The sequence below is a fragment of the Siphonobacter sp. SORGH_AS_1065 genome, assembly GCF_030818595.1.
Classification (GTDB): domain Bacteria; phylum Bacteroidota; class Bacteroidia; order Cytophagales; family Spirosomataceae; genus Siphonobacter.
Genome location: NZ_JAUTAM010000006.1, coordinates 1 through 230686 on the forward strand (window position 1 = coordinate 1; position 230686 = coordinate 230686).

Annotated in this window: 165 protein-coding genes, 1 pseudogene and 1 CRISPR repeat array (1 of these 167 cut by a window edge); of the genes and pseudogenes, 76 read left to right on the forward strand and 90 right to left on the reverse strand. The window is 44.1% G+C overall.

The features are described 5' to 3' along the window. The 3 genes from QE390_RS20800 to QE390_RS20810 form a co-directional block, all read right to left on the reverse strand. A partial coding sequence (locus QE390_RS20800) for a carboxypeptidase-like regulatory domain-containing protein (RefSeq protein ID WP_307143652.1) occupies window positions 1–1341 on the reverse strand: 1341 nt, incomplete at its 3' end. 18 nt (window positions 1342–1359) lie between these two features. Then, a complete protein-coding gene (locus QE390_RS20805; RefSeq protein ID WP_307143653.1) occupies window positions 1360–2367 on the reverse strand; it encodes a FecR family protein in 1008 nt (335 codons plus the stop codon). A 52-nt stretch (window positions 2368–2419) separates the two neighbouring features. Further along, window positions 2420–3088 carry an RNA polymerase sigma-70 factor gene (locus QE390_RS20810; protein ID WP_307143654.1) on the reverse strand — a complete coding sequence of 223 codons (669 nt, stop codon included), beginning with the start codon at window positions 3086–3088 and terminating at the stop codon, window positions 2420–2422. A gap of 821 nt (window positions 3089–3909) precedes the next feature. Between QE390_RS20810 and QE390_RS20815 the strand changes: the two genes are divergently transcribed. Beyond that, window positions 3910–5022, forward strand: a complete 1113-nt coding sequence (locus tag QE390_RS20815) for a Fic family protein (protein WP_307143655.1) — start codon at window positions 3910–3912, stop codon at window positions 5020–5022. A gap of 166 nt (window positions 5023–5188) precedes the next feature. On the opposite strand, the gene QE390_RS20820 is transcribed toward QE390_RS20815, so the two are convergent. The 5 genes from QE390_RS20820 to QE390_RS20840 form a co-directional block, all read right to left on the reverse strand. After that, window positions 5189–6292 carry a hypothetical protein gene (locus tag QE390_RS20820; RefSeq protein ID WP_307143656.1) on the reverse strand — a complete coding sequence of 368 codons (1104 nt, stop codon included), beginning with the start codon at window positions 6290–6292 and terminating at the stop codon, window positions 5189–5191. Between the two features lie 375 nt (window positions 6293–6667). Continuing rightward, window positions 6668–6769: an adenylosuccinate synthetase gene (locus QE390_RS20825; protein WP_307143657.1), complete on the reverse strand. Its 102-nt coding sequence runs from the start codon at window positions 6767–6769 to the stop codon at window positions 6668–6670. After that, window positions 6769–8697 carry an adenylate/guanylate cyclase domain-containing protein gene (locus tag QE390_RS20830; protein ID WP_307143658.1) on the reverse strand — a complete coding sequence of 643 codons (1929 nt, stop codon included), beginning with the start codon at window positions 8695–8697 and terminating at the stop codon, window positions 6769–6771. Before QE390_RS20830 ends, QE390_RS20825 begins: the two co-directional genes overlap by 1 nt. A 293-nt stretch (window positions 8698–8990) precedes the next feature. Beyond that, window positions 8991–9560: a Crp/Fnr family transcriptional regulator gene (locus QE390_RS20835; RefSeq protein ID WP_307143659.1), complete on the reverse strand. Its 570-nt coding sequence runs from the start codon at window positions 9558–9560 to the stop codon at window positions 8991–8993. A 172-nt stretch (window positions 9561–9732) separates the two neighbouring features. After that, on the reverse strand, window positions 9733–10638 hold the full coding sequence (locus tag QE390_RS20840) for a DMT family transporter (RefSeq protein WP_307143660.1): 906 nt from the start codon (window positions 10636–10638) through the stop codon (window positions 9733–9735). Window positions 10639–12019: 1381 nt separating this feature from the next. On the opposite strand from QE390_RS20840, the gene QE390_RS20845 reads away from it, so the two are divergent. From QE390_RS20845 to QE390_RS20855, 3 genes are all read left to right on the forward strand, one after another. Continuing rightward, window positions 12020–13240, forward strand: a complete 1221-nt coding sequence (locus tag QE390_RS20845; RefSeq protein WP_307143661.1) for an enolase C-terminal domain-like protein — start codon at window positions 12020–12022, stop codon at window positions 13238–13240. A gap of 138 nt (window positions 13241–13378) precedes the next feature. Continuing rightward, window positions 13379–14251 carry an AraC family transcriptional regulator gene (locus tag QE390_RS20850; protein ID WP_307143662.1) on the forward strand — a complete coding sequence of 291 codons (873 nt, stop codon included), beginning with the start codon at window positions 13379–13381 and terminating at the stop codon, window positions 14249–14251. A 72-nt stretch (window positions 14252–14323) separates the two neighbouring features. Continuing rightward, the gene (locus QE390_RS20855; RefSeq protein ID WP_307143663.1) at window positions 14324–15061 is read left to right on the forward strand and encodes an SDR family oxidoreductase; all 738 of its coding nucleotides are present in this window, start codon (window positions 14324–14326) and stop codon (window positions 15059–15061) included. Between the two features lie 84 nt (window positions 15062–15145). On the opposite strand, the gene QE390_RS20860 is transcribed toward QE390_RS20855, so the two are convergent. Further along, the gene (locus tag QE390_RS20860; protein ID WP_307143664.1) at window positions 15146–16207 is read right to left on the reverse strand and encodes a hypothetical protein; all 1062 of its coding nucleotides are present in this window, start codon (window positions 16205–16207) and stop codon (window positions 15146–15148) included. 167 nt (window positions 16208–16374) lie between these two features. Next, window positions 16375–17619, reverse strand: coding sequence for a hypothetical protein (locus tag QE390_RS20865; RefSeq protein WP_307143665.1), 1245 nt, complete (start codon window positions 17617–17619; stop codon window positions 16375–16377). 347 nt (window positions 17620–17966) lie between these two features. Between QE390_RS20865 and QE390_RS20870 the strand changes: the two genes are divergently transcribed. After that, window positions 17967–18584, forward strand: coding sequence for a DUF1349 domain-containing protein (locus QE390_RS20870; protein ID WP_307143666.1), 618 nt, complete (start codon window positions 17967–17969; stop codon window positions 18582–18584). A 225-nt stretch (window positions 18585–18809) separates the two neighbouring features. Here the strand turns inward: QE390_RS20870 and QE390_RS20875 are convergent, their stop codons facing one another. The 3 genes from QE390_RS20875 to QE390_RS20885 all read right to left on the reverse strand — a co-directional run bounded on the left by QE390_RS20875 (window position 18810) and on the right by QE390_RS20885 (window position 21089). Then, window positions 18810–19547, reverse strand: a complete 738-nt coding sequence (locus QE390_RS20875) for an SDR family oxidoreductase (RefSeq protein WP_307143667.1) — start codon at window positions 19545–19547, stop codon at window positions 18810–18812. Window positions 19548–19615: 68 nt separating this feature from the next. Beyond that, on the reverse strand, window positions 19616–20506 hold the full coding sequence (locus QE390_RS20880; protein ID WP_307143668.1) for a helix-turn-helix domain-containing protein: 891 nt from the start codon (window positions 20504–20506) through the stop codon (window positions 19616–19618). A 40-nt stretch (window positions 20507–20546) separates the two neighbouring features. After that, complete coding sequence (locus QE390_RS20885) at window positions 20547–21089, reverse strand: hypothetical protein (RefSeq protein ID WP_307143669.1); 543 nt, start codon at window positions 21087–21089, stop codon at window positions 20547–20549. 1781 nt (window positions 21090–22870) lie between these two features. Between QE390_RS20885 and QE390_RS20890 the strand changes: the two genes are divergently transcribed. Then, entirely contained in the window at window positions 22871–23539 is a 669-nt protein-coding gene (locus QE390_RS20890; protein ID WP_307143670.1) for a recombinase family protein, read from the forward strand. A 146-nt stretch (window positions 23540–23685) separates the two neighbouring features. Here the strand turns inward: QE390_RS20890 and QE390_RS20895 are convergent, their stop codons facing one another. The 3 genes from QE390_RS20895 to QE390_RS20905 all read right to left on the reverse strand — a co-directional run bounded on the left by QE390_RS20895 (window position 23686) and on the right by QE390_RS20905 (window position 26369). Continuing rightward, complete coding sequence (locus QE390_RS20895) at window positions 23686–24330, reverse strand: hypothetical protein (protein WP_307143671.1); 645 nt, start codon at window positions 24328–24330, stop codon at window positions 23686–23688. A 296-nt stretch (window positions 24331–24626) separates the two neighbouring features. After that, the gene (locus QE390_RS20900) at window positions 24627–25082 is read right to left on the reverse strand and encodes a MarR family winged helix-turn-helix transcriptional regulator (protein ID WP_307143672.1); all 456 of its coding nucleotides are present in this window, start codon (window positions 25080–25082) and stop codon (window positions 24627–24629) included. A gap of 717 nt (window positions 25083–25799) precedes the next feature. Then, the gene (locus tag QE390_RS20905; RefSeq protein WP_307143673.1) at window positions 25800–26369 is read right to left on the reverse strand and encodes an XRE family transcriptional regulator; all 570 of its coding nucleotides are present in this window, start codon (window positions 26367–26369) and stop codon (window positions 25800–25802) included. Between the two features lie 546 nt (window positions 26370–26915). Here QE390_RS20905 and QE390_RS20910 point away from each other — a divergent pair. From QE390_RS20910 to QE390_RS20920, 3 genes are all read left to right on the forward strand, one after another. After that, window positions 26916–27164, forward strand: a complete 249-nt coding sequence (locus QE390_RS20910; protein ID WP_307143674.1) for a hypothetical protein — start codon at window positions 26916–26918, stop codon at window positions 27162–27164. Between the two features lie 682 nt (window positions 27165–27846). After that, window positions 27847–28062, forward strand: a complete 216-nt coding sequence (locus QE390_RS20915; protein ID WP_307143675.1) for a hypothetical protein — start codon at window positions 27847–27849, stop codon at window positions 28060–28062. A 259-nt stretch (window positions 28063–28321) separates the two neighbouring features. Next, on the forward strand, window positions 28322–29575 hold the full coding sequence (locus QE390_RS20920; protein ID WP_307143676.1) for an alkaline phosphatase family protein: 1254 nt from the start codon (window positions 28322–28324) through the stop codon (window positions 29573–29575). A gap of 211 nt (window positions 29576–29786) precedes the next feature. On the opposite strand, the gene QE390_RS20925 is transcribed toward QE390_RS20920, so the two are convergent. The 4 genes from QE390_RS20925 to QE390_RS20940 form a co-directional block, all read right to left on the reverse strand. Continuing rightward, on the reverse strand, window positions 29787–31325 hold the full coding sequence (locus QE390_RS20925; RefSeq protein ID WP_307143677.1) for a SusD/RagB family nutrient-binding outer membrane lipoprotein: 1539 nt from the start codon (window positions 31323–31325) through the stop codon (window positions 29787–29789). A 30-nt stretch (window positions 31326–31355) separates the two neighbouring features. Then, window positions 31356–34448 (reverse strand): SusC/RagA family TonB-linked outer membrane protein, encoded by a 3093-nt coding sequence (locus QE390_RS20930; protein ID WP_307143678.1) that lies wholly within the window; start codon window positions 34446–34448, stop codon window positions 31356–31358. 923 nt (window positions 34449–35371) lie between these two features. After that, on the reverse strand, window positions 35372–37918 hold the full coding sequence (locus QE390_RS20935; protein ID WP_307143679.1) for a DUF4132 domain-containing protein: 2547 nt from the start codon (window positions 37916–37918) through the stop codon (window positions 35372–35374). Between the two features lie 5 nt (window positions 37919–37923). Further along, entirely contained in the window at window positions 37924–38301 is a 378-nt protein-coding gene (locus tag QE390_RS20940; RefSeq protein WP_307143680.1) for a hypothetical protein, read from the reverse strand. Between the two features lie 431 nt (window positions 38302–38732). Between QE390_RS20940 and QE390_RS20945 the strand changes: the two genes are divergently transcribed. Then, the gene (locus QE390_RS20945; protein WP_307143681.1) at window positions 38733–39311 is read left to right on the forward strand and encodes an RNA polymerase sigma factor; all 579 of its coding nucleotides are present in this window, start codon (window positions 38733–38735) and stop codon (window positions 39309–39311) included. A gap of 25 nt (window positions 39312–39336) precedes the next feature. Continuing rightward, window positions 39337–39975 carry a hypothetical protein gene (locus QE390_RS20950; RefSeq protein ID WP_307143682.1) on the forward strand — a complete coding sequence of 213 codons (639 nt, stop codon included), beginning with the start codon at window positions 39337–39339 and terminating at the stop codon, window positions 39973–39975. On the opposite strand, the gene QE390_RS20955 is transcribed toward QE390_RS20950, so the two are convergent. Beyond that, window positions 39962–41482, reverse strand: a complete 1521-nt coding sequence (locus tag QE390_RS20955; RefSeq protein ID WP_307143683.1) for a hypothetical protein — start codon at window positions 41480–41482, stop codon at window positions 39962–39964. The genes QE390_RS20950 and QE390_RS20955 overlap by 14 nt on opposite strands. A 48-nt stretch (window positions 41483–41530) precedes the next feature. After that, the gene (locus tag QE390_RS20960; protein WP_307143684.1) at window positions 41531–44833 is read right to left on the reverse strand and encodes a CHAT domain-containing protein; all 3303 of its coding nucleotides are present in this window, start codon (window positions 44831–44833) and stop codon (window positions 41531–41533) included. Between the two features lie 256 nt (window positions 44834–45089). On the opposite strand from QE390_RS20960, the gene QE390_RS20965 reads away from it, so the two are divergent. From QE390_RS20965 to QE390_RS20990, 6 genes are all read left to right on the forward strand, one after another. Beyond that, window positions 45090–45500, forward strand: a complete 411-nt coding sequence (locus QE390_RS20965) for a LytTR family transcriptional regulator DNA-binding domain-containing protein (protein ID WP_307143685.1) — start codon at window positions 45090–45092, stop codon at window positions 45498–45500. 220 nt (window positions 45501–45720) lie between these two features. After that, entirely contained in the window at window positions 45721–46395 is a 675-nt protein-coding gene (locus tag QE390_RS20970; protein WP_307143686.1) for a hypothetical protein, read from the forward strand. 30 nt (window positions 46396–46425) lie between these two features. Next, window positions 46426–47466, forward strand: a complete 1041-nt coding sequence (locus QE390_RS20975) for a hypothetical protein (RefSeq protein WP_307143687.1) — start codon at window positions 46426–46428, stop codon at window positions 47464–47466. A gap of 45 nt (window positions 47467–47511) precedes the next feature. Next, entirely contained in the window at window positions 47512–48219 is a 708-nt protein-coding gene (locus tag QE390_RS20980; RefSeq protein WP_307143688.1) for an outer membrane beta-barrel protein, read from the forward strand. A gap of 71 nt (window positions 48220–48290) precedes the next feature. After that, the gene (locus QE390_RS20985) at window positions 48291–48770 is read left to right on the forward strand and encodes a hypothetical protein (protein ID WP_307143690.1); all 480 of its coding nucleotides are present in this window, start codon (window positions 48291–48293) and stop codon (window positions 48768–48770) included. 144 nt (window positions 48771–48914) lie between these two features. Further along, window positions 48915–52337, forward strand: a complete 3423-nt coding sequence (locus tag QE390_RS20990; RefSeq protein WP_307143691.1) for a T9SS type A sorting domain-containing protein — start codon at window positions 48915–48917, stop codon at window positions 52335–52337. A 404-nt stretch (window positions 52338–52741) separates the two neighbouring features. Here the strand turns inward: QE390_RS20990 and QE390_RS20995 are convergent, their stop codons facing one another. The 4 genes from QE390_RS20995 to QE390_RS21010 are packed head-to-tail and all read right to left on the reverse strand — an operon-like array spanning window position 52742 to window position 58722. Then, the gene (locus tag QE390_RS20995) at window positions 52742–55192 is read right to left on the reverse strand and encodes a TonB-dependent receptor (protein WP_307143692.1); all 2451 of its coding nucleotides are present in this window, start codon (window positions 55190–55192) and stop codon (window positions 52742–52744) included. An 11-nt stretch (window positions 55193–55203) separates the two neighbouring features. Further along, window positions 55204–55899, reverse strand: a complete 696-nt coding sequence (locus QE390_RS21000; RefSeq protein WP_307143693.1) for an ABC transporter ATP-binding protein — start codon at window positions 55897–55899, stop codon at window positions 55204–55206. Next, the gene (locus tag QE390_RS21005) at window positions 55892–57283 is read right to left on the reverse strand and encodes a DUF3526 domain-containing protein (RefSeq protein ID WP_307143694.1); all 1392 of its coding nucleotides are present in this window, start codon (window positions 57281–57283) and stop codon (window positions 55892–55894) included. Before QE390_RS21005 ends, QE390_RS21000 begins: the two co-directional genes overlap by 8 nt. Then, window positions 57280–58722, reverse strand: a complete 1443-nt coding sequence (locus tag QE390_RS21010) for a DUF3526 domain-containing protein (protein WP_307143695.1) — start codon at window positions 58720–58722, stop codon at window positions 57280–57282. The genes QE390_RS21005 and QE390_RS21010 overlap by 4 nt, the downstream gene beginning before the upstream one ends. A 552-nt stretch (window positions 58723–59274) precedes the next feature. Here QE390_RS21010 and QE390_RS21015 point away from each other — a divergent pair. Together QE390_RS21015 and QE390_RS21020 are read left to right on the forward strand one after the other, a co-directional pair. After that, window positions 59275–61641 (forward strand): ABC transporter permease, encoded by a 2367-nt coding sequence (locus QE390_RS21015; protein ID WP_307143696.1) that lies wholly within the window; start codon window positions 59275–59277, stop codon window positions 61639–61641. A gap of 289 nt (window positions 61642–61930) precedes the next feature. Next, complete coding sequence (locus tag QE390_RS21020) at window positions 61931–64477, forward strand: TonB-dependent receptor (RefSeq protein WP_307143697.1); 2547 nt, start codon at window positions 61931–61933, stop codon at window positions 64475–64477. Between the two features lie 60 nt (window positions 64478–64537). Here the strand turns inward: QE390_RS21020 and QE390_RS21025 are convergent, their stop codons facing one another. The 11 genes from QE390_RS21025 to QE390_RS21075 form a co-directional block, all read right to left on the reverse strand. Further along, window positions 64538–64876, reverse strand: coding sequence for an Imm51 family immunity protein (locus QE390_RS21025; protein ID WP_307143698.1), 339 nt, complete (start codon window positions 64874–64876; stop codon window positions 64538–64540). Window positions 64877–65831: 955 nt separating this feature from the next. Next, a complete protein-coding gene (locus QE390_RS21030) occupies window positions 65832–66992 on the reverse strand; it encodes an efflux RND transporter periplasmic adaptor subunit (RefSeq protein ID WP_307143699.1) in 1161 nt (386 codons plus the stop codon). 4 nt (window positions 66993–66996) lie between these two features. Then, a complete protein-coding gene (locus QE390_RS21035; protein ID WP_307143700.1) occupies window positions 66997–71295 on the reverse strand; it encodes a CusA/CzcA family heavy metal efflux RND transporter in 4299 nt (1432 codons plus the stop codon). A gap of 164 nt (window positions 71296–71459) precedes the next feature. Next, window positions 71460–71852, reverse strand: coding sequence for a hypothetical protein (locus QE390_RS21040; RefSeq protein WP_307143701.1), 393 nt, complete (start codon window positions 71850–71852; stop codon window positions 71460–71462). Between the two features lie 825 nt (window positions 71853–72677). Further along, the gene (gene bla, locus QE390_RS21045) at window positions 72678–73574 is read right to left on the reverse strand and encodes a class A beta-lactamase, subclass A2 (RefSeq protein WP_307143702.1); all 897 of its coding nucleotides are present in this window, start codon (window positions 73572–73574) and stop codon (window positions 72678–72680) included. 260 nt (window positions 73575–73834) lie between these two features. Beyond that, window positions 73835–74296 (reverse strand): GNAT family N-acetyltransferase, encoded by a 462-nt coding sequence (locus tag QE390_RS21050; protein ID WP_307143703.1) that lies wholly within the window; start codon window positions 74294–74296, stop codon window positions 73835–73837. Between the two features lie 1440 nt (window positions 74297–75736). Further along, on the reverse strand, window positions 75737–76459 hold the full coding sequence (locus QE390_RS21055) for a DUF3823 domain-containing protein (protein WP_307143704.1): 723 nt from the start codon (window positions 76457–76459) through the stop codon (window positions 75737–75739). A gap of 11 nt (window positions 76460–76470) precedes the next feature. Further along, window positions 76471–78318, reverse strand: coding sequence for a RagB/SusD family nutrient uptake outer membrane protein (locus QE390_RS21060; RefSeq protein ID WP_307143705.1), 1848 nt, complete (start codon window positions 78316–78318; stop codon window positions 76471–76473). A gap of 21 nt (window positions 78319–78339) precedes the next feature. Then, the gene (locus QE390_RS21065; protein ID WP_307143706.1) at window positions 78340–81780 is read right to left on the reverse strand and encodes a SusC/RagA family TonB-linked outer membrane protein; all 3441 of its coding nucleotides are present in this window, start codon (window positions 81778–81780) and stop codon (window positions 78340–78342) included. 151 nt (window positions 81781–81931) lie between these two features. Then, window positions 81932–83023, reverse strand: coding sequence for a FecR family protein (locus QE390_RS21070; protein WP_307143707.1), 1092 nt, complete (start codon window positions 83021–83023; stop codon window positions 81932–81934). A 74-nt stretch (window positions 83024–83097) separates the two neighbouring features. After that, window positions 83098–83682 carry an RNA polymerase sigma factor gene (locus tag QE390_RS21075; RefSeq protein ID WP_307143708.1) on the reverse strand — a complete coding sequence of 195 codons (585 nt, stop codon included), beginning with the start codon at window positions 83680–83682 and terminating at the stop codon, window positions 83098–83100. A gap of 494 nt (window positions 83683–84176) precedes the next feature. On the opposite strand from QE390_RS21075, the gene QE390_RS21080 reads away from it, so the two are divergent. Further along, window positions 84177–84497 (forward strand): hypothetical protein, encoded by a 321-nt coding sequence (locus tag QE390_RS21080; protein WP_307143709.1) that lies wholly within the window; start codon window positions 84177–84179, stop codon window positions 84495–84497. 86 nt (window positions 84498–84583) lie between these two features. Continuing rightward, entirely contained in the window at window positions 84584–85753 is a 1170-nt protein-coding gene (locus QE390_RS21085) for a zinc-dependent alcohol dehydrogenase (RefSeq protein ID WP_307143710.1), read from the forward strand. 611 nt (window positions 85754–86364) lie between these two features. Here QE390_RS21085 and QE390_RS21090 read toward each other — a convergent pair. From QE390_RS21090 to QE390_RS21135, 10 genes are all read right to left on the reverse strand, one after another. Beyond that, window positions 86365–87270 (reverse strand): glycerophosphodiester phosphodiesterase family protein, encoded by a 906-nt coding sequence (locus QE390_RS21090; protein ID WP_307143711.1) that lies wholly within the window; start codon window positions 87268–87270, stop codon window positions 86365–86367. A gap of 152 nt (window positions 87271–87422) precedes the next feature. Continuing rightward, window positions 87423–88829 (reverse strand): RagB/SusD family nutrient uptake outer membrane protein, encoded by a 1407-nt coding sequence (locus QE390_RS21095; RefSeq protein WP_307143712.1) that lies wholly within the window; start codon window positions 88827–88829, stop codon window positions 87423–87425. Window positions 88830–88835: 6 nt separating this feature from the next. Then, a complete protein-coding gene (locus tag QE390_RS21100) occupies window positions 88836–92015 on the reverse strand; it encodes a TonB-dependent receptor (RefSeq protein ID WP_307143713.1) in 3180 nt (1059 codons plus the stop codon). A gap of 96 nt (window positions 92016–92111) precedes the next feature. Then, window positions 92112–93164 carry a FecR family protein gene (locus tag QE390_RS21105; RefSeq protein WP_307143714.1) on the reverse strand — a complete coding sequence of 351 codons (1053 nt, stop codon included), beginning with the start codon at window positions 93162–93164 and terminating at the stop codon, window positions 92112–92114. Between the two features lie 95 nt (window positions 93165–93259). Further along, window positions 93260–93865, reverse strand: coding sequence for an RNA polymerase sigma factor (locus QE390_RS21110; protein ID WP_307143715.1), 606 nt, complete (start codon window positions 93863–93865; stop codon window positions 93260–93262). A gap of 610 nt (window positions 93866–94475) precedes the next feature. Next, window positions 94476–95633, reverse strand: a complete 1158-nt coding sequence (locus QE390_RS21115; RefSeq protein WP_307143716.1) for a DNA-binding transcriptional regulator — start codon at window positions 95631–95633, stop codon at window positions 94476–94478. 17 nt (window positions 95634–95650) lie between these two features. Next, window positions 95651–96499, reverse strand: a complete 849-nt coding sequence (locus QE390_RS21120) for an ROK family protein (protein WP_307143717.1) — start codon at window positions 96497–96499, stop codon at window positions 95651–95653. A 12-nt stretch (window positions 96500–96511) separates the two neighbouring features. Then, window positions 96512–97906: a metallophosphoesterase family protein gene (locus tag QE390_RS21125; protein ID WP_307143718.1), complete on the reverse strand. Its 1395-nt coding sequence runs from the start codon at window positions 97904–97906 to the stop codon at window positions 96512–96514. An 11-nt stretch (window positions 97907–97917) separates the two neighbouring features. Further along, on the reverse strand, window positions 97918–98724 hold the full coding sequence (locus QE390_RS21130) for a glycerophosphodiester phosphodiesterase family protein (RefSeq protein WP_307143719.1): 807 nt from the start codon (window positions 98722–98724) through the stop codon (window positions 97918–97920). Window positions 98725–98789: 65 nt separating this feature from the next. Further along, a complete protein-coding gene (locus tag QE390_RS21135; RefSeq protein WP_307143720.1) occupies window positions 98790–100985 on the reverse strand; it encodes a hypothetical protein in 2196 nt (731 codons plus the stop codon). A gap of 326 nt (window positions 100986–101311) precedes the next feature. Between QE390_RS21135 and QE390_RS21140 the strand changes: the two genes are divergently transcribed. The 11 genes from QE390_RS21140 to QE390_RS21190 all read left to right on the forward strand — a co-directional run bounded on the left by QE390_RS21140 (window position 101312) and on the right by QE390_RS21190 (window position 116697). After that, a complete protein-coding gene (locus QE390_RS21140) occupies window positions 101312–101842 on the forward strand; it encodes a sigma-70 family RNA polymerase sigma factor (RefSeq protein ID WP_307143721.1) in 531 nt (176 codons plus the stop codon). Between the two features lie 253 nt (window positions 101843–102095). Then, window positions 102096–105440 carry a SusC/RagA family TonB-linked outer membrane protein gene (locus QE390_RS21145; protein ID WP_307143722.1) on the forward strand — a complete coding sequence of 1115 codons (3345 nt, stop codon included), beginning with the start codon at window positions 102096–102098 and terminating at the stop codon, window positions 105438–105440. Between the two features lie 2 nt (window positions 105441–105442). Next, window positions 105443–107077, forward strand: coding sequence for a SusD/RagB family nutrient-binding outer membrane lipoprotein (locus QE390_RS21150; RefSeq protein ID WP_307143723.1), 1635 nt, complete (start codon window positions 105443–105445; stop codon window positions 107075–107077). A gap of 75 nt (window positions 107078–107152) precedes the next feature. After that, complete coding sequence (locus QE390_RS21155) at window positions 107153–107995, forward strand: glycerophosphodiester phosphodiesterase family protein (protein ID WP_307143724.1); 843 nt, start codon at window positions 107153–107155, stop codon at window positions 107993–107995. Between the two features lie 393 nt (window positions 107996–108388). Continuing rightward, a complete protein-coding gene (locus QE390_RS21160; protein ID WP_307143725.1) occupies window positions 108389–108727 on the forward strand; it encodes a potassium transporter KefB in 339 nt (112 codons plus the stop codon). 233 nt (window positions 108728–108960) lie between these two features. Beyond that, entirely contained in the window at window positions 108961–110094 is a 1134-nt protein-coding gene (locus tag QE390_RS21165; RefSeq protein ID WP_307143726.1) for an efflux RND transporter periplasmic adaptor subunit, read from the forward strand. 53 nt (window positions 110095–110147) lie between these two features. After that, entirely contained in the window at window positions 110148–110555 is a 408-nt protein-coding gene (locus tag QE390_RS21170) for an efflux RND transporter permease subunit (RefSeq protein ID WP_307143727.1), read from the forward strand. Beyond that, complete coding sequence (locus QE390_RS21175) at window positions 110512–113283, forward strand: efflux RND transporter permease subunit (protein WP_307143728.1); 2772 nt, start codon at window positions 110512–110514, stop codon at window positions 113281–113283. The genes QE390_RS21170 and QE390_RS21175 overlap by 44 nt, the downstream gene beginning before the upstream one ends. 68 nt (window positions 113284–113351) lie before the next feature. Beyond that, window positions 113352–114767, forward strand: coding sequence for an efflux transporter outer membrane subunit (locus QE390_RS21180; RefSeq protein ID WP_307143729.1), 1416 nt, complete (start codon window positions 113352–113354; stop codon window positions 114765–114767). Window positions 114768–114787: 20 nt separating this feature from the next. After that, window positions 114788–115891, forward strand: coding sequence for a sensor histidine kinase (locus tag QE390_RS21185; protein WP_307143730.1), 1104 nt, complete (start codon window positions 114788–114790; stop codon window positions 115889–115891). A gap of 29 nt (window positions 115892–115920) precedes the next feature. Beyond that, a complete protein-coding gene (locus QE390_RS21190) occupies window positions 115921–116697 on the forward strand; it encodes a LytTR family DNA-binding domain-containing protein (RefSeq protein WP_106638123.1) in 777 nt (258 codons plus the stop codon). Between the two features lie 70 nt (window positions 116698–116767). On the opposite strand, the gene QE390_RS21195 is transcribed toward QE390_RS21190, so the two are convergent. From QE390_RS21195 to QE390_RS21205, 3 genes are all read right to left on the reverse strand, one after another. After that, on the reverse strand, window positions 116768–117673 hold the full coding sequence (locus QE390_RS21195; RefSeq protein ID WP_307143731.1) for a DUF4249 domain-containing protein: 906 nt from the start codon (window positions 117671–117673) through the stop codon (window positions 116768–116770). A gap of 19 nt (window positions 117674–117692) precedes the next feature. Further along, window positions 117693–120128, reverse strand: a complete 2436-nt coding sequence (locus QE390_RS21200) for a TonB-dependent receptor (protein ID WP_307143732.1) — start codon at window positions 120126–120128, stop codon at window positions 117693–117695. A 643-nt stretch (window positions 120129–120771) separates the two neighbouring features. Next, window positions 120772–121875 carry a Fic family protein gene (locus QE390_RS21205; protein WP_307143733.1) on the reverse strand — a complete coding sequence of 368 codons (1104 nt, stop codon included), beginning with the start codon at window positions 121873–121875 and terminating at the stop codon, window positions 120772–120774. 658 nt (window positions 121876–122533) lie between these two features. Here QE390_RS21205 and QE390_RS21210 point away from each other — a divergent pair. The 9 genes from QE390_RS21210 (at window position 122534) to QE390_RS21250 (ending at window position 134531) form a co-directional block, all read left to right on the forward strand. Continuing rightward, entirely contained in the window at window positions 122534–122938 is a 405-nt protein-coding gene (locus tag QE390_RS21210; RefSeq protein ID WP_232793811.1) for a hypothetical protein, read from the forward strand. 155 nt (window positions 122939–123093) lie between these two features. Continuing rightward, complete coding sequence (locus QE390_RS21215) at window positions 123094–124239, forward strand: efflux RND transporter periplasmic adaptor subunit (protein WP_307143734.1); 1146 nt, start codon at window positions 123094–123096, stop codon at window positions 124237–124239. A 15-nt stretch (window positions 124240–124254) separates the two neighbouring features. Continuing rightward, a complete protein-coding gene (locus tag QE390_RS21220; RefSeq protein WP_307143735.1) occupies window positions 124255–127419 on the forward strand; it encodes an efflux RND transporter permease subunit in 3165 nt (1054 codons plus the stop codon). Next, entirely contained in the window at window positions 127403–128869 is a 1467-nt protein-coding gene (locus tag QE390_RS21225; RefSeq protein ID WP_373424567.1) for an efflux transporter outer membrane subunit, read from the forward strand. Before QE390_RS21220 ends, QE390_RS21225 begins: the two co-directional genes overlap by 17 nt. Before the next feature lie 205 nt (window positions 128870–129074). After that, window positions 129075–129980, forward strand: a complete 906-nt coding sequence (locus tag QE390_RS21230) for an ankyrin repeat domain-containing protein (protein WP_106638118.1) — start codon at window positions 129075–129077, stop codon at window positions 129978–129980. 12 nt (window positions 129981–129992) lie between these two features. Beyond that, window positions 129993–131321, forward strand: coding sequence for a hemolysin family protein (locus tag QE390_RS21235; RefSeq protein ID WP_106638117.1), 1329 nt, complete (start codon window positions 129993–129995; stop codon window positions 131319–131321). A 6-nt stretch (window positions 131322–131327) separates the two neighbouring features. After that, window positions 131328–131600 carry a hypothetical protein gene (locus tag QE390_RS21240; RefSeq protein ID WP_307143737.1) on the forward strand — a complete coding sequence of 91 codons (273 nt, stop codon included), beginning with the start codon at window positions 131328–131330 and terminating at the stop codon, window positions 131598–131600. 440 nt (window positions 131601–132040) lie between these two features. Continuing rightward, entirely contained in the window at window positions 132041–134080 is a 2040-nt protein-coding gene (locus tag QE390_RS21245) for a PAS domain S-box protein (RefSeq protein WP_307143738.1), read from the forward strand. Beyond that, window positions 134064–134531, forward strand: coding sequence for an ATP-binding protein (locus QE390_RS21250; protein ID WP_307143739.1), 468 nt, complete (start codon window positions 134064–134066; stop codon window positions 134529–134531). The genes QE390_RS21245 and QE390_RS21250 overlap by 17 nt, the downstream gene beginning before the upstream one ends. A gap of 67 nt (window positions 134532–134598) precedes the next feature. Here the strand turns inward: QE390_RS21250 and QE390_RS21255 are convergent, their stop codons facing one another. Then, window positions 134599–136737, reverse strand: coding sequence for a PAS domain S-box protein (locus QE390_RS21255; protein ID WP_307143740.1), 2139 nt, complete (start codon window positions 136735–136737; stop codon window positions 134599–134601). A 721-nt stretch (window positions 136738–137458) separates the two neighbouring features. Here QE390_RS21255 and QE390_RS21260 point away from each other — a divergent pair. Together QE390_RS21260 and QE390_RS21265 are read left to right on the forward strand one after the other, a co-directional pair. Beyond that, on the forward strand, window positions 137459–138388 hold the full coding sequence (locus QE390_RS21260; RefSeq protein ID WP_373424570.1) for a helix-turn-helix domain-containing protein: 930 nt from the start codon (window positions 137459–137461) through the stop codon (window positions 138386–138388). A gap of 93 nt (window positions 138389–138481) precedes the next feature. Continuing rightward, window positions 138482–139246, forward strand: coding sequence for an SDR family oxidoreductase (locus QE390_RS21265; RefSeq protein WP_307143742.1), 765 nt, complete (start codon window positions 138482–138484; stop codon window positions 139244–139246). 392 nt (window positions 139247–139638) lie between these two features. Here the strand turns inward: QE390_RS21265 and QE390_RS21270 are convergent, their stop codons facing one another. From QE390_RS21270 to QE390_RS21280, 3 genes are read right to left on the reverse strand one after another with little or no spacing between them, the layout of a single operon-like run. Beyond that, window positions 139639–141540, reverse strand: coding sequence for a family 2A encapsulin nanocompartment cargo protein cysteine desulfurase (locus QE390_RS21270; protein ID WP_307143743.1), 1902 nt, complete (start codon window positions 141538–141540; stop codon window positions 139639–139641). Beyond that, on the reverse strand, window positions 141524–142444 hold the full coding sequence (locus QE390_RS21275) for a family 2A encapsulin nanocompartment shell protein (protein ID WP_106638111.1): 921 nt from the start codon (window positions 142442–142444) through the stop codon (window positions 141524–141526). The genes QE390_RS21270 and QE390_RS21275 overlap by 17 nt, the downstream gene beginning before the upstream one ends. 38 nt (window positions 142445–142482) lie before the next feature. Then, a complete protein-coding gene (locus QE390_RS21280; RefSeq protein WP_307143744.1) occupies window positions 142483–143283 on the reverse strand; it encodes a serine O-acetyltransferase in 801 nt (266 codons plus the stop codon). Between the two features lie 567 nt (window positions 143284–143850). Between QE390_RS21280 and QE390_RS21285 the strand changes: the two genes are divergently transcribed. Together QE390_RS21285 and QE390_RS21290 are read left to right on the forward strand one after the other, a co-directional pair. Then, window positions 143851–144795, forward strand: a complete 945-nt coding sequence (locus QE390_RS21285; RefSeq protein WP_307143745.1) for a bifunctional helix-turn-helix transcriptional regulator/GNAT family N-acetyltransferase — start codon at window positions 143851–143853, stop codon at window positions 144793–144795. A 947-nt stretch (window positions 144796–145742) separates the two neighbouring features. Continuing rightward, window positions 145743–146825 carry a serine hydrolase gene (locus tag QE390_RS21290; protein WP_307143746.1) on the forward strand — a complete coding sequence of 361 codons (1083 nt, stop codon included), beginning with the start codon at window positions 145743–145745 and terminating at the stop codon, window positions 146823–146825. 896 nt (window positions 146826–147721) lie between these two features. On the opposite strand, the gene QE390_RS21295 is transcribed toward QE390_RS21290, so the two are convergent. Next, the gene (locus QE390_RS21295) at window positions 147722–148300 is read right to left on the reverse strand and encodes a YdeI family protein (RefSeq protein WP_307143747.1); all 579 of its coding nucleotides are present in this window, start codon (window positions 148298–148300) and stop codon (window positions 147722–147724) included. Between the two features lie 352 nt (window positions 148301–148652). On the opposite strand from QE390_RS21295, the gene QE390_RS21300 reads away from it, so the two are divergent. The 5 genes from QE390_RS21300 to QE390_RS21320 all read left to right on the forward strand — a co-directional run bounded on the left by QE390_RS21300 (window position 148653) and on the right by QE390_RS21320 (window position 155356). After that, window positions 148653–148919 (forward strand): hypothetical protein, encoded by a 267-nt coding sequence (locus QE390_RS21300; RefSeq protein WP_307143748.1) that lies wholly within the window; start codon window positions 148653–148655, stop codon window positions 148917–148919. 45 nt (window positions 148920–148964) lie between these two features. Then, window positions 148965–152102 carry a TonB-dependent receptor gene (locus tag QE390_RS21305; RefSeq protein ID WP_307143749.1) on the forward strand — a complete coding sequence of 1046 codons (3138 nt, stop codon included), beginning with the start codon at window positions 148965–148967 and terminating at the stop codon, window positions 152100–152102. A gap of 9 nt (window positions 152103–152111) precedes the next feature. Further along, on the forward strand, window positions 152112–153617 hold the full coding sequence (locus QE390_RS21310) for a RagB/SusD family nutrient uptake outer membrane protein (RefSeq protein WP_307143750.1): 1506 nt from the start codon (window positions 152112–152114) through the stop codon (window positions 153615–153617). A gap of 213 nt (window positions 153618–153830) precedes the next feature. Further along, window positions 153831–154718 carry a cation diffusion facilitator family transporter gene (locus QE390_RS21315; RefSeq protein ID WP_307143751.1) on the forward strand — a complete coding sequence of 296 codons (888 nt, stop codon included), beginning with the start codon at window positions 153831–153833 and terminating at the stop codon, window positions 154716–154718. A gap of 356 nt (window positions 154719–155074) precedes the next feature. After that, window positions 155075–155356: a hypothetical protein gene (locus tag QE390_RS21320; protein ID WP_307143752.1), complete on the forward strand. Its 282-nt coding sequence runs from the start codon at window positions 155075–155077 to the stop codon at window positions 155354–155356. Between the two features lie 191 nt (window positions 155357–155547). Here QE390_RS21320 and QE390_RS21325 read toward each other — a convergent pair whose 3' ends face one another. The 5 genes and pseudogenes from QE390_RS21325 to QE390_RS21345 form a co-directional block, all read right to left on the reverse strand. Next, a complete protein-coding gene (locus QE390_RS21325; RefSeq protein ID WP_307143753.1) occupies window positions 155548–156012 on the reverse strand; it encodes a hypothetical protein in 465 nt (154 codons plus the stop codon). A gap of 33 nt (window positions 156013–156045) precedes the next feature. Continuing rightward, window positions 156046–156999, reverse strand: a complete 954-nt coding sequence (locus QE390_RS21330; RefSeq protein WP_307143754.1) for an AraC family transcriptional regulator — start codon at window positions 156997–156999, stop codon at window positions 156046–156048. 73 nt (window positions 157000–157072) lie between these two features. Beyond that, a pseudogene (locus tag QE390_RS21335) lies at window positions 157073–158115 on the reverse strand (NAD(P)-dependent alcohol dehydrogenase). Between the two features lie 133 nt (window positions 158116–158248). Next, complete coding sequence (locus QE390_RS21340; protein ID WP_307143755.1) at window positions 158249–158962, reverse strand: LytTR family DNA-binding domain-containing protein; 714 nt, start codon at window positions 158960–158962, stop codon at window positions 158249–158251. Continuing rightward, entirely contained in the window at window positions 158962–160008 is a 1047-nt protein-coding gene (locus QE390_RS21345) for a sensor histidine kinase (protein WP_307143756.1), read from the reverse strand. The genes QE390_RS21340 and QE390_RS21345 overlap by 1 nt, the downstream gene beginning before the upstream one ends. A 623-nt stretch (window positions 160009–160631) precedes the next feature. Here QE390_RS21345 and QE390_RS21350 point away from each other — a divergent pair. The 4 genes from QE390_RS21350 (at window position 160632) to QE390_RS21365 (ending at window position 163740) form a co-directional block, all read left to right on the forward strand. After that, window positions 160632–161564 carry a glycosyl transferase gene (locus QE390_RS21350; protein ID WP_307143757.1) on the forward strand — a complete coding sequence of 311 codons (933 nt, stop codon included), beginning with the start codon at window positions 160632–160634 and terminating at the stop codon, window positions 161562–161564. A gap of 20 nt (window positions 161565–161584) precedes the next feature. Beyond that, window positions 161585–162010 (forward strand): FdtA/QdtA family cupin domain-containing protein, encoded by a 426-nt coding sequence (locus QE390_RS21355; protein WP_307143758.1) that lies wholly within the window; start codon window positions 161585–161587, stop codon window positions 162008–162010. Window positions 162011–162080: 70 nt separating this feature from the next. Beyond that, the gene (locus QE390_RS21360) at window positions 162081–162866 is read left to right on the forward strand and encodes a methyltransferase, TIGR04325 family (protein ID WP_307143759.1); all 786 of its coding nucleotides are present in this window, start codon (window positions 162081–162083) and stop codon (window positions 162864–162866) included. Between the two features lie 10 nt (window positions 162867–162876). Next, window positions 162877–163740 (forward strand): glycosyltransferase family 2 protein, encoded by an 864-nt coding sequence (locus tag QE390_RS21365; RefSeq protein WP_307143760.1) that lies wholly within the window; start codon window positions 162877–162879, stop codon window positions 163738–163740. On the opposite strand, the gene QE390_RS21370 is transcribed toward QE390_RS21365, so the two are convergent. From QE390_RS21370 to QE390_RS21380, 3 genes are read right to left on the reverse strand one after another with little or no spacing between them, the layout of a single operon-like run. Next, entirely contained in the window at window positions 163720–164442 is a 723-nt protein-coding gene (locus tag QE390_RS21370; protein ID WP_307143761.1) for a glycosyltransferase family 2 protein, read from the reverse strand. The two genes, QE390_RS21365 and QE390_RS21370, sit on opposite strands and share 21 nt — an antisense overlap. 2 nt (window positions 164443–164444) lie before the next feature. Next, window positions 164445–165287 carry a glycosyltransferase family 2 protein gene (locus tag QE390_RS21375; RefSeq protein ID WP_307143762.1) on the reverse strand — a complete coding sequence of 281 codons (843 nt, stop codon included), beginning with the start codon at window positions 165285–165287 and terminating at the stop codon, window positions 164445–164447. Next, window positions 165274–166065 carry a glycosyltransferase family 2 protein gene (locus tag QE390_RS21380; RefSeq protein ID WP_307143763.1) on the reverse strand — a complete coding sequence of 264 codons (792 nt, stop codon included), beginning with the start codon at window positions 166063–166065 and terminating at the stop codon, window positions 165274–165276. Before QE390_RS21380 ends, QE390_RS21375 begins: the two co-directional genes overlap by 14 nt. Window positions 166066–167211: 1146 nt before the next feature. Here QE390_RS21380 and QE390_RS21385 point away from each other — a divergent pair. After that, window positions 167212–168318: a S41 family peptidase gene (locus QE390_RS21385; protein ID WP_307143764.1), complete on the forward strand. Its 1107-nt coding sequence runs from the start codon at window positions 167212–167214 to the stop codon at window positions 168316–168318. Between the two features lie 7 nt (window positions 168319–168325). On the opposite strand, the gene QE390_RS21390 is transcribed toward QE390_RS21385, so the two are convergent. The 3 genes from QE390_RS21390 to modA are packed head-to-tail and all read right to left on the reverse strand — an operon-like array spanning window position 168326 to window position 170617. Next, the gene (locus QE390_RS21390; RefSeq protein WP_307143765.1) at window positions 168326–169141 is read right to left on the reverse strand and encodes a sulfate/molybdate ABC transporter ATP-binding protein; all 816 of its coding nucleotides are present in this window, start codon (window positions 169139–169141) and stop codon (window positions 168326–168328) included. Next, the gene (gene modB / locus QE390_RS21395) at window positions 169138–169818 is read right to left on the reverse strand and encodes a molybdate ABC transporter permease subunit (protein ID WP_307143766.1); all 681 of its coding nucleotides are present in this window, start codon (window positions 169816–169818) and stop codon (window positions 169138–169140) included. Before modB ends, QE390_RS21390 begins: the two co-directional genes overlap by 4 nt. A 4-nt stretch (window positions 169819–169822) precedes the next feature. After that, window positions 169823–170617 carry a molybdate ABC transporter substrate-binding protein gene (gene modA, locus QE390_RS21400; protein WP_307143767.1) on the reverse strand — a complete coding sequence of 265 codons (795 nt, stop codon included), beginning with the start codon at window positions 170615–170617 and terminating at the stop codon, window positions 169823–169825. 620 nt (window positions 170618–171237) lie between these two features. On the opposite strand from modA, the gene QE390_RS21405 reads away from it, so the two are divergent. Continuing rightward, window positions 171238–171363 carry a hypothetical protein gene (locus tag QE390_RS21405; protein ID WP_307143768.1) on the forward strand — a complete coding sequence of 42 codons (126 nt, stop codon included), beginning with the start codon at window positions 171238–171240 and terminating at the stop codon, window positions 171361–171363. Between the two features lie 77 nt (window positions 171364–171440). On the opposite strand, the gene QE390_RS21410 is transcribed toward QE390_RS21405, so the two are convergent. Beyond that, window positions 171441–171869, reverse strand: coding sequence for a hypothetical protein (locus tag QE390_RS21410; protein ID WP_307143769.1), 429 nt, complete (start codon window positions 171867–171869; stop codon window positions 171441–171443). A gap of 446 nt (window positions 171870–172315) precedes the next feature. Here QE390_RS21410 and QE390_RS21415 point away from each other — a divergent pair, with 446 nt between their 5' ends. The 3 genes from QE390_RS21415 to QE390_RS21425 all read left to right on the forward strand — a co-directional run bounded on the left by QE390_RS21415 (window position 172316) and on the right by QE390_RS21425 (window position 175359). Further along, window positions 172316–173119 (forward strand): SDR family oxidoreductase, encoded by an 804-nt coding sequence (locus QE390_RS21415; RefSeq protein ID WP_307143770.1) that lies wholly within the window; start codon window positions 172316–172318, stop codon window positions 173117–173119. Between the two features lie 55 nt (window positions 173120–173174). Next, entirely contained in the window at window positions 173175–174374 is a 1200-nt protein-coding gene (gene uxuA / locus QE390_RS21420) for a mannonate dehydratase (RefSeq protein WP_373424568.1), read from the forward strand. Between the two features lie 265 nt (window positions 174375–174639). After that, entirely contained in the window at window positions 174640–175359 is a 720-nt protein-coding gene (locus QE390_RS21425; RefSeq protein WP_307143772.1) for an AAA family ATPase, read from the forward strand. Between the two features lie 353 nt (window positions 175360–175712). On the opposite strand, the gene QE390_RS21430 is transcribed toward QE390_RS21425, so the two are convergent. Beyond that, window positions 175713–176921: an MFS transporter gene (locus QE390_RS21430; protein ID WP_307143773.1), complete on the reverse strand. Its 1209-nt coding sequence runs from the start codon at window positions 176919–176921 to the stop codon at window positions 175713–175715. A gap of 418 nt (window positions 176922–177339) precedes the next feature. Between QE390_RS21430 and QE390_RS21435 the strand changes: the two genes are divergently transcribed. Together QE390_RS21435 and QE390_RS21440 are read left to right on the forward strand one after the other, a co-directional pair. Further along, on the forward strand, window positions 177340–178029 hold the full coding sequence (locus tag QE390_RS21435; protein WP_307143774.1) for a siderophore-interacting protein: 690 nt from the start codon (window positions 177340–177342) through the stop codon (window positions 178027–178029). An 8-nt stretch (window positions 178030–178037) separates the two neighbouring features. Then, window positions 178038–178901, forward strand: coding sequence for an AraC family transcriptional regulator (locus QE390_RS21440; RefSeq protein WP_307143775.1), 864 nt, complete (start codon window positions 178038–178040; stop codon window positions 178899–178901). A gap of 1087 nt (window positions 178902–179988) precedes the next feature. On the opposite strand, the gene QE390_RS21445 is transcribed toward QE390_RS21440, so the two are convergent. The 4 genes from QE390_RS21445 to QE390_RS21460 form a co-directional block, all read right to left on the reverse strand. Further along, window positions 179989–180885, reverse strand: coding sequence for a DMT family transporter (locus QE390_RS21445; protein WP_307143776.1), 897 nt, complete (start codon window positions 180883–180885; stop codon window positions 179989–179991). A 178-nt stretch (window positions 180886–181063) separates the two neighbouring features. Further along, window positions 181064–181378: a hypothetical protein gene (locus QE390_RS21450; protein ID WP_307143777.1), complete on the reverse strand. Its 315-nt coding sequence runs from the start codon at window positions 181376–181378 to the stop codon at window positions 181064–181066. 54 nt (window positions 181379–181432) lie between these two features. Further along, window positions 181433–182017 carry a Crp/Fnr family transcriptional regulator gene (locus QE390_RS21455; RefSeq protein ID WP_307143778.1) on the reverse strand — a complete coding sequence of 195 codons (585 nt, stop codon included), beginning with the start codon at window positions 182015–182017 and terminating at the stop codon, window positions 181433–181435. A gap of 144 nt (window positions 182018–182161) precedes the next feature. Continuing rightward, window positions 182162–183562 (reverse strand): Gfo/Idh/MocA family protein, encoded by a 1401-nt coding sequence (locus QE390_RS21460; protein WP_307143779.1) that lies wholly within the window; start codon window positions 183560–183562, stop codon window positions 182162–182164. Window positions 183563–183847: 285 nt separating this feature from the next. On the opposite strand from QE390_RS21460, the gene QE390_RS21465 reads away from it, so the two are divergent. Then, window positions 183848–184291 (forward strand): DUF2141 domain-containing protein, encoded by a 444-nt coding sequence (locus QE390_RS21465; RefSeq protein ID WP_307143780.1) that lies wholly within the window; start codon window positions 183848–183850, stop codon window positions 184289–184291. A gap of 365 nt (window positions 184292–184656) precedes the next feature. On the opposite strand, the gene QE390_RS21470 is transcribed toward QE390_RS21465, so the two are convergent. The 10 genes from QE390_RS21470 to QE390_RS21515 form a co-directional block, all read right to left on the reverse strand. Then, complete coding sequence (locus QE390_RS21470; protein WP_307143781.1) at window positions 184657–185331, reverse strand: hypothetical protein; 675 nt, start codon at window positions 185329–185331, stop codon at window positions 184657–184659. 146 nt (window positions 185332–185477) lie between these two features. After that, a complete protein-coding gene (locus tag QE390_RS21475) occupies window positions 185478–186098 on the reverse strand; it encodes a TMEM175 family protein (RefSeq protein WP_307143782.1) in 621 nt (206 codons plus the stop codon). A 345-nt stretch (window positions 186099–186443) separates the two neighbouring features. Then, window positions 186444–187199 (reverse strand): SDR family oxidoreductase, encoded by a 756-nt coding sequence (locus tag QE390_RS21480; RefSeq protein WP_307143783.1) that lies wholly within the window; start codon window positions 187197–187199, stop codon window positions 186444–186446. A 950-nt stretch (window positions 187200–188149) separates the two neighbouring features. Then, on the reverse strand, window positions 188150–189433 hold the full coding sequence (locus tag QE390_RS21485; protein ID WP_307143784.1) for a PAS domain-containing sensor histidine kinase: 1284 nt from the start codon (window positions 189431–189433) through the stop codon (window positions 188150–188152). Beyond that, complete coding sequence (locus QE390_RS21490; RefSeq protein WP_307143785.1) at window positions 189430–190797, reverse strand: sigma-54 dependent transcriptional regulator; 1368 nt, start codon at window positions 190795–190797, stop codon at window positions 189430–189432. The genes QE390_RS21485 and QE390_RS21490 overlap by 4 nt, the downstream gene beginning before the upstream one ends. A 51-nt stretch (window positions 190798–190848) precedes the next feature. Further along, window positions 190849–192012, reverse strand: a complete 1164-nt coding sequence (locus QE390_RS21495) for an ABC transporter permease (protein WP_307143786.1) — start codon at window positions 192010–192012, stop codon at window positions 190849–190851. 43 nt (window positions 192013–192055) lie between these two features. Next, window positions 192056–193303 (reverse strand): ABC transporter permease, encoded by a 1248-nt coding sequence (locus tag QE390_RS21500; RefSeq protein ID WP_307143787.1) that lies wholly within the window; start codon window positions 193301–193303, stop codon window positions 192056–192058. A gap of 35 nt (window positions 193304–193338) precedes the next feature. Continuing rightward, window positions 193339–194001, reverse strand: a complete 663-nt coding sequence (locus tag QE390_RS21505) for an ABC transporter ATP-binding protein (protein ID WP_307143788.1) — start codon at window positions 193999–194001, stop codon at window positions 193339–193341. A 12-nt stretch (window positions 194002–194013) separates the two neighbouring features. After that, the gene (locus QE390_RS21510; RefSeq protein WP_307143789.1) at window positions 194014–195462 is read right to left on the reverse strand and encodes a TolC family protein; all 1449 of its coding nucleotides are present in this window, start codon (window positions 195460–195462) and stop codon (window positions 194014–194016) included. Beyond that, a complete protein-coding gene (locus tag QE390_RS21515; RefSeq protein ID WP_307143790.1) occupies window positions 195459–196706 on the reverse strand; it encodes an efflux RND transporter periplasmic adaptor subunit in 1248 nt (415 codons plus the stop codon). Before QE390_RS21515 ends, QE390_RS21510 begins: the two co-directional genes overlap by 4 nt. A gap of 771 nt (window positions 196707–197477) precedes the next feature. Between QE390_RS21515 and QE390_RS21520 the strand changes: the two genes are divergently transcribed. Both QE390_RS21520 and QE390_RS21525 read left to right on the forward strand, forming a co-directional pair. After that, entirely contained in the window at window positions 197478–197771 is a 294-nt protein-coding gene (locus tag QE390_RS21520) for a GIY-YIG nuclease family protein (RefSeq protein WP_307143791.1), read from the forward strand. A gap of 610 nt (window positions 197772–198381) precedes the next feature. Next, the gene (locus tag QE390_RS21525) at window positions 198382–198945 is read left to right on the forward strand and encodes a DUF4256 domain-containing protein (protein ID WP_307143792.1); all 564 of its coding nucleotides are present in this window, start codon (window positions 198382–198384) and stop codon (window positions 198943–198945) included. A gap of 8 nt (window positions 198946–198953) precedes the next feature. On the opposite strand, the gene QE390_RS21530 is transcribed toward QE390_RS21525, so the two are convergent. The 8 genes from QE390_RS21530 to QE390_RS21565 form a co-directional block, all read right to left on the reverse strand. Next, window positions 198954–199943, reverse strand: coding sequence for a glycoside hydrolase family 5 protein (locus QE390_RS21530; RefSeq protein WP_307143793.1), 990 nt, complete (start codon window positions 199941–199943; stop codon window positions 198954–198956). A gap of 58 nt (window positions 199944–200001) precedes the next feature. After that, a complete protein-coding gene (locus tag QE390_RS21535) occupies window positions 200002–201057 on the reverse strand; it encodes an IPT/TIG domain-containing protein (protein ID WP_307143794.1) in 1056 nt (351 codons plus the stop codon). 18 nt (window positions 201058–201075) lie between these two features. Then, a complete protein-coding gene (locus QE390_RS21540; protein ID WP_307143795.1) occupies window positions 201076–202644 on the reverse strand; it encodes a RagB/SusD family nutrient uptake outer membrane protein in 1569 nt (522 codons plus the stop codon). A gap of 20 nt (window positions 202645–202664) precedes the next feature. Continuing rightward, the gene (locus tag QE390_RS21545; protein WP_307143796.1) at window positions 202665–205796 is read right to left on the reverse strand and encodes a TonB-dependent receptor; all 3132 of its coding nucleotides are present in this window, start codon (window positions 205794–205796) and stop codon (window positions 202665–202667) included. Between the two features lie 180 nt (window positions 205797–205976). Continuing rightward, the gene (locus QE390_RS21550; protein ID WP_307143797.1) at window positions 205977–207692 is read right to left on the reverse strand and encodes a sensor histidine kinase; all 1716 of its coding nucleotides are present in this window, start codon (window positions 207690–207692) and stop codon (window positions 205977–205979) included. Between the two features lie 32 nt (window positions 207693–207724). Beyond that, window positions 207725–208363 (reverse strand): response regulator transcription factor, encoded by a 639-nt coding sequence (locus QE390_RS21555; RefSeq protein ID WP_307143798.1) that lies wholly within the window; start codon window positions 208361–208363, stop codon window positions 207725–207727. A 1232-nt stretch (window positions 208364–209595) separates the two neighbouring features. Further along, window positions 209596–210819 carry a PQQ-dependent sugar dehydrogenase gene (locus QE390_RS21560; protein WP_307143799.1) on the reverse strand — a complete coding sequence of 408 codons (1224 nt, stop codon included), beginning with the start codon at window positions 210817–210819 and terminating at the stop codon, window positions 209596–209598. Between the two features lie 463 nt (window positions 210820–211282). Continuing rightward, window positions 211283–212263, reverse strand: a complete 981-nt coding sequence (locus QE390_RS21565; RefSeq protein WP_307143800.1) for a YafY family protein — start codon at window positions 212261–212263, stop codon at window positions 211283–211285. A gap of 144 nt (window positions 212264–212407) precedes the next feature. Here QE390_RS21565 and cas6 point away from each other — a divergent pair, with 144 nt between their 5' ends. From cas6 to QE390_RS21625, 12 genes are all read left to right on the forward strand, one after another. Next, window positions 212408–213196, forward strand: a complete 789-nt coding sequence (gene cas6, locus QE390_RS21570; protein WP_307143801.1) for a CRISPR-associated endoribonuclease Cas6 — start codon at window positions 212408–212410, stop codon at window positions 213194–213196. Between the two features lie 43 nt (window positions 213197–213239). Then, on the forward strand, window positions 213240–215123 hold the full coding sequence (locus QE390_RS21575; RefSeq protein WP_307143802.1) for a hypothetical protein: 1884 nt from the start codon (window positions 213240–213242) through the stop codon (window positions 215121–215123). Between the two features lie 29 nt (window positions 215124–215152). Next, on the forward strand, window positions 215153–216412 hold the full coding sequence (locus QE390_RS21580) for a type I CRISPR-associated protein Cas7 (protein WP_307143803.1): 1260 nt from the start codon (window positions 215153–215155) through the stop codon (window positions 216410–216412). Then, entirely contained in the window at window positions 216409–217260 is an 852-nt protein-coding gene (gene cas5b, locus QE390_RS21585) for a type I-B CRISPR-associated protein Cas5b (protein WP_307143804.1), read from the forward strand. Before QE390_RS21580 ends, cas5b begins: the two co-directional genes overlap by 4 nt. A gap of 3 nt (window positions 217261–217263) precedes the next feature. Then, window positions 217264–220011: a CRISPR-associated helicase Cas3' gene (cas3, locus tag QE390_RS21590; RefSeq protein ID WP_307143805.1), complete on the forward strand. Its 2748-nt coding sequence runs from the start codon at window positions 217264–217266 to the stop codon at window positions 220009–220011. A 97-nt stretch (window positions 220012–220108) separates the two neighbouring features. Continuing rightward, window positions 220109–220618, forward strand: coding sequence for a CRISPR-associated protein Cas4 (gene cas4 / locus QE390_RS21595; protein ID WP_307143806.1), 510 nt, complete (start codon window positions 220109–220111; stop codon window positions 220616–220618). A gap of 26 nt (window positions 220619–220644) precedes the next feature. After that, window positions 220645–221655, forward strand: a complete 1011-nt coding sequence (gene cas1b / locus QE390_RS21600; RefSeq protein ID WP_307143807.1) for a type I-B CRISPR-associated endonuclease Cas1b — start codon at window positions 220645–220647, stop codon at window positions 221653–221655. A 100-nt stretch (window positions 221656–221755) separates the two neighbouring features. Next, window positions 221756–222019, forward strand: a complete 264-nt coding sequence (gene cas2, locus QE390_RS21605; protein WP_307143808.1) for a CRISPR-associated endonuclease Cas2 — start codon at window positions 221756–221758, stop codon at window positions 222017–222019. Window positions 222020–222232: 213 nt separating this feature from the next. Then, window positions 222233–225748: direct repeats of the CRISPR family, unit length 30 nt; unit sequence GTCTTAATCGTACCTAGTTGGAATTGAAAT. A 115-nt stretch (window positions 225749–225863) separates the two neighbouring features. Continuing rightward, window positions 225864–226319, forward strand: coding sequence for a hypothetical protein (locus QE390_RS21610; protein ID WP_307143809.1), 456 nt, complete (start codon window positions 225864–225866; stop codon window positions 226317–226319). Between the two features lie 185 nt (window positions 226320–226504). Continuing rightward, window positions 226505–228328 carry a hypothetical protein gene (locus QE390_RS21615; protein ID WP_307143810.1) on the forward strand — a complete coding sequence of 608 codons (1824 nt, stop codon included), beginning with the start codon at window positions 226505–226507 and terminating at the stop codon, window positions 228326–228328. A gap of 128 nt (window positions 228329–228456) precedes the next feature. Then, window positions 228457–229185, forward strand: a complete 729-nt coding sequence (locus QE390_RS21620; protein ID WP_307143811.1) for a DUF1080 domain-containing protein — start codon at window positions 228457–228459, stop codon at window positions 229183–229185. An 847-nt stretch (window positions 229186–230032) separates the two neighbouring features. Then, window positions 230033–230686, forward strand: partial view of an MFS transporter gene (locus QE390_RS21625; RefSeq protein WP_307143812.1) — the 5' portion only. It continues 534 nt past the right edge of the window; only the first 654 of its 1188 coding nucleotides appear in the window; it begins with the start codon at window positions 230033–230035; the stop codon falls past the right edge of the window.

A 230686-nucleotide genomic window follows, 5' to 3' on the forward strand; every position in this document is an offset into this window, starting at 1 on the left:
GTTGCGTTTGATCAGATCAATCCAGTTTGTACTTACCCCCGCAGCCACATTATCCAGTTCTTCCTGATTCAGGTAGTCGGATAAACGAACGTCATTCCGGGTGAAGTTGTAGTTCCCAGAAGCATATTTATTACCCACCACGACATCTTTCAGGAATTCAACGTAACCATTGGTGTCATAGATAGGTGGTAGGTGATAGACTTGTTTGGAGCCAACGTAGTTGTTGTAACGAACGGTTAGTTTACCACTTTGTCCTTTTTTGGTTTGAATGATTACAACCCCGTTGGTTCCCCGCGAACCGTAAATAGCCGTGGCAGAAGCATCTTTCAGGACATCCATCCGGTCAATATCGGCGGGGTTCAGGAAAGAGATATCATTCACGAAAATACCATCGACAATAAACAGGGGGTTTTGTCCGGGAGTATAGCCCGCGTTGGCTGCGGTTTCAGTAGTGTGGATGGTACTGGCTCCACGAATCCGAATGTTAAAGCCGCCGCTGCCGGGTTTGTTATCCGTGCGTTGCACCATTACGCCGGGAATTTGTCCCTGAATGGCCGAAGCTGCATCTACGCGGTTTACCTTTTCAATGCTTTTGGAATCTATGGAAGCTACCGACCCCGTTACGTCTGTTTTCTTGATGGCTCCGTAACCAATGACCACTACTTCGTCCAGGCTTTTAATGTCCTGCTGAAGCTGGAGGTCCACTTTTGTGCGGTTACCTACCGTTACTTCCTGACTAACGTAACCTACCAGCGAGAAAACCAGTACGTTATCCGCATTTTCAGGAATGACGAACTTGAAGTTACCCTCTGTGTCCGTGGTGGTTCCCCGGGTACTGCCCTTCAAAAGAACGTTAACTCCGGGAAGGGCTTCGCCTTTTTCATCCGTTACCTTCCCCGTGATGGTTTGGTCTACCACCAGAGGTTTACTTTCCGTAGCAATTACGCTGGTATTCTGAACCAGCAGACTGTTCGAAGTTTGCGGTCCGGGCGTTTTATCCAGCCGCTGACCCACAATGAGATAGGCACCGTCTTTGGCTTTGCGGAAATGAAGCCCGGAATTGCGGAGCACGCGTTTCAGGTTTTCTTCCAGACTCGCTTTCGGATCAAGTGCAGAATTAGGCACTGTTAATCCCTGTACCAACTGATCGCCAAAAAGGATGTCTACTCCGAAGCGTTCTTTCAGTTCGTGAAGTACTTCACTCAGCTTTCGAACGTTGCCTCTGAGCTGAACAGGAGACCCTGATTCTTCTGGCAAAAGCATAGGACTAGCGGGCTGACCGGGTATAGTCAGGCAAGCCACCAGCCCCCATGTATGTAGGCTAGTAAAAAAGAAGGACATAATGGTAAAAGAGAGGGATTATGTGATAGAAGTAGATTGTAAAAAGACCTGTTTGTTATGACGAATGATACGTAAATTCAATACTTCGGCAATGATACTTAGTAATTCTTCAGCATTCTCTGTAGGGTACGTCCCCGAAAGGGTTAAGGCAGCAGTTTCGGGTTCGGGAATCACTAGGGTAATCCCAAAATTCTCTTCAAAAAGGTACGTGAGCTCTCGTAAGGAAGTCTCCTTGAAAACATAACGGCCATCACGCCAGGCGGAAAAATGTCTCGATTGTTCTGCTTTTTTCAACTGAGCTTTTCCACTGGGACTGACATTCACCAGATCGCCCGGCTTAAGGGTTAAGGGAGCCGCGACTTTACCTGATTTATGGTAATGAAATTCAACCTTTCCCCGGTGTAAAGCGACTTCCGTGCCGCGGGCACGACTGTATAAATTGAACTCCGTTCCCAAGACTACCACATCGGCACCCCGGCTGGTTTTTACGACGAATTGTTCGTTCGTTGCCGTGTGTTGAACCGAAAATAGAGCTTCGCCTTCGAGCCAAACCTGACGGTGGCTGGTAAAACCAAATAGGGGGACTTTCAGGGTTGAATTGGCATTCAGCGTTACCTGGCTTCCGTCGGGAAGGGTCACTACCTGGGTCTGTCCAAAATTGGTTCGGTAGGTTTGTTTTAATAATTGAGGACCCAGGTAATAGCAACCTATGATAAGGATAACAGAAGCCGCAGCCGATGAAAAAAGCCAGTTCCGGTGGAGGTTCCAGCGACGAAAAAAGGAAGTTTCCTGACTTACTTGCCTGGGACGCTGGTTGTGGTGTAAAAATTCCTGGTACTGCTCAAATGCTTTATCGCGGTCGGCTTGGTATTGAAGGTGGGTTCGTTCCCATTCCTGCAACCATTCATAAAATAATTCTTCGTTTTGCGGTTCCTGACTCCATTCATCGATTTGCTTTCGCTGCAAAACCGTAGCATTGCCCGATAAAAATTCGAAAATGAGTTGTTTATTGATGAGTGGGTTCATCGCTGAAATTCAGTTAGGTAAGAAGAAAGCTTAGAGGGCAGAATCAGAACAATTAGGCGAAAAAATGAAAAAGTAACCCTGACAATACGGTGAACCAGCGGGACTTTAACATTTGCCGAATAGTCTGATTGGCCAGCCGAATCTGAACCTCCACGGTACGTACCGACAGCCCGAGTTCGCTGGCAATTTCGGCCTGTCTTCTTCCTTCAAACCGACACATTAAATAAATTCTTCGTCTCTGAACGGGTAATGACTCGATGGCTTTTTCCACATCCTGGTATAATTCATCATACTGCGTCAGTGCATCCGGCTGTTGCGTGTGTTCGCTCGTGAAAAACTCCGCTTCCTCAATGGGAACATCCCGCTGAAAAGACTGCCGGATGTAATTGTAAGCCCGATTGCGTACCGTCTTGAAAAGGTAAGCCCGGTACGAACTGGTGATGCTGGAGAAAACCTGATTTTCGTAAAACTGACAGAAAATATCAGCAACTAAATCTTCAGCAACGGACTTCGAACCTACGAAACGCACGGCATGACTGCATAACTCCACGTAGTGGCGACGGAAGAGCATCTCACAGCCTAGCTTAGGATTGGTCTCAAAGGTTTTCCGAACGAATAGCTCCTGGTCAGAGCTCTTCAACAACGATTCATTCTCTGAATCATCAGCCGATGAGGCGTGTTCAGTTGTTGAAAAAGGGTTCCAGTTGCTAGCTAACTGCATGAGTTTATATTAGGATAGATATGCCTTACAGAGACAATTCAGTGGGAAGACACAATGGCCTCAAAAATCCCTTAAGCCAAACAGGATATTTTTTATAATTTTTTTTAACCCGTCTTCCAATAGTTAAATACTCAACGATGATTGGACTGAATATCAGGTAAAAGTAAGCTTTTAGATCCCTAAAAAGAGAATTTAATTGAAGTATTAACGGAAGATGCCAATAGATTCCATAACCATTTATAGGTACTACCTGTATTTTATTTAGCAATAGTAGTTAGTCATAAGAGAATGATAAGGTTGAATCAATGGCCCTAAACTAACCAAATGGCCCGTCTTCGGAGCTTAATAGTGCTATTTGGACCTTACTAAGTACCATTACATTATCTTTCATAGCAGTCTTTGCCCATTTCTATCATATTAGAATAGTTATATGTTTTTAGGGTTGCTTCTGCTTCACTTATAATTACTTCTATTTGATTTTTGGCTCGGCGAGGTTATAGAGCTTGGAATGTGAAAACCGCTATTGTTCGAATGCGTTTATTGAAATCATTCTGCTTTTTCGGATGCAGGTGATGTGGGAACGTTAACAAAAACATTACGTAATCAGCTTCTGATCATTACTGAGCAAGCATAACAAGTCTTATTATATGTTCATTTTATTGTAAAGAAATGAACATATAACTCCAGTCTGTTCATTAGCGGTACCCTAATAGCTTATCTGTTCATTTTTGGGCTAAAATTGGACATATTCAACGAATCTGTTCAATTTATGAACTAAATTTGCTATCTGTTCAGAAAAACAAAAAAAGTGAACATAAAAGATGGCTTACGATCGGAACAAACCCTATAATGATCTTCCACTTTTACCGCCTGATCCCAGTATTGAGAATGACGTAGACATTTTAAAAAAACTGGTAGTAGCCTCTAGGGCATTGGCGTCCGTTAACAGTAGCATTCAGCGGCTACCCAATCCCCTGATGCTGATTAACACCATTGCTCTTCAGGAGGCCAAAGCTTCGACAGCCATTGAAAATATCTTTACCACCGAAGATGAACTCTACCGGGCCGTTTCGGATACGGTTCAGGAAGAAAAGGCGAATGCATCTACCAAGGAAGTGCTCCGGTACCGGGAGGCTTTGTGGGCCGGTTACCATCTAATCCAGCAAACCCGGCGAATCGATCTGGAAGGCATAATTGGTATTTTCAGACAGATCAAACGCTCTTCGGCGGAGCTACGCTCTCCGGCATCGTTAACGATTATTAAACGTGGGCAAAGTGAGTTCAGAGCGGGTGAAGTCATCTATACTCCGCCGCGGGGCAATGGTATTGTAGAAAAACTCATGGATAACTTACTGGCGTATCTCAACGATGAAGAAAAATACCCGACGGATCCCCTGCTGAAAATGTGCATCGCTCATTACCAATTTGAAGCGATTCACCCTTTTACGGATGGAAATGGTCGCACCGGACGAATTCTAAATTTACTCTATCTGGTCAATGCAGGTTTGCTGGACCAGCCCGTTCTATATTTATCCAAGTACATCATTGTTCACAAAGATGATTATTACTACAATCTGGGCGTAGTTACGCAGCGAGGAAGCTGGAAACAGTGGATTTTATTTTTACTGGATGCCGTCGAAAAAACGGCCCAGTTGACAAGCCAGTTAATTGATCAGATTCTAACCCAGATGGAGTCTACATGGGTTCATGGAAAAAGTCTGATGAAGTGGTACAATAAAGAAGTAAATGAATTGATTTTCAGTCAGCCGTATGTCAAACCCGCTCTCATCGGAGAGCAGCTCGGTATTACTTCACGAACGACACTGACCAAGTATTTTAAAGAGCTGGTAGCCGCCCGAATCCTGAGTCCGTCGAAGGATGGAAAGGAATTGTTTTACGTAAATGAAGACTTAATTCGTATTTTAGAGAGTTAAAATTTGCCACTAAGGCACAAAGCCACCACGTTTCACAAAGGAGAAAGACGTTACTCTTATACGGAAAGTTAATCAAGAAAAAAAGAAGTGAAGTTTGGTTTTAGGATAATAATAACTTATCATTAAACTGTTATAAAAACAGTTTAATGATAAGTTATTATTATGTTTATTGAAGCGTTTTCTTTATTTCTTCCAAATCACTGAATAATTCTAGTTTCTTTGTATCAGAAGGGGTTAACTTATAGTATCTGCTTTGTAGAGAATTCCATCTTTCTTTATTGTCTTTGAAAATTTTATTTAAGTCATTAATTGCATTATAGGTGTCTTTTTTAATAGATGAATAAGATTCTAAATATGTTGAAGTTGGTATAGGTTGATTGTTAATGTAATTTGACCGAATCTCATATGATTTTATCATTCCTTCTGCATAATCTAATACATAGTTTATTCTAATTAATTTAGATTGAAATCTGTCCATTAAGGGTCTAGATTTTTCAATAAAATTAGTATATCTAGAGTCCGCTACTAAATCAGAATCTGTTTTAGTAAAAAGATCTTTGTTTTCATCAAAAAAAGTATTATAATCTTTTGATAAAGTGCTATCTGCAGAAATTACAGATTTTATTACTGTTTGTAGTTTTTCTATATCTCCATAAACAGCTCTATTAAAATCGAATAGATCTATTGTTTCAGTGACATTAGTAAAAGCTTGTGTTACATCTTTGTTTCTATCTTTATCAGACCTAGAAAGTATATTAATTAATGCTGTAAGACTCATTCCAACGGATACACTTGCAACTTTGAAATTTTCATTTTTTGAGAACATAGAAGCTAGTGGTAAGGCTATAGAAGGCAAATATTTACCCCATTTCCCAATCCAATTGTCATAACTATTCCTGAAGGTCGGGGCAACAAAAGGAGTAGTCATTTTTCCTAATGTAATCCCAGTATTTAATGACGCTAAGATAATATCTACATTTGATGATCCTGATGCAAATAATGTATTAAATATAGCACATATTTTAACAGACTCAAGTTGTCTTTTTTTAATGTTTTCCATTGTTGAAGCTATTTGCTGTCTGTGAGCTTCTCCAGCGGCTGGAATACTTTTTGATAGTTCTTTGATATTATCGTATGCACTTTGCACTTTTGTTAAATAACTTTTTAGTACAATTAATGAATCAGTAGCATTGTTTCCTTCAATTGGAACTTCTTGAGATTTAGCAATTATTGGAAATAATAGCAAAAAGAGAAATAGTGATTTTACCATGTTATTACAGTGTTATCAAGTTTTAATAGTGAAATACTTAAGAAGGGTGATATTTACTAAAAAGTGACACTGCAAGTAAGTATATAAAGTTTGTTGTTTAAATGCCTATTTATAGGTAATTTATAATAAAAAAATTTATTACAGTAAGCATATTCTGAAATTCAATATTATACGACTATGGCTATTATTAGAATAAATGATTTAAAGTTAGATACTCAAGAGAACATTAAAATACCCATATGAATATTCTGTCTATAATAATCATATATATCTGATTATTATAGATTTAGAAGTAATAAATAAAAATTCAATACGCAGAACAGATTAAAATTATATTCCTTTCTCTCACGAAGCACATTAAGAAATTCTCATCAACTACTGATTCAAAAGCGTCTGGTTTCGATCTGGTCCTACAGAAATGTAGGTGATGGGAACCTGTAATTCATTTTCCAGAAACTGAATATAATTTCGTTTCATTAGGCCTTTTTGACAAAGTACATCTTAATATCTCCTTTGCCTTTGGCATTAATTATTCCGCGATAGTCAAACAAGAAGGTAGGATCATCCTTTAATAAGTTATAAATCGTTTCGCTGACATTCACTTTTCCGGGTTCTCCATTGCTTTCAATTCGGCTAGCCGTGTTTACGGTATCGCCCCATACATCATATTGAAATTTTTTGACTCCGACAACGCCCGCCACTACCGGGCCACTGTGAATACCCACCCGCATTTCAAAAGTAGGGTTATTGCTGAATTGATGATCTATTTTTCTGCGGGTAATGAAATCCTGCATTTCTAGGGCAGCACAAACAGTATTCCATGCCGCTTGCTGATCGGGGTTAGGAAGTCCGCCCGCTGCCATGTAGGCATCACCAATGGTCTTGATTTTCTCGATTTTATATTTTTCAACGATTAAATCAAAGGCTTTAAAACAAACGTTCAGCTCTTCTACCAGACTTTGAGGCGACATCTTTTCCGCCGTTTGGGTAAAAGACTTAAAATCACTAAACAGAATAGCTACGGAACTAAAATTCTGGGCTTCTACGCTACCTTTTTCCATTAACTCATCGGCGATCTCTTTAGGCAAAATATTAAGTAATAAATTCTCAGAGCGATCTTTCTCTTTTTGCAGAATTTTCTTTGATCTCCTTACATAGTTCAGGCGACTCCACAAACCTATAGCAACAATGGAAAGAAAGCCTAGCGAAACGAAAATGTAGTTGCGTTGCTGTTCTTTTTTTCGTACTTCTTCTTTATGCTTTTGTTGAATAACGTATTCCTTACGGGCGTGAGTAATACTGTCGGCAAGTTGTTGCTTTTGGAATTCCATGCTCTGGGCCTGGCTCGCAATTTCTTCAGATCGTAAACTATCTTTATAAATTGTGGCTTTTTCATAAAAACGAAGAGCTAAAACGGAGTTTCCAATTGATTTATAAGACTTATAAAGGCAATCACAGGCTTCTCTCTTGAGGGTAACAGAGCCTAGTTTCTCAGCTGTAATGAGGCCTTCGTGACATGATTTAATGGCTTCTGAGCTTTGACCTGTTTTATTAAATACATCTCCCAGAGCAATTTTGGAGTTACTCAAGTACTGTAAATTGTTGATTTTTTGAGAAATAGCTAAGGACGATTGATAGTAATAAAGAGCTTGTGCGTACTTTTTCTGATGATTAAATAACTCACCTAGACTGTGCAAAACTTCTAATTGCTTCACCTTGTTATCCAGTTTATTAGCAATCGCTAACGACTGATTAAGGTATCGGAAAGCCTCTAAGTAGTTATACTGTCTGGAATAAATCTCGCCGATCCCGTTTAGCGTTTGGGATAATGATGCAGAATCTTTTAATTCTAGCTGTAACTTCAGGGCTTGCTGAAAATAAGCCATGCCATTTTTATAATCTTTAATAGAAACGTAAATTCCTCCGATGTTCTGAGTAGTGGCAGCAAAGATCTTTCGATCGCCTACTTCTTTTTGTACCTCGATGGCCTGTTTATAAAGTTCAAGAGCTTTGAGTTTATTACCCAGATAGTAATATACCGCTCCTATATTGTTTAAGATCTTAGATTCTCCTACCTTATTCTTCGCTTTCTGATAGGAGTATCTACTCTTTTGGAAGAATTCCAGAGCTTTTGTGTAGTTCCCCTGATAATAATAGGCCAAAGCAATTTGTTTTAAGCTATTACCTGCTTCATCAGGTAATCGTAAGCTCTCATACAGATGCAAGCTTTTTTCAAAATACGGAATCGCAGCAGCATAAGACCCCACATTCATTTTTTGCTCTCCCATCTTAACTAAACTTTCTGCCTGGACTTGGTTCGGCTGATTTGTGGGAGTAGGATGCTGTGCAAAAAGATTTTCAGTAAAAAGAATAATGAAGACAACTAGCAGAAAGATAGATTTCACGGTTAGGTCACTTACAATGATAAAGTGTTGAAGATGGCAAAGTAGTCCTATTGTCCCGTAAGTTAGGCTCAAATCTTCTGATCTTTTAGATCTCAACCGTGAATTTGATCCAGTTTTGTAAGCTTGGTTCCTGATTCAATACCCAATAGTAATTTTTAGGCTAGCTTATTTGTGTTCAAAACAAATTTCTTTCCTTCAAATTCCAGTGTATGATCTGCATTAAGCCTGCCCTGAAACCAATTAATTGTTTGGTAATCAGAACTAACCACGGTTTTTCTTTGCCAACTAATGAATTAGCGAATGCTTTTTCGGATGCGACTCAGGGAGGAAGGCGTGATGCCGAGGTAAGAGGCCAGCATGCTTAAAGGAACTCGATTGGATAGTCCGGGATAGTGTTCGAGAAAATGCAGGTAACGGGTTTGGGCGTCCTGAACCAGCATATTACTGGTGTAACGCAATTTGTTTTCAAGTACGTAAGAAGTAATTTTAAAGAAGATGTCATGCCAGCCGGGGATGACGCTTGAAAGCTCAGTAAAGTCTTCCTTTGAAAAAGCTAACACCTGACAGTCGGTAACGGCTTCAATGTATTCGGCGGAAGGAAGCTCATCCCGAAAACTATTCATATCCACCACAAAACGATTTTCGTAGACAAAGTATCGGGTGAACCCGTCGCCCGTTTTGTCGTAATAGCAAACCCTGAAAACGCCGTCGGTTACGTATCCAATTTCTCTGGAAATTTTCCCCGCTTCAGAAAAGTAAGCTCCCTTCGCTACCGACTTCCATCGGGCTTTGGATAAAATCAGTTCGCATTGGGGGACATCCAGATAACCGAATTGAAGTAAATACGTAATGAGTTCCTGCATAGCTCAAAATTAGGAGATAGAAGCCGGATCACCCCATAAGCCTTACGTAAGATAAGACCTAAAAGGAAATAGATATTGATTTAACTAATTGAAATACAAACCAATAGGCACTATGATCGGGCAGGATTGAGAAATGACGTACTTCCTACCCCTGCCCGATCATAGTTCAAATTCATTCTAACTGTTCATTCATTACCTGCTTTTGGGCTTTTTTGTTGGCCCGAATCACTAGTAACATTTGAAGTAAAACCGATAGCATAATCAGACCTAAGCCTGTGTAAAAGGCTGGACTTAACTCGCGGTCTTCTTCATACAACAAAATGGCAAGGATAATGGTATAAACGGGTTCAAGATTCAAACTTAAGTTAACGGTAAAAGCCGAAAGCTGGCGTAATACCTGCGTTTGGAGTAGGTATAAGAGTACCGTACAAAAAACGACCAGAATCATTAAATAGCCCAAATCCTGAAAGCTGGGAATCAGGGAAATGCTTGGAAACCAATAGCAATAGATGACCAGAACGGGAATTAGTGAGACGGCTCCTCCCAGCATGGAATAGACCAGTACCGTTTCGCTCGGATGTTTTCGAGCCAGTCGTTCATTACTAATGGTAAATAATGAAGCAAGCAGCGAAGAAATAAAACCCAGAAAAATGCCCAGCCGGTATCGGGTGTCAAAGCTGAAAATCAGAATAATACCCGCTAGCGTTAATAAGCTCAGACTTAGTTCAGACCATGAAAATTTTTGCTTATTGATCAGCGGAGCAACGATTGCTGTGAAAAACCCCGTTAAAGAAAAGCAGACGACACCGACTGAAATATTGGCGTATTTGATACTTCCGTAGAAGAAAATCCAGTGCATGCCAATAAAAAAACCAGCCAAAGCAAAAGGTGCCGCTTGCCGAAGGGAAATGGCCTGAAGTTTTCTAGTAATCGAAAGAATAATTAAAAGGAATAAACCAGCCAAAGCGATTCTATACCAGGCCAGTAAGCCTTCATTTAACGTAATCAATTTGCCAAAAATGCCGGTAAATCCAGCCAGAATAATCGAAATATGGAGCTTGATGAAAGCTTTTTTCATGAGAGATTCATCCAATACTATTAAACGGTAAGTAAGGCTAACGCGAAGCATTAGTAATAAGATGCCCAAACGACATCTGGCTCAACAAGCTGAATGAATGAAAATAGGACACTTCAAATCCGTTTGCCCGTAAGCAAAAGACAAATTCAGTGGTCAAGCTTTACGCAACTGGGGCGAAATGAGAGAAGCGTGAAGACGAGGATTCATGTATACGGGTGTTTAAAACGGCAAGATAGCGAATTGCGGAAAAAACATGCTTGAACAGAAGAGGAAACTGGTAGGGAGTCAGAAAGTGTTATTCAATCCTAAGTAAGGTCCTTCGCTTCGCTCTGGATGACAAATTGAGGGGTAAACCAATGCTCCTGCCTGTCATCTCGAACGTAGGGAGAGACCTTCGGTGGGATGGGACGAAGTTATTAACTTGGGTAAGTCCCCACCTTTAGTAAGTTCTTTTGCTTGATAGGCTCGGAGGCCATAACGGCAGGTGGGAACCTGCCGCTTGGTAGGAACGAGAGGGAATCTCGCAGCAGTTGGTTCTTTATTAAGCCACATACATCATGAGTTCCCCGTAGAGAGGCGATGAAGTCGCGTCTTAGGTAAGAGGCGGTCAGCGTTACTTTAGGGATTATAAATCCCTTACAGAGGGCTTTCGGATTACAAATCCGAAAGAGCGTAGTCTTAGTTAGTTAAACCAAAATCCTTGATTAAAACTCGTACATCGCAGATCCCCAAGTAGAGACGCGACTTTATCGCGTCTGGGTAAGAGGCGGTTTTGTTACCTCTGTATGACTTCCATTTCCCTTTACGCAGTGGTTGGTGTCTCACCAACCACTGTTTGCGTACCATATGGCTGGTGAGACACCAGCCATGGTGGGGTTCTTTTCATGTTCCGACCAGCCGCGATGAAGTCGCGTCTCTACCCTTTTAAAACCAAAAGTTTGGGTTAAAGCTACGTTATACATTATAGATTCCCTTACAGTCGCTCCCGAGTGATACTATAGTCTGGTACGTCTATGGCCCGCTACGGGTTTGCATCCTACCGGCCAGAGGCCTAGAGTTAGGTGGTCACTCGACTAGAGCCGAGCGACTGCGGTGGGAGGGGGGGGCCGAGGGCAAGAAAGTTTGCAATGTCAAGTAGATTCTTCGCTACGCTCTGGACGACAGATTGGGGTGTAAAGTAATTCCGCCCAATAATCTTCCCGAATGAAGAGAGACAAACGTATGGTCTCTTTTATTTTATTTGAAAAGCTCTCTTTAGGAATAGTTAAATAAATCACCAGTAGTGAGTTTATTTCGTAGCGATGCTACTTTATCTTCTAAAGATCGTTAGGCTTTGTCTTACAGGGGTTTAGCCACGGTTTTACTCTAAACCAGAAATACTATGAATAGAAGACTGTTTATGCACCAGCTAGCCAAAGGTACCCTTTCGGCTACTGCCGTTGGTACCTCTTTGTCAGCTTCCGCAGCCGATTACCTTCTGCATACATCGAAGGCCGGGGAGCTGGCTTCTCATACAATCGCTGACATTAGTTACACCGACGTACAGCTCAAATGGCCCCGCTTTGTGGGTAAAAATGGCCGTCGGGATATTCATGGGTATGGGCCAAAAGTAAGCGTTTGTGTATTGACTACCGACCAGGGAGCTAAAGGCTGGGGCATGCACGGGAGTAGAAATGCCGAAGCCATCGCTTATCTGAAAGGAAAGCGGGTTTCGGAGGTTTTTCAGCCCTCTTTAGGAGTAACCGACTCCAAAGCACTGGGTTTCGATGTTCCTCTGCACGATCTGGCGGGGGTAATTTTGAACAAGCCCGTGTATGAATTGATGGGTCAGAAAAAGCCTATTCTGACGAAATGCTACAGCGGTATGATCTACTTCGATGAGCTGGAACCCAAAGAAGGCCCCGTAAAAACCACGGCAGATGGTTTGGACCGACTTCTTGAAAACTGTCGACACGATTATGAACTGGGATACCGACAACTCAAACTTAAAATAGGCCGGGGTAATATTTGGATGCCCAAAGAAGAAGGATTGAAGCGGGATATTGAAGTAACTAAACTGGTGGCGAAAACCTTTCCTGATGTGGAGATTCTGGTAGATGCCAACGATGGATATACCGTCGATACGACGATTGCTTACCTGAAAGGTATCGGCGATATTCCGCTGTTCTGGATGGAAGAACCTTTTGCCGAAACCGTGGCGGATTACCAGAAACTGCGAGCCTGGACAAAAGATAATAAGCCCAAAATGCTGCTTGCTGACGGTGAAGCTGATCCCCGGCAAGAGTTGTTGCGGGAACTGGAAGACAGGAAGCTCATTGATGTTCACCTGACCGACATGATTGGTTATGGATTTACTCCCTGGCGGAAACTGATGCCTGAGTTGAAGAGTAGGGGCATTCTAGCTTCGCCTCACGCCTTTGGAGAGTTATTGAAATCGTATTACTGTGCACATCTGGCGGGAGCATTGGGTAATACGGTAACGATTGAGGGCGTTCCGGCTACTTGCGAAGCTATTGATTTTGGGAAGTATACCATCAAGAAGGGCCAATTCGTGCCTTCGCCAGACCCTGGTTTCGGAATGACTTTACTGAAAAAAGTCTGAGGTATTTTTAATCTTTTGGTAATGATTTGAAAAGCTGGGTCGCCGGATAGTTACGTTTGTGACCCAGCTTTAACCATGAAAAATGAAGCAGTAATGATTCTTTTTAGTCTTATTAGGGTTGGGTAGAAAAAAGTAGCCGTGCAGGAAACCAAAGGATTACTCGACCCACTCTGGCATCACGACAAGTTGCCATTGATGATTAATGAAAATTGCAGGATTGCCCTGCCGGAAGAGGTGTTAGGGAAATTGCAGCAACCGCATAAGCTCTCCTTCTATTACTTTGTGTATATCGATCAGGGATCTGAGACGTATACCATAGATTTGCAGGATATTACCATCTCCGCCGGGCAGTTGATCTTTGGCTTGCCGAACCAGATTTTTACGAATCCGGTCCACAGCCCGGCGAATCATCATTACCACCTCAGTTTTGATGAACATACCTTGGCGTTGCTTCCGCAGACGTATGCTTTTCTGTTAAACCCTCTTCAAACCCCTGTGATAACCTTCGATCCAGAGGCCAGACAACGGGTGAGGGCTCTTCAGACTAATGTATTTCAGTTATTGCATACGGCGGCAAAACCCCCAAAGGCGGAAATTGTGCTGGCTCATCTGAATGCCTTATTGACGGAATATAACAGTGCCTATTTCGAAGGAACGGGCCATCAGGCGAATACCCGGTCGTCTAAATACGTAGAATTCAAGCTGATCGTTGAAACACACCTGACCGAACAGCAGGACGTTCATACCATTGCAGTAAAGATGGGAATGACCACGAGTAGCCTTTATGCATTGGTGAAGGAAAACGCCGGAGTTTCGCCGAAAGAATGGATCACGAATCGATTGATTCTGGAAGCTCAGCGGCAATTGCAGTATTCCAGTCGTTCGGTGAAAGAACTGGCCTATGATCTGGGCTTTAATGACCCCAGTTATTTCTCAAGACTCTTCAAAAAGAAAACCGGAAAAAGCGTCAGCGATTTTTCGGAAGGCTTGCGTGATTTGTCCTCAACTTGAGAAGATTTGTCCATGCGGGCTCTTGGTGAGCGGGTTACTTTTGCTTCGTTCTTTATTATAACGATTCACGAAATGAAGTCAGCATTAGTTACCGGAGCCAACAAAGGCATTGGATTTGAAGTAGTGAAAGAACTCGTCCGAAACGGGTTCTTTGTGTACTTGGGAAGTCGGAAGTTAGAAAACGGAATGGCCGCCGTAAACCAGCTCAAGACCGAGGGCATAACGAACGTAGAAGCCATTCTACTGGATGTTACCGACGAGGAATCTGTCAAAGCAGCCCGGGCAAGTTTGGGGGAAAAAGTAAAAGTGCTGGACGTATTGGTAAATAATGCCGGCATCTCCGGTGGGTTCCCACAATCGGCCCTTAATGCCACAATTGATCAATTCAAAACCGTATACGATACCAATGTATTTGGCGTAGTACGGGTTACACAGGCGTTTATTGATTTGTTACAGCAGTCGAATCAGCCCCGCATTGTTAATGTAAGTACCGCCATGGCTTCGCTCTCACTGGCTGCGGACCCTGCCAGTGGCAGTTATGACCATAAACTCGCCGTGTATCAATCTTCCAAATCAGCTCTGAACATGTACACCATCAATTTGGCGTATGAACTTCGGAATACGGCTTTCAAAGTCAACGCCGTTTGCCCCGGTTATACGCAAACCGATTTTACGGGTCATCAGGGTACAAGCACGCCAGCAGAGGCCGGGAAACGCATTGCCAAATATGCCCTAATCGGCCCGGATGGCCCTACGGGAAAATACGTTAGCGAAGAGTACTTTCCCGAACCGGCAAGTTGTCCGTGGTAAGGTAAAGGGTCGCTGGTAAGGAAATGCTTGAGAATGCTCCATACACAGAAACTTGACTTCTCATGTTGGAGCATTCATTCTACTTTATTTAAAATCAAACCAAAACGGCCCCTGATCTTCATCATAAGTGATACTTACCCTTTTAGAACCATCAAGATTAACCAGTTGATATGTAAAATTTCGATGGTCTTTCTTTTCAAAGTCTTTTCTTACCGTGTTGATAAAACGTTGTAAATAACGCCGATTCAGATCATTAAAGTCTTCTCTATAGGTAATCCATGTACGAATTTTACTAGTAGTATAAATAGGCTTAGCTGATAGCTGTTCTTGGTCGTTAATAAACAATATGCCACTTATCTTTAAGTTAGTATAATTTGAATTGCAAAAATAACTAGCAAAGATATAATTATTATGAATATCATGATAGTCATCATCTTCAGGATCAAATGTACCTCTAGGAACGATTCCAAAATCGAAAGAAAGTGCTTTTTTAGTTCTCTGAATTTTTTTTCTTAGCGTATTTAATTGTTTAAGGCCATTATAATTATCTGAAAAGCAGTCTATTTGAATGTAAGTTCCTATATTAAGATTGATATCTGATATTTCAAGGGCGTGGATTTCCCCGCAATTTTCTCGCTTAAAATAGCCTTTAATATAAAGATCGGCCATTACTACTACTACAGTAAGAACTGCAGTTATTCCAACTCCTTTAAGCCAGGAAAACCAGTAAGATCTTGCATAAGTGCGGTATTGAATGAGTTGTTGAATGGAAGAGCAAATGAAAAGAACCGTATAATCTACTACCAATAAAATACTGATGAATAAAGCATCAGGTATTGGTTTTTGCGTAAGCGTAGTTTTAGTAAAAAATTCAAGTACAGGAAAGGCACTTTGGGGAAATAATATCTGAACACCAAAAATGAAATCTGAGGCGTCCTCAATGGTTGATGTTCTTAGGTAAATATACATCCCGAGTTTTAGAAAGAGGAGCCAGCCTATTTGTCCTTTAGTTAATAATAAGCCCGCAACCGGTTGTTGATCAGGCTTGCTCATAAAAATTCTAACTATACAGTAGAGTACCTGAACGTGTGGTAAGAGTAATAAAAAGCCTATTATGATAAGCAATGGGAGGGCGGAAGTATTCATGGTTAATGCATTGAAGGTGGAAGGAAATTGAAAAAATAGAGCTTACTCCTTTAATATTATTCATCTGGTGAATAATATCAAAAGAGGGTAAAAGGGGAGGCGATTATCAGGGGTTTAGTTAAAGTATAACCTCGGTATATTGTATAACCTATTAGGTAGGTACGCTATTATTTATACCCAAAGAATATCGGAAAAAGAAAAGTCACGATAATCGTCCATGCGGTGTAAACGGGAAGATAAAAAGCAATGACTTTTCCAACGCTTTCCAGCCTATCCCGTTTCAATACTACCTTTACTAACTGAGCGGTTACTAAAAATAAATGAACCAGAATCAGAATATTACCTCCTAATATAGCCAGGCGATTAGGCGTTATTCCCCAGGAAGAAATGCGAAACAGAATGGCAGATAAAGCAATTCCATTAATGACAATCGTAACCACAGATAATAGAAATAAAACCCAGAGTTGTATGCGGCTGGTTGACGTTTGAGAAGTCTCCGCAATTGAGAAAAAGATGATGGCCATCACGCCTACCAAGAGGACATTAAAAACCATCAAAAATTCCCGGTCGTTGTAAGGGTCTTTGCCCGTATACAGGATCGCTCCAAGGTATATAACCAGCATAACCAATACCAGAGGACTGAATATTTTGGCAATGACGGGTGAGACTTTGCTAACAAGCTGCGGATTCGTTTGAGTCAGGTAGGTGCCGACAAGGGTTACCGAGGCCAGTCCGCTTACGACTACGTAATTAAAATACCATGAGGTGATGTCTAGCTTAATTAATGAAAATAAACCGATCGTTATACCCGTCATGATGCCGCCTGAAATCAGGATCAGGGCAGTCATTACCAGTAAATCTCCATTGTACCTTAGATAACTAAGCCTTCTTTCGGCATCGTTCAAGTTCTTCCCAACAAACGCAAAACCTAAGATCGACCAGAGAAATAAGACCATATGAATGCAGGACAAGACTAGCGTATCGCTTTGAGGATTATTAGGCAACAGATTAATATACACCAGGGCAATCATCATCAAAACAATAGCTATCGCTATTCTGATGGCTGGCAACTGGTTTTTCCAGGCGAAGTAGGCGGTCAGGAGAGGGAAAACAATGAACCCTATATTTCTCGAATAGTATAGCTCTTCCTGAATAGAAGCAATGGCCGGTAATTTAGCAAAGACACTGGCCAGCAGGCAGGCCAGAATAACCCCAAGTAATTCCCGACTGCTGCCCCAGTTGATTTCTTCGGCCTGGTAATGAAGCCTGGCGTTCCAGCTATCGGCGAGTAAGTTTCCTTTGAGCTCAGGGTAAAGCAGACTGAATTCTCGTTTGAAGCCAGCTTTATTGGTTCGATACAGCTTTTCAAGATGATTGGGATCATCCAGATGAGCAATGATTTCTGATTTCATAGTTTTAAAAATGGAGACGTGTATCTAGATGAGTTAGTAGATTAATGGAAAGTACTTTGTATTGCAAAGTTAAAAGTGTTTTGGAATCTCCAAATCAGTAGCGAAGAATTTTTTATAAAGAGGCGGGATAAATTATTTGAATTATTAATGAAAGGTCGATGTGATGAATCTACAGTTAATGGGCTGGTAATAAGGGAATTGGCTAGTGATTGAAGAGCATTGCAGGCCGTTTGATCAGGAATAAATGGTCTTAAAGTAACGCTCTATATGATTTAGCAGTCTAGCTTTGCTAGGTCTTAGAATTTCTTCAGGCCCTATCGCCTGGCTCTTTTGTTATCCATTTATCAATGAAAAAAGTCTTTCTTAGCCTGGCTTGTGTGCTTTTCTGTTACGCTGCCTCGGCTCAATCTCAACCTGTTATGCACTGGTTTAATACCCCCAAAACCTGGAATGGCGATGCTCAGAAACTAACCATAACGGTAGAACCGAACACCGATTTCTGGCGAATCACGCATTACGATTTCATCAGAGATTCAGGGCCTTTTTATTACCAGGAAGTTTCCGGCGACTTCGAAGCCAGTGTCAAAGTATCCGGTCAGTATCAGGAACTCTTTCACCAGGCAGGACTGATGGTACGGATTGATTCGAAAAACTGGATTAAAACCGGTATTGAATACGTAGATGGCGTGCAAAATGTAAGTGCCGTCGTAACCCGTGAGTTTTCGGATTGGTCGGTTGTACCTCGTCATGACAGTCCGCCGAGCATTTACCTGAAACTACTTCGTAAAGGCGATTACGTTCAAATTGAATATTCCTTTGATAACCAAAAGTTTGAAATGCTACGTCTGGCCTATTTTCCGCCAAAGGTGAAAGCTCAGATTGGTATGGTAGCGGCTGCTCCGGGAAAGAAAAGTTTTCCGGTAGTATTTGAAAACTTCGTTGTGAAAGCAGTGACTCAGAAATGAGATAAGGATAGGCGTGATACCTTTCGATAGAGGTATTACGCCTAGTATCAAATGGAAAAGCGATAAGGAAAAAGATAGAGCTATAAATTTAAAAATTATTATAACGATATTGTAACGTTAAAATATGTTTTTGAATTTTATCCCTCCTGAAAGATGGAGATTCAGAAGTGCTCGGGTAATTCAAGTAGAATGGTCCGGACACTTCTGAATTAGTCTCAAATAGATTTACCAGGGGCTTAATCCCGTTTCTGGATTGTTATCATCACTAAAAAACTGCCCGGTAGGACCATCTGCTTCGAAAGTTGCAGCCTTTACCACTCGTTTTGCAGCATCACTTACCGTGCCTGGTCCACTGTGGTGATTAAAATCCGTGGCCGTATATCCTGGATCAACGGCATTCACTTTGAAAGGAGTGTCCCGTAACTCGTACGCTAATACGATGGTATACGCATTGAGGGCAGCTTTGGAAGAGGTATAACAGGCTCCTTTCACATGGTAATATTTCCAGTTTGGGTCACTATGCAGCGTTAACGAACCCAGACCCGAAGTTACATTCACAATCCGGGGTTCAGGGGACTGTCGCAATAAGTCGAGAAAGGACTGAGTCATCCCAATAATGCCGAAGAAATTGGTTTCGAAAACCTGTCTGAACGTCTGAATATCAGCCTCGCTAGCCGTTTGAGGGAAACCACCGCTGATGCCGGCGTTGTTAATCAGTACATCCAGGCTAGCAATCTTTTCACCTAAAATCTGACGGGCGGTTTTGATCGAATGCAGGTCGTCCACATCAATGGCGATAGCCTCAAGGTTTGTAAATCCTTCGGATTTAAGTTGACTTACGGCTTCTTCACCCTTTTCCAGATTGCGACTTCCGAGATAAACGTAATAGCCTTTTTCCAGTAGTTGTCGGGCTGTTTCGAAGCCAATGCTTTTATTGGCTCCTGTAATCAATGCTGTCTTCATGTATGTGATGGTTTGAGACAACAAAAGTACTGCGACTCTGAACGCTGTTCATCACACATTTTTCGGCATTACTGGTACATTTCCCGGGTAGTTGCCCGGTATTCAGCGGGCGTAAGATTGGTTTCGCGTTTGAAAAAGCGGCTGAAATAGGAGGCATCGTTGAACCCTAACGTATACCCAATTTCTTTCAGGGAATGCTCGGTATGAAAAAGAAGCCGGCGGGCTTCCATCACCAGCCGTTCATGAATGTGAGTAATGGCTGGTTTACCGCTTTGTGCTTTCACTACTTCGCTTAAGTAACCCGCCGATACATGCAGTAGGGCGGCGTAGTCGCTTACCTGATGAAGTTGCTGAAAGTGTTCATCGATGTGTGACTGATATTTTTTCAGTAATAGTTTTTCTGTGGATGACGGAGTCCTATCAAATTGTTCAGCGTACAATCGACTGAGATAAGTTAACAGAACCGTAAGATACGCCGACAACATGCGTTGGTGCCAATGGCCTGTCTGCGTATGTTCTGTACTAATTTTTTCCAGAAGGTCTTCCATAAAAACAACATCTGTCTCCGCAAGCATTAGCTCATGTACGTTATGCGGATTGAGAATCAGGGGTAACTGCCTGAGTGTAGCGTTTTCCTGTAAAGCCAGAAATTCTTCGTCAAAAGCAATAGCGGTACCCCACATCGGCGTGGATTCTTCTTTGACGACAATCTGATGGGGGACAAAAAAGTAAAAAGTTTGCTCTCTGGTAGCGTAAGGCCGCATGTCGACCCAGTGCCGGCCATTGCCACGCCGACACAAAACCAGTAAATAATAAGCTTTCCGATGCGGTATTAGTAGCTCGGAGGGATGCGTTAATGTACCATCAAACCGAACGATATTGAATCGTTTATTTCCAATAATGGGATCCTTTTCAAGCGTATAAGTAGGGATGGATTGATCAGCGGTAGTCAGGTTCATACTGAGAGCAAAGCAATTAAAGGTCCCGTTTGAGGAGATCTTATTTCATTTCTCCGAAATAAAAAGAAAGGTTAAGCCCGGCATAAGGACGTTTGGTATTCAGATTACCATAGGCTGTTAGGCCAATGCCCAAATCACGATTGGATAAGATGAATCGAACTTCAGCCGGAATGCCGATGGTCGCATACCCTAGAGATTCATAAGAATCTTTTCCATAGAGAAAAGGTTCAGGATCTTCTCGGAGAAACTTCCCCCGTTTAACACCCCAGACTCTACTTAAACCCGTAGAAAAACGAAACTTACCTACTTTATATCCATATAAGACTCCTAAATCATTAACGTTCTGGAGAGGCGTTACACTTTCATCATTATAAATTTCGAGATTGTATGCATAGCGGGTAGTTATTAAGGTAGGCTTATTTTTAAATTCATAAGCCAATGCCAAAGAAAGATTACCTAAAGTTCCGGTTCCAACGCCTGCTGACCCCCAAAAATATTCCTTAGGTTTTTGCTGAGCACATACTTTTGAACTACCGCTAAACAGGAAAATCAGAGCAAAAATAATAGATAGTGGTTTAAACATATAGTGGGTTTATTTGCTGTAAAAGTAAAGTTATTTTATGAAGTATTTGAAAGTTTGTTAAATAGTTATGAATCTAGTTAGTTAAACTCATAAGAATGTATTGAAGGGATCGATTGTGTTAAGTATTTTTTAGTAGTTGATATCATAAATTGTTCGGGTAATGACTTATATAAACAGAAATGAATGGGAGATTTATATGAATCATTCTAGTTAGTAATAATCTATCCATAAAGAATTATGAATAGATTAATAAAATAGAGCTTGAATTTTATGAGTGTAAGGGTAAGGGCGATTCAATTTTCTGAAGGAACTTAACTTTATATCATTGGATATCAGTAACAACCATTAAGAGTCATTATGATAAAAAACGGATAATTCTCAAGTATGTATATAGTTCTAGTAAATACTTATAAAGCCTGTTATCCTCCATTCTCAGACACACAATGCAGGAAAATCTGTTTGGTAAGAGCGATTATTCGGACTAGGTTTCCTTATGTAATTCTAGATATAGGGCGGAAGATTTTTTAGACTTAGTTTAATGCATAGGTACATATGCTATTGAATTTCAGTGATTTGTATGGGCATGATTCTATCATCCGATCGATAAGCGTCAATCGAGGTAATCCTGGGTATGATGACAGCATCGGACTTGAAATAGACTGGTATGACACGGGTCTAGGTAAGGTCACCTTTTATGAAGTACTTAAAGCCACATTTGATCTGAATTTCGGAATGATTGTTTGTGAATCCATATTAAGTGCAGAATGCACTGAGGATGATGAGGGATTAGAGTTACTCAAGCATCGAAAAAAAAACTTCTCTATAATCAAGGATCTTAAGTGCTCTATAATTACTACTAATTCAACTGGTAACCAGATAAAAATCTATGAAAAAGGCTTTCACCTTTGATACAAATGGAACACAATTAATAAAATAACAATGATGGAAATCTTTATTAAAAAATATTTCCACACTTCAAAGAAGCGTTAGTTACTACAAAGTAGATTGACAAACTTGAAGAAAAATTTAAAGTTAATTTCCCTCCTGATTACCGATAGTTTTTGATGTATTTAGATGAATTTGGAAGGGAACTAGGTAACACCTATGCAATCTTTGAACCTGCTGAAAAATTTATGAATGGATTCAAACTAATTGCTCAGATTTTATTCCCGGGGCTATTTACATAGGTTCAAATGGTAACTTGTAAATGGTTGTGATCGATAAGCGTACGTATCCTTATGAATTTGGCCTTTTATCCTTTATTGCTGAAGATAGCGACTTCATTGACCTAGGTGAAACCTTCGAATAATTTTTAGATAAACTTAGTGAAGGTATAGATTTTGAAAATTAGAAGTCGCTATAACTATTGGTGTTTTATACTATAATCAGGCCACCGAATGGTCCATGGCAGTAAATAGAATATATTTTACCATGTCTGGTGAAGAATCTTCCCTATGCGAGGCTGCAATTGCTACCGCCGTATTTGTTGTAGTTCAGTTATCTTTCTTTATCTATCTTCTTCAAAAGATAGTACTGACTAAGAAAAGCCACTGATATAGCGTGTTTGTATCTTGGTCAGATATAGGCAAACTTGTTATTACGGATTGCTTACAATTTTCATAACATTGTATAATTAATAACTTTTTCTTATTAATGAATTTAATGTATAGAAGAATATTATTACTTATTCGTATTTTACATTCTTTAAATGTTCCTTTAAAACTTGTAAAATAACCTTATTTTCGCCTTTTTTGCAGGATATTTAGTTAAGTCATTTTGTCATGGTTCAATCATATGTAGCCTATTTTCGGGTTTCTACTCAAAAGCAGGGGCGTTCGGGATTAGGTTTGGAGGCTCAGCGGTCTAGCGTAGATGCTTTCACGCGGGGGCGGGGAGAAATCATTGCCGACTTTACCGACATTGAATCGGGAAAAAAAGCTGATCGCCCTCAATTGCTGGCGGCGATTGCTTATTGTAAATCCCATCGGGCCGTATTACTGATTGCTAAACTCGACCGGCTTACGCGTAACGTGGCTTTCATTTTCGCCCTTCGGGATTCGGGAGTGGAGTTTGTTTGTGCGGATATGCCTGAGGCTAACACCCTTACCATTGGGGTCATGGCTACAATGGCTCAGTATGAACGGGAGTTAATTGCGGAACGAACCCGGAAAGCTCTGGCCGAAAAACGCAAGATGGGGGTAGATTTAGGAAGTCCGAAGAACCTGACGGAATCAGCCAAGCGTAAAGGAAAGCATATGAATCAGGTAAACGCTCGTGCCGATGAAAACAACCGTAAAGCCGGAATTTTAGCTCAATCGCTTCGAAAATCAGGACATAACTGGTCTGAAATCGCTTTACTATTGAACGAACACTGTTTTAAAACTCGTCGCGGTAAACGTTTTCAGGCAGTTCAGGTTCAGCGAGTTGTGAAGTTGATGGACGCCATTTGATTCCTTGAGATTTGTCTGTAGCAAACCCGGCTTATATCGGGCTGCTCTAATTAAATCTCAGATGTTTAAAACTGCAGCTTAGGTGTTGAATTAGCTGGTTAATAAAGTCCGTTCAGGCTTAAAAAACCTGAACGGAGCCGAAACCCTTACTTTATATACTGTATTGAATACGAATTTTGAGCTTTATTTACGCTGATTTGGTACCTGATTTCCTGTTCTGGATGATGAATCGTTAATCGGTAATTACCCGTAGGCAAACCTTGTATATTAATCATACGAAGGTAAGTAGTTCTTTTGCTTTGATCCTGAAAATGTACGAGTTCTCCCGTATCATCCGTAAGTGTTATGTTTACTAATTTTTTATCTAATTGACAATAATAAAGGCTTAATTTACCAGGTGATTTCATCTCTGGATTAGCCATTAAACTTGCAACTCCATTTTTATACCAGACTTGTTTTGAAGTATAATAATTGGATTTTAGAGTCATTAAATCACCTGAATTTAAGTTGGAAAGCTGAGAGCTTACCAGCCGTCGATTCATGACGGTATACAATACTTCATTAAATAAATTTACATTTTGTTGCGTCAGAGATGCCATTTCTTTGGGCAGTTCTTCTTCGTACATTAATCGATTTTCTGCCGAAAAAAAACGAATGGTTGGCGTCTTTCCTTCTTCTGAAACGGAAAGGTTCCAGTAAGGAAGCTCTCGGGTTGCTTTGTCATTTTGGGCAGATAATGAATGACTTAAAAGGCCGGCGAGTAACCCAGCAGTTAAAGTGAATAGTTTCATGGCTATGTAATTTTGTTAAACAGATGGTTTTTCTGAGCAGCCCTTTATTCGACCGAGCCAGATGAAAAATTCTTTTCATTACCTATCTGTTCAAAGGCCATGCCAACAATTACAAAACCCTGAAATTAGAGTAATAAAGCACTTTTAACGGAAAAATATGTTCGTTTACGAACATGAAGTGTGCGGTAATGAACGGCAAATCGGAATGAATTAGATAGGATGAAGTTTCCCTATGCCTTACGCCCTGTAACTAGCGTTACATATTACCTAAAAACCAGATACGGTTGTGCTCGAAGCTACACTTTAAGATTAGTTGTCATTTTGTTAATCACCTCTATCACTGTTTTTAACTCTTCATTTGATACGTTATCTGTTACTCTGGAGTACATTTCTTCTATGTAAGGAATCAGGGTAACTTCCAGTAGTTCTTTGGCTTTAGGGGTTAAAAAAATGAGTTTATTACGCCGATCCTGCCCATCTTCCTGGCGATAAACCAACTCGCGGCCCGTTAAATTATCAATGAGATAGGTCAGGCTAGCTTTGTCTTTAACCGTTGCATTGGCAATTTCCTGCTGATTTACTCCCTCTTTATCTGATAAATAACTAAGTACCTGCAACATCTCAAAAGTCAGGTCAAGCTTGGCTATTTTTAGTTTATACTGAATAAACTGCCTAAAAGCCATAGTTACCAGTGACTGAGCTTTGAAGTACTGTTTTGATAATTCGATGGAATCTTGCAAGTGATTGTCCATAAGTTTTATTAGCGATAGAAAATTGGATAGCGTACAATACGTATTACTAAATATAAAATTAACTGTTGATTAAACATAATTCATTGAGCATGTATAATCAATTTTAAGCATTACTTATCTAGAAGTAAGTAATAGTGAACATTTTTATAAGACCGGTATTGATTCCATTGCTTTTTACCTTTGTATAGTAGACTTGTGAAATACCTGGTTATTTTTTGGGAGTGCAAGTTTAAGTTTAGCTCAAAATCCTATTTCAAGATAGGTTATCGCTCAAAAAAGGGAATGCACTTAAAGGGAGTCTGACTCAATTACCTGCTAATCGGTTTCCTTTTACTCGTTTTAAGCCAGCAAACCCATCAGGCTCTGTTAAAAGTTGGCTTCGAACGCAGGATGAAAAGGATATCTCTACCGTGGGAAAGTGTATCAGAACTTTTCATCAGGGCTTTAACGGGCCTATTCACTCGTTTACGGATTCAGAATGATGGTAAACCTAATACCCCCCGCTAACAATAACGGAATCAAGCAGTTACTTACGAGTTTCATAAATAGGATTACATCAAAATTTATCAATAGATTGCAAAAGCGACGTTTTTCTATTTTACCCAGATTCAAAAAGCATTTAAGCTGGGGAGCAGGATATACATTGCTAATAAATAATCTGCTATTCAGTTATTAAATAATAGAAAAGGGAAGCTGATGCTTCCCTTTTCTATCTACTTATTTTTGATTGTAGAAATGGACGATTAACATGCGACAACTTTCTTTCGTTCTATTTTTAGGTACATGTGAAAGACGGCCATCAAAAAAGAGTGAATCTCCTGCTTTTAAGGTGAAACTTTTTCCATTAATTAGATATTCTACTTCTCCCGAAAGGATATACTTATACTTTAAAGCATTGGTAAGGACCTCTTCGCGGTACGAATCAGGATGCAACTCGAGTAACAACACATCAACGGTTGAAGCGGGCAGAACATTCTCTAACACTCGCTGATAACTAAATCCCTTCGTATTTTCTTTTTCGAAAGATTCATAATCTTCTTGACGACGAATCAAAATCAGCGGTTCTCTAAATTTAAGACCCTCAAAAAAGTCGCCTACTTCAAGTTCAAGTGATTTAATAATGTTAAAAAGAACAGGCAGCGATGGAACACTCCGATTATTTTCAATCTGGGAAATTAGACCTTTGGTAACATTGGTTTTATCGGCTAATTCCTGTAGCGTCATTCGCTTATGAAGGCGTCTCTCTTTAATTCGGCGACTTACCTCTAGCAAAAAAGCTCCATCCATACTCATAAAATTCATAATAAGTTGTAAAACACGAAATTTTCACAAGATACGAATTATATAATATATGTGTCTTTAAACAACAGAATCAGCATTTTGGAGATTATTTTAAATAATGAATTCTTGACCGCTATTATTAAATAGTAGTATTAATTAAGGAATATCTATAATTTGAATTGGCTCGTCTTTACCGAAGGGTTTACCGTTTCTAATAGGAATGTCTATCGTTACAGGATTAACTCTATTTTGGACCTATACTCAAATTCATTTATTTTAATTTTAATAGTATATTAATATCTGGCGAAGTAAATTATATTCTACAATGAATGGAAACAACTAAGAAATATGTATCGGGAAAAACAATACTTTAGACAAATCTGGGTATGGGCTATTCTAGCTTTTGCAATGACCGTTACCTTGATTTAATCCATATCGGCTAACCAATACACGGGTGTATATATAATGGTAGGCGTTATTATTCTTTTCGCAGTGTTGCGACTTGAAATTCGAATCAATGAAGATGGGATCGCGTACCGATGGTTACCGTTCATGATCACGTACCGACAAATGCATTGGGATGAAATTGAATCCATGGGGGTTAGAAAATACGCTCCTCTAAGCGAGTTTGGAGGCTGGGGAATACGATGGTCCCTGCAAGGTACTGCCCACACCGTAAGTGGTTACGACGGGTTGGAGATTTGGGTGAAAAATAAAAAGCGGTTCATCCTTCTGGGAACGCAACATCCTGAAGAATTAACTGAACTAATAAAGGTGAATCAGAGTAAAATTACTGCTTAATAGACGTATATATTGTAACGTTATTAACTAATAACGCTAAAGCCTGGCTGAAACTTTCAGCTTGAATTCTGCTAGTTTCTTGTTCATCTGTTTTGGTATCTTTTATTAAACTAACGTAAAAGCACGCTCCATTCAGAATAAAAAAGAGGGTACTCACTAGGCCAAAGGCATGATCTGCCTGAATACTACCTTCTCTCACGCAGAATTCAAGTACTTCCATTAATACATCTTTGGAAGTCTTAGCGTTTTTTTTAGTTAAGGTAAAATGGTTTTGTCTTTACCTAACCTATATCAATCAGCTCTTACCGGGTTTGAAAGTAATGAATAATCAAACTAGGGTTGATATTTATCGATTGAGCTATTGGGGCAGTCGAGGTGTTTCCCATCCTTTTTTCTTCGCCAAGTTATAACAGACCATAATGAACTATCTCTGGCGAGGCTCTTTTATACTCTTGCGTCCCATACTTCCGCTTAATCTTCCATTTTATGTTTCTATTTACAATAGACACTAATTTTAAAAATAGATTAACTAAACGTTCAATCAAACATTAACCATTTCATAACACAGATATAACCTTCTCCTGACCCCGAAAACCTACTTTTGTTGCCGGATTTTAAATCGTTTCCAGATCTCTTTTTCCCTTTTCTTCTGAAGTAAAAGCCTTTTATTAACCCTATTTCTATGAGGCATTCTCTGCGTAACGTATGGACTCATGGTCTGAAAATGACCGTCTTTTTGCTCTTTTTGAGCATCCGACTCATGGCTCAGAATATTGGTGCAGAAGGGATTATCTCGACCTCGGATGGAAGCAGTCTTCTACCTGTTATTAACATTCTCATCAAAGGAACTACGCAGGAGATGGTTTCGGATGTAAAGGGCACAACGTATTCGCAGTGAACCGGAATGTATGTGCAGCAACTGGCGAAAAACCCGTCTGGGTACCAGTTGCTAAAGTTAAGATTTGATCTAGTTTGAGTAGGTTTGATTTAGTTTGAAGTTTGATATAAGTTTGAACGGATATGAAGTTTGACGTCAGGCACGAACGAATGAAGCTGTTCTAACTATTTTTCAAACCTCCTTAAACTTGTATCAAACTTCAAACTAAGGATCAAACCCATTATCTAACCTTCTCAAACGAAATTAAACCCTTCAAAAGATGACCTTTAAACATTTCATTACTTATTCATCGATTGCCTTTGCCAGTATTACCGCCAGTTACGCACAGCAAGGGGCTCATAAGGCCCTTTTTGTAATTGTAGATGGTATTTCTTACGAACAGCTTCAGAAAATTCCAACGCCTAATCTGGATGCCATTGCGAAGGTAGGCGGGATGACGAAAGCGTATGTGGGAGGGGAGAAAAAGACTTACTCGCAAACCCCGACGATTTCGGCGGTTGGTTATAACAGCCTATTAACCAGTACCTGGGTCAATAAACACAACGTTTGGGATAACAGTATCAAAGAACCGAATTATAATTACTGGAACATTTTTCGCTTCTTCAAACAAACGCATCCTGATAAAAAAACGGCTGTGTTTTCTACCTGGCTGGATAACCGCACCAAGCTAATTGGTACGGGTTTGCCTCAAACCAATCGCTTTGAAATGGATTATCATTTCGATGGATTTGAGTTGGATACCTTGCATTTTCCGCACGATAATAAGTCGGAATACATTCGCCAGATTGACGAAAAAGTAGTGAACGAAGCCTCGACATACATCAAAACCAATGCTCCTGATTTGTCCTGGGTATACCTGGAATATACCGACGATATGGGTCACCGCTACGGCAATAGCGAACAGTTCACGAATGCGGTGAAATTAATGGATGATCAGATGGGCCGTTTGTGGAAAGCCATTCAGGAACGCGAGAAAATGGGTGAAAAGTGGCAATTTTTTATTACTACCGATCACGGTCGCAGTGAGCCGACGGGTAAAGACCACGGTCGCCAATCCGACGCCGAACGCAGTACCTGGATAGTTACCAACGCCAGCGGGCTGAATGATTACTTTAAAAAATCTGCGGAAACGAAAGCATACCCTGCTATTGTAGATATTACCCCGACGATTGGTCGTCACCTGAATATTATTTTCCCTAAAGACCGGGCTTTTGAGCTGGATGGCGTACCCTTAACCGGAAAATTATCCGTAAATCATCCTACCATTGAAAAGGAAAACAAGCAGATCAAGTTAACCTGGAAGGCCATTGATAAAGAGGGAGACGTGAAAATATGGCTGGCCTTAACTAATAAATTCGAAAAAGGGGGCAGCGATCATTATATATTAATGGATCAGCTTCCGGTAACCGCCGAAAAAGCGACCCTGGACGTTTCCAAACTTCCTGAAGGTTTCTACAAAGTGGTGATTGAAGGGAAATATAACACCGTTAATCGCTGGGTAGTGGAAAGGTAGATGATAGATTTTGTCTAAGGTTTCTTCTCCCTGTAGAGACGTGACTTCATCGCGTCTGGGTAGAGGTGGTTTTTTCCTCCGTGGTTGGTGTCCTCACCAACCATTATTAATGGCTGGTGTCTTCACCAGCCAGGGAGGGCTAAGCCGCCTCTCTACCTTATCACCCCAAGAAACCCGTTTTATGGGCCTCTTGGGGTGATTTAAAACCGAATTACTTCAATAACCACATCTGTTGGTTAAAGTCATCACTTCCGCCGTATTGGCTATTTATCGCAGCTTTTACCTGGCTCGTGTTATAATCCAGTTCTTTTTGAGGATACAACCATCGAATAGGAAGCTTATCCGCTGGTGTATTATTATTGGATGCCGTGTTGATAGGGAATTTAGGGTAACCCGTCCGGCGGTTTTCATAGAAAGCATCGTTATTCGGAGCCTGCAAGAACGTACTCAGGTATTTTTGAGTAATGATCTGGCTCAGTTGCTGCTCCGTATTTCCGTTTAACTTGACCTTATCTGAACTTATGTAACTCGCAATGTACGCATCCGTGATTACCCGATTGTGGTGATAAAGAACATTATCCGGCGTGTGGCTGGCCGTGAATTTCATTGCTGCTGTAATGCCCTCGTTATAATGCGTTTCTACGGACGTTCCTGAAATCCAGCCGCGAAGGGTAGCCTCGGCCAGCATGAATTTCAGCATGGCATAACTCAGCAAATAAACAGGTTCTGAATCGGGCAGTTCGGTATAACGACTATTCAGAGCCGAGTAATCTTTTGAGGTATAAATCCGGGTCATGTCTGAGTAAGTCATCGACGGATCGGTTCCGATATAAGCTGCGTAATCGTTAACCGCTTTCCCTGCCGCTACCTGAACGGAAGACGGATTGGCGTAATAAAACAGTCGATAATCCTGTAAATCTTTGAGGATGGCAACGGGCACCTGCGAGACCATCGGATAAATGATGGAAGGGTTACCTAACTTATAGAAAGGATACCGCTGATTGGCTTTATCTGAATAGACCAGTTGAAAATTATCCGCATTACTCTGAAAAATCGGACGACTCGCAACGATAGACTTGAAACGTTCGATTACTCGTAAATCAGTGTCCGACGTTTTTTTGTAGAGGCTTAATAATACCTGCAACTCAAAGGTATTGACCATTTTACGCCACTTGGTAACATCGCCGCTGTAAATAGGATCGCCCTGAAAAGTAGCTCCCTTCGCAAATAACTGATCGGCTTCGTCGAGTTCTTTAAGAATGCCTGCAAAAACGTCTTTCTGGCTGTCATACTTCGGGGCAATCACGTCAGATTCTCCCTTCAAGGCATCGCTGTAAGGAATATCGCCCACCTGCATGGTAAGGCTATAAAATTTCCAGGCACGAATAAATTTTCCGAGAGCCGTGTATGCATTCTTCTCCGTTCCTTCTTGAGCGTAACCAATCATTTTTTCTACGTTGGTAAGCACCACAAGGCCGTCGAAACTGGCTCTTCCTAAATAGTTATACTGATAATCCTCAGGAAATTCCGTATATAATACCGTTTTGCCAAGCATTGCGGGTTGCAAAAAGCTTTTCCCTGAGGAGATGGTGTTATCGGTGATGTTCAGAATAAGATTGGTAGCAATCATCGGGGCGGTTGCATTAACAGCCGCATCGGGATTGGTATTCAGTTCTTCGAACTTTGAACAATTGGTTAAAGCACCCAGTGTCAAGCTCGTAACCAGTAATGTTTTGAATATAGTTTTCATCGGAAATGCTTGAATAATAAGGTTGAATGCTTAGAAAGTCAGTTGCAGGTTTGCTCCCAGGTAACGTACGGAAGGAGAAGTTAACTGCGTATCATCCGCCTTGTCAGGATCGGCGAAACGGAAGGATTTGGTCCACATCCACACGTTTTGACTCGTCAGGGAAAGCATAGCTGAGCGGACTCCAATCCGTTGAGCTACCGCGGCGGGCAGACTATACCCAATCGACACTTCCCGTAGTTTCAGGAAAGTAGCATTCGTTACGCCGCGAGTGCCGTCACCATAGCGGCGGGCGTAATCCTGATAGGAAACCTTCGTTTCGTTAGGTGCATATTGACGAGTATCGCTGGTAATGTTACCGTACGTATCGTAGGTTACCGTTCCCGAAGAAACCACTACACCTTTGCCCTGGAAAGATTTGTTACCATTCACCACTTCGTCATAACGCCACTGATTATCCGTGTCGGGGTGAGAACCCGTATCCCACATTTTGTAAGCTGTGTAGTTATTCAACAAACCACCCACGCGGCCATCGAAGCTTAGCCCAAACTGAAACTGGTGCCAGCGAATGGTATTGGCCAGACCCCAGATAAATTTAGGATCAGTATAGCCATACAGATAGTTATAATCACTGGCCAGCGGCATCCCATTGGTCCGATGAATGAGGTTACCCGAAGGATCATGTAACCAGGTACGACCCGTATACGTATCCACCCGGGCGTTCACTTTTGTCCAGGGATTATCTGCTGAGTAAACAGGATCGAGCGATTTGAAATACCGGTGGTTAAACGACCAGTTTGCCGTTACGTCCCATTGTAGATTACTCTTTTTGATGATAGAAGATTCCAGACTCAATTCTACGCCACGACGAACATACGTCTGATTGGTGTTAATTAAAGTCGTGTAAAAGCCAGAGGCTGAAGAAATGTTAGCACTGGTCTGGATGTTGTAGTTGTACTTGTTAAAGTACGCAGCATCAAACTTAAGGCGTTTGTTAAGGAAGTAAGCCGCCATCCCGATTTCCCAGGTGCGATTGGTTTCGGGAAGGATGGAAGCACTTCGAATAGTCGTTGGGTAACTGGCCGAGTTCAGACCATCCCAGTCAGCAGTAGTGGTTGAATAATTTTGGTTGGTGTCGTATACGCCCAAATCCGTTTTAGATAAGGTCCAAGAACCGCGAACTTTCCAAAAATCCAGCCAGCTAGGTAAGTTTTTAAAGAATTCGCTTAATACTACGCTACTGCCAATCGAAGGATAAAAATACGACCGTGAGTTAATGGGCATAGTAGAACTCCAGTCATTTCGACCCGTTACGTCCACAAAAATTCCGTTGAGGTACGAAAGCGTTAACTTACCGTATAAACTGTTTACCTGTTTCGAGCCGTAAGGTTTATTGAAAGGATTTACACTCACGTTAGGCCGCTCAACGGAATTATTAAGTGAATAATACCCCGGTACAACCAAGCCCCCACGGGTAGAGCTGTACAATTCCTGATTGCTGTAACTATAAATGGTTCCCCCCGCCAGAGCGTCGATACCGAAGGCTCCGATGTTGGTATTATACGTTAATAAAGCGTCTCCGTTGAAACTCCATCCCGTCTTTTTATCGATGGAGTAAAGACCCGCCGCATCCCAACCGCGAGTTGAAAGAATGTTAATGGGGTTACGGCGGGTTTCATCGTTCTGATACCAGTCAAAACCCGGACGAACAATCAGTTTGGCTCCCCGAAAAATGTTATAACTCGCCGTCAGGTTGGCGTTCATTTTGTTTTGCTGAATGGCATTGAGCTTCTCGTAAGCAATGAGGTAAGGGTTATCGTACCAGGCCGAATAATGCCAGTTTTGCTGCTCGTTAGGCACTACCCAATAATCACGGTACTTACTCAAATCGTACTCAGGGCCTGTCCACATTAAAATCTGGTACATATATCCCTGATCACTGTAACCCGCTCCGGTGATTTGTGGAGCCGTTTTGCGGTTCAGACCAATCTGGCTGGAAAGTGTAAATTTGTCGCCTGCTTTAATTTCGCCACCCAGTGTAAAGTTAAACGCGTTGGATTTCAGGTTGGGGTACTGGCCTTTGTTATAGATGTGGTTAAAAGACGCCCGGAAACTCCCGTTTTCACCCGTTTGAGTAATGTTGATGTTATTGTTAGTAACGATGCCCGGAACCAGGAAATCACGGAAGTTATTTTTTCCACGAGAAGTCAATTCCATGTTTTCTAGCTTCTTCGTTTCCGGGTTCCACTGATCGGCTTTCAGGCCAATGTCCAGCTTTGCACCCCAGACGTAATCGGTTGCACTGTACGTTCCGCCCAACCCTGCACTGTAACTATTTTGTACTTTGGGTAACATCAGGAAACCCGCGTTCACCATATTATTGGAGTTAAACGTTACCGTGAAACCCTTGTTTGCACCCCCTCTTTTGGTCGTGATGATAATGGCACCGCTGCCTCCGCGAGAACCGTACAAAGCTGCCGCCGTGGGGCCTTTCAGTACGTCAATACTTTCAATATCATCCTGCGGTACATTACTAATATTCATGTTTCCGTAAGGGACGCCATCAATCACCAACAGAGGCGTTTCGCCGCGAAGCGAAAGCGTGGGAGCCTGATTAAATTCCGTACTGTTCTTCACATACAAACCCGAAATGCGTCCGGTTAAGGAAGTAGCGACGTTCACCCCTTTCACCGTTTGAAGGGCTGTTCCGCTTACTTTCTGAACGGCATAACCCAAGGCTCGTTCTTCCCTTTTTACCCCAAGAGCCGTTACCACGACCTCATCAAGTTGTTGCTGATCTTCGCTCAATACCGTATTAATCTCTGTACGTGAGCCGATTATCTCTTCTTTGGGAGCGAAGCCGATAAATGAAAAAATCAATACGCTATCACCCGCACTAACCGTCAGGCGATACCTGCCATCCACGTCGGTATTCGTTCCGCGAGTGCTGTTCTTGACTCGAATGGTAACCCCAGGAACGGGTTTTCCGTCAGCCTGAGCCGTTACTCGTCCTGTGAGGGTTTGATTCTGGGCAACGCTGCTCAGACTGGATAGGCACAAAAGAATTAGGGCTATCAAACGTATATTGATATACGGTGAATCCTTGATAGGTAATAGTGTTCGCATACGTGTTAGGAAGAAAGTGTATAAAATGGAAAAATACTCGCACATAAAAGACGGGTTCTGCTCCCAAGGAACAGACCTTTCTTTAAGGTTTTATGAAGACTTGTGCTAAGAAGCAAACAAATCTTAACTTGAAACGCTGCTAAAATGAAGTGAATTCTGTTAGACTAAATTATAAAACATCTGACTGTATAAATCATAAAAGACCTATATTTTATTTTGCGGTAAATAAATTTACAGTCAAATGATATTTTGACATGAGCTGATAGCGGAATTATGAAGTAAGATCAAAAGAGAGTTTAAGAAGCAAAAATATGCCTTAGGAGAGGAGGAGGCTGTTGGCTAGTTTTATAAAGGAAGGTTATCAGCTCTTCAGTTAGCCAAACTTTATAGGACAATAGTAACAAGCTGACTAACTGAAGAGATTGTTAACTATTAATACACCACTACTGTCATTCAGAGCGTAGCGAAGGACCTTATGATCTTTGGCGGCTTTAATCGGTAGAGTGCCCCGGATGAAATCCGGGGACACTCTTAGTTGTAGGCCTATGGCTCCCGCAGTCGCTCGGCTCTGGCCGAGTGACTACCTAGCTGTAGGCCTCTGGCCGGTAGGATGCGAAGTAGTAGCGAGTCAACCAACAATTTTCCCCACCAAAACAGGCTTGTGAATATCGGACAGAGGTCTACCAGACGACAGCGTCACTCGGCTAGAGCTGAGCGACTGCGAGGGGGGGTAACAATTAGATATTAGACGAATGATGCCAGCTTTTTTGCTGGCATCGGTTGGGTTGAAGACTATTAATTTGTCCCACAGTCGCTTGGCTCTGGCCGGTAGGATGCAAATCCCTAGCTGGTCAGAAAACACCTTGCCCAAACAAAAATATACTTGTCAACTTCGGCCAGAGCCGAGCGATTGTGGAAATAACCTACCGATTAATCTGTGATAGAATCATCTCGTCCTTAATTTTATGATCGTCGGCTAGTAGTAAGGCTTTAGATAAAATCATCGATAAACCTTCATCCCTTTCAAAGGGAATAAACAGTCCGTTCGCCGGATCTTTCTGAGTCCGGTCCTGCACGATGCAGAGGTACTGATCGTTCGGCTCCATCAAAATATTGGTGCTGTCAAGATGAATTTTATAAGTTCTCAGCTTTCCCTGTACCCGGAGGTATTTATCTGTTAACTCTGAAACTTTACCGATCTTCAAACGAGGTAATAAATCTGAAAGAATTTCTCGGCGGTTTTTAGCGGTTTCAGACAAATCGCCCAATGAATAATTCTGCCAGTAATCCCGCATGACGTGTTCTCCCTGAGAATCCTGCCAGTCGGGATCATTCCCCACGCTGCATACACCCACGAAGAGATCACAATCTCGCATAACTTCCGAAAATGCAACAGTCGGAACATCCACTAAGTCAATCCCTTGGGAAGTACTAAGCCGATAGAAACGGATGCTATCCGTAGAAATGTATTTGAAGACACCGCTATTTGCCGCTGAATGTTCATCAACTGCCACGTAATGAACCGTGAAATAAACCCCCAGATCAAGGTCGGGCAGTTTTAACTCGGTTCTTCCATTGTGACCATTATCAAAAACTCCCGCCAGGGTATAACTCCACTCCCGATGCTTGGCCAGCATATTAAACTGGTGTTGCTTGAGAAAGTGGGCAGCCATCCGGTTACTGTAGCTCTGGGTCTGCCTTTCCGCATCGGTTAACAGGTATACTTCCCGATAGGCCTGCTTGATGGGCTGAACGATCTGCTTTATGTTCATGAAAGCTCGCCAATGCTGGGTTTCCTGAGTACTCACTAATGCTGGATGCCAGAGTGTAACGATCGCCTCCTCTGAAACTTCAACTACTTTTCCTTGTGAATCCTGCCATTGACCTTCCCAATAAAAGGCCGACTGTTTGATACCGTTTTGCTCAAAAACCCAAATCAACTGTTTGGTAAGCAAAGCCATTAAGCCGTGATGGAGGTAATAATCCTGAAATTTTTCCATCGTCCAGGAGCGATTGCTGCGAAAGATGCGGTCGATACGATCCCGCTGAACGGAGCCTGTTTGGTTAACCTGCTTCTGAAGCTCCTTCAATTGACGAAGTTCGGAGCCAAAGTTATCTTTTACCTCCTTAGGAATGGACTTTTGAATTGAGCCGTCAGACGTCTGCCATAGCAGTTCTGATTTGCCAACACCAGTTACCTGTAAGGTAGCCTGATAGTCACCTATTTTCTCTGTCCACGTACCATTCTCTAAGCCGTAGTTGTCCAGAGCCATTTCCTGTACTTCATGAATGGAAACGCCCTGATGCTCTGCCGCAGCGTATAAAGCTTTTTCAATGGTTTCCTTCAGGCTGGGTTGCTTGACTTTGAGCTTGAGTCGGGAAAGATGGGTAACGCCGCCTTCCATGACTGATAGAGCATATACACAGGCATTCCCCAAGCCTATCCCCGTAATTCGATACCCTGGAATAGTACTGTAAAATCGTCTGGCGACCGCTGCCACCAGGACTACGGTCTTTGGAGTATACTGAGTTGTACACATCCAGACAAAATACTTTATAAGCTCTTGATTATGCGTACCAATAAAGCCGGTTAACTCTGAGTCATAGTAGGTTCCATTAGGGAAAGGTTCGGTAACGTAAAAGTTAAATTTATGGGTAGATAAAAATTCAAACCAAGAATGGATGACTTCGTGAAAATCCTCTTTACCTATCTTATGAATAATGTCTTGAGCGGTAGCTAAAAATTTCTTGTTGGGTTTACTTCCACTACTATTCTTAGCAATTCCCAGCAGCTCAAACCATAACAGCTGCTTTTCAATAGGTAGATTTAATAGAAGTGTATTCGCATGAGTTGCAAACGCGTCAACTCCGACAAAAACATTAGACCAAATGTCCTTACTAGGCTTAGGCGTTATAAGCTGAAAAATGGCTTCCAGTAGTTGTAACCGATGTGGCTCTGTGGTAGTACTATAATCACTATAGCTATCTTTATAATCACGAATCTTGGGATAAATACTGGTCAAAAAAGAGTAAATATCCGCAGGTAGGTATTCATTTTGGAATTGCTGATAAATCTGATTAATCAATGAGGCTAAAGGCCACTGAGCAATGGCGTAGTAAGTAAAATTATCATCAGTAAAGCCTAGCCAAAGCAGTTCCAGGCGTTCGGCTGTTAGGGTAATGCCGTCCTTAATGATTAACCATACGTACTGCTGTTTGATACAATCAGAATAAGTATACTTTTGGGTAAAGTTATGGAGGCAATAGAAGAGAAAATCTATTTTTTTCTGTTCATCCCATAGCCGTACTTCCTTAGGGCAGGATGAATAATCCAAAATTTTATCCTCTGAAAATCCGGCGGGATTCTTTTCTAGATAATGTTTGCCAGACTCTCGTATGATTCGGTCGAATTCCGATTCTCCTTCTACTGCTTTAAAAAAAGTGGCTAATTGTTCTTCCTGTGTACTCATCTCTACTACCCACCCATGAGTGGTGTTAACTTGATAAAACTGATTTTAGTTAGGGGAGAAATCTCAACGACTTGATCCAGCGTTTGTACCTGTTCTTCATCGATGAGAATGAAAAATCCATTTTTCTCGAAGGCATTCAACGCAATGTCAATCTGCTTTTCAGTATTAATGAAACGTCTGGTTTTTAATCCATGAAACCCCTGTTCAGCTTCATTAGGTACAATAAGAGGATGCGTAGGAAGTTTTTGATTATACTGTTGAACTTCGGCTTCTACTCGGGAGGCAATCAGTTCTTTCACGGTAAGCGTTTGAGAAACCACATCCAAAGACAAACTATGTAATAGCTGCCCTGAAAAGGTCTCATCACGGAGGGTAAGTAGCATAGACAGGTTAAGGTTAGATAAGGGGCGTAAAAATTTTCCTAAAATAGAAAATGTAAGGCTAGGGAAGAGGTTTGTACCAGAATTCTTTTAAAGTTGTATGTATTTTATAAAATATTTAGGTATTTAGCCTATTTATAGATGAAATTTTCTTCATATGAAGAAAGTGGATGTACTACTGTATATGAAAGAATGATTGCTTTGATAAGTCAGACATATGTATAACATTATTGTAAGTCTATTCATTAATTACTTCTCATGTCTACGTTTTTACTTTATTATGTTCATGGGTTTGAATGAGAGGTATACATGAGCACAATTGACGTTGGTCAAAATATTTTTTTTATATATGAGTTAATTATATGTTTATACCACATATATAAGTATATATGCATTGAAATCAAGTAAATATAGGTTTTTTAACACGAGTTTTAATGAAAAGCGAATACGATATACTTTTAACGTTTATACAGGGAGATGAAGAGGAACGTAATGTAACCTTCGAGTTAATTTACAAAAAAGGAAGCCCTTACCCGTTTAGATCTAGCTTGCTTAAATATTTAGATAAAAAAGTAGGTTTGTATAAATATGGTATCGAATGCCAGGAATTGTTGGATGATACCTTCATGGCTGTTTTTGAAAGACCGGATAAGGCATTAAAAGCACTTGAGCAAGGAGTAGACCTAGGGAAGTGGCTAATGAGCATTTTGAAAAATAAAATAAATAATAGATATAGAAATATTAAAAAGAAAGAAGATATAATTAATGAAGACGAAGATATTCCTGCCCCCAAAGAGGAAAGTGATGAATGTTTGATTTGGGCCATGAAATTATTAAAGCAAAAATATCCTCTATGTGAAAAAGTAATACGATTGAATTTTTACTTCGGTTATAATAGGATAGAAATAGCAGAAATGCTGAATGTTACCAAAGGGCATTTATATAATATTATGCAGGATAAATGCTATAAAAGTTTATTGAATTTTTATCTACATTGTATAAAAAATCATTAGGCTAATTATTAAGCAATATAAACCAATGAATGAAGAAGAGATAAGAGAACAGTTAAGACTGTTTATTCATCGTCGATTATCGGACGCTGATATGGAAGAAGTAAAAATAAAAATTCAAAATAATACCGCTTGGGGAAAATGGTATGAAGAAGAACATCTTTGGGTTAACAAGTACATGACTTATGAGGGAAATAAAAACAAAGTAATGATTAGTGGTTTCCGAAAGCAATATCCTATCAGTTTACAAGAACTCCCCTCTTCCTACCGCTACAAGAATTACCTAATTATCGTGGGGATTTTATTATTAGGGATAGGTGGAAGTTATTTACTTTTTAATAAATTTCAGAGGTCTGAGGTAACCCAGAAAGAACCTAAATTTACCTATTTACCTGTTTATGATATATCCTCTAGCTCTGGATTCATTGAAACTAAGCATTTGGTTGCTACAGATTCATTAAGGACAGAATGGTTAGATAGTACCGATTCATCTTATTGGTTTTCAGGATCTAAACTTCAGATAAAGCTAGAAAAGCACCCTGATTGGCAACACTGGACTGTCTATAAAGATAATACGCGGTACTATTTAGAAACTACCAGAAATACTTATTTGTTAAAAGCAGATCCAACTCGTTTCTTTAGGTTTCAACCAGTTAATCAAAAATAAACCACCCTGTAACTTGATGGTTTTGAATTTTAAAAATTGTATGAGCTTGGTTATATACCCAAAACTCAGCTGTTATTGAATAGTGTTGACGATCAGGCAAGCCATACTCTTTTTCTAAAAGTGAACTTGATTGACCGGTATAGGCAGACTTTCTCTGTCGTGTTTTATATATTTTACCGGGTAAAGTTTGAGCAATTCTATGCCACTGAGTACCTACCTGGATCTGATAAAGTTGAGCATCTGCTTGCCGGCTTGACTGGACAATAGCTGTTTCTGGAGAGGGAATAGTAGTATAGGGATAAGGAAAATGAAGACTAACTTTACCAATATGAGTTTCTTTAACTAGTTTAGTTTTTTTTGAAAACAGCGGGACTGGGTTAGTCCAGATACCTGCTAACCGATCCCAGAAGTAGTAAAAAGTACCTTTGGATAACCGGTCATACATAGCAAAGTTCATCTTGGATTCATAAGAATTCTCTTTTTTTACTTGTTCAAAGTCAATCGCCGCTTCTTTAATATGGCCTAACTTCACCTGACTGATACCTCTAATGAGAGCGGCTTGAGGCGGGATTTTTTTCCGAATTGTTTGTAAATGATTAATTTGGCGAATAGCTAACTCAGGATAGCCGAGTAAAAAATGAACACAAGCTAAGTTAATATGAGCAGGCACATAGTTAGGATCTAATCGGAGAGCTGACTCAAACTGCAACTGAGCTTTTGTTAGTAACGGTTTAGATGCTTCTGTTTCCCATTCCTCTCTTATTGTTGCGTTCAGTAAACGGTTACGAGCATCCCATTCAAAAGGTAAAGCAAATTCTGTAATTTGTGGATTAAAATGGGCTTGTCTAAGAAAGCATAATCCTAAATTGTTACGTACTTCAGCAGAAGCAAAGTTTTGCTGAAGAGCAATTAAATAGGTTTGAGCAACTTGATAATGTTGTAGTAAATAAAAAATAGTCGCTAATTCAAACCATTCCGCTTCCTTCTTTATGAGGTGTGCTTGAGCAGCAATCGAGGAAAGCCTTTCATTATAAGACGGATAGAGGTTGGATGTGTGAGGAAGCTGATAGGTTTGATAAATTTTTTTGAACAAAGCAGGAGCTATCTGAAAAGAATCGTAACCAGCTTGATAAGCCATACGGAATCCTAATTGATCTGCTTTGATCTCTTCTTGCTTAACGGCATTAGCCTGGCCTGCGAACCCAGAAGGAGTGTCAGATTTATAATGAGCCAATTCATGGGCTAATACTCCTGCTAAAGCGGCGGAAGATTGCTTGCCAAATTGTTGGCATAGGTCGTAAAGACTTTCAGCAATAATGACCTTTCTGGGAATGCTTTTCCGCATTTCAGCAGGGGGAAGTATATACTCATATTTGTGATTTCGGGGACGTATTTCGAGAATGACAGTGCCTGGAAGTAATTCAAAGGCAGCCTCCAGACGATGAAATATCGTTTGAAGATGAAATTCTTTCTCTGCCAGCGTTTTACTTTGAGCAAAGACTTGCATAGTATTCAGCCCGAGAAACGATAATAATAAAAGGCAGCCTCTCATTACCTATTGACCAATTAATACGAATGCTCCCCAAAAATTCGGTTCTGGATACAGTGCTCGTACGTGTGCTTGTGCCTGACGAAGGGCCCAAGGTTTGGATGAACCATTTAGCCAATGTGTATAAAAGCTTTTCATAAATTCTACAGTAATCGCGTCATTTATTTTCCATAGACTCATTAAAACAGACTGAGCTCCAGCTAGTACAAACGCTTTTTGAAGACTTTGTAATCCCTCGTGTTCAGAGTAACGCCCATTACCAGTATGGCAGGCACTCAATACCACTAGCTCCGTTTGGTGCAAGGAAGTTAAGCTCGCTTCATAACCTGTAAGAATTCCATCTACCGATGTATTTTTTAATGTTGAATCGGCAGCTCCAGCCAACACCAAACCACAATTAATCAACTCCAATGCTTCAGAATTTAATGATTCTTTTACAAATCCATGTGTGGCGATGTGTAAGATCCTTGGTGAATGAAGCGTATAGAACAAAGACTCAGTAGCTGCTGTATCAAGATAAATTTGAGGGGAGAGCCGATGGTTTCGTGCAATTTGGGCCAGTTCCTCAATTTCAATTTTACTGTAAGGTAAATCTTCAAAGGAAAAGCCACCTCGATGGTATACTCTAGCAGAAGGTAACTCACGAGAACCAGATACTTTATAATTAGGATGCCCAACTAAAATCATGTCAGTATTAGAAATAGTTGGTTTGTTAGTAACAATATCCTGCGTAGAATTCAAGACCAGAAGCTCTATTTCATTTGATAGATATTTCTTACTTTCAGTGTTATAAAGAGTTTGAAGATTAAGAGAATGATACAAGCCATCCGGAGAGAAATAAACTCTATTCACTTTTCCTAAGACTTTTTGAATGGGCTTCCAGTAGTTATTATACCAACTACCGTCATAATAGTTATTCATTCGATATTTTTCGTAATGATCCTTGAAACCAGATTCATCCATATTTCTTAAATGGACAAGCTGAGGAGATTTCCACTCTGGTCGTAATAGTAAAGCGGCATAGAGTACTTCATTGGAATTTTGATCTGAATTATAGCGGATTATTTCTACTGCTGCTTGTCCTGCCTGGAGTGCCTGTTTTACCTGTTGCCAAGTATATGTTTTTGATGACTTAATCAATGGGATAGCCGCTTCCCCCATTTGTTTTTGAAGGGAATCAGCCTTCTGAATAAGTTTAGATCTATATTCTTTCGTATAGCGGTGAGCTAATTGACTTCGAACATTGATAAGTTGATTAATTAATGAAGAATCAATAGAAGTCTTAGCTTGTTGGAATACTTGATTAATTGCACGGTTGGTTTTAAGGAGAGTCCCTTGCCGAATCAATTTATAATTGTAGGCAAGGCCTAACCTTTGAGGAGAGGGAGTTTGAAAGAAAGTAGGGTATATAGTTTGTATATCAATGCTCTTGAGATAGTTAATGCGTTCCCAGTCAGACATGGTCCATAAGTTACGACTAAGATTTTCTCCTAACTGTTGTATCAGATTTTGGTAAGATTTAAAAGCCGCTTGATGGAGATTCGCTTGAAATTGGCTTTGTGCCAATTTCAACAATGCACTATGGTTTAGATAACTGATGTTCTGACCCGAGGTATCTAAGGCCATCATTTTCTTAAAATGTAAAATGGCTTTATCGGGTCGATTCTGGTGTTGATAATAAAGGCCTAGCCATTCGTGCAAGTAAATTTGTTCATGAAAAGAGAGGTTACTTTTTTTAAGTACACTGTCTGCTAAATATTTTAATTGCCTAACAGGTTCTTGCTGACCATATTGTAAATAGGTTTGTCCTGCTTCTTTGATAAACTGGCCAAATCCAGGCATTGGTAACAGCTGAGACCATTTATATTGAATAAACAAAGAATCCAGTGTACGTTTGCTAGCAAGAGCATTTCCGGTTTTTCGGAGTAGGGCTAGTTGTGTGTTAATTAGCTGAAGCGTAAATACATGTTTATCAGGATTGGGCTGGGCATTTATAAATTTTTGAGTATTCTGAATAATTGAAAGAGCTTTGAAAGGATTTATAAACTCATTAATTGAATAATAATATAGAGCGAGCGGTGCTAAAAAGTAGTCAGTAGAATCGTAGCGAACTAGTTCGTGATAGGCTTTTTCAATTCCTTGCGTTGCTTGAGATAGGTTACCCTGAAGAAAGGATAAGCGTGCCCGATTATAAAGAGATAAGGGATAAAATCTTTTGGTAGTATAATATTTCTGATCTTGAGGATTCTGATCAATAACTTTTTGAGCCTCTAAAGCATAATGAGTGGCTTCTTTCAATCTTCGATGATTGTAATGAAAAGTTGACAAAGTGTATAAGCTAATGAAATGCCATTCAGGGTGTGATTGGCAGGCAGAGTCTGCTAATGTCATTAGTTCCCATTTAACAGACTCATCCTCGTTTTTTCTTAGGTTTTCAAGTTCAGATAGTAGACCATAAGCTTTTAAGTATAAATCAGGCTCACGTATCTTCTTTGCTTTCAATGCCGCCTGAGTCAAATAATCAAAAGCTATAGAATAAGAATTCTGAGAAAGATGATAACTACCAGCAAAAAGTAACGATCGGGCCTCTTCTATCTTATTGATTTTCTTGCCTGTAATCATAATTTGATCCCATAAGGAATCAGCATGAGCTTTAGACTTAGCCTCAAAGCTGTTAAGCTTGGCAAGCACACTTCCGTAAGACATCAGATAGTCATAGTATTGTTTGCTATTGGTTCCAGAAACTCGTGCACTAACTGGGAGAATTTTATGGAACAGACGTTTGTTTTCCTCAAGTCCTGAAGTAGTTTCAGTATTTTTATTAACCAACACCCGATGCCCCTGGGCCTGTAAATAAGCACTGTTGTTGATAATATTGATTTGCTCTAGTAGATCAGCTGCTTTTTTAGCGTATATAATGCATTGGTCAGGGTGGTTGAGGCTAAGCTCAATCATGGCTTTCACCGCGTAGGTTCTGCCCATTAAGTAGGTAGACTTAGGAAAAAACTCGAATAAGGGAAGGGCTTGGCTGATGAAGTAATCAGCTTGATCCATACTAGCCTTGGGATTATAATATTTAGTGATCCCAGCAAAATAGTAACTAGCTGCAAGGATGCTATCCTGAGGATTCGCTTTATGAAGTACTTTACCCTCCTCAATCATTTTCAACGTGTATTGATGAGCTTTGTCAAAATTACGTACAGTAGCAAAATAATAATTAGCACTGTCTGCTAGAGTCTTCCACCGTTGCTGAGCCTGAACAGAGACGAGAACATATAGCTGTAGTATAAAAAGTAAATAATAACGCATCGGATTATAGATATATATAAGAGCTACGAGACACTTAAAAATAGACGAATTATTTTAATTAGTAAATAACGTTTCATGAATTACGTATTGACAACTTTTTTACTAGGTTTTAAATGAGTTGAAATAAAGGTTTGGTGAGTTAGAAAGCCTTGTTGAAAAAAAAAATAGCAGTTTTTTTAAAAAATAGCATTCTGTACCTGAGTTTTGAGCTGGGATATGTAATACAATATATGGTAGAGATGAACAATGTAGACGTATGAATTCCAACGTATTCGAAGAAGTAAAAGCAGTATTAATGAAAGATTTCATTTTTGTTTATAACCAGAAAGAATACCGCCGTATACGGAAGGATTCTATTATACAGCTAGAAGCTCAGCAGGCATATGTTTTATTAACTATGACTTCTGGTGAACAATTGTTAATAACTACTTATCTATCATCGTTTTTGAAACAACTTTCAGATCCTTTAATTTTACGTGTTTCAAGACATTTAGCAATTAATGTCAGGCACTTAGAAAGTGTAGGAGTTAAAAAGATTGAGTTGGCCGGGCGGGAAGTTCCTATTAATTCAGCAATAAGGCAGAGCTTACTATTAATAATGCCTCTGATTCGTACAAAAGAAAAAAACAACAATACGGGTTCTTTCGAAAGGACAGATTCTGAGTAATACAAACTACGTAAAAAAGGTATTTCATAAGTTTTATGTGAAAACTTATGACGGATGTGTATTGACTTTTTTGTCCTATAGGGGGTAGTAACTATCCAAGCTTTAGTCATCACGATGTTGGATAGTATTTTACTGTATTAGTAAGGACATTATACGTTTGATTTTCTCGTACATAATACTTATTCAGGTGTCACTTGGCTTTAACTAATTATTTTACAAAATGAAAAGACTATCTATTTTCTTCTTAAATGGACTTCTGTTCAGTTTGGTTGCTCTGAGTTGTAAACCCAAACAAAGTTCAGGTTTTTCTGACCAGATTAATAAAGTTGTTCCTAAATGGGCCATTGATACAGTTCGTAAGAATGGAATGGTCCTGTACGAAGGCAAAACCCCGCCTTCTTTTGAAGGATTCTTTCTCCATGCTCCTAACCATTTGATGGAGTCTAACCGCCCTGATGATAAGATAGGGGATGTCTATAATAGTATGACCTTAGGTTTTTACAATCAGAACAATAAGTCATTAACTATTGATATGAAAGGTAAAAGTGAAAAAGGTACATACCAGTTTACGGGTAATGGGGCCTTTATTAGTGGTAATGGAAATTATTTTACCGTTTTTCTTGAAGCTAATGGCACAACAGAAGAGAATAGTTCTGTAGCTACACATAAATCTTTTGAGATTTATTCTGGAGAACTTACCCCGACCGGCATTCAAAATTTGCAATCATCCTTGATTCTGGTAGAAAAAGATGACCCTGGAAAAATACTGATCAATATCGGAGACTGCCGGGTTTTTAAGGATGCCGACGGGTTTTCTGAACGCACTAACGGATTTCGTTTAACGAAACAACCGTCGAATGATTCACGACCGTCTCAGCTTATGGCAATTCAATAATCCACACCTTCCATAAACTACACAAATATCATGTTGACGTATAGACTTATAGGTTTGCTGTTTTGCCTGAGCTTCTCGCTTCAGGCTCAGGAGATCCTGACTAATCAGAACATTATTGCCATGGACCAGGCAAAGGCATCTCGTAGACTGATTGTCGAAAAAATCAATAATTCCATGGGTCAGTTTGATATGAGTGTTCCTGGCATGCTGGCACTAAAAAGCGTAAATATTGCTGAAGGAATTATTGAGGCAATGCTGGCTGTAACAAAACCAAACGATATTCTTACGAACGAAAATATCATTCAGCTCTACAATGCGGGTTTTTCACGAAAACTCATTACTCAGCGTATTCAGGCTGGAGCTACTCAGTTTAATACTTCAACCGATGGCGTGATTCAATTAAAAACGGCAAAAGTAGCGGAAGCCATTATTAAAGTGATGATGACTACGAGTCCAGCAACTACTCCAGCCGTTACTCCTACTACTCCTACTCGCCTCACTCCAAAAGTAAAACAGTCTAGTTCTGCAAAGAAAACAGCAGTTTCTAATGTGTCTACTTCTGATTGTAAAACTTGGTATGATGAATTTACTAAGAAAACGGTAAAGGCTTCAATGGTGACTTTACGAGGGAAAAAATTGGGAGCTACGTTGCTCAATGCAACTGTTGGTAGAGGTAGTGCAAATGTCTTTGGTATTGAAGATCTGGAGGTTTCGCTGATTTTCAGGCGGGACAATGAGAACTTTACACTAGTCCTCTATGCTAGTAAACCAGGGATTCATTCTTTGTTCGTTAGTAGTGATAAGCCCCTAATGTTTTTGTTAGAGGATAAATCGGTTATGGAGTTTTTACCAGCGGAACATTCTGAATCAGATTTTTCAGGGAGTGGCTATTCACTGGAAACGGAAATGTTAATGTATTACACCTTGAACGAGGCTCAGGCAAAAACCTTGACGCTAACCCCCATTGCCAAATACCGTTTGAATTTTTACAACCGAAATTATGCCGAGGATACAGTTAATCCGAACCGGGCCAAACAGGTTCAAATGGCAGCGGCTTGTGTTCTAAATTAGTAAAGAGTTATCTTCTATTTCTTACTATAATTTTCTCAATTACTCATGAAAAAAAATCTACTTCTATTGATCTCCATGTTATGGGGAGGTGTTACTCATGGTCAAGACTGGAGAATTGCTCCCGTAGTAGGTTTGCAAGTCGCCAATATCAATTATTCAACAGCCCTTAAAAATGCTCTGAATGATTTTAATTCAACCTATAGTAATGTATCTATAAGTACGGGCCCGGCCTTAAAAATGCAGATTGGTGCTCTGCTTGATTATCCTTTTACTGATCGATTAAGTTTTAGAACAGGTCTGATTCTTAATGGCAAAGGAGGTAACACTACTTACAAAATATCAGACTACGGCGTCTCAGCTAAAGTAAGATCTACTTATTCACTTAATTATCTGGAGTTACCTTTACTTCTAAGTGCAGCTGTGGGGTCAAATGATTTTCGACTGGAATTTGGCGTGGTTGGTGGGATTGCCGTATCAGCCAAAAATAAATATAGAAGTACGGACAGTTATTATGGAGAATATACAGGGAATTTATCGATTGGCAATGACAGGGTTGATATGGTCAAACCAGTGGAACTCGGGTTTAGTATTGGTCTGGTAAAACAATTAGAAGTAGGCCGATACCCGCTGGAGGTTGGTTTTCATATTCAACCGTCTATTTCTAAATGGAATACATCCGCCAAATATATACCTGAATACTTCGCCCGGAATTTAGTGATTGGGATGAAAGCGGTGTATTTATTTGACTTATAAGTGTTTGAAAATGAATAACTTAATTTATAATAAATACTTAAATTTAGTGAAGTGAACACTACTAACTGATTATGAAAAATCTGTTTATATTAATTATTCTAGTCGTATTCTTAACTAGTTGTAAGAAATCTTCTGTTGAACCTGCCAATTCCCAATCTTATTTCGTAGAAGCCACTGTTGATGGTGAAAAATATATATGGAGATCTGATCAAGGTGAGGCTTCCAATAAAGTTGATGGTCCAACAAATAAAGGCTGGTTTATGGTAGGAGCTGATAACAATGATGAAAAAATAAATATAGGGTTTGTTACGATAGGAGGTCTGGATGGAAAACCTAAAGTGTTACCTATATCATACGGATATTTTACTAAAAATAGATTCGAAATATATAATACTAATGTGAATTTAAATGGTGATATGAATATTGGCTCGTGTACAATTACAAAAGTAAATAATTATGAAGTGGAAGGAATTTTTTACTATGATGCATATAATGAAAAAAAAGAAAAAATAAGCATTATAAATGGAAGATTTAAGTTAAAGTTTTATTGATAATTATTTATTCAACTTTAGAAAATTGAATAAATAATTCATTCATATAAGTAGTAGTAGTTTGATGCCTTATTTATCTAATGTAAAGTATACTTTGGAAATTAATTCAATATCTATTTCTAACTTCTTACTCATATTTATCATATGTATAAGCAACTTTTACTAAGCCTATATATGTTGCTAGGGTTTCATGCTATAGCCCAGCCTACCGTAACAACTCCATCTGGGAGTATTGAGTTTGGCCATACCATTACTGTTCTCACCAATGGTAATTATGTAGTCACAGATCCTTATTGGAGTAACGGCATTGATGCTTACGTTGGAGCCGTATATCTCTATGATGGAAAAACTCATTCACTAATTAGCAAATTAACAGGTAGCGTAGGATATGATAGAGTTGGTAGTGGCGGAGTTACGGCTTTGGCAAATGGTAACTATGTAGTCCGAAGCCCTTATTGGAATAATGAAGGAATCAGACAAGCGGGGGCCGTTACTTGGGGCAGTGGTACTGCCGGAATAGCTGGAGTAATTAGCAGCACAAATTCATTAGTGGGAACTTCCACTAATGATCAAGTAGGATTAGGTGGCATAATTCCCTTAGTTAATGGAAATTATGTAGTTAGCAGTACAGTTTGGGATAATGGAACTATCGTTGATGCGGGAGCCGTCACCTGGGGAAATGGAGTTACGGGTATTTCAGGGATCATCAGCAGTACAAATTCTCTAGTGGGCAGTACAAATGATGATCAAATTGGTCGAGATTATTATAATTACATTGATGTTCCACTTGGTATCACTGCTTTAACGAATGGTAATTATGTGGTGTGTAGCCCCTATTGGGATAATGGAACTATTGTTAATGCAGGAGCAGTAACTTGGGGAAATGGCACTACTGGAATTACTGGGATCATTACGAGTAATAATTCTTTAGTAGGAAGTAGACAAAATGATTCAGTTGGGGGCTACTGGTATGATAATAAAGAATTTGGCGGAGTTATTGCTTTGACTAACGGTAATTACGTCGTTAGATGCCCATTTTGGGATAACGAAGGAATGATTGATGTGGGAGCTGTGACTTGGGCAAATGGCACTACTGGAATTACTGGGATCATTACGAGTAATAATTCTTTAGTAGGAAGTAGACAAAGTGATTTAGTAGGACGAGGTGTAGTTGTTGCTTTAAATAATGGGAATTATGTTGTGAGTAGTTACGATTGGAATAGCTCTGCCGGAGCGGTCACTTGGGGTGATGGCACAAAAGGGATATCGGGAATCGTCAGTAGCGAAAACTCTTTGATAGGAAATGTTTGTGATCAAATTGGGAATGGGATTTATTTTGGTAATGCTGGAGAGGATGGAATCATAGCTCTTGCTAACGGAGACTATGTAGTTTGTAGCCCCAATTGGAGTAATGGTAATTATACTATGTTGGGGGCAGTTACTTGGGGCGATGGCAAAAAGGGTATTACCGGCTTTATCAATAGTACAAACTCCCTGATAGGTACTAGCGTACAAGACCAGATAGGAATAGGTGGAGTTACTGCATTACAGAATGGAAATTATGTAATAAGTAGCCCCTATTGGAACAATCAAGATGTAAAATATGCCGGAGCTATCACTTGGGGCAATGGTAAAACAGGTACGGTAGGGCTTGTCTCAAATTCTAATTCCTTAATTGGAGGCACTAACTATGACATGGTAGGTTTTGGTCGCTTCGATCGGGACGGTAAAAATGCCGGAGTTATTGCTTTAACGAATGGTAACTATGTAGTAAGAAGCTATTTTTGGGATAATGGCAATATTAGTAATGCAGGAGCTGTCACCTGGGGAAATGGGTCTACCGGCATTTCAGGGTATATTACAAGCAATAATTCTTTAGTTGGTAGTAGAGAGGATGATCGGATTGGTAGTAATGCAACACTTGGTATTAGCTATGACGATTGTGGGATCATTGCTTTGTCCAATGGAAATTATGTGGTAAGAAGCACGAATTGGGACAATGCGAATATTACTGATGCCGGAGCCGTCACTTGGGGTAATGGAAGAACTGGTACGGTAGGTACTATTAGTGGTATCAACTCGTTAGTGGGAAATTCTACTAATGACTGGATTGGTGGGGCAGGTGTTACTCCTTTATCTAATGGAAATTATGTGGTTGCCAGCTCCTCTTGGGATGATGGAGCTATTGCTGAAGCTGGAGCTGTTACCTGGGGGGATGGAACTAAAGGGATCTCGGGTGTGGTAAGTGCTTTAAATTCAATAGTCGGTAATGAGGTAACTCGTTTTGACGGGACAAATCCAATAGTAGCTCTGACGAATGGGAACTATTTAATGTTTCCCACTGGTAAAATAATAACAGGCAGTGGGATTAATGGTATTCGTGGGCCTGTTGATCCTTGTATGTCTACTGCCGGAACTGCGGGTGTCTTTTTTCTAGCATTTAACCCGATTTACAACTATCCTATATTAGGCATAAACAATAAAGTTTATTTAGTTAGCCCAGAAAATTCAAGCACCCTAGCAGCATCCACAACTAACTCCAGTATTAGCTCGTCCGGGAGCGTTACATTTATCGATAATTCCTGTCAAATCATTGCTTCACTTACCACTACTGGAGCAACTATGGGAACTACTACTGCCAAGGTTTGGATTGATTCGACTCTAACTTCTTCTTTTGTTAAACGACACTACGAAATTACCCCTTCCAGCAATTCTCAAACTGCTAAAAGCAAAGTAACCCTTTATTTTACGCAGGCTGAATTTGATGATTTCAATGCCCTTGCGACTGTTCATTTACCATCCAGTCCAGATGATGCTATTGGTAAAGCTAATTTATTGATTGAAAAACGTTCTGGTAGTAGCAATGATAATTCTGGATTACCCAACTCTTACGGAGGAAGTATTGAAACAATTGATCCAGATGATGGGGACATCGTCTGGAATTATGGAGCCAGTCGTTGGGAAATTAGCTTCCATGTTATTGGGTTTAGCGGTTTTTTTGTCAAAACAGGAAGTGTGCCTTTACCGGTTAGACTGATTAGTTTTTCAGCCCGTGAGGTAAATAGTGAAGCGTTATTAGAATGGCAAACAGGCTTCGAAAGAAATAATTCTCACTTTGAAATTACCAGAAGTTTAGATGGGGTAAAATTTGAAACCATTGGTCAGCTTCGAGCCAAAAGAATTAGTAATACTAAACAAAATTATACCTACAAAGACACACAACTTTCAACTTTTCCTGATCTGGTGTATTACCGCTTACATTCAGTTGATGAGGATGGTAGTTACAGCAAGTCACGTACAGTTTCTTTAATGAAGGAAAATGATATAACGAAGCTAACCCTATACCCTAACCCTATCGAAACTGGAGCTAGCTTCCGAATTGATCTACTTCTTAGGGCTGAGCATGTGTCAGCCTTAGATATCATGGGAAGAAATGTAGAGGTAACAGTAACACATCCAGAGAAGAATACAACGCAATTGCAGCTAGGAACGTTAGCTTCTGGCTTATATCTCATCAAGATAAATACGGGTTCAATTGTCTATATTCAAAAATTGTTAGTAAAGTAATTTTATTTGAAACTTCACAAGGACTTATAGGCTATGTATTTCATTGAGGAGATATTAAAATGAATTGAGATATATTATTATAAATAAGGTTTATGAAATATTGTAAATAGCAATTAAAAATAAAGTAAAAGCATAGTTTATCAGAGGTGTGCAAAGATTTCGGTTACTTTTCAGTGTTGGAAGTAAATTTTAAGTTTTTGTAATTATTTAATGACATATCATTTGGGAGGTTAAACATCAAGCAATCAATTGATCACTTAGATACTATTCCATTACTTGGCATTAAGTAATGGAATAGTATCTAAGTGAAATCAAAAAATGGGAGTGTTATGTTGGAAACATAATACTCCCATTTTACCAAGCGTAGGCTATGGTGGTAACAGGTTCAGGTTGCGGACTAGCTATTAAAACCGAAACGTCAGCGTAACCGTCGCATTCCTGGGGGCACCGGGGAAAAGGCGGAGGTAGTTTTGAGCTCCGAGCCAGTACGTCTGATCAAACAAATTATTCACGTTCATGGCTAGTTGAACGTTGCTTTTAGCGGGTGTATAGTAGAAAGCAGCATCAAAAACGGTGAATGCCGGTATCATGAAACTTCTGGTAAACCAGGGCACTTTATCGCCCTGATATTGCACCCCCAGCCCAACGCCTAAGTCTTTCAACGCCGATGCACTGCTGAAATTATAGCGTGTCCACAGGTTTGCACTGTGCCGGGGGGTGTTTTGTTTACGGGCACCAATCAAACTTTCGTCCTGGTCGCGGGTAATGATCGCATCGATGAAGCTGTACGACGCATTTACCTGCCATTCGGGGGTAAGATAGCCAGCCAGTTCCCATTCAATTCCTCGACTGCGTTCAGCTCCTCGGGTGACTAGCCGATCTGGATTAACCGGGTCGTTGGCGTTCATGAGAATATTTTTCTGAATAATTTCATACAGGGCCACATTCATGTGCATACGGTTCTGGAAAAAAGAAGTTTTAGTGCCCACCTCTTTCAAACTGCTTCGCAAGGGATCAAACTGACTTCCGGCGGGTAAACTACCAGTTTGCGGCATAAGCGTTACTGTATTGGATTGCGGTTGAAAGCCTTCCAGATAGGTACCATACACATTGACGGACGGGTTGACCGTATAGGTAAGTCCGACTCGGGGAAGCAAGGCGGATTTGTTCACCTTACTAGCATTAGGAGATCTGTAGTTGGTAATATCTTCAAACCAGTCGTTACGAAGTCCGAGCAGCACCAGCACTTTCCCCAGTTGAAGTTGCTCCTGAAGGTAAATCGCATGAGTGGTAGTCAGGGCTGCTGGAAGTGCCGTTCTGACATTCATGGTATAATCTTCGACATTGCGGAGGGTATATTGAGGGTTTTGCAGATCGAAATAATTCACATTCGGCTTAGGCAACACCACCCCGTTGGAAGTAATCGTCTGATAGTTAGCGGCATTCGCCAAGACAAATGAACTGGCTACCGTACCGTCTTTCAATAGAAAACCTCGGGCCGCATTTTGTCCACCGCCTTTGAGCTTGTTCCAACTCGTCAGATCATAGCCCAGCAGAAGCTTATGACCCATCTTGCCCGTGTTGAAATCAAAATTTAGGTAAGCGTTCAAATTGTCGGTGTTCCAAAATTGCTGGCGTTGTACAAATTGCATGGCAGCCAGATTGGTTACGGGCTCATTTTTGATATTGGGGGCGAAAGCATTGGTGGTACGGTGTTCACGCAAATCTTCCGTCCAGGACTGCTTCATATAGGCGGCGTTTAGTCCGATCTTCGAACTAAACTTATGCGAAAGGCTTCCCATCAAAATCAATTCCTTAGAGCGGAAGTAATCATTCGGTGCTCCTAGGTTGAGTCGGGTGGAGGTGCTGTTAAGCCGTGTCTGTCCGGCCACGGCTCCGAAAATAGGTTGTCCACGATCAAGCACGCCATTCATGTCGCTGTAGATCAGCTCCGCGTTCAATGCCGTTTTAGGGTTCGGGATATAGCTCAAAGAAGGTGAAATAAGAATGGATTTATTATTCACCAGGTCGCGGAAGGAACGGGCCTGCTGGTAGGCTCCGTTCAGACGGTAAAGCACGGTTTTCGACTCATTGAGTGGGCCGGTGAAATCCAACGTGCCGCGAAACGTGCTGAAACTTCCTCCGCCCAGCGAGACTTCTTTCCGTTGGACAGCCAGGGGCTTTTTCGTCACCAAATTGATACTTCCGCCCGGATCTACGGAAGAGAAAGTCGCACTGGCGGGTCCTTTAATCACTTCTACTCGCTCGATATTAGCCGTCAGTGGTTGCAGAAAATAGTATTGCCGGGTACGCATGCCATTAATAATCTGGCCTTCCTCATTCTGGCTGATCCCCCGAATGGTGTACTGGTTGTAGTAGCTGGAAGGAATCACGCCGCTGGCGATCTTAACGGCATCGCCCAATTGAAAAGCCTGCCGATCCGTAATTAATTCTTTAGTAAGGGAGGTAATGGACTGCGGGATGTCTTTATTGGGCGTTGAAATTCGGGTAGCAGAAAACGAATAATCGCCGCTGTAGTCTTTGGCGAGGCGACCCGTCACTTCCACCGTTTGTAACTGATTGACCTCCGGTAGTAATTCAATGCTAAGAAAATCATTTCCGGCAACCCGTCGCTCCGTTTTGTAGCCTACGGCGGTGACCTGGATGGTTCCTTTGCCTGGAAGTATAAAGAAACCCACTGAATCGGTAACGGTTCCTTTGCCCGAACCAAGTAACTTCACGCTGGCCCCCGAAACTTTGGAGCCAGTGGCCGCATCTGAAACAGACCCAGTAATCTGCTGAGCGTGGATTTGTAAAGTGGTGAATAGAAGAAGAAGCGTAAAAACTCTGATCATAAAAGGGGTAATTAAACTGTTTTGAGATAAAGACTTTCCAATTCGTTCGCTGAGATCGTATCGGCATTAATGATGGATTGAAGAACTCCTTCTTTCATGATGCCAATGCGGCTGGCTACTTCTTTAGCCCGGAAAATGTCGTGGGTGGTCATCAGGATGGCAGTACCCTTGGAGGCCAGTGTCTGAATGATTTCCGAAAATTCGTTGGAGGCTTTGGGGTCTAGTCCACTGGTCGGCTCATCGAGCAGGAGTGCTTTTGCTTTCTTGGCTACGGCGATGGCAATGCCTACCTTCTGCCGCATACCTTTGGAGTAACCGGAAAGCTGCTGATCGAAAGCCTGCACTTGTAGCCCCGCCGCTGAAAGCAAGGACCCCAGTTCTTCTCTGGAATACGCAAAACCTGCCAGCGAAGAGAAATATTCGAGATTTTCGATACCAGTCAGGTTGGGGTAGAGCATGACCGTTTCGGGGATATAAGCCAGGTAGGGTTTGATTTCCTGCGGCTGGTCGGCCACCGAGATGCCGTTAATAAAAGCAGAACCTTCGCTGGGTTTAACAAAGCCCAAAAAAAGGTTGATTGTGGTAGTTTTTCCGGCACCGTTCTGACCGAGCAACGCAAAAATTTCACCCGGCTGAATAAGTAAATCCAGCTTGTTTACTGCGGTATGGTTGCCGTATCGTTTCGTGAGGTTTTTGGCTTCAATCATTGGTTAAATCTTTAATCGTCAGGAAATTTCTTTTAAACGAAAGCAGGGCTAGTCCTAAAAAGGCAAAGGACCAAACCAGGATCACCAGGATGCCAGCAGTAGGTGGTTCGTTTCCATAACCGACCGGCTGATAAGGCGGAAAGCCAGCCCAATCCAGTTTTTCGGTAGGAGTGTCTTCAAAAATGTGCGGATAAAAATATTCCCGGATCTGACGATGATGGGCTTTAACCGATTGCAGGTAACGTACGTGACTTTCAAGGTCGGTATTGGCTACCTGGTTCAAGGCTTGTTGGGCTGCGATAAGCGGGTTAAACCATCCCATGATTTCGGACAGATTTTGCCTTTGGCCTAATTTTTCGAAAAGTTGTTCCGAGGCATGTTTCGACTCCAGATCGCCCGAAAATTGCATGGCATAGTACCAGCCGGGCGAATATTTATCATCAGGAATCGGATAATGGCGATACTGAGGATACACCGCATAGAACTTTTCCATAGTGGTTTTTTTAGGGGCGTCCCATTTAGCGTGGTAGCCCTCTCGTTGACGAATCGTCGTTTCGCTGGCTTCGGGGATGGGTATGTTGCTATTAACGAGGGTGTTCGCCATCCCCGGAAGAAGAACGGCCAGAAAGATCCATATGCAAATCAATGCAGTGGCATTGAAGGAAGAGCGTTTGCCTAAAGAAACGATCAGGGCTGCGACCGCGAACCAAAACAGTACATAAATCAAGACAACCAACAGCAGTTGAAAGGTAGGCCCAGAAAATGGAAGTCGCAGGCAAAAGCAAGCCGCTGCAAAAACGGCTAATGTGAGTACCAGCAACACTCCAAACCGAACCAGCAGTTTCCCGGCAATGGTTCGACCTAACTGAGCCGTCGAGGTATGCACGATGTTCCAGACACCCGTTTCCTGCTCTTCTGAAAGGACGTTATAGCTTAACGCGATGATGAGCAACGGGAATAAAAATAGAAATACGAAAGCAGCGTCCAGATTTCCCACCAGTAAATTGAGCGGATTCGTTAGCTCCGAATCGTAGAGCTGCCCTTCAATAGCGAGCATTTTTACTTTTAGCGTATAGGGATGAACGTCACGTTGACCCAGGGTAAATCGAGCCCAGGGCGTAGGCGGGTTGATCGTATAAAAAAACGGATAATAGGCGGTGGTACCGGCCACTTTTCCGGCCCCATGAGCGACGATTTGCTGCAAGTGATGTTTTTGCACGGAAGGCACGGAAGCGATGGTTTGCTGCTGATGCTCAATCACCTGGTTTCCGTGGAAAAAGCTGTAAAAGGCAAAAGCCAGTAGGCTGATCGCCCCTAGAACTACCGCCTTGTTCCTTAGAAAATGCCTTAATTCCAGTCGCAGTACGTTTCGGTAAGGTTTCATAACAAATAGTTGCGTTTGGAAGAGATGTAGTATAAAGCACCAAAGCCCGCCAGGACCCAACAAGTCAGTGCGGCCAGACTAACCCCCGCCGTCGAAAGGCTCTCTGTGATCGTAATCGGTTGAAACGTGAAATCGGGCATCTGCTGCCAGTTTTTAGCACTAACCTTTTGCTGACCGTCGTTTTTGTAACGGATTTGAGTCAAATGAATCTGATTAAGCCTTTGCGATTTTTGGTAGCGGTAGTGTTCCGTCTGTTGCTGAAAAGCGGTAAATGAGTTGAAATCAGTACCGCAAAGATTCATCGACAGGTTACGAATCGCCAGAAAAGGATCAACGAAAGCCAGGGCTGAGGAAACGGCGTTTTGGGATTGGTAGATTCCGATCAGACGGTCAAAGTGCTTGCTGAATAAAGCAGAACTAATGGTTTCGCTCTCCTGCATGACCAGTGCTCCGTAATTCAACGGCAGAGCCTGGACAGAATCGACGCCATACTTTTGCAACAGGCTTGCCTTTAACTGGGCAAAATGCGGATCGTTGGGATCATGGCTATCGCCCTGCTGGCTTAGCTCTGCTTCTATGGCCTGTTCGAAGGCAATCTTGTTAGGGGCTTCATGAAGCTTACTCCCCAGGGTCTGGGCACTTTTAGGAATGACCACAACGCTTAGGATCCATCCGGACACGAGCACCATTAAGGCATTTTTGGCCGATGTGCTCACCGCTGATACTCCTACGACCAGTACCCCTACAATCAGGAAATAGATTGCGTATAAAGAAACGATGATTGCTATACGTAATAAGGAGTCTATCCCTAGTCCATCATCGGAAAGAAAAAAAGAGCCGGCGACGAGGCTTATCAAGATAAGCGGTAGGAATAAAGCCCAGACCGCAGCGGTGAGCCCCGCTGTTTTACCTACCAGAAGGTCAAAGAAAGAAGCACGCTGGCAAAGCAGAATTTTCAGTACGCCGTTTTGTTTTAGTCCGGCGATGGTTGAAAAGCCAATAAAAACAATCAGTAACGGCACCAGCAATTGGATGACTAGGGCTAAACTTAGCTCGCCAAACCGTAACATGCCATTAGAGAAACTGGCTTCACTCAGGTTGATTGTATTTTGGCGGTGTGCTTCCAGAAAGACAGCATTCCCAACATAGCTGTCGAGACCGAAATCAAAAAAGCTGAGTGGCGATTTTTCGCGAAAGACCAGATAGCCATAATGGGCTACCCGGTGAGGGTGCCGATCAGGCTGACTCATCCAGTGATCATGGACTTGCTGATGGGCCACCGCTTGTTGCCGATTGAACTTGCTGACATACTGCCACCCGGTAATCGTCGCCAGCAGCGAGACGGCCAACAGCGAGAAGTAGAGCAACCGCGTGGTGCGGCTTCGGAAAACGGTATTCCATTCCTGTCGGGCAATGATTTTGATAAAATGAAGTTGCATGGGGAAGGGATAACTAAGGTACTAAATGCAATAATGTTGCAAAGTAACAGCCTTACTATATTTATTGCAACAATGTTGCAATAAATATAGTAAGGCTGTTACTGGACATCGTAGGTTTAGTTACTTTCCAAACGCGTTTTTCACGAATTCGCTTTGAAAATGCAGGGTTATAAACCAACTCCTCCCACTCTTATTGTGACCCCAAAGAGATACCTTCGGTGGAATAGGACGGAGCTGGGGCTAGTAAAGTCTTCCCAAGACCCAAATCATAGGCTTGAATTACAACGGAAGGTAGGAGCCTGCCGCTCTGGATGACAGAGATCATCAATAAAAATAAATAGGTATGTTCGTCTGTTTTGTTAAAGGTAGCGTTCAAAAATGAACACGTCATTGTGCGTTTTTGGACAGGTTATAATTAGTTATCTGTTGTGTATGAGTATATTAACTCTAGTTGTTCCGCGTAGGCATGGTTTTAAACCCAGGATTATAGAAGGTATAATAAGTCTCAAGAAGTATAGCCAGGTCTATCACGAAGTGTAAAAGAACTACGTCATGTTTATCAACCATCTTAAAATTGCAAGACGCAACCTGAGTCGTCATAAGGTTTTTTCAATGATTAATGTGATTGGCCTGGCTTTGGGGATGGCGGGTAGTTTACTCATCTATTTATGGATACGAGATGAATGCAGTATCGGGACTCACTATAAAAATGCGTCTCATCTGTACCGGATTTACGAGCGGCAGTTTCGCAATGGGGAGGTCAGTGCTTCTACCGGAACGCCAGCGTTACTTCCACCGGAGCTAAAGCAACAGTTTCCCGAGATCGTTTATGCGGCGGGATTGACCTGGGAAGAGCCGCACCTGGTTCATGCTCAGGAAAAAATATTACGACTTATGGGCCGGTCTGCCGGGGCGGACTGGTTTCGCATGTACGACCTTCCTCTACTGGTGGGAAACCCAGCAACTGCTCTCCAGGACCCCTCGAGTATAGCCATCTCTCAGCAAATGGCTCAAGCCTTATTCGGGGGAGCTACGCAAGCGATGGGTAAAACGATACGGCTTGATCATCAAATTGATTATCAGGTTTCAGCCGTGTTTGAAGATGTCCCTACCTCCGTAGAAGATAAGTATGATTTTCTATTAAGCTGGTCTGACTTCATGACTCGTACGACCTGGGCGAAAGAGTGGGGAACGAGTAGCCCTCAAACTCGTATACAATTAAAACCTGGAACGAATGCCGCTGCCTTTGACGCAAAGATTAAGTCGTTTTTGCAGGGCAGACACGCAGGCCTTGGGTCCGGTTTCAACATAGAATTGTTTCTACAACCAGAAACCAAAGCTCACCTCTATTCAGACTTGTCGAGTGGGTATGCCACTGGAGGTCGGATTGAATACGTCCGGTTGTTTAGCGTGGTAGCCGTCTTCCTTTTGTTAATCGCCTGTATTAATTTCATGAATCTGGCTACGGCTCGTTCGGTGAAACGAGCGAAAGAAGTAGGCGTGCGAAAGGTATTGGGAGCTGGTCAAAAAGAGCTGATTGGACAATTCCTGAGCGAAGCCCTCTTGTTAACATTACCCGCCCTGGTGCTGGCTCTTGAACTGGCTTCACTGGCCTTGCCTGCTTTCAACGCCTTAACGGCAAAGCAGATGGAGTTGCCTTTAACCAGCCCTACTTTCTGGCTGGCTCTGATTGGACTGTGGACATTTGTAGGTTTACTCTCAGGAAGTTATCCAGCCCTTTATCTGTCTTCCCTGCAACCCGTTCGGGTACTTAAAAGTGCTTTCCGTTTGGCTGGAGGGGCCCTGAGCTTTCGCCAGGGGTTAGTGATTTTTCAATTCACGTTATCCATTCTTCTGATCATCGGAACGCTGGTAGTTTACCGGCAGCTCCATTACATGCAAACCAAAAATCTGGGCTATGAGAAGGGAAATTTGATCTACTTAACGGCGGAAGGTAAGGTGGCTGCCAACTACGAAACGTTTAAGCAAGAGCTGATGCGGCAGGCTACTATTCAGAGTATAACCAGGGTTAATGATCGGTTATCGGATTTCGGGAATAGTACGAATAGTGTGGAATGGAGTGGTAAAGCCAGCAACCAGAGTACTGAATTTCAAATTCAGTCCGTAGGGTATGATTTGATAAAAACATTAAAGCTCGAAGTACAGGGACGTGACTTTTCCTCCGCGTTAGCCACGGATTCAAGCAATTATTTGATTAACGAAGCGGCAGCTAAGCGTTTACCCTATGCTGATCCGCTGGGCAAAGATCTATCGGTTTGGAATAAACCGGGTAAGATTATTGGGGTAGTAAAGGATTTCCATTTCGGGTCTTTACAGAAAGCCATTGAGCCTCTCATCATTCGACTTAATAAAAACGCTTCAGAGCAAACGATTATAATTCGAATCCAGCCGGGTCAGACCCAAACGGCTCTTGCTCAGATCAAGTCTCTTTACCAGCGTTTTAACCCCGACTATCCTTTTAGCTTTCAATTTGCTGAGGCAGACTATGAAAGATTATATGAGAAGGAAAAAGTGGTGAGTGTATTTGCTAATGTATTTGCCAGTCTGGCTATCGTTATTTCCTGCTTAGGTTTGTTCGGACTGGCGGCCTTCACAGCAGAGCAGCGAACCAAAGAAATTGGCATTCGTAAAGTATTGGGAGCATCCATTCCAGGAATTGTCGCTTTGCTTTCCAGGGATTTGCTTACGTTGGTACTGGGTGCCAGTTTACTGGCTGCTCCTCTGGCTTGGTATGCCATGAGTGAATGGTTGGGAGGCTTTGCTTACCGGATCGAACTATCAGGATGGATTTTTGTAGGGGCGGGCCTGGTGGCGTTGGTGGTTGCCTTTCTAACGGTTAGTGTCCAGGGCATTAAAGCGGCTCTTTTGAATCCGGTTAAAACGCTGAAAAGTGAATAGGGGTCTTTACCTGCCTAATCACGTATACAAAGTTCGCTACTATCACTAACCTTACCCTGGGAGGTTTTTTAAGTTCAGTTAGGGAAAACTTTACAATCAATGTACCTTTCTCCATTCGCTGAAGGTAAATGGAGAAAGGTACATTAATATGCTTTTCTGAAAAACCTATTTGGGTTTTTCGCCCTTTTAATTTTCATATCTCCTCTCTGTTAACAAATCGGTTTCATTTATCGTTATGTTCTATAAAATATAACGATAAATTCGTTAGTCAGCGTTTGAAACCGAACCTATGCTCCATTCTACTTTTCTCTATTTAACCTTAGTTACGGTTTCGAATGATACCATTCCACGCCCGGATTCGATCCGATCACGCGAGTTGGGAGAGGTGGTGATCTCGGCTTCTCGACTACCGGAATCCATTCTTAAATCGCCCGTTAGTATTGAAATGCTTGACGCCCGCCGGATTCGTCAGTCCGCCCAGCCTTCGTATTTTGATGCCATTGAGAATCTAAAAGGCATTCAGATTCTTACGCCGAGTTTAGGCTTTAAGGTGTACAACACTCGTGGCTTTGCTAATACAACCAATGTTCGATTTGTACAATTAGTAGACGGCCGGGATAATCAGGCTCCGCACATTGGGGCTCCCATTGCCAACGCCCTGGCTCCGTCTGATCTGGATATTCAGCAGGTGGAGGTAGTTCCTGGCGTGGCTTCGGCTTTGTACGGCATGAATGCCCTGAATGGTCTGGTAAATATCATTACCCGAAATCCATTTGATTCACAAGGGTTTAGTATTGCTCAGAAAACGGGTATTAACCATGTGGGAGAATCGGCGACGTCAGCTAAACTTTTCTCAGAAACTAGTCTGCGGTATGCTCAGGCCTTTAAAAACAAATTTGCCTTTAAAGTAAATCTGGTTTACCAACGGGGGTATGACTGGATTGCTGCGAATCAGCAGGATTTGAGTCCAAATGTAAATAGCTCCCTGGGTCTGTCTGGCCTGGATAATCCCGCTTTAGATCCTGTCAGTAGTTACGGAAACGAAGCTGCCAATCGTCGTACCTTGCGATTGGGAGGTAGAAATTACGTTGTAGCCCGAACGGGGTATTACGAAGCGGAAGCTACGGATTATAACCTGATGAATCTGCGGGGAGACGTGTCTCTGCATTACCGGATTAACCCCAGAACGGAACTGATCTATACCTATCAGGGAGCCACGCTCAACAATGTTTACCAGCGTACCAATCGTTTTCGACTGGAAGATTACCGGCTCGATCAACACAGTGTAACACTGCGTTCGCCTTCGGTTCAGTTACGTTTGTATCGTTCGAGCGAAAATACGGGCTCTTCCTATAACATCCGCTCAATGGCCGAGAATATCGACCGTTTCTTCAAGTCTGATAACCAGTGGTTTTCAGATTTCACCAGTGCATTTAATACCTTACGGGCAGCCGATGTTTCCGTAACCAATGCTTTACAACAATCCCGTAAAACCGCCGATCAGGGGCGTCCCATACCGGGAACGCAGTCATACGAGGCCTTGCTAGAGCGACTCCGGCACATTAATAACTGGGATACGGGAGCGGCTTTGCAGGTAAAGTCCTGGATGTATCACGCCGAAGGGCAGTTTCAGCCGACGAAAGAACACTGGAAAAATTTCCGTGAGCAAACAGGAATTGATCTGTTGGTGGGCTTTGACTTTCGTCGTTATGTAGTGTATCCCGATGGTAACTATTTCGTTAATCCCGCCAGACCCGGACAAAACCTAATCTATGGTAAGCAAGGAGCTTTTCTTCAGGCGGCCCGGGGCTTTTTCGATGATCAGTTAAAAGTAACGGGTTCACTTCGGGTGGATAAAAACAGTTATTTCACTGCCCGGCTAAATCCCCGCGTCGCGGCGGTATATAGCCCAACCGAACTGCACAACTTCCGTCTTTCGTATCAGAATGGCTATCGTTTCCCGTCTCTGTTTGAAGCCTTTTCGAATGTGATTTCAGGAGGCGTAAAAAGGGTAGGAGGTTTACCCATTATGTCCCAAAACATTTACGAACGGGCTTACCTGCGAACGTCCATCGATGCGTTCCAGGCGGCCATTAATACCGATATCAATACCAATGGGCTAACGACTGCTCAGGCGATAGAAAAGAACAAAGGCTTGTTACGAAAAAGTCCTTATACCTACCTGAAACCCGAGCAGGTAAATAGCTTTGAAGTGGGTTATAAAGGCCTGTGGCTGAAGCAACGACTCTACGTCGATGGCGAATTTTATTATACGGCTTACCGGAATTTCATGGCTCAGGTCAATGCCAATATTCCACGCGGTAGTAATGCCGATTCACTGGGTTATTACTTGTCCAGCTCAACCACGCAGGATCGGTATCGGCTCTGGACAAATTCGCAAAGTCGGGTTTATAACTACGGAGCGAGTGCGGCCTTGCGGTATAGTTTAACTTCTCAGTGGTCGTTGGCAGGAAATGTGTCTTTTGCTCGTTTGGACCGGGCTGAAAAGGGGGATGGCCTAGAAAGTGCCTTTAATACGCCTCAATGGATTACCAATGTAAGTGCTTCAAACGCAAACCTCTGGTCGGGCCTGGGTTTTTCAGTCAGCTATAAATACCAGAGTGCCTTTCTGTGGCAATCTGAACTTGCTTCTGGAAGGGTCGCGGCCATTAACACCGTGGATGCCCAGCTTAGTTATCAATTGCCTAAACTGGGCCTGTTGCTGAAAGCAGGCGGAACAAATCTTATGAACAAATCCTATTACACCTTTATCGGGGGGCCGGGTATTGGTGGGTTTTATTACACTAATGTGGTTTGGGAGCCCAGGCGGAAGTAAGGTTCGTTGAAGACACTAACTTGGTGTAAGGGCTGGTGTCTTCAACGAACTGTTTTAGGATTAATCATCAACTCTGTCGCGGTCGGCGGAGCTGATGTATTGCTCTAAAGTTTCTAAATCCTGAAAAATAGGACTTAAGGTCTTCACAAACTCTAACTGTTTTTCTTCTGAATCGGCATAGGCATAAAAACCACCCGCTTCTGGATCAAAGTCAATGTGGCTAAGCAAGGCTGGATTTACTTTTTCCAGAATTTGAATAATATGATCTTCCCAACAATAGCCATTGGGTTCGTAATCATAACTGGCGAATAAGGCCATATGGGCGGGAAGCAATTCAATATCTGCTCTAATCCCAAAGTCACTAGTAATTTTAAAAGGTTCGTAGGTGGTCAATTCCATAAGTATTGATGCATTTGATATGAAACGCCAATTAACAATGATAGGGTTACTTTTGTCAAGATTCAATAATTAACATTTCATGAATTTCGAATCTATTCTTCTAAAAGATCAGGGCTATAAGTAGATTAATTGCCGTTTTTTATAAGTAATCGTAGAGTCTAATAAACTGTCTAGAAATTGAAATAAACTTTCCCGACTTCGGTGACTATTAGATGTAATCAGTTTGAATAGCGATCTATTATCGAGAGCGAAGGAGCTTTTGTCCTTTTGCTGCCTTGCTCGGTCTTGGGAAGTAACTGATTCCCCGGATTTCATCCGGGGACTCCTAGGGCACGATTGGTAGTTGAGGCCATTCCATACCTCAAAAATATTTATCCATCAGCGTCTGTCATTCAGAGCGAAGCGAAGAACCTTATGATCTTTTTCGAGCTGTTTAGGGCATGCGGTAACTTGACTAAGCCAGCCCCGCCCCATTCCTCATAAGGTCTCTCTTTTCGTTCGAGAGGACAGGGGGGGAAATTGGCTCCCGCAGTCACTCGGCTAGAGCTGAGCGATTGCGGGAGGGGGTATCAACAATTGGATGTTAGACGAATGATGCCAGCGAAAAAGCTGGCATCGGTCGGCCTGAAGTCTATGGATTTGCCGCTTTCATTTTCTCGCAGTTACGCCGTGGTTGTTTAGACACCAGCCATAGCGGGGAGAGACAAATGCCATGAAGTCGCGTCTATACCCTTTCAAAACCAAAATTTTGAGTTAAACTGCGAACGTGTGATGTAGGCCGCTTTACTCAAGGATTTTGGTTTAACTAACTAAGACCCACTGGTGCGAGATTCCATCTCGTTCCTAAAATAAGGCAGGTGGAACCTGCCGTTATCCCTCAAAGTTTCAGAAGTCTTGATTCTAGACTTAAGTAAGCAAAGAGCGACCTTCTTCCAAAAAGGCCGCTCTTCGTTCATTATCCTTCCGCTTTTGCTAGTTCGGCACTGATAAAATAACTACCCTTTTTAACCAGCGGTAGGGGCGATGGCGTTTCTAATATGATTTCGGTATACCCTTTTTCTGAAGTCCCGATCTTCACGGGAATCTTTTTAAAGTAGTAATACTGTTGATCCTTTTTTTCGAGACGGTAGACAAAGCTTTTACTACCATCCCGAATGATGGCTTCATTCGGCAGAGCAGGGACTTTCTTCTGATCCGTTACAATCTGGGCTCTTACATAGGCACCGGGCACCATAGACGCACTGTTGGCCAGTAAATGGCCCTGTACTTTTACGGTTTTGGTGTCTCCATCAAACGTTTGAGCCACTAGCTCTATCCTCGCCGTTTGCTCTTCGGTATTTCCCTGCGTCAAAGCAAAGTGAATGAGCTGGCCTTCTTTTACTTTGGCAATATCCTTTTCGAAGACGTTCAAGGCCACGTGTAGATGCTGTTTATTGACAATCTCCATCAACGCTTCGTTGGCATTCACGTGACGGCCAATGTTAACGTTTATCGCCTGCACATATCCGCTGAAAGGAGCCCGGAGCTGAATGGTACTCAGGATGGAGCCTTGTCGGACAGACTTGGGATTAATACCTAAGAGCCTTAACTGAGCCTCCAGAGAAGTGACCAGAGCCTGAGTAGCTTTATAATCCGAGTCAGACTGCTCTAGTTTCCGGCGGGCACCGACGTTTTCTTTTTCAAGCTCTGTCTGACGTTCTAATTCTTTGCCTAAAAAGTCAATTCGGCTCAGAGCCTGAAGGTATTCCTGCTGAAGCTTAATATAGTCGGGGTGTTCCAGTTCGACAACCGCCTGGCCTTGCCGAACAAAACTACCCTGGAGGAGATTCATTTTCTTAACAAACCCACCCAGAGGGGCACTGATCGTAGCTATGTATTGAGGCGGAGCCTGAATAATGCCATTGGCCTGAATGGTTTCCGCCAGGCTGATTTCATCGACAACTCCCGTTTCAATACCGGCTTGTTTGACCATCGCGACGGGTATTGGAATGAGTGCTGTTGTGATGACTGAAGCCGTGCGATCAGGTTTCACCAAGGAGTCCTGTTTTTCTGAATTTTTATGTTCGGACTGGCAACCTAACAGGGTTATCCAGCCCAGGAAAAGGAGTTTCTTCATGAATTTATTCGATGGGGAGTACTAGTGACTCCAGTTCAATAACCGCTTGATTGTAGGCTGCAACCTGATTCAAGTATTCTTCCTTGATTTGCCAGGCCTGCAAACTCGCCTGCACAAACTCGACGTATTCAATCTCTCCGGCGATATAGCTTTTCTCTGCGTTGGCAAGAATAAAGTTGGCCTGCGGAAGTGCCGTAGCGGTATAATATTCCAGATTCTGAGCGGTGCGGAGGACTTCCTGCTGATTAATCGACGCGAGGCCCGTCAGACGTGAAGCCTGATATTCATACTCAATTCTGGTAGCTTGGGCACTGAGCCGGGCCGCCTCTATTCGACTTGTATACCAGCCCGAAACGATGGGTAACGAGATGCCAACCTGCACCGCCTGAAAGCCCCCTTTCCGTTCAAAGGACTGATTCAGGTATCCGAGTCGCAGATCAGGAAGTAGGCGATTTTTCTCAACGCTAATCCGGCGTTCTTCCGATTGCTGCTGACTAGCTAGGAATTGCAGTTCGGGATTATTTTCTGCAAGAATGGATAGCTTTGGATTAGGCGTAATGCGAAGCGATTGGCTCGTATCAATCTCCACGCCTTCGGGCTGTTGAAGGTAAATACCTAAGGCCTGCCGGGCTATCTTAATCTGCGATTGCAGCGACCGGATTTGAGTCCTGATGTCCCGCTGGCGAGCCTGGGCCGTAATCTGTTCAAGCCGATTACTTTCGCCCGTTCGTAGTCTCACGTTGGCTGCGAAGGCGGCTTTGGTAAACACAGAATCCTGTTGCTGTAATACCGCTTGTCGGGCGTAAAGAACCAGCAGGTGGTAATACGATAACTTTACCTGACGCATTAATTCATTTTTCGTAACCCGAAAATTTTTCTGAGCCAGGTCAACCTGAGCTTCCTGAAAGCGGCGTTGGGACTGATACAATCCCGGTAAAGCAAAGCTCTGCACCGCGTTAAAGGTATAATCGCGATTGGCCCCCTGAATTTGCCCCCGCTGGTAATCCAGGCTGGTTTTGGGAATGTCAAAAGCCGAACGCCGAAGTTTTTCCTGTACCTGAATCGAAACACCAGCCGATTGCAGATGCTGATTACGTTCTAGGGCCTGAGTTAAGGCCTGATCCAGGGTAAGTTTTTGAGCCTGAGCAGGGAAACTGCTTAGGAGGCTTACTAGGAGCAAACTCATTACCACCGAGCCCTTTTTACTGACTTTCACCGAACGATCCAGGTAGCTATACAAAATGGGAAGTACTACCAGCGTTAGTAAAGTGGCAGAAACCAGTCCGCCAATCACTACCGTAGCCAACGGACGCTGTACTTCGGCCCCCGCCGTTGTGGAGAGAGCCATGGGCAGAAAGCCCAGCGAAGCCACGGCGGCTGTCATTACCACGGGTCTGAAACGTACCGAAGTGCCTAGTAAAATCCGTTTAAACAACTGGGAATGCCCCTCCTGCTTGAGCTGATTGAAGTAACTAATCAGAACAATGCCATTCAAAACGGCAATGCCAAATAAGGCAATAAAGCCCACGCCTGCCGAGATGCTAAAGGGTAGTCCCCGAAGTTCCAGAGCCCATATGCCCCCAATGGCCGAAAGTGGAATGGCCGAATAAATCATCAAGGCCTGCCTAACGGAACCGAAGGTAAAAAACAGAAGGACAAAAATGAGTAATAGGGAGACCGGCACGGCTACCATGAGTCGGGACTTTGCTTTCACGAGGTTTTCAAACTGACCTCCATAGGTAATGGAATAATTGGGAGGTAGTTTTATCTTTTGTGAGAGAACCTGCTGAATTTCACCGATCAGACTCTCCACATCCCGGCCCCTGACGTTCATTCCAATGGTAATCCGGCGACGGGCATTATCCCTTGAAATCTGCATGGGAGCATTACTGTAGCGGACACTGGCTAGTTCTTCCAGCGGAACCTGGTTGCCGTTGGGTAGATCCACGTAGATTTGTCGAATATCCGTAATGTCCTGACGGTGTGAACTATCAAGTCTTACTACCAGATCGAAGCGTTTCTCACCTTCAAACACTACGCCCGCCGTTTCGCCCGCAAAAGCTGTTTTAATCACCTGATTTAGAGCAGAAACATTAACTCCGTACTGGGCCAGTCGTGCCCGATTGTAAGAAACCAGCATTTGGGGTAATCCCACAATCTCCTCTACTTTGATATCACTGACCCCGTCTATGTTATGGATGATTCCGGCGATTTGATTAGCCCGGTTATGCAGGGTATCTAAATCCTCGCCGTAAATTTTAATGGCCACATCCGACTTGACACCCGTCATTAATTCGTTAAAACGCAACTGAATGGGCTGGGTAAATTCCAGATTCAAACCAGGTAATGTTTCTAAAGCGGCTTTCATTTTTTCTACCAACACGGCTTTGTCGTGGGTAGTGACCCATTCATTGGGTTCTTTCAGTCGAACCATAATATCGGCGGCTTCAATAGGCATAGGGTCCGTAGGAATTTCAGCCGTTCCAATTTTAGAGACAACGGTTTCTACTTCCGGGAAAGACGTTTTAAGAATCTTCTCTACTTTAGTCGTCGTCTCAACCGTCTGACTTAGCGAGCTTCCGGGTTTCAGCGTCAGGCTAATGGCCAGATCTCCTTCGTCGAGATTAGGAATAAACTCGCCTCCCATGCGGGTAAATACCCAGACACTAATGCCCAGCAATACCAGCGACAGACCTAAAATGACAGCCCGGAAACGCAGAGCCTTACGAATCAGCGGATCATATAGGCGATGTAGACCGTGCATGATTTTCTCGGAAAAGGCACTTTCTTTGGTATCGGGTTTCAAGAAAGCGGCGGCCATCATGGGAATATAGGTAATGCAAAGAATCATGGCTCCCAGCAACGCAAAACCTACGGTCAGAGCCATCGGACGAAACATCTTGCCTTCAATACCCGTCAAAGACAAGATGGGAAAATAGACAATTAAAATGATGAGCTGGCCAAAGAGAGCCGACTGCATCATCCGTTCGGCGGATTGCTGAGCCACGTCATCCATCTGTTCCTTCAAAACCCCCTGGTGATGGACCAGATAGAAGATCATGCCTTCGATAATAATCACCGCTCCGTCCACGAGTAAGCCAAAGTCAATGGCTCCGAGACTCATCAGGTTGGCCGAGACGCCGAAGGTGTTCATCATCCCCAGGGCAAAAAGCATACAAAGTGGTATGACAGAGGCTACAATTAATCCGGCACGCAGGTTACCTAGCAACACCAGAAGCACGACAATCACGATGAGACCGCCTTCAATCAGGTTTTTAGCTACGGTATGAATAGCCTTATTAATCAGCACCGTCCGATCCAGAAAAGGTTCCAGCACTAACCCTTTGGGAAGCGTCTTGCGAACTTCTTCCATACGGGCCTTCACGCCCTTAATCGTCTTTTCTGAACTGGCCCCTTTAAGCATCATCACGATACCACCTACTACTTCGCCCGTACCGTTTTGAGTCATGGCCCCATATCTAACGGCATGACCTATACGTACACTCGCCACATCCGCCACCAGAAGAGGTGTTTGATTGATGGTCTTGATCACAATCTGACCTATTTCCTCCGCCGAATGAACCATGCCCTCCCCACGGATAAAGAACGCTTCAGGACCTTTTTCAATGTAACTGCCCCCGGTGTTGGCATTATTTAGGGAAAGGGCCGTAAAAAGCTCCGCCATGGTTATATCGTGTGCCCGCAATTGATCGGGGTTTACGCTTACCTCGTATTGCTTTAAAAATCCCCCCATGCTGCTTACTTCAACGACTCCGGCAACACCCGCCAACTGCCGCTTGACTATCCAGTCCTGAATAGTTCTCAGCTGCGTCGCGTCATATTCGGCCTCATAACCTGGGGCAGGCCGCAGTACGTATTGGTAAATTTCTCCTAAACCGGTAGTAATGGGAGCCATTTGTGGGGATGATCCTCCGGAAAGCAGGGCCGCCTCCGACTCTTTGAGTTTTTCACTCACTAGTTGTCGGGCCAGAAACAGGTCTACGTCATCTTCAAAAACTACGGTAATGACCGAAAGACCAAATCGGGAAACCGAGCGAATTTCCGTAACTCCCGGAATATTGCGAAGGCTGGTTTCCAGGGGGAACGTAATAAACTGTTCCATCTCCTGAGCCGCCAGGGAGGAAGATTGGGTAACGACTTGTACCTGATTATTAGTGATGTCGGGATTGGCGTCAATGGGGATTTGCGTCAAGGCATAACCTCCCCAGGCCATAATGGCCAAGACTCCAATAGCCACGACAAGTTTGTTTCGGATGCTGAATCCGATCAACGCTTGTAGCATGTCAGCATTGGTTAGTTCCAGAAAATAGAATCAAGAATCAGCCCCGAATGATGCCGGCACCATCAGTTTGATGCCTGCTTAGGGGACTGATGAATACGAAAGGACAACAGCTATTGAGTTACCCGCAAGGGCAACTAGGTTCTGTAATCAATCCGTGAGAGGAACTAGAATTGCTGAGGAGGGCGTAACAGCGAGACGTACGTTTGGTAGGCGTACGCATTTAAATATTGGAAATGGTGATTACAGGAGAAAAACGTAATCAATGGCTTTTCAAGAGCAGCTTTGAATTCACTAATCACAAACAAAAATCCAGCCGAGGCATGATTGTAAAAGGGGATCTTCGTGTGAGGATGTGGGGTTTTCGCGTGCTCCGAGCTTGGGCTGTAATGCATTTTTAAAAAGCCCCAGAAACTTAAATTTGGTTGCAGCTTAGCCCTATGCTCCTGAAAATGAGTAAGCAAGCCCGGAATTTTATAGACCTCCTCTATGTCAGTTTGTGGAAACAAACTGCCCATAAACATTAATATGCTCAGAAAGAGGGCGATCACTTTTCTCATGGCGAGCCAAAGGTAGAGTAAATTCAAAAGAAGCGTACATAAAAGTATATTAAATTATGAATCCTAGAAGCGGTCTAACCTTTAGAATCGGAATGTGATTCTTCGCTTTGCTAGAGCTGTTAGGTTTGGGAGAACGGCAGGTAGAACCTGCCTTAGGGTAGGAATGAGAGGGGATCTCGCATCAGTGGGTTCCCCCGCAGTCGCTCGGCTCTAGCCGAGTGACGCTGTAGTCTGGTAGGCCTCTGGCCGATGTTCGCAAGCCTGTTTTGGTTGGGAAAAGTTGTTGGCTGATCCTCTACTGGTTCGCCGTCTACCAGCCAGAGGCCTAGAGCTAGGTAGTCACTCGGCTAGAGCCGAGCGACTGCGGGTGGCTTGGGAGAACGGCAGGTTTAGTCAAGTTACCGCATGACCCACCCAGCTCGAAAAAGACCATAAGATTCTTCGCTTCGCTCTGAATGACAGAGGCTGATCATAAAATAGCCCCTCGCAGTCGCTCGGCTCTAGCCGAGTGACGAGGTAGTCTGGTAGGCCTCTGGCCGATGTTAACAAGCCTGTTTTGGTTGGGGAAACATTGTTGGCTGAGCCCTTACTGGTTCGCCGTCTACCGGCCAGAGGCCTAGAGCTAGGTAGTCACTCGGCTAGAGCCGAGCGATTGCGGGGAGTAAAGCGAAGGACCTTATTACGTTTGCGTAACGCATTGGGCCTTGGGAAATTTTATTCACTTGCTCTTGACCCCGGATTGCATCCAGAGCTATTCTTTTCCGTTTAACACCACTGGTACAAGATGGAATCTCGCACCAGTGGAAGAACACTATAGATATACGACTAGTGCTTTCCGGCGAAGTGATCATACGTCAGCTTGGCTATATCCGCAATGATTTGTTCGTTCTTTTCTATCCCTTCGGTGGAGTTGTTTACAAATACACAGATAGCCAGATGCTTATCAGTAGGCAAAGCGATAAAACCGACATCGTTGACCGCTCCCATCATTCCGTCTTTATTGGTTCCCGAGGTTCCCGTCTTGTGGATGACCAGAGTTCCGGTTGGTAATAGCTTTTTGAGTCGATTCTCCCCAGTTACGGTCTCCGTCATTACTTTCCACAGGAAATCGTGGCTACTCTTCGAGAGAATTTTTTGCTGATAAAACAGCTTGAGTAAGTCCAGCATCGCCGCCGGGGTAGTCCAGTTGGTGTATTGGACGTCCCAGTTTCCCTGAGCCTGCATGGTTGCTTCCGTCGCCCGGATCGCTACCTCTTTAATCCCTAATTGATGAATGAACGCATTTACCTGCTCCGGTCCACCCAATAGTTTAAAGAGGTAATCGCAGGCACTACCATCACTCTCGGAGATCATATAACTGATAATCTTCGATAAGGGTAAATCAACGTCGCCATTGGGATAGTCTTCCCCCATCGGACTATGCAGTCCAGGAGTCAGGTCACTTTTTTTAATGTGCATCTTTTGATCCAGTCGGAAGCGTCCTTTATCTACTTCTTTCAGAACCGCTAAGGCTACATGAAACTTATACACACTCTGCATAGGCACATGCGTAGATCCATGGATGAGCAAGGTTTTTCGGCTGGTAAAGTCGTAAATGCCGACCCCTACCGTTGCTTTTTTGGTTTTAACGAGTTGTTCAATTTTAGTTTGCAGGGACTCAGTCTGAGCATAAAGTGATGAAGTAGTCAGCAGCAAACTCAGCAAGAAGAGAAAGGTTCTCATGGGTGTAATGAAAGGAAGATAGGCTTGATTAAAAAGATACATACATTCAGATTTGCTGCCTGCATAAATACCAGGCAGTTTACGAGCATGAAGTTACTGGAGATTTTAGAAGCCTGTTACGTAGCTAACCATTTTAGTTTCTTGTAATTATTTAATACGATGTCATTCAGTTATAATAATCTGAATGATAAGTATATTAACGAACAACTACTGATCTATTTCGCTAGACTTTCAAGTTGTTGGAAAGTCTATAAGCTTCTTCAAACGTTATAGGGCTCGAGGATCATATCGTAACGGTCAAGACCAAGGGCATAAAAATTCGGAGAGATTTTTAGCGTCCGAAAACCAGCCTTCTCAAAAAATGGGAAACTCAACTGAGTCGTGTCCAATAGTACCGATGTGCCTGGCCTGATTTCCTGAATTTTACGGAGTCGGTAAACTAGCAGCTGCTTTCCAACTCCCTCGCGTTGAAAATCCCGTGTTACCATGCCCCATACCAGTTCAGCAGCCTTATCTGCCTCGGAGGGTAAATAAAAACCGGCACAGGCGATGATTTGATTTTCATGTTCCACCACATAATAATTCATTGATGAGATCTCCAGTTCGCGAAGGAAATGCTGAAACAGCTCTTTTTCATGATCCGCAAAAAATGCCGGGCAATTGCTTTCAAAAGCCTTCATACATCCAGCATAATCTGCTGATTGATAGGTACGTATAACCATAATAGGATGATTAGTAGTGTTTCGACTGATAGACCTCTCGCTTTTCCGTCTCTTCACCAAAGTAGGTAATGAAGCCTGGTTGCCAGTAAGCATTGTCTCTAAATCAAAAATGTCTATTCTCAAAGAAAATAGACATTCGATAATCCGCTAATAAATTTTTTATAATTGCTTGCATGGAGAGCGTGTGAACACTTTACATACTTGTTTTGAATCAGTCGCTAACGCTGATGAAGCCGCTATAAAGGGCTCAATTATATCGGGAAATCAAGTTAAAAACCAGGTCTGATCATACGTTGGACGACTAGACAGGACCTACACCTACCCTTAAGCCTCCCTGACAAAAGTAATACATTAAGCAATAATACGATAAGTATATTTATACAATACTCGTTGGAACAGGGTATGTGTGTAAGTATTGCCCTCATAACTATTGAAATCATAGTTCATTGTCCGTATAAATAGTGATCAACCTTAGCTCTAATGGACTGACTAAACTGGCATTCTAAATAACCCTCCTCATTTCCACCGCTTATCTATTCCCAATAACTAGAAAACCTTGGAGTGAGATTCTTCGGATGGCTCTGGAGGATAGATGGGAATGAACCAACTCTCTCAACTTGTCATCTGGAACCAAGAGAGTTACCTTGGATGGAATGGGGTGGGCTTACTCAAGTTTTTGCATGTCCCAACAAACTCGAAAAGGGTATAAGGTTCTTCGCTTCGCTCTGAATGACAGACGGTGATGGATAAATATTCCTCGGGTATAGAATGGCCTCAACTACCAACCGTGCCTCAGGAGTCCCCGGATTTCATCCGGGGCTATCCAGCTTGGGTGCATCCAGACCGGGGCTATTCATATTCAACCCCGCTGGGGTTGTGGTTAACATTGTTACAATAGAGTTACGCCAAGAACCCCGGAGGGGTTCAACACGGATAGCCCCGGATGAAATCCGGGGACTCCTAGGGCACGAGGCCAAGTAAATCCCCCCTTCGCTCTCGATGACAGATCGTTGCATAAACTCTTTCATCCAATGGTTCCCGAAGTAGGGAAAGGCTTTTTTACTTTTATTTAAATCTTATTTTTAGATAACCTCTAAAATATTTGAGCTTTTCAAAGGCTGCCAGATGGCTCATTTCCTTATCGTTACAACCATTAATCAGGAGGGCGATGCTTGAAACAAAAACATCCCGACGCTAAGCAGCATCGGGATGTAAGGTCTTCCTATTGCTTAAAGTAAGTTCGTTCCAAGCAAATGATTTAAAACCATCTGACTCTAAAAGTGTCAGCAGGTTTGTAACCTTTAACCTTTATTTAATGAATGAAACGATTTATTAGGCATCTGCTCCTAGTGCGGCTAGCAGGGGCTGATAAACCTTAAAAAATCCGGGTATGAATGTTGAGTTATACCCTTGGTTTTCCCACCCGCTTATCCTTTAATCTTAGGGAGTTAATCGTACCGTTGGAGAGTAGATTAGGTCCCACACATTTTTGGTTTTTACACCCACCCGAGCGTAGAGAAAGCCTGTTTTTTTAAGATTTGTTTTCTCATAAGTTGATAAGGTTTTCAAATCCAGCGTAATCGTGTTTGTGCCTGGAACTACGTTACTAAATGACCTCTCGAATGATTTAGACGTATTATCCACAATAGCTGTCGTACACAAATGAATGACCGCTTTTTCTATGGCCGCGGTTGAGACTACTTGCTCAACATTGAAGGTGGCGGTAAATACCGAATCCTTATAGCTGCTGGTATAGTTGCTTAGCCAGAAGTAAGGCGTTACTTCAAAGTTTATATTCTTCTCTTCTCCTTTCAGGGAAAACCGCAGCGTATCTGTATTAGGTACCCATGGACCTCGTCCCGGAGTTAGGTTAAGGAAGTAATCGCCATCGAAAGCATTCACCGTATAACTACCATCTTCTTTGGCAAATACCTTGATAAAACCCTGTATCCAGCCTTCACCCGTTTGGTGAAGCTGAAGCATGTTAGATCCGTAGGCATCAGAGGCAGTTGACATCAACTGCATGGGCTGTCCTTTATAGAGAAACTGGCCCGAAACCCTGGAGGTAGGATAGTCCCAGTTATCAATTTCTGTGCTGCAGCCCATAAGCAAAGACACCGACAGAAAGAGGAACAGACGATAGAAAAGGGATGATATAGTCATGATATAAATGCTTATTGTAGAGGGTTATACACCAATTTAGGGTTATTGGCTCGCCAGCTCGGCTGAATGGCCGCGTAATAATTCATCAAAGGAAAATTACGGGGATTGGGAGCCATTTTATAGGAAGCCTGTTTGGTAAATACCCACTTCCCATCATTCGCGTCGCCCGGAGCCACTACTTTGTAGGGGAAGAGCGAATACATCTGAGCCGTAGGATCATTGGGGGTACCATTCCAGATGGTATGAGCTAACCGCCAGCGTTTTAAATCCCAATACCGGTGATCTTCAAAAGCGAATTCAACCCGATATTCATTCACAATGTGGTTGAACGTAATAGTTGACTCGGTTACGGGTTGAATACCGCCCCGACGGCGAGTAACGTTTAAGTTCGTAACGGCCTTCGCTTTATCTCCCAATTCGAAAGCGGCTTCGGCGGCAATCAGATAGGCTTCGGCAATACGGATGCGGGGCCACCACATCTCGCTGAAACCTGGATTTAATCCTGCATTGGGGGTTTCATCCAGAAATTTCCGAACGAGGAAACCGGTTTTGTTAACAAAATTGTCAGAATTAGCCACCGGGCCATTAATAGATGTGATCAGATTACCCTGAGAATCTTTACCTCCAACGGAGGAAGTTAGCAGTACGTATTGATTACCCGATTTGTTAAGTTGGCCCGCCTGAAGAATCACAGGTGTCTGACGATAAGGAGCATTGGGGTAGATGACCGTTCCCCAGAGCCGGGCATCCTTTTTAGTGAAAGGATCTTCAACAGAATTGTAGAATACATAACTCCCGTCGTCATTTCGTGTCTTGATTTGCGGGGCACTACCATCCTTATTTTCAAAGGCTTCCACCAGATTCAAAACTACACCCAGAGCGTTACCATCCGTATAATCCCGGTGAGAATAGGGCATTGTAAAATTTGTAAATTGCGTTACTACATTCGGACGTAAACGGTCCATCGCCCAGATTACTTCGGTATTGCCTGATTTTACGCTCGTCGCTTTGTAAAAAGAATCACCCAGGTTGGTTGGATCAATCTGCAATACATAAGGACCCTGCTGGATAACCTGTTCGGCGGTTTCGAGGGCTATCTTATAATACTTACTGGCCTGATCAGCGGGAATACCTGCCTCCCAGTTTTGCGTTCTGACGCTGGGTGTAAGTTTATTACCATAGTTGGCAATGGAACCTGCGTATACCGCAGCACGTGCTTTAAGCATCAAGGCAGCCCATTTATTGGCTACACTTCCATTGGTGGTTTTAGAAGAGGTGAGTTTAGAGGCAGCCAGATCGCACTGAGCAATAACGTAATCATAGATTCCCGCTTCCGTAGAGCGTGCTACCTGAAATTTAACCGGGTCGATACCCGACTGATACGTGTACACGGTATCGCCCAAGATAGGCATGCCCCCAAAAGAGCGAGCCATGCAGAAATGATACCAGGCCCTTAAAAAAATACACTGAGCCTCCAGATCACTTCGATCTGCTTCCAGTAAGGCTGAACGGGCTGCACTCGAACGGATTCCGATTAGGAACTGATTCATTCGTCGAACCAGCCCATAATCATACGTCTGGAAGAAATCACGAGGGATCACTTTTTCAGCATCCGTTGTGGTGGCTGGCCCATACGAAAGATTAGCTTCGTCCAGTAGGTGGTAATTGCCATGATCACTGTTTGTTTGTCCGTAATTAACTGATGCATAAAAATTAGCCAGAACCGACTGAGCCAGGGCTTTGTCGGTAAAGACCCCATCCTCAGGTAAAATATTGGTTGGTTCTGTATCCAGGTCGGTTGTACATCCTGCCAGGCCTAGCATAAACGCCATCACTAGCAAACCAAGAGAGATTTTCATAATCTTAGGTAAATAAAGGGATTACAGTTTCAGTGAAAAACCCGCATTAACTAACCGGGGGTTGGGATAGGCTATACCTGAGTTGGCAGTCATCTCTGGATCCAGGCCACCGGGCATGTTCGTTAGCGTCAGGATATTCTGGGCAGATACGTATACGCGTAGGCCCGAAATCTTAGCTTTTTTAAGCATCTGGTTAGAGAAGGTATAGCCTAATTCCAGATTACGTAGCTTCATATACGTAACGTTCGTTTGCCAGTTGCTGTTAGGCCAGTGGGTATTCATCCAGTTATTAACCCCTTTCGTTAGCAGTGGGTATTTACCAATGTTGAATCCGCTGTTTTTGTCCCAGATGTCTTTATACCAGGTAGAGTTATCGGCCAGATACTGCGAGACATTGGTGTTTCCATCAAAGTATCGCATTACCCATTGTTGTTCGTAGGTAAATTTGGAACCTCCGGCAAATTCGGCTCGGAAATCAAATCCTTTCCAGTTAACTCCGGTCTGAAAGGCAAAGTTTAACCAAGGCGTTCCACCGTTGACGCGATAGGTAACGTTTTCCATATCCAGATCGGAGATGTAGCCGTCATGATTGGTGTCCTGATAGATGTAATCACCGGGGCGAATCGTGGTGTTACCGTAGTGGTCTTGATCGACGGGGTGATTGGCAATTTGCTCCCAGCTCTGAAACTGCCCAACGGAAACGAGCTGAAAACTACCATCCCGGAAACGGCCTTCGGTATTCCACAGGTCCCGGAACCGATCATAGGAATTGGCCCATCTGGGTTTGTAACGCGTACCTGTAATCCAGCGGGAAAAGGTAAAGTTACCGGACACAAAATAATTGAAGTCCCGCACATTGTCTTTCCAGCCCAGATGCATTTCAATACCCTTGGTATGGTCACTATTCAGGTTTTCGGCCGGTAGGCTAAAACCAATTTCGTTCGGTAACAATACATCATAACGGCTGGCTAACTCACCCGTCTGATGACGATCAAACCAGTCAAAACCTCCCGTCAAACGATTATTAAATAATCCGATGTCCACTCCTAAATCCAGTACGTACACCCGGCCCCAAGTAATGTTATCCGTAGCCAGACCTGTGATTCGGCTTGAAACTACATCCCTTCCATCCAGGATAGCTGATCCCTGATTAAAATTATAGCCGGTGATATAGGTCAGAGCATTCCCTAACTCTTTACCCAGTACCCCATAAGAACCGCGAAGTTTTACTTCATCGATTTTCTGACTCAGGAACGAATTGTTTTTCCAGAATCCTTCCTGAGAAATGCGATAGGCCAGCGATCCGGAAGGGAAAAAGCCAAAACGCTTGCCCTTTTTGTAAAAATAAGAGCCATCATACCGACCCGACAACTCCATGATGTACTTGTTGTCATAGTCATAATTAAATCGTCCCAAAACGCCCAGACGATTCTGGTTAAAAGGAATACCATCTCCTACGTAGGTCGTAGATTTGGTTGTGAGGAATGGAATACCATTTGCTTCCTGACTTCCCAGAAAATATACACTTGGGTAATTAGACGATTTCGTTTCCATCCCCGTAACCATGTGCACGTGATGTTTGTCGAAGGTCTTTTCATAGTCAAGCTGTACGTTACTCGTCATCTCCTCGGCATTTTGCACGTAACGTTCCAGGTAACGAGCATTTCCTTGATAAGCAATCGTATAGGCGTTCGTTGGCTCATCGAAGCGATACAGCAGAGGAGATTTTTCCCTTAAATCATTTCGGGTGTTTCGGTACCAGTAGCTAACCAGAGCACGGGCTTTAAGACCATCGAAAATACTGTATTCAGCCGTACCGTTGATTTGCATAATCCGAATTTGTGACTCGTACTTTCCAGACATCTGCTCATTGATCCACCCGTAACTAAATTGTGGATCGATAGCCGATATAGCGGGGTAACGGGAATTGTCATTAACGAAAGGCCGTTTGGTTGGCAGATTTCGGAAAGCTGCCTGCAAGGCAAAATCGTAATCGTCGCCTGGAAGGCCTGGTTGGCGGTTCCGCTCCAGACGTCCATTCATTAGCACCCCAACTTTAAGCTTCTTACTAATATTAAAGTTAAAATTGCTTTGAAAATTAGTACGGTCGAATCCGTGAAAATTCCGAAGCATACTTCTCTGTTCAATGCGGTTCAAGCTAATGTAATAATCCGCATTGTCGCTACCGCCAGAGATGTTCAGACTTCCGTACATCTGAGGTTTGGTTTGCCAGATGTAATTGTACCAGTCAAAGGACTTATAGCCTGGCTCTGTGCCTCTTACCCATTTGTCATATTCCTCGCGGTTGATGGTTCGGGAAGAATTAGGAACGTTGTTATAGGTTTCATCCTGGATAATGGCCTTGAGGTAAGTGGCAGCATCGGCTGGCTTATTATAGCCCGCCGGTATCTGGAGCCCATAATAGCTTTGAAAGGTAATAATAGGTTTCTGATTGCGTTTACCCTTTTTGGTTGTGACCACAAGAACGCCGTTAGCCGCCTGCATTCCGTAGATAGAAGCAGAAGCATCCTTCAGAAGTGAAATGTTTTCAATATCGTTGAAATCTATTTGGGCAAAGCTGCCGTAATCTTTTTGGATACCATCAATAATGACGAGTGGTTCGCCATAGTTACGGATTTCAATGGTTGGGGCACTACCCGGGCGACCCGAACTTTGGCGAAACGCAATACCCGGAATTTTACCTACCAAAGCTCCGGCTGCGGTAACGGTGCTGGCGTGAGACAACTCGTCCGCATTTACTGTTGAAATGGCTCCTGAAATGGTTTCTTTCTTGTTTTTGAGACCAAACCCTACTACCACTACTTCGTCTAAGATTTTGTTTTCGTCTCTCAGCGTCAGGTTAATTGAACTTTGCTTTCCTACCTGTACTTCCTGGGTTTTATACCCGAGGAAACTGAATAGAAGTACATCCTCTTCACTGGTAACCAGAAGTTTAAAGGTCCCATCCATATTGGTAACCGTTCCACGCGTGGTTCCTTTAATAAGGATATTAACGCCCACGATTGGGTCCCCTTTTTCATCCTTCACGGTTCCGGTCACGGGAATCTCGGCCCCTAACACGGTTTCTTTTTTCAAAGTTGAAGAGGGAGGTGTAATTCGCTTCAGCAAAATTTGATTCCCAGTCGTTTCATACGTGATTTGAATCGGGGTCAGAATTTCATTAAGTATGGTCTGGATGGGTTGATTCTGAGCTTCGTAACTGATTTTCTGCTTTGACTGAATGATTTCCCGGCTGTAAATGAATTTAACGCCAACGAGTTTTTCTATCTTTTTGAGCACATCCTCAACGTTCTGATCCTTGACTACAATAGATATACGTCGATCTAGATCATTCTGAGCATGGACTTTTACTGGCAAAAAAACCAGTAGACACAGCAGGCAGCCCACCATCTGAAGGACAATCCGCTGGGAGCCTTTTCGGACAAGTAATTGTAGATGCATTGTCATTAGGGGTTCTGGGTTTTATTGTAAAAATGAGCAATAGAGGTTCTGCTCTCCGGTGTGGAGAGAACTGGTAAAAACAATCAAAAAAAAGTTTTACGTACAGGGTGTTAGGTGACCTGACGAAAGAAAATTACTGGTGGTGAAACGATTAAGGGTTACAACTGTGACCGGTAACATAAATAGTATCTCCCTGCTTCTCGTAAGAAGCCTCGACTGCCGAACAGATCAGTCTGATTTTTTCTGCGAAGGGAATGCCATTTAAATCGCCCGTGAATGTGCAGCCCTGTAAATTATGTTCGTTAAATTCAATTTTCGTGTGATAGGTGTGCTGAAGCCGGTTCAGCACTTCAGTAACCGGGGTAAATTCAAAGTTTTGGTTATCATTAAGTATAGAGGTAGAGTGGTGTCGGTGAAGATTGGAGGTGAGGATTTGCTTGGTTAATTGATTGGTCTGAATATCAAGTTTAACCTGTTCGTTCTTTTCGAGAACCAGATACTGTCCGGGATCTTTCATGGAGGTTACCGTAACCTTACCGGTTTTCACTTTCACATAAGCCAGATTTTGATTCTGAGTAGCCTGAACCTGAAAACTGGTACCTAGCACACGGGTGGAGAGAACGGAGGTGTATACGAAAAAGGGGCGAGTTGTATCTCTGACCACTTCAAAAAAACCTTCGCCAATTAAGTAAATTTCCCGTTGTTGAGCTGATAAGTTGTGCCAGAGCTGTCCGCCTGGAGATAACAGAACGGAGGAACCATCCGTCAGCGTAACCAGTTGATCCGACTTGCCTGTATTAACCACTTTTTGCCAACGGTCTTTCGAGGCCATGACTTCCTCTACCGAAGGAACGGTACTGGAAATAGTGGAGTCATTATGTATAAAATTTTTTAGAAACAAGCCAATGAGAACGAGAGCTGCCACGCCAGCCAACGGAGCCAGCCATTTAAGTCGAGGCCGGAGGGTATGAGCTCTAACTTCGAGGATACTTCGCTCTTTGGCTTCATGAAGCGATTGTTTGATCTGTTCGATTTCACTCGCATGCTGGGCTTCCTGTAGCGGCTGGGTATCGCCATTCAGAACCAGGCAAAGAGCAGCGGCCTGTTCGTACAGTTCCCGCTTGTGTGGATTTTGACTGAGCCATTCCTGCCAGTAGATGTAATCCTGGGGACGGCGTCCTAATATCCACTCCCGAAAAGCGTCGTTAGCTAGAAATTCCTCTAAGGTATCGAAAGTAGTCATGAGTGGTCTGGCAGTACATTGGCGTCATCTAATGCTCATATGCAACAACCTAACCAGGCATACTCTGTTTAGTACTAAAACTTTAAAAATAAATACAAGAAAATAAATAAGTGTTCGGGCTGGCAGTGGCTTCGCATTTTTGACATGGCTCGCGTTAGAAAATTGGAAACGGATTGTCGGTTCACCTGCATAACTTCTGCAATTTCTCCCACACTCATGTCCTGGAAATAGTGTAAGTATATAGCTTCCCGTTCACGAGAAGAAAGCTGACTCATCAATCGCTGCAATTGCTCAACCCGACTAAGCAAAGCTTCATGTTCGATTAAAATCGATTCTCCACTAATGTGTTCCAAAACGCCCAAATTCCAGTCAAGTTCATGAGTGACCATCTGCTTGGAAGAACGGATGTGCATGAAAATATGGTTACGAAGCCCTTTGAGTAGGTAATGTTTAATGGAAGCGGTATCGTTGATCTGCGTTCTGTTCTGCCAGAGCTGTAAAAAAAGATCCTGAATACAATCTTTAACGATAAACTCGCTAACGGAGAACTTCTGACCGTAGTGCTTCAACGTAGAATAGTATCTTTCGGCAATACTGCCCAAAGCTGCTTCATCACCAGCCAGATACTTTTGCCATAAATCAGAATCAGTGTTGCTCATACTCATCACAGAAGTAGCCTAAAGAACAATAACTAACAATAGAGCTTTTCAACTATATCAATACCCTCCCAAGTGATTCAAATCCTAATTATACATTCTGATTTGGTAGTAAACAATCGGTTAGCTTAATGATCTAGGTATTTTCATGGGTAATCTTCACAAATTTATTTATATAATCAATCTTTATCAATGAATTATTCAATTATTATCTTTTTCACAGAAGACATTCTGATTCGTTGAAAGTAGGAGAGCAGTCTGCTATAGATTTTGAAAATGAGTGGAGCTGATAGAATAAGGATACCGTATTAACGTTCAAAGTGGCCTTTAGCCTATCCATGGGGGAGAGTGACCAGCTATGATCTAATGCACCTAGGCTAATAGAGAAGTGTAGAAAGAATCCTTTATTTCCTATTTGATAAGGTTTATCAGGTTCAAAATGTTAAAGGCTGGCATGATTCTGTAGTTAATCTCTTTCTATCTACTATTCTACCTCAATGGCCTCTAATGCTCTATACGTTCGTTTCAGCGACGACATCGAAGTAATCCAATCCAGCGAGGGGGCTATCATCCAGGGAACCCTGGAATCTATGAATAGGCAGGCTCAAAAAGCATTGGAACAGATCCGACCTGCCAAATATATTGCCCATGCCAAGCATCACGGTATGCTCAAAGCTCGCCTGCAAGTGTACGATAACTTGCCACAGGGTGTGTTTAAAATGCCTCACCCCTTCGATGCCATTAGTTGTTTACCTACTTCTTTTCCAAGGATTAGGCTTGAAGCTACGAGGGAACATTCTTCTGTGTATCGTACCTGATTAAGCTCAACTGTTCGAACATGCCTGATAATACTAAGGCTCATTCCTCACCTCTATTTTCACAAGTCCTTTAAACAATAATTGAAATGAAAGCAGCTAGAATTCATGGTCCTAAAACCGTAACGTGCGACAACGTGGACGATCCTACCATTCAGGAAGGAAGAGATATCATTCTAAAAGTAACGGCTACGGCCATTTGTGGGTCTGACCTGCATATTTACTCTGGGGGATTACCCCAACCCCGGCCCATGGTGCTTGGTCATGAGTTTATGGGGATTGTCGAAGAAGTAGGTCCCCAAATTAAAAACCTCAAGCGGGGCGACCGGGTAGTGGTTCCTTTTCCAATCGCTTGTGGTCATTGTTTCTTCTGCGATCACCATCTGCCCGGGCATTGTGAAAACTCTAATCCTGAACACTATGGCCCGGAAGGGGGCCTGTTGACGGAGAAAGGGGGAGCTTTATTCGGTTACACGGATCTTTATGGGGGTTACGATGGTGGACAAGCCCAGTATGTACGAGTGCCTTATGCCGATTATGGTCCCCGGATTGTTCCCGATCATTTAACAGACGAGCAGGTTCTCTTCCTGACTGACATCTTCCCAACGGGCTACAGTGGGATTGACTGGGGTGAAGTAAAAGGGGGTGAGACGGTAGCCATTTTTGGTTCAGGTCCCGTAGGGATTATGGCAGCTAAAAGTGCCTGGTTGCGGGGTGCGGCCCGGGTTGTCGTTGTAGATACGCTTCAGTACCGATTAGATAAAGCTAAAGCAACGGCTCATTGTGAAACCATTTTGTGGGATAACGATGCCAAAGATGTGGTTGCCCAAATTCGTGACATGACGGGTGGACGCGGGGCCGATGTGTGCGTAGAAGCCGTGGGTTTCGAGCCCGACCGTAACTTAATTGATCGGGCGAAAGCCGTCATTAATTTAGAAAAAGGTTCGCCCAAGGTATTGGAAGCCTGCATGAGTGCCGTCCGTCGGGGAGGCATTGTTTCTGTACTTGGCGTATATCCTACCACGTATGACAACTTCCCCATTGGTCAGTTCTTTGACAAAGGTATTATTCTAAAGGGCGGCCAGGCTCCTGCTCACAAGCATATTGATACCTTACTCAATTACGTGGCAGAAGGGAAAGTGCAGCTCGATGACATCATTACTCATCGTTTACCTTTAACGGAAGTCTCACACGCGTACGATATCTTCAAACGCCGGGTGGATGATTGTGTCAAAGTGGTATTAGATCCCTGGAAATAGAATTAGAGAGTAGCTATTTATTTGTAGAACCTATGATTTGGTTGATCATGCATTTTGAAATGTATTATTGACCAGATCATAGGTTTCATACTAGTACTAAGACTTAGCTCGGCTTTGCTATCACCAAGCATGTCCACCCAGAACTGCTTGCCTATGAGGCTTATCTGAATCATGACATATACGTGCTTTTGTAGATCTGATTCCGCCAGAAGCCTAGATAAGTCTTCGTTTCTTCCTGCCCGGGTTGATCCACATACCAGGTCTGTTGAATCGACACTTTTAGTTAAGTAACGCTTAAAAACGTTTCGTTCGTTACGTCACGGTTTCCGTGATGATCTAAGGTCAGGACTTCAACTTTATACATGGGTAGGATTGGAGAAAACTTTAAAGGAGCATTTTTCTTAAAAATGCGGAGGCGTTTAAATCCCCCGCATTCCAAAGCAGGGTTATTCCGTCTTAATATAGGAAGAATATACTATTCCCTCGTCTCGTTTTGATATGGGGAATGTGCAAATAACCTTCCCGCCATTCCACTTGCGTAGTTCGTAGCTTGTTCGTACATAAGAGCCAGAAAATCAGCAACCCTACCCGCTTCATAGGTTCTTTTAAAACTAAGGGTGTAACCCTTTTTTCTTCAGATAGGCAATCAACTCCTTTGGACGGTCAGTCTGGATGAGTTTAGCTCCGTGCTTAATCAACCATCCCCAACCCGCTTCGGGGGCTTTTTCTTCGACACTTTTTTCATCGTCATGGCCAGCGTTTTGGCTGGCCCACAAACTATTAAACCAGATTTTAGAACCAGACTTGGGAATGCTCAGGTAATTAGATTGTTCCAGTACCTGATCCGAATTGAAATTCAATTCATACGCTACGGGTTTAAGCTGTTTTTCGTAGGTTTCAATAATCGATTTTGCCTCAGGCTTAGCTAAATTCACAATGGGCATAAAGGCTAATTTACTCTGAAGCAGCGGACCATTTTCACGCTTTACTTCTTCGTATGTTTTATTCGTTTTAATAATGGCGTGATCTACCGTGCCAGTTTTTTCGAGAATCTCGTAAGCCTCCTGGTAATATTCATAGCCCTTATCGATGTTAATCATTACTTTTCCTTTAGCTCGTTGCATGCAATCCTCGAATGTCATGATTTTCTGGCGAGTAGGACCGCCGTGTTCGTTTTTGAGGGTGAATTTTTGTAATTCTTCCCAGGTATAATCACTTGGGTTACCGTGTCCGGTGGTGGTGCGGTCCAGGGTTTGATCGTGCAGCAAAATCAATACGCCGTCTTTACTTTTCTTCAGGTCAATTTCCACGACATCCACACCTAGTTCAATGGCATGTTGCAGACTAAGAACGGAGTTTTCGGGAGCGTACCGCCAGTCGCCCCGGTGAGCTACCACCAAGACTTCTTTGGAATTAGGATTATGAAATTCATGAATAATCGCCTGAGCTGGACGGTGTTGGGCCTGAGCAAAGAAAGTAAGACCACAGGCCAGCAAAAGAAGTGAAATACGAAACATAAGTAGTTAATTGTTTTTAGTGGCCGCCGCCGCGGTCAGTTGATCGATTGACAGGCAACGTTTGGCAACCGAACCATAGATTATTAAATTAAGAACAAGAATTTACCAGTAAAAGCGGTGATGAAGGCTCCCCCATCACCGCAGAAAAGGGGTTAATAACCTTCGTTTTGTTTGATGGCAGGATCAGTATCTACCTGACTCTGCGGAATAGGCATGAGCAGGTTATTACTGGTAAGGGTCGTGAGAATGTTGTTGGCTTTAAACCATTGATTCATCACCGTCAGAGCAGTACCCGTGCGGATCAAATCAAACCAGCGGTGGCCTTCTCCCACGAGTTCCAACTGGCGTTCGAGAGCAATAGCTTCGCGTAACTCCGTCTGAGTGCTGGCCGAAGTAGCAGCCAAACCAGCCCGGGTTCTGATTTGATTCAGATAGGTAAGGGCCGTCGAAATATTACCTAGTTCGTTTTCGATCTCCGATGACATCAAAATGACATCGGCGTAACGCAGGACGACTATATCACTACCGCCGTCGGTGATAACTGTAGTAGGGGCCGAGAGTTTCTTGCACCAGGGAATACCAGAAGTGGTTACTCCTACGTATACACCTTTGCGTTTGTCGGACGACGAGTAAAGAGCGTATAGACTTTTTGTAGGCAGATTGTGTCCTTTGGCCCCAGAAACGGTTCCTGACGGAGCGTATTGCTGATACATAGTGCTGCCCTCCGTATTGCCGTTTACACCCGAAGCAAACTGTACGGCAAAAATGATTTCCCGGTTGTTCTCATTACTCAAACTAAACACATCCGCCGGATTCGTTAATAGCTGATGTTGTCCATCATTCACTACCGACTCCAATAAAGTCTTTGCTTCAGTATACCTTTTGGCGGTAAGATATACTTTGGCCAGTAACGTTTGTGCGGCTGATTTCCGCACCCGTCCGGCCTGGGTATTGACTGCTGGCAAGGCAACAATCGCTTCCGTCAAATCCTTACGAATCTGTTCATAAATCTGAGCAGAAGCCGTACGGCCCTGGCCAAAGTATTCATTTGGATTTTCTGTTTCCTCAGTGACTAAAGGAACATCTCCGTAGAGGCGAACCAGGTTGAAGTACATCAGGGCCCGAAGGAATTTCATCTCTCCCGTCCGGGATTGACGCGTGGCTTCGGTAGCATACGGAATCTGCCCAATGCGATTGAGCACAACGTTAGCCCTTTGAATGGTGCGGTAGGATTGCCTCCATACTTCAGTCACAATGGTATTACCCGCAATGGCAGTAAACTGGTCGAGCTGGCCATACATCCCGTTATCATTGGCCGGAACTTCATCGTAAGTATTATCCGAAGGAATTTCTATCAAAGCGGGTAAGTAAAGACCGTATAAACCGTCGGACTGAAGGTTGGCGTAAGTGGCGTTTACGTATTCTTCCGTTTCGATTTCGTTCTGAAGGAAATTACCTAATTCTTTGGAAGTAGCCGGATTTTGAAATAATTGCTTCTCGCAGCTACTCATGACCAATAAGCTGGCTAGTACACTGGAAAGGATGACTATCTTTTTCATGAAAACTTAGAACGTAATGGTTAAACCAAAGATGTAGGAACGAGCAACGGGATAATTAGCCTGGGAAAAGCCATTGGTTAATACATCCGTAGTCGAAGTAGCATCTGGATTGAATCCCCGGAACTGGGTGAATGTGAAGAGGTTATTGGCGGTTGCGTACAAACGAACACCCTGAATTTTGGCTTTCTTCACCCAGCTTATGGGCAAGGTATAAGCAATCTGGACGTTACGCAGACGCAGGTAATCGGCATTTTTAAAGAAGTAATTGGAGGAACGCGTCAGGCGGCGGGCACTGGAGAAATTACCCATATTGGGCTGAGCCAGAAAACCATTCGGATTATGAATAGGGTGGTAACGGTTGTTGAAATAATAGGTATTCGGGACGCCAAAACCTTCTCCTGATTCTTCCTGATTGGCTAACTGCTGGTCCCAGATTTTGCGTCCGACAATCCCATTCAGTGAGAAGCTGAATTCCAGATTTTTATAGGCAAAGTTGCTGGAAAATCCGTAGGTAAATTTGGGGTTATAGGTACCAAACGTTTTACGGTCGTTGGAGTCAACCACCCCATCGCCGTTTAAGTCAGCGACTTTATAATCCCCCTGAAGCGTTCCGGCCAGGTGAGGGGTTCCGTCAATCTCGGCCTGCGTTTTATACACGCCTATGACTTCATACCCATAGAGTTCGGCAATGGAACCGCCCACTCGCGTAAGAAAATTGCTTTGAGAACCCGACACAATTTGCTGCTGTCCGGGAGCCAGAGCTAATACTTTATTAGAATTAGTAGCAGCATTGGCATTGAAAGACCAGTTCAATGCTCCCAAGGGCAGGGCATTACCGCTAAATTCCAGCTCCAAACCTTTGTTTTCGATCTTGCCAATGTTCTGGATGGAGGAACTATACCCCGATTGCTCAGGCACCGGAACGTTGAGTAACAAGTCTTTCGTGATGGATCGGTAGTAATCCAGTGCCACCGTGAAAGGCTTGCCAATACCCAGATTAAGGCCCAGGTTAACCGCCGTCTTATTTTCCCAGGATAAGTTAGGGTTGGCAGTCGTAGTGGCCGCAAATCCCGAAGCCAGCGTATTCCCAAATACGTAATTGGCAGCGTTCACCAGCGATTTTGAACTATAAGAACCAATCTGGTTATTCCCGGATTTACCCCAGCTACCTCTAATTTTAGCAAAGGTTATAGGACTTGATTTCGGGAAAAAGGATTCATTACTGATGATCCAGCCCCCCGTTAAAGAAGGGAAAACGCCCCATTTCCGGTCGTCACCGAATCGGGAAGAACCATCCCGACGCAGGGTTGCTGAAAATAGATACTTGTTATTATACGCATATTGAGCCCGGGCAAGGTACGACAGCTGAGTCCATACGTAACGGTTGGTGCTCGCTACGAAAGCACTGGCTCCAGAAAGGTTAGGCAGGTTATTATCGGCAATGTTAGAACCCGTAACGCTGGTTGCTGAGCCGTTTTCCTTTTGAAAGGAATACCCCGCCAGTAGATCAAGGCTATGCTGGCCGAATTGATTGGCGTAGGTTAACGTATTTTCCGTGAGGTAATTATAGACAAATTCGCGGTTTTCAATGGCTACCGCGGGCTTGGGAGCTGGCGTGCGGTAACCTCCTACGTCAGACGGGTTATAAAAGTCAAAGAAGTTACTTTGAATATCTCCCCCCAGCAGCGTTTTGAAGGTTAACCCCTGCAACAGATCATAAGTAAGATAGACATTGCCAAAATTGCGGAAGAAGTCACGCTTATTTTTGATCTTATAGGCGAGAGCTACCGCATTTTCTCCCAAAGCCCCATCTTCTGGCGTATTGGCCGCAATCTGTTTACTGATCGCTAAACTTCCGTCCGCGTTATAGGGACTGAACATCGGATACATGATGTATAAGTTCGCAATCGGGTCATTCGACTGATTCCCGTTGTTATTAAAATAATTCTGCGTGTTATAAGATGGAGTCATGCTCACACCCAACGTTGCTTTTTCTGACAAACGACTGTCCAGTTTGAAGGCCGCACTGTAGCGTTTGAGACCGTTATTAATGACGATTCCGTCCTGATTAAAGAAATTGGTAGAAACGTAATAATTGGTTTTGCCTGAACTCCCCGAAAACGAGAGGTTATAACTACTCATGCGACCTTTTCGAAATACTTCGTCCGTCCATTGGGTATTGGTAAGCCCCGCCTGATGATCCAAATAAGGCTGGATGTAATTCAGGCGAAGTTCGCGAAGGCTGGCCCCTTTACTCAGGCGGGTGGCCCGATCATCGCTTTCGCTGCGGTTGGATGGATTCTTCGATACATAGCCCCAGTCCCGGGCTTCGGTGAAAAATTGAGCCGCCTGATAGGCATCTACGTACGCTACGCGATCAGATCGTTGCTGAAAACCTGTGTAAACATCCAGCGAAACCTGCAAACGATCGGATCTGCCCTTCTTGGTTGTAATTAAAATAACCCCATTGGCCGCTCTGGAGCCATAAATAGCGGCAGAGGAGGGGTCTTTTAATACATCAATCGTTTCAATATCCTGGGGGTTGATTGAGTTGAGGGAAGAACCTTCCGATAAAGGATAACCATCCACTACGATCAGGGGATTGCGACCGGCGGTAAGCGTACCGATTCCCCGAATCACAATCTGAGGATCAGAACCCGGTTGAGCGGACGCATCATTAATGACAATCCCGGCGGCCTTTCCGGCTAATTGCTGAGCAAAGTTACTCGCACTGTAACGGCTCAATTCCTGTCCTTTGACCTGAGAAATAACGCCTGTTACTTTCGCCTTGGATTGAGCACCGTACCCAATGACTACCAGGTCATTCAGGGACTGGGTTTGCGGCTTCATCCGTACAAGCAGGCTATTATTATCGCCTGCATTAACCAGAAAATTCTGAATGGTGTGTTTTTCAAACCCAACGTAACTAAACACGAAGGTATACCGGGCCCCTGCACGTAGGTTCGTAAACGTGAAGATACCCTTGACATCCGTAGTACTAAAGAGGGGTTCGGTTTTACCAATCAGCGTGGTTTGCACCGTTACACCCATGAGCGGTGCTCCGGTATCGTCCAGTACGCTTCCCTTGACCAGAGCTGGCGTCTGGGCTGCTGCGTAGAGGGAGCAGCATAAGCCTAGTAAGCTTAAGTTAAACCGCCGTTTTAAAGCAGATAAAATACGTCTCATAAAAGGGGAGTAATGATTTAATTAGGCAAAAAGAATCCTGTCCTTCTGATTTTCAGAAGTGTAGGTATTGAAAATAAGAGATTGATTACTGAGCGATTAGGGCGATTTTCGAATGATCACCTGTTTCGAATCCTTTTGAAATGACAAATTGTTAAGGATGCATAAAGACGTTAAAATGTTGGACAAAGAATCCGTTGTTGCAATGGTTCCGGTAAAAGATAAACCCGCTAAATCTGCCGGATTGTAATCCATTTTTACCACATACTTTTTACCCAACGCGTTAAATACATTGGCCAGAGGCTCTTTGTTAAAGATTAGATCTGAGGTAGGCTTGGTGGGCTGAAGGACACCCGCTGGAGTCGTTTTGGGTTTTTCAGGGAATTCGACTACCTGCGTCTGTTTACGGCTTATGTCAACGCTCCATTGCTGACCCGGAATGAGGTATTGATCTTTAATGGGCATGCCCGCCTGAGCGGTTGACTTGATAACTACCTTCCCTTCCAATAACTTCACCCGGATGCCTTGGGCTTGCGTTGCATGAATGTGGAATTGAGTACCTAGGGCCGTCGTAGTATACCCATTAGCCAGGACAATGAAAGGATGAAGCGAATCTTTGGCAACCGTAAACAGAGCTTCTCCAGAAAGGCTGATGTCGCGGGAGGTACTGCCAAAGGGTTCGTAATACTGAACCGAGCTACCGGGATGTAACTGAATCTGAGAACCATCGTTCAGTGAAACGTTCATGACCGTTTGGGTAACATTGGTTTTAAGAATCAGTTGCCACGCCGGTTTTGCGGGTTGCTGGCTTGACAACTCCGATTTTTTAGTGGAATGCGGAAGAACCAGTAAGCCCGCAACCAGCAGCAACAGAGCCGCCACGCTACCCGAAAGCCAGCCCATCCAGTTAACTTTCTTAAGCGTACCACTGGGCTTGCTTTGAAGCTGACTATGCAATTGGGCTAACACACGGTCCGACTGCTCCGGCTGCAATAGCGGTTCAGGCTCGCTCAGGCTTTTTTCAAAAGCATCCTGTCTAGCCTGGGCCCACTGCTTCAGGTCTACTTGTCTGGCCAACCACTGGATCTCGGTCTGGCTGGCTTTACCCGCCCAAAATTTTTCGAGTATGTCGTCGATTTCATCCTTCATCATACACTATAAATACTCGGGCATCGGAAAAGGGGGATGCCTTCCGATATTATCAAATTGTTAAGCAGAAAAAGAGAATAGAAAAGGGCTTCCGGGTCTTAGAATTGATCCAGCATCATGATGAGTATAGAAGCCGAAGAAGCATGCATAAACTTACCCCTTTCCTGAATATGCGTTCTGACCTGCCGGGTGGCCTGCTTGAGGTAGTCCCGGACCGATTGCACGGAAATGCCCAGATTTTCAGCGACTTCTTCCGTGGTTTTACCTTCAAAGCGAAGTTGATGAAAGACCTCTCTTTTGCGATTAGGAAGCTGGTCAACGGCTTCTTTAATCATCGAAAGCTGGAGTGAATACTCTTCTTCGTCAAGGGTTTCTTCGGGGGAGGCCTGCTCGGTAAATTCTTCCGAAGATGACACCACCAAGGCTTCCTTTAGTTTCTTTTTCAGAAAAGATAACGCCTTATTATGGCTGACGACAAATAACCAGCCAGCAACGGGGCGGTCCAGTTGCAGGGAGTGTCGATTCTCCCACAGGGTAATGAAAACCTCCTGAAGGAGATCTTCCGCTAAATCTTCCTGTTTGACGATTTTGAAGATGTTTCCGTAAACAGGCTGCTTATAGAGGTGATAGAGAAAATCAAAGGCTTCTACCTTATCCTGAGAAAGAGCAACCAGCGATTCTAATTCAGTATAAGAAGACTGCATAATGATTGTTTATTTAGCCAAACGAATACTTTTCACCCGTTTTGTTTACAGAACCCAAATTTTCGCAAAAATACTTTATGCTATGATTTCAGTCTAGTTTACTAAATTATGAAATTGTAAAGAATGAAAACGTAGGCTAGTAAACCCCTGATTCACTGGTTATCAGGCAGGTATTATTAGGTAGGTTCATATATTATTCTATTTAATTCTACTGCTGATTCATCTTTTTTATAGATAGAATGGGATCATTTGGAGTAGTGCTATTTACAGAAAGCAAGACCTTTTTCGAAAATATAAGTTGAAAAACTGGGACTTGATTGCATCAACAACTGAAGCTTTATAGTTAAATTTGCTGCCGATAACTACTCAATCACAAATATGCGGTATCTCAATGACGCATTAAATGTTCTTCTGGTGGAAGAAGATAGGTATGTTGAATTTTCAACGATAGCTAAGTTGCTTATTCTTCCTTGCGTGTTTTTGATAATGGCCATTCCCTTTTTTCTACTTTAGAATATCCCTCAAAACAAGAAGCAGACTTTTCAAAAGTCTGCTTCTTGTTTTTTATACCGCTTATAAAATCTTTGACCCTATTGGATGTGGTGGCTGGTTAGATCTTGAACTGAGCCCGAAACTCCTGGGGTGTGCAACCATGAATTTGTTTAAACTGACGGGCTACATTTTTAGTATCCGTAAAGCCCAGATCGAGAGCAATTTCAAGAATAGACTGATCCGTTTCCTGTAACTTTTTGGAAAATTTATTCATCCGCAAATTCTGAATGTACTTGTAAATGGGAAAGCCAAGCGTTTCCCGAAAACGAAACTCCAGGGAGCGGCGGGAGAGCGGAACCTGGGCTACGACGTCTTCTACCTGAAGGTTTTTATCGATATTCTGATGAATGAATTTTAAAGCCGTGGTAATGAAATCATCCTGAGTAGCATAAATGTCCGTGGATTGTCGGGTAATAATCTGCGTGGGACGAACCACAATGTCGTAGCATTTGCCCGTTCCTTTTTTTATCATCGCCTCCAGTAACCGAGCGGCTTCATATCCGCCTTTTTCGGCATCCTGAGCGATACTGGATAGGGGAGGGTCAGAAATTTCACAGAACATTTCGTCGTTGTCCACGCCCAGCACAGCCACGTCTTCAGGAATCCGAATGCCCGAATGGCGGCAGGTCTCGGTAATGTGTAAGCCCAGACGATCATCACAGGCCATGATGGCGATGGGTTTGGGTAATGAGGTTAACCACTGACTTAAAGCACTGGGCTTGTAGTACCATAATTCCTCATTACTTTCTTCCTGATTATCAAAGTAATGAACGGAGTAACCCGCTTTCTGTACCCGTTCCTCAAACCCCTGAGAACGTTCACGCGACCAGACAATATGCTCGAAACCGTAAAAAGCAAAATGACGAAATCCCTTGCGAAGAAAGTAATCGGCCCCCATTGCTCCTGCCTCGCGATGAGCTCCGGTAATGTTGGGAATTTCGGTAAAACGTTCTTTAAAATCCTGGGCAATTGTCGGAATACCAGACTTTACAAGTTGGCTGATGTTGGTATCATTATAAAGCTGACCGATGATGCCATTGGCTTCCCACTCTTTAGCCCAATTAAGAATACCCTCAATCCCCAACGTTTCCCGATTATAAAGGGGCATGCGGCAAAAAATCCAGGGACCTTTCTCCCGGGAATAACGCGTAATGCCTTTGAGTAAGCCTTTGCTGTATTCTTCGGAAAAATCAATCAGCAAAATAATTTTATACATGGCGGTGTTTACCCGAATTAGCTAAAACGAGGAACGGAAAGTGTACCCAACGCGGCGGCTCCAATTACTCCACTGTTCTCATTTTCAGTAGGAAGTATCCGAATGCGGCGAAGGGTTTCCCGATACGAAAAATCGGATAACTGTGCCCGCATCGAAGGTTCGAAAAAGGAAAATGCCTTGGAAATGGAGCCGCCCATAACAATAATTTCAGGATCATAGGCGTACAGAATCACTTTAATAGCCTCAGCCAGATGTCGGCCAAAGGCTGCCCAGAGAGCCAACGCTTGCCGATCTCCGAGGGTAGCAAGCTCAAACGTTTCTAAAGCCGTTGTTGCGTGGCGACCGGTGAAAAAGTCACCTGAACAATAATACTCCAGCGTTTGATCGAGGTAACTCAGCATTCCAATTTCTCCAGCCCCGCAGTTAGTTCCTGTATATAACGTACCGTTTAGAATCAGTCCACAGCCCAAACCCGTTCCAATGCAAAGCCCGAGAGCAGAAGTAGTGTTGCGGGCGAGGCCGTGCTGATGTTCCCCGAGTATGAAACAGTTCACATCATTATTAATCCAGATGGGCAGATTTAGCTCTTTTTCCAGAATATCTTTTAAAGGCACTTCCTCCCACGATGGAATATTAGCGACCTGATAAACCACACCGTTTTGCACATCTACCACCGAAGGCACCCCGATTCCAATACCCTCTACCGGATATTGACACAAAGGATGAATCAGGTCGATGAGTTGAGCTAATGTATCCGTAAGGGAGTCTTTTCGTTTCAGGATGTGACGCCGAAGGGTATGTACCTCGCCCGCCTGCACCACACCTGCCCGAATATTCGTTCCTCCCAAATCAACCCCTATCGTCATGCATACCAGCGATTACTTGTTCTTTTTAAGCTCGGCCTCTTTACGGGCTTTATATTCCTGAAAACGATTGCGATACGCTTCTTTTTGCTGAGGTGTATTTCGTTTCTGATACTCCGCCGGAAGTTCCAGTCGCTCAACGGGTAATTCAGGATCATGATCTACCAGCCTGTTTTTTCCTTTGGCATTTTTGATCAATTCGAAAGCATCGTATTTCTCACCCGTTACGGCATAAGACTGGTACTTCAATGTATCCTGACTCACCTGAATAGTCTGAAAAAGCTGAATATTCGAAGCCGCACGGTCCATCCAGTTTTGCAATCCAATTTCGTACATTTTAGGACCGCTCACCGAAACCACATAAATAGGGCCGTCGGGTTGTTTACGGCTTTTGCCAAGCGGCATATTTAATCCCCGTCCGTAGGTGTGATCGTGCCCCTGCAAAACCAGGTCTACGCCATATTTTCGATACATGGGTTCCATGCGATCTCTCCATTCATCGTTATCCCGACCTTTAGAAGTGGAAAACACGGGATGATGATGCATGACAATCGTCCAGCGGTTGGGGTTGTTTTTGAGAACGTCCAGCAACCAGTTGGCCTGCTTTTCCAGCACCAGCGAATCCAGTAAGGCTCCCTGAGAATCCAGCGAGATCAATCGGGTTCCCTGGTAATCCAGGTAATAAGCCGTTTCAGTTAATCCCTGGGGACCGTTCTCGGGTAACACAAAAGAGGGCCGCCAGTGGTACGATACCCGACGGTTCCCATTCTCCATTTTGAAATATTCATGGTTACCCGGCACCGCCAGCGTAGGAATCATCCCATTAATCCACCCACCTGCTTCAAACCATTCCCCCCATTGCCAGTCGCTGTTGGATGAGTTAATCAAATCCCCGGCGTGTAAGAGGAGCTGGACATTCGGTAATTGGGCATAAGCCCCCCGAATGGCCCGGGACCAGAGCGAACGGATGTCATTCTGAGCATCACCAAAATACAGAAATGAAAACGGTGCAGGCTTGTCCTGAGCTGTGGTAAAGTGAAACCATTCGCTCCAGTGCGTACCATCGCCAACCCGGTAAGCATATTGCGTGGCAGGTTTGAGATTTTTGAAGTGAACCGAATGGTAATGCACGGTTTTTCCATCTAAAACCACCCGTTCGGTTTGAGCCTCAACCATCTGGGCTTTGGCAACCATATCCGGTGAAGCATCTGCTTCGACGATGGCCCCTATTGATTTGGTTACGGTAGAATCCGTCCGCCAGTTTACTGATTGAGAAGTGGCGACGGCTCCCTGATAACCCATGATGAGTCGGTCGGGGAAGGCTGTAGGGGTATAGGGTTTATGTTCCTGTGCCTGAGCCAGTGAGAGGGTCCCGGCCAAAAGGGTAAGCAGACCTGTTTTTTTCAACATAATAATTCATTTTAAGGCATCTGCGTGAGAGCTTGTCGAAGTTCAGTGACGTGATCGGTCTGGATGCAATCCACACCGCAGGCTACGGCCTTGCGATACCAGGCAATGGTATCTTTCTGGTCCAGTAAATCAACAAATGTTCGGATATGATGCTGGTGAAGGGTAGCGATTAACTCAGGAGTGATTACCTCCGCAGGTATGTCAAAAGCGTAAGGTTGCAGACGCTCGGCTTTTTCCTGCCAGTTGCCGTTTTTAGGAAATCCTGGCATGACCTGAAGAGCGGAATCTTCCTGTTTCAACCGACTAAGAAAAGCATCGCTGCCGTAATACACAGCGTCTTTTTGCAGGTGGTATTTGCTTAAAATAGTTACCAAAGCCCGAGGCTCTACGGCCTTACAATCCACGTATAATTTCGCTTTGGAACGATGGGCGGTGTTCCAGTGAGCCACGAGTTGACAGACCTCTTCAAGGGTGGGAATGTGTTGGGTGAAATGATTCCAGCCTTTCCCCGCCGAAACGGATTTTATTTCCTCCCAGGTACGGTCAGACACTTTCCCGGTAGCCATGGTAGTCCGGTCCAGCGTACCATCGTGCAGAATTACCAGTTGGGAATCGCGGGTCGTTCGAACGTCAATTTCCAGATAATCCGCCCCCTGCTGTAATGCTTCCTGAAAGGTGGCCAGCGTATTTTCGGGAGCCAGGCCGGAAGCTCCGCGATGAGCAGAAATAAGTAAGATACGACCCTGATCCATGGCAAGTCCTCCCCATAATCCTAAGACTATACTTAAAAATACGGCCGCCCGTAATTGCTTTTGCATGAGAATAAAAGTGAACGCTGGAAGTAATACGGCAAAGGCTGCGAAAAGGACTAGGGGTGGGGCTATTAATTTGAAAATAATAGGGAATGATCCGACGGAGAAGCCTTGATAATCCCGAGGTATCGTCCCAGCCAATAAGGCAATAACCAGGTATCTCCGGCACTGAATTCGCTTTGACCGTTGCCGTTTTCATCCAGAATAAAAGTGTTGCGATTATGCCGCTGCATGGGTCGCTCGGCGGGAGATAAGACCTGTGAAATCGTTTGTTTACGGAAATTGTCGGGTAGGAAATGTAAGTCCTGCCGATGGCTATTTTGAATACGCCAGTCGATCAGATCCAGCGGATATTGTTGTAAATACCAGATGGATTCAGCCAGATCGAAGGATTTAGTACCTGTTAAGGCCGTAAAGAAATTCCAGGTCGCATCTTTCTCAGGACGCTCTACCTGCCAATGATCAATGATCGCCCGCCGATATTGAGTTCGCAGCGTATCGTTGAAAGCATAACGGTAAAGTCCCCAATAACCCAGAAAATACATTTCGTCGTCTGAGTGATTCCAGCCTTCTGAAAGTAATTTACTGTGCTCATCGGCGTTATCGGGAGCTTTACCTATTTCGCTCATGGGGCGAGTCAAGTTAGCCAGATACCCGTGTTTTGTCATCAATTCAAACGCTTTTTTTCGGTATTTTTCCTTTTTCGTGAAATGATAAGCCGTTTGCAGCATACCGATGATATTGGAAGAGTTCAGCTTCCGGTCGCCCACGTTCACCGGAAATGAATTCACATAGGCAGGATTCCATCGGCCCCATTTAGTGGGCTTTCCGTCGTAATCCACCAGGTATAAATCATGGCTTACGATGTGATTCATCAGCGTATCCAACAAGCGAATGGCTTTCTTTTGCAAGCTGGGTTCATTCACCAATTCGGCTACGGTGGAAAAGGCGAAAACGTGCCCAATGGCTTCGTCGCTACTGGTGGTAGCTTTCCAGACCCAGCCCGGTTGGTGAGAAGGTTGCCAAACGTTGGTATCCGATAACTGAGACTTAATACTTTTTCGTTCGAACGAGCGGGCCGGGAAGCCGGGAATGGACGTAACCGCGTAAAGCCGCTCCATTGCCTCGAGTGATTCCCGACAATTTTCCAGAGCCTGTTTTTCTTTGGTTGCTGCATAGCGAAAAGCCTGGCTCCCCAGATACATCGAAGTCCAAAGACCGTCATTATCGGCATCGGAGAGATAACCCGTACCTAGATTTCCTTTTTCCATACCTTCCAGCGAAGCGTTGAAACCGTTACGAATGTGTCGGGTTCGGACCTGATTTTCGAAGAAATACGCCTTTTCCTGAAGGGTAATCATCCGTTTGCTGAGCTGAGATAATCCTTGGGTAGTTAAAACCAGCACACTGTTCGTGGGACCCGCAGTAATGGAAATGACTTCATCGCCCGGTAACCAACGTTCACCCTGAAAGTAGGCATACGTTCCATCGGGCTTGGGCGTGAAAACACCCTTATTCGTGCCCATCCACGGATGCCCATCGATGAGGGTAACCGTGTTGACGGGTACGCTGGGAAGCTGGGTGTGCTCAAGGGGTAAATGACTCTCTTTCTTCCAGTGATAATAGCCTTTCTCGTACCCTAGATACACACTGGTATCGTTAACGGCTAGACTGGTGAACCCTTCCCCCGAGTAAAACGTCTGTAATTTCTTGTTCTGGAGCGTATAAAGATGCGTGGAAGTCAGAACCCAGAATTTTTGCCTTGCGTAGCTAATGGCTTTTACCTGTTCTCCGGTCAGTGTAGTGTGCCAGAGCACCAGCGAATCTTTTAAGTATTCCAGCGAAGTACCATCTGAAATGAGAAAGCTAAAATCGGGGCCACCGGCAAACATTTTTGCTTGAGGCATAGGGTGCAGTAACTCCATTCGTCCCGCCCAGGCATGACTCCAGAGGCTTTCCTCATCAAGATACCAGAACTGATGTTGGTAAACCCCCATGTCCCGAAGCGTACGGGATTTCATGGAGCGATACCGCGTATCTGGTACTAACGCACCCGGATGCAGAAAACGCCCGTGAGCCGGGAGAAAGAGCTGACCTCCAGAAATGCCCTGAATAAGGTTGTTGCGATCTTTGAAAACCTTACCATCCTTACGGACGGCTCCGTAATAGCGGATGGAGTACCATTGCTCAAAGGGTTGGTCGGGGACTTGCGAAAAGCCGATTCCAGACCCGAGAATAAGTAAAAAGGCCAATCTACAGATAGTCATATCATTCCTTTCTTTTAGCACTAATACGCCTGAACCCCAAAAAAGGACTAGTATTTACTTGAAAAATAGAGTTAATATGAAGCTTAATCGCAAGTAATATTACCACAATATGAAGTTTTTTGGGCTTACGCAAAATGAGGTCAACTTTACGCAAATTGCGTAAGAATGATTGCAAAAGGTCTTCTACTTTTGCGGCATATTAAAGAAAATAAGGGCAATTTTTTGATAATTAACCTTAATTTAAGGTAACCATTTCCTCCCACGATTACTCATTGAAATAGTTATTTACCTAAGTTAATAACTCATTGCATTAACCTAACATTTTTATGCGTTTTCATACAGAAGATACGTCCCTACGGGCGGCATCCGGGGAAGCCTTTGTCTTTTCCAGCCTGTATCAACATTATTACCACTCCGCTTTGAAATTCTGTTTGGATCTGATTAAAGATCGGGCAGAAGCTGAGAATATCATTCACGATGTTTTCATGAAGATGTGGATCAAAAGAGCATCACTCAAAGCTGAGTTAAATTTAAAGTCTTACCTATTTACCAGTGTAAAAAACCTCACGCTGGATCGCTTGAAAGAAATTCATAAGTCGGATTTATTGCAAAAACAATTTCTTTTCGTGGAGGCCATTGAAATGCCGGAGGAGGAAGAAGATGGCTCCATACAAGGACTGAGGGATGCTTTGGATACGCTTTCCGAGAAGAGAAAGCAAATTCTTTTCCTGAATATCCAGGAGAAAAAGTCATATCAGGAAATTGCTAATGATCTGGGTATTTCAAAAAATACGGTAAAGAATCACCTCATTGTTAGTAAAAAAATCATCCGAGATCGAATGGTATGGCCTAAATAGTTCCTAATCCATACCTATTAACTTATACTTTTTGATTTATTAAGAAATTCCTGATGCTCCCATTCTCTCTATTAACCAAACATTTGCCCTAAAGTAGAAAATTGCTAATTTTAGTAGAAGAACTAAAGGCTTTATATTTTTAATATTATTTACATTTTTCCCATTGCTTAAATGATTTAAAATTACCATTAAAATCATGCTTTTTATCAGAAAAATTAGTTCTGTTCAAAAGTCATTGGTATTATTTATACTAATGGCTCCCTGGATCTGCTTTCAATCCTGGGCCAGCAAACCTTTTCAGACCATCACTGGAAAGGTAACGTCAGCAAAAGATGGGTCTCCTCTCTCGGGAGTAAACGTACTACTGAAAGGGACCTCCATCGGAACGACAACGAATCATGCCGGGCAGTATTCCCTCACTACTGCATCGGATCAGTCCGTTCTTGTGTTTTCTTTTATTGGTTTTCAGTCTCAGGAAATTCCAGTAGGAAACAAAACGGTTATGGATGTAGCCCTGGTCGAAAGCGACGCTTCTCTTCAGGAGGTGGTGGTAACGGCTCTGGGCATTCAGCGGGACAAACGCTCCCTGGGTTATTCGGTCGGTGAGGTAAAAGGAAAAGACATGACCCGCGTAGCTCAGGAGAATGTCCTGAATTCGCTGGCGGGAAAAGTAGCAGGGGTACAGATTAGCCAGACGGGCCCAACGGGTTCTTCGGTAAGCATGGTGATTCGCGGAGCTAAATCCTTAAGTAATGATAACCAGCCTTTATTCGTAGTGGATGGAGTACCGCTGGCAAACACGCTTAACAACGTAACCGAAATGGGTTCGAATAATAAAGTCGATTATGGGAATGCCATTGCAGACTTGAATCCTGAAGATATTGAAAGCGTATCGGTATTGAAAGGTCCCAGTGCAGCGGCTTTATACGGCTCGCGGGCTGGCAACGGGGTTGTGCTCATTACAACGAAAAACGGCAGCAAATCCAAGAAAATGACGATTTCGGTGACTACGAATACCGTGCTGGATCGCCCTTTCCGTTTTCTGGATCGTAATAATCGTTTTGCTTCCGGCGTTTTCCCGTACACCCCTGATTTTAACCCCAATACCGACGGAGTTTTAGAGATTGAAGAAGGCTCATCGGGGGGGAATGGCCCGGAATTAAACAAAGGATACAAAGCTATCCAATGGAACAGTCCACGCGATGCCAATGGTAATCTGGTGCCGCTGGAGCTGGTTTCCCATCCCGATAACCTCCGTAATTTCTTTCAAACGGGTATTACTTCGACCAATGGTATCTCGATCGCAAACAGTAACGATCTGATGAATTACCGCCTGTCGTATTCAAACATGAGTAATCGCGGAATTATTCCGGGTTCTGATCTCTTCAAAAATACGCTCAGCTTAAACTCCTCAGCCAGACTGCACAAGAATCTGACGTTGAGCAGTACGATTGACATCAGCCGTAGTAATTCCAATAACCGACCTTCGGGAGACCGGGGTACGAACCCCATGCAATGGGCCTACGCCGTTTCGCCGCACATCGACATCCGTGACCTGAAAAATTACTGGGTTTCGGGTAGAGAAGGACTGGAACAGCTTTCGCAGGCTCCGGGGGAATATAACAACCCTTATTTCCTGGCCCATGAAGTAAAAAATAGCTTCGTTCGTGACCGGATGTTCGGTAATCTGAAACTGGATTGGCAACTCACGCCGTCATTCAGTCTGATGGCTCGTTACGCCGTGGATACGTATACTGAGCAACGGGAAACGAAAATCCCCTTTAGTTATAAAGACGAACCCAAAGGAGCGTACGGCATTGTGAACATGACCCGTTACGAACGCAATGCAGACTTTTTAGCGACGTATAAGAAAGACTTCAATCAATTCCATTGGTCGGTATCTGCCGGAGGTAACGTGCGTTACCAGAACGGAACGGATCAGATGACCTCCTCTAAAAGCAAAGCAGGTCTGATTTTACCTAATTTGTATACCGTTCAGAACATTGCAGTGGCGAACGTTAATTATTCCAACAGTCGATTTCAGCGGGGGATTAACAGCCTTTATGCCCTGGCTAACTTCGGTTTCAAGGACATGATTTACCTGGATATTACGGGCCGAAATGATTGGTCGAGTACACTTCCTGCGGATAGTCGCTCGTATTTTTATCCTTCCGCTTCCCTGAGCGTGCTGATCAATGAAATGATTAACCTGCCGCAGGCGGTTCATCTGGTGAAACTCCGGGGTGGGGTTGCTCAGGTAGGTACAGACACCAGTCCCTACAATCTTTACAATACGTTGGTTAACGTAGGTGCCTGGAATGGCATCACCCGTCTGGGGACTTCATCTACTCAGCTAACTCCAACTCTGAAACCTGAAATTGCTACTTCAACGGAGGGTGGCCTGGATTTAGCTTTGTTGCATAATCGTTTACGCTTCAACGGAACGTATTATGTTTCTTCCAATAAAAATCAGATCATCAATACTAGGGTGTCTCCTTCTTCGGGGTATTCTTCAATAAATGTGAATGCCGGGTTACTGGAAAGCCGTGGCGTGGAGCTTTCGCTGGGAGGCACGCCCGTGGATCGTAATGGCTGGCGTTGGGATGTTACCGCTAATTTTACCAGAAACACAACGACCATCAAGCGTCTTTCGGACGGACTACAAAGTTATACCCTCTGGGAGGATGCCAAAGGCGGTGCCTGGACTTACGTAGGAGAGAAAATCGGTGACATTTATGATGCGGAGTTAGTAACGGTTACGGATCCTAACTCACCTTATTACGGGTATCCCATTCTTGATAAAGATGGTTCCTGGCAGTCGGTGACGGCTACGAAGACCCGTAATAAAATTGGCAATTTCAACGCTGATTTCATGTTAGGCTTACAGACCTCTCTTTCTTACAAGCGTCTTACCCTAAACATGAGTTTTGACTGGCGTCAGGGAGGAGATTTTATTTCACAGACCTATCGGTACATGGAATCTGATTTCAGAACAAGCCGATTCCTGAAAAACGTCATCAACCCCAATGGTTCGTCAGGGGATGCTCTTCGTAACTATCTGGTAGCGAATGCCGATCAGATGATTCGTGTGAATGGAAATCACTTCCATGTAGTAGGGGGCCCAACGGCGGCAGATGGAAGTTTCCCTTTCGAATCAGGCGGCGTGGTTTATCCCTACGGCGGTGTATTCAACCCCGGTGTGATTGCTCAGTACGATGCGAAAGGAAACATCACGGGTTATACCGAAAACCTCGGTTCCAGTGGAACAAAATACCTTCCTTATTCCGACAACTATCCCTGGAGTTTTGCCCGGGCAGCTCTGTTCGATGCTTCGTTCTTAAAACTGCGAGAATTAAGTCTGGCTTACGAACTGCCTTCTGCTTTCGTTCGCTCGCTGGGTTTACAAAACGCCAATTTCTCGGTGTATAGCCGAAACATCATGCTGTGGACGGCTGCTAAAATCGGTATCGATCCTGAAACGGCATTCCAGCCTCAATCAGGGTCGCAGGCAGGCACCCAATTCAAGCAGGGTATTGAACGGTATAATGTTACGCCCTGGGTAATCCCCGTGGGCTTTAAACTGGGTCTAACTTTCTAAGTATGAAAAAGTACTATAAATTTTCCTTTCTGCTGGTTTTCAGCTTATTGGTCTCCTGCAAAGATTTAACGGAACTGAACGTTAACCCCAACGGAATTCAGGCGGACGTAGCTAATCCGAACCTGGTTTTATCAACCGTGTTGACCGAAGGCCCCAAGCTGTATTTGAATTTAGGCTTTGGAGATATTTCCGGGGTCATGCAACATACACAGGGTGATGCCTGGTTTAGTTCCCGTAATGACTATGACTGGTCAGGCAGCCAAAGCTGGACGGCTTATTATGACGTTTTGCGGAACAATCAGATGGTCTATAACCGGGCTGTTGACCTGAAGTATGAGTTTCATCAGGGAGTTACACTCACCATGCGGGCGTTCCTTTTCGGTCTGATCACTGACCTGTGGGGCGATGCTCCGTACGCCAATGCCTTGAAAGGGGATTTGGGTGGGAACGAGTACACCATGCCTAAATACGATTCTCAGGAAAGCATCTATGCTGGCGTACTTGCTGATTTGGAGAAAGCCAATACGCTACTATCTAAGTCATCGGCTGAATACCAAGGAATTGATGCCAGTGCGGATGTGATTTACGGCGGTAACCCCGCCAAATGGCGTAAACTGGCCAACTCTCTGGCCTTACGCTATTACCTTCGTATTTCAGGGAAATTGCCAGAGAAAGCAAAGGCTGGTATTGAAAAAATCGTCGCCAATCCTACGCAATACCCCATCATTACTGAAGCCACCGATGATGCCACTTTGGCTTATGTAGGAAATAACGATGGAGATTCATGGCCTTCAAATACGGTATACGATGCGAGTGGAAGTAATTACCGTCGCATCAAAATGTGTGCAACGCTGGTGAATGCGATGCAGGCCATTAATGATCCTCGTCTGGCAATTTGGGCCAAAAAAGTAGAAGTGCCGCTGGTCGTAGACGCTACCTTGCCCGCTAAAACAGACGTAATCAAAGATGGCAAGCGTTACCTGTCTCCTGACAAAGTAGGTACTGCTCAAATCAATACCAATGCGGATTATGTAGGGTTACCTCCCAGCGTTTCCTCTTTGCCTTCGTCTTATAACCTGAATCCTACGCCGGGTCAGCTTTCGTATAACCCACACGTTTCGTACCTGAACGAGATATACAAAGCGGCCAAGGGAAGCTTATTGAAAGCCCGTTTGATCTCGGCGGCTGAAGTTCATTTTATTCTGGCTGAAGCTTCGCAAAAAGGCTGGGCGGCGGGTAATGCTCAAACGCATTACGAATCAGCAATTAAAGCCTCATTGACTACCTGGGGCGTGTCTTCTTTTGCTGCTACCTACCTCGCCAATGAAGGCGTGAAGTATAAGGGAACGCTGGAGCAACTCATGCAACAAAAGTGGATTGCCAGCTGGACTGCCGCCACAGAATCCTGGTTTGACTTCCGTCGTACCGGTTTACCGGCTTTAACACCTGGCCCTGCCGCCAATCGGCGAGTCCTTCCCATTCGTTTTTATTACATGTCCGATGAAATACGGATTAATCAGGCCAATGCAGCCTCGGCCATAGAACAACTGGAAGAATCCGCCTATTCTCAGGCGGATGGCAAGAACAGTGCCTGGTCGAAAAGCTGGCTAATTAAAGGAACCTCTAAACCCTGGTAATAACCCCAGTTCAATCGCTCCAGGAAGCCGTAAGGTTTCCTGGATTTTTTCATTACTAACGAACCCTCTTTTACTATGAAACGCTGTTTATCCGTATTTACTTTACTCGTGTTCAGCCTAATGACTCAGGCTCAATCTAATTTTAATACTTTACAACACTATTTTAACAATCCAGCCATTGTATTAGTGGCTTCTCATCGGGCGGTGCATCATACCCTCCCCGAGAACTCCATTCCGGCTTTTCAAAAGGCCATTGAGATCGGTGTTGACATTATTGAAACGGACGTGAAAGTAAGTAAAGACGGCATTCCGTTTTTATTACACGATCGAACACTGAATCGAACCACCAATGGGAGAGGTAACGCAGAAGAGTACACGCTGGCCGAACTGAGCACGTTATACCTGAAAGACTCCCAAGGTAAATTAACCTCCGAACGAATACCTACGCTGGAAGAGTTACTGCGTTTAGCCAAAGGAAAAATTTATATCAATCTGGACCTGAAAACCGACCGTCTTAGCCCCGTTGTTGAGATGATCAGAAAAATGGACATGAGTGCTCAGGTGTTTTTCTTTGATGATGATACGACCGCACTAGCTCAGGTCAAGCAGGTAAACGCCGCCCATCAATTAATGCCAAGAGCCCATTCCAAAACTCAGGCAGAAGAGCTACTTTCTTCATTTAAACCTAAGTTGATCCATATCGACCATAGTTTTTATGAAGGCTCCGTTTCAGAATTAATTAAAAAGCACGGAGCCAGAGTATGGATTAATGCTTTAGGCGAGCCGGATGCCTTAGTAAGAAAAGGCCAAATCGAAAAAGGCTTAAGTATGGTACTCGATCACGGAGCAAATGTTATTCAAACCGATGAGCCGGAATTACTTTTAAGACTTCTGAAAGAAAGAAAACTACATCCTTGAGAATTTAAGGTGTTACGGTTAGTACTTATTTTTAGGTTTGACTTAATCAAGTTATGCTTCCCGGAACAAATCTTTCTAAACTATTGAATTTCAAACCTAAAAAAATCAGCAGCTTTTCAATAAAACTTACTTCTTATTTAGGGGTATACATATTGTTTCATAATTACCCTTATGTTAAATAAAAACCTCTAAAATTACCTTCTCTAAAATAAAAATATACTCACCTCCTACCCTGAAAAGGTCCTCTTTCTGCTTTTCATCCCCCTCCCCTCGTATTCAAAATCATGAATGGAAATTTTTTCGTCATGAGAAGAATAGATTTCCGATTTTTGTATTTTACTTTGCATCACAAAGTACTTTTAATAAAATAAACACGTGAAATGCCATAGCTTCATGATCCATCAAAATTCACTCAGACTCTTTTCCGTTCCTATTGCCTCTCTTAGGAAAGGCATGTCTATTGGAGGATTGATTGCCCTGTTTATCATTAGTTTGTTTCTCTTCGGTGCCCATAACCCCAACCCTGCCTGGGGTAAATTCTGGATGATTAAGCCGCTCCTCATCGTTCCGTTGGCTGGGGCGGCGGGCGGTGCCTTTTTCTCCTTTATTAATCCCTTTCAGTATCGAAGCAACTGGAAAAAAGCTCTCGCTCTGGTGGTTGGTGTACTGGTGTTTATGATTGGCTTGTGGCTGGGTACGGTATTGGGATTAAATGGTACTTACTGGAATTAATTTCTTGTTTGGTGGCTGAAGTACGTCACATGTAAAGCATCCCGGATGGTAGTAGCTATTCGGGATTTCTCGTATATGGCGGGTATAAAGCTCTGGATTAATGATTGAAATTTAAGAACGAATCAGTCGGGTTTGAATCCGATTCGGGGGCGTTTTTAGTCGGATGAGTCACAAAAACATTAGTAACTGATAGTAGGGGGTCTATTTTTGAAGTAATCAAAAGATAGAATCCCGTGAAACACTTCCCCTCTCTTAAAAATTATACCCTTACGACCCTGTTATTTCTCACCTGGATTGGTCTGGCGGGCTGTACCACTTCTGCCGAAAATCAGACCGAACAAACTGCCGCTGCTCCGCAGAAACGCAGCGTGATTACTTTAAAAGAGAATTCAGTTACCCTTCATAAAGAATACCCTGCCCGCATTGAAGGAAAAGTTAATGTCGATATTCGCCCGCAGGCGGAAGGCTACCTGGAGAGAATATACGTCGAGGAGGGAGCCTATGTAAAAGCGGGACAACCGCTGTTTAAAATTGCCGATGCCCCTTACCGGGAAGCTTTGCATACGGCTCAGGCTAACCTCGAGGCAGCTCAGGCAGATTTGAAAAAAGCTTCGCTGGAAGTAGATAAATTCCGGGAGTTGAGCCAAAGCCGCGTTACCTCCGAGTTTCAACTTAAAACGGCAAAAGCAGCCTATGAAACGGCGAAAGCAAACGTAGCTCTTCAGGAAGCCGCTGTAGCAACCGCTCGCATTAATCTGGGCTTTACCTTGGTGAAAGCTCCCGTGAGTGGGTTCATCGGTCGAATTCCGAAGCGAATCGGTAACCTGGCTTCCAAAACGGATACGGAGCCGATGACTACGCTTTCGGACATTAGCCAGGTCTACGCTTACTTTTCCATGACCGAACAGGATTTTCTTCGACTCAGTCGCCAATCCGATCAGTCATTAACGCAGACGCTAAAGCAGCTTCCGACGGTTCAGCTAATTCTGGCCGATGGTAAACCTTTCGAACATTCCGGTAAGGTGCAGATGGTAGACGGCAAGTTTGATACCGGCACGGGTAGTATTAGCGTGCGGGCCGCCTTTGCCAACCCCCGGCATTTGCTTCGCTCGGGTAACACGGGCCGCATTGTATTACCCGAAACCCACGAAAGCGTGATGCTGATTCCAGTGCAGGCTGTGTCCGACATTCAGGATAAACTTTACGTTTTCCGTCTTACGAAAGATAACCGTGCAGAGCGTATAGCTATTATCGTCAATGGTAAAAGTGGAGATAATTACGTGCTGGTGAAGGGCTTAAATCCCGGTGATCGCATCATTGCGAAAGACGCGGCACTGGTGACGGAAGGTGAGCAGGTAGCTCAATAAATAAAGATCTTTAGGTAATTACAGCCCGTGTTGCGGTCTATTTCCCGGTTGTTATGCTAAAAAATATTATACATAGGCCCGTTCTGGCCACGGTTATTTCCATTGTACTGGTGCTGCTGGGGCTCATCTCCCTGAGTCGTTTACCCGTCATGCAATTCCCCGATATTGCTCCGCCTACCATTTATGTAGCCGGACTTTATCCTGGGGGTAATAGCGAGAGTGTTACGCGTTCGGTAATCACGCCCCTTGAAGAATCGATTAATGGCGTGGAGAATATGCAGTACATTAAATCCACAGCCGGAAGCGATGGTTCTTTCTCAATTCAGGTCATCTTTAATCAGGGCACCAACCCGGATCAGGCAGCGGTGAACGTTCAGAACCGGGTGGCTCAGGTCAACAGCCAGAATTCCGGCGGAAGTGATTCGGGCGGGTATCACGACCACCAAGCAACAGAACAGTAACATCATGTTCTTTAATTTGCTGAGTCGCGATTCTTCTAAATTTGATGAACTCTTCTTGCAGAACTACGCCAAAATCAACCTGGTTCCGGCCCTGAAACGGATTAAGGGTATCGGTAACGTTCAGCTCTTCGGAAGTAAAGATTACGCCATGCGGATTTGGCTGAATCCCCAGAAACTCACGGTCAATAATCTGGTCCCGCAGGACATTGAAACCGCCATTGCCAATAGCAGTCTGGAAGCTTCGCCGGGAAAACTGGGCGAAGAATCCAAGGCTCCGCTTCAGTACATCGTAAAGTACAAAGGTAAGCTCAATCAGCCCGAGCAGTTTGAACAGATTATCCTGAAAGCCAAACCCGACGGTTCACTTTTACGCTTACGTGATGTGGCTCGTATTGAATTTGGGTCAGCCTTTTACGACAGTGACAACTACGAAAATGGAAAGCCCGCCGTAACGCTGGCCATCCAGCAAGTAAGCGGATCGAATGCCAATGAAATTGAAATTGCCGTTCGCAAATCGCTGGAAGAAAGCCGGAAGAATTTTCCGAAAGGCGTGGACTATGACATCATTCAAAGCGTAAAAGAACGACTGGATCAGTCCATCGATCAGGTAAAAAGCACGCTGATAGAAGCTTTCATTCTGGTGTTTATCGTCGTGTTCCTGTTCTTGCAAGACTGGCGTTCCACGCTTATTCCAGCCATCGCCGTTCCGGTGGCCATTGTCGGTACCTTTTTCTTTCTTCAGATTATCGGGTTTTCCATTAACGTATTAACCCTTTTCGCTCTGGTATTAGCCATTGGTATTGTGGTGGATGATGCCATTGTGGTAGTGGAAGCGGTACACGCCAAGATGGAGAACGAAAACATGGGACCGGAGGAAGCGACCGTTTCAGCCATGCAGGAAATCACCGGAGCAATTCTGTCTATTACCCTAGTCATGGCAGCAGTATTCCTTCCCGTAGGTTTCATGAGTGGCCCGGCGGGCGTGTTTTACAAGCAATTTGCCTTTACGCTGGCCAGTGCCATTTTGATTTCGGCGGTAAACGCCCTGACGCTGAGTCCGGCCTTGTGTGCCTTATTTTTGAAGAATACGCACGGAGAAAAACCAGGTCAGGGATTCAAACAACGTTTTGTGACGGCCTTCAATACGGGTTTTGATAACTTGACTTCCAAGTATGTGCGGAGTATTCGTTTCCTGATTCATCAGAAATGGATAGGTATCGGAGCGTTAGCCCTCGTGGCAGGTTTTGCCTTTTTCCTGATGAATCGGGCCCCGAAAGACTTTGTACCGAATGAAGATGACCGCTTTGTGATTTACTCCCTGGCTCTGGCTCCGGGGAATAACCTGAAGTTTACGACCAACGCCATTCGTCGCATTGATCAGGCCTTAGAGAAGATGCCAGAAGTCGAGTCGGTTACCAGTATCTCAGGCTTCAACCTGCTCAGTAACAGTGCCGGCCCTTCCTATGGCGTAGGCTTTATCCGACTAAAAGCCATTGGGGATCGAGGTGAGATCAATGATATGGATGAAATTATTGAAGCCATGACCGGGCGATTGGCTTCCGTAAAAGAAGGGGAATTAAGCTTATTCCGTTCGCCCCCGGTGGAAGGCTTCGGTAGTGTGAATGGTTCGGAACTGGTTTTGCAGGATAAAACGGGCGGCAGTCTGGAGTCTTTCAATGCAAGAGCCCAGCAGATCATCGGAGCCCTAAATCAGGACCCTGCCATTGGCATGGCCTTCACGACGTTCCGCAGCGATTTCCCCCAATTTGAAGTGGAAGTAGATGAGGATAAAGCCTTTCAACTAGGCACCACGCCCCGCGACGTTCTGACGACTTTGCAATTATTCTACGGCGGAGCCCAGTCGAGTGACTTCGTACGTTTTGGTAAATTTTACCGCGTCAATGTAAAAGCCGAAGGGCTCTACCGGATGGACGAAGAGTCATTAAATCAAGTCTTTGTGAAAAATGCGAATGCTGAAATGATTCCGATTGGTACCCTCGTCAAACTACGTAAAGTATATGGCCCGGAGGTCATTAATCGCTACAACCTTTTCAGCAGTATCACGGTCAACATTATGGCGAAAGACGGGTATAGTAACAGCCAAAGCATGGATGCCACCGAGAAAATTCTGAGCGAAAAGCTACCTTCGGGCTATGGCTACGAATGGAGTGGATTAAGCCGGGAGGAGAAAGAGTCAAGCGGACAAATGGTACTTATTTTCGGCATGTGCGTGGTTTTTACCTATTTCCTGCTGGCGGCTCAGTACGAAAGTTATTTATTACCGCTGGCCGTTATCCTTTCTATTCCTACCGGACTTTTAGGCGTCTATCTCGCCATTGGCATGGCAGGGATTACCAACAATATTTACGTACAGATTGGCCTTATTATGCTGATTGGTTTGCTGGCAAAAAATGCGATTCTGATTGTTGAATTTGCGTTGAAAGCCCGGCAATCCGGTATGGAGATTGTGGAAGCGGCCCTGGAAGGAGCCCAACAACGCTTCCGCCCAATCCTGATGACCTCGCTGGCTTTTGTGGCGGGTCTGGTGCCTCTGATGTTTGCTACGGGTGCTTCGGCGGTAGGTAACCGTTCGATCAGTACCAGTGCCGCCGGGGGTATGATTACCGGCGTGTTACTGGGTTTGTTAATTATCCCGCTGCTATTCGTGATTTTCCAGTCTATTCAGGAAAAAGTGAGTCGCAAACGCAGAAAACCCAGTCATTCCTAAAGCCGGGACAACTCCATAGGCAGGAAAAGCTGGTTAGCTTCCTCAGTGAACCAGCTTCCCTCAAAACCATGATTAATAAGAAAATGAAAGCTATTTATTCCGTCTTGGTGATTCTTTGCCTGCTTACGGCCTGCAAAGTAACCCGGGATTATAAACGTCCTGATTTACAACAACCGGAGCAGTTTCGTAACGCTCAGGTAAGGGATACGACGCTCCGAACGTTACCCAACGTTCAGGACTTCTTTGCCAATGCCACCCTTCGTAGTCTTATTGATACGGCTCTGGCGTATAACAATGATTTACGCATGGCCATCAAGAACATTGAATATGCTCAAACAACGTTAAAGCAGGTAAAGCTCAACTACCTCCCCGATCTGAACGCTCAGTTGCAGGTCAGTCGCAACCGGACGGCCCGTAACAGTTTTGCAGGGTTGGGGAATGAAGCTTTCATCGGAACATTGAACGTCAATGATTTTAATGTAAATCTGGGCCTGAATTGGGAAGTAGACATCTGGGGCCGGGTAAAGCGGCAGAAAGAAGAAGCTCTGGCGGGTATCTTACAAAATGAAGCATTGAAACGCGGGGTACAAACCCGATTGGTAGCCGACGTAGCCAATGGTTATTACAACTTGTTAATGCTGGACGAGCAACTGAGAATTGCTCGGCACAGTGAGGAACTCAGTGACAGCACGGTTATGATAACGAATGCTCAGTACCGGGTTGGGGAAGCGACTCAATTGGCCATTCAACAGGCGAAAGCCCAGTTGGAAGAAACCAGACAGCTCATTCCTCAGATTGAACAAAGCATCATTCAGCAGGAAAATGCTTTAAGTCTGCTGTGCGGGTCCTACGCAAAGGGAATTACCCGTCGGGCCCAGCCGGGGCAGGAATTTAGCCTCAACCATCAGCAGGGTTATTCAGTCGAGTTGCTGGCGGCCCGCCCGGACATTCATGCTGCCGAATACGAGCTGAGAGCGACCAACGCCCGGCTAGGCATCGCAGAAATTGCCTTGTATCCGCGATTGGTTATTACGGGACAAAGTGGATTAACTTCTTTTCAGGTTTCCAACTGGCTGAACGTTCCCGGTTCGTTCTTCTGGAATATTGCGGGAGGCCTAACTCAACCCGTTTTTCAGCGGCGGCAGTTAAAAACCCAGATTGAACAAGCCCGAATCAATCAGGAAAAAGCGGCGATTAATTTTCAACAGGCCGTCCTCACGGGTTATACCGAAGTGTCTAATGCCCTGGTGGCAAATCAGAAAATCGAAGAGCAGATTCAACATGCGACCAAGCGTCGGCAGGCTCTGGAAGAGGGCATTGGTTCAACCGAATTGTTATTCAAAAATGGAATGGCTAATTACCTGGAAATCATTACCGCTCAAAGTAGCTTCCTGCAATCCCGGTTGAACGTTACTCAATTGGAACGGGAAAAGGCGAATGCAACCATCGAACTCTACCGGGCTTTAGGCGGCGGCTGGCGTTAAACATCTCTCCAAATCCATGTATGCCCGCATTTCACGTGAATCTTGATCGTAAATCATACCGACGGTATATCCGGCTGGCCATGACGCCCCTAGTCGTGTTGGCCATTCATTTGCTGTATTACCTCATCAATCCCGATAATCGACTCTGGACGTTGGGAGGTATTCTAACCTGCAAAGAATGGGTAACTGATTTGACCATTACCTTCATTTTCAGTTGGTTCATCATTGAAGTCAGTATCGGCATTGCTAGCGGACTCGAACGTTGGCTCCCCTGGGTTAATTCTCCGCTGGCCCGGTTTGTGAGTCAAACGGTACTAACACTGGGGGCGAGTATTGGCCTGTTAATGATTCAGGATCAGATTTATACCTGGTTGTATCCCGGAACGCCTACGCCTCAGGAAGAACTGGAATCCTGGCAATTTCTGATCGTTAACCTCATTGTTTCGTTAATGATTAGCACTTTTCATACGGGGTATTTCCTCCTGAGTCGTATCAAACAAAGTCTGGAAGAGGCCGCCGAGCTGAAAGTCAAGACGCTGGAATTAAAAGGCGTGGCTCTTCAGGCCGAGCTGCAATCGTTGAAGCTACAACTAGATCCTCATTTTCTCTTTAATAACTTCAGCACTTTATCTGAACTGATTCTGGAAGATACCCATAAGGCAAGTTTGTTTTTGGATAAATTATCGAAGGTATATCGGTACATGATTCAGAACACTCGGCAGGATCTGGTGCCGTTGAAAGATGAAATTGCCTTCGTTAAAGCCTACCAGTATTTAATTCAGATTCGGCACGGCGAGCAGGTGCAGATTTGCTTTGATATTAACCCCGATTTACTAACCAAACGGGTCCCTCCCATTGCCATTCAGTTGTTAATTGAAAACGCCATCAAACACAATCGGGCGACGTATGCGAAACCGCTAAAAATTCAGATTTACGATCTGGGTAATCGGCTTTGTGTTTCCAATAATTTGCAGCCTTTCCCAACGCCATTGCCTTCAACCGGATTAGGGCTGGAGAATATTAAAAATCGGTATCGCCTTTTGTCCTACGAAATTCCCGTTCAGGGTTCTGACGCTGAATTATTCTGGGTGGAGTTACCTTTATTTGATTACTCCAAGCCCTAATTTTCTGAGAGTGCCTTAATCGTTATCGCATGAATTCCTTATCCTTACTCATCATTGAAGACGAACAGCCCAATGCCAATCGTCTCTTGCGATTGCTACAAATGATTCGGCCCAATCATGAAGTTCTGGCAGTATTAGGAACGGTCAGCGAAAGTATTGAATGGCTGAAAACCCATCCACAACCCCAGCTCATTTTCATGGATATCCGGCTGGCAGATGGCATTTGTTTTGATATTTTTTCTCAACTATCCGTTAGTAGCCCGATCATCTTTACAACGGCTTATGACGAGTATATGATGTCGGCTTTTAAGGTAAACAGTATTGATTACCTTCTGAAACCAATCGATACCGACGAGTTAACGCAGGCTCTGGATAAATTTGATCGCCTACATCATGCATCGCCAGCCAGAGAAGCATCGGTTTTATATACCGAATTGCTTGATTTATATCGAAAACAGACGAAACCCTACCGTCAACGATTTCTGCTTCCGTATCGGGATGGTTATACGACGGTGAATGTTCAGGATATTGAATACTTCTTTTCAGAATCCAAAATTACCTTTGCTTGCTTAAAAACAGGCGAACAATCCATGATTCCCTACACGCTGGAAGAGCTGGAAGTTGAACTCGATCCGGTACGGTTTTTCCGGGCCAATCGTCAGTATATCATTCAGGTTTATTGCATCCAGAGTATCCATAATTACTTCAACGGAAAACTTAAAGTAATAGCCGGAAAGCAGGAGCCGATCGAAATCATCATCAGTAAAGAAAAAGCTCCTTCGTTTAAGCAGTGGCTGAACCAGTAATAGAAAAGGCTTACGCAAAAAAGGTTGCTCGCTGTACTGACGAGCAACCTTTTTATTGATTGATATTTAGTTATTTACCAATTTTTCCCGTAAACTCTGCTCTCGAGTAAGATCCAAAACAGCCCAGACCACCCTGAATATTAGAGGGAATAAGCACCGGTTCAGCAAAGGGATTGTCATTATTCCATTCTTCCACGGCCTTTTGATACTTGTAATAGTTTGGGTCCAGATGTAAGAGGTAGGCAGTTATCAAAATAGGTCGAAGTAGTCGCGGAGAGCTCCCGTAGTAAGAGGGATAAATACTAAAATCCTGACGTGGGCTTGCCATCGGTTGTCCATCAAAACCCTGATCCGTTAGGAACGGTTCATTAAAACGCAAGCGTTGGGAAGCATGCATGAGGGTATCTTTCAAAACCCCAGCCCCATTCCGCACAGAGCTGATCATATCGTAATTTACTTTTGCATCCACGCTGTAATAATTGACTTGCTTTGCTACATCATTCCAATACATTCTTATTTTTCCATTCACAAAAGAAGTAGCAGCAAGGGTATCTATTTCCAGCCGTTGCAGAGGTACGGCATAGGGAACCGTCGTCTGTGCCTGAACTGCCGTTCCGCCCGTTCTGCCTACTTTAAGTGTATAGGTTTTTCCTTCCTGAATAGGAAAAAGTTTTGCGTTAATTTTATAATACCCTCCTGATGGGAAATCATAAGTAAGATTAACGGAATGGGTTCCATCCGAAAGCTCTACGTTCGCATCCATTACATCCAGCCGATAAAAGGGCACACTTTCTCCCAATACATTTCTGGACATACTAACTTTAACTAATAATACGGTATCCTGAGGAGAGATAAAACTATGCACCACCAATTTCGAACCCGTTTGCGGGATACCATCTGGATTAACCTCTTTATACAAAGGCTTACACCCCACTAGAACTAAGGCCATTACTGGTACTAAAAAAAGATATTTCATAACAAAGAAGAAGGTCTGATTAAAACTTAAACATGTAACTGAATGAGGGGATAATCGGGAAAATGGAATATTGATTAAGCACCGTTTTTGATCGGGTTGATCCGGGGGAAGCAGGGTTAGGAATATCCTTTTCACTCAACATATAAAAGAAGGGGTTCCGCCGATCGTAGAGATTATAAACGCTAAACTCCCAGGTGCGTTCGTGGCGTTTCATCTTTTTGTGGAACTGAATCCCAACGTCAAAACGATGATAAGCCGCGGCCCGGAAGGCATTTTTCTGTCCGTAATCTTCTACTTCCCGATTTCCTTCTGAATAAGAATTGGGCGTCAGACGGGTATAGGCCATATACTTTCCAGTGGGAATTGTTAAAGCATTGCCTGTACCATACACCCAGGTTCCTGAAAGTGTGATTCGGGGGCTAAGCTCATACACCCCCACCAGCGAAATGTCATGGCGACGGTCGTAACGCGGAAAGAACTTTTTACCATCGTTTAATTCCGGGAATTGCCACTGCGTCCAGGAAAGGGTATAACCAGCCCAACCCGAAAAACGACCTACTTTCTTTTGTAATAAGGCTTCCACTCCATACGACCAGCCCTTCCCCGAGGTTACGTTTTGCTGCCAGTCAACCTGTCCAGCGGTTTCAGGGTCGTCGATGACCAGAAAACTGGCTCCTTCTTTATAACTAATGATGTTGTTCATCCGCTTGTAATAACCCTCCAGTGTAAACGTCAGGCCGCTTTTAGTAAGGTCTTTCGCAAAGCCTGCCGCGATTTGCTCTGACTGCTGAGGTTTAACGCGATTAGTAGTAGGTACCCATAAGTCCGTTGGAAGCCCGATGCCCGTATTGGATAGCATATGAACATATTGATTCATCAGGGCGTAGGAGACTTTGAACGATAAATCGGGCTGGAGAATATAAGCGGCTGACAACCGAGGTTCTGGCCGTAAGTATTGGATTTCCCGATGCAGAAAATGACTTACCCGCATCCCGGCATTGATCCGTAAACGCTGCAAGGGTGTCCAGTGGTCTTCGGCATAAAGGCCCGTTTCAACCACATCGATGTTCTGAATGTCTTTTTTATTCCGATTAAGGTCCGTATCCTGTAATACCGTAGCACTGGGTGTAAAGCGGTGAGCCAGCGACTGAAGCCCAAACCGAATGGAATGCTGAGGATTAGGATAATAATCAAAGTCGGTTTTAAAGGAAAAATCCCGAATGCCTGAATTATACCGTAAGTCATAGATGCTTTCCTTTTGGTCATCATTATTAAAACTTCGGTCTTGTAGATAAATAGAAAAGCGGTAATTGCTGAAAATCAAGGATGTATTGGCAAAAAGCTTATCGGAAAACAAATGATTCCAGCGTACTGTACCCGTGGCGTTACCCCAATCGAGCCCTGCCTTACTGCTGGAATTCCCGTATTTACTCCTGGCAAAAAACCTATCCTGCCCAAAATAACCGCTCAGGTATACCTTGTTTTTCGGTCCAAAATCATAATTCAACTTGGCATTCAGATCATAAAAATGATAGCCTGCCATTTCATCCCCTTCCGTGGACAGAGCGATGAGGGGCCGGGCAATCAAATCCAGATACGTCCGCCGACCAGAAATCAGGAAAGAGGATCGTGCCGTACTGTCTTTCTTGCGTTTGATGGGCCCTTCCAGAGTTACCCGCGAAGCGATTAACCCAATACTTCCTTCGCCATGCAGTTTCTCCTTATTGCCATCCTTCATGTTCAGTTCAATAACCGAAGATAAACGACCGCCGTACCGGGCTGGAAAACCGCCTTTGGTAAGTTCCACGCTTTTAAGAGCATCGCCGTTGAAGACCGAGAAAAAGCCGAAGAGGTGATTCGCATTATAAACGGTGGCATCATCGAGGATAATCAGGTTTTGATCGGGACCACCACCGCGAACATAAATGCCCGTACTGCCTTCACTGCCCTTCTGAACACCGGGCATGAGTTGTAACACCTTGAGCACATCCTTTTCGCCCAGCAAAGCCGGAATCTTCTTTATCTGCGAAATCGGTACTTCGATTTTACTCATTTGTGGCGTCTCGCTCACCTTATCCTGCTGCGTCTTTCCGCGAACGGTTACTTCATTCAGCATACGTCCAGGAGTTAATTCGAGGGAGAGACTAGTGTTATTCTTCAGGTCAATCGTTCGAGTTTCGGTTTGGTAACCCACGAAGGAAAAACGCAGCGAAAGGTGCTCCTGTACCGGTAAGGTTAATGAATAAAAGCCGTACGCATTCGTAGCGGTTCCCAAAGAAGTTCCTTCGACGAGCACCGAAACGCCGAGCAAAGCTTCCTGACTTCCTTTTTCCCGAACGTACCCACTAATCGTAGCAACGGATTGTTGTTTAATAGTGGAAGAGGTTTGAGAAAAGGATAAAACTGAATCAAAAAGTAAATTAAAAAATAAGAAGGCAGGTAAAATACGTATCATGAAGATGGAATGAAGGATGTATTAATTTACGAATTAATACAATAATGCGTAAATCAAGGCTTCCGTTGCATCAACATACATGTTAAATTTTGTTAGAATTGATTTAAGTAAAGATCAGATGTGCATGTATTACCTATAATTAAGGCAATTACTTTATGTTAAAAATCTGTCTATTAAGAGGTTGAACGTAGGAAAAATGATTCCCTACGTTCAAGAGGACCCTGGGATAAGTTGGTTTGTACCCCCGAGTCTTTCATTCAAAGCAAAGCGAAGGAACTTCTTACTTTTTTCAAATACACTTACCCATTAATTATTGTTAACTATCTATAATACAACCCATTAAATATAAATATATCTATGTTCGAGATAACGGATAGAAAAAGTTATTTACTCCTCGATCATTCGCATGAATGATTCAACCATTGTAAACTTTAAACAGTCTATAACCTATTACATAAATAAATTATTTATTTTTTACATGGATAATTCATTAGCTTTAATTACTTAACTTATATTTTATAAATACCTATCATCAAGATAGTAGCAGTATAAGTTTTGATTTTACATTAGTGAACAATTATATTTTCATTACTCATTAACTTCTTTTATACCAAAAATTATAAACAACGATTCTCACTGATTTTCATAACACCGGAGCCAGGTAATAACTGGTACTTCTACCGCCAGGACCGTCTTGGCTCAGGATGCCTTGTTCCATTAAATTCTGGATATCGCGAAGAGCAGTATCCTGTGAACATTTAGCAATTTTTGCCCATTTGGAAGTAGTTAATTTCCCTTCAAATCCATCCATTAATTTATTGAGCATTAACTTTTGTCGCTCGCTGATGGATTTGCTTTTGAACCATTCCCAGTATTTTGCTTTCGTCAGTACACTCGATAATACTTCATCGGTTGCCACGATGGCCCGGTCCAGACACTGCATAAACCACTCCAGCCATTCCGTTACGTTCAGGTCTCCTTTCTGCGTTTTTTCGAGAATTTCGTAGTATCGGTTTCGTTCTTTCCGAATCTGAGCCGACATGCTATAAAACCGCTGAACGCTTTCATCCGCCCGGGATAGCTGTAAATCCGCGATCGTTCGGGCAATCCGCCCGTTGCCGTCGTCAAACGGGTGAATGGTTACAAACCATAAATGGGCGATGGCCGCTTTTATAACTGGATCGATGGGTTCTTCGCGATTGAACCAATCCAGAAACTGCTCCATTTCCTGGTCGATCACCGCATAATCCGGTGCTTCGTAATGCACGTGTTCCCGTCCCAGTGGGCCCGAAACCACCTGCATGGGGCCGTCGCCTTCCCCCCGCCAGTCGCCAACCGTAATTTTATACATGCCGCTCCTCCCCGTAGGAAACAGAGCCGAGTGCCAGCCGAAAAGCCGATCCTTCGTTAAAGGCTCGGTATACTTTTGAGTGGCATCCAGCAACATTTCTACGACTCCCTCTACGTCGCGATCGGCCTTCACCAGGCCGAAGCTCTCTATACCTAGTCGCCGGGCAATGGACGACCGAACCTGATCTGAATCTAAAATCTCCCCTTCAATCTCACTGGTCTTTAATACTTCCAACGTCAAAGTCCGTAGCATGGCTTCTTCCTGAAGCGTAAAACCCAGGGTTGACATTTTCCCAATTAATCGGCCCTGTTTGTGTCGAAGAGCAGCCAGAGTATTAAGGATTTGAGATTCATCCCAATAAAAGTGAGGCCAGTTTCTTTGTTGATAGATATACATTCTCCGCTAATTATGCGGTGAATGTACTACATAATCTCCGCAAGCTTAACTAATATCCGCAAATAATGCGGATATTAAGCCCATTATTTGCCGCATGGCTATCATAATCGGGTCTGAGCTTCGATTTCGTTTGAATGTTGGGTGAAGTTGATACGCTATCCTCTCAAACGAAATAAGGATTTTGAAAAGACTCGTTGTTCCTAAGACTCGCATCAACCTCAGAGGTGTTCAGCACAAATAGCCCCGACATCGGATTACAAATCCTTAACAAACAGCTTTAGGATTGTAGCATTAGATTCACATCAACCCCAGCGGGGTTTAACATGAATAGCCCCGGATGCAATCCGGGGAAACATCGGATTACAAATCCTCAACAAACAGCTTTCGGATTGTAAATCCGAAAGAGCATTAGATATACATCAACCCCAGCGGGGTTCAACACGAATAGCCCCGGATGCAATCCGGGGAAACATCGGATCACAAATCCCAAAAACAACCCAGAAAAGAATCCTAAAAACCCCTCGCTTTAACCTCGATTAGAATATCATTAAAACCGTCTCCATGAATAGGATTTTAGGGAATCGTTCTAAGAATATGTCGATTTCTCTTCCATAACCATTAAATTCTGCCTACTTTCGTCATGGTTTAGCTCTATCCCATGAAGAAAAGAAACCGTAGTTGGATCCTTTATCAATTGTTTTGTTTGTTGATGGCACTGCATGTCATCAACCTCAGCATTGATACGCCCGATCGCAACGTGTGTTATTCAGAGGATGGAGAAACGCATGAAGACCCAACCATTAATGACATGGAAAGTCTGATTGAGTTCGTGCTGGAAGAAGGCTTTGGCCTGGATAACGTGGTCCCCGAGCACGATGAACCCGATGAGGATAGTGATCTGACCAAGCTCAATCAGGATTACTTTTTCACGCCTACCTTTCGGCTTCTTCCTCCCGTCGAAACGGTTATTGTATTACCTACACTTTTCATTCCAGACCGCACCGACGAGTTACTAAGTCGGATGCTGGAAATTTCTTCGCCTCCGCCCCAACGCAAGGCGTAATTTCTTTTTCCATAATTCTCAGGAGTTAAGGTCGAATCGGTGTATCCATACCGATCCGTTATTCATTGCATTTCCAAATTTCTTTCTTCATCATCTTATCAGCTGATAATCAACACGATTCAATCAGCTAATAAGTCCATTCACCACTTGTATTCATGAAAAAAAGCATAGGCGTTTCCGCCTTGCTGATCGGCGTTTGGCTCTCTGGTTGCCAGAGTAAAGAAGCCCAGACCAATCAGCCCAAAGAAAAATTAACCCTTCCCGTCGTAGAAATCAGTCGCCGCCCTACCCAACTGCAACGCGAATATGTCAGCACACTCGAAGCCGTTCGAAACGTTGAAATCAGAGCTCGGGTAACCGGTTTTCTGGAAAAAATTCACGTCGATGAAGGCCAGCGGGTGCATAAGGGGCAGATCCTTTTCAGCCTGAACGCCGCCGAATATCAGGTAGAAGCCGACAAGGCAAAAGCAGCCCTGAAGATTGCTCAGGCCGAAGCAAAAACGGCGGAAGTCGAAGTAGGACGGGTAAAATTGTTATTAGACAACAAAGTCGTTTCGCCTTCAGAAATGGAACTGGCTAAAGCTAAACTCGAAGGGGCCCGGGCCCAGATCGACGAAGCCCGTGCCGCCCATGAAGCCGCGGCTTTACGATTGACCCAGGCAAACATCCGTGCCCCCTTCGATGGCGTTATCAACCGGATTCCTTTCAAAATGGGAAGTCTGATTGAGTCCGGTGCTTTGTTAACTACCGTTTCCGACATTCAGGAAGTATTTGCCTATTTTGATGTATCGGAACGAGAATACCTGAGTTTCATCAAGAACAACCGCAACCTGCTGGGTAAAGGTGGTCAGGAAGTAGAAATGCTACTGGCCGATGAATCGCTTTACCCCATTCGGGGCCATATTGAAGTCATGGAAAGCACCTTTGAAGGGGGGTCAGGAACGATTGCCTTCCGGGCTCGTTTTGCCAATCCCAAGCAGTTGCTCAAGCACGGGTCTTCGGGTAAAATTCGTCTCAGTACGCAGGTTGCCGATGCTCTACTCGTACCCCAGAAAGCGGTATTTGAGGTGCAGGACAAAAATTACGTATACATTGTTGACAAGTCGGGTAAAGTCAAATCCCGCAGCTTCATTCCCCGCGGTCGCGTCGGTAAAAACTACATTGTTAATTCTGGCCTACAGCCTGGCGAACGGGTTGTTTTCGAAGGAATTCAGAACGTTCGTGATGGGGACGAAATCACACCCCAGCCCATTTCCAGCGATAGCCTAACGGTTACGCAGCAATCTGCTCATGTGCTGTAATCTAAACCCCACTTTATGTTTGATATATTCATTAAACGGCCCCTGTTATCGTCGGTCATTTCTGTAGTCATTACACTGCTGGGAGTACTGGCACTGACGGGATTACCCGTTACTCAATTCCCTGATATTGTTCCTCCATCGGTTACCGTAACCACCAAATACACGGGAGCCAACGCCGAAGTGTGTACCAAAGCGGTGGCTACTCCACTCGAACGGGCCATTAACGGTGTACCCGGCATGGTGTACATGAACTCCGTTTCGGGTAACGATGGAACCACGCTGATTCAAATCTTTTTTGAAGTAGGAACCGACCCCGATCTGGCGGCTATGAACGTACAGAACCGGGTAACGGCGGTGCTCGATGAGTTACCCGAAGAGGTCATCAAGGCCGGGGTTATTACGGAAAAGGAAGTCAACAGTATGTTATTGTATCTGAATATTTTCAGTGATGATTCTACCGTCGATGAGAAGTTCATTTACAATTTTGCGGATATTAATATTCTGGCTGAACTCAAACGAATTGACGGCGTAGGGTTTGCTGACATCATGGGTTCCCGTGAATATTCGATGCGGGTATGGTTAAAGCCGGATCGTTTGACGGCCTATAATCTTTCTCCCGAAGAAGTCATTAACGCCATTCGTCAGCAAAACGTGGAGGCCGCTCCGGGAAAAGCCGGGGAAAGTGCAGACCGGGCTCCGCAGGTGTTACAATACGTTTTGAAATATACGGGTAAGTTTTTCGAGCCCGATCAATACCGCAATATTGTACTCAGGGCCGATCCCAGTGGTTCGATTTTACGCCTGAAAGACGTAGCCGATGTAGAGTTTGGCTCGCTGGATTACGATGTATTATCCAAAACGGATGGTCGTCCTTCGGCAGCTATTATGCTGAAACAGCGACCCGGTTCCAACGCCCGTGAGATCATCGAGAACGTAAAAACCCGGATGGCGGAACTGAAGCAAGAGACCTTCCCGCCGGGCATGACTTATAACTTTGCCTACGACGTTTCCCGATTCCTGGATGCGTCTATTCACGAAGTTGTTCGGACGCTCTTTGAGGCTTTCGTACTGGTATTTATTGTCGTATTCCTCTTCTTACAGGACTGGCGATCCACCCTGATTTGTGCCCTGGTGGTACCGGTAGCCCTGGTTGGAGCCTTTGCTTTTATGAGCATGATTGGCTTCTCCATTAACCTGTTAACGCTGTTCGCTCTGGTATTAGCCATCGGGATTGTGGTGGATGATGGGATTGTCGTCGTGGAAGCCGTTCACGCAAAAATGGCGGAAGAGCATTTATCGCCCCGGCAGGCAACGTTTGCAGCCATGCGGGAAATCAGCGGGGCTTTGATTGCCATCACATTGGTCATGTCGGCGGTATTCGTGCCCGTGGCTTTTCTCTCCGGTCCCGTCGGGATTTTCTACCGCCAGTTTTCCTTAACCCTGGCCGTAGCCATTCTGATTTCGGGTCTGAACGCTCTTACCTTAACCCCTGCTTTGTGTGCCTTATTACTAAAACCGCATACGTCAGCGGAAAGCCGTAAAAACTGGTTAGGTCGATTTTTTGCCAGCTTCAACCGGGGCTTTGACCGTCTGACGGGTCGTTATCAGGGATTACTCAAACGCATCATCAGTCGTCGCGTCGTGACCGTGGGTTTACTCGCCCTTTTCGTGGCCGGAACCTGGGGTATTAATACGATTCTTCCGAGTGGATTTATTCCTACCGAAGATCAGGGCATGATTTATGTAAACGTAACCACCCCCGCAGGAGCTACCGTAAAGCGTACCGAAGAAGTATTGGATCAGATTCAGCAGGTTGCTTCTAAAATGTCCGCCGTTGAAAATGTCTCAACCCTTGCTGGTTTTAGCTTGATGACGGATGGATCTGGTTCTTCCTATGGCATGGCGATGGTTAACCTCAAAAGCTGGGAAAAACGAAAGGAAACCGTGGATGACGTGATTGCGAATCTGGAAAAACAGACCCGACACATTCAGGGAGCCAGTGTTCAGTACTTCCCACCCCCAACCGTTCCTGGCTTTGGTAACTCCAGCGGGTTTGAATTACGATTACTAGATCGTACGGGTAAAGGTGATTTACAGGCCACTAAAAAAGTAGCCGAAAACTTTATGGCGGAAGTCAATAAGCGTCCAGAAATCGGTCAGGTGTTTACGAGCTTCGATCCTAGCTTCCCCCAGTACATGTTGCACGTCGATTACGACAAAGCCGCTCAAAAAGGCATCTCGGTAGACAATGCCATGAGCACGCTGCAAACCCTGATGGGAAGTTTTTACGCCTCAAATTTCATCCGCTTCGGACAAATGTACAAGGTCATGGTGCAGGCTTCGCCTGAGTATCGTACCAAGCCCGAAGATGTGCTGAACATGCACGTGAAAAATGCCAAGGGCGAAATGGTGCCTTACTCCAACTTCATCCGGCTGGAACGGGTATATGGCCCTGAGCAGTTGACTCGCTACAACATGTATACCTCGGCCCTGATCAACGGCGATGCCGCTCCCGGATACAGCAGTGGTGATGCCCTGAAAGCCGTGGAAGAAGTAGCGGCCAAGTTACCAAGAGGATACTCCTTTGCCTGGTCGGGGATGTCGCGTGAGGAGGTACTTTCGGGGAATCAGGCGATTTACATTTTCATGCTATGTCTGCTGTTTGTGTATTTGTTACTGGTCGCTCAATACGAAAGTCTGTTACTGCCCTTGCCCGTTTTATTATCCTTACCCACCGGGATTTTCGGCTCATTCCTGTGCCTGCAACTAGCAGGTTTACAGAATAACATTTACGCCCAGGTCGCCCTAGTGATGCTTATTGGTTTATTGGGTAAAAATGCCATTCTGATCGTAGAATTTGCCAGCCAGCGGCAGCGGGAAGGGCTGAGTATTGTGAAGGCCGCCATGGAAGGTGCCGTAACCCGTCTTCGACCCATTCTGATGACTTCCTTCGCCTTCATTGCCGGTCTGATTCCCTTGTGTATTGCTACGGGTGCGGGTGCCCTGGGTAATCGTTCCATTGGTACGGCAGCGGCGGGTGGTATGCTCGTGGGTACCGTGTTTGGACTGGTAATCGTCCCCGGTCTGTATGTCATCTTCGCCAAAATAGGCGAACGCATGGGCTCCAAATCAGACGTTGTTTCTTCCCCCACTGAAAGTACGTATGTTCATGAATCTTAAAAGTCAGTTTATCGCTCTTTTCGTTGGCAGTTCCGTTTTGTTGGGTGTGAGTGCCTGCCGGGTGGCCCATACCCCGGCAGCCATTCCCTCGTTGGCCCTGCCCGACTCTTACGCGGGTAGTTTGAGTGAAGCCAGCTCCGATTCCGCCAGTATTGCCAATGACCCTTATCGTCGCCTGTTTACGGATGCCAATCTGGTTTCGCTGATTGACACCGCCTTGGCGAATAATCCAGACCTTAGGATTGCCCTGCAACGCATCGAAGGCACGCGAGCTCAGTATGGCATTAGCAATGCCGCTTTGTTGCCCAGAGTTGACGCAGTAGCCTCTATCGGGGTGGATCGCTTTGGTCGTTATACCCTCAATGGCGTGGGTAACTACGATACCAATTTCTCGGAGTATGTAACGGGTTCCAGCCGTATCCCCAACCCAACGCCCGATTACTTCATTGGCTTGCGTAGCTCCTGGGAAATCGACATCTGGGGGAAATTACGGAACCGTCGCCGGGCAGCTTACAATCGCGTGCTGGCGAGCGAAGAAGGACGTAATTACATCGTTACAGCTCTGGTATCCGACGTAGCCCGACTTTATTTTACCTTGCTCTCACTGGATGCCGAGCTGGAAATCATTGAGGATAACATCGAATTGCAGGAGCAGGCTCTCAAGCTGGTGGAAGTTCAAAAAGCAGCCGGACGCGTAACTGAACTTGCGGTTCAGCAATTCAGAGCCCAGCTACTCAACACGAAAGGGTTGGAAGGCGGTGTGCGTCAGCAGATTCAGGAAGCCGAAAACCAGATTAATGTTCTACTGGGACGTTATCCACAGCCCATTGTTCGGGGGATTTCGATTCGGGAACAGCAGTTACCATCAACAGTAGTAGCGGGGATTCCGAGCCAGCTCATCAGCCGCCGTCCCGACATCCGGCAGGCCGAACGTGAACTGGAAGCTTCTAACATTGATGTCGCAGTAGCCCGAGCCGAATTTTTACCTTCCCTGAATCTGACTCCCTACCTGGGACTGAATGCCTTTCGGTTAGGAGTACTGGCCAATCCGCAATCCGTTGCCGCAGGGCTGGTAGGTGGCTTGTCGGCTCCCATCTTTAACCGCCGTTTGCTGAAAGGAAACCTACGCGTGGAAGAAGCCGAGAGCAAGGAAGCATTCATTACGTACCAACGAACGGTTTTGACGGGTGTTTCGGAAGTAGTGAATAGCCTGAAAGGATTGGAAAACTACCGCAACGTAGCGGATTTCAAAACCGAAGAAGTGGCAGTATTACGTCAGGCGGCCAGGACTTCCGATAATCTGTTTGCGACGGGATATGCGACGTATCTGGAAGTTATTACTTCGCAACGTTCCGTGCTGGAATCGGAATTATCGCTCATTAATACCAAACGGGCCCAGTTCCTGTCGCTCGTAGATCTCTACCGGGCACTCGGCGGAGGCTGGCGTTAGTTGATGCGTTTGATTCGTGGTTTGAGGGTTTGAGTTTGTTTGATTAAGGTTTGAGAGGGACAGGTTCATACATGTTACCTTTTAAAACCACATGATTTCAAAACTTAATTAAACGCATTCTCAAATCTTCAGCTAACATCAGCCAATAGATTCAAACGCTCAAACCACGAATCAAACCTTTTCAAACAGAATCAAACTTTAGCCCATGTTTAAACGTCTGATTGTTTACGGATTGATTATCCTGTTGGGTCTGGGACTTACTTCCTGTGACTTATTTTGGGAAGATCGTCATTACAGTCAGGTAGATTACCGACTGTTTAAAAATACGGCGGTCTGGCCGCTGGCGAAGCTATTGGATGCGGAAGAAATGGACGAGATCCGGGATTTCATTCGAAAAAATACCTTTGATCTGGAAACCATCGAACGCCGCTACGGACAAACGCTTTTGATGATTAGCGTACAAAAAGGGCAGGTTAAAGCAACGCAGGCTTTGCTGGAAGCGGGTGCCAATCCTAATGCCCACACGGCTTACAATGGCTCGTCTCCTATGCTCGAAGCGGCCCGACTTCAAAACCCGGAAGCCGATAATACAGTTATTCTTAAATTGCTACTGGCCCATAAAGGAAATCCGAATGATGAAACCCTAGTTTCTATTCAGGATGGAACCATTGAAAAGGAAACGCCGCTGTTGATTGCCTGTGGAGATGTTACCCAGACTTTACATCCCGTTGAAAAGGCTAAGGTTTTGGTGGAAGCCGGAGCCGAAATCAACTATGTAAACCCGAATTCTAAAACGCCATTGTTGCGGGCCATTGAATTTAACCATTTTGATACAGCCTTGTATTTACTGGAACACGGAGCGGATTACAAACGCCTCGTAGCCGACCGTAGCCAATACATGGAAAGTGGTCAAAAAGTATATCTGGTACATATTTTAAGAGAAAAAATAGTCCCGATGGAGTCGATACAATACCGACAAAAGATGCAGGTTGTCGATTTTTTATCGCAAAAGGGCATTCATTATCGAAACGAGCCGGTTCCTCCGGCCATTCAGGAAAAAATTAAGTTACTTTATCCCGCACATTACCAAGATTATCTCAACCGATATTAATTCAACCCATCCATGTTACTCAATTTTTTAATTACCCTGGTGCTGGTGCTACTTAATGGTTTTTTTGTAGCCGCCGAGTTTGCGATTGTCAAAGTCCGGGCTTCGCAACTGGAACTCAAAGCCCAGGCCGGAAATGCGGCTGCCCGTCTTTCCACGCGTATTCTTTCCAATCTGGACGGTTACCTGGCCGCTACGCAGCTGGGGATTACCTTAGCCAGTTTGGGTTTAGGATGGATTGGTGAACCGGTCGTTTCTAAAATTCTGATTGCGTTTATGCACAGCATTGGGCTGCAACTTGATGAAACGCTGGCTCATCAAATTGCCCTGCCCGTTGCCTTTGCAGTCATTACCATTCTGCACATTGTTTTCGGTGAACTGGCTCCAAAGTCGCTGGCGATTCAGCAGGCGGAAAAGACAACGATGGCCGTTTCGTACCCGCTTCAATTTTTCTTTATCATTTTCCGTCCAGTAATCTGGCTTCTCAATGGCATTGCGGCTGTCGTGCTCAAGACCTTTGGTATCACCGTAAGCCATAGCTCAGAAGTGCATAGTGCTGACGAGTTAAAGTACCTCGTTCACCAAAGCCAGCAGGATTATGAATCGAAGGAAGACCATACCGAAGGTTCTGATTTAACGCTGGTTGAAAAAGCTTTTCAGTTTTCCGAACGTAGCGTCCGTCAGATCATGACCCCCCGCACGCAGATCTTCGGAATTGATGTCAATGAATTTTCCGCCGAGACTTTACAGGAAGTAATCAGTGAAAATTATTCCCGCATTCCCTGTTACGAAGAAAACCTCGACCACGTTCTGGGAGTTGTGTATCTGAAAGAGATCTTGCTCAAACTCCAGGATGATAAGGAACTGGATATTCGTTCGCTGATCAAACCAACATTTTTCGTGCCTTCTACCAAGCGAATTCGTCCGTTACTACGTGAATTTCAGCAAAGCCGGCAACAGATGGCGGTCGTCATCAATGAATACGGCGGTACCGAAGGGTTAATTACGATGGAGGACATTCTGGAAGAACTGGTGGGTGAAATTCAGGATGAATCGGATGAAGAGCGTCCGCTGGTAGAAAAGCTGACGGAAGATACCTATCAGCTTAAAGCCACTACTTCCCTGCTGGATGTCAATCCTCTACTGCCCCGGCCTATTCAGAAACGAGCGGGATATGAAACGTTGGCGGGTATATTAGTGGAGCGTTTTGGAAGACTGCCCGCCGTAGGTCAGACCACCGTGGTCAATCGGTATGAAGTATTGATCAGCACGATTGAAAACAACGCAATTGGTTTGGTGCAGTTACGCGATTTAGGCGATGAGCCCTCTGAAGATGAAGAATAGAAACTTATGATGTTTGTTCACCAATTTGGCACGGCTCTGTGCATTTTTATATTTCTGTTCATTCAGGGATTACTACTGGTTTACATCGTCAATAAATATCACCAGAATAAAAAAATCACGATCCCGGCATTTTTAATGCTGGGATTTTGCTTCTCCGTTACCCTGGGGTTATATTATTTCCTAGATGTTATCAATGAGTTCTACCTCATTCCATTGATTGTGATCTATGGTCTGGAAATGGTAATTCTGCTGGTATTATACTTGTTAAAACGGGTATGATTTTTTGAAACATCAGCCTTTCAAAACCGTCTGCAAAAAACTTAAAGGCAGTTTCTTTATAGTAGTAAAAGCTATGAGCCCATGCTCTATTCGAAACAAAGCCTCACTTCCTCGAAATGAAGTTCGTTTACCATCCCTATAATCGGGCCGAGCATTTAATTTAGCCAGACGATTACTTGATGGAAAACATTAGCTTTTTCAAGTTAACTTTAGCATTTTACTACTAATCAATCTTTTAAAACTTACGTATTGCTGTCGTAGAATAACTTTAAATACCTCTATTGTCTATTCATGTTTTATTAGTTATAAATGCGAATTTTTTACGCAAAGCAGGTGAATGAAAACACTAGAAAAGAACAGGGACTACAGCTCTACTATTAATTGTTAACAATATCTATAATTTCGGGTTTACTTCATTACAAATCTGATTTAATGTACCCATGTCAAGCTCCTTGAATGCTACGGATGAATTAAAGCGAGTGGAAACGTTGAAAAGCTATGCCATTCTTGATACTTTACCCGAGCAGGACTATGAAGATATTACTCAGCTAGCCGCCGAAATCTGTCAGACTCCCATCGCCTTAATCAGTCTGGTAGATGAACATCGGCAGTGGTTCAAATCCAATCGGGGCCTGGACGTTCGTGAAACCCCTCGTGAGCACTCGTTTTGTGCTCACGCGATCGACCAGCCTTCGGAAACATTGATTGTAGAAGATGCCCGAACGGATCATCGTTTCGCAGAAAATCCATTAGTAGTAAGCGACCCTCACATTGTTTTCTACGCCGGAGCCCCCCTGGTTGACGAAAATGGGATGGTATTGGGCTCTTTATGCGTGATTGATCGCCAAACGAAAACGTTATTACCCACCCAGATTTCTGCCTTAAAAACGCTTTCCAAACAGGTCATGAGGCTTCTGGAACTTCGCAAGAAAACCCTTGATCTGGAAGAAAGCGAGCGAAGATTAAAGGAGGAAAATGCCGCTTTATTAACGAGCCAGAAACGTTTTGAAACCGTTCTCCGGCACGCTCCTATTGGCCTGGGTTTATTGAGTGGCGAAGACTATGTGTTTGAATTAGTTAATGACCGGATTGCTGAAATGGGTGGTCACACAGCCCTTGAGATCCAGGGTCAATCCTATCTGAAAACGTTGCCAGAGTTAACGCGTCAGGGTTTAAAGGAAATTCTTGATACCGTTGTTCGAACCAAACAACGGTTTGCTACCCCGGATCTTTCCGTTCAACTCCTGAAAGATGGAAAACCCGAAACAGCCCATTATTATGTAAGTTTTGAGCCTGTCTGCGAGGCCGATGGCAAAGTCAGTATTGTGAACTTTTGCATGAACATTACGGAACAGCTTCGGTCTCAACGGGCTTTAGAGGCCAGTGAAAGTCGCTTTCGATCCTTACTGGAACAATCTCCCATTGCTCTTGGCCTGTATACCGGAAGGGAGATGAAAATTGAAATTGCCAATGAGCTCATGATTCAGTTTTGGGGCAAGGGCAAGGCAGTGCAAGGCAAGCGGATTGAAGAGTTATTACCCGAATTAAAAAATCAGGCTTTCTTACAGTTGCTTGACCAGGTCTATACCACGGGTAAGGCTTATTCTGCCAAGGGCATGCGAGCTGACCTGGTGATGTACGGAGAGCTAAAGACGTTTTACTTCGATTTTACCTACCAGCCCATTCGTGATCTGAATGGTGAAGTATATGCCATTCTGAATGTGGCCATCGATGTAACCGAGGATGTAATTTTACGACAGAACTACGAACAAACGCGTCAGGCTCTTCAAAACGCCATTGATTTATCACAACTAGGGATCTGGAAGGTGGACATAGCGACTCAGACTTCCGATTTTTCGCAACGCATAACGGATTGGGTAGGCAGCCCTGACCCGTTGACACTCAGCGATGCCATTGCCGCTATCCTACCCGAAGACTTACCTGCTTTTGAAGCAGCCTATAGCAGAGCATTTGACGTCTCGTCGGGGGGTGGGCTTGAAGTGGAATACCGATTAAAAAATAAGCATTCGGGTCAGGTCTATATACTTCACTCCAAAGGCCAGATGCAATTTGATGAAAAAGGTAACGCCGTGTCGCTGTTTGGATTCAGTCAGGATGTTACCCAGATTAGGTCGGCTCAGCTTGCTCTGGAAAACCTGGTACAGGAACGTACGTTGGAGCTTACCCAATCCAATCATGAACTAAAACGATCTAATGATAATCTGCAACAGTTTGCTTACGTAGCCAGTCACGATTTACAGGAGCCCCTACGTAAAATTCAAACCTTCAGCTCATTACTGTCAGATCGAACGGAGGGTCAGTTAAATTCGGATACGCAGCATCTCATTGACCGGATTAATGTAGCCGCCCAAAACATGTCCCGTCTGATTAATGATCTGTTTAAATTATTCCCGAGTTACTACCCGTCAACAGGAGTTTTATTCGGTTCCGCTCAATACCGTCATGGCAAGCGTACTTGATTCGCTTTCCCTGGCGATTCAGGAAAAAAATGCTCAAATCAGGTTAGACGATTTACCCATAGTCAAAGGAGATGAAAACCAATTATATCAACTCTTTTTGAACTTGCTTTCCAACGCCCTTAAGTTTAGTCCTGAGGGAGAGCAGGTAACGATTGCTGTGAACCATCGCCTGGTCGAACGAAGTATGCTGCCGTCAACCTATAAAATTATGAGTCCGGCCAGCATTTTCCACGAAATCACAGTTGTGGATCAGGGAATTGGTTTTGATGAAAAATACGCCGACCGAATTTTTCTGGTTTTTCAACGGCTTCATACGAAAGATACCTTCCCAGGAACCGGAATCGGACTGGCGATTTGCCAGCAGGTAATAGAGAACCACGGTGGGTACATCACGGCAAGCAGCAAGGTGAATCAAGGATCAACATTTACGGTGTATTTACCCGAGGCGTAACTTGTCATAGCTTTTACTACCCAAGAAGCCCTTTCACGAAAAAGGGCTTCTTGGCTTAAAGGGCAGGTTACACCGGAAAATAAACATGGAAACTGGCTCCTCTGCCGGGTGCACTTTCAGCGGTAATGGCCCCTCCATGATTTTCAATAACCCGTTGACAAATCGCCAGCCCAATTCCGGTTCCTACGTATTGTTTTTTATCGTGTAACCGTTGGAAAACTTCGAAAATTCGATCTAAAAACTGCTCATCGAAACCGATTCCCTCATCAATAACGCTAATCTGATAGTACCGATCTGCTTTAGTAATAGGCACCACTACTAGAGGTAACTCGGGCCGATGGACAATTTTCGTAGTGATATGAATGTGAGGAGAGCTGGCAGGTTTAGCAAATTTTATTGCGTTCGAAATCAGGTTTTGAAAAAGCTGACTTAGTTGCGACTCATCGCCAATAATGGCTGGTAAGGGGTCAATTTTAATTTGAGCCTGCGTTTGTTCAATGCTCAAATCCAGCGTTTCCAAGACCTGCTCTATCACCTGATTTAGCGAGACTACATGAAAATGATCTTCCTGATTAATCATTTTAGAGTAGTTAAGCAGATCCTGAATAAGTGTGGACATTTGCTCGCCCGCCTTACTGATGCGGTTCAGATACGAAAGGCCCTCATTACCTAACTGAGAACCGTATTTATGACTGAGCAATGAGCCGAACGTCTGAATCTTTCGAAGAGGTTCCTGTAAGTCATGACTGGCGACGTAAGCAAATCGCTGCAAACGGTCGTTGGACAGGGACAATTGCTGGTTGGATTCTCCTAGCTCTTCACTCGATACCTGCAATTCTTCGTTACTGGCAGCCAGCTCATACCCTCTTTCTTCCAGCTCCTCGTTCAAAGCCTGTAGTTCTTCGTTACTGGCGGCAAGCTCTTCGGTGCGTTCCTGTAGGGCTTCATTGGCGGCCCGGAGTTCTTCCAGACTGGCTTCCAGTTCTTCGGTACGCTGTTGCACCAGATATTCCAGACGGCTCAGTAAGGTCTTTTGTTCGTGAATGTCCGTAGCCCGGCATACCCAGCCGGTAAGCTTCTGATTTTCGCCAAAAAGCGGCACAAATTCAATTTCATGCCAGCAATAAGCACCGTCATGGCGACGTAACTGACTTTCGCAGATGAAGCTTTTTTCAGTTTGGAAGCTTCGCAGAACCAGCTTTTCGAAAGCCTCGAAGTGTTCCGCTTTAAACAGTCGCTGCCAGCCATCCTTGCGACTTTCTTCCAGGGTTAAGCCCGTATATTCCTGGTAACGCTGATTTTGAAACGTAATAGTTCCTGTGGTATCCAGCAGGCATTTCAACAACAAGCTACCTTCCATCATGGCCTGAAACTGTTGCTTCTGCACTTCCAGATCACGTCGGACCTGCACCTGCCGGGTAATGTCGGTAGCAGTGTGAATAATGCCGTAAATTTCTCCCGATTCTCTCCTCAACGGAGCGTAGGAGTAGTTAAACCAGAATTCCTGTAAGCGACCATCAATCATAAGCGTAGCCGCTCCCTCGGAGTTATGGTGGGCAATACCTGTGTCGAATACCTCCTGTAGCAAATGGAGAAAAGGCTGATCTTCAAGTTCAGGCAGGGCTTCTGAAAATGTTTTCCCGTTGACAGACGCATCTTTCCCCCAAATCGTTAACATAGCATCATTGACCGCCTCAATTACCATGTCCCGGCCTCTGTAAATGGCCGTTGCGGTGGCTGAACTGGACACTATATTACGCCAGTGGTGTTCACTGGTTTCCAGTTGATGACGGGTATGCGTTTCCTTGCTTATATCCTGGGCGACACCAGAAAACCGAGAGGCTTTACCCGATGCGTCAAAAAATGCCTGTCCTCTGCAGTGCAACCAGCGGAGCCGTCCGTCTTTTGCTCCCAGCGTCCGGAAAGTGACATCATACTTACCTGATGACTCAGGATTTAGAGCCCATACAATAGCCTCTCGAACCATTGAACAATCCTCAGGATGAATGAGGTCCAATACCTGTTCATACGAGACGACATCCGCCCCCGAAAATCCATACAACGACTGGCATCGTTTATCCCACCAAACGAGCTGTTGATCAATGTCTAAATCCCAGGTACCCACCCGAGCGGCTTCTAAGGCTGAGGTTAACCTTTCTATATTAGAAATTTTCTCTGCAAAGGAGAGAGATGGGTTACTATTCATGAATAATACTTTCTAGACCAAAGCGAAAGATACTATATAAAATCCTTGAATATGTATTTTCAAGATGGATTCCCCAAGCATTTGTCAATGCTAGCATGCCCTCCACCCTTCATACGTTTCTTTATTAACTCTATTCTAAAAACAGTGTTATGGTTTGGTGGCGGATTTTTTCCAGAATTTTTCGGTGAATAGACTGGCTTCGTTTGGGGTTACCCCAGATAAGGGTTATCATTCTTTAATTACCCTGGCCGGAATACCCGCCACTATGGTTACGTCCTAGGCGATTCCTGCGTTCATGATATTGCCGGAGCCATGCCTTACATAACAGAGCTTTCAACCCTTACACCGAACGACCTTATGAACCAGTAAATCCGGTTACGCTCAGCTTTGTTAAAGATAATACTAGCACGATTTCATATTAACGAATCATCCCAGTTATGGAGCTTCCTGGGATATGGTTTCTACTTTTCTTATCAGGCATTACCAGAAAGGGTTGCTGATGCCAGCGTGGCCCGGCCAGTGTGGCCCGGCCAGTGTGGCCCGGCCAGCGTGGCCCGGCCAGCGTGGCCCGGCCAGCTTTTTCGCTGGCAGCACTAATTAATTAACTACACCACCAGAGTAAGCAGTACTACCAACAACCGTTAGTTACCTACTACATCCCATCAAAATGGTTTGCTTCCATTATCTTTGAATTTCGCAAACGGCAACGAAAATGAAACCCCTGAAAGCTACTACTCTGCACGAATTCTATGAACATACTTCCGACTTCTCTGGCAAAGAAATCAGTTCGCTTCTGCCTCCCGGCATCGATAAGGAAATTGGACACTTCAATATATTTGACATTGCCGATACGATTGAGAAATTCAAACGAAAAACCACTATGCCCTATAACCGTCGGGCTTATTATAAAATCAGTTTGATTCAGGGAGCAAGCCGGGCCGAATATGCCGATAAGGTCATTGAAATTGAAAAAAACGCCCTGCTGTTTGCAACCCCTAAAGTGCCCTACCACTGGGTGCCTACTGGAGAGGGGCTGTCGGGTAACTTCTGCATTTTTACAGATGCCTTTCTAATCAAGTCCAAAAGCGGGGTAGAGTTAGACGAGTTACCCCTTTTTCAGGCGGGTGGCTTTCCTGTATTTCAGCTTGAAGACGATCAGGCTAAAGACATTCTTCTGATTTTCAATAAAATGAAGCAGGAAATCGCCTCGAACTATGCCTTCAAATATGATCTGCTCCGTACTTACGTCATCGAACTCATTCATTACGGTCAAAAGCTGCAACCCGCTACTGTTTCTCAGCCCGCTCAGACGGCAACTACCCGAGTAAGTTCTTTGTTTGTGGAATTACTGGAGCGTCAGTTTCCCATCGAATCACCGAATCAGAAGCTGAGTCTTCGTTCGGCCAAAGATTACGCAGAACGACTTTCAATTCACGTCAACCACCTGAATAAAGCATTAAAAGAAAGTACCGGAAAAACAACGACCGACATGATCAGCAACCGGATCATTCAGGAAGCTAAATTATTGTTGAAGCAAACCGACTGGAACATTTCAGAAATTGCCTACAGCCTGGGTTTTGAAGAAGTGGCACACTTTTCTAATTTCTTCAAGAAGCAAACGTCATTTACTCCTGTGGCTTTTCGTTCGTAGCTTTCCATGATTGAATTTCGCAAACATTGGATTGATCCTTACAAACACTGCCCTTGGTAAATCGCCCAATTTTGCAGAAACAAAATCAAGAACATGGAAGCAGTAAATAAAATTGCATTGGTAACTGGCGGTAGCCGTGGGTTAGGTCGTAACATGGCTATTCGTCTCGCCGAAAAAGGCATTGACGTAGTGCTAACCTATAATAGTAATGAAGCAGCCGCTAATGAAGTAGTCGCTGAAGTTCAGTCGCTTGGTCAGAAAGCCATTGCCTTTCAACTCGACACCAGTAATACGCAGTTATTCAGTAATTTCTACGAGCAGGTCAGTGCTTATTTACAGGAAACGTACGGAAAACCAAACTTCGATTTCCTGATTAACAATGCCGGAACGGCTCTCTATGCTCCTTTCGCCGAAACAACGGAAGAGCAATTTGATGAGATGTATAACATCCATTTGAAAGGCGTTTATTTCTTTACTCAAAAAGCATTACCTCTGCTGAACGATGGGGGCCGCATCATTAATATTTCGTCCGGTCTGGCTCGCTTCTCTTTTCCTGGCTCTTCGGCTTATGGTTCTATGAAAGGAGCCATTGAAGTTTTTACAAGGTATTTGGCGAAAGAATTAGGCTCTCGCGGCATTGCTGCCAATGTGGTGGCTCCTGGTGCCATCGAAACTGATTTTGGTGGAGGCCGCGTTCGGGATAACAAAGAATATAATCAGACCGTTGCCAGTTTGACTGCTCTGGGTCGGGTGGGTTTACCCGATGATATTGGCGGCGTAGTAGCATTCCTTTGTACTGAAGAAGCCCGTTGGATTAACGCTCAGCGAATCGAGGTTTCCGGTGGAATGAATTTCTAACACGGGTTTTATACCTTTTTCGAAGGCTGTTCCGCAATGGACAGCCTTTTTTGTTGACAGGCTATCTCGAACGAGATGGCTCACGATTCTGGGGAAAGGTATTAATGTGGCTTTCTTACCCGTTAGATTATTTTTATCCCCCGGCCAGACGCTATAAAGTCGTTACATGCTAAAAGCCCTAATTTTTTTATTTGATCGACGTTAGAGCCTTTTCGAAGTGGGTTAGTAACCCAAATAAATGTGATACGTTTCTTTACTTCGGATGAAAGATTCGAAGGTATAACGGCAGGTGGAACCTGCCTTAGGATAGGAACGAGATGAAATCTCGCACCAGTGGTCTTATACTATGAAAAGCTGTGAATTAGTAGTCAAATTCACAGCTTTTCATTCCCTTATTTTCTACTACTTAACCGTTGAATAACGGCAATGAAGCGGTCTACATCTTCATGCGTATTATAAAAAGCGAGGGATGGTCGGACCGTTGTTTCAACACCCAACCTGCGTAAAATAGGCTGAGCACAATGGTGTCCTGTACGAACAGCGATGCCTTCTTCATTCAAAGCTTTTCCAACTTCGTCGTTAGTGTATCCTTGAAGGGTGAATGACAGCACACTTGCTTTTTGCCTAGCCGTGCCAATCAACCTTACCCCTTTGATGGGTTTCAGGTAGTGTGTCGCGTATTCTAGTAAAGCGTGTTCGTACTGCCCAATTACTTCCATACCGATTTTGGTAACGTAATCAATCGCAGCTCCTAAACCTACGGCGTCAGCTATGTTACCAGTACCCGCTTCAAAACGGTTGGGGGCATTATGATACTTGATGTGTTCGAATGTAACGTCCTGAATCATATTACCACCGCCTTGCCACGGCTCGGTTGCGTTCAGAATTTCTTCTTTCCCATACAACACGCCAATCCCAGTAGGGCCAAAAACCTTATGTCCTGAGAAAACAAAGAAGTCCGCATTGATAGCCTGAACATTAATAGGCATGTGGGAAACCGACTGAGCTCCATCGACCAATGTTTTCGCCCCAACCGCCTGAGCCATTGCTACGATTTGTTGTATGGGGGTGACCGTCCCCAGAGCATTGGAAACCTGCGTAACCGCCACCAGTTTTGTCTTTGGGGTAAGCAATTTGGCATATTCCTCTAAAAGTAATTCGCCGTCGTCATTAACAGGTATTACTTTCAGTTTCAATCCTTTCCGGTCCGACAATCGCTTCCAAGGAACAATATTGGCGTGGTGTTCTAGATTACTAACAATGATTTCGTCACCTGCCTGGAGATTTTGATCTCCCCAGCTTTGAGCTACCAAATTAATCGCTTCGGTTGCACCGCGAACAAAAATGATTTCGTTCGTAGACTTAGCCCCTAAAAATGCCCTTACTTTTTCCCGAGCGGCTTCATAAGCATCCGTCGCCCGAGCGGCTAATTCGTGAGCGGCCCGGTGGATATTTGAATTTTCGTGTTGATAGAAATACGAGATTCGATCAATGACCACTTGCGGTTTCTGAGTAGTAGCCGCGTTGTCAAACCAAACCAGTCGTCTGCCATTCACACGTTCTTCCAGAATCGGAAAATCTTTTCTGACTAACTTACCCAAACTTCCTCCAAAAGAAGAATAGTTCACTTTTTCATGAAATGCATCTTCAGGCAAAAAGTAATAGCTATTCGGAATAAAACGATCTGAAAAGGAAGGAATCTGTGGAGCAGGTTCAGATGTTCTGATCTGTTGCAGAACCTCATTTATATTCAAAAAATCAGAAACGTTTTCAAAAAAAGGAATCTGAACATTGGGATATAAAAGTGGGTCCGCATGAACATCTTGCTGCTGCTTTGAGCTAGCAATGTTTTCATCCGGGAAACTGGTTTCGGGCTTATTGATATTAAAACTATCGCCCTGTTTCGCATACGAAGGCGACGCTCCACTTCCTGCTACTGAATTCGGAATACCACTGGTATACGGCGGATTAACGGCAGAAGGAGACGCAACGTTTTCTATAACAGGAACGAAACCAGTTAGGGACGAAACATCTGTCGACGAACCCCCAAAGCCCCCAAATGCAGGTGGTGTCTGAACTGCCGAAACTGGATTTACTGCTGGTATTTCAATTTTTGAAGGAATATTGCCCCCCAAGACAAGCTCAACAGCTCCCCACGCTTTAGGATGCGTAGCGGGATCGAGCGAAAAATCTTTAGGCACTTCTTCGGGCAATGCCTTGAACAATTGATTAGCAATATCCTGTAAAACAGCAGCATCGGGAATTTCGGATGGCTGGCTAGTATTTATACTCATGATAGTTCGTTAAATCTACATCGTCGAGTACGGCAATGGCATCATCTACCAAAACAGCTAATGAGCAATAGAGCGAGACCAGATACGAAGCAATGGCTCTATCGTTAATACCCATGAAACGCACGGATAAACCTGGCGTTTGTTCTCCCTGTAAACCAGGCTGAAATAACCCAACCACTCCCTGACGGCTTTCGCCCGTGCGAAGCAGAATAATCTTAGATTTACCGTTTTGGATAGGTAATTTATCTGAAGGAATCAGCGGTATGCCTCTCCAGGTAAGGAATTGTGAGCCAAATAGCGAAACGGTTGGTGGTGGAACGCCACGACGCGTACACTCTCGACCAAAAGCAGCAATTGCTTGGGGATGCAGCAGAAAAAAGCCAGGTTCTTTCCAGACTTTGGCAATGAGTTCATCAAAATCATCTGGCGTAGGGGGGCCTATCCGAGTTTTGATACGCTGCGAAGGCACGACACTATGCAACAAGCCGTATTCCTTGTTATTAATCAACTCGCTTTCCTGACGTTCCTTAATGGTTTCAATCGCTAAGCGTAATTGTTCAGAAATTTGATTATAGGGGCGGCTATACAAATCGGAAACCCGCGTGTGAACATCAACAATGGTTTGTACCGCCGCTAAATTGTATTCCCTCGGGTTATCAATGTAGTCAACGAAGGTCTGCGGAAGTACTCTTTCGTCCCTTGCCGAGCAGTCTACTTCAATCTGAGAAGCGTCTTTTACCCTGTTCAATCGGTAAACCCCTGATTCGACCGGAACCCAGTTCAATAGTTTGGTAAGCCAACGGGGTGAAATCGTCACCATCTGCGGCACGGTACGCGTGGCGATGGCTAACTGCCTGGCGGCGGCATCACCTAGTGATGTCTGTTGTTTCAACGATTCTGCCATAATTAATTGTTGTTAGGTTGTTACGAACGGATTAGATATTATACTTTTTCTGACGGGGTAATTCTTAATTGGTGAGTATTAAAAACGTTTGAGTACGGCTCGACACTTTTGGTCAGAAATACGCTGCCTCCGATGATCGAATTCCGGCCAATAACTGTTCTCCCTCCAAGAATGGTTGTTCGGGCATAAATGATGACATTATCTTCTACAGTAGGATGCCGTTTGGTTTCGGCCAATTCTTTAGCTACTTGTAGAGCCCCAAGCGTAACACCCTGATAAATAGACACATTATTACCAATAATGGCCGTAGCTCCAATCACGATGCCCGTACTATGGTCAATCATGAAAGGCACCCCGATGGTGGCCGCGGGATGAATATCCGTACCCGTATTACGGTGAGCGTATTCGCTGAGTATACGGGGCAGCACCGGCACGTTCAGACGAACCAGTTTATTAGCAATCCGATAAACAGCAATGGAGTAAAATCCTGGATATGAAACAATTACTTCGTTGATACTGGTAGCCGCTGGATCAAATTCATAAATTTTTTTAGCGTCCAGTCTTAAGTTAGAATAGATCTCCTCAATTGAATTATAAAACTCCCTACCAATATTTTCGATGTCAAATTGAGTGGGGTTAAGGTAGCTTAATAAAATGTTCTCAAGGTCAATCTGATTTTTCTTTAATAACCCTTTATAAGATGTCACTTTAGGCAAATGGGTGCCGGGAAAAAGGAAGTGAATTAAATCGGTCAGCCAGCTAATGGCCTCTTGTGCGGATGGCGTTGCCTCCCATTCAGCTAGGTGTATTTTTCTCAGGTTTTCAATAAACAGGCTCATCCTCTACGTCATTCTGAAGGTTAATTCACTATCTACATGTTTTGCAAGTATAGACAAAAAAATAATAAGTCTATAGAGTTAGTAGATTTATATCTTTTAAAATTTTGAAATGCTGCTTACTCTGTAATAGGTAAGCTAATAAATCCACGAATATGAAGTATAGCCTGTAATAGAAAAGTATACTATCATTAAACTTCGTCACCGGTCTTTTCAATACCTTAGCTGCCCCCTTCCGGCTGTCAAATAAAGTTTAGTTTCCTGTTTTTCAAGCAAACCTAAAAAGGTACTTCATAGGTAATGTTTTAAGAGAGATCTTATGTGGAATGGACTAGTGTTAATCACTAGTGAAGTTTCTCGAGTTCAAATAAAATCGCAAACCTGTTAAAATATCCTTCGATTTACGCTGAACGGCAGGTTCCCACCTGCCGTATGAGTAGGAATTAGACAGAATCTTGCACCAGTGGTGCACGGCTTCTCTCTTTTATCTAAATCATCATTTTTAAAGAGCTTTTAACAATAATTCTAAAATAATGATATATTTGAATAAGCACTTATATAATTACTGATATGAATTTCTTCCAGCGAACCGGTCCAATGGCCTTAGGAAGCCGATTAAGACAAATGAGCGAACGCATGACCCAGGAAGCCGCCAGAATTTATGGCATGTACGACCTGGAAATGGAACCACGCTGGTTTCCCGTGCTGTATAGTTTGGGCCAAAACGATGGACAGTCAGTTGCTCAACTGGCTGAAGATATTGGTCATTCGCAAGCTTCGGTCAGTCAGATTATCAAGGAAATGGCGAAGCAGGATTACATCACCATAACCAAAGGGACAACAGATGCCCGGAAAACAATTGTTACGCTTTCGGATAAATCCCGGCAGCAATTACCGGCTCTGGATACCCAGATGAAAGATGTAGCTATGGCCGTTGAAACCATGCTGGCTCAAACCCAGCATAACCTCTGGAAGGCCCTCGATGAGCTGGATTATTACCTGGATCAGCAGGGTTTGTTTGATCGCGTTAATCAGCAACGCAAACAGCGGGAGAGTCAGCAGGTGGTGATCGTCCCTTACTCGGAGGAATACCATGATGCTTTTCGGAGTTTGAATGTGGAGTGGATTACGACCTATTTTAAAATGGAAGCAGCCGATTATCAGGCTCTTGATCATCCAAATGAAAAAATCCTGGATCGTGGTGGGTTCATCTACATCGCCCTGTACGAAGGCGAGCCTTTAGGTTGTTGTGCCTTAATTAAAATGGATGATTACACTTACGAACTTGCCAAGATGGCCGTATCGCCCAAAGCTCAGGGCAAACACATGGGTTATTTACTCGGGAAATCCATTTTACAAAAGGCCAAAGAGCTTGGAGCCGAAAAAGTTTATCTGGAAAGCAATACGCTGCTAAAACCCGCGATTCGCCTGTATCATAAATTAGGTTTTCAGCAGGTAATGGGGTATCAGTCGCCCTATGAGCGTTGCAATATTCAGATGGAGGTGAAACTTTGATAGATGTAAAAGCTGTCTAAAATTTGGAATTGAAAGCCTGAATGCGATCCTTCGCTTGGTTAGGACTGACAGGCTTGGGAGAACGGCAGGTAGAACCTGCCTAATCGTAGGGGAATCTCGCACCAGTGGGTTTTAGTTCGTCTCTACGTTTTAAACCAAAATTCTTAGAAGCCGACTACACTACAAGTTCCTGTGTAGAGACGCGACTTTATCGCGTCTGGGTAAGAGGCGGTTTTTACTACACACAGATTTCCCCGCAGTCGCTCGGGTAGATCCGAGTGACTGTAAGAAAATGACAGGGACAAATTCATAGTCTTCAGCCTAACCGATGCCAGCTTTTTGCTGGCATCATTCGTCTCATGCCCAATTGTTAACCCCACCCCTCGCAGTCCTTAATAACGCTGTCGTCTGGTAGGCCTCTGTCCGATGTTAGCAAGCCTGTTTTGGTTGGGGAAACATTGTTGGCTGATCCCCTACTGGTTCGCATCCTACCGGCCAGAGGCCTAGAGCTAGGTAGTCACTCGGCCAGAGCCGAGCGACTGCGGCAGCACCAGGTGGTTTAAGTTCGTCTCTATGTTTTAAACCAAAATCCTTGATGAAGCCGACTACATTACAAGTTCCCCAGTAGAGACGCGACTTTATCGCGTCTGGGTAAGAGGCGGTTTTTTACCCTTACGTCATGGTTGGTGGAACACCAGCCATGGCGGGGAGAGGCAGACGCAATGAAGTCGCGTCTCTACCCTTTCAAAACCAAATTTTCGGGTCAAACTACATTTATTACAGATAGCTGTGATTAAGTAGTCGATCGTTTTTAGCGGCCTACGCTGCGGTTGTTAGTTTATCTAGTAATAATCATAGTATTCCACATTTTACAGCCGAAGTATATATTATTAAATAATTGCAAGAACTTATATTTATTAAGCTTTCAAGTTTATAAAAAACAGCAAATGACCAAACGCACAATCCTTTTCTTTTTCTTCCTTATCTCGTGGTTGAATCTCACTACCTACGGCCAGAAAACCCAGGTAGACGCTTTGGTAAAGAATTACTACGCAAAAAAACACTTCAACGGATCGGTTCTCATTGCTCGAAACGGGAAGATTGACTACCTGGCTTATCTTGGGCTTGCCAACCGATCCGATAGTATCAAGTATTCCGCTAAATCTAAGTTTCATATTTTTTCGGTCACCAAAACCTTCACCGCTGTCCTAATCATGCAGTTGTATGAAGCAGGTAAAATCCATCTCGATTCTTCAATTGCTACCTACTATCCCGACTATAAAGGAGAAGTAGCCCGGAAAGCTACGATTCGAAATTTATTGACCTATAGTAGTGGCCGAGCCAATGAAGATATGCAATCAATAGCCGAAGCTTACAACACAACCGTATGGCCTTTGGATAGCTTCATCACCCGCTATTGTTCAGACCGCTTAGTAACTACCCCTGGCACCATGTTTCGCTACAATAACGGCGACTTTATTCTACTAGGTAAAATCATTGAGCACCTCTATGGAGAGCCTTACCCAGATATCTTACGCAAAAAGATTCTGATTCCCCTGAAAATGCATAATACCAATTACTTACGGCATGAGGACATCATTGCTCATCTGGATCAGGCTTACTTTCATCACGATACTATCCCTCTCACATTTTACCGGCCTACTAACTATTACATCGACAATTACTTTTCAGCAGGAGCTATGTATTCCACCCCTACCGACTTGCTTTTATTTGATCAAGCTTTGTTTACTTATAAGCTCTTGAAAAAGGAAACGGTGCAATTGATGCTTACTTCTTACCCACATCTGGGCGATGTAGCGTTAGGTTTCTGGGTTTATCCTAAGAAGATTGGACACAAGAAATACCGAGTGGCTGAACGACAGGGCTACGGGTATGGCCATCATTCAAACTGGGTGCACTTGCCCGATGAACAACTAACGCTTATTCTTTTTAGTAACACCAACACTGTTGATCTGAACCAAATGCGTTGGGAAGTACTCGCTACTTACTTGAAAGATGAGACTAAGTAGAGTAATAAATTTTTGGCCGATGTTAGCAAGCCTCTTTTGGTTGGGAAAAGTTATTGGCTGAGACTCCCTACTACTTCGCATCCTACCGGCCAGAGGCCTAGAGCTAGGTAGTCACTCGGCCAGAGCCGAGCGACTGCGGGAGTTCCCCAGTAGAGACGCGACTTTATCGCGTCTGGGTAAGAGGCGGTTTTACCCTTACGCCGTGGTTGGTGTCTCACCAACCACTCTTTGCGTACAAGTGGCTGATGAGACACCAGCCATGGCGGGGTGAGGCAGAGGCGATAAAGTCGTCTACCCTTTCAAAACTAAAATTTCGGGTTAAACGGCTTTTACTACACACAAATTTTCTTACAGTCGCTCGGGTAGATCCGAGTGACTGTAAGAAAATGGCAGGGACAAATTCATAGTCTTCAACCCAACCGATGCCAGCTTTTTTGCTGGCATCATTCGTCTCATGCCCAATTATTTAACCCCACCCCTCGCAGTCGCTCAGTTCTAGCCGAATAACGCTGTAGTCTGGTAGGCCTCTGTCCGATGTTAGCAAGCCTGTTTTGGTTGGAAAAAGTTGTTGGCTGATCTTCTACTATTTCGCATCCTACCGGCCACAGTCCTAGAGCTAAGTAGTCACTCGGCCAGAGCCGAGCGACTGCGAGAGAAAATAAGACATTAGGAACCTATCGGGAAGGAATAATAAACTGGACTGAAGATATAGAGGGATACTATTTAAATACCGATCAGAACCTCCCTGAGAACGTTAACTGGCAAGTGTTTGCAAGTATACTCGCGGCTGCGGCTATTTATGAATAGGTGATTACTCCAATTTGTACTAAATAGTACCCTAGACTTTTAGGGCTTAAGCCAACAAGTCCAGCATACTTGAGTCCTAACATTATGCTTCAGCTTACGCAAGGCTTTGGTTTACGACCCTGTTCCGCATCGGTAATGATCTCCGCAATCCGGCTTTGCCGGGTTTCTTTGCGTTTAGCCATCACCAGCCACAGTAAAATCGCCCGTTTATTTGATTTGCTTAAGCTTTCCAGAAAACGCTGGGCAAGGGGATGATTCTCCAGAGCAGCGGTTAAATCCGATGGAAAAATCCCCGCCTCAACCTCATCCAGCATCGTCCAGGAACCGTCCTTTTGAGCGGCCTCTATGCAGGCTAGCCCGGCTGGAGTCATTAACCCCTGCTCCGTCAGCCGTTTAATATTTTCCTTATTTACCTTTGACCAGCCACTTTTGGGTTTTCTCCGACAAAAAAACTGAATGAACGTTTCCGCATCCACCGATTTCCGCTGACTGTCAATCCAGCCAAAACACAGGGCTTCTTCTACGGCATCGCTCCAGCTCACCGTGGGCATGCCAGACTTCTTTTTATAGCACACCATCCATACCGACTGTTGACTGGCGTGGTGTTGCCTTAACCATTCCCGCCACTGCTCCCGACTTCGCGGGTAAAAGGTTTCCACTTCTTTCATACGTAACTCAAACTGATTTGATCCCTCAGCACCAAAGAAAACGATTGCCCGTGACAGCCGTATGTCAGTAGTACTTAAGAGTTTAGAAATTAGTTACCCACACCACTTTGGATTCGATAGAGCTAGCTCATCCCTTTGCTGAGATGTAAGATGAAATAACTACTTAACTAAAAGATTATCAGACGTCTATCAACCATGGCAGATCGCTTATTAATTAAAGCAGCAATATTACCAAGAGCTTCCCGAACATTAAATTTTGTTTAACAATGGTCTGTCAAATTTCGTAAATTGATAACTCAAAATTTTTACCATTTGAAAACAAATAGGCTCTCTTTGCGGCGGAATTAGAGCTATGTGTATTCGTATTACCTCAGGTTATTCGTGCCTGACTAGTGAATTTGAGTTATCAGGAATGGTTTGGGAAGTAGATCAATGCTACCCAGCTCCCGTGCCCATGTACCCTATTTCTTCAGCCAGCCATGCGGCGTCGAAGCCTTTCCTTGCCCGTTTCGGTTTCGATCTTATTTCCTCTTTCCTTATCGTAATCGATTACCACTTTTTGCAGGAGTTTTCCGGCAGCACTTTTCAACCCCAGAAAGACAAGTCCTTAAGCGATTAGCTTTATCTAAAAACCAATGCTCCCCTTATTTTTTTAAACTTCCCGATGGAAAAAATGTATGTAAAAACTCCCCTGATTACAGTGCTGAGCTGTATGATGGGATTAGGTAGTCTGGCGGCAGCACCCCAACTGGATCATGCCCCGACTCACCTTCGTTTAGTAAAAGATCGTCTGGAGAGAAGCATTTTCCAGGCCCGCATTACTGGACGCGTCACCGATCAGGAAACGGGTGAGGCTCTTGCCGGTGCTACGGTAGCCATTAAAGGAACGACAACGGGGGTAACGACAGGCACTGATGGCCGCTATACCCTCCAAATTCCCGATGGTGATGTGATCCTGGTCGTTTCTTATGTGGGTTATTCTAACCTTGAAGTAGCCGTAAAATCACAAACCAGTCTGGATATTGCCCTGACCCCTTCCTCCAAACAACTGACCGAAATGGTAGTGGTGGGTTATGGGGCTCAGCAGAAGAAAGAAGTGCTGGGAGCGGTAGCAACCATTCCTACCAAGGAAATCAGCAGCCGGAATTACAACAATGCTTCCGAAGTATTACAAGGCACCGTAGCAGGGGTAACGGTAGTAAACGAAGGGGGTGACCCGACGGCTTCTCCTACCATCAAGATTCGTGGCATTGGCTCGTTGAATGATGAAAGTCCTTTGCTGGTAGTGGATGGTGTTATTTTTCCAGGCACATTCAGCTCCATTAACCCTAACGATATTCAATCGGTTAGTGTCCTGAAAGATGCCTCAGCCGCTATTTACGGAGCACGGGCTTCGGCAGGGGTTATTCTGGTTACCACAAAAAAAGGAACGAGCGGACAGGTAAAGGTTAACCTGAATTACCAGCAGGGTTTTCAGCAGGTAGCCCGAAAACTGAAACCGCTCAATGCCGCTGATTTTGCCGATGCCATGAACACGGCAACGGACAACGCTGGACTTTCCCGCATTCCCGCTTTTAACGCTACGATTAACCCGGATTCCCGCATTACCAAGACCAACTGGATGGATGAACTCTTCCAGTCAGGCAAAATCTATAACATCGATGCTTCGGTAAGCGGTGGTACTGAAAAATCAAATTTCTTCTTTTCGGGCGGTTACCGGAAAAACGAAGGGATTCTGATTAATACCTTTTCAAATCGCTACACGTTCCGTCTGAACTCTTCGCACCAGATTGCTAAGGGGGTAAAAATTGGAGAAAACCTTTCCTACACCGTTAACAACGGCCAAACGGGTAACACCACCAGTGCTTACACCGGAGCCATCGTAACCGCCATTTTGTATCCGCCCAATGCTACTGTTTATCGCCCTGATGGTTCGGGGCGTTTCGGTGGTGTTCCTGAGCAATACGCTGGCTCGTATGGCGATTTGGTAAACCCCGTGGCTTATCTGAAGCGTTTGGATAACCGTAATCCGGTAACGAACGTATTCATTAACCCCTATCTGGAATGGGAGATCATCAAAGGTCTGAATTTCAGAAGTAACTGGGGCATTACACAGATCAAAAACGATTACAAGCAATTCACTGTTCGCGTAACAGAACCCGGTAAAATCTTCGATTTCAATGAGTTATACCAAAGCAGTTATAGCTCAACCGATTTCCTGAATGAACAGACGCTGAATTTTAATCGCACCTTTGGCGGCAAGCACAACATTGATCTGCTCGTGGGTCATACCTATCAGTATACCAAAGCGGAAGATTTTGGTGTTAAGGGAACGGGTTTCGATAACGAAGACCCTTCGTTGCGTTACCTGAAAAATGCCAAGCTCATTCAGTACGACCGCTCCAATGTCTTTGAACGCGGGCTGGAGTCTTACGTCGGTCGGGCGAATTATAATTTCAATGAAAAATACCTCCTTTCGGCCATCATTCGCCGCGACGGTACGTCCAAGTTATTACAGGCCAGTCGCTGGGAATGGTATCCCTCGCTTTCGGCGGGATGGAACATTTCGGATGAATCTTTCCTGAAAAACACGAATTGGATCAGTAACCTGAAACTGCGGGCTAGCTGGGGTAGAATTGGTAACCTTGCCGGTCTGTCTGATTACGCCTATAGCTTACCCCTCGCCCAGTCCATGGCGTTGTTAGGTTCCTCGCCCGTTATCAATTATGGCTATGCCGAGCGGGCCTTATCGAATACTAATTTACGTTGGGAGACCTCTCAGCAAACCAACGTAGGTCTGGATTTTGGCTTCCTGCAAAACCGTCTGTTTGGTTCGATTGATGTGTTTACCAAGCGTAACCAAAACATGTTGTTTCAGGAGCAGTTACCCGGCGTGGCCGGAACACCCGATGGCCGCACCATCAACGCAGGTGAAACGGAAAACCGGGGTATTGAGCTTGGTCTGACGTATCAGCAAAGTCTCGGTGACTTCAAGTACGACCTGAGTGCCAACGTTTCTTTCCTGAAAAACGAAGTAACTGCCCTTCCCGCTGGTCAGGAATTATTAACGATTGGCTCACGCGTCCGGAATTTGCCTAACTCGAACTTCCACATGATTGGCCAGCCCTTCGGTGCTTTCTACGGTTATAAAACCGCCGGAATTTTCCAGTCGGACGAAGAAGCCGCCGCTTACGTCAATGCCAATCAGACTCGCATTCAGCCCAATGCCAAAGCGGGTGATTTCCGTTTCGTAGACACCAACGGCGATGGCGTTTTAAACGATAAGGATCGCGTAGTGCTGGGTAATGTATTACCAACGAAGACCTTCAGTCTGAACGGCAATGCTTCCTTCCGTGGCTTTGATCTGAACGTGTTCTTCCAGGGCTCTGCGGGGAATAAAGTGTTTAACTCTCTGCGAAACCTCGCGATGAATCCCGGTACTTATCCTGGTTATAACATGCTGGAAGACGTGAAAAATGCCTGGAGCCCAACCAATCCCGGTGGAACGATTCCTCGTCTGCGAGCGGGTTCTGATCCGAATGGTAACTTCAGCCGCATTTCTGATTTCTATCTGGAAGACGGAAGTTACCTGCGTCTCAAAAGTCTGACGCTGGGCTATACCGTTCCCGCTACTGTAACCAAGGCCGTCAAAGCTCGCCTCTACGTTACTGGACAAAACCTGTTTACAATCACCAAATACAGCGGCATGGACCCCGAGGTGGGCATCAGCAACTTTGGGCAGGATGTGGGCAAATACCCGCTGTCACGAGTGTACATGTTTGGGGTTAACCTTTCTTTCTAATCAATTCTCATGAAAAAATATATCCTTTTGCTCGCTCTCGGACTTACCGCCTGCGACAAAAATCTGGACATGACTCCACAGGGGGCTCCTACTACTGCTAACTTCTGGAAGACCCCCAGCGATGCTCTGGCTGGCGTGAACAGCATTTATGAATTATACAGCGACGACGATATGTACGGACGAGGTTTCTTCTGGCTCAATAATGCCAGCGACGACATCGGAACCAAACCCCGGGATAACGCCGAACGCATCAAGAATTTTCAGGTCACGGGTGACGAGTCGGATACTCGCAATATCTGGGCGAAACATTACATCGTAATGAAACGGGCCAACGACGTGATTCGTAACCTCCCTAAAATCACGATGGATGAAAAACTAAAGAACCGCTACCTGGGCGAAGCGTATTTCAACCACGCCGTTATGCACCTGGAACTGGCTTACCGCTATGGGGACAGCCGGGCGGGCATTCCGATTCAGGATCGGGATAATCCTGAAAACATTTATGTAACACGTCAAAAATCCGTTGCTGATAACTACGCGTACATCGCTGCTGATTTACTGAAAGCGGCGGAGTTATTACCTACCTTTTCGACTTACGCCACGGCTGACTACGGACGTGCTCACAAAACCGCAGCCTGGGCTTATCTGGCCCGTACGTATCTGTACGCTAAAGATTACGCCAACGCCGAAAAATACGCGGATCTGGTCATCGCCAGCGGTCAACATGCCTTACTGGATAACTTCGAAGACGTTTTCAAAACGGCCAACAACTGGTCGAAAGAATACATCTGGTCGGTTACGTCCAGTGCTACGGATACTCGGTTTGGCTGCATTTTCCCGGGCGTTTGTCTGGACGATAAAGGCTGGGGCTTATACAATGGCTGGGGTAACTTTTATCCAACCAAAGAATTGTATGACTCCTATCAAGCGGGTGATAAACGTCGCGAAGCAACGATCCTGAAAACAGGAGACAAGTTCATGTATTTCGGTCAGGAGCGTACTTACAATACGGATAAATTCGTGGTCAGTTCAAGTAACCGGACGGGTTATCAGTTTCGCAAATACATGGAACCTTATGGGTATCCCAATCCGATTGGGACCTATGTAAATCCAAACGGCGACAAACCATCTACTTCCCTTAACGTGCCTTTGCTGCGGTACGCGGACGTGATTCTGATGAAAGCGGAAGCCAAGTTAATGCAGAATAAAAATGCGGATACGGAATTAAACATGATCCGCAAGCGGGCAGGTTTAGAAAACCTGACGAATGCCACCATGAGCGATCTGAAACGCGAACGCCGCAATGAGCTGGCGGGCGAATGGACGGATCGTCACTTTGATCTCGTTCGTTGGGGGGATGCTCAGGCTACGTACGCTCAACCCCTTCATCACGCCGATGGTCGCGTTATCTATGCGGCCCGGATCTTCAATCCAGCCATTCATAACGTATGGCCTATTCCTCCAATGGAGATTCAGAAAAGTAAAAACACCTTAACCCAGAATCAGGGCTGGTAAGCTTTTTTCGTTCGTTGGTACAACCCGAAAGCCTTTCGTTTTCGGGTTGTTTTTTTTATGCTGAACCTGACCCTAGTTATTAATTCCAGTCTACGTTCAGCTAACCATGCCTCGAATTCAATTCCCTGTGTTAGTTTTAACCACGCAAATTGTACAAGTTCTCTGGTCTGGCCTCAAACCCATTCCGTCCCATTCCCAAGTCTAGTAATCCTGATGGAAGAACACCTGTCTCCTTCGAACGCCGAACGCGGTCAGAAAGCAACATTAACTGGCATTGCCGTAAACATTGGCCTGGTGCTTATTAAAGCGACCACTGGCTGGCTGGGAAATTCATACGCCCTGATCGCCGATGCTCTGGAATCGGCTACCGATATTATTACCTCCACCTTTATCTGGCTGGGGCTTCGCGTGGCGGCCCGCAAACCAGACGAAAATCACCCTTACGGCCACGGAAAAGCGGAGCCGCTGGCGGCCATGCTGGTTTCTTTTGCTTTGATTGCGGCAGCTATTCTCATTGCCGTACAAAGCATCCAGAATATTCAGACGCCTCACGAAACGCCTAAAGCCTTTACGCTGATTGTTCTGGCGGGCATTGTCCTCGTCAAGGAAGTGTTGTTCCGAAAAATGGCTCAGGTGGGTTCTGAAGTAGACAGCAGTGCCGTTAAAGCCGATGCCTGGCATCAACGCAGTGACGCCATTACTTCCCTAACGGCCTTCATCGGTATCAGTATTGCTTTGATTGGCGGGCCGGGGTATGAGTCTGCGGATGACTGGGCAGCCCTGCTTGCTTCGGGGGTTATAGTCTTTAACGCCTATCATATTTTCCGACCTTCATTTGGAGAAATTATGGATGAATCGCCTTCGGGAAACTGGCGGGCGGAAATCGAAGCCATTGCCTTGACAATTCCCGGTGTAGAGCGGATTGAAAAATGTTACGTTCGGAAAACCGGGTTTGAATACTTCGTGGATTTACACGTGGAAGTAGACGGTGACCTCAGTGTTCGGGAAGGACATGCCATCGCCCATCAGGTCAAAGAAGCCATTAAAAGTCAAAAACCTGCCGTCTATGACGTGTTGATTCACATCGAGCCGTCGAATTAGTACTATGTGATGATTACCATTATCTTATTTCAATAATTGTACAATAACAATATTTGATTATTTATAAATTCATTTTCCCACCTTCCCTATCTACGCTGCACTTTGACAGACATTTATGTAGCTGTCACTCGGGGCTTATAGCATTCAAAGTAGATAATTGACCGTTTAATTACTTTAAATATTCCTAATACTATCAGTTTATTTGTATTATTTTAATAAAACCAAAGGATCATTTAAAGAACTTTTCATAAATACCTTTTCTACGTTTAAGCGTTTAAACTTTTCTCAAAAATCCTTCGTTACTTTGCTAAACAATTAGGACTTTTCCCATTTGAAGACTATAAATTAGCATTGATATGAAACGTTATTCTGTTCTTTATTTACTCAAAGGTCAATACCAACACGTGACTTGCCAGACCTTACAGGAAGCTCAACGCGTGCTTGACCAATTGCAGTTAGACAGCAAAAGACAAGCCGTTGGTATTTATGACGGACATAACCAGTCCTTGAGTCTGGAAGCAGGTTATTCAGGCGAGTTAAGCAAGAAACAACTCGTGACCATCGCCGAAGCCGTTCGTCGCCGTGACTCTAGCTGGTATCCCACGGAACAAGTTATCCGCCTGAGCTACTTTGCTTAAGCCCATACCCTATTTAATCCACCATCAAGGTCAACGTAACACAAGTTCGTTGGCCTTTTTTTATTAGAAGCTTTTTCCATGCTTTAAATGGAGTTTCCCACAAATGATATTACCCACCCCTGATCTTAAACACGAATCATCGTTTTAGTAACGATAATGTATATACGCCATTTACGCTGTGAGGTGTTGCTTTAACGATACCCATCATATTGGCTTTCTGTTACGGGGATGGTCCATATGACGGTGTCCGTTTTCAGGTAAATTCTGGTATGACTGAATCGGCTGGCGGAAGTAGCTCCGTGCCAATGCATGACTTTGGGCTTTATACGAACGGTATCTCCCACCTGAACCAACTGAATGGGTTTATCTTTTTCCTGATAATAACCCGTTCCGGTGGTTCCAATTAATACCTCAGGTTCTGAATGAGCGTGCCAGTAATGACGGGCTTCGGGTTCAAAATGCACCTCCTGCAGTAAGGTATCGCCACGGCCCAAGCGAAGGGTCTGCACCCAGGCAAAGCCGGTAATGGTCTCCGATGGTACCTGCTTGGCTTCGATTGCCTGAGCATTGCTTTCCTTCGCAACCAGGCAATTTTCGTCGGGTTGACAAGCCATCAGAAAATGAATGAACGCCAGCGGTACGACCCCTTTTTTCATGGAAAACGGCAAGAAACTATTACTAAACGAACGTCAAAATTGATGCGATCGGCGGAAAACGGCAGGGGTCAGCCCAGTATTTTTCTTGAAAAACTGACTAAAATTAGGCTGATCTGCAAAGCCGATGCAGTAACCAATCTGTTGTAATGTCCAATCGGTTTGTAACAGCAGAGCCTTACTTTCTTCCAGCAACCGATTTTTGATGTGTGTACTAATATTTTGGCCCGTGTGCTTTTTCAATAAGGCATTTAGGTAATTTGGATGCAATTGTAACTCCTCGGCAAACTCCTTGGCCGTGCGTAACCGAACGGGATGATTGAGGTTAATCGTTGCGGCTTCCTCTTCCAGTAACTGGAAAAAATCGTGTACATGGCGGTAATCATCCGATACATTTCCCATCAGTGGTAACGAATCGCCTTTCATGCTTTCAATCATGATCAACTGCAAATAAGCCTGCAAGGTATCTTCCACTAAGGTTCCCTCGGTTTGAGCTTGTTCTGCCATCTCCCGAAACCAGTGGTCAATCGTAGCCACAGAAGATTCTGATAATCGTACCACTTTTCGTTCCGTGAAAAGCTTGTAACGATCCATTACGGTCTTTAACGTCGGATGAGCATCCACGTATCGCTTTTTGAAGAGGCAATAATAACCCGCTGAGCGGGCCGATGCAGAAGAGACGTTTTTCCAGGAAATAATTTCATTAGGATGAATAAATACCATCGTCGGCTCCTCAATGCAAAAGCGATGCATTCCCTGACTGAAAAGTCCCGTTCCCTGGGTAAAAAAAGTAATCTTGTAAAAATCCCGCCGATTGGGAGAGAGGTAATTCTTACAGTCGATTTCCTCCCGATTAACGACCCGAATATTCCAGTTTTCGAAGTAATTCCTCGCCACTGGAGTAATTGCCAGCAAGCGGGCATCCGGGTTTTCTACATCCACCAGTGTCACGCTGGGAATATCCTCCAGTTGTTCAATCCGTTTTTCCATCAGCTTCATAGCATTACTCCTTTTTTCAATAAAAAGAAAGGGCGTCGCGTAGAAACGCCCTTTCCAGAATGGCTTATAAAGTGGCCATGTCAATCACAAAACGATAGCGAACGTCGCCTTTCAGCATTCGCTCGTAAGACGTTTCAATATCCTTAATATCAATAAGTTCGATGTCGGAAGTGATGTTATGTTCCGCACAGAAATCGAGCATTTCCTGCGTTTCCTTAATCCCCCGATAGTCGATCCGGCAATACTTTTCCGTCCCGGTATGAGGCTAAAAGCCAGTAACGCCGATGGCGTTGGCGGTGCTCCGACGCAGATGTGCACGCCATCTACCTTGAGTAAAGCCAGGTATTGATTGTAATCGTGTTCGGCAGAAACCGTGTCCAGAATAAAATCGAAGGTCGCCCCAGCGGCCTCCATCTGAGCAGCGTCGCTCGTGACAATGAAATGATGAGCCCCCAGTTTGCGGGCGTCTGCTTCTTTCCGGGGCGAAGTACTTAATACCGTTACTTCCGCTCCAAGAGCTACGCCGAATTTTACCCCCATATGCCCTAAACCACCCAAACCCAGTACGGCCAGTTTGTGACCTTTACCAACTTTCCAGTGCTTCAGCGGAGAATACGTGGTAATTCCTGCACATAGTAAAGGGGCCGTAGCCGCCAGGTCTAATTGATCCGAGAGGTGTAATACGAAATCTTCGTTGACGACAATCGTGTTGGAATATCCACCATAAGTAGGGGTTCGGCCATCCTGTTCAAGGCTGTTGTAGGTCAACGTATTCCCGTTCGTACAATATTGTTCCAGACCTTGCTGACAGGAATCACATTGCCGACAGGAATCTACCATACAACCCGTTCCGGCAAGATCTCCTACTTTAAATTTAGTCACGTGTTCCCCTACTGCCACAACCTTGCCAACGATTTCGTGGCCGGGCACCATTGGAAAAATACCACCACCCCATTCGTCTCTGATTTGGTGAAGATCGGAGTGACAAACGCCACAATACGTAATATCAAACTGAACGTCGTGTGGGCCTAATTCTCGTCGTTCGAATGACCAGGGAGCCAGTGGCGTTTCACTGGTTTGAGCAGCATAACCTTTCGCGTCAATCATCAGTATTGTTTTTAGTGAGTAATGAAAAATAATTCAAAATAGAATTATTCACTCTACAAAAATCCTGCCGCTTTCGGGCTCTGTGTATAGTAAAATCAACGGATTTTATATGAAAATCAACTATCAAAGTGCTTTAACTCCGTTGAAACATATGTTCGAGTCTGGCCTTGTAAATCCGTCCAATGGGTATTTCCTCGTTATTAATCCGAATGTACATCGCACTGATGGCCTGAATATGATCCAAAGCAATGATGAACGATTTATGAATGCGAACGAAACGCTCGGGAGGCAATTTTTCTTCGAGGTAACTAATGCGTAAATACGAAACCAGCGTTCCTGAAAGGGTATGAATGCGAACGTAATCCTTCAGACTTTCAATCCATAAAATGTCATCCAGATACAGTTTTACCATTTCCTTATTTACCTTAAAATACTGATACGCCCGTTCTGTTTTTGCAGGTTCGAGCGTCTCCGCTGAGGATGATCCTACGGGCAGAAATCGGTAAATTTTTCCGACGGATTGTAGAAATCGTTCAAACGAAATGGGTTTTACCAGGAAATCCAATACATCAAACTCATAACTATCCAGAGCATATTCCCGATAAGCTGTGGTAAAGATGATTTTGGGTCGATACCCCAATGGTCTCAGAAATTCAAAACCCGTTAGCCGGGGCATATGAATATCCAGAAAAATAATATCAACCGGCGTGTGTTGCAATACCCCCAGAGCCTGCGTCGGACTGTTGGAAACGCCCACCAGTTCCAAATCAGGCAGACGACTGATGTAATCTTCCAGCAAATCCGTCGCCAGGGGTTCATCATCCAGTATGAAACAACGAATAGCCATTAGTATAAGTCAAATTTTAATACGGCCAGATACTGCCCTTCTTCCTGTAGGGTTACCAATTCATAAGTACCGGGAAACAATATTTCTAACCGCTGTTTTAAATTATTCAATCCCAATCCCGTTGTAGAAGTCTCATTCACTACCTCAGGAACTGAATTTTCAGCCGAAAACACCAGTCTATTCCCTCGCTGGGACACATGAAGCTGAATCCAGCAACCTTCCTCCGTTTGCGAGGCCCCGTGTTTGAAAGCGTTCTCGACAAAAGGTAAAAGTAATAGGGGCGGAATGTGCAGGTGCGTCCAGAGCTCGCATTCCTGAAAGTTCGTTTGCACATCCAGACGATCGCCGTAACGTATTTTTTCCAGCGAAATATAATCCGTCAGGTAGGCCAGCTCTCGGGTAATAGGCACAAGCGTTCGGTGGCTTTCGTGTAATTGATAACTCAGCAAACCCGCAAGTCGATGCAATAAGTAGGGCACTTGTCCGGGCTGATGCATCGATACTGAAATCAGGTTGTTAAGGGTATTAAACAGAAAATGCGGTTGCACCTGCGACTGTAACAATCGGTATTCAGCCGACACTTTTTCCCGGCGATACGTTTCATTCAGGCGTTGTTGCTGCAAGGCGTGCCGTACTAAATCAACGGCAATAAACAAACCTACCACCAGATGAAGTTGCATGGCCTCTGCCATGATTTTCGGAAAGTACCAAAGGGGTTTATGCAAGCCCATAGGGATAAATGCCGGGTAATAATATGTGTAGTTGATGAATCGGCGTAGGCTACCAAACACCAGAATCCCAGCAACCAGACTTACGTAAAAACCAAGCATTTTTCCTGACAGCAAAAAATGTCGGATGGTTACCAGCAAGTGCCAATAACCCGCCGCTAGCAACAAAGGAATATTCAGCAAAATGAAAAATAAACTCTGCCGAAAATTGTCAAGGTAAGCTCCGGTATTCAGCCATTCAAATAGAAAGTAGCTAAGCCAGAAAATTCCTTGTGCCCAGGCGACACGGTTTGTTTTATAACTGCTGAGAATCTTCATTTCCTATTTTTTCTGCCTCTAAATCTAAGTCACTTGGCCAGTTCCCTAAGAACTCTTTGGCGAAACAACAACTTCAGGAGCTACAACACAAAATCTCCTCGACCAACAACCCATTTTTTCGACCAACTGCGACGGCTTGTCGTAATAAGCTTCTGAACAACGTCAATCAATCGCCGGGTTGGGTCTATAGATGTGGCCTCACTCTTCTTTACTGACTTGTGGCACATCTATGCGAGCATTCATATTGCTTTAGTAGGGATTATCTGTCAATTATAATTTTTATTGATTAGAAAAATTTCATCTTTTTCATGTCACAACCGTAGTACTTGGATGAGAAATTACATACCTATAATAAATATTCTGATTTTCAGACACATATGTAATTATATTGTCATTAGTGACTAAAAATTAAAGTAAGTATCAATACCTAAATGGATGAAATTCACAATTTTAACCTCGCTGTTCTTCTGTATTTTTTGAATAATTTTTAAATAAAAATTACTATCCAATGATATTTACTAGTAATTTAGATGAGCCCCTCAACTTGACGTATACTTTACGAATACACAATGCAGAATTTCTGTACTTTGTTCAACTCCGCGTATTTATCGCGGGGATTGTCAATGTATGCATCTTTAGTAGATAAGTGCACTGACTTTCATTTATTTATCTTTGCTTTCGACGACCATTGTTATGACGTTCTGCAAAGGTTACATCTTACGCATGCTACCCTTATTTCTCTGAAGGAATTCGAGAACGAAGCGTTATTGGCAGTAAAAAAAGATCGTACGGCTGGCGAATATTGCTGGACCTGCACGTCTTCAACCCTTTGGTATTGTATACATACCTATTCCTTAGACCATTGTACTTATATTGATGCTGATCTTTTGTTCTTTTCCGATCCAAAAGTTTTGACGGATGAAATGGGTGAAAATTCGGTGTTAATCACGGAGCATCGGTATAGCCCTGAGCACGATCAATCAGCCCTGAGCGGTATCTATTGTGTACAGTTTATTACTTTCAAGAATACCGCCGAAGGACTCGCTGTTTTAGACTGGTGGCGGAAGGCTTGTCTGGAATGGTGTTACCGTCGCTTTGAAGACGGAAAATTTGGAGATCAGAAATACCTGGATGACTGGACTACCCGATTTACGGGCGTGCATGTGCTGCAACATTTGGGTGGAGGAGTGGCTCCCTGGAATAACACTCAATACACCTTTTGCAAAAAAGGCAACGAAGTTTTCGTACAAAAGGATTCGCAAGTACAGGCTCTTGTTTTCTATCATTTTCATGATTTCCGGTATTGCCTTAATCAGGTTTTTCGCTTGACGGATGAGCAGTATACGCTGTCAAAAGAAGCTATATCGCTGATATACAAGCCGTATGCCAAGGCCTTAGCTCAGGCAGAAACCCAAATAAAGCAGGCAGATCAGAATAGTATGTTCCATGAACCGTTGTACTCGCTGAGTTGGGTTCAATCCAATCTGGGTCGCCAAGCGAATTTTCTGATCAAAGGTTCATACAAGAATTATTACAGACAAACCAAATTCTACTAATCCCAATAACGAGGAAACTTGTGGCTCATCTCATCAACTTAAAAACCTTTACAGATTCTCGTGGGAATCTGACGGTCATTGAAAAAGTAATTCCTTTTCCTATTAAGCGTATTTTTTACATCTATGGGGTTGATGATTCTACGCGTGGAGGACATCGCCACCACACCACTATCCAAGCCGCTATTTGTATCCGGGGAACCTGTACGATTTACAATGATAACAACCTGCGTCAGGAACAATTTATATTAAATTCTGCGGATAAATGCCTTATCCTCAATCCCGAAGACTGGCATCAGATGTACAACTTCTCCGAAGATGCCATTTTGATGGTGCTGGCTTCTGAATATTTTGATGCAGACGATTACATTTATGAGCCCTACGAACGAGGGGGATTAACGGAGTCCATGAAGCTGGGGTTTCTGGCCAGTGAAATAGCTACCCTGTGATTGAGTCATCCTAATTATCCTGAATTTCAATTAGTTATTCAGGATAATTCTTTTAGTCAATGTTATTTCTGTGATCAAGTTTTTAAGCAAACGTAAGAAGCCAGAATATGGCTGGTTCGGTAATTATGCTTCCTGGCAGGAAGCTTCCGCTCTGACCCAGGGCTACGGACAAGCGAACATTCTGGAGAAAACGAAAGAAGCTCTTTTAAAGGTAAAAAACGGCGAAGCGGTTTACGAAAGAGATTCTGTTCTTTTTGATAAGAAAGAATATCCCTTCCCGCTCATTTCCTTTGTTTTACACACGGCTTTGCAAAAAGGCCTCCCTCTTCACATTCTGGATTTTGGGGGCTCATTAGGCAGTACTTATTTTCAGATAAAGGAATTTTTGACTCCCGGCGTTTGCTCAAGCTGGAACATTGTCGAACAGGCTCATTACATTGATTACGGGCGGAAATTTTTTGAAGATGAAATGCTTCATTTTTTTCATTCGGTTGAAGAATGTACTGTTTCCTATCCTATTGATCTGATTATTCTTTCGAGTGTTGTTCAGTATTTACCTGATCCTTATGGCTTTATAAAGAAGCTGACTTCCTATGGATTTAAAGCTATTCTCTTTGACCGAACGGCTTTTGTAAAAGGTAATAGTGACCGACTAACCATTCAAAAAGTCTGGCCTAGTATTTACGAGGCCTCCTATCCGACCTGGTTTTTCAACGAAGCTGGCTTTCTGCAACATTTTCAAAAGAATTATATGATTGCAGGAGAGTTTAATACTTACGTAGAAGGGGAAGCCATTGTCACTATTGACCACGAGCCCATTGGTTACGAGAAAGGGTTTTATCTGATCAAAAAGTAATAGTTTACGCATGCATTCTTCATTTCCTAAAATCTCAGTGGTTACCCCTTCGTTCAATCAGGGTAAGTATCTGGAAGACACCATTCTTTCGGTTCTTAACCAAGGGTATCCTAATCTCGAATACATCATTATTGACGGGGGAAGTACCGATCATTCCGTTGACATTATAAGGAAATACGAGTCTCAGCTAAGCTATTGGGTTAGTGAAAAAGATGAGGGATTGTACCATGCCCTGCAAAAAGGCTTCGAAAAATCGACGGGGGAAATCATGGCCTGGATCAACTCTGACGACATGTATCATAAAAAATCCCTGTTTATTGTAGCTGAAATCTTTGAGCATTTCAAGCAGGTTCGCTGGTTGATGGGTAGTAATACCTTTTTTGACGAACGCGGCAATCCTTTTGTGTATGAAGAAGATCCTTACCAGCAACGCTGGTCGAAAGTACGGATGCACCTGAATAATGGAAAGTACATTCAGCAGGAGTCTGTTTTCTGGAAACGGGATTTGTGGCAGGAATCTGGAGGGTATATAGACCTCGACTATTCACTGGCGGCTGACTTTGAATTGTGGCTCCGATTCTTTAGAACCGCTGATTTATATACGTCATCGTATATACTCGGAGGTTTCCGTTTAAGGAACGAAAATCAGAAAAGCCTCAATCAGAAATCTCTTTACCTGGAGGAAATCAAGGCTATTCTTGATCGGGAGCAAAAGCAGGATCCAATCCATTTGAATTTTTACCGATGGATGCTCCGACTCATCGCATGCATTCCTGTAAAAAAATATCGAGACCGAGCCAGAATTAAGTTACTGAAACTACCGAAGAAAATTATTCATGACCGGATCAAGGGCTTACGCTTCAGCAAACGATGAGCCTCTCAGATTTGCTTTCAGGCGTTTAAATAAAAACCGCAGCCAGATGGTTACCCCATAATTTTCCCGGATTAATCGGGCCTTGTTTTGGTCAAATAACTGATCTTTCTGAAGAGACGAAACCCCCATGTGGCTAAAGGTGGCGATGACGTAATCCTGAAATTCGAAGGTATACGCTGGGTCTTTCCAGCACCACATATTTAACACATGGTCCGCCGAGATTCGGTACTTGGTATCAAATCGATACTTCTGAAACACGCTGGCCGGATAAATCATGGCCTGATGGTTAATTCCCGTCTTGGCATGGTGGTAATCCGAAAGCTTTCCTAAATACTTCTTGCCTTCTTTCCAGACACTTCCGTAATAAATCGCCTTTGGACTGCTTAACGCTCCGGCCAGTTTTGAAAAATCGGGTGTCAGTTCATCATCGGCTCCAATAAAATACACCCACTGGCCCTTAACCTGGTCCAGGGCTTTATTCATGGCTTCGTAAATTCCTCCGTCCTTTTCACTTCGCCAATAAGTAATCGCATCCGAATGGGCATTCAGAATGTCAAGGGTACCGTCCGTGCTGGCTCCGTCTATAATAATCAGCTCCAGTGAAGGGTACGTTTGCTGAAAAATGCTATTCAGACACCGCTGTAAGCATTTTTCAGCATTGTATGTAACCAAAATGATGGAAATCAGGGGCAATGTATTCATTCTCAAGCGTATTGTTCAACGCTGGCGTAATCGTATTGACTTACTCCTCTTTTGCAGTAAATGACTTTGTTAAGAATCGTCTGAATCAGACGTCTTTCGTTTTCCTCGCAACGCTCGCGGCATTTCTCCGGGTGATACAGGTGAAAAACGATGCCGCCAAATTTGATGGCCCGTTTCCGAATACCGGCATTTACCAGCCGAGCCGCGATTTCATTATCTTCTTTTCCCCAGCCATAAAAATCTTCATTATAGCCATTGACCCTGATCAGATCCTCACGCCAGAACGCCATATTACAGCCCCGAAGCTTCATGATGTCATGGGCTTTGTAACGATCGGCGAAATAGTTTCTGAGAAATTTAATTTGAAACCGATTCGTATGGTTACTCATGCCTGATACGAGGATACCCGTACTCGTTTTCTGGGAAGCCAGTAAGCTTTCCGACAAACGCTTATTCATCAAAACCCGGCTGCCGGTCATAAACGTGCCCGGTTTGCTGAGTTCCAGATGATCTTCAATGAAATGTTTGTGAAGAATAAGGTCTCCGTCCACCTGAATGATGTAATCCTGGGTAGCTCTGGCAATGGCCTTATTGCGAATTTTAGCTAATTGAAAACCTTCATCCTCCTGCCACACGTGAATCAGAGGCACAGGAAAAGTCTTTCTCAGGCTTTCAATCAGATCATACGTCTCAATCGTTGAACCATCGTCGGCAATAATTACCTCGTCTGGAAGAACGGACTGACGACTGACACTGAGTAAACAAAGGTGCAGAGCTTCAGGCCAGTTGTACGTTGAAATGATGAGAGTCGTTTTTACTACACGATTTGAATTAACTGCGGCCATATCCATTGACACAGGTTTTGATGTTGTTCGATACGACCTCTTCCACTACCTGGACGTGGAAAGGTTCGTTTGGTCTTTGTAGCTCATCATGGTGAAGGTGAAATTGAACTGCACTTAGTTTTATGATTTTCTTAACAATAGAGTTATTGATTAATCGGGCGGCTAATTCTTCATCTTCATGTCCCCAGCCCTTCAAATCATTATTGTACCCATTCACCCGAACGAAATCCGCTTTCCAGAAAGCCAGGTTACTGCCCCGCACATTACGGCTTTTCATTTCTTTCCGCTCGCCCAGCGATTTCAGGAAAGGCAAACGAAGAGCGTTCAGGCGATTATAGACGCCTTTTGAAAAGACATGCAGGTTCACATGGGTACGCAGGAGTATTTCCGCCGTTTTGGCAGGGGTAATCCGAGCCCGGGTTCCTCGCACAAAAGCCCCCGGCTCAGCCGCAACGATATGATCTTTAATAAAATAGGGATGTAAGATAACATCGCCATCAATCTGGATGAGGTAATCCCCCGAGCTCTTCCGCACGGCCTTATTTAAAATTTCGGTCTTCCGAAACCCCAGATCTTCGTGCCAGACATGAATGAGGGGAACGGGAATGATACCTCTCATCGCTTCAATCAGATCCCGCGTTTCCTGGCGAGATCCGTCATCAGCAATGATTACTTCATCAGGGAGCATTCGTTGTCTTGCCACACTTAGCAGGCAAAATTTCAATGCTTCCGGCCAATTATAAGTAGATACAATCAGTGACGTTGGGGGAACTGACATTATAATCCTTATTCATTACTTACCGAATCTTCAGGGCAGGTTTGGGGGATATTTCAACCATTAGTAACAGGGTTTTCTAGGAAACCTAGTTAGCTAAATGAAGTATAATTCGGTACGAACCAATCTGGGGTGATACATAAATTTATGAACTGGCTATTGAGCCTCAAAGAGTTATGATTCTTAGCATTCCAATGGACTGCATAAAGAAGATAGTCGTTTCCTAACTTTGACCTTGCTTGATCCTGTAAATAATCAGGAACGGAAATGGGGATTATCCGTCTGCATCAGGTCGCCTTTGACTTGAATGGGGTTATAGTTTATAGTGGATACCGATAAGTAGCTAAAAAGTACAGGTTTGTCTCATTAACCTAAACAAATATAGCGTTTTCCACGAGCGATGTATATATGGCAAAACATTTTTTGGAATTTCTCAATCAGACATAAACAAGAATATGTTAACCTATATCAATACAAAGAATGTATTTAACTGATAATCAGAAATAAGAAGTCCAAAAAAGGGGGCAGCCTTGTATACAATTTCTAATAATAATTTAATCTAAATACAGCCTATTAATCGCACTTCTAAAGGGATTGATCGCAGAAATTGTACGCCTGAGTGATCAGATGGCTTTCTATTAACTGAAGTTCACTTCCTTGATACCTAAGTATAAAACCTTAGTGGGCTTAGTCCATTTTTCTATCTTCAAGAAATTAGCCTCATGGATTAAGTTACTTCCCCGGCGAATAGAGGTCATTTTTTAAGGTATCGAGCATAAGAGCCTGCTTAATCTACTGAGCCTTCCCCTATTCATTCCTTTGTTAAGAATTTTCAGCTACCATTTAGCGGTAAAGCATGAATTAAAACTACCATTAGAATGTGTGAAGTAGGCAAAAATCAAGGGTTTTACATTACCAGCGTTGACTGCTAAGCGGGGAATACTCAACCCTATTTTTTTACATCCGTCAACAATCTCACGCTCTTCGTTGCCCATAACTCGAATATTTACTGAAAGTTGATCTCATTCTACTGACCCAACTGAAATTAAGTATTTATTACTGTTTTTATCATATATCATTATTTAGTTTACTTTTACGTTGTCCATGCACTCAGCAGTGCCCTATACCTAACTTATTTTAATAGTTCATATGATGAAAGGTTATTTTTTCCTTCTGCTAATCATTTTAAAGCCCACAGTTCTCCTGGCCCAAAAACCTGCATCCTTACCCAAGCATACGGCCCTGTCAACGCCAGAGTTGAGTTTTGAGGTATTATGGAATACGTTTCAGGATCATTATGCTTTTTTTAAAGTAAAGGAAGTCAACTGGCATCAGGCTTACCGAAAATACAGGCCTCTGGTTCATGCCCATACTACCGAAGATTCCCTCTTCAGTATCTGTTCAGCCATGCTTCTGCCCTTTCGGGATGGACAAGTACGTTTGGTAAACAATCAGGGAAAGGTTTTTCAAGGTTCCAGGTTTATAGGCAAATCATCGACCCTTTCTCCGCTAAAAGTCTTTTATCCCGATTATTCAATACTTGCCCAGCAAGGATTTCAGAAGGAGCAATCGCTAGGACCTATGGTGCATCAACAGCCCTGGATTAGTTATGCTCTCTCGCCGAAGCTAGCGTACGTTCGAGTGAACCGTTTTTTTGCAGACTCCACCGCCGATTTGAAATCAGACGTAAAAAATCTGGCTCATCATCTGGATACCTTGTTTAGTAAAATTGCCATGGCTCCAGGTCTTATCATTGATCTTAGAAATACCCGGGGTGGTCAACGGGCCTTTGCCTACGAATGGGTCACCCGATTCATTTCTAAACAAACCGTTGGCCTATACCGCAGAGATCGACAGCCCGGAGTTAATTATGAAGATCTAACTCCGGCAGAAACGGAATTTGTTGAGCCTGGTACTGCTAAGCCTTATTCAGGTCCTGTGGCTCTGCTAACCAATCCCTATACTGCCGACGCTGCCGATGTTTTTACGGTTATCATGAATGAAGTTCCACAGGTATTACTGATTGGAGAAAATACGCTTGGCAATTACTCCGATCCCTACTGGTTTCGCTTGCCCAACGGCTGGAACGTGAGTCTGTCAAACCAGCGATATTATAATGCCCGAATGATTTGCTACGAAGGCATGGGCACGCCCGTAGACATATTAGTGAAAAATAACAATAACTCATCAACCCAGGACCCGGTTTTGATGCGGGCGATTCAGGAGTTAATGATCAGAGTTTCCACCGATAAATAAGTGGGGATTAGGAGGACATCCAGACGCGGTCACCCATCTGGATGTCCTCATCAGAAATCAATATTTGCTGCTGCATATTCTCTAACTGAACCGTTACCATCCATTGTTTGTCAACGGGCTGAATGGCAATAACCCGGCCTAGCAAGGGCTTGTTGCCCGAGCTTAATACTTCGGCAGGTAACCCCTGCTTGGTAATTTTTCCTTCATCCAGACACACAACCCGATGAGCCAACCGCTTGACTTCTGCCACATCGTGACTGACCAGCAGCGTTGTTAAGCCGAAATGCTGGTGAATTTTTTTAATTTCTTCCTGCAAGCGAAGCCGTGTTTCCTGATCGAGAGCTGATAATGGTTCGTCTAGTAATAGTAATTGAGGTTGACGAGCTACCGCCCGAGCCAGGGCCACCCGCTGTTTTTGTCCACCAGACAGCTGGTCGGGAAAGCGATGAGCTAAGGTTTCCAGACGAGTCAATTGCAGTAATTCATCCACTAAATCCTGTTTTTTCGGATCAGGCAAGGCAAAAATCAGTTGCTCACGAATGCTCATATTAGGGAACAGAGCGTAATCCTGAAACACAAATCCCACGGATCGATGCTGAGCCTTTAAAAAAATACGGTTATCATACCATACTTCTCCACCAAACATGACCCGTCCCGATTCGGGTTTTTCGAGGCCCGCCAGTAAGCGAAGTAAGGTCGTTTTTCCGCTCCCCGACGGCCCATACAAAGCCACCAGCTCCCCCGATTGAATCTCAAGAGAGACATCCAGTACTAAGGGTCCCTGAACCGCATATATCGTTTTTTTTAACTGAACCTCGATCATAATAACGTGCGAGTGCGGAGCTTTTTGTTATAGGTAAACAGAAGTAGTAAAATGAAAAAAGCAACGCCCAGTAACACCAGGGCATACGCATTGGAACGGTCGTAATTAAAACTTTCTACTTCGTCATAAATAGCGATGGAGGCCACCCGCGTTTGGCCGGGAATGTTACCCCCAATCATTAATACCAGACCAAACTCCCCAATGGTGTGAGCAAACGACAAAACTAGTCCGCTTAGCAATGAAGGTTTAATGTTGGGTAGTAATACCCGCATTAGGGTAGTCCACTCGGATTTACCCAGCGTTAAGGATGCCTCCCGCAAGGAAGACGAAAGGTTTTCAAAACCCGACTGTACGGGATGCACCATAAAGGGCAGGCTATAGAATACCGACCCTACCAGAATCCCCGAAAACGTAAAGTTAAGATGAAGCCCCAGCGTATGGATCAGCCAGCTTCCGATGGCACTTTCTTCACTAAAGGCCAGTAATAAATAAAAACCTGTGACGGTTGGGGGTAATACCAGCGGCAAACTTACCATCGCTTCAATAACCGCTTTTCCTCTAAACTTGGTATATGCCAACCCGTACCCCAAGGGTATTCCTAGTATGAACAGGATAACCGTTGTCGAAGCAGCCAGAGCTAAGGTTACCAGGAGGGTTTGGCTAAAATCATCAATCATACCATTACTTGGGAATCGAAAAACCAAAGGCTTCCATTATCTTTTTAGCTTTATTGGTTTCCATAAAAGTCAGAAAAGCAAAAGCCGATTTATTATGCAGAGCCCTTTTTAAAACCACATGAGCCTGTTGTAGTGGCGTATGGGCCGTCGAGGGAATGAGGTAGAAGGCTCCCTGCGATTTCAGGGGTGGACTTAAAGCCAATGATAAGGCAATGAGTCCTATGTCGGCGGCCCCAGTAGAGACAAACTGAGCCGTTTGAGCGATATTCTCACCCTGCACCAACTTATTTTTTACCTGGTCGTAAAGCTTGTAATGCCGTAAAACTTCTTCGGCTCGTTTGCCATACGGGGCTAGTTGCGGATTGGCGATGGCGATTTTGCGAACACTCCGATCCTGTAGACTTTTTAAATCTTTCGGTTTAATTTTCGTGCTCCACAAAACCAGTCGCCCCACGGCATACGTGTGAATGGGCGAAGCCGTTAATCCTTTCTTTTCTAATTGTTTAGGGAAATCAATATCCGCTGAGAAGAATACATCGAAGGGAGCATTGTGACTGATTTGCTGGAAAAATTTTCCAGAAGAACCATAAATCACCGTTACCCTCACACCGGGTTGCTCAGTTTTGAACACACTTACCAGCGAATCCATCGCATACCGAAGATCGGCGGCGGCGGCCACGGTAATCTCCGCTTTTTGAGCGACACTCAGGTTTACAGAAGCAAAAAATAAGCCTATCGTAATCAGAAATGTTAGTAAGCCTCTCCTCTGTTTTTTGGGGGTATGGAATTCCGGCATCATATGTAAAGTATAGTGCAAGCTACGATGAATCGTATGAAATGCCACTTTATAGGACCTAAGTCTATGATTCAACTGGAGAAGATTAATAAGGTTTCCGGCAACGCTTATAATTATTAGGCTATGATGCTTTGTTATATCTACCGAAAGAGTAATTCTTATTGCTTAACACACCCGAGCAACTATAATAGGATTTTTCCTGTCTCGTAGAGACGCGATTTCATTACGTCTGGGCAGAGGCGATTCTAGTTACTCTCACCCTAGCTGCTGCCTTCACCAGTCATTAACAGTAGTTGGTGAGGACACTAACCACGGCGGAATGATGAGGCCCTATCATGTGTTAGTTGTAAGTCAGGTTAAGGGCATTTCCTATTATCGCGACTTCATCACGTCTGGATAAGACGTGGTTAGTGTTACTTTAGGGATTGCAAATCCCTAAGAGATGGCTTTCAGATTATAAATCCGAAAGAGCGTAGGTTACAAAACGTAAAAAGAAAACCCGTAAACGAAGAGATAACACCAGCCGCATTCATAACCCGGGGGGTTGTGTTTATACCCTCTCGCCTTGGCTGGTGTCTTCACCTGCCATTAACAGTGGTTGGTGAGGACACCAACCACGGCAGATGCAACTACAATGGGCATTTCCTATTACCGTAGAGACGCAACTTCATCACGTCTGGGCAGAGGCGATTTTGGTTTCTCCCGCCGTGATTGGTGGGGACACCAGCCACGGCGGGAAGTCAGGCTAAGGGAATTTCCTATTACCGCGACTTCATCAAGTTTGGGTAAGACGTGGTTAGTATTACTTTAGGGATTGTAAAAATCCCTAACAGATGGCTTTCGGATTATAAATCCGAAAGAGCGTAGTCACTGTCCACTTGTTCGTATTTAACTTATTTATATACAAATATTTATATCCGTCTTTTAGACGAAATGAGGCCTGTTCTTTAGCCGCTCGAATGGTGATTCTGTCACGGGATTGAGCTTTGACTAAAAACCTACCAGCCGAACCATTCGAGTAGGTTTCGATATACCCTTCGGCCAGGATTTGGTCTTGTTTCGATACGGTAACCCAATTTTTAAAATAGGATTCGAAGGTAAAAACTCGCATTGAATCAGGATGAAATTTTTCAGAGGAATCTGGAAAACGTTCGTTTACATAGATATTTTCAGTAAGGTTATTTGCGTCTTTCGTGCACCCCGAAATCATACCTATCAATAAAGAAATGGCCAGGAAGAGAGGTAGAGTTTTCATCAAAGTGTTGGTTTTTTTTGCAAAGACCCGAGTAACCATGTGATGGTTGGAATCTCTTGACTTCATATTCACACCCTTACCCAAACGATTCTGGAGATAAGTAAATGTATGAACGATCAGGCCGCTATTTTAACCGAAGCATTTAGCAAAAATCGGGGTACTTCCCTATCTCGAACGTCTATCTCTTAGGTACGCTTGCGAATGTTCTGAACCAATCCAAGCATTGCTCAATAGTTATTTAATCAATTTAAAATCAAAGACTTATTAATTGACCTTGTGAATCCTATGAATAGATAGAGCAAATCCATTATTACAATACCTAATATTTAGTGGCAGCAAAACAATGGTCGTTGATTGTCAATTTACCTCATCCATTTACTTTTACCACTAGCCCTTTCATCACCAAGAAATTCGGTTTTCATCGCTTCATAATTGCTTAATTAATCATGCTATTAAACGATAAAGTCATTGTAGTAACGGGCGGCACGGGCGTTCTGGGGCAGTCTTTTGTAGAAGGAATTCACGCCGCTGGCGGTACCGTTTGTATTCTGGGGCGAAACATTGAAAAGGCCGAACAGCAAGCGGCGGCTATTCAACAGGCGGGTGGAAAAGCTCTGGCGGTGCAGGCCGATGTACTGGACGAAACCCAGCTTGAAACAGCCAAAAAATTAATTTTAGACACCTTTGGTCGAATTGATGGACTAGTCAATGGAGCGGGAGGTAACATGCCGGAAGGAATTTTATCACCCGAGGAAGATGTCTTTGAGCTAAATCTGGCGGGTATGCGGCGGGTGATGGACCTGAATCTTTGGGGTACCGTCTTACCTACCCAGGTTTTTGGTCAGGCCCTGGCTGCTTCTGCCAGCGGAAGTATCGTCAATATTTCTTCCATGAGCTCGCAGCGAGTCATTACGAAAGTACTGGGCTATAGCCTGGGAAAAGCCGCCGTGGATTGTTACACGCAGTGGATGTCGGTTGAAATGGCGAATCGGTATGGCGATAAAATCCGAATGAACGCCATTGCTCCCGGCTTTTTCCTGACGGAACAAAACCGTCGCTTATTAACTAACGAAGACGGAAGCTATACTGAACGAGGTAATTTAGTATTGAAACAAACCCCCTATAAACGATTCGGTACGCCAGAAGAATTGGTTGGAGCCTTAGTTTGGTTACTCAGCGATGCGTCCAAATTCGTAACCGGAACGATCATTAATGTGGACGGTGGGTTTTCAGTTTTCAGTGGTGTTTAGAAATTTAACGTATAGATAAATACGGCAGATCATTATTATGGGAATGTTACAAACCATGCGTTGGTTCGGGCCTAATGACCCGGTTTCCTTAATGGACATTCGACAGGCGGGTTGCTCAGGCGTGGTTACCGCCCTGCACCATATTCCGGTAGGAGAAGTCTGGACGGTAGAGGAAATCCTTAAGCGGAAGCAACTCATTGAAAATCAGAACGATTCTTATTCAACTTTGAGTTGGAGCGTGGTAGAAAGCCTGCCCGTACACGAAGCCATCAAGAAGGCAGAGCCTTCTCGTGAGACCTATATCAAGCATTATCAGCAGTCGATTCGCAATCTCGCTGAAGCGGGAATTCGAACCGTTTGTTACAATTTCATGCCCGTGCTGGACTGGTCACGAACGAACCTGGCTTATGAAATGCCCGATGGCTCTTTAGCCCTTCGTTTCGTCTGGCTGGATTTTATCCTTTTTGATACCTGTATTCTCAAACGTCCACAAGCCGAAGAAGATTACGAGCCCGAACTGGTCGCCTCGGCCCAAGCGAAGTTTGAACGCATGAGCGACGACGAGATCCGTGCCCTTTCCAACACCGTACTCCTAGGCTTACCTGGATCAGAGGAGGCTTTTTCGCTCGATAATTTTCAGCAATTACTTGATCAATATCAAACCATAGGAGACCGTGAACTGCGGGAAAATTTATATTACTTCATTCAGCAGGTGGCTCCCGTAGCCGAGGAAGTTGGCGTAAACCTATGTATCCATCCTGATGATCCCCCGTATCCGTTGCTGGGCCTGCCCCGCGTGGTAAGTACGGAGTCGGATCTGAATCAACTGATGGCCGCCTGTGACGTTCGGGCCAATGGTATTACTTTCTGCACGGGCTCGCTGGGCGTTCGGCCCGATAACGATCTGCCCGGAATGCTGCGAAAATTCGGTAATCGCATTCACTTTCTGCATTTACGCACCACCAAACGCGAAGATCATCCCCGGAATTTTCACGAAGCCGATCACCTCACGGGCGATGTAGATATGTACGCAGTGGTAAAAGCCATTGTACTGGAGCAGAATCGACGGAAACAAACGGGCGATGGTGAGACTAGTATTCCTATGCGTCCCGATCACGGACATCAGATGCTAGACGATCTGACAAAGAAAACCTATCCGGGTTACTCCGCTATTGGCCGCTTGCGGGGACTAGCAGAAATTCGGGGACTGGAACTGGGTATTGAACGGGCTCTGGCAGAATCTTCCCTTCCATAACTTGCCATCTTTCCTATAAAATTTACGCAAAGCAGGCCTGAATTTAGCTATTCAGGCCTGTTTCATGTAAGTTCTACACTATTGAGCTTTAGATTCGGTTCGGTATAGGGGCTGAAATACTAGTTGTTTACGACTACTTTTCGGTTCCTGAGTATTCCCTGTTAACTTTGACTATTTATTACCCTTGTTAATTCATCAGAGGAGGATTACTCGTCTGTTTTCCCATTTGCATTCAGCTCATTCTGAATGTTTTGCCTAAAAATCAATGACCGTATCAGACGTTATTATTCAGGATAAAGAGAAAATTAACTGGCAGGACATCTGTCTGGATGATACCAACCGGAATCTATTAAATCAGCTCATTAAAGAATATAATTACGTAGAAGAATTACGGAAATATAACCTTCCTGTCAATAACAAAATCATGCTGGAGGGTAGCTCGGGTTGCGGAAAAACCACAACGGCCAAAGCCATTGCTACGGTACTGAACAAGCCTTTGTATGTACTTGATTTAAGTACGGTTATTTCCGCTCGTATCGGCGAAACATCCACTCACCTGAAACTGGTTTTCGATAAAGCGGCCAAAGACCGGGCTGTCTTGTTTCTGGACGAATTTGACCACCTCGGAAAGATGCGTGGAAAAGACGATAAAGACGTAGGGGAGATGCGACGACTGGTTAATACCATCATTCAGCTTATTGATTATTTCACGGATAAAGCCCTGTTAATTGCCGCCACTAACCACTTAGAAGTGATTGATATAGCATTGAAAAGACGGTTCCAGTTAACATTAAGTTATCAAATGCCCGGTCCGGTTGAGTTGGATGGGTATTACAATAAGTTACTACAGCATTTCCCGGAACATTTGCGGGAAGTTCCCCGTAAATACGACGTTTCTTATGCCGAAGCTAAAGATTACCTATTTACCGAATTAAAAGCAATCATTATTCAGGAGCTGGAGCAAAAGCAATTAGCTGAGGTATAGACGAAAAGCCTTGTTTTTTAAGGCACTAAGACTTTTCGTTAAGTTTTGTTAAAGGCATAGGCCATGCCGCTACCAGCTTTTCTGCTGGTAGCAATTACTTACGTCTTTATTAGGCTGAGTTAGTGCTGCCAGCGAAAAAGCTGGCAGCGATAGGCCCTTTTAGCAGAAGAATCTCTGGTGCGAGATTCCATCTCGTACAGGTTCATACCTTCCATTATCTTTCCGAGCCTGTCATCCACTACTTCCTACTTACTGAAGGTTTCAGGAGTCCTAATTCGCATCAGGGTATGTAGACTCAAAGCCTTTTTCTCTTGAAGAAAAGGCCTCTCAGACTCAAAAAGCATCCAAATCACTTAAGTCGTACTGAGCTCTTCTTTGGCTTTAATGGTATTAAGACGGTAGAGATAGGCCATCACTACGCCGGACAAAAGCACTAGTACCAGATAACTTAAACTCAGGTTGTGGGAGTCTTTAGGGGGCAATAACGTCACGATTCGGTAACTGAAGATCGATACCAGGATGTAGACAATACCCCCCGTCATCCCACCTGACATTCCTGCATAATTAGGAAAACGGCTCAGGCAATAGGTAAAGTAGTTATTGTAAGTATACCCCGTACAGGCCTGAATTAAAAAGGCAAAAAAGATCATCACAGGTAAGCTTTGAACCCAGATGCCTACCCCAATCATTGCCAGTACGAATAGCGTTTGAATGATAATATTCCCTCGCATTCGGTCATGGAAGGGCAATCGAATGGTAGCCCGGCCAATTAAGCCTCCCAACATCCAGGCAAAACCTAAAATTAACGAACAGTACCCGGCTACGACAGAGTTCAAATGAAACTGGTGCTCAATAATGAAAGGTCCCGTCATGTTGTATACCATTACCGCCGAATACGCCAGGCTTAACATCACAATACCCAACAAAAAGGGCTTGGTCTTCAGCATAATCAGGTAAATGCTGATAATTGTTTTCAGGTTAAAATCAATGGGCTTCAGTAACGTTTCTCGACTGAAAATCCAGTCCAGAATCAGAAGTACGAACGATAACCCCGCAAGCAGGTAGAAATTAGACTGCCAGCCAAAAAATTGCTCTAAGTACCCTCCAATAAAAGGAGCTACAATCGGACCAACCGACCAGATAATGGTAAATAAACTCAGGTAATGTTTGAGCCGTTCGCCTTCAAAGACATCGACAAAATAGGCTCGTTTCGCTACGATGATTAAGGCGGCGGTAATACCGTGAATAATCCGCATGGCACAAATCACATATAGATTCGTGCTGAGAGCAATGGTTAAACTGGCAATGCTGAAAATAAACAGCGAAACGAGTCCAATTTTATAGCGACCAAAACTGTCGAGCAGGCTTCCGACAAACAACTGAGAAAGGCCATAACTAATCAGAAAAACTGTCAGCGTTAATTGTACCTGAGCATCCGTTATGTGCAGAGCTGAGGCCATACTTGGCATGGAGGGAATATAAATATCCGTAGCAAACCCCGACAACGGCAGTAAGGCAAAAGCAATTACTGTTGAAATCGGATTCGTTGGTTGTTTTGACATAACTTGAAGCAATGGGAGTAAAAGACTTGTCCATTAAAGCCCATTTGCCCTTTTATAGTTTCATTCAGGGCTTTTCTGAGTTAGATAATCTTCTCCTTCCTTGCCTGGCAAGTCAGCGAAACGGAGTCCGTCCTGTTTACACCTGATCTTGTACATAATTAACTAAGAAACAGACTTATTCTTCTCACCAGACTGATTACTAAAGCTTTAGAAAAACTTTTACCTTCGCAACCGTAGAATCTGTCCTGAATAAGGGTCAATCCTCAAAAATCGGATTCTTGATCCTAAAGCAGAGTTATGCTTTCTGGAATAGTTTCATTTTAGAATAAAACGATATGCCTTTTGTCCACCTATTCCCGTTCTTTGTAGGACAAAAGGCTGGTTTGTGGAAAGTAGTTTTGCCAAAAAATGATTGATTATGGCAAATCTATTGAAGAAAGCTGCCGATGGTTTACTGAGCAAAATGTTCGATCAGGCTACCGTTCTGAGTGTTCGGCCCTGGGAACCGTCCACTTTACACGAAATCGTTATTCATGCTCCGACGATAGCTATGGAAAAATGGGACAGTATTAAACGATTTAAATGCAAGGTGGCTGAGCTGGAATACCGCGATTACACCCCAGCGGAGTGGAATGCCGACACTAAAGAATGTACCATGTACATTGAAACGGGCCATAACGGAGCTGGAAGTCGCTGGGCCCGGAGTTTACAGGCGGGTGACGAATTATTCATTGGCCCTGCCCACGTGGCTCCATTACCAGGTAAACCAGGCAAAATTCTCTGTCTGGGCGACGGCAGTGCGTTGGGGCATTTTCTGAGTTTACAACAATTAACGAATACTGATCAATACCCTATCCAGGGTTGTATGCTCATGCACGATGTCTATGACTTCAAATTTCTGAATAAATATCCTGCATTCGAATTCATCTCCCGGTCGTCAGAAAATGCGATGGGTGTTATGGAAGAATGGTTTCGGGCAACGGAGCTAAGTGAATTCAGTAGCATTTATATGGCGGGAAACATTCCCATGGTGCAGAGCCTTCGCAAGAAACTGAAAGCAATACCGCAGATAAACGCTAAAATATATTCCCATGGATTTTGGTCCTGACTATCCCTATGACTCAGGAAAATATAGCACTCTACTCAATCATTGAGAGTGGGTCAGGCATTGAAATTCAATCCTTTGCCTTCGAGGAAATAGACCCCTCTGCTAAGGAAAAAGTAATGATTCCTCATCGGCACGATCATTACTGCTGTTTCATTCTGGAAAAAGGTTCTGTAAACTTCAGTATTGATTTTCAGAATATTAGCTTTCATACAGCTGGATTATTAATTTCTTGTCCGGGGCAGGTACATCACCTAAGTCACATGAAAGATGCCCAAGGTTGGATGATTGCCCTTAACCCGTCTCTCATTGATCAAAATGCCCGAAATATCATTGATCAGGCAATTTCAAGAATTGTATTGATGGATCTAAATACGGATCAATTGGCATGGTTTGTCGATTTACTCAGGCTGATTAATTGCTGTGTGAATCAACCCCAGGTGGAGCTCTTTCAAAACCCAATTCTGCATCATTTATTAAATGCCTTCTTTTATCAGGCAGCCAGTCTATTTCAGGCCCAGGAAGCAAAGCGAATTCAGGAGTATTCGGTGCGGAGCGTTGACATTTCAAAAACTTTTCAGAAACTGGTGAAAGAGCATTTTTTAAACCTGAAAAAACCTGCCGATTATGCTTCCAGAATGAACATTACTGTCAGTTATTTGAATGACACTGTGAAATCCATCACGGGCTTTTCTTCCACCTATTTCATACAACAGGAGATCATTCACGAAGCTCAGCGACGTCTGTTTTATACCAGTCAGAGCATTAAGGAAATTGCTTATGCGTTGGGCTATGAGGATTATAAATACTTCATCCGACTATTCAGTAAGACCGTAGGCAAATCCCCGGCTCAGTTTCGTAAGAATCATCTTTAAATCTATATGGCACGGTAGGAACTAATCGTTAAACCCCAATTTCTGGAACCTTCAGCGATCAAGCATCAGAAAGCAAGGCAGGTAAGCTCCTTAGCTTTGCTGTAAATAACAGCTCTGAGTGTAACCAAACTCCCTCCCTTGTCATTTCGCTTGAAGAGAGAGATCTTTTCAGTGTTGGAGTTAGTGAAGCTTCGTTGAGGTCATGTTCTTTGCTTTGTTTTTAATGATAATTCAGGATTTAAGGGCAGGTAGGAACCTGCCTTATCGCAGGAACGAGATGGAATCTCGCACCAGTGAGTTCGAGGTTTAAACGAACTTTCCCGCCTGTCATCTCGAACGAAGAGAGAGACCTTCTGTAGAAATGGGACGGATTTGGGGTGGTTAAAGACCCCCTCGCAGACACTCGACCAAAGCCAGGCAACTTCGGGAGAAGTTTTTTCATGACCTAATAAGTTTGAAAAAGAGAATAAGGTCCTTCGCTTCGCTCTGGATGACAGAGTGGTAGATTTATATAATCGTACTGTTTGTCCGCGACTGTGTCGCGGATGGCTGAAAAGCGTCTGCGACGCTCAGCGTTACCAATGCTTCTTTCACGATAACCGCAAACTAATATACCTAGAAAGGCAGCGTATTTCGGTTTGAAACTAGGCACGCTGCCTTTTAGCAATTTTTTATGAATAATTTGTTTCTCCCCAGTCTCTCGGCTCTGCCAAGTGACCCACTAGCGGTAGGCCTCTGGCCGTCTGAGGCAAAGAAATATAGTAGAAAAAGAAAGCCTTGACTAATTAGAAATGCCTTTGTTACCATCGGCCAGAGGCCTGCACTCCACTTTGTCACTCGGTATAACCGTGTGACTGCTTTAATATTCAAGCTTCCTTCACCTAAAATGACAGATTGAAATATAGACGAAGTCCTGTAATTGTCCTCTCTAACGTAGGCAAACGCACGCTCTGCCTAGGTTTAGCTAAAATTTCACTTCACATATCCTTTCTGGGTTCTTCTATCAATCATTAAAATATAACGCAACAAAAACGTTATAATAATTAACAAATAAAGAGGCTAGCCTTATGATTAGCCTCTTTATTTGTTATGAGGTTAAAGCTTTCCCTCGTCTGAAATTAACATTTAAGGCAAAAACAGCCGTGATAATTAGTCCCACACCCAGCCATTGAATGCCTATCACCTTCTCGTGTAGAATCAAATGAGCACACAGAATGGACACCGGAATCTCAACGGAACCTAAAATACTCCCCAGAGCAATACCTGTCATGGGCATACCGCGAGTGAAAAGTAAAGGAGGAATGATCGTACCAAAAAGAGCCAGGAAGCCGCCCCAGGGCCATAATACCGAAATCCTGAATGAATCAATGAGACTCGTATTCCAGAAAATAATAATGGCTAACAGTCCGCCTAATACCAGATACATACTTCGGGTAATGGCTGCTAGTTGCGGAGCAACTTTATTCGAGGAATACATCGAAACCGTATAACTCATCGCCGCCAGCAAGCCAAACATTAACCCTTTTCCACTGAAAACCACCTCGGTTTGAATCAGATTTGTTGCCAGCATGGTTCCTACTAATACCATCAGAGTACTAATGATTTGTCGCAAAGTGGGCCAGGTTCGCATAAGCACACATTCCAGCAAAAGTCCCATCCAGATGGACTGCATTAACAAAATAATACAAACCGAAACGGGCAGGTATTGAACCGTCAGGTAATAAAATGTACTAGTCAAACCCAACGAAGTTCCTGCCAGCATCAGTTGTAGTCGCGTATTAACTGAATTACCCCCCTGCGTTATGGGCTGTTTTTTCTGGAAAAGCTGAAGTAAGCCTAAGGTTACAAATCCAATGATGAATTGGGAGAAAGTGATTTCGGCGGTGCTATATCCCTGACCGTGAGCCAGTTTCACGAAGGTGGCCAGCACCCCATAACTGGCGGCACCTAACGCCACCAGTATACTACCTTTAATTTCTTCCAAGTGTTTCGGGAGATGAAGTAAAGAATAAATGAAAATAAAGTAACTGATATTCAGCCGCTTTTGACCAATAATGCCAGGTATGACCACCGGGTCGTTCGGTGTAACCGTGAGCAATGTGTTGCTTCAGTAATAACTCATGTCATTTGTGGTTATCCTGAATCAAAGGGTCCTCTGGGCCTCAGTCTATCAGAATTTTCTGATGTGTAGTGACAAGCTGACTAGCCTGAGTTATCATCGTGTAGGCATCCCAATCGCTTAGCTTATTACCCAAAATTTTAGCGATTCCGTAGTCTTTGCCGTAAGGTCTGAAATCAACCGCTCTGCACATACTTCCCAACGCTCCTAATTGCTCAGGGTAATGAAGGCCAATGGTTTGAATAGATTCTTTCATCGAAGGACTAAACACCTGAAGTGTATCCAGATGGGCCGTCCAGCCTTTCGTATGACTTAAGATGATTAGTAAGACTAGAACAAGATTTACTGATTTTTTCATTCCCTTAACTGGTAGGTTGAGGGCAAAATTCTCGAATAAATACACCCAAAACATTTACATATGTTGATGTTTTAATTCTTTTTTTATCCGACTAAGCTGCGTAGGCGTAATCCCCAAATAAGACGCTATTTCATGTTGTTTCAGTCGGTGTTGGAGGGAGGGATATTGTTTCATGAACTCCAGGTAATGCTCTACGGCGGGTTTGTATTTTAGCGAAAGTTCACGTTCTTCCTTGTCAATTACCCAGTTTTTTTCAAGGTAATAGATCTGAAAATATGCCATATCCGAAAAGCTGTGCATCAACTGCCGGAAAGCCTGAAAGTCATATTCCAGAATTTCGGTATCCTCAAGTGCATAAATACTAAAAAGACTGGAAGTGCCCGTGAGCATGGCTGCCGTTGAAGAAATAAAATAGCCCTCGGGAAAAAATTTCTTGATAACCGCGTCACCATTTTCGGCGGTATAATAATACGAGAAGAGTCCTTTTTTAATGAAAGCGATGGTTCGGGGAATATCTCCCTGTAGTAAATAGAAGGTATGCCGGGGAATAAAGCGGGGGCGTAATAGTGCCTCAAACGCACGCAAACTGGCTTCGCTGATGGGATAATAGGACTGAACGGCTTTACGAAAACTTTCCATGCTTTTACAACGAATACTCGTCATACGATTTTCATACCAGTAAAAACCCAATGCTTAGCTTTAGTTCAATTTCCTCTTTTAATCCTAATGATAAAATGCACCGATAGTTTAAGCTATCGGTGCATTTTATCATTTCCTAAGAAGCTAAGCTTTCTGGTTGAAGGAGCGAGGTCCGCGAAAAGCGTCTTTCTTTTCAATCAGGGCCAGCTTTATCGGACGTCTCTCGCGGGCCGACTGATAAATGGCTTCCATAATCCGCTGATCCTGCAAGCCCTCCTCCCCGGTCGAATAAGCTGGTCGATCTTCGATGATGCATTCAGAAAAATAGTCCATTTCAGCTCCGAACTGATTTTTAGGCATGATACTTACATTTTCCTGCCGCACCATTTCACCATCAGCTCGGGAGGTCATTAGTTTTTGACCTGTATAGGCGTAAGCGTTATCCAAGTCGTACCAGCCTCGTTCAGCCATTACCCGATACTTGCGGGATTCATGAACATGATAATGCGTCGCACAATTGGCAATAACACCACTCGGAAACTTCATTTGCCAAGAGCAAAATTCCTCTACTTCTTTGAACAAAGGATTTTCGGGATCACTGTATACGGTGGCATACACTTCCGTAGGTTCCTCTCCTAAAATAAAGCGAGTTGTGTTTAGGCAATACAAACCAATGTCGGGCAACGCCCCACCTCCGGCCAGTGCTTTAATGTGTCGCCAGTGCTGAGGATTTGCCGAAGACTGGCAGTTGTAAGCATCTATAAACTTAGGTTTTCCGAATTCACTCGCTTGTATTTTTTCACGAATGTATAGATTAAAAGGCTCATATTGAATGCGATAGGCGATCATCAGTTGACGATTAGCCTTTTTACAGGCATCAATCATGGCCTGACATTCGGCGGCGGAATTCGCCATGGGTTTTTCACACAAAATATGCTTTCCAGCCTGAGCTCCCCGAATGGTGTATTCCGCGTGCATGGAATTCGGCAGAACTATATAGATCACCTGAACTTCGGGGTTATCCTTTAGTTTATCGTAGGTTTCGTAGCTGTAACAGCTTTCGGGTTTGACCCCATACTGCTGAGCTACGTGCTTCAGTTTTTCGGGATTACCACTCACCAAAGCGGCAATTTTTGATTTTTTACAAGCCGCTAATGCTGGTAAAATTTCTTCCAATGACAAATGTCCCAGGCCAACAACGGCATAACCTATACGCTGATCACTGGGAAGTGGATTAGGCGTTGGAGCGGGTTTCCGGTCAGCGTCAGATTTCCATTCTTCCAGCACAATGGGTTTATCAAAATCCCCGGGTACTTTGGCTGGCGGCGAAAACGCGGGCGAAGAAGGCACCTGCTGACCGCCTTCGCTTGTATAATTACTAGTGGTCGCAACCGGATAAGAAGGGTTCTGGCCTTTCGACTCACAAGCTGCCGCAAGGCCACCCGCCGCACCTACGGCCATAATACCAGCCGTTTGCAGAAAACCCTTTCGGCTCATCGTAAAAGGAGCATTTCTACTTTTTTCAGGATCAAAATAAGTATTCATTTCTATGAATTAGTTGGGTTGGATGTTTTAGTAATTATGCTCATGGCTTATCCTAAATAGTCATTCCAATCCAGTAACTGCTAGAAAATGAGTATCCTATTACATTGACTCTCTGACAGTTGTAGCTTTCATCAGTAGCTAACCTAACTGCCTATGCTCTTTCGGATTTGTAATCCGAAAGCACTTTGTAAGGGATTTATAATCTCTGCATAACCATCACCGAAGATTTTCCGTTATACACAAGGATCGCAAATTCCTTCTCACGAACGCTATAAAGAAAATAACATGTCCTCTTTCCGCTATGTAGTTTCTGGTTTTTTACTCAGTATCATTTCCAGCCTTTTGATTGAGGCTCATGCTCAGACCGTGAATGTTACGGTTAGTAATATCAAATCTAATCAAGGTCAAATCATCATTGCAGTCTTTAAAGATCAACAGGGTTTTAAAGACGAGAAGCCCGTTTCCCGACAGAAATTCCCGAAGGCTGCCATTGCTAAAGGTGTTTTGAAAGTTTCGCTGGAGGTGCCCGCCGGTACGTATGGACTGGCTTTGGTGGATGATGAAAACAACAGTGGAAAAATGGAAAAGAATATGCTCGGTATTCCCAAAGAGGGTGTCGGGTTTTCCAACTTTTATCTTTCAGGAATGAGTAAGCCGACCTTTCATGATTTTAAATTCGAAGTAAAACCGCCTTCCGTGGCAGTAGAGTGTAAGATTAGATATTTTTAAATATTCTTTACTAGGCCGTGTTGTTAAGGCAGATGGCTAAAAATACCGTCTTCGACACTGCAATGCATGCCTTTCAGATTTGCAAATCAGAATAGTATAAGAACGCTTCATTAAGTAAAGACGCGACCTCATCGCGTTTAGCTTTCCCTGCCATGGCTAGTGTCTCACCAGTCATTGGTACGCAAACGGTGGTTGGTGAGACACCAACCACAGCGTACAGGTAAAACCGTCTTTCACCCAGACGCGATGAGGTCGTGTCTCCACGTAAGCGATTTTGTTACCGTTTTTTATCGCAAATAATCATTTCAATTATTTTGATAGAGTAAGCCTATCGTTTAATTGTAGACATATCATACAACCGATATTTATAATAAGATCCTTAAAAATGGACCATAGTTTTGCTTCTGTTTTTTAGACGCAGTGTAATAATCAACATTCACGCCAGCACCTATTGTAAATTGTTTATAGGACACCCCTAGCCTACCGAAGTAAGAACTTCTCATGTGGGTATCATTCACAAGTTGATGGATGTAAAGGGCTTGAAAACGACTGTATAATCGCCAACTGTTATTTTTAGAGATCGTAGGGAAATATTCCAATATCAATACGTTATTGGTATTTGTGTGCTTATTTATACTGATTGCAGGATTGAAAGTCAACGCCCAGGAAGGTTTTCGCCATCCAAACTGAAAACCTACACTTGGGATCCAACCTAAGCCAGCTACATTAGCCGCAGAAGGCCCGACGCCTATGTGCTTAGTGATCTTATAGCTTATAGTATTCACCGATACGAAGTCATTTTTAAATGCATTTTCGTTATGGTATTCCGTAGCATAATTTATGACGGATATAAACCTCAACTTATTATTGGTTAGAGGTATATCTCTGGAAAGTATCGATTGAAAATAAAATCGATCTGAACCGGGAAGAAATTCAATAGGAATTGCTGGAGGTGGAGCAGGTTGCTCTTTTTTTTCCTGAGCATAGATTGAAATGATTCCGCCTAAGATCATCCAAATAAAGAGTAATATTTTTTTCATTCGTTGAATATTGTCATTAAATAGAAGTCAAAACTTTATTAATACACCATAAAGCCTCCACTCATACGTTTTGGTAACATCAGTATAGAAATGTTTTTTTTGTTGATCTAATAGGGGTTGATATTTATTCACAGTAAATGCTTTAACTATTTATTTTTACCTCCACTAAAAAAGGCAAAAGCATAGTTTAATTGTATCATAATTATAACCGCTATAGCTAAATAGGAACTTACGAAACAGAGTAATGCTCCTATAAGATAAAGGTTTTGTGAAACAAAAATTCTCTTTTTAATAGCAGAGGAGACTTCTTGTATGTCTTCAGTAGTTACAAAACCATGACTAGTCGCATAATTCCAATTGATATAAAGTACGAGGCCTAACAGAAAAATATTTAACCAATAAATTCCAATAGCAAATTTGTAATCAATGTAGTCACCCAGAAATGCGGTTGTAAATGGAAGAACAGAAACGAATAGTAGGAACGTAAGGTTAATCCAATTCAAGTGTCTATCACTTTTCTTAATATGCTGAAATTGGGCTGCTTGGCCCATCCAAAATATACCAGCCGTCATGAAGCTTAAAAAATAAACCAAAAACTTAGACATTAGCTTTAAAAAAGATATTGCCAATTCATGTTCATTTCCTTCTATTTCAGGAACTTTAATTTCCAAAACCAAAAGTGTCATTGCTACTCCAAAAACAGCATCGCTAATGGCTATAATTCGACCCACCTCATGTCCAGCAATTTTATTGTACGTGTTTTCCATCTTGATTCAGCAATTAAAACAACATTTATTTAATACATATTCATTAAAATACAAAACTGAGGATTTCAGTAATTTATTTAAACAAGAAATTTACAACTTTATGAATCAACTATTGAGCGGATTAGACCAATCCATTTAAAGCTTGTAAGTAATGGCTTTAAACAACATAAGTAGATTAAAAGCTAGTTTATAAAAGGACCAATTAGCCATTGATAATGGCAATTTTTACAAGGAAATCCAGAATGTTTTAAATGATTAGCGATAGCGGTATAGCAAGAAAAGAGGCCGTCTCAAAATAAAATCAGAAGAAATTTCATTTTGTCGACGGCCTCAAAATCGAAGTGATTAGCGAGTAGTATATCCGCCGTTAGCAAAAATAGTTTGCCCGGTAATCCACCATCCGTCAGTTACCAAAAATTCAACTAAAGGAGCGATATCTTCAATGTTTGTCAATCCTCCCAAAGCAGCAGCTGATTTATGATATGCTACAGCCTCTGGGCTTTCCTGACCATAAAAGAAAGGCGTATCCATGGGGCCAGGAGCCACTGCCGTGACGGATATGCCGCGAGCCCCAAATTCTTTGGAAGCGGCACGGGTAAAATGATCCACCGGAGCTTTCATTCCGGCATATGTAGAGTAAAGTCCCGTGTAAGCTGCCAGGAGAGAAGTAACAATGGTACAGATCTTACCCTTATCATTCATTTTCTTTCCTGCTTCCTGAATGAAGAAGTAAGCTACTTTCGAGTTAATGTCTGACATGCTATCATACTCTTCTTCGGTAGTCTCAGAAAAAGGCTTTTTCAATACTTTTCCCACCGTGTTGATAGCTATATCAATTCCTCCGAATCGGGCTATGGTTTCGTCAAACAACTTGGTGATGTTTTCAACCTTAGTCAGGTCCGCAGGGAATAAAAACGCTTCGGCTCCTAGTTTCTTAACCTCAGCCAGCGTTTCTTCAGCCGCCGCTTTAGAGCTTTCACTGTTGTAGTGAATAGCTAGTTTGGCTCCCTGAGCTGCGAAATTCCGGCATAACAGACCACCTAAGTTTTTTCCGCCCCCTGCTACTACAATTACTTTCCCGTTCACATTCATTTTAGACATAAATTGAAATTTGATTTTTCTTTATTACTCAGTTAATTATCTTTTATTAATAATTTAACTGAATGCAAAAATGAATCAAAGTCCTATGTCACATGAGTATTTTTCTAGTCAAATTTGGTATAAAATCTTGTCATAAGGGGCAAATAATCAATTATATAGGGATCATATGGGCGTAACATGGCCAAAAGGCTAGTGCGAATAAACTACTATACGTATTAAAATTAATTACTCAAAATACAACCTATATCATGCCTTGAAAGCAATCGGGACTTGAAGAGGAATGGGTTATCTTTATTTCTATCTAAAGGGAAGGCATTCTAATTAGACTCGGTTATACGCTCTTTCGGATTTGCAATCCGAAAGTTCTCTGTAAGGGATTTACAATTCCTAAAGTAACGCTGACCGCCTCTTACCCAGACGCGATGAAGTCACGTCTCTACTTGAAATGCTGATTGCTATGTTTTTTAGGATGGGCAATCATTCGCCCTGGCTGGTTTCTTTTTATGTAACACAAACCCCGGATTTTTATGCTCTTTCGGATTTACAATCCCTAAAGTAACGCTGACCGCCTCTTACCCAGACGCGATGAAGTCGCGTCTCTACCTATAAATGCTTGATTGCATCCGCCGTGGTTGGTGTCCTCACCAACCACTTAAGTAATGGCTGGTGAAGACACCAGCCAGGGCAAGAGATTAGCGTATGGGCCCGTCCAACGTTTACCCCGGATTTTCATCCAGGGCTATTCATGTTGAACCCCTCTGGGGTTATTACTTTCATTTCAAAACCTCTTCCCTACCTTTATGGGTTTTATCTTTTCCAAACTCCAAACTCCAAACTCCAAACTCCAAACTCCAAACTCCAAACTCCAAACTCCAAACTCCAAACTCCAAACTCCAAACTCCAAACTCCAAACTCCAAACTCCAAACCGCAGCGGCGGCCGCTCCAAACCCTAAACCATAGCAAACTCAATTCGAAAAACTGTCCAGCCGTTACTTTGGGTTTTTAGGGTGAAGTTGTAGCCGTGGTTCACCAGAATTTCCCGGATTAAGGTTAAGCCAATGCCTTGTCCGTTGCTTTTTGAACTGTAAAATGGATTGAATAGCTGTGAAGACTCTTCGGATGTAATTGGCTTTCCGTTGTTAAAAATGCACAGTTCATGAGCCCGAATCTCCGTTCGTATCTCACTGCCATCGGCTTCAATGGCGTTTTTGTAAATGTTAACTAATACCTGTTCGAGCTGAGCAACGTCTGCGTATAGTGAACAGGGTTCCAGAGACTGGGGCGTATGAATGGTAACGGCCTGAGCCGTAGCAGAAGCTCGCATAAATACACTCACTTGTTCGGCCAGAGCATTCAGAGACATGGTTTCTTTTCGCGGCTGAGGTAATCGAACGACATCAGCAAAGTTTCGCATGAATTGAGAAAGACGACCGTTTCGCTGACTGGCTACCCGCAGAGCTTCGATAAAATCCGAAAATTCGGGTTCTGGTAAGGAGTGAAGGGTGGTTTGTAAAATCGAATCGGTCGCTCCGAGGGTATTATTGACTTCATGAGCCATCATCCGAATGACTTTCCCGTACGCGGCTTTTTCGGTTTTGTATAGCTCCGTGGTTAATTCTTCCAACATGAAAAACGAGCGGCGAAAGCCCTGATCCATCAGGTGAGAACGCTGCACTTTGTAGGCTTGAACGCCGTCTGTTTTTAAAATTTGAGATTCGCCATCAGTCATGTGACTCATCTGAAGAAGCAGAGCGTTTTCAGCATTCTCCAGCTTTTTTCCCACTACTGCGGTCCCGAACGTTTGTAAGGCAACGGGATTGAGGACGGCTATTCGTTCATCAAAATCCAGAATGAGCAAAGATACCGGAGAGGCTTCAATCAGTTTATCCAGAAAAAAGTGCTGCTCCTGCAAACGCGTTCGTTCCTCCCGAAGCTGGTCAATCATAAGGTTGTACACCTCAATCAGCGTATCCACTTCCCCTTTTCCAGTCGGGACAAATTTGACGGTAAAATCCTTATCCTTAATGGCTTCAATGCCCGAACGAATAAATGCAATAGGCTGATTAAAACTCTGATACAGATGAATCGCTACGCCAATGGAAAGAACCAGTATGACTTCCGTAGCAATAAATAGAGCTTTGTTTTGAAACAAAAGCTGGTACACCAGCCCCATTAACAACAAATGCAGGGCCGTAATGTAAAAGATATATTGGAGTCGGTTGGATAGTTTCATACTTCATCGGCATCGTAAGAAATACCATATTTTTCGAGTCTACGATAAAGCGTGAATCGGGTTATTCCTAACGAGCGGGCCACTTTTGCTACTTTGTTCTGATGGAAATCCATAGCCCTTTTAATCATGTGAAATTCCATTTCTTCCAGCGTTAAGGTACCTACTTCGGGCAAACTTCGGGCCGAGGTGGGACTCATCGTCAGATTCGACTGAAAATCTTTGACTTCCAATCGGTCATGGCGGGAAAGTAATACCGTTCGCTCCACCAGGTTTTTCAATTGGCGAATATTTCCTGGTAAGGCTAAAGTCTTGAGCCACTGCACGCTGGCGGCACTTAGTTGCAGGGCCGGACGGTTGTAGATTTCCTTAAGGTTATTCATGAAAAACTCCGCCAGCAAGGGAATGTCTTCGGGTCGTTCGCGGAGGGCGGGTAACTTCACAGAAATCAGGTTAATACGGTAATATAAATCTTCACGAAATGTCCCTTGAGCTACCATTTCCTCGAGATTCCGGTTGGTCGCACAGATGATTCGCACATCTGCCGTGCGACTTTTGCTGCTGCCGAGCGGTTCAAAGCTCCGCTCCTGTAAGACCCGCAGTAACTTTACCTGACTGGAAAGATCCAGCTCGCCAATTTCATCCAGAAAAATAGAGCCCCGATTCGCTAATTCAAAGCGGCCAATCCGGTCCATTTTGGCATCGGTAAAGGCTCCGCGAACGTGGCCAAAGAGTTCGCTTTCAAATAAACTTGCAGAAATACCTCCCAGGTTTACTTTCACAAAAGGTCGGCTTTTGCGGCGACTATTCAGGTGGATAGCCTCGGCAATGAGTTCTTTTCCCGTGCCACTTTCGCCCGTAATCAAAACGGGGGCTTCCGTAGGAGCCACGCGGCCAATGGTTTCCAGAATTTCCAGCAATTTCACGTCCTGTCCAACAATGTGCTGAAACTGGTATTTCTCCTGTAATTTCTGTCGGCCTAACGAAACACTGGCCGTCTGTGATAAATTGAGAATCGTCCGAATTGACTGTACCACGTGTTCATTCTGCCAGGGTTTGGTAATAAAATCCCGGGCTCCTTTTTTCATTCCCTCAACGGCCAGATCAATACTACCCCAACCCGTAATCAGGATTACCGGAAGATTCGGTTGCAATCGCCGGATTTCATCCAGCAAAGCCATACCTTCCTTGCCAGAAGTTTCCATCGAAAAATTCAAATCCAGCAAGATCAGCTCGGGCGTTTGCTGCCTTAAAATCTCGAAGGTCTCTTTTGCGGAACCGGCTCCCAACACTTTAAACCCTTCTTTTTTGAGGAGAAGGGATAAAGAAGTACGGATGGCTATATCGTCGTCAACGACTAAGATCATGAATGTAAGAAATTAACAAAGGCGGAAGGTGATCGGAAAACTTCTGTCGGCCTAGTCTTCGTGCAGGGCCACCGCCGGAGCAATCAGGGAAGCCTGACGACTGGGGTACCAGGCACAAAGCGTAACAATTAAATAAATAATGACAACCGCCACGGCCATCGCCAGCAAGTAAATCCCGGCGTCCATGTCAAAGACGTGAAGCAGGGGAAATTGAACGGCGAACAACAGTCCCAACAGGATACTAAAGCTTGCCAATACCCAGATTTCACCCAGAAATTGCAGGGATATACTTTTTTCGGTGGCTCCCATCGCCCGTCGTAACCCAATTTCACCCCGGCGGCGGGCGATGTTCAAATTTAGAACACCAAACAGGCCTAATCCTACATTAATGAGCAGAAAAGTACTGATGATCCCGAAGATGATGACGGGAACCAGTGTCAGGTTATGCTGCGTCTTCCGGGATTCGGTCAGATACGTGACCTCCGCTCCCCAGTTACGCACCATCGCCAGAACGTCCTTCACCAGATTAGCCTCGAAGGTAGCGTCCGTTCCGGGCTTGGTCTTGATGAGAATGCTCATGTCCCAATCTTTTTCGGTCAGCGGTTCGAAGATGGCGGGCGTATTATTCATGTACTCTCCCTTGCCTTTGAACGTTTCAACTACCCCTACCACCTTCCAGAAATGGGTATCGTCTTTTTTGATCATCTTTCCGAGTGGATTTTCACCCGGAAAGAGTTTTTCCTGTAATTTCTGATTAATGACCAGCGGCGTGTACCGGGCGGAGCGATCCTGCGGGCCAAACCAGCGACCCTTCTGCATGGTAATATCCAACGTCCGATACAGCAATTCATCCGTTCGGTAAAACTCAGCCATGGTGCTGACATTTTGATAGCTGACGCCATTATTCATGTTGTTCATGGTAAAGGGCGTGTTCGAACTCATGCGGCTGGCACTTTCCACTTCGGGATACGCCCGAATGCGTCGCAGGATGCTTTCTACCTTGGCGGGCACGTCGGTGGTATCCTGATTGTTAGTCAGCTCCATACTCCATACCTGCTCGTAGGAGAAACCGATGGGTTCGCGGTAATTACGCAGATTGGACAGCAGAAACGTCAACACGCCGAAGAGCACCAGAAAAGAGGCCCAGATTTCAACGATAAGCAGGGCATGTGTTTTCCGCTTATTCCAGATGAGAGTGAAAAAATGACGAAGCATAGAGCTACATTTTATAGGTAATAAATAGCTTCAGGTGAATGAATTAGGATTTCAGGGCATCGACAATTTTCAGCTTCGACATGCGGAAGGCAGGTAACACGCCCGACAGTAACCCGAAAAGAAAACAGACCGCCAGACTCACCAGAAAAACGGTTGGGTTAATGGCGAGGTCGGCGTAAGCAATCCAGCCGCTGTTATTGATGAGCTGAATGATGACGAACGAAAACACCAGAGCCAGGCTGCCGCCGATGAACGTAATGAAGATATTTTCGACAATGAACTGGTAGAGTAAGGTTTTGGCCGGAGCTCCAAACGCTTTCCGAACGCCAATTTCCGAAGCCCGTTCCATCATGCGTCCCACGTTAACATTGACCAGATTCAGGGCCGGCAAGCCCATAAACATCAGCAGGATGATGGCGACGGCGGTGAAGAAAAATACCCTTCGACTGTCGTCATCCCCAAAAAAAGAAGTCATGTATTGATCGGCGTAACCTTCGGCTTTGATCATAAAATTGGTATACTTTGATCCATATTCCGTACCTGACTGAGGAATCCGACTCATGGCCTGCTGAAATTCAGACTGCATGGTCAAGAGTTCGGATTTATCCTTAGCCATCAGAATCGCAATGAAATTTCCCCGCATATTTCCGCGTTCGTAGTTACTCTTGGGTACGGTATACGGAAAATACACGTCCGCGTACGAATACGGGCGGGTAGCCGGGCTGCCTTTCACCACGCCAATCACGCGGTAACGCAGCCCTTCGATTTCGACTTCCCGGCCAATGACGGTCTTGCCGTCGTCTTCAAAATACTGTTTCTGAAAATCGTCCGTAATGACGACTACCTGATCGCCCGTTTTGATCTGCGGTTCGGCGAAAGGCTTTCCGTCCAGAAATTCAAACGTACATACCCGCCAGAAATCAGCATCGGTGTATTTAGTAAAAAGTTTGATTCGTTTCCCATTCACGTACGCATTGGCGAAAGTAAACATTGAGGTCATCCCCACCCGTTCGGGCGTGTGCATGGTTTTCAGATACGTTTGAATAAATCGAACGCTCATCGGGCTGCTGCTTCGACTGCTTCGAGTCGTATCTTTCTGCACCACGCTGGTTACAAAAAGCGAACGGTCGCGGTTGCCTTCGGGATAATGCACCCCCAGCAGGTGATCCATGAATGAGGTAACCACCATCAGTACCGTCAGGGTAATGCTGATGCCAAAGAGGGTAATGAAGGTATAGAAAGGGTGCCGCAGCAGGACTTTCCAGGCAATTTTGATGTAGTTAAGTATCATAGCACAAGAGCTGAATCAGTGAGTCGAGAACGGGATTATTGCACCTGGGTGCCGTCGAACAGGCGGATGAGGCGATGCGTCTGACGGGCCATGGAATCGTCGTGCGTCACCATGATGATCGTGGCCCCATCGGCGTTGAGTTTCTGAAGGATGGAAAGGATTTCATTGCCCATGACGCTGTCGAGGTTACCCGTCGGCTCATCAGCCAAAATGATTTCAGGTCGGCCCACAATGGCCCGGGCAATAGCGACCCGTTGCTTTTGTCCGCCGGAAAGTTGCTTGGGAAAGTGCTTCATCCGGTTACTTAACCCTACTTTTTCCAGGGCTTCGCGGGCCAGTTCACGGCGTTCTTTGGCTGAAGTATTGCGGTACAACAAAGGAATCTCTACGTTATCCAACACCGATAAATCATTAATCAGGTGGAAACTTTGAAAGATGAAGCCTAACTTTTCATTACGCAACCGGGCCAGCTTCTGATCCTGGTAACTTTCCACTCGCCGACCGTCAATTTCAATGTAGCCCTGCGAAGGTTCGTCGAGTAGACCCATGATGTTTAACAATGTACTTTTCCCGCAACCAGACGGTCCCATAATGGAGACGAATTCGCCCTTATTCACCGTCAGGTTAATATTATTCAAGGCCAGTGTTTCAACCGAACTGGTGCGGTATACTTTTTCGACATTCTGAAGCTTGATCATAATGAATTTCAGTTAGTTATAAACAATTTTTTCGTTTCGTTCAAAATCATAAAGCGTTAATAATCGCAGGCTGTAGTACGACTGCCAGTAATCTCGTAAAGCCAGGATATAATCCCGTTTCGCCCGGTCTTTTTCCTGCGTGGCAATGACTAAATCGGTTACGCTAAGGTTACTTAAGATGAATCGATCCTGGGCAATCTGATACCGATTGGCGGCAATTTCGTCGGCTAAACGAGTGAGTTTTACCTGTTTCTGAAGCATTTCCAGCAAGGTTACCTGCGTAAAAATCTGTTGTTCAAACGTAATCTTATCCTGTTCAACCGACTGCTGAGCAAATTCCCGATTGGCCCGGGCTACTTCCGTTCGGGCTTTATTGCGGCCCCAGGTCAAAATCGGTAACGTAAACTGTAACTCCACAAACTCCCGATCCTGCGGTTTTCGGTATACTTCGGCTGGACGAATACCCTGATTGGAAAGTCCAAAATTGGCGTTCAAAGAAGCATTTAATCCGTTCTCTTTTACCGCCTGTTGCACATCGCGTTCGGCTTCGAGTAATCTTCGCTGAAAAGTAATGGCATCGGCCCGGTTCATAAATGCCTCCTGAATGGCTTTCTGAGCTTCTACCCTAAACTCCCGAAGCTCCGTCGGTATTTCCAGAGCTGGCATTTGATCCGTTCGTAAACCCATGTAGCGATTCAATTGCAAAGAAGTAACCGTAGCCGATTGCTGAGCCGAAGCCAGATCTTTCTCTGCTGTCAATAATCCCATCTGTAACTGCAACAGATCATTTTGGGAAAGGCGACCCAAATCAAGCTTATGTTTGGCAATCGTATAGAGGGTATCGTTATTTTGGCGATTCTTTTCGGCAATTTGCAGATTTACCTGAGCGACCAACAGTTCAAAGTAATACTGAGACGTTCGCAAGGCCACTTCTTCCATCGATGAAATGAACTCCTGCATGCCTTCCTGATATTTCAGCGGCTGTATTCTCCGATCCCACTTCATGGCATTGTATCGAAACAGGGGCTGGGTAATTCCAATTTCAAAAGGAACGCCATTGTAACGGGTATTATTCCGGGCAAAATCGTCGAACCGCTGGAGCTGATTCTGTACGTAGAGCACTCCCCCCGTCGGAGCAATACTCTGACTAAGTGATAGATTCAGCAAAGAATTGTTATTGGATACGGGTTGAAAGGCAATGGTTCCATCGGGCTGAACGACTTCAATAAACGATCGGGTAAAGCCTGGTAAGGTTCCATTCAGACTTAATTGCGGTTTATAGTCCGACAGAAAGGATCGATACTGCCAGTAAATGGTTTTTTTCTGAGTTAAGGCCTGCTTGGCCGCCAGCGATTCATGGCGGGCTAACTCTACGGCCTGAGCAAGCGTCAGCTTCCGGTCCTGGCACCAGCCGGAATGAAAACTCAGCAGGAATACAAGCAGGTAAAGGAATGTTTTCATGGCTTAATTGTGATTTCCTTTAGGTGCTCGTATTGATTTAAATCCGTGAGAATAACCCGATCGCCCACGTTTAGCCCGCTTTTAATTTCTACAAAGTCAAAATTGGAAAGCCCAATTTCCACTTCTCTGCGAGAAGCTGTATTGCCGTTGAGCACATACACAAACTGTCTGCGTTTACCCGTAAAAGCAGGGCCGTTACTCACTCGCAACGTATGGCTGCTGCGACTCGTTACGATGAAAACATCTACTTTCAGATTGGGCCGTAACTGGGCCGTGGATGCCTGATCGAGCTGCACCACAAACTTGACAATACCATTGGTAATGGCTGGTTTTACCTGACTAATCATCCCTCGTAAGTTTGATTCGCCAATTTTTACGATAACGGGTAAACCCGTCTTTACCTCTTCTGCGTATACGTCAGAACAGGAACCGTCGATTCGAAAACTGCCCAGGTCGGCCACTTTAGCCAGCATCTCCCCTTCATTTACCGAAGAACCAATATTTTCATTCACCCAGGTCAGCACCCCTTTCCGGTCAGCAACGATGTCTGCCATTTTTAGTTTATGCTCGAGTTCTTTCAGGTTTTTACCTTCGATCTGGGCTCCCAGCTCGGTTTCCCGCAAGCTTGCTCCCATCGACTGCCGGTTATAAGTAAGGTCATTTTCCAACTGTTGTTTTTCCAGCTCAGCAATTTTCAAGGCATTTTCCGCCCGGGTAATGTCTTCGCGAGTAGCTCCCCCTACTTTCTGCAAGCGGCGGTAATCTTCCACATCCGCCCGCAGTTTATTAATGTTCAGTGATTTGATTTTATCACTAATCTCCGCGTCGTACAGGTTCTTGTTTAGCTTCATCCGCAGTTGTTCAATGCTGTTACGCTTTAACTCCAGTTGATCCTGCATTTTTTCGTACTCAATCTGGGTCAGGGATTTGTCCAGCTCCAGAATGGCCTTACCCGGTTCTACGGGCGTGCCCGAAGTCAGTAACACCCGTTTGATACTGGCCCGGATAGGACTCGTCATGATTTGTTCGTAGGCGGGAATGACTTCTCCCGAAGCAGTCAAGGTGTTTTCGACATCCCCCGTACTTACCGTAGCCGTACGAATTTTTGAGCTTTCGATGGAACTCTGTAAGGTGGTTCTGACGGCGTAAATACCCGCAACAATAACCAACACCAGACCCGAGGCAATGAGCCATTTTCGGTTCCGTTGCCGATTGCGGTATTCGATTTGTACTTCCCGATCCATGTAATAATTGAAATTTGAAAGGCTGTGACTACCTTAGTATATGCCACAACCGTGCCATAACTCAATTATCTATTAATCAGCTGTTTACAGTTTTTAACAAGAAAGAAAAGCGTGCGGATTCGCACGCTTTGTGCAGATTAACACGACGTGCGTAAAGGTATTTTAGGTTAGCATTGTTTGGCTCATATTCTTAACAAAGTCTTTTGCTTGGGGTGACCGGTTACAATGGAAAAGATTTATGTATTCTTCAGGTATGAGCTAGTTATCATTACCAACAATCCCCCCCCAGTGTCCCCGGATTTCATCCGGGGCTATTGGTGTTTAACCCCTCTGGGGTTATTTTTCATAAACCTATTTTAACAATGTTAACAACAACCCCAGCGGGGTTGAATATGAATAGCCCCAGGCTGGATAGCCCCAGATGAAATCCGGGGATGCAACCAAGTAAGGTTGCCAAAGCCTCGCAGTCGCTCGGCTGTCATCTCGAACGAAGTGAGAGACCTTCTGTAGAATGGGCCGGTGATAAAATTAGTAAAGGTTCTTCATGACCAGATATAATGAAGTTATGAGCAGTACTTATTATTCCCCCACCTTTCAGCCGAACGTAATGAGAGCCCTTGCATGCTAATGAAGTTAGTCATTTCAAACCCAAGGAAGTTCTTTACTATGCTCTGCATAAGACCGTAGAAGAATGATTTATTAAACGGTAACGAGACTTTTTCAAAATCAATCTACCTTCATCTAAAAAGACTATCATTGGTTTAGTAAGTTATGAAATGCTATTCTTACTTTATTTACATTACTACGAATCCAAGTAAAACGGTTCTATATATTGGGGTTACGAATGATTTGACTATTCGAATGCAGCAACACTTTGAAAATCGAGGTAATCCAGAGACGTTCGCGGGGAAATATTACTGCTATAATCTTTTATACTGGGAGCCATTTCAACGCATTCAGGAAGCCATTGCCCGGGAGAAAGAAATTAAAGGTTGGTCCAGGAAAAAGAAGGAGGAACTAATTGCAACGACTAACCCTAAGAAAGCATTTTTGCTAATCAGATAACGAGGCTTCATCTGTTATCATCATTTCAATATCCAGGGTGTGCCTAACCCGCAATAGGGTTCTTCACTTTGCTCTGAATGACAGATCATGATATTTGCATTACTTAACGTATTATCTCTAACCAAGTGAGAAACCTTATTCATGTTTGGAATAACCTTCCCTGATAGAGAGTACATCGAACATCAATAAGGTCCTTCGCTTCGCTCTGGATGACAGGGAGAGGGCAAATGATCATTCATAGTTGTCCGATGCTCGCCCACTGTTGTGCCCCGAACTAGCCAACTATGAATTCCGAAGGTTAATAATTTCTATTAACAGTCACCTCGAACGAAGTGAGAGTCTTTCTGTAGAATGGGCCTGTACTGGGATTAATAAATCTTCCCCAAGCAAAGTACATTTGCAAACCTAATGAAGCCCTTTGTTCTGTCAGCCAAGGCCTAAGCATTAATTTTCTTCGAATATCAAGGGTAGCTGATGAGTTTTGCCAATCAGCGTAGTAGCTTCTCACCATAGCCCAAAAGGCGATGAAAATTGAGTCGGATTGCTGATGATCGCTAGTGATAGTTTATCTATTTTCGCGAGCGTTTATTAAAGTTAACCTCTAACAAAAATGAGCCAATCGAGAGATTTATCCGTCGAAGAAAAAGAAAACTTACTCCAGACCTTGCAAACCCGGTTTGAGAAATTTAGAAAGCGTCATCCTTTACTGGATTGGGCCGCAATTCAAGCGAAGTTGGAAGCCAATCCTGCCAAACTCTGGTCACTTAACGAAATGGAGTTGAGCGGCGGCGAACCTGACGTAGTGGCTTACGACGAACAAACCGACGAATACCTTTTCTTCGATTGTTCGGCTGAAAGTCCCAAGGGGCGGCGAAGTGTTTGCTATGATCAGGAGGGGCAATTATCCAGAAAAGAACACCAGCCCGAACATAACGCTCTGGACCTGGCTGCGGAAATGGGCATTGAGTTATTAACGGAAAACCAATATCGAGAGCTACAAAAGCTAGGTACTTTCGATGCTAAAACTTCCAGTTGGATTCAAACCCCAGCCGCTATCCGCAAACTAGGCGGAGCCTTATTTGCAGATTTTCGTTACGGCCATGTCTTTATTTATCACAACGGAGCCCAGTCGTATTATGCCGCCCGGGCTTTTCGGGGTTCGCTTCGAGTCTAAGGTATACCCTATTGTTTACGGGTAGAATGACTCCGTAATACTGCACGGATGTACTGGCCTGCTGGTGTTAAATCCTGCTCTTTCCAGCCTCCGCTGGCACTAGCTCCGGGATTTAACACAGCGGTCGTTTCCCGCTTATCGGTTATGTTCCAGTTCACCCAACTGAGTTTATTTTTTTCCATCCAGTCCATCCAGTTCTGCGTACGCTGGCGATCAAACTTCCCGTCTCCGCTGGCTTCCCCCACGCCCCATTCCGTCACCATTAAAGCCAGTCCTTTCTCCTGAGCTAATTCTGCTTTCTTTTGCAACCGCTGGTCATGACTGGATTCCGAGGCGTAAAAGTGGAAAGAGTAAGCAATGTTTTTATAGCCTTTGATGGGATCCTGAGCTGCTACGTCCACGTCCTGATCCCAATGCGGACTACCCACAATAATCAGATTTTCTGAGTCCTGAGCACGAATTTCCCGGATGATTTCTTCGGAATAAGCCTTAATAGTGGGCCAGTCCTGCCGCTCCGGTTCATTCCATATTTCGTAGATGACATTCGGCGTTCCGGCATACCGTTGAGCCATGGTTTTAAAAAATTCCTTCGACTCCTTCAGGTGCTGTTCAGCGTTATGATCGTGCCAGTCAATGAGTACATAAATGCCCCGTTTAATGGCCCGATCTACCACCCCAGTAATGAGGCTCTTCTGATTCACCGGATCTTTCAAGTAACCCGAATCGGGCTGTACGGCCATAGACGCTCGTAAAAGATTAATGTTAAAGTCCCGGCATAGCCAGTCTACTACCTCCGCATTGTAATACTTCCTACCTCCCCAGACACTCCAGGATAAACTAATGCCCCGAAGCTGTGGAGGCACGCCCTGATGATTCACTACCTGGTTCCCTTCCACACGTAAAGCTCCATTTTTTTTAACGGGCGACTGGGCATACATGGAAGTCAACAGAGTCAGGCTTAGTACGAAAGCCCCGAAAGCCGTGCGATACTTTTGCATCAATTTTGTAAGAAAAATCACCTTACTGGAACGAATCCAGTAAGGTGAAGCAGTTCATTTATTTAACCAGGATAATGTCATCAAAGTAAAACGTTTCATCCTGCTTGTCGGGTCCCTGAATGCGGAAGCCCAGTGATTTCAACGTTTTCCCCGCCGACCAGAAATCTGCGTCAGAAATTTTGATTTTAAAATACGTCCACGTGCCTGCTTTCACGTCAATTTTATTGGCATTGACGTAGTTACCAAAGCCTTCTTTGCTGGCGTCGGTCGTCAGGTAGAGTGAATAATCCGCAGAAGCTCCTTTAATCCAGCCTGAAACGTAGGTATAACTCGAAGCATAGGCGAGCCCCGGTAAGGAGAAGCCGATGAGGTGCCAGTTTCCTTTCTGGTAAGTCTTTCCAACGGAAGCCGTTCCTGATTTGAATTCTTTCGTAGAAATCACCGCTGCATCCCCCCAGGACGCATCCGTAATACCCGTTCCGTAGGCATCCAGGAAGATGGGATACGCCTGTTCGAGGTTTACAAACTCCTGCGTGGTTTTCATGGGCCCCGTCGAGTTCAATATATCCAGCGTAGTGCGGGTAGTTGTTGTGGCGGGCATCTCAATGGTAAGCTGTTTTTTAGCCTTCGAGATAATCTTAGCCGATACCGCTGTTCCTGTTAATTTTACAGAAGTTACATCGTCCAGGTTATTGCCCGTTAAGGTAATCTGCGATCCTTTCGTGAAGTTGTAATTCGAAACTTCCGTGACCGTAGGATAAGCCAGTACCCGAAAAGGTACAGATACGGCTCTTCCCAGACTATTAGTAAACGTAATATTCTGACTTCCGCCGATGGCTTCATCCGGTATTCTGAAAATCAGAGCATCTTCGGTATTCAGCGTCGGCATGATGCCCGCCGCAACATTATCTTTTTCCAGAACGATGCTACGCATATCTCCCAGACCCGTGCCCCGCAGGGTAACTACCGTTCCGCCTGCGGCAGAGTCGGGGGCAATCGTGGTGGCTACGGGTGTGCCAGGTTTAACCTGCGGTCTGCCGTCCGTATCTGGCTCGCAGGAACTTAAAAGTAGGCCCATGCTCAGAGCAGCCAGCCCCATATATAAAGCTTTCATAAATGCATTGATTAGGTCTTATTTGTAGTAAGGAACGGGATCTTTGGCCAGTTCGGGGTCCTGCACGAGTTCACCCGCCGGGATGGGTAAGTACATCCGGTCTTCGCTGAAGTTAGTCAGGTAATTAGCCGCAGTTACCGTACCCCGATTCTGTTTTTCAATGATGGCTTTGGCTTTAGCATACCCCTGCCGCTGAATATCGTACCAGTAATCCCCTTCAAACGCAAACTCTACCCGACGTTCGTGCATAATCTGATCCAGTGTAAACGAAGTTCTCGGAGCCAGCCCCGCCCGGGAACGAACCAGATTTAAAGCCTGTAAAGCTTTGGCATCGCTCGAAGAAGCCCCTCCAGCCAGTGTCGCCTCGGCATAAATCAGCAGGATATCCGCATACCGAAGCAAGACTACGTTATTGCCCGAATTTTGGCCCAGTACGGCGTCACCACCAAAGCTTTTGCCGGGTCCGGCAAAATACTTGGTAATGTTAGAGCGAGTCGGACTCAGGCTGCCGCCGTCTTCCACGGGTTGCAGCGTATCGTACTTGAATCCATTGGCCATGAAAGCATTATACTTGGGAGCATTGACGCGTTGAGGTTTCCAGGCGGTATTCGTCCAGCCATGCTCCATCACCGACCACTTGCGACGTAAATCGCCGAATTCGTATTCTTTCAAAAGATCCAGCGAAGGAATGTACATCTCCCAGGCATCTGCCTCTGCCGTTCGCAGGGCCCCCGCTCCACGGTCCGGGTTTTTGATATTACCCGTTCCCCAGGGATCGCCCGAGAGCTGGTGCTGAATGCTAAAGAGTGTCTCTTCGTTATTATTCATGCTCGTTTTAGTGAACATGCCGTTGTAATCACTCACCAGCCGGTATTTTCCAGAGTCGATTACCTCCTGAGCCTTGGCTTTGGCATTGGTATAATCTTTCTGATACAGATACACCTTAGCCATCATGCCTTTGGCGGAATACTTCGTCAAACGTCCAGCCACGTCAGACTCGGGCAGTCCGGCTTCGGCCAGCTTTAATTCTTCCAGAGCAAAGCGAAGCACATCCGATTGCAAGTAACGAGGAATGTTGAAGTTCCCCGATAAGGCCGTAGCCCCCGGATCGGTTATAATGGGAGCGGCCCCCCAGGTGCGGGCAATGTAAAAATATACCGTTCCGCGAATGAAATGGCACTCGGCAATGGCAGGATCGAGGTACGAAGCTCCGCCCCCCGAAGCTTTCTTTTCTTCGAAGGTTTTAATCATTACGTTCGCATACCCAATGATCTTATAGAAAGCCCCCCAGGCAGCCCCGATGCGTTCGGAAGCCGACGACATGGTAAAGTTCAGGTACTCGACGTCGGTGTAGGTAAACATATTTCCTCCCATCACATCGCCGATGGCATCCTGAGCCCGGCTTTCATAATTCCGCCAGGGTAATCCACTATATAAGGTACTCGTCGCGGCCCGAACCTCTTCGGCGGAGTTATAATAGTTTCCCGTGGTTGTTCCCGAAAGGGAGGGTCGCTCAATAAATTCTTTACCGCAGGCCGTAAGCAGTAATCCTGCTGCTACAAAGCCATATATCGATTTGATAGTCATTGCCTAATCGTTTAAAAGCTCTAGAACTGGAAGTTGGCCCCTAAGGTGAAAGTCCGTGGATTGGGGTAATGTCCGGTGTCTACATTCATGAGCTTGATACTGTTGTTAAGGGCTCCAATTTCCGGGTCATAACCCGAATAGTTGGTGAACGTCTTCAGGTTCTGGATGGTCCCGTAAATGCGTAGGTTACTCATTTTAATGCGGCTCAGCAGGGTTTGTGGTAAGCGATACCCCAGCGTAATATTCTGAATTCGCCAGAAGGAAGCATCTTCTACGTAGCGATCTGACATAGCCGTATTGTTTTTGTTGGTAACCGTGAAGCGGGGTAATTTTCCATCCGTGTTATCGGCAGTGTACCGATCGGTTACGGTTCGCAACTGATTAGACCAGGCATTATTCATGCCTTCCAGCTGCCAGCGTAAGAAGTTAAACGCCTTTGCTCCCTGACTACCCTGAAAGAAAATGGACAAATCCAGATTCTTATAGTTGAATGAATTCGTCAAACCCCAGGTGAATTTGGGTAGTGGGCTTCCGATAAAGGTCATATCTGAAGCATCAATCTTATTATCCCCGTTGATATCCTTGAATCGAACATCGCCCAGCCAGGTTTCATTCTGATTGACTTTATAGCCAAACTGAGGCAGGCTATTATCCAGATCCGATTGATTCCGATAGAGTCCATCCGTAACCAGCCCCCAGAATGAACCTACGGGTCGGCCCGGCGTAGTGTGAGTCACGAGGTAGTTGTTATAATAGACCTTCCCATCCAGAGCCGAAGCGGCACTGGCAGCTTTGTCATAGGTATTGGTAAACTGGGTGAAGACCACATTTGTCTTCCAGTTGAAATCTTTGGTTTTGATGTTGGTAGAGGTGATCCCAATGTCAATTCCTTTGTTCGTCATCTGCCCGGCATTGCCTAGTGGAGCCTTTAAATCATCCCACTGGTCACCCACGCCAATGAGGTTAGGTCCGGTTAGGAAAATGATCATGTCGGAAGTAACCTTACGATAGACATCAATCGTGGCATCGATTCGCCCGTTCAGCAAGCCTAGATCTACGCCGAAGTTGGTGGTTTTTACAGACTCCCATTTCAAGTTCGGATTAGGAATCCCGTTAATCATGTTCGACGTACCGAAACCAACCGGACCGGAGAAGAATTGAACGGAACCTACGTAAGCCGGGTTAGGTGCTCCTCCGGGGAAGTTCTGATTACCCACAGAGCCGTACCCGGCCCGAAGTTTGAGGTGATTGACTACATTGGAAAAACTTCCTTTGGCAAAGTTTTCGTTAGAGACCGTCCAGCCCACCGAAACCCCGGGGAAGTTACCCCAGCGGTTGTTAGGACCAAAGTTGGAAGACCCATCCGCCCGGAAACTGGCCGATACTGAATACCGATCACCGTAGGTATAGTTGGCCCGGGCAAAGTAAGACTCCATGGCCCATTGTCCTTTACCACCGCTTAACCCCCAGGTAGTCTGATCGGAACTTCCCGTATTTAAATCAAAGATATTGGCCTGTAAATCGACTTTCGAGCCCGAAATGGCCTGGTAATACGAGGCTTGAGCCTGGTGGCCTAAGGTTAACTGAATGCCGTGCTTGCCTACGTATTTATTATAGCTGAGGTAATTTGTTAACGAGTAGTAATAACTGTCTGAACGGGAGTCAATCAATCGGCTACGGAAGGAGGTTCCACCGACGTTCCCCGCCTTTTGAAAAGCCACGTTATTATCCTGACCGAGCGAGTAAGAGAGTTCGTTTCTCAGCGATAAATCTTTGGTAAACTGTAACTCCGCATAGAGATTTCCGAAAACCGTGTTCGTCGTTTTGGTATTCCCGCGAAACTGAGCGTTACCCACCAGGTTGGCGTTGTTATACTGCACGCCGCCTACGGTTTGGCCGCCACCCCAGGAACCATCCAGATTTTTCACGGGTATCAGCGGGCTCGTCACCGCTCCCCACCAGATGGTGCTTTCTGCGGCATCGGCCAGGGTTACGTTTTGAATGGTTCTCGATACGTTGGCACTCAAACCCACTTTGGCCCAGCTTTTCAACTGGTTATCCAGGCTCAACCGGGTCGAGTAGCGTTTAAAGTCGGAACCCAACAGGATTCCTTTGTTATCGAAATAATTGAGTGACAGGTAATACGTAGTTCGTTCCTTGCCTCCCGAAAAACTCAACTGATGGTTCTGGATATTTCCCCGCTGAAACATGGCATCCTGCCAGTCGGTACCTCGTCCCAGAATGGACGGGTCCTTGAATTCGTCAGCAACGGGGTTTCCAATGATGGGTAATACTTCATTTTGATAGCGGGCAAAATCCCGTAAATCCATCAAATCGAGCTTGCGAGCCACTTCGGATACGCCGTAATACACATCATAGTTAATCTTTCCTTCCCCGGCTTTTCCTTTTTTGGTGGTCACCATGATGACGCCATTCGCCGCCTGAGACCCATAAATAGCCTGAGCGGAGGCATCTTTCAGCACGTCGATAGACTCAATGTCATTGGGATTTAGCATGGCCATGACGCTATTCCCCGTTTGCCCATCGCTCCCTCCCAAACCCGCATAACCCGAGCTGGCCGAGGTATTACCATTGACGAAGGGAACACCATCAATCACAAACAAAGGATCGTTACTATTGATCGAAGTAACCCCGCGTACTTTTACCGAAACGCCCCCGCCGGGCTGTCCGCCATTGCTGGTTACCGTTACCCCAGCCGCTTTGCCCTGCAAAAGCTGATCGATCCCAGCCGCCGGAATATCCTTTAATTCAGAAGCTTTCAGCGTAGTAATGGAAGAGGTCACATCCGACCGTTTCGCCGTTCCGTAACCGATTACCACCACCTCATCGAAGTTTTTATCATTATCGAGCAGGGTAATCGCCAATTCGGTTTTAGTACCGATTTCTACTTCCTGGGTTTGCATGCCCACGTAGGAAACGGTTAAGCTTTTGGCATCAGCCGGAATCGTTAAGCTAAACTTGCCGTTGACGTCGGTAGTGGCCCCGAGTTGCAAGCCCTTCACATACACTGAAGCTCCGGGCAATTGAGTACCGCGAGTGTCAGAAACGACGCCCCGGATGGTTCGCTGCTGAGCCCAGGTGCTCAGGCAAATACTCATTCCCAGAAAAATGAGCAGTAGTTGTCTTATCATTTGAAATAGTATTAGGAAAACATAATTGGTAAGAAAAGCTTTGGAGAAGGCACAGCAAACCCGGCTCACTTCGGAAAGAAACGAGAGAAGGAATACACGCCTGTTTTGCTAAAATCAGGGGTCAGTAACCGAGCGTATGCTTATCATAAGGATTTGGGTTAGAGTGATTTGTACTAGGTTTTACTTTGGTAAAGAAATTAAGACGGACGTGCCTTTACCCAGCACGCTATTCCAGATTACCTGACCACCGAGGTAGTCTATACGTGACTGAATATTGGAGAGTCCATTTCCGCTATGATTTTCCCTGATGAACCCTTTTCCATCGTCTTCCACACTAATCAGAATACTCGTGTCCGTAATCATGACCTGAAGGGTAATGCTATCGGCTTCAGCGTGTTTGAGGGCATTGTTTAGCAATTCCTGAATGACTCGATACAGCATCACCGAACTTTCGTCACTCAGCTCTGGCATCTCGCCGTAATGCTCCAGAATGACACTGGTCTCATTGACCATGTCCAGTTTCTGAATGAGATCTTCCAGAGCTGGAATTAACCCAAACGTCGATAAAGCATACGGACGTAAGTCATTGGAAATCAAACGCGTTTCCGTACAGGCTTCGTCCAGAAACTGATTCAACGGGCCTCTGACTTCCCCGGGCAGAGCTTCCTGATGGGCCTCTACGAAAAGCTTGATTCTGGAAAGCTGTATTCCCAATCCATCGTGCAAATCCCGGGCAATTCGACTCCGTTCGCCTTCCTGTCCTTCAATCATGGCCTTGAGCGATTTCAACTCCAGTTCCCTGATCTGCTGACGGGCAATAACTGCCTGCTGGCGGGCAATGAGTTTCTGCTGACGTCGCAGGTAAATTAATGTTCCGACCCCAATAATGCTGATGAACAAACCAATTACCAGCATGGTATTAATCACGTTTTGATTCCGGTTTTGTTCCTCAACGAGCTGTTTTTCAACCGAAAGCGTTTTAATCTGACTATCCAGTTCCTGTAAACGAATGCTTTTCGTTTGTTCGGAATTGTAAAACTGCTGGGTATAATCCAGCGTCTTTAAAAGCGAGGCATAAGCTTCGCGGTAATTGCCGAGGTAACTGTAACATTCCGCCGAATGCCGGGTAATTTCCCGCAACATGGAGAGATTACGAATGGAGTCAGCGATGTGGTAGCTTTCCTGATAATAGGCAATCGAAGCCAGATGACGGCTTTTAAATTGTTCGGTAATACCCAGATAAAACAGGTTCAGGGCAATTAGCCAGCCTTTTTTCTCCTTGCGGGCAATGGCCAGACTTCGTTCGGCAAAAAAACGGGCAGAGTCTGGTTGCTTGGTTCTGGAATACGTGGTTGCTAGTAAATTTTGGGCATAGGCCTGAAAATAGGGTTGTTTATAGCGGGCACTTAATTGTTCGGTTTGTCTTAATTCGGTAAATAACGACTGAGGGATCGGTTCTTTATTTTGAAGAATATTGCCAATGTACAAGCGGCACTCGATTACTTTTGGAATATTCTGGATTCGTTTAAAATAAGTTAATGCCTGATTCAGGTATTTCTCCGCATGATTTTGCATGAAATAATCGTGCGTATAATAATCTCCGATGAGCATGTGCATATTATAATACCCAACGGAATCGCCCGTGAGGTGGTAATATTTCATGCTGTTCAGATACGACTCAATGGTATACTTGTTATAGCCGTAATGCTCGTGGTAAAAAAGTCCGAGACGCTCGCTGGCTTTGGCGGCTTCTTCATAGTTTTCAAGTCCTGCGAATCGGTTTATCTTTTCCTGTAGGGTGTCCAGGCCGGGTAAATCTGTTTGTGCCCAGCCCTGTGGAATGGATAAAAATAAACAAGTAAGGATACCTATAAACAGACGCAAACTTTTAAACATGACAGCCAGCCACGCATTTGTTAAGATGAAATTTAATCAAGATACTGCATTTCCATGGCAGTTTTGATAAGGACTGCTGTATTGGGCACGTCAAACTTGAGTAGCAAACTACTCCGGTGAAACTCAATTGCTTTAATGCTGACAAAAAGCTGATTCGCCATTTGCTGAGTCGTCAATCCCTGAGCAATTAACGTCAATACTTCCGATTCTCTGGGCGTTAAATTTAGTCGGCTACCATTGGCCTTTTTTGCCTTTGGACCTTTGGTGAGCAGAATCTGAGTGATTACTTCATTGAAGTAATTTTTTCCCTCATGAACTTTACCAATGGCTTCCAGTAACTCCAGTTTTGTAGTATTTTTCAACAGATACCCCTGAGCCCCTTTCTTCACGACCCGTTTGATTAAACTGGCATCATCATGCATCGTTAAGGCAATGATTTTGCAGGATGGGTATTGACGGGTTATGGTTTCGCAAAGAGCCAGTCCGTCTTCAATATGGGGAAATGATAGATCCAGTAAAATTACATCAATGGGACCCTTGGTGAGGCTTTCCAGTACTGAACTACAAGAGTAACACCGCTCTACCACTTCAATATGAGCCGCCCCCGAAAGCAGGGAATCGATTCCTTCCACAAAAACATTATGATCGTCGGCAATGAGCACCCGTATCATGTTATTACCTTGGTTCATATACTAAACTGGACGCCGACACCCTGGAACACTTTCTATTAACCGCTGCCTTTAAATGATTAATAGAATATTGTTCAGCAAAAATAGGATTAATTAAATATATAATTACTAGGGGAAACCCTCAAACCATAAAAATCTAGGGTTTTCCCTAATCTCGATTCAAATTATCATTCTTTTAGAGTTTATCTAGAAACGCCATTTTAATTTCCTTCCGTTGGGGAGAAGCGAGGGAGGCGTTTGTTTACATTCCAATCGGTCATCCAGATCTTTGCTTCCCCGGATTTCATCCGGGGCTATTGGTATTAAACCCCTCCGGGGTTGTCGTAAGACGGTTTGAATAATAACCCCAGCGGGGTTTAATATAGGTAGCCCCGGATTTCATCCGGGGACACTGCGGGAGGAATATCAAAAAACAAATTAAGGTAGAGACGCGACTTTGGATTGCCCCCACCCGCAGTCGCTCGGCTCTGCCGAGTGACTACCTAGCTCTAGGCCTCTGGCCGATAGGATGCGAGCTGGTAGATGATCAGAGCATACCCTCTCCAGCAAAAACAGGTTTATTAAACTCGGGCAGATCCAAGTGACGCGAGGCTTTTGACAAGGTTCGTCCCATTTCTACAGAAGGTCTCTCACTACGTTCGAGATGACAGGCGAGTAAGTTCGTTTAAACCCCCAGCTCACTGGTGCGAGATTCCATCTCGTTCCTACCATCAGGCAGGTTTCTACCTGCCGTTATTCCCACCCGCAGTCGCTCGGCTCTGCCGAGTGACTACCTAGCTCTAGGCCTCTGGCCGATAGGATGCGAATCCCTGGCTGGTCAGCGAACACCTTTCTCAAACAAAAATAGGCTTGCGAACTTCGGCCAGAGGCCTGCCAAGCTATAGTGTCACTCGGCTAGAGCCGAGCGACTGCGAGAGAAGCGAGGCAGGCGTTTGTTTTCGTTTCCATTCCAATCTGTCATCCAGAGCGAAGGACCTTATGATCTTTGGCGGCTTTACTTGCTTCCCCGGATTTCATCCGGGGCTATTCGTATTTAACCCCTCCGGGGTTATTTCCCGCAGTCGCTCGGCCAGAGCCAAGCAGCTGCGAGGGGAGTTAACCTTTCCTTGAACCCGTACTTAAAATCCAGAGTTAGGTAAAATGTGTGTTCTATTAGGCAGAAAGGCCAGGCATTTCATTTGATGCCTGGCCTTTCTGCTTAGTGTTTTAAACGGTTAATTCCGATCAATTCGATACAATCGTCCTCCGTCAGTAATGGCGTATAAAGCTCCGTCTGATCCCTGGGTGATGTCCCGAAAACGTTGTCCTTCATTGGCGAGTAACCGTTCTTCACCCACGACCTGATTATTCTCAATCACGAGGCGAATGAGGTGCTGACCGCTCAAAGAGCTTATAAATAAATTGTTTTGCCATTCGGGAATTCGGTTACCCGTGTAGAAAGTCATTCCGCTGGGTGAGACTACCGGGTCCCAATAATAGACCGGTTGTTGCATGCCCTGTTGCTGCTGAATCCCTGCTCCAATGGTTTGTCCGCTGTACTCAATGCCATACGTAATGGTGGGCCAGCCGTAATTGGCTCCGGCCTGAATGCGGTTTATTTCATCCCCACCCCGAGGCCCATGTTCGCTTTCCCACAGCTCGCCCGTTACGGGGTGAATGGCTAGGCCCTGCGGGTTCCGATGCCCATAGGAATAAATCTCAGGACGGCCACCCGATTGCCCCACCGAAGGGTTACCCGAAGCGGCCTGACCGTTTTTGGTAATACGAACGATTTTACCTAAACCCGAACTTAGCGATTGGGCCTGGGGACGAGTGGCCAGGTCCGAGCGTTCCCCCGTACTTACCAGAAGATTTCCGGTCTGATCGAACAAAATCCTTCCTCCGTAATGAAGATTGCCAGCGTAAGCAGGAAGAGCCCGGTAAATGACCTGTGCGTTTTCAATCTGCTTTTCATTCGCCGAAAGCTGCCCTTTGGCTACGGAGGTTACATTTCCGCCCGTAATGGCTTCAGAGAACACCCAATAAATCGTCCGATTGCTGGCAAAATCGGGGTCTAGTCGCAGGCCCAGCAGGCCTCCCTGACCCGCAGAATTAACGGCAGGAATTCCGGTGATCGGTTCTCCTACGGCACCCTCTACCGTGACGATCCGCATGCTGCCCCCCTTTTCAGTAACAAGCAAATGGCCAGACGGCAAACTGGTAATGCCCCAGGGCGAACGAAGCGTCTGCGTCAGTATACGACTCTCAAAACCACTGGTCGTCTGCACGCCAGCAATTCGCGTTTGTCCCTGAAAAGCTGGACTGTAGGAAGTATTAGGTTGTTCGGTTTCAACGGGATCGGTAGTCCCGGAAGGATTATTATTTTCTTCCTGATTGCTTTGGCAGGAAGACAAAGCCAGCACAGCGGCCAGTGAAATACTTAAATAATGACAATTCATAACTAATCAGTTTATAGTGGATTGATTAGCAGAACTAAAGAATTGTACCCGCGTGCGGTAGCCATTATTTACTTACGGGCCTCTGCCCGCCAATTGCGGATACTACTTACCTATCCTCTTACGTCATCTCTCTCTGAATAAAAGATATTCAGGTATTTATAGTTACCTTAAGGAAATAAATAATCTCCTCAAAGCTCGTCTGATTCCTAAAGAAGGACTCTCCCTTCGTTCGAGAGGACAGGCGAAAAGTTCGTTTAGCTCCCGACCATACTGGTGCGAGATTCCATCTCGTTCCTACTTATGAAGACAGGTTCCCACCTGCCCTTATATCTTCATGTCAACCATAGCGAAGTGAAGGCACTTATTACTTTTGCGAATTCACCTGCTTCCTGGAAATTTACTAATTCCGGCAATGTCCATGCTACCCAAGGTCTCGTGTCCGGTTTCTGGATTAGTAAGTATTCTATTTTTTAGCGTACAGCTTTAAGGCCCGTTTGTGAAATTTAGCTAGTCTATGAATCAATTTTTCCGGTGAAATCACTCGGACAGTATCACCCAGGCGGGCCAGTTCATATTCCAGTTCTTTATTGATAATGATGGATAACCTGACCCGGAATTCTTTGTTGGTATTGACTAAAATATCCTCTTTCCGGAAAGGATAAAAAGGCTGAGCCTGAAATCGAAGTCCTTCCTCACGGGAAAAGGACAGGATGACCTCTTCTGGTGGATCATCATAGACGGCCACGCCCAAAGCCGGGCGGAAATACGCTTCCGCATCGAAAGCCGGAGGGTCGAACGATAGGTCTGTGATTTCGAGCGTTCCATCCACTACCCGATCCAGACCAAAAACGCGAAGCTGCGTCGGTTCCACTTCGTGCCCGATAACGTACCAGCGATTGCGGTGTTCTTTAATCAAGTGCGGAAAGACCGTTCTCAGGCGTGACTCCGAATCCTGGTATTTCTGATACCGAAACTGAATGACTTTTTTCTGAAGGCAGGCGACTAGCACCTGATCTAGCAGGTCATTTCCCCGGCCCGCCGGAACGGCTTCAAAAATGATGTGGGCCTGCGAGTCGGCGGGTTGGGCAAATCGAAAGCGAACGGCCTGCTCGATTTTTTCCACCGCCCCCCGGAAATCCGCAAAGACGGTCCAATCTCTAAACTGGTTCAGTGTAGCCAGAGCACGCTTCAAAGCCACCACATCTTGGTCCGTCAACTCCAGCTCAACGGTTTTCAGATCAAAAGCATACGTATATTCATATCCGTTACGACGCCGATTATAGCGAATGGGAGCATCATATCGCTCACGCATGAGGGCCAGATCTTCTTTCAAGGTCCGTTCGGCACTTTCGCAGCCCTGCATGAGCACCGAAGCGGGGACAGCCCTACCCCGTCTGAGTTGATCGTTAATGAATTGAAACCGCTGGTTTTGAGGGAGGGGCATAAAAATCAAAATAAAGCTGTATCGTGCATGGATGCTGTATCGTGCATGGATTATGCACGCAAACTTCAAATATTTGTCTTGAAAACAATGAAATAAAGTTTAATTTTTTTGATAACCTTTTACCTGTCCCCGCGATAAGAAGTTATGCAATTTCGACTCACCCTCCGACCTATACACCGAAAGACGCTGGTGCCCTTCAACTATGCGTATCGGCTCAGTGCTTTTATTTATTCCGTTTTGGCGGATGCAGATGCCAGGTATGCTGATTTTCTGCACGAACAGGGATACCAATACTCATCAACCCGGCGATTCAAGCTCTTTACTTTCTCGGATTTACTCATGCCAAATGCCCGCGTGGATACCCAAGCGGGAGGTTTGTGGGTGAACAGTGAAACGATTGAATGGATCGTAAGCTTTTACGTGGATCAGGCCGCTCAGCACTTTATTATGGGTCTGTTTCAGGATCAGACCTGCGTCATTGCCTCTCCCCGCCACCGGGCCGAGTTTAGTATTGAACGCGTCGAGGCAATACCCTTAGCCATCACGACGAATACCCTTACGTTACGAACCCTTTCTCCGGTGGTAATTGCCCAAAAAGATGAGCGGGGTATGGATCAGTACCTTCATCCCTCCGACGAAGCATTTGGTACATTACTGATTTCTAATCTGTTAGCAAAGTGGAATAGTGTACCCGTGACCGCAGGAACAGCAGATTTATTAGACGAAACTCTGACGTACCGATATCTACCGGGCCGTTATGAACCGAAATCCAGATTACTGACTATCAAAGAAAATTCCCGGGCCGAAACGAAGGTGCGAGGATATTACGGATTTTCTTTCGAATTGACCGGGCCGAAGGAGATTTTGGAATTGGCTGTGTTTGCGGGGGTTGGGCGGTATAATGCCGAGGGGTTTGGGGCGGTGGGTCTATAAGTATGCTTTTCAAAATGTATGAATAAAAAATGTTTATACTAACATGTTAAAGGAACTATCAATCTTTACCCAAAGCCTCGATGCTGACCTTAAAGAGATTGGGATTGAACCACGCGAAGGGCTACACATCGTACTGCCGCTGGAAGAATCTCCGGAAGGTGACATTCGGATTGCCGACCACTTCGAGTATGACTTATACCGTAAGAAAAGGCCTAAATCTAATGAAGAACTGTTAAAGAAATGTGCAGCCTGGGCACGGGCTGCCTGGATGGTGGATACCAACAAGTGCTTAGACTTGCCCGGAAAGAAAATCCATTCAGCGTCGCCTTTCTGCTTGGCTTATAAGTTTGGTTCTCTGTTAACAGATTTGCAATTGGAAGTTTATTTCAATAAAGCAGGCAAGTTTCTTCAGGACGAAAAGATTAGTCAGCAGGCACAGAGATTTCGCCGAACCCTGAATAGTTGGGAAAAGATTCAACAGCTTTTAATTCAGATACCGGAAGTTATTCCGCCCGAAGACGCTGACAAAGAATTAAAAACCCGGGCTTTAAAAGAAGGAGAGTACATCATCTTCTATCTTGATATTCCATTGGAAGTATACCAGAAGCCCAACGCTACTTACCTACAAGATCGACTTTTCAATACCAATGAATATAATACTTCGGTAGGCGAAGAAATATTTGGCACCAGTGCGTTTTTTAACGGTTTCTCAAGCAAGAAACCCTTTTTGCTGCATCAGACGGCTCCTTTCACTGTTGCCGGACGGATTTCGGCAGGCGATGCTTTACAACTGCATGAATTTGGTGAATTGGTGAGTCGTAATATTTTTCCGCGTCCCTTACCCATCTTTATCTATAACGATGAAATTCAAAAACATTCGTTTCGCCTTTTTAAAGAGGAAGCCTTAAAAGATCCAACCCAGCGGAAAACGCACTCGCAAATTATTACAGCGTTATATAAAGACCACAAAGATGAGTTAGGAAACTATTACCTGCTTTATTATCAACAAGGGCAAATTAAAGACTTCGACTTTGTCAGTCGGTTTGAATATCATTTGCATGACCTACAAGGCAATGCCTGGACTGTAACAGACTGGTTTGGGGCTGGTTATGCACCCGTTTTTGATGACGTATTCAAGTTCCAGAATAGCCTGTTGCCTGTTATTTTCAATAATGCTTTAGTGGTTCGGACTAAGGCTAAGAAAGGGGAAGAAGGAGCCTTCCAGCTTCGCTTTTTCGATGAAATAGACCCACAATACTGCAAGACCGATAATACCCATCTGCTGGTAATGAAATATCGGCAGGCGTTCTATGATTTCATTTACAAATCAAAACGGCAGGCTGTTACTCAGGCGATGTTTCAAGATATTCTACTGACAGGTATTCTGGACGATTTACGCCTTGATCGTTACGAAAATCGCCAGCACAGCGAAGACGCAACTATCAGGCGAAAACTCAATGTGCTTTTCAGTTTACATTTCCATTTTCAACCGTATCAAATCAATCCCGTTTTTATGCCAAACCAATTAACCGAGTTACGCCCGTTTATGGCTCAATTAGCGTCGGGCGAGACGACTATCGACACCGACGAGCAATTTGCGTTTGCGGCTGGGCAGGTCATCTATTACATTCAGGCAAAGAGTAAGTCGGAAGATCGCAGTTACGCCAGACTAGAACCGTTTCTACAACAGACTGATAGTAAGCAGTTTCAGCAAGCGGTTGTTAAGCTCTTCGATCGCTACAAACATGAAACGTATTCGGCTAGTTTCCGGGAACCAATGGCAAACGTCATCAGCTATGCACCAAAGCAATCTCTTAAATCATTGATGCCACTCATGTTGGCTGGTTTCTTTTCCAAAAATTTCCTGTTTGGAGAGAAACCAACAACTGGCGACGAAACTCAGCAATTGCCTGCAACCAACGAATAATTATAACTTTCCCTTTCCAATTTACAACTATGACTACTGCCTTTACCAATCGCGTCTTCGGATGCGTCGTTATCAAATCGGTCAATTCAAACTACAACGCCGACTTTACTCACCAACCTCGCACCTTACCCGATGGCACCGTTTATGCTACCGATAAAGCCCTGAAATACACTGTGCGAAATTACCTCAAAAAAGCGTATCCCGACGATAAGGTTTTTTACTTTAAAACGATGGATAGCGACTTTAAACCCCGAACACTTGATGAAAGTTACGTTTTATATTTTGGTGATTTTCCTAAAAAAAGCAAAAAGAAAGACAATTCAGAACCAGAAAAATTCTATCTATTCAAGTATGATGGTGATAGTGTGACTGGATTATTACCTGGACAAATTAAACCAGCAACTGTTAAAAAATATTTTAAAAGTTTAGGCGAAGACTCGGATCTTAAGCAACTGGCCAATGATTTCAATAAAGTTACTGGCAAAAAAGCAGAGCAGCAGACCACAGATTTCGTTTTATCAAAATTAATGGAAGAACAAGAAGAGTCTTTTTGGTACATTGAAAATGGGAAATTACAAAAGATAAATGGTTCTTTCATTGACATTGAAACTGTAGCTAATGAGCTAGATAATTTGGTGACCGGTGGATTAGATCGGAAAATTATGCTCTCAAATTTATTGACTTGCATTGATGTTCGTTTGTTTGGGGGAACATATGCTGGTCAGGCTAATCTTTCTATTCACGGCCCTTTGCAAATTACGCACGGTGTAAACCGTTACGTGGAGGGTATTATATACTCGGAACAAATTATGTCGCCATTCCGAAATCCTGGCGAGAAAAGTGCTGACTCAACCATGAGTACACTGGGAACGCAGTCGAAACTGAAAGAAGGCCACTACGTACATGGGTTATCGCTTAACCCGCATAATATCTCTGATCTAATTAAGCTTTCGGGTGGGCAATCTATAACCGACGAAGACATTACAAAAGTCAAGAATGCTTTAACACAGGGTGCTACATTGTATGACTCAGCCGCCAAAGCTGGTACCGAAAACGAATTAATGCTTTGGGTACAACTTAAACCCGGATCTATGTTAGTGCTGCCTTCCTTTGTGGAACTAATTTCAGTCGATGCTGACCGGGTTATTCATTTGGAAAAAGTTACGAAGATTCTCGAACGCCCGACCGTGAGCAAACACATCGAAAAAATAGAGCTGTACTACGATAAAACGGTTACGCAAGTAAAGGGAGAACCTAACAATGCGATTATTCTGGAACTAAACCAATGAACGAACAAATAACGCTCGATTTACAGCCTATTCCAGAAATAAAGCCCGTAAGCCTTCGCTTGATTTCCTTCGACTTACGGGCCGACTTTGGCTTTTTCCGTAAGCCGGACGTAAATGATGGCTTACAGCTTTCCTATAATATGCTTCATAAACCTGCCTTGCTGGGTATTCTGGGAGCTATTGCTGGTTTGAAAGGATATGCACAGAAAGGCCAATGGCCGCAGTATTACAAACGGCTAAAAGATGTACAGGTAGGCATTGAACCGCTAAAGCCTTATCATGAAAAAGGTAATTTTACGAAAACGGCACTTAAGTATACTAATACGGTTGGATATGCTAATAAAGCTGAAGATGGCAAAAGTGGAGCAAATCAAATCATTCATGAAAGCACTTTACGTTCGCCTGCCTATCGCGTGTACGTTCTCCTCAATGAAGCCGATGAGTTACAGCATCGATTGTTGACACGTATCAAAAATCAAGAGGCTGAGTTTGTTCCGTATCTGGGCAAGAATGAGTTCACGGCTTGGTGGGAAAATGTTATGGAGTATACAGTTGAAGCATTTAGAGCTGAAACGGACTTCACCATTTCTACACTTTTCATCCGTGAGTATCCGGTGACTAGTCAAAGACGTAAACCTCGCTTTTCTCCCTCAGCAAGAGCCGTGACTAATCAGGCGACGTTTGCCTATTTTGAGAGACTACCTGTTGGTTTTGATGAGCAATTGTTACAATATGAACTGGCCGAATTTGCATTCACCGATTGGACATTGCAGGCTCGGTCGCAGGTTGATGATTTATATGAGATTAGCTCTACAGATGGCACGAAATGGGTTATTCAATTATTCTAAACGATGCTAAATTTACTAGATCAGTTTGATAAAGCTTTGCGAGTTGATCATCTGTTGGCTAACCATGTGCAGTATTTGGCACATCTCCCTAACTCGCAACGGATTGGGCAAGTTAATGATGAAACATTAGCTGAGCACATGGATGTTGTGCTTCGACTAGCAAGGGAATTAAGTCAACAACATGTCTTAGCACCTGTTGTTAACATTCTCATCAGGAAGTTGGTTTCGACTCGACCATTAGCGTTTCAACCCATGCTAATGGCTTATATTCTTGATTTATTCGTTGGGGCAATTGCTTTCCATGATTTTGGTAAAGTAAATGAGCACTTTCAAAAAGAGCGGATGAAAAATGTTCTTTTTCAGGGCAATTATCAGGACATCTTTAATCCAGTGCATGGACATTCAGAACTAAGTGCTTACATCTTTGCCGTTTATCATCTGGAGCATATTGAACAAGGATTGGCAGGCATTCCAGAAGATGAACGCGTTTGGCTCTCGGCAGTAGCTCTGTTATTTACCAATCCTATTCTACTTCACCATAGTTCGCGTTTTGAGTCTCCTAAGAGCCGTATTGCACGTAGTCAGTACATGAAATTTGCCGATAGCCTGAAGCGATATATAACTCTTTACCAGTTTGCTGACCCTAATATATCGGAGCCTTATTTTGCAGCCTGGTCTACGATTTGGGATACATTCACGGAAGAGAATACAACCGCCTTTTCCATTTTTACTCTCCTACGCCTAAATTTTTCCCTGCTTACAGCTGCCGATTATTTAGCCACATCGGAATACATGAATCAGGCAGGGATTAGTGATTTTGGCGTATTGAATCAAGTAGCCCGGCAGAAACTAATTCATGCTGCCCGTAGTAGCAAATCTTATAATACCCATGCCTTTCAACTGGCCGATGATGCTGCGTGGCACCCGACCAGACCAACGGAACGAAATAACGAAACACTAAATGCATTGCGGCTGGAAATGGCGGTTCAGGCTATTCGGCAGGTTCGTCAATATCCAGAGCAACGGCTTTTCTATCTGGAAGCACCAACTGGAGGCGGCAAAACGAATATATCAGCCTTGGTAACAGCAGAACTACTACGTCTTGATATATCCCTTAACAAAATATTCTACGTATTCCCGTTTACAACGCTTATCACGCAGACTCACAAGGCATTACAGGAAACTTGGCAACTAGAGGACTCGCAGATTGGATTGCTACATTCACAGGGTGGCTTTCAGCAAAAAGAACCAACAGAAGAAGGAGACTATGGGAAACAGTGGAAAAATCAACTGGCTAATCTATTTGCTTTTTTTCCAGTATGTCTACTAACGCATATCCGCTTTTTCGACATCTTAAAGTCAAACGAAAAAGATAGCATTTACCTCATGCATCGATTGGCTAATTCAGTAGTCGTGATTGATGAATTGCAATCGTATTCGCCTAAACATTGGGATAAAATGCTATTCTGGCTTGATCAATATAGCCGAACGTTCAATATTCGTTTTGTACTAATGTCAGCAACATTGCCCCGTATTGACGGGTTGGACGTAGGATTGTCACAACGACCTCAATTCGTTGATTTGCTACCTGATGCTAAACGCTACTTTCAAAATCCAAACTTTCGTGATCGTGTGCGGTTTAGGTTTGATTTGCTGGAAACCCCTAACAAAAATCCACAGATCATTAAGTCGGAAGCGTTGGCTGAAGTGGTTTTGGAGCAATCGAAAAAGTATGCTCAGGAAAATAATGGACGTGTTTTCACGATTGTTGAATTCATCTACAAGAAGTCAGCTACGGATTTTGCAGGCTTGATTGGGCAAACGTTTTTCGACAAAGTGTTTGTGTTATCCGGTACAATTCTAGAACCTCGCAGGAGAGAAATTATCAATTTTCTGAAGCAGAATGCCAAAGCACAGATGAAGGTGCTACTTATCACGACGCAGGTTGTTGAAGCAGGCGTAGACATTGATATGGATCTCGGCTTTAAAAATATTTCGCTTATCGACAGCGATGAGCAATTAGCTGGTCGAGTAAATCGAAACGTAACGAAAGATGTTTGCAACGTTTTTCTTTTCAAAATGAACGAACCCGGTATTCTATATAAACATGATGATCGATTTGATATAACCCGCGAAAAACTAACCATTGCTGATCATAAGCAAATTCTAGAAACAAAAGACTTCAGTAAGCTATATAATCAGGTTTTAGCTGGTCGAAATGATTTGAATCAGAAAGTAGGGATTGAAAATTTTTCGACCAAATACCTGCCTGATGTACAACAGCTTGACTATGAGTCTGTTCATAAAAATTTCCAGCTAATTGAACAGAAGAACCTGTCCATATTTGTTCCTCTACCTTTACCGATTTTGATTGAAGGTGAAAAAGCTGGCACAATTGAAGAGGTATTCTCAAAAGTTGAACTTGATTTTTTAGAGAAATACCAGTGCTATTGGCAAGGAGACAAAGTAGTTGATGGCAAAAAAGTCTGGACCTTATACCGTCAGTTAAACGACCTGAAACAAGGCATAACGGAATCGCAGGTGACTAAAAAAATTATGCAGGGTATTTTATCAAAATTTACCTTTTCAATTTTTTATACAGACACCATCAAACGCAATTTCACTGAATTCATTGATCCAGATAAAAGTTTTGATAACTACCTATATCTGGAATTTCATGAGAGGCTTTATAACTACAAAACTGGTCTTGATATGGCAGCTTTTGGGAGTAGTGAAAATGCAATTCTTTAATGGTTCAAATTCTATAACTGTTAGTTACAGAATTTGAACATAGAATACCTCTCCATAAAAACTCGCACTGCTGGTGCGAGAAATAGCTTTATTAACCATGCAAAACGTTACTGGTTCACTCATCGGCATGTATCACATCTGCCATCGAGAACTTTGGCTTCATGCGAATCATGTTCGGATGGAACATAATTCAGACTTAGTTGCCGAAGGCAAGCAATTGCACGAACACGCCTACCCTCAACGAGCCGAACGGTACCGAGAAATGATTCTCGACGGTTCTAAAATCGACTTTTATGATCCCTACAACAAAGTCGTTCATGAACTCAAAAAGTCCGATAAGCTCGAACACTCGCATGTAGCTCAGGTGCAATTCTATTTGTATCTCTTGCGAAAGAATGGCGTCGAGGGAGCTACCGGATTGATTGAGTATCCGAAACTTCGACAAACCCAGACGGTTCATCTGGATGATTCAGAACTGCCAGTGGTTGAAAACTGGATTCAGGAAATTGAACGTATAGTAAGCTCCGAACATTGTCCGGGTCGCATTGAAAAGAGCCGCTGTCGGTCCTGTAGTTACTTTGAATTCTGTTACGCCGAAGAAGAATAAACCAAGCTTTTGCCTTCCAACACCCCATGAAACAGCCTAAGTATCTGATGAATCCCGGTCGATTAAGTCGGAAGGATCATACCCTCAAGTTTACACCTTACGACGAAGATGGCAACGAAGGCCAGCCCCGGTTTCTTCCCGTTCAGCAAGTCTCAGACTTGTACGTTTTCGGAAATCTTGATGCCAACTCCGCCCTGTATAATTTTCTGGGAAAAGAGGGCATTGCCGTTCATTTCTTTGATTATTACGAACATTACACGGGTTCATTCATGCCACGCGAATACCTGCTGGCGGGCAAAATACAGATCGAACAAACGAAACATTACCTCTCCGCCAAGAAGCGAATGGCCATTGCTCAGGCCTTTGTTGAGGGAGCAGCCTGTAATATTCTCCGGGTTTTAAAGTATTACGATAACCGCCGGGACAATGGTTTGACTGAAGCCATTGAGACCATCGAGCAATTACTGGCTTCTGTGCCAACGGCTGCGGATGTGCCAACGCTGATGGGCATTGAAGGCAACATTCGTCAAACCTATTATAGTTGTTTTGATGCCATTCTGGGTGAAACCTTCTGTCTGGATGGACGGAGCAAACGGCCTCCGCAAAACGAGCTTAATGCAATGATTTCCTTGGGAAACATGCTTTGTTACTCAGCTTGCCTGGGCATGATTTATCATACGCAGCTTAATCCAACGATCAGCTATTTACACGAACCTGGCTTCCGGCGGTACTCACTAGCCCTGGACCTGGCAGAGATTTTCAAACCCATTCTGATTGACCGACTCATTTTTCGAATGGTTAATAAAAAGCAGTTGCAACCCTCCGATTTTCGCATGGAAGTAGAAGGTTGCCTGATGAAGGAACCTGCCCGAAAACGGTTTTTACAAGAATTTGATACCTCACTTAAAGAGACGATCAAACATCGTTCTTTAGGGCGAAGCGTGAGTTATAAACACCTCATCAAACTAGAGTGCTACAAACTACAGAAACACTTATTAGGCATCGATGCCTATAAGCCCTTCAAAGCCTGGTGGTAAGTTTCAATTTTGAAGGAATGAATGATAGAATATATTGAAAATGACTACTCTCGTTCATTCATTCTATCATTCACTCCTTCTGACATTCAACATTAAAAATATGTACGTAATTTTGGTTTATGACATGGGTCAGAAACGGGTGGGCAAGATGTTAAAGCTCTGCCGGAGGTATTTAAACTGGATTCAGAATTCGGTATTTGAAGGCGAGATGACGGAGGTACAGATGAAAGAGTTCGTACACGAAGCCAAGCGAATCATGAATGAGGAAGAAGACAGTCTGATCGTCTTCAAAAATCGTGATCAGAAATGGCTGGATAAGCAAATTGTAGGGGTTGAACGGCAGTCGGTAGATCCTTTCCTGTAGAGCAATTGTCGTCGATCGCCTGCAAACGTTCTTTGAAATCTGAGAAATTCAGTCACAAAACCTGAAAAAATCAACTAACTTACTGATTATAAGGAGTCGTCGATCGACGGGGGTTTTCGTACCATTGCCGATCGACGATTTTCACCTCAAAAAACCAAAAATAAAACGCGTCCTAAAGGCTGGAAAGGCCTTTTTTTAGGGCTAGATTTACGGGTCTTAATCGTACCTAGTTGGAATTGAAATACGAAAACGAATGGGAGTACCTGATTGGGATGAGAGTCTTAATCGTACCTAGTTGGAATTGAAATAGAAAATCCGAAAGGTGTGTAAAATACTAAAATCGTGTCTTAATCGTACCTAGTTGGAATTGAAATTTGTAGTATACTCTGTGCCGTTTGGCTTCAAAACGGTCTTAATCGTACCTAGTTGGAATTGAAATCTGGTAACGAATGCTGGAAGTTACGATGTCTGCACACGTCTTAATCGTACCTAGTTGGAATTGAAATGATTTCATGGTGTCGAGTGTAGGATAAGAAATTACGGTCTTAATCGTACCTAGTTGGAATTGAAATTATTTCTCTACACAAGAATCTGTAGTTTCTTTTTTGTCTTAATCGTACCTAGTTGGAATTGAAATGTAAGTGCTTTTACCTTACGTTCTACGTCACTTAGGTCTTAATCGTACCTAGTTGGAATTGAAATAGTCTAATCATGGTGTGATTAAGCGATCAGGGAAGGTCTTAATCGTACCTAGTTGGAATTGAAATTGAAGGATCATGACGATTACGGAGTTCCGGCAAAGTCTTAATCGTACCTAGTTGGAATTGAAATGCGAATTACCCCCGAAACGCCCGTTACCATCGACCGTCTTAATCGTACCTAGTTGGAATTGAAATTCTCTGACGTGTCAGTCATAACCAGTAGCCAGACCTGGTCTTAATCGTACCTAGTTGGAATTGAAATATTTTTCGGCTAAATCCGCATGGTCCTGATCTGAAGTCTTAATCGTACCTAGTTGGAATTGAAATGCACTTTCGGACTTGTACCCGCCAGTGATTTGATTCGTCTTAATCGTACCTAGTTGGAATTGAAATTAGGCAACGTTAGGGACGATAGCATTTCCGAACCCTGTCTTAATCGTACCTAGTTGGAATTGAAATTTGAGAAAATTCATGCTTCGGTATTTCCCGATGCTTGTCTTAATCGTACCTAGTTGGAATTGAAATAAGACATAGCCGGTGGCTCGATTACTGAGCCGGGACGTCTTAATCGTACCTAGTTGGAATTGAAATAAGACATAGCCGGTGGCTCGATTACTGAGCCGGGACGTCTTAATCGTACCTAGTTGGAATTGAAATTATAATTGAAGTAATCGTATTAGTAAAATGAAGTAATGTCTTAATCGTACCTAGTTGGAATTGAAATAAAAATCGGTAGCCTACCTTCGTACAAATTTCCTTAAGTCTTAATCGTACCTAGTTGGAATTGAAATACGGAGGCGGCCATTTGCTTAGAAATTTGCTCTAAGTCTTAATCGTACCTAGTTGGAATTGAAATAAATCAAAATTGGTGATTTAGGGATTCTCAAGACCAGTCTTAATCGTACCTAGTTGGAATTGAAATAAAAGATGGGCAGACCACGGAAGCCTAACGAGCTTAGTCTTAATCGTACCTAGTTGGAATTGAAATATTCGATTCAGCAGGGGAAACCACTAGGCCCGTACAAGTCTTAATCGTACCTAGTTGGAATTGAAATGGTATATCGACCCTTTGAGCGGTACATCCTGTTTTCTGTCTTAATCGTACCTAGTTGGAATTGAAATAGAAGGAAATGTACCTCTTTGGCTCCAAGAAACGCAAGTCTTAATCGTACCTAGTTGGAATTGAAATTTATTCAACGCGACTCGACGGGACGGGCCGTATTGGTCTTAATCGTACCTAGTTGGAATTGAAATATAATGAAGAATTTGATGGTTTTGTGCAAATCAAGTCTTAATCGTACCTAGTTGGAATTGAAATACGACAAGAAACCTACGTGAGGTTACAAATAGTAGCGTCTTAATCGTACCTAGTTGGAATTGAAATGCGGTTTATCCGGGATAAAGTGCCGTTATTTTTAAGTCTTAATCGTACCTAGTTGGAATTGAAATAAAATAAAAACCAATGACAAAACGAGATGCTTTAAGTCTTAATCGTACCTAGTTGGAATTGAAATGACTGTAGTGCATTTAATCGACCTTCTGAGGTTTCGTCTTAATCGTACCTAGTTGGAATTGAAATATGTTAAAAAAATCTTATTATGAGCATAGAGGAGTAGTCTTAATCGTACCTAGTTGGAATTGAAATATGATGTTCCGACCGTATTTTACGCCTGTTCAAAGTCTTAATCGTACCTAGTTGGAATTGAAATAATAATGCTCTTTTTGTTAAAGATCGTGCTGATTTGGTCTTAATCGTACCTAGTTGGAATTGAAATTGAGTTCTCTGGAATGTTCCTTACGTAAAGCGTGATGAGTCTTAATCGTACCTAGTTGGAATTGAAATAATGAAAGTGATTTTAGGAGGCAACTCCCCTGACCTTGTCTTAATCGTACCTAGTTGGAATTGAAATGTGTTACCTGCAAAACAAGCAACCTATCTTGTTCCTGTCTTAATCGTACCTAGTTGGAATTGAAATAAGGATGTTCCAAAGCTGAAAGCTCAAACGGCCAAAGTCTTAATCGTACCTAGTTGGAATTGAAATCGTTGATATTTCAGATGAACCTATGAAAAGGGGGGTGTCTTAATCGTACCTAGTTGGAATTGAAATTAGTAGCAACTATTCCAGCTTTGAGTTGCTTCTTCCTGTCTTAATCGTACCTAGTTGGAATTGAAATAACTCTGTAATTCCTTCTCGGTTTAGTCTCGATTTGTCTTAATCGTACCTAGTTGGAATTGAAATGCAATAACAAGTTCTTTGACCCTTTGCCCTGGAATCGTCTTAATCGTACCTAGTTGGAATTGAAATCGAATGTGGCCGACACTGGCCGCAACCAAGTAGTTGTCTTAATCGTACCTAGTTGGAATTGAAATAGGCTTGGTATACCGAAACCTGACCGCCCGAAGCAAGTCTTAATCGTACCTAGTTGGAATTGAAATATCAAGGAAACTTGGCAGGAAAGGAAAATTAAAAGTGTCTTAATCGTACCTAGTTGGAATTGAAATAAAGGCAATTTCCCGGTTGAGTATAGATTATGTCGAGTCTTAATCGTACCTAGTTGGAATTGAAATAGGATTATAAAGGGGCTGGAGTCGAAAGCATCGTTTGTCTTAATCGTACCTAGTTGGAATTGAAATAAAAGATGGGCAGACCACGGAAGCCTAACGAGCTTAGTCTTAATCGTACCTAGTTGGAATTGAAATAAAAGTGTGGATTCCTTTCTTAGTTCGTGGCACATGTCTTAATCGTACCTAGTTGGAATTGAAATTAGGGCATTAAAAGAACTTACGTCTTCAGATGAAAGTCTTAATCGTACCTAGTTGGAATTGAAATGACGATGAGGGATATAGCATACCCTGCATTATCAGAGTCTTAATCGTACCTAGTTGGAATTGAAATATACCTAATTCCATTATCGTGTGTCGGTTAGTGTGGTCTTAATCGTACCTAGTTGGAATTGAAATCTCCATTCGGTCGCGGCTCTCCGTTCATTACGGCCAGTATTAATCGTACCATTACTGGTATCGAACGCCTACCCAAGCATCCCCAAAAAATCGCATATAATCCCGATAACTATTAATTGAGCCACGAGGCAACCCTGTTTAAGAAAATGGTGTCCTGTACGTAAACCTTTCACACTTTTCTATGAAATCGATTCTTACCTGGACTTTATTTTTGTTTGTATTGACACTGGTTTCTTGCAACTTCTCTGAAATCTTACCCAAAAAAATGGATGGTAGTGCGGGAAATAGTACCTACTACATCGACAACCAAACGGGTAAAGATTTAAGTATGACTTTTCCTATCTCGGTTTATACTCAGGAAAAAGGAATGCATGAAATGGACAGCTCCATTGCTCTGCATCGCAATACAAGGTTACGTTTTTATGAAGATCAGGGCCATTTTGGTCTAAATCCACACCCGGAGATGGCTCTTACCTCTATTCGGTTTTACACTCATGAAAACAATCAGCAAAAGTTGGTGTATGAAATGGCTCCAGTAAAAACCGTAAACTGGACCAAGCATATCGTCAGTCGGGATAAGGATGGCATTGGAGCTACCGATTACATTTTTATTCTTACGCCTTCTCATCTGAAATAACCATCACCTACTCAGCAGGGCTAGTCCTCGAAAAGATTATTATAAATAAATTTTCTCAAAAAAGGGTTCGATCGCCAATCGAACCCTTTTTTTACTATGAGCGGAACCTGTTCTAAGACATGACGGCTTTAGCGGTCTATGTTTTTACGGATTACACCTATTACAAGAACCTATTTTATTAAACTATGAAACTTATTAACCACCCCGGAGCCATTCTGATCACCGGATTGTTTCTGCTCGCTTCCTGCTCAAACAGAAGCACACATCTCTATACCAGCGAGTTAGCTCGACTAAAAGAAGCGTCTAAAAGCAATCTTTCGGCTCATGTCGATGAATTTAATGCGTATAAAAATCGACCGGAAAGTGATGGCCCTTTCAATGCTAGTAACAACAAAACTTTTTTACAGGAAAATATCCCCCTGTTTACCAGCTCCGACGCGGGTATTACCCGGGTTTACAACTACCGCTGGTGGATGATTAGCAAGCATCTGAAATCCTATAATGACCCCGAAGATTCGAAATCGTATTGGGTAGTGACGGAATTTTTCGGTGTAAAGCCCTGGGCATCTCTCAGCGGGGCCATTACCTGCCCGGCGGGGCATCAGTTTTATGATGTTCGCTGGTTACGGGATGATACGTTTCTAAAGTCCTATGCCGATTACTTCATGCGGGGATCGGCCTCCCGATTGAATCAGCGAGAGAATGGTAATTTTTTGACCTATTTAAGTCGACCGGAGAGTCACCATTTTTCGAGCTGGATGATTAACGGCGTGGAGGCTTTTCAGAAAATTCACCCTGATCAGGCCTGGACCCGCGATATTCTACCTTCCCTGGAAAAGCACCAGCAGGTTTGGGATAGTCTATTTACCGTAAAAAATCCTTCGGCCCGAACCGCCGGAATGTATAAAATTCTGGATTTGTACGACGGCATGGAGTTTAGTCTTTCCGCCGTTTTGGGTCTGATTCACAGCGACGGAGCCTATAGCTTATACACAAAAGACAACTGGCGGGACTATTACCTGGGCTGGGAAACGACGGGTAAAGCTGCTCAATCCCAGCAAGCGAAGGAGTATCCTAAAGCCTTCCGAAAAGGATATCCCGATTATTACCTCGTTCGGCCATCGGTGAATAGTTATGCCTACGGAAACCTACAATCGCTGGCCAACTTATACCGACGCGATCAGATTTCAAACGAGAAAGCACGCTATTATGAGCAACGGGCCCTGGCTGTTCAGAAGAAAACGCTGGCTGTGCTTTGGAATAAAGACGATCAGTTTTTTAATACCTACAGTGCCGGGGATAATGCATTTGGTGCGGGTGATTACGAAGCCAGGGTTCGTGAGTCGGTAGGTTATACACCCTGGTATTTTCATATGATTCCGGCTTCGTCCTATAAGGATTACAGCAGATCTTGGGATATGTTTGCCTCCCGGAAAGGCTTTTATCATAACGCGGGTATGACCACCGCCGAGCAGCAACATCCCTATTACAACGAACGGGCCTATGCCTGGAACGGGCGGGGTTGGCCTTTCGAAAATTCGGTTGTGTACAAAGGCTACGCCAACTTCTTACGAACGTATAAGAAAACAGCCAGTGCTTCGGAGAAGGCACTTTTGTATGATTACGTAGCCAAGCTCGCCCAGATGCACGGAAGCGAGCAGCTTAACATTGGCGAATGGTACATTCCCAGTGATGGCAAAACTTTTGGCGGAGAATCCGATTACTTCCACTCCACTTTCCCGGATATCATCATCGAGGATTTATTGGGCTTTCAGGCTTCGCACGAATCTGGTTTTTCCCTGGCTCCCCTCCTACCCGAAAATCAATGGGATTATTTTTATTTGGGGAATATTCGATACCATCATCACGACGTTGATATTGTGTGGAAGAAAGACTGGAATCCCCATAAGCCCGGCAATCAGAGCAGATTGTGCGTATGGGTCGATCAAAAACTGGTCGCTAGTCAGGAATCGTTGAATAATGTATTGCAAGTGAAGATGAAGCATTAATCGTTTTTGATACTATGAATAGAATAGCACTCGTAAAGGATTTGTAAGGAATATGCGATATTTAACCAATTTGCACAATATTGCACATTCATTACATTCCGCAATTCCTTACTTCTAAACCATTACCCATGAACAAGCGTATTCTTGCATTAACGACCTGTCTTTCTCTGTCATTTTTTTCTTTTTCTACTGATCCTCAGCCCGTTAATCAGTTAAGTACTCAGGAGAAAAAAGAGGGATGGAAGTTACTTTTCGATGGCAAAACCACTAAAGGCTGGCATTTGTACAATCAGGGCCAAAAAGCTTCAGTCTGGAAGGTACAAAGTGGCGAACTGCAATGTCAGCCCAATACGCCCGGCTCAACGCTGGAACACGGCGATCTGGTTACTGATCAGGAATTCAAAAACTTTGATTTGAAGTTTGACTGGAAGATTTCGAAAGAGGGCAACAGTGGTGTTTTTATTAATGTGGTGGAGAAAAAAGAAAACCCCACCGCCTGGACTTCAGGCCCGGAGTATCAGTTACTCGAACCATCCCACTATGATTACAAAGCCGACCCCAAAAAACGGGCAGGGTGTTTGTATGGCTTTGCTGCTCAGAAAAATGAAGCCGTTACCAAACCCGTCGGTCAGTGGAATCATTCGGAAATTAAGCAGGTAAATGGTAAAATTGAATTCTATCTAAACGGCGTCTTAACCGCCCAACAGAACCTGAATTCTAGCGAATGGAAGCAGATGATTCAGCAGTCAAACTTCAGGAATTACCCTAATTTCAGCAAAGCAACTAAAGGCCGCATTGGACTTCAGGACTGGATGAAGGGCATTGCCTTCCGCAATATCAAAGTGAAGGAATTATAAGGTTTAGCCTGAACACTGATGAAATGATTAGGCTTAGTCCTGAGCCTAATCACTTCATTATGCTACTCTATCGTTTCTACTATATTACCTTCTGATCCAGGGAACCGATTTCATAAAATTCGTTTTGTTAGTTGGTGTTTTCAACGCAGATTGGTGAGAGATGCGTCTACGACGCTGAGTGTTATTAATGCTTTTCTTCAACCTCCGCGATCTAGTCGCGAACGGACCTTCAGGTGTTTGATTATAATCTGAAAGTGGTCTGTGAGGATTTAAAACTATACTTATCTATTTTCCTCGGATTTCATCCGGGGGCACGGTTGGTAGTGATAATTTACTTCGCCCCCCTGGTAGTGTCCTCACCGACTACTGTTAATGGCTGGTGAAGACACCAGCCAGAGAAGAGGACACGCGACTTCATTGTATCTAGCCGGAATATGGAGATCATTTAAATCGTAACAAAAACCGCCTCTACCCAGACGCGATGAAGTCGCGTCTCTACTTAAATGCTTGATTGCTTTGCTTTTCGGATTAGCAATCATCCGCCATGGCTGGTGTCTTCACCAGCCATGGGAGGGTCCATCCATAGGGAACCCCGGATTGTCATCCAGGGCTATCCAGCCCGGGGCTATCCAGGTTCAACCCCTCCAGGGTTATGATTCTCATTTTCAAACCTTTCCCCTACCTCTACCGGTTTTTCCTTCCCCAACCCCCAACTCCCAACCGCGGCGGCCGCCAACTATTCTACGTTTACTATACCCTTTTGCCTTTGACTCCACACTAATGTTTTTTGCTATTTTATTCAAATTTGCATATTATTGCAAATAATTAATTTCACTCTGCTCTTTCAATGAATTCATCAACTCTTGCTATTCATACCAATAAAGCTCGGTTCGGCACGCAAGCTATCTTTCTGGTTTGCGGGTTAGGCATTTCAAGCTGGGCACCGATGGTCCCTTACGTAAAAGATCGCCTCGGACTTGACGAAAGCAGCATTGGCCTATTACTTCTGTTTCTCGGGGCAGGAGCCATTTTAATGATGCCTGTCACAGGCTGGCTGATTTCAAAACTAGGTTCGCGTCGTGTTATACTCGGAGCCACGGTTGTGATGTCCACAGCCTTACCTCTGTTATTACTCATGAATTCACCCGTCACCATGGCCCTGATGTTGTTCCTCTTTGGTTCCGGCGTCGGGAGTGTAGACGTGGCCATGAACGCCCACGGCGTGCAGGTGCAAAATCTTTCGGACAAGCCCATTATGTCATCCCTTCACGGCTTATTTAGCGTGGGTGGTTTGCTGGGGTCTCTGGGAATTGGGTTTCTGATCCGCTCCGGTCTGGAACCTTTGTGGGCGGCGGTCGCCATTTCCTGCTTGCTCGTTATCCTCATGCTAAGTCAGTATAAAGTTTTGCTGGATGCCGATACGGAACAACAGGTAATGGCACGTTTTACCACGCCACCAAGCGAAACCTTCCGTTCAAAAGTATCCTGGTTGCACGGGCAG

Coding starts and splice junctions, on each gene's coding strand:
- QE390_RS20840 (WP_307143660.1), bottom strand. CDS start 10,638: ATGAAAAAAGCTTTCATCAAGCTCCATATTTCGATTATTCTGGCTGGA.
- QE390_RS21275 (WP_106638111.1), bottom strand. CDS start 142,444: ATGGCAGAATCGTTGAAACAACAGACATCACTAGGTGATGCCGCCGCC.
- QE390_RS21245 (WP_307143738.1), top strand. CDS start 132,041: ATGTCAAGCTCCTTGAATGCTACGGATGAATTAAAGCGAGTGGAAACG.
- QE390_RS21530 (WP_307143793.1), bottom strand. CDS start 199,943: ATGCAAAAGTATCGCACGGCTTTCGGGGCTTTCGTACTAAGCCTGACT.
- QE390_RS20900 (WP_307143672.1), bottom strand. CDS start 25,082: ATGGACAATCACTTGCAAGATTCCATCGAATTATCAAAACAGTACTTC.
- QE390_RS21130 (WP_307143719.1), bottom strand. CDS start 98,724: ATGCAAAAGCAATTACGGGCGGCCGTATTTTTAAGTATAGTCTTAGGA.
- QE390_RS21510 (WP_307143789.1), bottom strand. CDS start 195,462: ATGAAAACATTCCTTTACCTGCTTGTATTCCTGCTGAGTTTTCATTCC.
- QE390_RS20865 (WP_307143665.1), bottom strand. CDS start 17,619: ATGAAATCAGAAATCATTGCTCATCTGGATGATCCCAATCATCTTGAA.
- QE390_RS21210 (WP_232793811.1), top strand. CDS start 122,534: ATGAAGAAAAGAAACCGTAGTTGGATCCTTTATCAATTGTTTTGTTTG.
- QE390_RS21005 (WP_307143694.1), bottom strand. CDS start 57,283: ATGAAACCTTACCGAAACGTACTGCGACTGGAATTAAGGCATTTTCTA.
- QE390_RS21310 (WP_307143750.1), top strand. CDS start 152,112: ATGAAAAAATATATCCTTTTGCTCGCTCTCGGACTTACCGCCTGCGAC.
- QE390_RS21300 (WP_307143748.1), top strand. CDS start 148,653: ATGTGTATTCGTATTACCTCAGGTTATTCGTGCCTGACTAGTGAATTT.
- QE390_RS21170 (WP_307143727.1), top strand. CDS start 110,148: ATGCTAAAAAATATTATACATAGGCCCGTTCTGGCCACGGTTATTTCC.
- QE390_RS21345 (WP_307143756.1), bottom strand. CDS start 160,008: ATGAAGATTCTCAGCAGTTATAAAACAAACCGTGTCGCCTGGGCACAA.
- QE390_RS21050 (WP_307143703.1), bottom strand. CDS start 74,296: ATGGTTATACGTACCTATCAATCAGCAGATTATGCTGGATGTATGAAG.
- QE390_RS20950 (WP_307143682.1), top strand. CDS start 39,337: ATGAATGAAGAAGAGATAAGAGAACAGTTAAGACTGTTTATTCATCGT.
- QE390_RS21565 (WP_307143800.1), bottom strand. CDS start 212,263: ATGCCCCTCCCTCAAAACCAGCGGTTTCAATTCATTAACGATCAACTC.
- QE390_RS20920 (WP_307143676.1), top strand. CDS start 28,322: ATGACCTTTAAACATTTCATTACTTATTCATCGATTGCCTTTGCCAGT.
- QE390_RS21415 (WP_307143770.1), top strand. CDS start 172,316: ATGCTATTAAACGATAAAGTCATTGTAGTAACGGGCGGCACGGGCGTT.
- QE390_RS21470 (WP_307143781.1), bottom strand. CDS start 185,331: ATGAAAAAAATATTACTCTTTATTTGGATGATCTTAGGCGGAATCATT.
- QE390_RS21560 (WP_307143799.1), bottom strand. CDS start 210,819: ATGAATTGTCATTATTTAAGTATTTCACTGGCCGCTGTGCTGGCTTTG.
- QE390_RS20810 (WP_307143654.1), bottom strand. CDS start 3,088: ATGCAGTTAGCTAGCAACTGGAACCCTTTTTCAACAACTGAACACGCC.
- QE390_RS21540 (WP_307143795.1), bottom strand. CDS start 202,644: ATGACTATCAAATCGATATATGGCTTTGTAGCAGCAGGATTACTGCTT.
- QE390_RS21435 (WP_307143774.1), top strand. CDS start 177,340: ATGGCAAATCTATTGAAGAAAGCTGCCGATGGTTTACTGAGCAAAATG.
- QE390_RS21410 (WP_307143769.1), bottom strand. CDS start 171,869: ATGAAAACTCTACCTCTCTTCCTGGCCATTTCTTTATTGATAGGTATG.
- QE390_RS21305 (WP_307143749.1), top strand. CDS start 148,965: ATGGAAAAAATGTATGTAAAAACTCCCCTGATTACAGTGCTGAGCTGT.
- QE390_RS21610 (WP_307143809.1), top strand. CDS start 225,864: ATGAAATCGATTCTTACCTGGACTTTATTTTTGTTTGTATTGACACTG.
- QE390_RS21000 (WP_307143693.1), bottom strand. CDS start 55,899: ATGATTGAAGCCAAAAACCTCACGAAACGATACGGCAACCATACCGCA.
- QE390_RS21080 (WP_307143709.1), top strand. CDS start 84,177: ATGGCCTCTAATGCTCTATACGTTCGTTTCAGCGACGACATCGAAGTA.
- QE390_RS20910 (WP_307143674.1), top strand. CDS start 26,916: ATGATCACGTACCGACAAATGCATTGGGATGAAATTGAATCCATGGGG.
- QE390_RS21390 (WP_307143765.1), bottom strand. CDS start 169,141: ATGATCGAGGTTCAGTTAAAAAAAACGATATATGCGGTTCAGGGACCC.
- QE390_RS20825 (WP_307143657.1), bottom strand. CDS start 6,769: ATGAAACGAAATTATATTCAGTTTCTGGAAAATGAATTACAGGTTCCC.
- QE390_RS20875 (WP_307143667.1), bottom strand. CDS start 19,547: ATGAAGACAGCATTGATTACAGGAGCCAATAAAAGCATTGGCTTCGAA.
- QE390_RS20935 (WP_307143679.1), bottom strand. CDS start 37,918: ATGAGTACACAGGAAGAACAATTAGCCACTTTTTTTAAAGCAGTAGAA.
- QE390_RS21495 (WP_307143786.1), bottom strand. CDS start 192,012: ATGCTTCGTCATTTTTTCACTCTCATCTGGAATAAGCGGAAAACACAT.
- QE390_RS21485 (WP_307143784.1), bottom strand. CDS start 189,433: ATGAAACTATCCAACCGACTCCAATATATCTTTTACATTACGGCCCTG.
- QE390_RS21295 (WP_307143747.1), bottom strand. CDS start 148,300: ATGAAAGAAGTGGAAACCTTTTACCCGCGAAGTCGGGAGCAGTGGCGG.
- cas3 (WP_307143805.1), top strand. CDS start 217,264: ATGCTAAATTTACTAGATCAGTTTGATAAAGCTTTGCGAGTTGATCAT.
- QE390_RS21505 (WP_307143788.1), bottom strand. CDS start 194,001: ATGATCAAGCTTCAGAATGTCGAAAAAGTATACCGCACCAGTTCGGTT.
- QE390_RS20980 (WP_307143688.1), top strand. CDS start 47,512: ATGAAAAAAAATCTACTTCTATTGATCTCCATGTTATGGGGAGGTGTT.
- QE390_RS21580 (WP_307143803.1), top strand. CDS start 215,153: ATGACTACTGCCTTTACCAATCGCGTCTTCGGATGCGTCGTTATCAAA.
- QE390_RS20970 (WP_307143686.1), top strand. CDS start 45,721: ATGAAAAGACTATCTATTTTCTTCTTAAATGGACTTCTGTTCAGTTTG.
- bla (WP_307143702.1), bottom strand. CDS start 73,574: ATGAGAACCTTTCTCTTCTTGCTGAGTTTGCTGCTGACTACTTCATCA.
- QE390_RS21110 (WP_307143715.1), bottom strand. CDS start 93,865: ATGCAGTCTTCTTATACTGAATTAGAATCGCTGGTTGCTCTTTCTCAG.
- QE390_RS21555 (WP_307143798.1), bottom strand. CDS start 208,363: ATGATACGGGTGCTCATTGCCGACGATCATAATGTTTTTGTGGAAGGA.
- QE390_RS21490 (WP_307143785.1), bottom strand. CDS start 190,797: ATGATCTTAGTCGTTGACGACGATATAGCCATCCGTACTTCTTTATCC.
- QE390_RS21155 (WP_307143724.1), top strand. CDS start 107,153: ATGAAACGCTGTTTATCCGTATTTACTTTACTCGTGTTCAGCCTAATG.
- QE390_RS21525 (WP_307143792.1), top strand. CDS start 198,382: ATGAGCCAATCGAGAGATTTATCCGTCGAAGAAAAAGAAAACTTACTC.
- QE390_RS21220 (WP_307143735.1), top strand. CDS start 124,255: ATGTTTGATATATTCATTAAACGGCCCCTGTTATCGTCGGTCATTTCT.
- QE390_RS21215 (WP_307143734.1), top strand. CDS start 123,094: ATGAAAAAAAGCATAGGCGTTTCCGCCTTGCTGATCGGCGTTTGGCTC.
- QE390_RS21465 (WP_307143780.1), top strand. CDS start 183,848: ATGTCCTCTTTCCGCTATGTAGTTTCTGGTTTTTTACTCAGTATCATT.
- QE390_RS21250 (WP_307143739.1), top strand. CDS start 134,064: ATGGCAAGCGTACTTGATTCGCTTTCCCTGGCGATTCAGGAAAAAAAT.
- QE390_RS21285 (WP_307143745.1), top strand. CDS start 143,851: ATGAATTTCTTCCAGCGAACCGGTCCAATGGCCTTAGGAAGCCGATTA.
- QE390_RS21550 (WP_307143797.1), bottom strand. CDS start 207,692: ATGTTTAAAAGTTTGCGTCTGTTTATAGGTATCCTTACTTGTTTATTT.
- cas5b (WP_307143804.1), top strand. CDS start 216,409: ATGAACGAACAAATAACGCTCGATTTACAGCCTATTCCAGAAATAAAG.
- QE390_RS21615 (WP_307143810.1), top strand. CDS start 226,505: ATGAAACTTATTAACCACCCCGGAGCCATTCTGATCACCGGATTGTTT.
- QE390_RS21515 (WP_307143790.1), bottom strand. CDS start 196,706: ATGGATCGGGAAGTACAAATCGAATACCGCAATCGGCAACGGAACCGA.
- QE390_RS21475 (WP_307143782.1), bottom strand. CDS start 186,098: ATGGAAAACACGTACAATAAAATTGCTGGACATGAGGTGGGTCGAATT.
- QE390_RS21150 (WP_307143723.1), top strand. CDS start 105,443: ATGAAAAAGTACTATAAATTTTCCTTTCTGCTGGTTTTCAGCTTATTG.
- QE390_RS21205 (WP_307143733.1), bottom strand. CDS start 121,875: ATGTATATCTATCAACAAAGAAACTGGCCTCACTTTTATTGGGATGAA.
- QE390_RS20985 (WP_307143690.1), top strand. CDS start 48,291: ATGAAAAATCTGTTTATATTAATTATTCTAGTCGTATTCTTAACTAGT.
- QE390_RS21620 (WP_307143811.1), top strand. CDS start 228,457: ATGAACAAGCGTATTCTTGCATTAACGACCTGTCTTTCTCTGTCATTT.
- QE390_RS21365 (WP_307143760.1), top strand. CDS start 162,877: ATGCATTCTTCATTTCCTAAAATCTCAGTGGTTACCCCTTCGTTCAAT.
- QE390_RS21035 (WP_307143700.1), bottom strand. CDS start 71,295: ATGCTACAAGCGTTGATCGGATTCAGCATCCGAAACAAACTTGTCGTG.
- QE390_RS20930 (WP_307143678.1), bottom strand. CDS start 34,448: ATGCGAACACTATTACCTATCAAGGATTCACCGTATATCAATATACGT.
- QE390_RS21160 (WP_307143725.1), top strand. CDS start 108,389: ATGATCCATCAAAATTCACTCAGACTCTTTTCCGTTCCTATTGCCTCT.
- QE390_RS20925 (WP_307143677.1), bottom strand. CDS start 31,325: ATGAAAACTATATTCAAAACATTACTGGTTACGAGCTTGACACTGGGT.
- QE390_RS20880 (WP_307143668.1), bottom strand. CDS start 20,506: ATGAACCTGACTACCGCTGATCAATCCATCCCTACTTATACGCTTGAA.
- QE390_RS21115 (WP_307143716.1), bottom strand. CDS start 95,633: ATGTATAAAATTATTTTGCTGATTGATTTTTCCGAAGAATACAGCAAA.
- QE390_RS21235 (WP_106638117.1), top strand. CDS start 129,993: ATGTTACTCAATTTTTTAATTACCCTGGTGCTGGTGCTACTTAATGGT.
- QE390_RS21290 (WP_307143746.1), top strand. CDS start 145,743: ATGACCAAACGCACAATCCTTTTCTTTTTCTTCCTTATCTCGTGGTTG.
- QE390_RS21095 (WP_307143712.1), bottom strand. CDS start 88,829: ATGAAAAAGATAGTCATCCTTTCCAGTGTACTAGCCAGCTTATTGGTC.
- uxuA (WP_373424568.1), top strand. CDS start 173,175: ATGCGTTGGTTCGGGCCTAATGACCCGGTTTCCTTAATGGACATTCGA.
- QE390_RS21190 (WP_106638123.1), top strand. CDS start 115,921: ATGAATTCCTTATCCTTACTCATCATTGAAGACGAACAGCCCAATGCC.
- QE390_RS21225 (WP_373424567.1), top strand. CDS start 127,403: ATGTTCATGAATCTTAAAAGTCAGTTTATCGCTCTTTTCGTTGGCAGT.
- QE390_RS21200 (WP_307143732.1), bottom strand. CDS start 120,128: ATGATACGTATTTTACCTGCCTTCTTATTTTTTAATTTACTTTTTGAT.
- QE390_RS21340 (WP_307143755.1), bottom strand. CDS start 158,962: ATGGCTATTCGTTGTTTCATACTGGATGATGAACCCCTGGCGACGGAT.
- QE390_RS21125 (WP_307143718.1), bottom strand. CDS start 97,906: ATGTTGAAAAAAACAGGTCTGCTTACCCTTTTGGCCGGGACCCTCTCA.
- QE390_RS21090 (WP_307143711.1), bottom strand. CDS start 87,270: ATGTTTCGTATTTCACTTCTTTTGCTGGCCTGTGGTCTTACTTTCTTT.
- QE390_RS21020 (WP_307143697.1), top strand. CDS start 61,931: ATGCTCCATTCTACTTTTCTCTATTTAACCTTAGTTACGGTTTCGAAT.
- modB (WP_307143766.1), bottom strand. CDS start 169,818: ATGATTGATGATTTTAGCCAAACCCTCCTGGTAACCTTAGCTCTGGCT.
- QE390_RS20945 (WP_307143681.1), top strand. CDS start 38,733: ATGAAAAGCGAATACGATATACTTTTAACGTTTATACAGGGAGATGAA.
- QE390_RS21425 (WP_307143772.1), top strand. CDS start 174,640: ATGACCGTATCAGACGTTATTATTCAGGATAAAGAGAAAATTAACTGG.
- QE390_RS21105 (WP_307143714.1), bottom strand. CDS start 93,164: ATGATGAAGGATGAAATCGACGACATACTCGAAAAATTTTGGGCGGGT.
- QE390_RS21255 (WP_307143740.1), bottom strand. CDS start 136,737: ATGAATAGTAACCCATCTCTCTCCTTTGCAGAGAAAATTTCTAATATA.
- QE390_RS21120 (WP_307143717.1), bottom strand. CDS start 96,499: ATGACGATAGGGGTTGATTTGGGAGGAACGAATATTCGGGCAGGTGTG.
- QE390_RS21140 (WP_307143721.1), top strand. CDS start 101,312: ATGCGTTTTCATACAGAAGATACGTCCCTACGGGCGGCATCCGGGGAA.
- QE390_RS21460 (WP_307143779.1), bottom strand. CDS start 183,562: ATGAATACTTATTTTGATCCTGAAAAAAGTAGAAATGCTCCTTTTACG.
- QE390_RS21440 (WP_307143775.1), top strand. CDS start 178,038: ATGACTCAGGAAAATATAGCACTCTACTCAATCATTGAGAGTGGGTCA.
- QE390_RS21375 (WP_307143762.1), bottom strand. CDS start 165,287: ATGGCCGCAGTTAATTCAAATCGTGTAGTAAAAACGACTCTCATCATT.
- QE390_RS20805 (WP_307143653.1), bottom strand. CDS start 2,367: ATGAACCCACTCATCAATAAACAACTCATTTTCGAATTTTTATCGGGC.
- QE390_RS21330 (WP_307143754.1), bottom strand. CDS start 156,999: ATGGAAAAACGGATTGAACAACTGGAGGATATTCCCAGCGTGACACTG.
- QE390_RS21100 (WP_307143713.1), bottom strand. CDS start 92,015: ATGAGACGTATTTTATCTGCTTTAAAACGGCGGTTTAACTTAAGCTTA.
- QE390_RS21320 (WP_307143752.1), top strand. CDS start 155,075: ATGAAACGTTATTCTGTTCTTTATTTACTCAAAGGTCAATACCAACAC.
- QE390_RS21380 (WP_307143763.1), bottom strand. CDS start 166,065: ATGTCAGTTCCCCCAACGTCACTGATTGTATCTACTTATAATTGGCCG.
- QE390_RS21370 (WP_307143761.1), bottom strand. CDS start 164,442: ATGAATACATTGCCCCTGATTTCCATCATTTTGGTTACATACAATGCT.
- QE390_RS20955 (WP_307143683.1), bottom strand. CDS start 41,482: ATGCAAGTCTTTGCTCAAAGTAAAACGCTGGCAGAGAAAGAATTTCAT.
- QE390_RS21535 (WP_307143794.1), bottom strand. CDS start 201,057: ATGAAAGCTTTATATATGGGGCTGGCTGCTCTGAGCATGGGCCTACTT.
- QE390_RS21455 (WP_307143778.1), bottom strand. CDS start 182,017: ATGGAAAGTTTTCGTAAAGCCGTTCAGTCCTATTATCCCATCAGCGAA.
- QE390_RS21280 (WP_307143744.1), bottom strand. CDS start 143,283: ATGAGCCTGTTTATTGAAAACCTGAGAAAAATACACCTAGCTGAATGG.
- QE390_RS21315 (WP_307143751.1), top strand. CDS start 153,831: ATGGAAGAACACCTGTCTCCTTCGAACGCCGAACGCGGTCAGAAAGCA.
- QE390_RS21180 (WP_307143729.1), top strand. CDS start 113,352: ATGATTAATAAGAAAATGAAAGCTATTTATTCCGTCTTGGTGATTCTT.
- QE390_RS20905 (WP_307143673.1), bottom strand. CDS start 26,369: ATGGATGGAGCTTTTTTGCTAGAGGTAAGTCGCCGAATTAAAGAGAGA.
- QE390_RS21010 (WP_307143695.1), bottom strand. CDS start 58,722: ATGCAACTTCATTTTATCAAAATCATTGCCCGACAGGAATGGAATACC.
- QE390_RS20995 (WP_307143692.1), bottom strand. CDS start 55,192: ATGATCAGAGTTTTTACGCTTCTTCTTCTATTCACCACTTTACAAATC.
- QE390_RS21230 (WP_106638118.1), top strand. CDS start 129,075: ATGTTTAAACGTCTGATTGTTTACGGATTGATTATCCTGTTGGGTCTG.
- QE390_RS21575 (WP_307143802.1), top strand. CDS start 213,240: ATGTTAAAGGAACTATCAATCTTTACCCAAAGCCTCGATGCTGACCTT.
- QE390_RS20975 (WP_307143687.1), top strand. CDS start 46,426: ATGTTGACGTATAGACTTATAGGTTTGCTGTTTTGCCTGAGCTTCTCG.
- QE390_RS21135 (WP_307143720.1), bottom strand. CDS start 100,985: ATGACTATCTGTAGATTGGCCTTTTTACTTATTCTCGGGTCTGGAATC.
- cas1b (WP_307143807.1), top strand. CDS start 220,645: ATGAAACAGCCTAAGTATCTGATGAATCCCGGTCGATTAAGTCGGAAG.
- QE390_RS21480 (WP_307143783.1), bottom strand. CDS start 187,199: ATGTCTAAAATGAATGTGAACGGGAAAGTAATTGTAGTAGCAGGGGGC.
- QE390_RS21070 (WP_307143707.1), bottom strand. CDS start 83,023: ATGACTACTTTCGATACCTTAGAGGAATTTCTAGCTAACGACGCTTTT.
- QE390_RS20990 (WP_307143691.1), top strand. CDS start 48,915: ATGTATAAGCAACTTTTACTAAGCCTATATATGTTGCTAGGGTTTCAT.
- QE390_RS20855 (WP_307143663.1), top strand. CDS start 14,324: ATGAAGTCAGCATTAGTTACCGGAGCCAACAAAGGCATTGGATTTGAA.
- QE390_RS21040 (WP_307143701.1), bottom strand. CDS start 71,852: ATGAGAAAAGTGATCGCCCTCTTTCTGAGCATATTAATGTTTATGGGC.
- QE390_RS21030 (WP_307143699.1), bottom strand. CDS start 66,992: ATGAAGAAACTCCTTTTCCTGGGCTGGATAACCCTGTTAGGTTGCCAG.
- cas4 (WP_307143806.1), top strand. CDS start 220,109: ATGCAAAACGTTACTGGTTCACTCATCGGCATGTATCACATCTGCCAT.
- cas2 (WP_307143808.1), top strand. CDS start 221,756: ATGTACGTAATTTTGGTTTATGACATGGGTCAGAAACGGGTGGGCAAG.
- QE390_RS20885 (WP_307143669.1), bottom strand. CDS start 21,089: ATGTTTAAACCACTATCTATTATTTTTGCTCTGATTTTCCTGTTTAGC.
- QE390_RS21405 (WP_307143768.1), top strand. CDS start 171,238: ATGCAACTACAATGGGCATTTCCTATTACCGTAGAGACGCAACTTCAT.
- modA (WP_307143767.1), bottom strand. CDS start 170,617: ATGATGCCGGAATTCCATACCCCCAAAAAACAGAGGAGAGGCTTACTA.
- QE390_RS21025 (WP_307143698.1), bottom strand. CDS start 64,876: ATGGAATTGACCACCTACGAACCTTTTAAAATTACTAGTGACTTTGGG.
- QE390_RS20960 (WP_307143684.1), bottom strand. CDS start 44,833: ATGCGTTATTATTTACTTTTTATACTACAGCTATATGTTCTCGTCTCT.
- QE390_RS20890 (WP_307143670.1), top strand. CDS start 22,871: ATGGTTCAATCATATGTAGCCTATTTTCGGGTTTCTACTCAAAAGCAG.
- QE390_RS21240 (WP_307143737.1), top strand. CDS start 131,328: ATGATGTTTGTTCACCAATTTGGCACGGCTCTGTGCATTTTTATATTT.
- QE390_RS21065 (WP_307143706.1), bottom strand. CDS start 81,780: ATGCATCTACAATTACTTGTCCGAAAAGGCTCCCAGCGGATTGTCCTT.
- QE390_RS21500 (WP_307143787.1), bottom strand. CDS start 193,303: ATGATACTTAACTACATCAAAATTGCCTGGAAAGTCCTGCTGCGGCAC.
- QE390_RS20815 (WP_307143655.1), top strand. CDS start 3,910: ATGGCTTACGATCGGAACAAACCCTATAATGATCTTCCACTTTTACCG.
- QE390_RS21075 (WP_307143708.1), bottom strand. CDS start 83,682: ATGAGCAACACTGATTCTGATTTATGGCAAAAGTATCTGGCTGGTGAT.
- QE390_RS20895 (WP_307143671.1), bottom strand. CDS start 24,330: ATGAAACTATTCACTTTAACTGCTGGGTTACTCGCCGGCCTTTTAAGT.
- QE390_RS20940 (WP_307143680.1), bottom strand. CDS start 38,301: ATGCTACTTACCCTCCGTGATGAGACCTTTTCAGGGCAGCTATTACAT.
- QE390_RS21270 (WP_307143743.1), bottom strand. CDS start 141,540: ATGAGTATAAATACTAGCCAGCCATCCGAAATTCCCGATGCTGCTGTT.
- QE390_RS20965 (WP_307143685.1), top strand. CDS start 45,090: ATGAATTCCAACGTATTCGAAGAAGTAAAAGCAGTATTAATGAAAGAT.
- QE390_RS20820 (WP_307143656.1), bottom strand. CDS start 6,292: ATGGTAAAATCACTATTTCTCTTTTTGCTATTATTTCCAATAATTGCT.
- QE390_RS21520 (WP_307143791.1), top strand. CDS start 197,478: ATGAAATGCTATTCTTACTTTATTTACATTACTACGAATCCAAGTAAA.
- QE390_RS21430 (WP_307143773.1), bottom strand. CDS start 176,921: ATGTCAAAACAACCAACGAATCCGATTTCAACAGTAATTGCTTTTGCC.
- QE390_RS21545 (WP_307143796.1), bottom strand. CDS start 205,796: ATGATAAGACAACTACTGCTCATTTTTCTGGGAATGAGTATTTGCCTG.
- QE390_RS21015 (WP_307143696.1), top strand. CDS start 59,275: ATGTTTATCAACCATCTTAAAATTGCAAGACGCAACCTGAGTCGTCAT.
- QE390_RS21055 (WP_307143704.1), bottom strand. CDS start 76,459: ATGACTATATCATCCCTTTTCTATCGTCTGTTCCTCTTTCTGTCGGTG.
- cas6 (WP_307143801.1), top strand. CDS start 212,408: ATGCAATTTCGACTCACCCTCCGACCTATACACCGAAAGACGCTGGTG.
- QE390_RS20860 (WP_307143664.1), bottom strand. CDS start 16,207: ATGAATACTTCCGCCCTCCCATTGCTTATCATAATAGGCTTTTTATTA.
- QE390_RS20870 (WP_307143666.1), top strand. CDS start 17,967: ATGAAAAAAGTCTTTCTTAGCCTGGCTTGTGTGCTTTTCTGTTACGCT.
- QE390_RS20835 (WP_307143659.1), bottom strand. CDS start 9,560: ATGCAGGAACTCATTACGTATTTACTTCAATTCGGTTATCTGGATGTC.
- QE390_RS21325 (WP_307143753.1), bottom strand. CDS start 156,012: ATGAAAAAAGGGGTCGTACCGCTGGCGTTCATTCATTTTCTGATGGCT.
- QE390_RS21185 (WP_307143730.1), top strand. CDS start 114,788: ATGCCCGCATTTCACGTGAATCTTGATCGTAAATCATACCGACGGTAT.
- QE390_RS20845 (WP_307143661.1), top strand. CDS start 12,020: ATGAATAGAAGACTGTTTATGCACCAGCTAGCCAAAGGTACCCTTTCG.
- QE390_RS21145 (WP_307143722.1), top strand. CDS start 102,096: ATGGCTCCCTGGATCTGCTTTCAATCCTGGGCCAGCAAACCTTTTCAG.
- QE390_RS21450 (WP_307143777.1), bottom strand. CDS start 181,378: ATGAAAAAATCAGTAAATCTTGTTCTAGTCTTACTAATCATCTTAAGT.
- QE390_RS20915 (WP_307143675.1), top strand. CDS start 27,847: ATGAGGCATTCTCTGCGTAACGTATGGACTCATGGTCTGAAAATGACC.
- QE390_RS21195 (WP_307143731.1), bottom strand. CDS start 117,673: ATGAAATATCTTTTTTTAGTACCAGTAATGGCCTTAGTTCTAGTGGGG.
- QE390_RS21265 (WP_307143742.1), top strand. CDS start 138,482: ATGGAAGCAGTAAATAAAATTGCATTGGTAACTGGCGGTAGCCGTGGG.
- QE390_RS21385 (WP_307143764.1), top strand. CDS start 167,212: ATGATGAAAGGTTATTTTTTCCTTCTGCTAATCATTTTAAAGCCCACA.
- QE390_RS21085 (WP_307143710.1), top strand. CDS start 84,584: ATGAAAGCAGCTAGAATTCATGGTCCTAAAACCGTAACGTGCGACAAC.
- QE390_RS21060 (WP_307143705.1), bottom strand. CDS start 78,318: ATGAAAATCTCTCTTGGTTTGCTAGTGATGGCGTTTATGCTAGGCCTG.
- QE390_RS21350 (WP_307143757.1), top strand. CDS start 160,632: ATGTATGCATCTTTAGTAGATAAGTGCACTGACTTTCATTTATTTATC.